Source organism: Streptomyces sp. NPDC008121, from assembly GCF_042957155.1.
Lineage (GTDB): Bacteria > Actinomycetota > Actinomycetes > Streptomycetales > Streptomycetaceae > Streptomyces.
The window spans coordinates 505,442-698,088 of the sequence record NZ_JBIBHT010000004.1 but is presented as its reverse complement, the minus strand read 5'-3'; the positions used below and the strand labels follow the sequence as shown (position 1 = coordinate 698,088).

Sequence of the window (192,647 nt, the reverse complement as noted above, 5' to 3'; positions counted from 1 at the left end):
GCTTTCCGGCTTCTTCGGTTTCCCGTTTCGGCCTTCCTGCGTTTCCGACTCTATCAGATCCTTTCGGGCCTGATTCCCAGTCAGCGGGAGTTGTCCTCGCGGCTGTTGGGCCGTTCCGACGAGTGAGAGTTTAGCGGATTCCCTGCCCCCGACGCTAATCGGGGACGTGCGTTCAAACCTTCGAACACGGATTCCTCATTTCGCGAAAACACACGGAAAGCACGACGGCGCGACAAAGCGCCGTCAGCTTCTATGGGTTCTTGCGGGATGGCTGTCCGGGGCCGACCGGGGTCGGTGCTCACGTCGGACAACTCGGAGAACACTACGTACCGGGGAACCTCGTGTCAACCCCCGGCCTGGGGCGTGCCTCTCCCCGGGGCCTGGCACGCGCGGCGGCCCGCTGAGAGGGGGTCAGCCGTTGCCGGAGGCGAGTTCGCGGCTGCGGTCGCGGGCGGCTTCGAGGGCCGCGATGAGGGCGGCGCGGACGCCGTGGTTCTCCAGCTCGCGGATGGCGCTGATGGTGGTGCCGGCCGGGGAGGTCACGGCCTCGCGGAGCTTGACCGGGTGTTCGCCGCTGTCGCGGAGCATCACGGCGGCTCCGATGGCGGCCTGGACGATCAGGTCGTGGGCCTGGGCGCGGGGCAGGCCGAGGAGGATGCCGGCGTCGGTCATCGCCTCGACGAGGAAGTAGAAGTAGGCCGGGCCCGAGCCGGAGAGGGCGGTGGCGGCGTCCTGCTGGGACTCCGGGACGCGCAGGGTCTTGCCGACGCCGCCGAAGATCTCCTCCGCGTGGGCGAGGTGATCGGGGGTGGCGTGGCTGCCGGCCGAGATGACGGACATGCCCTCGTCGACGAGGACGGGGGTGTTCGGCATGACGCGGACGACGGGGGTGCCGGCGGTGAGGCGTTCCTCGATGAACGAGGTGGGGATGCCGGCGGCGGCGCTGATGACCAGGCGGTCGGTGGCGACGTGCGGCGCGAGTTCGTCGAGGAGACGCCCCATGTCCTGCGGCTTCACCGCGAGGATGAGGGTGTCGGCGCGCTTGGCCGCCTCGGCGTTGGTGACCGGCTCGACGCCGTAACGGGAGCGCAGCTCCTCCGCGCGTTCGGAGCGCCGGGCGGTGACGAGGAGGTTGGCGGGACGCCAGCCGGCTCGGATCATGCCGCTGAGGAGCGCTTCACCGATCTTGCCGGTGCCGAGGACTGCGACGGTCTGGGTCATGGCTCTGTTCACCTCGCCGGAGGGGGTTACGTGCCGCCATCCTCGCATCGCGGGGGCCGCGCGGCTCCGGGTGTCCGAGGGGCGGTCACGCCGTGCGGCGGCGGAGGGTGGCGGCCCCGAGGGCGAGGACGAGGAGGGCGCAGCCGGCGACGACCAGGGCGTCCCGTACGAAGACGTCGGTGACGTCCGGGTGGCGGAGGACCTCGTTCATGCCGTCGACGGCGTACGACATGGGCAGGACGTTCGAGAGCGTCTCCAGGACGGGCTGCATCCGGTCGCGGGCGGTGAACAGGCCGCAGAGCAACAGCTGGGGGAAGATCACGGCCGGCATGAACTGGACGGCCTGGAACTCGGAGGCGGCGAAGGCGGAGACGAAGAGGCCCAGGGCGGTGCCGAGGAGGGCGTCGAGGAGGGCGACGAGCAGGAGGAGCCAGGGGGAGCCGACGACGTCGAGGCCGAGGAACCACAGGGCGAGGCCGGTGGCGAGGGCCGACTGGACGACGGCGAGGAGTCCGAACGCCAGGGCGTAGCCGGCGATGAGGTCGGCCTTCCCGAGGGGCATCGCGAGGAGGCGTTCCAGGGTGCCGGAGGTGCGTTCGCGCAGGGTGGCGATCGAGGTCACGAGGAACATCGTGATCAGCGGGAAGATGCCGAGCAGCGAGGCGCCGATGGAGTCGAAGGTGCCGGGGCTGCCGTCGAAGACGTACCGGAGCAGGAAGAGCATCAGGCACGGGACGACGAGCATCAGCGCGATGGAGCGCGGGTCGTGGCGCAGCTGGCGGAGGACGCGGGCGGCGGTGGCGAGGGTGCGGGCGGCATTCATGGCGGAGCTCCTGGGGGCGGGGGCCGACGGGGCGGGCGGTGGCCGGCGTGGGGGCCCGCGGGTGGGCGGCAGGCGCCGGGGATCAGCGCGGTGGGGTCTCGGGGTGGGCGGCGGCGCGGGCGGCGGCGGCGTCGACCAGGCGGAGGAAGGCGTCCTCGACGGTGGCGGTGTCGTTGCGTCGCCGCAGGGCTTCGGGGGTGTCCTCGGCGAGGAGCTCGCCCTCGCGCATGAGGAGCAGGCGGTGACAGCGCTCGGCCTCGTCCATGACGTGCGAGGAGACGAGGATCGTGGCGCCGCGTCGATCGGCGATGCGGTGGAAGAGGGTCCACAGGTCGCGGCGGAGGACCGGGTCGAGGCCGACGGTGGGCTCGTCGAGGACGAGGAGTTCCGGGGTCCCGAGGAGGGCGACGGCGAGGGATACCCGGCTGCGCTGGCCGCCGGAGAGCCGGCCGGCGAGGGCGTCTGCGTGCGAGGCGAGGTCGACGTCGTCGATGGCCCGCGCCACGGCCGTACGGCGTTCCTCGCGGTGGGCGCGGCCGGGGAGGAGGACGGAGGCGAAGTAGTCGAGGTTCTGGGCGACGGTGAGGTCGTCGTACACGGACGGTGCCTGGGTGACGTAGCCGATGCGGGCGCGCAGGGCGGCGTCGCCCGCCGGGCGGCCGAGGACGTCGAGGGTGCCGGTGACGTGGGCCTGGGTGCCGACGACCGCGCGCATGAGGGTGGACTTGCCGCAGCCGGAGGGGCCGAGGAGGCCGGTGATCCGGCCGGGTGGGACGACGAAGTCGATGCCGCGCAGGACGGTGCGCCTGCCTCGGACGACGGTGAGGCCGCGGGCGACGATCGCTCCGGTCACCGGGTGGTTCGAAGCGGTGCCCGGGGCGGAGTTCGTCTCTCGGTCCGCGGCCTGCTCCGGAGCCTGCTCGGAGTAATTCACCATGTGATGAATAATGGGCGTGGAGGGAGAGGGCGTCAAGCACTCGGGCAGGGGCTCGGGCGGGCTACTTCCGCTTCGGCTTCTTGCGGGCCGCCGGGTTGCCCGTGCGGGTGCCGCGCCGCTTCTCGTACCGCGCGCGGGCCGTCTCGTACTCGGTGCGCCGCAGCTTCTCGCCGGGGGCCTCGACGAGGCAACGAAAGGCGTACGCGAGGAGGGAGCCGATGAATCCGATCGCCTTCAGGCTGCGCAGGGAGTCCTCGCGGGCCGGGTCGGCCGGGCGCCGGGCGAAGCCCTCCCAGGTCTTGCGGAAGGCGATGGCGCTGCAGATCGAGAACATGACGATCACCAGGATGTTGACGAAGCCGCCGACGTCGGCGATCTCGAGGCCCTGGTAGCCGAAGCGCAGCACGAGGCAGCCGGCCGCGGCCGCGACGAGTGCCCCGACCGCGAGGCCGGCGCGGCGCAGGCCGTAGTGGCCGGTGTGGTCGACCCACGTCGTGCCGAAGAAACGGATCTCCTCGGGGCGCGGCCCGGCGGGAGTGCCGTCGGCCGCGCTCTCGGCGGTGCCGCGGGGGGTACGGGGGTTCTCGGGCCGGTCGGTGCGGTCGTCGTCGCTCACGGGACCGATTATCCCCGGGTGGGGCGGGGGCGCGTGAGGGCCTGGGCGTGGGGCGGTGCGCGTGGGGCGTTGCCTGTGGGGTGGGCGCCCGGGCCGGGGTGCGTCCGGCCCGGGGGCCGGGGGCCCGGGTGGGTCAGCCGCAGCGGCGGGCGACGTAACCGTCGGTGCCCGTCTTCACGTAGGCGTCGGAGATGAACTCGCCCGAGGCGATGTTGTCCCAGATGTTCGTGGTGCCGTAGGGGCCGGAGATCTGTTCGCCGGGCGTCTGGCAGTAGATCGCCACCCGCACGTCCGGGGCGAGGGTCCGCACGAGCCGGAACTGCGTGCCCGGGCCGGAGCGGACGTTGACCCGGTAGCCGGGGGCGACGGGGTAGCGGGTCACGGTCATGGCGGCGACGCCGTCGAGCTCCGCGGCGGCGGGGGCGACGGTGACGGAGACCGCGGGCGCGGTGCCGTCGAGCTCCGCGACCGTGGGGGTCACCGCGACCGAGACCGCGGGTGCGGCGGGTGCGGTGCCGGTGTCCCCGCCCCTGCCGGTGCCGTCCGTCGCGGAGCCGGTGGCCACCGGCTCCGCGACGGACGTCGGCGCGTGCGGTGCCTCCGCCGTGTCCTTCGCGTCCCGTCCCTGGTTCTTCTCGTCCACGCCCATGGCGTCGTCCTCCCCCGTTGGCGCAAAAGCGCTCCATGACATCCGCGTACCGCCGACGTTCGCGTACCGCGACGCGCAGGCTAGCAAGGCCCCTCGGCCGTCCGGGGGCCATCGACTAGGCTCCGTGGCGTCGCGCACGCGCGCGAACACAACGGGGAACCACACGGGGGTGGGCTATGCCGCCGTTGCGCAGCACCGGCGCGGACCGGGAAGCGGAAGAGCCTGAATACGCCGGTGAGTACCGCCTTCAGGCCTGTCTCGGCGCGGGCGGGATGGGTGTGGTGCACCTCGCCACCTCCGCCTCCGGCCTGCGGCTCGCGGTCAAGGTCGTCCACGGGCAGTACGCGGAGGACCCGGAGTTCAGGGCCCGCTTCCGGCAGGAGGTGGCCGCTGCCCGACGGGTGAGCGGCGCCTTCACCGCGCCCGTCGTGGACGCCGATCCCGATGCCGTGCGCCCCTGGATGGCGACCCTGTACGTCCCCGGCCCCACCCTCGCCGACCAGGTGAAGCGGAACGGTCCCCTGGCCCCCGCCGAGCTGCGCCGCCTGACGGCGGGGCTCGCGGAGGCGCTGCGCGACATCCACCGCGCGGGGGTCGTCCACCGTGACCTCAAGCCGAGCAACGTCCTGCTCACCGACACCGGCCCGAAGGTCATCGACTTCGGCATCTCGCGGCCGGTGGACAGCGATCTGCGGACGGAGACGGGGAAGCTGATCGGCTCGCCGCCGTTCATGGCACCGGAGCAGTTCCAGCGGCCCCGGGAGGTCGGGCCGGCGGCGGACGTCTTCGCCCTCGGGTCGGTCCTGGTGCACGCGGCGACCGGGCACGGCCCGTTCGACTCCGACAGTCCGTATGTGGTCGCGTACCAGGTCGTGCACGACGAACCCGATCTCTCGGGGGTGCCGGGCGAGCTGGCGCCGCTGGTCGCGCGCTGCCTGGCGAAGGAGCCGGCCGAGCGGCCGACCCCCGCCGAGATCATGGCGGCGCTGCTCCCTCCGTCGTACGAGGCGGAGGCGTTCATACCGGCGCAGCGGCGGCCGCTCGTCCTGCCGGAGCCGGTGGCCGGGGCGGGCGCCGGGGCTGGGTCCGGATACGGGTCCGGGTTCGGGGCCTCGTGGGACGCCGATACTCCCGTACGGGTCACCGTGCCGGCGCGGAGGCCTCGCCGGGCCGGGCGGTTCCGGTTGCCGGTGGTGGTGACGGCGCTCGCCGGCCTGGCTGCCGGCGGCCTCTTCGTGGCGTTCGGGACGGGAGCGGACGCCACCGGGCCCGAGCCGCGCCGGGCCGAGGTCGCCACCGCCTTCAGCGGCTGGCAGACCGCACTGCAGAAGGCGGGCGAGCCCACGGCCCCCGCGTGCGCGCACGTCGGCGGCGCGCTGTTCTGCTCGGCGCGCGGGGTCGGCCTGGCGCGGCTCGACCCGCGGACCGGCCGGGTCGCCTGGTCGCACCCGGCCGCCCTCGACGATCCGGTCGCCGGGCCCCTGGCCGCGGGCGGTGTCCTCGGGGTCGTCGCCGCCGACGGCACGCTCCGTACGTACGGCCGCGAGGACGGGGCCGCGCGGTGGGACACGAGCGGTGCCGCCCGCCAGGAGGGAGCCGTTCCGGCCGGTGACACCTTCCTCTTCCCCACGTCGGCCGGGGGCGTCCGGGCCGTCGACAGCGCGACCGGCGCGCAGCGCCGCACGTACGCCCTGCGCGGGTTCACGGCTCCCCGCTTCGGTTCGTACGACCCCGCGACCGGTCTCCTGCCGGTCTTCGAGACGGCGACGGCCGCCGGGAGCGGTACGCGGACCCGCGTCGGGGCGCTGCGGCCGCGTACCGGCGAACTCGTCTGGCAGACGCGGCTGGAGGGGGATCTGGTGCCGGTGGGGATGGGGTCGGGCGGGGCGCTGTTCCTGCGCTCCGCGAACAGCGACTCGCAGATCGACGCGGTCGTACGGTACGAGCCCGGGGCCGCCGGGGCGGCGGGGGCGGTGCGGCGGGTGGCGCTGCCGTTCCGGTTGGACGAGCCCACGATCGCGGTCCGGGGCGACATCGTCTATCTGCTGACTCCGCGGGGGCAGTTGACCGCCCTGGACACGGCCGCGGCGGGCGGGCGGGTCCTGTGGGAGCTGGAGACGGCCGCTGGAAACGTCTCCGCGCCCGTCGTGACCGCCGACGGCGGCCGGCTGTACCTCTCCGCGTCCGACGGCCGCCTCCTCGCCGTCGACACGGCGCGGGGCGCCCTCCTCGGCCAGACGAAGCCCCGCCTGCGCGACGGGCGGCTCGGTTACGCCACGACCGTCCCGGCGCCGGTGGTGACCGGGGACCGGGTCTACGCGACCGCCCCCGACGGGTCGGTCTTCGCGGTGGACGCGCGCGACCCGGGGACGTGGTGAGGGAGTAGGTCCCGCGGCGCGAGTGCCTGACGATGCGGGGGGGGCTCTACGCGGCGTGAGTGGCCGGCTCCCCGGGTGGGTCACCGTGCCCGGCGACCCGCCCGGCGAGCGGGTCGCTCCCCCGAGAGGCCCGGGCCCTGGCGGCGAGCGGGTCGCTCCCCCGAGGCGTCCGGCCCCGAGCGGCGAGGGGGTCGGCGAGAACCTTGGCGGCGTACGTGAGCGGACGGACGAGCCGAAGAAGCCCCCCTTCGCGCCGTACTCGGCGGCACGAAGAGGGGCCGGCGGCTCGGGTCAGCCCAGGCGGGTCACGTCGCGCACCGCGCCCTTGTCGGCGCTGGTTGCCATCGCCGCGTAGGCGCGGAGGGCCGCCGAGACCTTGCGCTGGCGGTTCTTCGGGGCGTAGACGCCGGCCAGGGCCTCGCGGCGGGCCGCCAGGGTCGCGTCGTCGACCAGGAGCTCGATCGCGCGGGTCGGGATGTCGATGCGGATGCGGTCGCCGTCCTCGACCAGGGCGATCGTGCCGCCGGAGGCCGCCTCCGGTGAGGCGTGGCCGATCGACAGGCCCGACGTACCGCCCGAGAAGCGACCGTCCGTGACCAGGGCGCAGGTCTTGCCCAGGCCGCGGCCCTTCAGGAAGGACGTCGGGTAGAGCATCTCCTGCATGCCCGGGCCGCCGCGCGGGCCTTCGTAGCGGATGACGACGACGTCGCCGTCCTTGATCTGCTTGTTGAGGATCTTCTCGACGGCCTCGTCCTGCGACTCGCAGACGACCGCCGGGCCCTCGAACGTCCAGATCGACTCGTCGACACCGGCCGTCTTGACCACGCAGCCGTCGACGGCCAGGTTGCCGCGCAGGACCGCGAGGCCGCCGTCCTTCGAGTAGGCGTGGGCCGCGTCGCGGATGCAGCCGCCGGCCGCGTCCGTGTCGAGGGAGGCCCAGCGCTCGGACTGCGAGAAGGCGGTCGCGGAGCGGACGCAGCCGGGCGCCGCGTGCCACAGCTCGACGGCTTCCTCGGACGGGGAGCCGCCGCGCACGTCCCAGGTCTCAAGCCACTCCTTGATGGAGCGGGAGTGGACGGTGTGGACGTCTTCGTTGAGGAGGCCGGCGCGGTACAGCTCGCCAAGGATGGCGGGGATGCCGCCGGCGCGGTGGACGTCCTCCATGTAGTACGTGCCGCCGGGCGCCACGTTCGGGGCGACCTTCGCCAGGCACGGGACCCGGCGCGAGACCGCGTCCATGTCGGACAGGCCGTAGTCCAGCTCGGCCTCCTGCGCGGCGGCGAGCAGGTGGAGGATCGTGTTGGTCGAGCCGCCCATGGCGATGTCGAGGGCCATGGCGTTCTCGAAGGCCGCGCGGGTCGCGATCGAGCGCGGCAGGACGGAGTCGTCGTCCTCGTCGTAGTAGCGCCGGGTGATGTCGACGACCGTGCGGGCGGCGTTCTCGTACAGCGCCTTGCGGGCCGTGTGGGTGGCGAGGACCGAGCCGTTGCCGGGGAGGGAGAGGCCGATGGCCTCGGTCAGGCAGTTCATCGAGTTGGCGGTGAACATGCCGGAACAGGACCCGCAGGTCGGGCAGGCGTTCTCCTCGATGCGGAGGATGTCCTCGTCCGAGATCTTGTCGTTCACGGCGTCGGAGATCGCGTCGACCAAGTCGAGCGTACGGACCGTGCCGTCGACCAGCGTCGCCTTGCCGGACTCCATCGGACCGCCGGAGACGAAGACCGTCGGGATGTTGAGGCGCAGCGCGGCGTTCAGCATGCCGGGGGTGATCTTGTCGCAGTTGGAGATGCAGATCAGCGCGTCGGCGCAGTGCGCCTCGACCATGTACTCCACGCTGTCCGCGATCAGGTCGCGGGAGGGCAGGGAGTACAGCATGCCGCCGTGGCCCATCGCGATGCCGTCGTCGACGGCGATCGTGTTGAACTCGCGCGGGATGGCCCCGGCGGCCGTGATGGCCTCGGAGACGATCCGGCCGACCGGCTGGAGGTGGGTGTGGCCGGGCACGAACTCGGTGAAGGAGTTGGCGACGGCGATGATCGGCTTCCGGCCGATGTCCGCGCCGGGTACACCGGAGGCGCGCATAAGGGCGCGTGCGCCCGCCATGTTGCGGCCGTGGGTGACAGTGCGGGACCTCAGCTCGGGCATCGTCGCTCGCTCCTCGTGACGGGTGTGCTTGCTTTCGAGCGTACGCCGCCGCTCCAAGATCTGGACAGGCTGTCCGTATGCCGGACCTGGTGTTCAGCTTTCGGGCATCCGTGCGGCGTGAGCCACGGGGGGTGATCCGCGGGTCACGCCTCCGTCAGGTACCGCTGGAGTGTGGGGGCCACCAGGGCCACGATCTCCTCCGGGTCGGCGGAGGCCAGCGGCTCGACCTGGATGACGTACCGCAGGATCGCGATGCCGATCATGTGCGAGGCGGCCAGCTCCGCGCGGAACTTGGGGTCCGGCACTTCCAGGTCGGCGGCCACGCGTTCCAGGAGCCGGCGCAGGACGAAGCCGCGGAGCACCTTCGCCGCCGCCTCGTGGGTGAGGGCGGAGCGGATGATCGCCAGCAGCGGGGCGCGGGTCGCGGGGTTCTCCCAGACACCGATGAAATAGCGGGCGAGGCGCTCCCCGATGCCGTCGAGCGGGCCTCCGAGGACCTGCGGGACGACGAGGGCGGGCTCGAAGGAGATCTCGACGGCGGCCGCGAACAGCTCGTCCTTCGTACCGAAGTAGTGGTGCACCAGCGCCGGGTCGACCCCAGCGGCCTTGGCGATGCCGCGCACGGAGGTCTTGTCGTAGCCGCGCTCGGCGAACTGCGCGCGGGCCGCCTCCATGATCCGCTGCCGGGCCCCCGGTCCGCGGTCCTCCGCGGTACGGGAGGGGCGGCCGCGCCGGCGCGGGGCCGGTGCGGTCATGAGCGGGGGACCCGGCCCGGCTGCGCGGTCGCCGAGGCGAGGTGGAGGCGGGTGAAGGCCAGGGCCTCGGCGAGGTCGGCCTCGCGTTCGGCGGCGGACATCGCCCGGCGGGTGTTGACCTCGACGACGACGTGCCCGTCGAAGCCGATGTGGGCGAGGCGTTCCAGGACCTCCGCGCAGGGCTGGGTGCCGCGGCCGGGGACCAGGTGCTCGTCCTTGGCGGAGCCCCTGCCGTCGGCGAGGTGGACGTGACCGAGCCGGTCGCCCATGCGGTCGACCATGGCGAGGGCGTCGGTGCGGGCGGTCGCGGTGTGCGAGAGGTCGACGGTGAAGTGGCGGTAGTCGTCCTTGGTGACGTCCCACTCGGGGGCGTACGCGAGCATCTCGCGGTCCTTGTAGCGCCAGGGGTACATGTTCTCGACGGCGAACCGGACGTCGGTCTCGTCGGCCATCCGCCAGATGCCGGTGACGAAGTCGCGGGCGTACTGCCGCTGCCAGCGGAACGGCGGGTGGACGACGACGGTGGAGGCGCCGAGCTTCTCTGCGGCCGCCTGGGCGCGCTGGAGCTTGACCCACGGGTCGGTGGACCAGACGCGCTGGGTGATGAGGAGGCAGGGGGCGTGGACGGCGAGGATCGGGACCTCGTGGTAGTCCGAGAGCCGGCGCAGCGCTTCGATGTCCTGGCTGACGGGGTCGGTCCAGACCATGACCTCGACACCGTCGTAGCCGAGGCGTGCGGCGATCTCGAAGGCCGTCGCCGTCGACTCCGGATAGACCGAGGCCGTCGACAGGGCGACCTTCGCATCCGGGACGCGCACCACTGGTTCTGCCACGAAGGACAGGGTACGGGGCGGGCCCGGGCCCCGGGGAGGTGGTTCCGGTCACGTACGGCACCGGGCGGTCGCTCTCCGGAGCGCCGGGCACGCGCGCGTGGCCGGGCTTCTCGGAGGTCCCAGGGGGTCTTCCGGGGGCCCGGGCGGGGCGGGTACGGCGGGGCGGGGCCACGCGCGCGTGGGGGAGGACACACGCCCGGCCGGGTGGAAGGGGCGGTGCGGGGGTGTGGTTCGCCGGGCGGCGCGGGGGTGGTTCCCGGGGCGGTGCGGGGGTGGTTCTCGGGGCGGTGCGGGAGCGGGCGGCGCGCGCCGAGGCGTGTGCGGGCCGGCCTCGCGCCGGGGGCGCGGGGGCGCTCGTACCCCTCCGGCCGCGGGTCCGCCTCGCGCCGGGGCGCGTGTCCGCTCCGTACCCCCTCCGGCCGCGGGTCCGCCCGTCATCCCTCCGGGAGGTGGTCCAGGCGGCGGAGGATCACGCCCTCGCGGAGGGCCCAGGGGCAGATCTCGAGGTCGTCGATGCCGAAGAGGTCCATCGCGGCCTCGGCGACCAGCGCGCCCGCCAGGAGCTGCGGGGCGCGGCCCTCCGAGACGCCGGGGAGGGCCCCGCGTTCCTGGACCGTCATCACGGCGAGCTTGGGGACCCACTCCTCCAGGGACCGGTGGCTGAGGTCCCGCTGGACGTAGAGCCCTTCGCCGGATCCGGGCGCCCCGGCGATCCTGGCCAGCTGCTTGAAGGTCTTGGAGGTGGCGACGACGTGGTCCGGCTTGCCGAAGCGGGTGAACTCGCCGACGGTACGGGCGATCCGGGCCCGGACGTGGCGGCGCAGGGCCTTGACGTCCGCCGTGTCGGCGGGGTCGCCGGGGAGCCAGCCGGCCGTCAGCCGCCCCGCGCCCAGCGGGAGCGAGACCGCCGCGTCCGGCTCCTCGTCTATGCCGTACGCGATCTCCAGGGAGCCGCCGCCGATGTCGAGGAGGAGCAGCTTCCCGGAGGACCAGCCGAACCAGCGGCGGGCGGCGAGGAAGGTGAGGCGCGCCTCCTCCTCGCCGGTGAGGACCTGGAGGTCGACGCCGGTCACCTCCTGGACCCGGGCCAGGACCGCGTCGGCGTTCGTCGCCTCGCGCACCGCGGAGGTCGCGAACGGCAGCACCTCCTCGCAGCCCTTGTCCTCCGCCGCCTGGAGCGCGTCCACGACCGTGGCGATGAGCCGGTCGACCCCGGCGGGCGCGATGGCGCCGTGCTCGTCGAGCAGCTCGGCGAGGCGCAGCTCCGCCTTGTGGGAGTGGGCGGGCAGGGGCCGTGCGCCGTGGTGGGCGTCCACCACCAGCAGGTGCACCGTGTTCGAACCGACGTCGAGGACTCCGAGTCTCATGGGCGGAACGCTACTGCGCCCGCGCGCATACGCTTGTGGTGTGCCCAAGACGAAAAAGGCGAAGCCGGACAAAGCCAGTGGCGGCGACAGCGCCACCACTCCGCTCAAGGCTCGCAAGGCCTCCAAGGAGCCCGCGATCTCCAAGAAGCAGGGCGTCGCGCCCGAACCCGACGAGAAGGGCCTGGACTTCGCGCGGGCCTGGGTGGAGTTTCCCGACCCGGCCGACGACGAGCAGGTCTTCCGCTGCGATCTGACCTGGCTCACCTCGCGGTGGAGCTGCATCTTCGGCAGCGGCTGCCAGGGCATCCAGGCCGGCCGCGCCGACGACGGCTGCTGCACGCTGGGCGCCCACTTCTCCGACGAGGACGACGAGAAGCGGGTCGCCTCGTACGTGGACCGGCTCACGCCCGAGCTGTGGCAGTTCCACGACGTCGGCACCGCGACCGGCTGGACGCAGCTCGACGAGGACGGTGACCGGCAGACCCGGCGCTGGGAGGGGTCCTGCATCTTCCAGAACCGTCCCGGTTTCGCGGGCGGCGCCGGCTGCTCGCTGCACATCCTGGCCCTCCGGGAGGGCAAGGAGCCGCTGGAGACCAAGCCGGACGTCTGCTGGCAGCTGCCGGTGCGGCGTACGTACGACTGGATCGACCGGCCCGACGACACCCGGGTCCTGCAGATCTCGATCGGGGAGTACGACCGTCGTGGCTGGGGCCCGGGCGGGCACGACCTGCACTGGTGGTGCACCTCGGCGACCTCGGCGCACGGGGCCGGGGAGCCGGTGTACGTGACGTACCGGCCCGAGCTGACGGAGCTCATGGGCAAGGAGGCGTACGACGTGCTGGTGGAGCTGTGCGAGGCGCGCCTCGCGTCCCAGCTGCCGCTGGTGGCCCCGCACCCGGCCGACCCCGTGAGCCCGCCGACGCCCGGCGGCCGACCGGTCCAGGACCGGCTGTCCTGAGAGCTCCGGGCTGTCCTGGGAGCGCCCGGCCGTCCTGAGCCCGGCGGGCCTTCCCGCCACGCCCGCCGCCGTCCGGCGGCCGCCGCGCTCTCCGGTCACGAGGGAGGCGGGGACCCCGTGTCGCCCGGGGTTCCCGGGTCGGTGGACGGGGTCGGTTCGCCGGTCGTCGGGGGCGGTTCCTCCGTCGTCGGCGGCGGGCTCGTCGGGTCCGTGGGATCGGTCGTCGGCGGCGGTTCCTCCGTCGTGGGCGGCGGGGTGGTCGGGTCCGTGGTGGGTGGCGGGGTCGTCGGGTCCGTCGTGGGCGGGGGTTCCTCGGTGGTCGGCGGCGGGGTGGTGGCGCCGCGGCCGTGGATGCGGACCACCGCGCCGGAGGGGTTCACGCCGACCCGGGCCGACCAGGCCCCCGAGGGCTCGCGCGCCTGGTCGACGTGGACGCGGACCGTCACGGACTGCCCCGGCCGGAGGGTTCCGGACGCCTGGGAGACGTACAGCCACGGTCCGTCCGTCCACAGGGACCAGTCCACGGACGAGCCGCCGGAGTTGGTGAGCGTGAGCGTCGTGGTGGCGCCGTTCCCGTGGGCGGAGACGGTGATCCGGCCGGCGGCCGGCTGCCCGGGGAGGGTCGGTCCGGTGGGACCGCCCGGGCTGATCACCTCGACCGAGACGTCGGGCGAGCGGCTGCCCTGGGTGAAGCGCGGGTCGGGGGTGGTGCGGGCGTTGCCGGTGTTCTCGTACCGGTCGTTCGGGGCGCCGTCCAGGCCGCCCGCGTCCTCGGACTCCCGCGCGGTGACCGGCGCTCCGGCCCTGCCCTCCCCCGTCGCGGGGTCGCCGCGGTACGAGGCCCACAGGGCGAGGACGGGGGCGGCGACGACGGCGGCGACGACCGTGGTGGTGACCGCCCGGGCGCGCATCCGGTCGCGTCGGGCCGCGTGGTCCTTGGGGTCCATCGGGAAACCGGTGGGCCCGAAGCGCGGGGCACCGGCACGCGCGCGCGGGATGCCCGCCGCCGCGGACGCCGCGGGCGGGGGCGCCGGGACCAGCGGGAGCCGCGCGGGGGTGTCCGCCGCCGCGCCGGGCCACGGGCCGCCCGCGCCGGCGCGTTCGGCGGCCCGGCGGCAGCGCGGGCAGTCGTCGACGTGGCGGACGAGTTCGGCGCGCAGGGCGGCGGAGAGCAGCACCTGGTGGTCGCCGGTGAGGCGGGCGACGGCGGGGCAGCCGCCGGTCTCGACGACCGCGAGGGCGGCCCTGGTCCGCTCCACCTCGCAGGCGGCGGAGGAGAGCAGTTCGCGCGCGGCGAGCGGGTCGAGGGAGAGCACGGCGGCGACGCCCCGGTGCCCGAGGCCGTGGCGGACGGCGAGCTCCAGGGCCTCGCGCTGCTCGGGGGTCGTACCGGCGGCCTCGGGCCAGGCGAGCAGGGACAGCTCGGCGCGGCGGCGGTGGGCGTCCGTACCGGAAGCGGCTCCGGGGGCCTCGTCGGCGCTCCCCTCCCCGCTCCCGTCCGCGTCCCGGGCCCGTTCCGCGTCCCCTTTCCCGGCGGCGGGGCGGCCGCTGTGCGCGCCGCCCTGGCGCTTGCGGCGCTGCTCGCCGAGGGTGCGCAGGCAGGCCCAGCGGGCGAGCGCGTACAGCCACGCCCGGCGTCCTTCCTCGTCGGAGGGGCAGCGGCCACGGTGGCGTTCGGCGAGGGCGAGGACGTCGCCGAGGACGGCGGTCGCCGCGTCGTGGTCGCAGAGCACGGACAGGCAGTACGTGAACAGGCCGTCGAGACAGGGCTCGTGGACGGGCTCGTCACGGGAGGCGAAGCGACGACCGTGCGTACGGGAACCGGCACGTGCGTCGGCTCCGGCTCCGGCCTTGGCGGCCTGGGCGCCGGACGGTGCGCCGGTCGGGGCGCTCCCGGCGGCGTGGGACGGCGCGCGGCGGTGCGCCCGGTGTGCGCCGGTGGTGTGGGTAGGGGGTTCCAGCCTGCTGCTCGTCACTGGGCGACCGTAGGCAAGGCGGAGCGGCCTCTTCGCACCCCTTGAACACTTTTAATCCTTACGGGTGAAGGTATCCCTCGAAAGGGGACAGGAATCGTTCATTCCGAGGGGTGAGCCGGTGACGGCGTCACTCCCGGGACGCGTTGTCAGTGCGGCCCGCTACGGTTCGGTCCATGGCTGCCCGTACGAAATCCGCCAAGGACAGGCCGTCCTACCGCTGCACCGAGTGCGGCTGGACGACCGCCAAGTGGCTCGGCCGTTGCCCCGAGTGCCAGGCCTGGGGGACGGTCGAGGAGTACGGCGCGCCCGCCGTCCGCACCACCGCCGCCGGCCGTGTCTCGACCGCCGCGCTGCCCATCGGCCAGGTCGACGGCCGGCAGGCCACCGCGCGCTCCACCGGTGTGGACGAGCTGGACCGGGTCCTGGGCGGGGGGCTCGTGCCCGGCGCGGTCGTGCTGCTCGCGGGCGAGCCCGGCGTCGGCAAGTCCACGCTGCTGCTCGACGTCGCCGCGAAGGCCGCGAGCGACGAGCACCGCACGCTGTACGTGACGGGCGAGGAGTCCGCCAGCCAGGTCCGGCTGCGCGCGGACCGGATCAACGCGCTGAGCGACCACCTGTACCTGGCGGCCGAGACCGATCTGTCGGCCGTCCTCGGACATCTCGACGCCGTCAAGCCCTCACTGCTGATCATGGACTCGGTGCAGACGGTGGCCTCCCCGGAGATCGACGGGGCGCCGGGCGGCATGGCGCAGGTCCGTGAGGTCGCCGGGGCGCTGATCCGGGCGTCGAAGGAGCGCGGGATGTCCACGCTCCTGGTCGGCCATGTGACCAAGGACGGCGCCATCGCCGGCCCCCGGCTCCTGGAGCACCTGGTCGACGTCGTGCTCTCCTTCGAGGGCGACCGGCACGCGCGCCTGCGGCTGGTCCGGGGCGTGAAGAACCGGTACGGAGCGACGGACGAGGTCGGCTGCTTCGAGCTGCACGACGAGGGGATCACCGGGCTGGCCGACCCGTCCGGCCTCTTCCTGACCCGCCGCGACACGGCCGTGCCGGGGACCTGTCTGACGGTGACCCTGGAGGGGCGCAGGCCGCTCGTCGCCGAGGTCCAGGCCCTGACGGTGGACTCGCAGATCCCGTCGCCGCGGCGGACGACCTCCGGCCTGGAGACGTCCCGGGTGTCGATGATGCTCGCCGTGCTGGAGCAGCGCGGCCGGATCACCGCGCTCGGCAAGCGTGACATCTATTCGGCGACGGTCGGCGGGGTGAAGCTCTCCGAGCCGGCCGCCGACCTGGCGATCGCCCTCGCCCTGGCCTCCGCCGCCAGCGACACCCCGCTGCCGAAGAACCTGGTCGCCATCGGGGAGGTCGGGCTGGCGGGCGAGGTCCGCCGGGTCACGGGCGTCCAGCGCCGCCTGGCCGAGGCGCACCGGCTCGGCTTCACCCATGCCCTGGTCCCGACGGACCCGGGCAAGGTCCCGGCCGGCATGAAGGTGACGGAGGTCGCGGACATGGGCGACGCGCTGCGGGTCCTGCCGCGAAGCCGCCGCCCGGCCGCGGCGAAGGGCGCGAACGCGGAAGAGGGCTAGGCATGAGCGGGGGAACAGGGCTGGGCGTCGGCGAAGAAGAGGACTGGGCAGGAGGGGGAAGAGGGCTAGGCGTCGGCGAAGAAGCCGGTCAGGACGCGCGGGGAAGAGGGGGAGGAGAGCCAGGACGAGGCCGTCCGGCGGTGTAGCGGAGCGGTCGGCGGGGCAGGCCCCGCACGGGGTCGCGCGGCGCGCGGCAGAGGGGCGTCGGGTCGTGTCGCTAGACTTTGCCCTGGTCTCGCCCATCCGTACGAGCCGGAGGAGTGCAGTGGCAGCCAAGGACGGGGCAGCAGGTCCCGGAAAGTCCGGCGCGGGCTCCGGCGTCGAAGCGCTGATGCGCGCCTCGCTCAGCGCCGTAGCCCCCGGCACCGCCCTGCGCGACGGTCTGGAGCGCATCCTCCGGGGCAACACCGGCGGCCTCCTCGTCCTCGGCATGGACAAGACGGTCGAATCGATGTGCACCGGCGGCTTCGTGCTGGACGTGGAGTTCACCGCGACCCGCCTGCGCGAGCTGTGCAAGCTCGACGGCGCGCTCATCCTCGACAAGGACATCACCAAGATCCTCCGCGCGGGCGTGCAGCTCGTCCCGGACGCCTCCATCCACACCGAGGAGACCGGCACCCGGCACCGCACCGCCGACCGCGTCTCCAAGCAGTGCGGCTTCCCGGTGGTCTCCGTCTCGCAGTCGATGCGCCTGATCGCGCTGTACGTCGACGGTGAGCGCCGGGTCCTGGAGGAGTCGGCCGCGATCCTCTCGCGCGCCAACCAGGCGCTCGCGACCCTGGAGCGGTACAAGCTCCGCCTCGACGAGGTCGCCGGCACGCTCTCCGCCCTGGAAATCGAGGACCTGGTGACCGTCCGCGACGTGACCGCCGTCGCCCAGCGGCTGGAGATGGTCCGCCGGATCGCCACCGAGATCGCCGAGTACGTCGTCGAGCTGGGCACCGACGGCCGGCTGCTCTCGCTCCAGCTCGACGAGCTGATCGCGGGCGTCGAGCCCGAGCGCGAGCTCGTCATCCGCGACTACGTCCCCGAGCCGACGGCCAAGCGGTCCCGTACGGTCTCCGAGGCGCTCACGGAGCTCGACGCGCTCACCCACGCCGAGCTGCTCGAGCTGCCGATCGTGGCGCGGGCGCTGGGGTACAGCGGCTCCCCCGAGACCCTGGACTCCGCCGTCTCGCCGCGCGGCTACCGGCTCCTCGCCAAGGTCCCCCGGCTCCCGGGCGCCATCATCGAGCGGCTGGTCGAGCACTTCGGCGGCCTGCAGAAGCTGCTGGCCGCGAGCGTCGACGACCTGCAGACCGTGGACGGTGTCGGCGAGGCGCGGGCGCGGAGCGTCCGCGAGGGCCTGTCCCGGCTCGCCGAGTCCTCGATCCTCGAACGGTACGTGTAGGGCCCGTCGGCCCCGCGCCCCTCAGCCGGCCGTCGGCAGCCCCGCGCGGTCAGAGGCCCTGGCGGACAGAGCCCTCGCGGACAGGCCCCTCACGGTCAGGCGTCTCGCGGTCGGGGCACTCGCGGTCAGGGCCTCGCGTCAGTCCTTCGCCAGCGTGAACGACGCCGGGAGGACCTTCACGCCCGGCATCGCCGCCTCCACCAGATACGTCCCAGGACCGACAGGTCCCGCGGGGGCCGTCGCGCAGCGCGGGGCGCTCTGGCCGCGGTCCCATTCCACGGTGTGGGTGATCGTGGCGCGGGCCGGGACCCGGAGCAGGACGCCGGTCGCGGGGCGCGGGCAGTCCTGGGAGGACCAGAGCTCGTCGTCCTTGGTGTCGCTGATCGTCAGAACCGCGTTGCGGGGACCGAAGTCGGCCTTGCAGTCGACGGCGGAGGTGTTCCTGGCGACCAGGTGGAAGCGCGGCTTCTCGCCCGGCTCGTAGGAGACCTTGGCGCTCTTGAGCGTCAACTGGAGTGCGCCCGGAGCGCAGTTCGGCAGCGGGGAGTTCGCCGGGATCTGCTGACCCGAACCCGTCCCGGCCCCGCCGTCGCCGCCCGCGCCGTCCGTGTCGCCGTTCTTGCCCACGCCGTCGCCCGTGCCGTCACCGCCGGCGGCCGCGCCCGCGTTCGCCCCGCCCTCGGTGTTCCCGCCGGAGTTCTCGCCGGAGGTGCCGGAGGAGCCGGATCCGCCCGACTCGTCTCGTCCGCCCGGCTGTTGGCTGATCGCGGGACCGGAACCGGAGGGCCCGGGGGTGATCGAGGGCGCGGGGGAAGCGCCGTTGGCGCCGTCGCTCGACCTCTTTCCGCCGCCGCCACCGAAGGTGACGGCCCAGAGGGCGAGCAGCGCGACCAGGGCGATCAGGCACAGCGCGACCGCCCTCCGTCGCCAGTAGATGGAGGAGGGAAGCGGCCCGACCGGATTGCGCAGTGATCCCACGCCACGAACCTTACGAGAGATCGACGCCAACTCCCGCCCCACCCGCCGCCTCAGCGAGAAGTTTTGCCGATGATCACACCCAGCGCGTCGGCGGCCCGTGTGCGCCCCCTCGTCCGCCCCCCTCTTCCTCGGGCGCGGCGTGCTCCCGCGGCCCCCCGAGGAACCGGAGTACCGGCGGCCGGTTAGCGTCCTCGATCATGAGCAACGTCTCCCCTTCCGCGCCCCCGTCCGGCCCGTCCCCCCTGTCGGACCCGACGGTCCTGTCGGCCCTGCCGGCCCCCTCGGACGTCTCGGGCGACCTCTACCTCGACATCCTGGACTTCGCCCACTCCACGCCGCACTGGTTCCAACAGCTCGCGGAGGCATGGACCGAGCTGGGACTGCTGCTGTTCGGCGTGCTGTTCGTGGCCGGCTGGTGGCGGGCGCGGGCCGGGGTGAGCGTCTGGACGGCGCTGGCCCTGCTCGCGCCCCTCGCGACCGCCTTCGGCTACGTGGTGAGCGAGTCGTTCAAGTCGCTGGTGGACGAGGAGCGTCCGTGCCGGACGGTGGTGGGGGCGCCGGCCTCGCTGGTCCCGTGCCCGCCGACCGGCGACTGGTCGTTCCCGAGCAACCACGCGGCGATCGCGGGAGCCGCCGCTGTGGCGCTCGCGCTGTCGTGGCGGGGGCTCGGGCTGCTGACCGTGCCGATGGCGCTGCTGATGGCGTTCTCCCGGGTCTTCGTCGGCGTCCACTACCCCCACGACGTGGCGGTCGGCCTGCTGCTCGGCGGCGCGGTCGCGTACGTCGTCGTCAAGGCGGCGACCCGGCCCGTCCGGTTCCTCGTGGAGAGCGCCCGGACGAGCCGTAACGGCGCGGTGGTGTGGTGCGTGGGGCGCGGACCGCGCCCACACGCCCCCACGCGCCCCGAGGGCGTGCGCCACGGCGCGCACTGAACGTGCCAGGATCGGAGGTGCCATGACTTCCATCGACGCGCCCCTCACCGACGGTTCCCCCACCGACGTTCCCGTCACCGACGCCCGCGTGACCGACGCCTCCGAGACCACCGCCGCCTCCGAGACCGATGCCCCCGGCCCGTCCACCGACGCCCGACCGGCCGCGGCCCGGGCCGCCACCCAAGCCTCCACCCAAGCCGCAGACCAGACCGCCGACCAGGCCGCCGACCAGACCGCCGTCCAAGCCGGGGGCGCAGGCCCGGCCGTCGAGCCCGCCGAGCTGCACGGGCCCGTCCTCGCCTGGTTCGACCGGCACGCCCGCGACCTGCCCTGGCGCCGCCCGGAGGCGGGGGCGTGGGGCGTGATGGTCAGCGAGTTCATGCTCCAGCAGACGCCCGTCGTACGGGTCCTGCCGGTATACGAGCAGTGGCTGGCGCGCTGGCCGCGCCCGGCCGACTTGGCCGCGGAGGCTCCCGGCGAGGCCGTACGCGCCTGGGGCCGGCTCGGTTATCCGCGGCGCGCGCTGCGGCTGCACGCGGCGGCCGTCGCCATAACGGAGCGGCACGGCGGGGACGTGCCGAGCGAGCACGGTCAGCTGCTGGCGCTCCCCGGGATCGGGGAGTACACGGCGGCGGCGGTGGCCTCGTTCGCGTACGGGCAGCGGCACGCGGTCCTCGACACCAACGTCCGCCGGGTGTTCGCCCGGGCGGCGGCCGGGGTCCAGTACCCGCCCAACGCCACGACGGCGGCGGAGCGCAAGCTGGCGCGCGAGCTGCTGCCCCGGGACGAGCCGACGGCGGCCCGCTGGGCGGCCGCCTCCATGGAGCTGGGCGCGCTGGTCTGCACGGCGAAGAACGAGGACTGCGGGCGCTGCCCGATCGCCACGCGGTGCGTCTGGCGCCTCGCGGGCAAGCCGGCGCACGACGGCCCGCCGCGCCGGGGCCAGACGTACGCCGGCACGGACCGCCAGGTCCGGGGCAGGCTGCTGGCCGTCCTGCGGGAGGCGGTGGGCTCCGTGCCGCAGTCCGCCCTGGACACGGTCTGGCACGAACCGGTCCAGCGTGCCCGCGCCCTCGACGGCCTGGTCGCGGACGGTCTGGTCGAACCCCTGGAGAACGGCTTCTACCGCCTCCCTCACTAGGTCATGTCGGGCGGGCCCGCGTGCCGGGCCCGTCTCCGGCGCCCGCCCCCTCCTGTTACACAACCGATGGGCAGCCGTGCGTCCGCCGACGGCTGCCCCGCACAGCCTCGTGACAAGTGCTCCGTAGCGTCGTCGACGTCACACAAACAGGCAGGTCACGGGGTTCGGAGGCGGTTCGGATGGCGCACGGTGAGGTGCTCGACTTCGAGGAGTACGTACGCACTCGGCAGGACGCGCTGCTGCGCAGCGCCCGACGGCTCGTGCCCGACCCGGTCGACGCCCAGGACCTGCTGCAGACCGCGCTCGTCCGGACGTACGGTCGGTGGGACGGGATCGCCGACAAGTCCCTCGCCGACGCCTACCTCCGCCGCGTGATGATCAACACCCGGACCGAGTGGTGGCGCGCCCGCAAGCTCGAAGAGGTCCCCACCGAGCAGCTGCCCGACGCCTCCGTCGACGACGCCACCGAGCAGCACGCCGACCGTGCCCTGCTCATGGACATCCTCAAGGTCCTCGCCCCCAAGCAGCGCAGCGTCGTCGTCCTGCGCCACTGGGAGCAGATGAGCACCGAGGAGACCGCGGCGGCGCTCGGCATGTCGACCGGTACGGTGAAGAGCACGCTCCACCGCGCCCTGGCCCGGCTTCGCCAGGAGCTGGAGAGCCGCGGTGTCGCCGACGCCCGCGCTCTGGAGCGGACGACCGAGCGGAGCACCGAGCGGGCGACGGCACGAGGCAACGAACGGGGGCGGGAGCGGTGCGCGGCCTGAGCGCCAGATCCGACACCCACCAGAACCGCGCGAACCGCGACTCCCGCACGAAGCGCGAGCACCACGAGCATCACGAGCGCCACGGACACTCCGAGCATGCTGAGCACCACGAGCACGCTCAGCCCCACGAGCACGGTCAGCACCACCCGCATCACGACCATCACGAGCCTCACGACCAGCACGAGCAAGGCCCCGCAGGGCACAGGGACCGCGCCGAGCGCGCGGTCCGGGCGGCGAGCACCACGGCACTGGCCGGGCTCGTCGCCGTCGGGCTGTCCCTGACCGCCTGCTCGACCGGTGGCACCGGCTCCCGTGACGAGGGCGCCGCACGGCCGGCCGAGGTGGCCTCGGCGCCGTCGACCGCCTCCCCCTCCGCCTCCCCCGGCCCGCAGTCGGCCAAGCGGGTCGACCCCGTCGCGCTCATCAAGTCCGACCCCAAGATCGGCGAACGGCTCAAGGACGACCTGAAGCCCTGCTCCGCGGACGCGTACCCCGTGGACACCTCGTACGGGAACCTCACCGGCGGAACCTCCCCCGACGTCGTCGTCAACGTGATGACCTGCGGGGACGCCGTCGGTATCGGCACGTACGTGTACCGCGAGGAGAACAACCGGTACAAGAACGTCTTCATGGCCGAGGACGCGGCCGTGTACGCCACGATCGACCGGGGCGACCTGGTCGTCACCAAGCAGGTGTACGCCGAGGGCGACCCGATGACGTACCCCTCGGGCGAGGACGTGATCACGTACCGCTGGTCGGGCAACAGGTTCACCCAGCACGACTGGGTGCACAACGACTACAGCCGCGCGGTCGGCGACGGCGGCATCGACGGCACCGCGCCCAGCCCGTCGAGCGGCGGCTGACCGGCCGGGCAACCTCGCGCGGCCGCCGGACGTCGTGAAGGAAGGACGCGGGCGGGAACCGTGCGCGGGAACGGAAAGGAAAGGGAGAGGCGCGCGATGGCCGAGACCCATGTGCTGTTCGTCGAGGACGACGATGTGATCCGCGAGGCGACGCAGCTCGCGCTGGAGCGGGACGGCTTCACGGTGACCGCCATGCCCGACGGCCTGTCGGGCCTCGACGCGTTCCGGGCCGACCGGCCCGACATCGCGCTGCTCGACGTGATGCTGCCGGGCATGGACGGCGTCAGCCTGTGCCGGCGGATCCGTGACGAGTCGACCGTGCCGGTGATCATGCTGTCGGCGCGGGCCGATTCGATCGACGTCGTCCTCGGCCTGGAGGCCGGCGCCGACGACTACGTCACCAAGCCCTTCGACGGCTCCGTCCTCGTCGCCCGCATCCGCGCCGTGCTCCGCCGCTTCGGCCACGCCGGCGGCCCCGCCGCCGGGGAGGCCGGCCGGGGCGAGGAGGGCGGGGGCGGGGTCCTCGTCTTCGGCGACCTGGAGGTCGACACCGACGGCATGGAGGTCCTCAGGGGCGGCGCCCCGGTGTCGCTGACCCCGACCGAGATGCGGCTGCTGCTGGAGTTCTCCACCGCGCCGGGCACGGTGCTCTCCCGTGACAAGCTCCTGGAGCGGGTGTGGGACTACGGCTGGGGCGGCGACACCCGGGTCGTGGACGTCCATGTCCAGCGGCTGCGCACCAAGATCGGCCAGGACCGGATCGAGACGGTCCGCGGCTTCGGCTACAAGCTCAAGGGATAGAGCGGAACGATGAGGTCCACGCGATGAGGCGGGTCGCCCTGCGTACGGGGGTCCGCTGGAAGATCTCCGTCGCCATCGCCGCCGTGGGGGCGCTCATCGCGGTCACCCTCAGCCTGGTCGTGCACAACTCCGCCCGCGTCTCGATGCTCGACAACGCGCGCGAGGTGCAGATGGAGCGGCTGCTCTTCGCCCAGCGCATGTACGAGAGCTCCAAGCCGAAGGAACCGCGCTTCGGCACCAAGATCAACGATCCGATGCTGCCGCCGCAGCTCGACCAGCTGATGCGGGACAGGCGGCGCGGCACCTTCGTGCAGGAGCACCGCCACGGCGGCCCGCCCGACGTGTGGGCGGCCGTGCCGCTCGCCAATGGGGACGTGCTGTCGCTGCACATCCCGTTCGCCGACCGCAGCGCGGCGATCATGAAGGATCTCGACCGGGCCCTGATCATCGGCTCGGTGTCGGTGGTCGTCGGCGGCTGCGCGCTCGGGGTGCTCATCGGCGGCCAGCTGTCGCGCCGGCTGCGCAAGGCCGCCGCGGCCGCCGGAAGGGTCGCGCAGGGCAACACGGACGTACGGGTGCGCCATGCCATCGGCGGCGTCGTACGCGACGAGACGGACGAGCTGGCCCGGGCGGTCGACGCCCTCACGGACGCGCTCCAGGAGCGGATCGAGGCCGAGCGCCGGGTCACGGCGGACATCGCGCACGAGCTGCGCACCCCGGTGACCGGGCTGCTGACGGCGGCCGAGCTGCTGCCGCCGGGGCGCCCGACCGAGCTGGTACGGGACCGGGCGCAGGCGATGCGGACGCTGGTCGAGGACGTGCTGGAGGTCGCCCGGCTCGACAGCGCGTCGGAGCGGGCCGAGCTCCAGGAGATCGCGCTCGGCGAGTTCGTCGAGCGGCGGGTGCGGGCGCTGGACCCGGCGGTGGTCGTGCACGTGGTCCACGAGTCGTGGGTCAGCACCGATCCGCGGCGCCTGGAGCGGATCCTGGGCAATCTCCTCGCCAACGCGGCCAAGCACGGCAAGCCGACGGTCGAGGTGACGGTCGAGGGCCGGGTGGTACGGGTCCGGGACCACGGCCCCGGCTTCCCCGAGGCGCTGCTGCGCGAGGGCCCGAGCCGGTTCCGTACGGGCGCGAGCGACCGCGCCGGGCAGGGGCACGGGCTCGGGCTGACGATCGCGGCCGGGCAGGCCCGGGTGCTGGGCGCGCGGCTGACGTTTCGCAACGCGGCGCCGGAGGGCACCCCGGAGGGGGCGGGCGGCGCGATCGCGGTGCTCTGGCTCCCGGACCACGCGCCGACGAACACCGGCAGCTTCCCGATGATCAGCTTCCCGGACTGAGGACCGGCACGGCGGACGGCGGACCGGCCAGGCCTGGGGACCGGCCCGGCGGACGGCGAACCGGCACGCCTGAGGACCGGACGACGCGCGGCGGCCCCGGCGAGAACGCCGGGGCCGCCGCGGTCCCGTACAGGTCGGACCGTCAGACCATCAGACCGTCATGTCGTCAGTCCGTCATCCCGTCAGCTCGTCAGCCCGTCTCCGCGACCTTCGGTCCGTCGCCCTCCGCCGCCGCCGGCCGCGGGCGCTCCGGGCCGGCCCCGCGCAGCGCCACCTCCTTGACGAAGAAGGCGAGGACGACGCCGATCACCGCGACCGCCGCTCCGACCAGGAAGGCGGAGTGGGTGCCGGCGGCCACCGCGTACTGGTACGACTCGCGCAGCGCGGCCGGCAGCTTCGCCAGGGAGGCCGCGTCGAGCTGGGCCGACTGCTGGGTCAGCTCCGAGCCGCCGCGCGACGCCATCTCGTCCTGGACCCGGCTCGTGAAGAGCGCGCCCATGATCGCGACGCCGAAGGAGGAGCCGAGGGTCCGGAACAGGGTGGTCGTGGAGGAGGCGACGCCCATGTCCTTCATCTCGACGCTGTTCTGCGCGACGAGCATCGTGATCTGCATCAGGAAGCCCATGCCGGCACCGAGCACCGCCATGTAGATCCCCGAGGTGAGGCGCGAGGTGCCGGTGTCCATCTGGGCGAGCAGGAACAGGCCGAGCACCATGAGCGCCGAACCGATGATCGGAAAGATCTTGTACTTGCCGCTGTTGGTGGTGATCCGGCCGGAGACCAGCGAGACGACCATCATCGACAGCAGCATCGGCAGGAGCAGCAGGCCGGAGTTGGTGGCGGAGGCGCCCTGCACGGACTGCTGGAACAGCGGCAGGAAGAGGACCGCGCCGAACATGACGAAGCCGGTCAGGAAGCCGATCACCGACATGAGGGTGAAGTTGCCGTTGCGGAAGATGTGCAACGGGACGACCGGGTCGCTCGCGCGGGTCTCGGCCCACAGGAACGCGGCGAGGGCGGCGACACCGGCGACCGACAGTCCGACGATGGTGGCGGAGCCCCAGGCGTACTCCGTGCCGCCCCAGGTGGTGACGAGGACGATCGCGGTGATGCCGACGGTCAGCAGTCCGGCGCCGAGGAAGTCGATCCGGGTGGACCGGTCGCGCTCCTTCTTCGGCAGGTGCAGGACGGCGGTGACCATCGCGAGGGCGACGGCGCCCAGCGGCAGGTTGATGTAGAAGGACCAGCGCCAGCCCCAGTGGTCGGTGATGGTGCCGCCGACGAGCGGTCCGCCGATCATGGCGAGGGCCATCACGCCGGCCATCATGCCCTGGTACTTGCCGCGCTCACGGGGCGGGATCAGGTCGCCGATGATCGCCATGACGCCGACCATCAGACCGCCGGCGCCGAGGCCCTGGATCGCCCGGAAGCCGATGAGCTGGCCCATGTCCTGGGCCATGCCGCTGAGCGCCGAGCCGAGCAGGAAGATCACGATCGACAGGAGGAAGGTGCCCTTCCGGCCGAACATGTCGCCGAGCTTGCCCCAGATGGGGGTGGAGGCGGCGGTGGCCAGGGTGTAGGCGGTGACCACCCAGGAGAGGTGTGCCAGACCGCCCAGCTCGCCGACGATCGTCGGCATGGCGGTGCCGATGATCATGTTGTCCAGCATCGCGAGCAGCATCGCGATCATGAGGGCGAGCAGGACCACGCGGACACTGCGCGGCTTCGGGGCTCCGTCGTCCACGGCGGGCGCCTCCGACTGGCCTCCGGGCGTCTTCCCGCTCCCCCCGGGCGACCCGTTGCCCGCGGCCGTGCCGTCGTCCGCCGGTGGTGCGGTCCCCTCCGCCGGTATGTCGGTCTCGGTCCTCGCCATGTTCCCTGCTCCCCGGTTGCGTACGGCCGTCTCGTACGGTCGTTCCCTGTGCTCGCCGGGGGAACTTACTTGCCGCCCGGCTAGTTACTACACTGGGGGACGGTAGACCCGTCACTAGCCGGGCGTCAAGTAAGTAAAAGTCGGTGGGAGCGAGCAGACCATGGCCCGAGGCAACACACGCCAGCGCATTCAGGACGTCGCTCTCGAACTCTTCGCCGAGCAGGGGTACGAGAAGACCTCACTGCGCGAGATCGCGGAGCGGCTCGACGTCACGAAGGCGGCGCTGTACTACCACTTCAAGACCAAGGAAGACATCCTGATCGGGCTCTTCGAGGACCTCACCCGCCCCATGGACGAGCTGATCACCTGGGCGCGGGCGCAGCCGCGCACCCTGGAGACCCGCAAGGAGGCCCTGCGCCGGTACCAGCGGGCGCTGCTGGACGCCGCCCCGCTGTACCGCTTCATGCAGGAGAACCAGGCCACCGTGCGCGAGCTGAGCATCGGCCTCACCTTCAAGGAGCGGATGCTCGAGGTGACGGAGCTGGTGCAGGAGCCGGACTTCGCGATGGCCGACCGGGTCCGCTGCGTCAGCGCGATCTTCACCCTGCACGCCGGCACGTTCTTCCTGCAGAACGTCGAGGGCGACCCCGAGGAGAAGCACGAAGCCGTCCTCGAGGTCGCCCTCGATCTGCTCACTCAGGCGCATCAGGCGCCGTAGGGAGTCGTACGAATCAGATGGTGACGCCGACCGTACGCAGGAACGCGGACGGGTTCAGGGCGGAACCGTAGTTCGGGGTCGTACGGATCTCGAAGTGCAGGTGCGGGCCGGAGGAGTTGCCGGTGTTGCCCGAGAGGGCGATCTTCTGGCCGGCGCCGACCTTCTGGCCGGGGTACACGTTGATCTTCGAGAGGTGCGCGTACTGCGAGTACTTGCCGTTGGCGTGCTTGACGACGATGGCGTTGCCGTACGCCGGGCCGTCACCGCCGCCGTTCGGGCCGGCCTTCACGACGGTGCCGGCGCCGGCGGCCTTGACCGCGGTGCCGACCGGCACGGCGAAGTCCTGGCCGGAGTGCTTGTGGGACCACATGGAGCCGCCCTGGTTGAAGCTGGCGGTCAGGGTGTAGCCGCCGACCGGCTTGACCCAGGCGGCCTTCTTCTTGGCGGCCTTCGGAGCGGCCTTCTTCGCGACGGCCGCCTTGGCGGCCTTCTTGACGGTGGCGGCCTTGGCGGCGGCCTGCGCCTGGGCGTCGGCCTGCGCGGCGACGGCGGCGGACGTACCGGTCGCGGCGACGGACGCGGTGGTGGCCTTGCCCTCGGCGGCGAAGGCGGACCCTGCTCCGGCCACCAGTGACGCCCCCAGGCCCGCGGTGGCGAGAGCAACAGCGGTGACACGGGCGGCGGGGTTCATAACGCGCTTCGACATACGGGGGAAAACCTCCGGGACAGAAAGGGACCCGACGCGAGCGGTGCGCCGGGCGGGCTTGCCACACCTTGGTAACCCGGACGCCCATCCCGGCTCAAACCCCCCATCTACGACATCTCGTCGTAGCGATCTCCTCGGAAGTTCGGGTCTTGACGACCTCGGACACCCCTCTCGAAAAACGGACAAACCTGCCCAAGAGAAGCGGTTTACGCGCACGTCGGACCTGTCCCCAGAGGCCCGGGAGGCCGTATCCCGTACGGTTCGGGACCCCATAGGCCGAAAGTCCCGATGCTCCGCCCCAGAACGTCCCGATTCCACCCTGAACGTCATCACTATTCCGGCTAGTACACCCGAAAACGCCTGTGCGCCTTGTCACGGCGGCCGCCGCCCCATTGCGACCTGGGTCACGCGATCAGGCCCTTGGCGGGCCGTCGCTGACTACGCTGACGGGAGGGGTCGGGAGCACGGCGACGACGGGGGACGGCAGTGGATCCAGCACTCATCGGCACACGGCTCGCCACGAGCGCGGCCGGGCTGCTGATCAAAGGACTCCTGGTCCAGGACGGCCCCGGCGCGGGCCTCACCGGCACCGCCCGCCGCATCCGCCTCTCCCGGCGCGTCTCCTTCCGGGGCGCGCAGCGCACGCTGACCGAGAAGGACGTCCGCAGGCTGGCGGCCACCCTCGTCGACCAGGCCCGGACCGGCCCGGGCGAGGCACCCTTCCCCGCCGACGAGGCCGAAGCGGTCACCGACACCCTGGCGACCACCCTCCTCGCCCTCGGCGACCTCGACATGGACGACGTCCAGGCCGTCCACCTCGGCGCCACGGCCCTCGCGGGCCGCCTGCGCGCGGCGGCCCCGCCCCCGGACGGCCTGTCGACGGACTCCGTCCACTTCCTCGACGGGCTCACGCGGTGGGCCTGCGTCCACATCCTGGAGTTCTTCACCGAACGCCCCACCTTCGTGGCCCGCACGCTGGTGGAGCAGACCCGGGGCCAGGAGGAGCTGAACGCCAAGGTCGACGAGGTCATCCGCCGCACCCCGCGGGCGGACGGCCGCGACACCGCGTTCGAGGAGCGCTACCGCGAGCACCTGGCGAAGAAGCACGGCCGGCTGACGATCTACGGCGTCGACCTGCACCACTCCCCCGACCAGTGGCCGCTCGACATGGCCTACCTGTCGCTCGAAGCGACGGCCCCGGCGACCGCCGGCCCCTGGTTCTCGGTGACCGAGGCGGCCGACGCCTGGAGGGAGGGGAACGGCACCGCCGCGCTCACCATCGCGGCCGAGGACCTGCTCCCCTACCTCTCCGGCACCGGACACCGCCCCGCGGAGACCCTGCACGCCGATCTCGCCCTCGCCCGCCACGACAAGGTCCTCCTGCGCGGGCTCGCCGGCTCCGGCAAGACCACCCTCGTCCAGTGGCTCACGGTCTCGGCGGCGGCCGGGCACCGGGCGGGAGGCATGGAGTACCTCCGGGACCGCGTCCCCTTCGTCCTCCCGCTGCGCACCCTCACCCGCCACGGCGAACGGCTCCCCGCCCCCGACCGCTTCCTCCCCGCCGCCGGCTGCCCCCTCACCCCGCCCGACGGCTGGGCCGACCGGGTCCTGGCCGCCGGACGCGGACTGATCCTCGTCGACGGCATCGACGAGGTGCCCGAAGCCGAGCGGGAGCGCGCCCGGGGCTGGCTGCGCGACCTCCTCGCCGCCTACGAAGGCAACCGCTGGCTGGTGACCTCCCGCCCCACCGCCGTACGCGACGACTGGCTGGCCTCGGACGGCTTCACCGAGCTGACCCTCTCCCCCATGTCCCGCACCGAGGTCACCACCTTCGTGCGGCGCTGGCACCAGGCCGCGGGGCCCGAGGCGCAGCCGTACGAGGACTCCCTCCTCGACGCGCTGCGCACCGCCGACCACGTCGCCCAGCTCGCCACCAACCCCCTGATGTGCGGTCTGATCTGCGCGCTGCACCGCGACCGCCGCGGCTTCCTGCCCCGGGGCCGCAGGGCGCTCTACGAAGCCGCGCTCTCCATGCTCCTGGCCCGGCGCGACCGGGAGCGGGACATGGGGGCGCCGTACGGGATCGAGCTGGGCGAGGCGCCGCAGATCCAGCTGATCCAGCGCCTCGCGTACTGGCTCACGCTCAACGGCCGGACCCAGATGGACCGCTCGCGCGCCGAGTCGCTCGTACGGGAACGGGTGCCGTACGTCCCCGAGGCGGCCGCCTTCGACGACCCGGACGCGGTCTTCACCCATCTCCTGCACCGCAGCGGGCTGCTGCGCGAGCCGACCCCGGACAGCGTCGACTTCGTCCACCGCACCTTCCAGGACCACCTCGCGGCCAAGGCGCTGGTGGACCGGTGGGACATCGGCGTCCTCGTGCGGCACGCGGCCGACGACCAGTGGGAGGACGTCGTCCGCATGGCCGTCGGCCACGCGCGCCCCCGTGAGTGCGAGGAGATCCTCACCGAGTTACTGAAGGCCGCGGACGCGGCGACGGACCGCAACGTCCAGCTCCGCATCCTGGTGGTGGCGGCGACCGCCCTGGAGGAGGCGACGGAGGTCTCCCCGCGGATCCGGGAGCGCATCCTGGCGCGCACGGCCGAGGTGATCCCGCCGCGCGACGGCGCGGAGGCCCGTGAGCTGGCCTCGGTGGGGCGGGCCGTGCTCGACCTGCTGCCCGGGCCGGAGGGCCTGGACGAGGAGTCGGCCCTGATGGCGGTGGTCACGGCGACCCACGTCGCCCATGACGCGGCCCTGCCGTACCTCCGGAGGTTCACCCGCCATCCGAAGGTCCGCGTCCGCAGCCAGCTGATGTGGGGGTGGGCGCGGTACGACACGGAGACGTACGGCGAGGAGATCATCGCGCGGCTCGATCCGGACGGCCTCGACTATACGATCCGCTCCGACGCCCAGGCCGCGGAGCTGATCCGGCTGGGGCTCCGCCCGGCCTCCGTCGATCTCCGCTCCGGTCTCTCCGACCACGGGCTGGCGGCGCTGGGACCGCTCCTCGGGGAGGTGGAGAACCTGGCGCTGGGGACCGACATGAACTGGGTGCTGGACTCCCTTCCCGGCGAGAGCCGCCTGCGCTCCCTCTATCTGGACACCCGCCCCGAGCAGGGGCTGGCCTGCCTCAGCGGCCTCCCCCCTCTGGTGCGGCTCACCCTGGGCCCCGTCATGGAGTCCACGGCGGAGGACTGGGGCCACATCCGCGCGCTGGGCTCCCTGCGGACCCTCGTCCTGGAGGGCGCCGCCCTGACGAGCTGCCCGGACGCGGCCCGCATCCCCCAGGTGCGCTCCCTCTCCCTGCTTCTCGACCGCGCCGGCCCCACGGGCCCGAGCGGCTGCCTCGCCGAGCAGATCGCGCGGGCCTTCCCCGGCCTGCGCAAGCTGCACCTCCTCGGGACCGCGCCGCACGGCCCGGCCCATGACCTGGCCCCCCTCGCCGGTCTGCGCGAACTGGAGTACGTCATCACCTCGGGTGTCGCCACCGTCGGCGCCGAGCGCCTTCCCTCCACCGTCCGGCTCCTGACCTGACCGGGGACGGGAAAAGGGGCGGCCCCGGACTCTTCCGAGTCCGGGGCCGCCCCTTTTCACGCTGTGGAGCGCTTACGCGTCCTTCGAGAGGTTCGGGCCGGCTCCGCCGGTCGCCTGCTCGATCGGGGGGACGTCGGGCAGTGCCGACTTCTCCTCGCCGCGGAAGGTGAACTTCTTCTCCTCACCCTCGCCCTCGGTGTCCACGACCACGATGTGACCGGGGCGCAGCTCGCCGAAGAGGATCTTCTCCGAGAGCGTGTCCTCGATCTCGCGCTGGATCGTCCGGCGCAGCGGCCGGGCGCCCAGAACGGGGTCGTAACCCTTCTTGGCGAGCAGCTCCTTCGCGGACTGGGAGAGCTCGAGGCCCATGTCCCGGTCCTTCAGGCGCTCGTCCACCCGGCCGATCATCAGGTCGACGATCTGGAGGATGTCGTCCTGGGTGAGCTGCGGGAAGACGATGACGTCGTCCACACGGTTCAGGAACTCCGGGCGGAAGTGCTGCTTCAGCTCGTCGCTGACCTTCGCCTTCATCCGCTCGTAGTTGGACTTCGTGTCGCCCTGGGCCGCGAAGCCGAGGTTGAAGCCCTTCGAGATGTCCCGGGTCCCGAGGTTGGTCGTCATGATGATGACCGTGTTCTTGAAGTCCACGACCCGGCCCTGGGAGTCGGTCAGTCGACCGTCCTCCAGGATCTGGAGAAGGGAATTGAAGATATCGGGGTGGGCCTTCTCGACCTCGTCGAAGAGGACGACGGAGAACGGCTTGCGGCGCACCTTCTCGGTGAGCTGGCCGCCCTCTTCGTAGCCCACGTATCCGGGGGGAGAACCGAAGAGGCGGGAGACCGTGTGCTTCTCGCTGAACTCCGACATGTCGAGGGAGATCATCGCGTCCTCGTCGCCGAAGAGGAATTCGGCGAGCGCCTTGGACAGCTCGGTCTTACCGACACCGGACGGGCCGGCGAAGATGAACGAGCCACCGGGGCGCTTCGGGTCCTTCAGACCGGCACGCGTACGGCGGATCGCCTTCGACAGTCCGCGGACGGCGTCGATCTGGCCGATGACGCGCTTGTGGAGCTCGTCCTCCATGCGGAGCAGACGCGAGGACTCCTCCTCGGTCAGCTTGAAGACCGGGATGCCGGTGGCGGTCGCGAGGACCTCGGCGATCAGCTCGCCGTCGACCTCGGCGACGACGTCCATGTCGCCGGCCTTCCACTCCTTCTCCCGCTTGGCCTTCGCCGCCAGCAGCTGCTTCTCCTTGTCGCGGAGAGACGCCGCCTTCTCGAAGTCCTGGGAGTCGATCGCGGACTCCTTGTCCCGGCGGACACCGGCGATCTTCTCGTCGAACTCGCGGAGGTCCGGCGGCGCGGTCATCCGGCGGATGCGCATCCGGGAGCCGGCCTCGTCGATCAGGTCGATCGCCTTGTCCGGCAGGAAGCGGTCCGAGATGTACCGGTCGGCCAGGGTCGCCGCCTGGACGAGGGCCTCGTCGGTGATGGAGACCCGGTGGTGGGCCTCGTACCGGTCGCGCAGACCCTTGAGGATCTCGATCGTGTGCGGCAGCGACGGCTCCGCGACCTGGATGGGCTGGAAGCGGCGCTCGAGGGCGGCGTCCTTCTCCAGGTACTTGCGGTACTCGTCGAGCGTGGTGGCACCGATGGTCTGCAGCTCACCGCGGGCCAGCATCGGCTTGAGGATGCTGGCGGCGTCGATCGCGCCCTCGGCGGCGCCCGCACCCACGAGGGTGTGGAGCTCGTCGATGAACAGGATGATGTCGCCGCGGGTGCGGATCTCCTTGAGGACCTTCTTCAGGCGCTCCTCGAAGTCACCGCGGTAGCGGGAACCGGCGACCAGCGCGCCGAGGTCGAGGGTGTAGAGGTGCTTGTCCTTGAGGGTCTCGGGCACCTCGCCCTTGACGATGGCCTGGGCCAGGCCCTCGACGACGGCGGTCTTGCCGACGCCGGGCTCGCCGATGAGGACCGGGTTGTTCTTCGTGCGGCGGGACAGCACCTGCATGACCCGCTCGATCTCCTTCTCGCGCCCGATGACGGGGTCGAGCTTGGATTCGCGAGCGGCCTGGGTGAGGTTCCGGCCGAACTGGTCGAGGACCAGGGACGTCGAGGGGGTGCCCTCGGCAGGACCGCCGGCCGTGGCGGCTTCCTTGCCCTGGTAGCCGGAGAGCAGCTGGATGACCTGCTGCCGCACCCGGTTGAGATCGGCGCCCAGCTTCACGAGGACCTGGGCGGCGACGCCCTCGCCCTCGCGGATCAGGCCGAGCAGGATGTGCTCGGTGCCGATGTAGTTGTGGCCGAGCTGGAGGGCCTCGCGGAGCGACAGCTCCAGGACCTTCTTGGCACGCGGGGTGAAGGGGATGTGCCCGGACGGGGCCTGCTGCCCCTGCCCGATGATCTCCTCAACCTGCTGGCGGACCGCCTCGAGCGAAATCCCGAGGCTCTCCAGGGCCTTAGCGGCGACACCCTCACCCTCGTGGATAAGGCCCAGGAGGATGTGCTCGGTGCCGATGTAGTTGTGGTTGAGCATCCGGGCTTCTTCCTGAGCCAGGACGACAACCCGCCGCGCGCGGTCGGTGAACCTCTCGAACATCGTTAATCGCTCCTCAGAGCGGTCAGTCAGTTAGGGGTCGATCCCCTCCCTGTCCTTCCGCAGCTTAGTCCCGCAAGCGGGGACCGCTCATTCCAACTGCCGACATCCGTCCGGATCACCCCCTCTCTGGCGGGGAGACCTGCTGCCGAACAGCCGACAAATGCTCCAACCCGATGGTGCGAGACGATGTTCCCGCAGGCCAAGCTGTTAGCCCCGGCTTCTGTACGCCGATGGCGAACGTGAGACGCCAAAGCCTGCGAGTCGCCCCTCCCCACTAGGAATGTCTTACCCGTAAGGACTGACACTCCATGCGGCGGACCCCGGTTGTCTCCGCTACGGGCGAACAACCTTGCGCTCTCGAATGCACCCGTACGCCCTCAACAAGGACACTCGGTGCAGTCGACCGGCGACGCTGTGTCAGCCCGGGGCGTAACCAACGCGTCCCGGAGGGAGTTCCCGGGGTATGGCCTTCACCGTCCCGCCGCCCCGTTCGCCGCTCGATGACAGCCCCGCGCGGTGGTACGAGCACGTTCTGGGCTGGTCGACCGTCGAGGGGCCGCCGGTACAGCTGGTGACAGGGGTGCGCTTCGACGTCCTGGAGATGCCCGCCGTGGCCGGCCGCGAGGTGCTGCGCAGGATGGGCGACGCCACGGGCCCGGTGGCCCTCATGGGGCGCCGGATGCGGCTCCTGGTCGCCGCGGGCGCCGCGGAGGAGCTGCCCGGCCTGCTCGACTGGCTGGACTGGGGCGGGATCACGCTGGATCTCGTGGCGCTGGGCGCGGGCGGCCGGATGACCGCGCCCGTCCCCCCAGGACGGAGCGGTTCCGGCGCGCCGGGCGCCGCGGTGTGGCTGCGGGCTCCGGAGCCCGGCCGCGAGGTGGAGTCCTCGCTGCCGGCCCTGCGGACCGCCGTGCGGGGCGATGCCGGCGCCCCCTGTCTCGTACGGCTCGTGGCGGCCGCCGCCGGGGCGTGCCACCGGGCGCGGCTGCTGTCCGCCCGGACGCGGGTCCCGGCGTCCAGGCAGCCGACGGGTCAGCGGTTCGCGTCCTCGTAGGCCGCCTTGATCTCCGCGGGCACCCGGCCGCGGTCGTTCACGTTGTAGCCGTTCTCCTTCGCCCAGGCGCGGATCTTCGCCGTGTCCGGGCTGCCGCCGGCGGCGACCCGGCCCTTGCCCCGCGTACCGGCGCTGCGGCCACCGGTGCGCCGGCCGCTCTTGGTGTACGGCTCGAGCAGGCCGCGGAGCTTGTCCGCGTTGGCGGTGGTGAGGTCGATCTCGTAGGTCTTGCCGTCCAGCGCGAACGTCACGGTCTCGTCCGCCTCGACACCGTCGAGGTCATCGACAAGAAGGACCTGAACCTTCTGTGCCACCGGATTTCCTTTCATCGAAAATGCAGTACGCGGAAAGGAAACCGCTTTTCCCGGAAAAACACAAACCCCTGGCAGAGGTTCAGAAGCCCGGGAACGCGGGAAACGTGCGCGATTCGGACATAGGGATCGGACTTAGGGTTCCCGGCGATCGATACGGTCACAGGTGCAGAAGCATCCGGCTGTTGCCCAAGGTGTTCGGCTTCACTCGTTCGAGACCCAGGAACTCGGCGACACCCTCGTCATAGGAACGCAGGAGCTCGCTGTAGACATCTCCGTCGACCGGAGTCTCGCCGATCTCGACGAAGCCGTGCTTCGCGAAGAAGTCGACTTCGAAGGTCAGGCAGAATACCCGGCGCACCCCGAGCCATCGGGCGGTGTGCAACAACTTGTCGAGCACCTGATGTCCGACGCCGCCGCCCTTGAACTCGGGATCGACCGCCAGAGTGCGCACTTCGGCGAGGTCTTCCCACATGACGTGGAGTGCGCCGCATCCGACGACGACCGCGTCCTCGTCGCGTTCGGCGACCCAGAACTCCTGGATGTCCTCGTAAAGCGTCACGGTCGCTTTGTCGAGCAGGATGCCGCGGCCGACGTAGGGGTCGACAAGGCGGCGGACCGCGGCGACGTCGCTGGTGCGGGCCCGGCGTACGGTGACGGCTTTCGAAGGGGGCGTGGTGGCGGGGGACGACGGCATGGGGGGACGTTATCGCCCCGGGCCCTCGGTCCCCTCGGCACCCTCGGCCGGTGCGGGCGGCGCGTCGACGGTGTTGTGGCCGACGATGCGGATGGCGGCGTTGAGCGCTTCGCGCTGTTCCGAGGACATCATCCCGAAGAAGGCGACGAGGGCGGCGGCCGGGTTGTCGCTCTGGGACCAGGCCTCGTTCATGAGGGCGGCGGAGTAGGCGGCGCGGGTGGAGACGGCGGTATATCGATAGGCGCGGCCGTCGACTTCCCTCCGTACCCAGCCCTTCTGATGGAGATTGTCCATGACGGTCATGACGGTGGTGTAGGCGATGGACCGTTCCTGCTGGAGATCCTCCAGGACTTCCCGGACGGTCACCGGGCGGTTCCATTGCCAGACGCGTGTCATGACGGCGTCTTCGAGTTCTCCCAATTGACGGGGCACATCGCCACCATAGTGGGAGAGGCCGGGAGCACCGGTTATTGACGTAGGAAACGCAACAAAAAGGACGTACGCCGCTATAGCGGGCGTACGTCCTCGGGGGCGCCACGGACACGGGGCCGCGGGGCGGCCCCGTCGGTCAGGAGGGGGAGCCGTCCGCCTGGCGGGCGGCCTCGGTGCGGGCGAGGGCGGCGTCCACGGCCGCGTCCTCCTTGGCCTTGTTCGGGCCGCCCTGGCTCTTGACGATGGTGACCACGAGAGCGATGAAGAACGCGGCCATCACGACCGGGGGCACGAGCGCGGATACGTAGTCCATGGCGTCCAGAGTAGCTATCCGGCGGCGCGTTCCTCGGGCGGGGGCGGGGGCACGGGGCGACGGCGCGGCGGGAACACCTCGGAGGGCTTGGGGACCGGGCGCTCGGTGGGGGTGGGCGGCGGTGTCGGCTTCGGCTCGTCGGCGGCGCGGCCGCCGGGCAGGGCGAACAGCCGGGCGCGGGGCCGGGGGGCGGTGGCCACGACCGTCTGGGTGACCCGGGCCAGCCGGGCGCGGACGGAGCGCTCCGCGAGGATCCGGCAGCGTTCCAGGAGCGCCGCGGCGCGGGGGTTGCCGCGCAGGGCCCGCAGGGCGGCGAGGTCGTCGGCGCCGGGGTCGTACCCGGCGGCGAGGGCGTCCTGGAGGAGTTCCAGATAGCCGGGGAGCGAGCCGGGCAGGGCCTCGCGGTAGCGGGCCAGGTCGGCCAGGAGGAAGGCGCGCAGTCGGCCGGCCTCGCGGACGGCGTCGTCCACGGCTTCGGCGAGGCGCAGACAGTCCTGGACGTCCTCGTCCTGGAGGGGGGCGGGGTTGAGGGCGGTGGCAAGGGCGCGGCGGAGCACACGCAGCTCGTCCGCGCTGAACGCCATGCCGCCGCGGGATCCGTATGGCGTGGGCATGAGGTGACAATACGCGCTAATCGGACAAACTTCGTTTACCGATCATCCTCGGGCGCGTTGCCCCCCGCCCCGCCACACCGGACCCGGCGCGCTACATCCGCGAGACGTTCCGCTCGTACACCAGGCGCAGGCCGATCAGGGTCAGCCAGGGCTCGTGCTCGTCGATCTCCGTCGACTCGCCCAGGACCATCGGGGCCAGACCGCCCGTCGCGATCACCGTCACGTCCGAGGGGTCGCCCTCCCGGCCCACGATCTCCCGCTTCATCCGGGCCACCACGCCGTCGACCTGGCCCGCGAAGCCGAAGACGATGCCCGACTGCATCGCCTCGACCGTGTTCTTGCCGATCACACTGCGCGGCCGGGCCAGCTCGATCTTGCGGAGCTGGGCCCCGCGCACGCCCAGCGCCTCGACCGAGATCTCGATGCCCGGCGCGATCGCCCCACCGGCGTACTCGCCGCGGGCGGTGATCGCGTCGTACGTCGTCGCCGTGCCGAAGTCGACCACGATCGCCGGACCGCCGTAGAGCTCGACCGCCGCGACCGCGTTGATGATGCGGTCCGCGCCGACCTCCTTGGGGTTGTCCGTGAGGATCGGCACGCCCGTCTTGACGCCCGGCTCGACCAGGACGGCCGGGACGTCGCCGTAATAGCGCCGTGTCACCTCGCGCAGCTCGTGCAGGACCGAGGGGACCGTCGCGCAGATCGCGATGCCCTCGATGCCGTCGCTCAGCTCCACGCCCAGCAGCGGGTGCATGCCCATCAGGCCCTGCAGCAGGACCGCCATCTCGTCGGCCGTGCGGCGCGGGTCCGTCGAGATGCGCCAGTGCTCGACGATCTCCTCGCCGTCGAAGAGACCGAGGACGGTGTGCGTGTTGCCGACGTCGATGGTGAGCAGCATCAGACAGCCGCCTCGGAGGCGTCGCGCAGGTCGAGGCCGATGTCCAGGATCGGGGAGGAGTGCGTGAGGCCGCCCACCGCGAGATAGTCCACGCCGGTCGCCGCGTAGGCCGCGGCGTTCTCCAGCGTCAGACGGCCGGAGGACTCCAGGGCGGCCCGGCCGTCGACCAGGGCGACGGCCTCCTCGGTCTCCAGCGGGGTGAAGTTGTCCAGCAGGATCAGGTCGGCGCCCGCGTCCAGGACCTCGCGGACCTGGTGCAGCGTGTCCACCTCGACCTCGATCGGCAGTTCGGGGAACAGCTCCCGCACGGCCTTGAACGCCTGCGCCACACCGCCGGCGGCCACCACGTGGTTGTCCTTCACCAGGGCCGCGTCCGACAGCGACATGCGGTGGTTGACGCCGCCGCCGCAGCGCACCGCGTACTTCTCCAGGGCGCGCAGGCCCGGGGTCGTCTTGCGGGTGTCGCGGACCTTGGCCCGGGTGCCCTCCAGGACGTCCGCCCACGCGCGCGTGGCGGTGGCGATGCCGGAGAGACGGCACAGGATGTTCAGCGCGCTCCGCTCGCCCGTGAGCAGGTCGCGGGTGCGGGTGGTGACCGACAGCAGCTTCTGGCCCGCCTCGACCCGCTCGCCGTCCTCCACGTGCCGCTCGACCTCGAAGGTCTCCGTACAGACGATGGACAGGACCGCCTCGGCGACCCGCAGGCCCGCCACTACGCCCGCCTCGCGGGCGGTGAAGTCGGCGGTGGCGACGGCGTCCTCGGGGACGGTCGCGACCGTCGTCACGTCCACGCCGCCGTCGAGGTCCTCCTCGATGGCCAGGTGGGCGATGTCCTCCACCTGCACGGGGTCGAGACCGGCGTCCGCGAGCAGCTGGGCGAGGGCGGGGTCGAGACCGCACTCGTACACCTCGTCGCCCTCGGCGCAGCCGCATCCCTCGCCGCAGCCGCCCGCGCTCTCGGCGGGGGCGCTGATCTGGATCAGGGGTACGTCCACGGGCTGCGGGCGTTCTTCTTCGGGGGTGCTCGGCGTGCTCACGGTTACGGCTCCCTGGGGGCGTCGGCGGCGGTAGGGGGGAAGTCTTGGCTGTCGGTGAGCCGGACGTCGAGGGTCCGCTCCGGGGCGAGGCGCACGACGAGGTGGCGGCGCCAGGCCTGGTCGTCGCGCTCGGGGTGGTCCTCGCGCCAGTGGCAGCCGCGGGTCTCCTTGCGGCGGTGGGCGGCGGCGACCAGGAAGCGGGCGACGGCGAGGAGGTTGGTGGCCTCCCAGGACTCCGTGCCGGGCTCGGCGGACTTCCGGTCGGCCGAGCCGTCGGCGACGGCGCCGATGTGCAGGGCGTCGAGCGCGCCGGCGGCCTCGCGCAGGCTGGCCTCGGAACGCAGGACCCCGGCGCCGGCGGTCATGATCCGCTGGATGGCCGTCCGCGCCGCGGGGTCGAGCAGCGGCACGACGACGGGGGCGCGGTCGGGTGCCGGTTGTGCCGCGGGGGCGGGTGCGGGGGTGGCGGTCGCGGCGGCGGCCCGCGCGGCGATGTCCTCGGCGATCCGCTCGGCGAAGACCAGGCCCTCCAGGAGCGAGTTCGAGGCGAGCCGGTTGGCGCCGTGCACGCCCGTGCACGCGACCTCGCCGCAGGCGTACAGACCGGGGACGGTCGTGCGGCCCCGCAGGTCCGTCCGGACGCCGCCGGAGGCGTAGTGCGCGGCGGGGGCGACGGGGATCGGCTCGGTCACCGGGTCGATGCCGTGGGCGCGGCAGGCGGCCAGGATCGTCGGGAAGCGGTTCTCCCACATCTCGGCGCCGAAGTGGCGGGCGTCGAGGTACATGTGCTCGGTGCCCCGCTCCCGCGTCCGGCGCATGATCGCCTTGGCGACGATGTCCCGGGGCGCCAGCTCGGCCAGCTCGTGCTGCCCGAGCATGAAGCGGACGCCGTCCGCGTCGACGAGGTGGGCGCCCTCGCCGCGCACCGCCTCGGAGACCAGCGGCTGCTGGCCCTCGGCGTCGGCGCCCAGGAAGAGCACGGTCGGGTGGAACTGCACGAACTCCAGGTCGGAGACCTCGGCGCCGGCCCGCAGGGCGAGCGCGACGCCGTCGCCGGTGGAGACAGCCGGGTTGGTGGTGGCGGAGAAGACCTGGCCCATGCCGCCGGTGGCCAGGACCACGGCCGGGGCGTGGACGGCGCCGACGCCGTCGTGCTGGCCCTCGCCCATGACGTGCAGCGTCACCCCGGCGGTGCGGCCCTCGGCGTCGTGGAGGAGGTCCAGGACGAGGGCGTGCTCGATGGTGGCGACCGCCCGGTCGCGGATGGCCTCGACGAGCGCGCGGGAGATCTCGGCGCCGGTGGCGTCCCCGCCGGCGTGCGCGATACGGCGCCGGTGGTGGCCGCCCTCGCGGGTCAGGGCGATCTCCCCGTCGGCGTCCTTGTCGAAGTCGGCGCCGGTGGCGATCAGCCGGCGGACGGCGTCGGGGCCCTCGGTGACGAGGGCGCGCACGGCCTGCTCGTCGCAGAGTCCCGCACCGGCGACGAGCGTGTCGGCCAGGTGCTGCTCGGGGGTGTCGCCGTCGCCGAGCGCGGCGGCGATCCCGCCCTGGGCCCAACGGGTGGAACCGTCGTCCAGGCGGGCCTTGGTGACGACGACCGTACGCAGTCCCGCGGCGGTGCAGCGCAGGGCGGCGGTCAGCCCGGCGACGCCGGAGCCGACCACGACGACATCGGCGTCGATGGCCCAGCCTGGGGCGGGCGCGTGCAGCCGTATACCGGTCACTTGGTGGCTCCGAAGGTCAGCGGGAGGTTGTCGATCAGCCGGGTGGCGCCGACGCGCGCGGCGACGGCGAGGATCGCCTCGCCGTCGTGGCCGTCGGCGACCTCGGTGAAGTCGGCCGGGTCGACGAGGGCCAGATAGTCCAGGGCGAGCGGCGGCTCGGCCTTCGCCGCGTCGTCGAGCACCGAACGGGCCGCGGCCCGCACGGCGTCGGCGCCGGCCCTGTCCGTCGCCTGCGCGACGGCGTGCGCGTCGGCGGCGGCGCGGGCCTCGCCGAGCCGCGACAGCGCCTCGGCCCGGCTCTCCGAGCCGGGGAGGGAGGCGGCACGCGCGCAGAGTGCCTGCTGGGCGGCGAGCCGGTCGGCCGCGGCGAACAGCGCCCGGGACAGGGCGAGGGCGGTGTGGCGCTCGGCGGTGGAGAGATAGCGGTTGCGGCTGGAGAGCGCGAGGCCGTCGGGCTCGCGGACGGTCGGCACGCCGACGATCTCCACGGGGAAGTTCAGATCGCGGACCATGCGGCGGATCAGCGCCAGCTGCTGGGCGTCCTTCTGGCCGAAGAACGCCACGTCGGGGCGGGTGAGGTGGAGGAGCTTGGCGACGACGGTGAGCATGCCGTCGAAGTGCCCGGGACGGGAGGCGCCTTCCAGGCGCTCCCCCATCGGTCCGGCGGTGATCCGGACCTGGGGCTCCCCGCCGGGGTACACCTCCTCGACGGAGGGCGCGAAGACGGCGTCGGCCCCCGCCGCGCGGGCGGTGTCGAGGTCCGCCTCCAGCGTGCGCGGATACCGGTCGAGGTCCTCGCCTGCGCCGAACTGGAGGGGGTTGACGAAGACGGTGACGACGACCAGCCCGTCGGGTCCGACGGTCTCCCGGGCGGTACGGACGAGGGTGGCGTGGCCGTCGTGGAGGGCGCCCATGGTCATCACGACGGCACGCCGCCCGCGACCCGGCAGGGCGTGCAGCTCGGCGGCGGTGCGCACGGGGGCGAACGAGCCGGCGGGGCGGGGGCCGGCCGGGGCGGCGGGCCCCGGGGCGCCGGAGGGCTCCGGCGGGAGCGGCGGGACGGGCGGCGTGGGGCTCATCGGGACTCTCCCTCGGCGAGCACGCCCAGCAGATCCTCGGCCAGCTCGGGCTTGAGCAGGCCGTGCGCGAGCGCCCGGTCGGCGGTCGTACGGGCCATCGCCAGATAGCCGGCGACGGCGGCGGGCGCGTGCTCGCGCAGCTCGGCGACATGGGCGGCGACCGTACCGGCGTCACCGCGCGCGACGGGGCCGGTCAGAGCCGCGTCGCCGGAGCGCAGGGCGTTGTCCAGGGCGGCGCCCAGGAGCGGGCCGAGCATCCGGTCGGGCGCGGCGACCCCGGCCGTACGGAGCAGCTCCATGGACTGGGCGACCAGCGTGACCAGGTGGTTCGCGCCGAGGGCGAGGGCCGCGTGGTAGAGCGGGCGGGACTCCTCGCGGATCCACTCCGGCTCGCCGCCCATCTCGATGACCAGGGCCTCGGCGGCCAGCCGCAGCTCCTCGGGGGCGGTGACGCCGAAGGAGCAGCCGGCCAGGCGCTGCACGTCGACGGAGGTCCCGGTGAAGGTCATGGCCGGGTGCAGGGCGAGCGGCAGGGCGCCGGCCCGCCGGGCGGGCGCCAAGACGTTCACGCCGTACCGCCCGGAGGTGTGCACCAGCATCTGTCCGGGACGGACGGCTCCGGTGTCGGCCAGGCCCTCGACGAGGCCGGGCAGGGCGTCGTCGGGGACGGTCAGCAGGACCAGGTCGGCGTGGGCGAGGACCTGGGCCGGCGACATGACCGGCACGTCGGGAAGGAGGGCGGCGGCGCGGCGGACGGACGCGTCGGAGACCGCGGAGACCGCGACGGGGCGGTGTCCCGCGAGCCGCAGGGCGGCGGCGAGGGCGGGCCCCACACGGCCGGCTCCCACCACTCCGACGGTGAGTCGGGCGGGGCGGTCTTCCGCTCGGGCTTCTGCTGGTTGGTTCACGCGGCAACGGCCTTCCGTTCCAGTCCGCGGGGGGTACCGGACGATTTCTCGTCATGCTACGCCAGCGTTTCGCCCCTCTCCGTGGCTGTCCACAGGGCATGGGCGGCGGTGTGATGATCGGAGCATGAGCGAGCAGGAGGCCCGGCGGCACCGGGCACGCGTGTGGGGCGCCGCCGCCCGGCGGCTGTCGTCCTCCCCGGTCGAGACGACGGTCGGGCGGCGGCTGCGCGAGCTGGCGGACTGGGCGGACGCCGACGGCTGCGCCGGGCTACCGCCCGACGTGTACGGCGACGGCCCGGTCGAGGAGGTCGAACAGCGCGTCGCGGAGGTGCTCGGCCTGCCCGCGGCGGTCTTCTTCCCGACCGGCACGATGGCCCAGCAGGTGGCCCTGCGCTGCTGGTCGGGGCGGACCGGCAACCCGGTGGTCGCCCTGCACCCGCTCGCCCATCCGGAGGTGCACGAGGGCGGCGCGCTGAGCGCCGTGAGCGGGCTGCGCACGGTGCGGCTGACGGACGAGCCCCGCCTGCCGACGGCCGAGGAGGTGCGGGACCACCCGGAGCCGTTCGGGACGCTGATGCTGGAGCTGCCGCTGCGGGACGCGGGGTTCGTGCTGCCGACCTGGGACGAGCTCGTGGACGTGGTGGAGGCGGCCCGCGAGCGGGACGCAGTGGTGCACGTCGACGGCGCGCGCCTGTGGGAGTGCGCCCCTCACTTCGGGCGCGAGCTGCCGGAGATCGCCGGCCTCGCCGACAGCGTGTACGTGTCCTTCTACAAGTCCCTGGGCGGGATCTCGGGGGCCGCGCTGGCCGGCCCGGAGGAGGTGATGGACGAGGCCCGGGTCTGGCGCCATCGCTACGGCGGGCTGCCCTTCCAGCAGTTCCCGGCGGCGGTGGCCGCGCTGCGCGGGCTCGCCCTGGAGCTGCCGAGGCTGCCGTCGTACGTGGCCCACGCGCGCGTGGTGGCGGACGGCCTGCGGGCCGGCCTCACGGAGGCGGGGGTCCCCTGGTTCCGGGTGCACCCCGGGACCCCGCACACCCACCAGTTCCAGGTGTGGCTCCCGTACGCCCCGGAGGCTCTGACGGCGGCGTCCCTGGCCCTGACGGAGGAGACGGGCACGGTGCTCTTCCGCCGCTGGTCCCCTCCGGGCCCGGGCGGCCCGCCGGGCGTGGCGGTGACCGAGGTGACGGTCGGCGAGCCGGGCCTCGCCTGGACGGAGCGGGACGTCCGGGAGGCGGTGGCCGCCTTCCTGGCCCACCTGCCTTAGGGGGTGTCCGGCTCGCACGGCGTCTGCGTCCTGCCGCCGCCGAAGGAGCCGTCGGACCGCAGCGGCACGGCCGGTCCTCAGCCCGCCCCGCCGCCCGCCCGGACCAGGCCCGTCTCGTACGCGAGGACGACGACCTGCACCCGGTCGCGCAGCTCCAGCTTGGTCAGGATGCGGCCGACGTGCGTCTTGACCGTCGCCTCGGAGAGCACGAGCCGCGCGGCGATCTCGCCGTTCGACAGGCCCTGCGCCACCAGCAGCATCACCTCGCGCTCCCGGTCGGTGAGCCGGTCGATCTGCTTGTGCTGCGGCTCCTTCCCCGACGACGGCAGCATCGGGGAGAAGCGGTCCAGGAGCCGGCGCGTGGTCGACGGGGCCACCACCGCGTCCCCGCTGTGCACCGAGCGGATCGCGCCCAGCAGTTCGGCCGGCGGCACGTCCTTCAGCATGAAGCCGCTCGCGCCCGCCTTCAGCCCGGAGAAGGCGTACTCGTCGAGGTCGAACGTGGTCAGGATCAGCACCCGGGGCGCGCCGGGCTGCGCGCAGATCCGGCGGGTCGCCTCGACCCCGTCCAGCTTCGGCATGCGCACGTCCATCAGCACCACGTCCACGGCCGTGGACCGCAGCACCTCCAGCGCCTCCACGCCGTCGCCCGCCTCGGCCACGACCTCCATGTCCGGCTGGGCGGCGAGCACCATGCGGAAGCCGGTGCGCAGCAGCACCTGGTCGTCGACGAGCATCACGCGGATGGACATGTGTTTCCTCAGGTCCTCTAGGGGGTGGCGGACGGGCTCATGGTCGGCGGGGTGGCGGGCGGGCCCGGGGCGCGGGCCGGTCAGTGCGCGGGTTTCAGCGGGAGCAGGGCGCTGATGCGGAAGCCGCCCCCGGGGCGCGGTCCCGCGTCCAGGGTGCCGCCCACCATGCCGACCCGCTCCCGCATGCCGATCAGGCCGTGGCCCCGCCCGTCGGCGCCGCCGTCCTCGTACATCTCCGTGGTCGCGCCCCGCCCGTCGTCCTCGACGAGCAGGCCGAGGCCGTCGTCGAAGTAGACCAGCCGGACGCTGGCCCCGGCGTCGGGACCGCCGTGCTTGCGGGTGTTGGTGAGGGCTTCCTGGACGATCCGGTACGCGGTCAGCTCGACGCCGCTCGGCAGCGGGCGGGGCGTGCCCTCGACCCGGAAGTCGACGGTCAGTCCGGCCCTGCGGACCTGGTCCACCAGGTCCTCGATCTGCTCGACGTCGGGCTGGGGCACGTACTCCCCCGCCTCCTGGTGCTCGCCGGTGCGCAGGATGCCGAGGAGGCGGCGCATCTCGGCGAGCGCCTGGCGGCCGGTGGAGGAGATGGTCTCCAGCGCCTGCTTGGCGGTGTCGGGGGAGGCGTCCAGGACGTAGGCGGCGCCGTCGGCCTGCACCACCATCACCGAGACGTTGTGGGCGACGACGTCGTGCAGCTCGCGGGCGATCCGGGCGCGTTCGGCGGCGACGGCGACCTTGGCCTGCGCCTCGCGCTCCTGTTCCAGGCGGGTGGCGCGCTCCTCCAGCTGCGCGAAGTAGGCGCGGCGGGTGCGCAGGGAGTCGCCGAGGACCCAGGCGAGGGCGAACGGCACGGTCATCATCACCGTGAAGAAGACGACGGCGATCGCGGAGTCCGGGGCGTCCGACGGCCACCTGAGCATGGAGAGCGTGGCCGCGCTCAGACCGCCGGCCAGGGCCAGGCGGGAGGCCCAGCGGGGGCCGTCGTGGGCGGCGACGGTGTAGATGATCAGCAGGGTCGCGAAGTCCGCGAAGAACGGCATCACGTCGAACACGAGCTGGGCCACCGACACCGTGAACGCGAGGAGCAGCATCTTCGTGGGCTCGCGGCGGCGCAGCGCGACGACGACGCCGAACAGCAGGGCGACGACGCCGTACGCGACGGGATGGTCGACCGCCGGATAGGTCGACCCGACCCACAGCAGGGAGAACCCGAGGAGGACGAACGCCCAGAAGGTGTCGACGCCCGTCGGGTGTCTGCGGATGAAGTCGTAGAGGCGCTGCACGTGACCCAGCGTAGGGAAGGCGGATAGGTGCAGGGGTCAACCGTGGGGTCGATCCTTGACGCGAGGCCCGTACTCCCCAAGGTGGAGACTGGAGCCCGTGACGGATGAGACGTGTCAATGGCAGGGGTGGCGGGGCTGGCGGGAGGCCACCGAGGGGGCGCTGTACGGGCCGGGCGGCTTCTATCTGCGCCCCGAGGGCCCGGCCGGGCACTTCCGTACCTCGGTGCACGCCTCCCGGCTTTTCGCCGGCGCGGTCGCCGCTCTGCTGACGCGGACGGCGCGTGCTCTCGGCACGGACGAGATCGCGCTGGTGGACGTGGGCGCGGGGCGCGGGGAGCTGTTGACGGGGGTGTTGGCGGCCGTCGCTCCGACGGGGCTCTCGGTCCGCGCGTACGGGGTGGAGCGCGCCGCCCGGCCGGAGGGGCTCGACCCGCGGATCGTGTGGACGGACCGGGTGCCGCAGGGGGTGCGCGGGCTGCTCTTCGCCAACGAATGGCTCGACAACGTCCCCGTCGACCTCGCCCAGGCGGACGAGTCGGGCGCGGCCCGGTACGTCGAGGTGCGGGCCGACGGTACGGAACGCCTCGGCGGGGCGGTGGAGGGCCCGGACGCGCTGTGGCTGGAGCGGTGGTGGCCGCTGCGCGAGCCGGGCGGGCGGGCCGAGATCGGGCGGACGCGGGACGAGGCGTGGGCGGGGGCGGTGGGCGCCCTGGAGGCCGGTCTCGCGGTCGCGGTGGACTACGCGCATCTACGGGAGGCCCGGCCGCCCTTCGGGACGCTGACCGGCTTCCGGGCGGGGCGCGAGGTGGAGCCCGTGCCGGACGGCTCGTGCGACCTGACCGCGCACGTGGCGATGGACGCGGTGGCCGCAGCGGGCGAACGGGCCCTCGCGGCGCGGGGCGGCGGCCCCGGCGGCGGGGAGGCGGGCGTAGGCGTCGCGGGCGGGGGCGCCGGGCAGGGGGCCGGCTCCGGGTCGGGGGAGGTCGTCGGCGCGGGCGGTCTCGCGCGGTCCGGGGAGGTCGTCGGCGCGGGCGGTCTCGCGCGGTCCGGGGAGGTCGTCGGCGCGGGCGGTCTCGCGCGGTCCGGGGAGCCGGTCACGCAGCGGGAGGCCCTGCACCGGCTCGGGGTGCGGGCCGACCGGCCGCCGCTGGCGCTGGCGTCCACCGACCCGGCCGGGTACGTCCGGGCGCTCGCCTCGGCGGGCGAGGCGGCGGAGCTGACCGCGCGTGGCGGGCTCGGCGACTTCCTGTGGCTGATCCACGAGGTGCGGCCTCCCGAGGCCGGGAGCGGGGCAGGGATACTGTCCCCATGACGGAGACGACGGTCGGAATCGGCGGGGCGGCGGAGAGCACCGACATGGTGCTGAACATCGGGCCGCAGCACCCCTCGACCCACGGTGTGCTCCGTCTCCGGCTGGTCCTGGACGGCGAGGTCATCCGGCACGCCGAGCCGGTCATCGGGTACATGCACCGCGGCGCCGAGAAGCTCTTCGAGGCGCGCGACTACCGCCAGATCATCATGCTCGCCAACCGCCACGACTGGCTCTCCGCCTTCTCCAACGAACTCGGCGTCGTCATGGCCGTGGAGCGGATGCTCGGCATGGAGGTCCCGCAGCGCGCCGTCTGGCTGCGGACCCTGCTCGCCGAGCTGAACCGGGTGCTCAACCACCTGATGTTCCTCGGCTCGTACCCCCTCGAACTGGGCGGGATCACGCCGGTGTTCTACGCCTTCCGGGAGCGCGAGGAGCTCCAGGCGGTGATGGAGGAGGTCTCCGGCGGCCGGATGCACTACATGTTCAACCGGGTCGGCGGCCTGAAGGAGGACCTTCCGGCCGGCTGGCAGGACCGGGCCCGGGCCGCCGTCGCCGACGTACGGTCGCGGATGGACGTGTACGACAAGCTGGTTCTCGGCAACGAGATCTTCCGGGGCCGTACGCGGAACGTCGGCGTCCTGACCCCCGAGGCCGCCCACGCGTACGGGGTGAGCGGGCCCATCGCCCGCGCTTCCGGCGTCGACTTCGACCTGCGCCGCGACGAGCCGTACCTGGCCTACGGCGAGCTGGCGGACACGCTGAAGGTCGTCACCCGCGAGGAGGGCGACTGCCTGGCCCGGTTCGAGTGCCTCCTGGACCAGACGCACAACTCCTTGGACCTCGCCGACGCCTGTCTCGACCGGCTCGCCGACCTCCCGCCGGGGCCCGTCAACCAGCGGCTGCCGAAGGTCCTCAAGGCCCCCGAGGGCCACACGTACGCGTGGACCGAGAACCCGCTCGGCATCAACGGCTACTACCTCGTGTCCAAGGGCGAGAAGACGCCGTACCGGCTCAAGCTCCGCTCGGCGTCGTTCAACAACATCCAGGCGCTGACCGAGCTGCTGCCCGGCACCCTCGTCGCCGACATGGTCGCGATCCTGGGCTCGCTGTTCTTCGTCGTCGGCGACATCGACAAGTAGCCGGGCGGGGCGCCGACGCGAGGGGAAGGCGGCGCGCCCGGGGCGGTCCCCGTCAGGGGTGGCGCATCACGACGAAGTCCCTCGGGTCCTTCTCCGGACGCCGTCGTTCCGCCACGCTCCAGCCCCAGCGTTCGTAACGGCCGCGCAGCTCGGGGACGTCGAGCGTCATCAGCAGGCGGGGCGCGGGGGCGGTGGCCAGGAGCGCGTCGTGCAGGGCCCGGCCGAGACCGCGGCCCTGGTGGGCGGGGGCGACGACGAGTTCGGCGAGTTCGAAGGCCTCCTCGGCGCCGGAGAGGGCGTCGTCCGGCCAGCCGGCCGCGAACCCGGCCAGGGCGCCGTCCGGTGCGAAGGCCGCGACGCAGCGGAATCCGGGCTGTCCGTCCGCCCGGGTGGTCAGCCGCCGTACGGTCCGCAGCGCCCCGCGCGGCGAGTCGTGCCACGGCGGTCCGCAGAAGGCCTGCGCGCACAGGGCGATCAGCTCGTCCCGCAGCGCGGCCGTCTCCTCGCCGGACAGCGCGACGACCGGACCCGGCTCCTGCGTCCGGCCGACCACGGCCCCGTCGGCCGCCGGCGCGTGGGACCCGGTCGGGGGCCCCGGCGCGGTCACGAGTTGACGGCGCCGCGCAGCTCCGCCACGTCGAGCTGCTCGGTCTCGTCGTGTGCGGTGAGGTCGATGACCTGGCCGATCGCCCGCCGCTCGGGGGCGTGCCGCGCCACGGTGGCCAGGACCTCCTCGCCCACCACGTCCGCGAGGTCCGTGTCCTGCACCGCCTCGATCGCGTCCTCCGCCTTCGTACCGAAGAAGTCGAAGCCGCCTTCGGGGCGCGGGACGGGGCGGCGGGCGGCGTACGGCACGATCGCGGCGGCGATCGGGACGGCGCGGACGGCCGGGGCTGCGGAGGCGGTCGGGGCGGCGGAGGCGGTCGACGGGTGAGCGTGCTGCTCGGTCCCGGCGGCCGCCGCGTGCTTCCCCTGCGGCTCCTCCGTCTCCCGGGCGCGCTCGGCGAGGTCGCGGCTGCGGGCGGCCGCGACGGTCCGGCGGGCCTGCTGGGCCGCCGCGTTGCGCGTGAGGTCGCGCAGCGCCGTCGCGGCCTGGCGGTAGGCCTCCGGCGTCGGCGTGGATCCGGCCGCCGTAAGGGCCTTCGCGGGCGAGCCGGCCTCCAGGGCGAGCTGCCTGCGGCCCTCCAGCGCGCTGGCCCGCTCGGTCTCGGCGGTGGCGTACCGGCGCAGCAGCTCGGCGTGCTCCCCGCGCAGTCCGGCGAGCTCGACCCGCTTGGCGCGGAGCTTCGCGTCGAGCTTGGCGCGCAGCTCGCGGGACTCCTCGATGTCGGATTCGAGCTCGGCTATCCGCTCCTCGGTCTTCCACTGGTCCGCGGCCCGCGCCCGGGTCAGCTCGGCGACCTGGCGGCCGGCGCTCCGGTCCCAACTGCGCATGAGGACGGCGCCGGTCACGGCGGTCGCGGCCGCCGCCGCGACGAGGACGCGCAGCACCACGGGATCCGCCAGCAACCAGGCGCCCGCGGCACAGACGACCGACGCTCCGGCGACCGCGGAGGGCGGCAGGAGCTTGTGCAGGGGAGGGGAATGGCGGTGGCGTCCACGTGGCATGGCCTGAAATTTACCGTGTGTAAGCGCTCTATGGGGGGTCGGCCCCGCAATCTCTTGGCCACTTCTCGCCATCGCCACCGCCCCTCCCCGGCGCCCCCGTGGCGCCGGGCCGACTCCCCTTACCCGAGGCTTACTTCTTGACCAGCCCCTTCGACTCCAGATAGGCCTTCGCCACGTCCTCCGGCTTCGCCCGCTCGGCGTCCACCTTGCGGTTCAGTTCGGCGAGATCGGCCGTCGTCAGGACCTTTGTGATCTTGTCGAGCGCCGCGGCTATCTCGGGCGATCCGGCGTCCTTGGCATTGACCACCGGCAGCACATTGTCGGCGTTCTGCAGCTTCTTGTCGTCGGTCAGGAAGACCAGGCCGAAGCTGTCGACCGTGGCGTCCGTGGTGGTGGTCAGGACCAGCTGGTCCACCCCGTCCTTCACCGCCTGCTTGGACTGCGGGGTGCCGACGCCCTTGGGGTCGACGCCGGTGACGTCGATCCCGTACGTCTTCTTCAGGCCGGGGGCGCAGAACGGCCGTACGGTGCATTCATCACCGGCCGCGATCTTCACCTTCAGCTTGGCGCGACCGAGATCGGAAAGACTGGTGAGCTTGTTCTTCTCGGCGAATTCCTTCGACACCGCGAAGGCGTTCTGGTCGACGGCCTCGCCGAACGCGAGCACCTTCAGTCCGCGCGGCTCGGCGAGCTTCTTCAGCGCCTCCACCGTCGCCGCCGCGTCACCGGAGGCGACCGGCTTCTCCTCGGGCGCCTTGGGCCCGTTCGCCTTCGCGTTGAGGAATTCGGCGATCGTCGCGGCGTATTCCGGGACGATGTCGATCTCGCCCTTCTCCAGCGAGGGTTCGTACAGCTCGCGGTTCTTCACGGTGGTGACGGACGCGGAGTATCCGGCGTCCGCCAGCACCTGGGCATAGAGCTCGGCGAGCACCTTGGACTCGGTGAACGCGGCGGCACCGACGACCAGGGAGCCCTTCGCCGATCCGGAGGAACCGCTTCCGCCGCCTGCCTTCTCCTTCTCCAGGCTGTCGCCGCCGCACGCGGCGAGCCCGGCGGTCAGCGCCGCCACGCCCAGCACCGCACCCGCGATACGCGAGGTCCTGCTCACGAGATCACCCATCCCAGTCGTTCTCCGTCGTCTCAAGCGCGCCGGCCCAGCAGCCGGTCCGCTCCCACCAGCACGGCCTCCACGAGGAGGGCGAGCGCGGCGACGAGCAGGGCGCCCGCCACCACCTGCGGGGTGTTGTACGTGTTGAACCCGGCGGTGATGATCCGGCCGAGGCCCCCCTGGCCGACCATCGCCGCGATGGTCGCGGTGGCCACCACCTGCACGGCGGCGGACCGCAGCCCCGTCATGACGAGCGGCCGGGCGAGGGGCACTTCCACCTTCGCGAAGAGCTGGCCGCCGGACATCCCCATCCCCCGCGCGGCCTCCACCACCGCCCGGTCCACCTCCCGCATACCCACATACGCGTTGGTCAGCAGCGGCGGTATCGCGAACAGCACCAGGGCGATCACGGTCGGGACGTAACCGGCGGTCCGCAGCGGCGACACCATGAACAGGGCGAGGACGGCGAAGACCGGGACCGCCCGTCCCACATTGGAGACGTTGACCGCGAGCGCGCCGCCCCGGCCGAGGTGACCCAGCCACAGGCCGAGCGGCAGCGCGATCGCGCACGCGATGAGCAGCGCGAGCCCGCTCACGTACACGTGCTCGGTGAGCCGGTGCCCTATCCCGCCGTCCCCCGCCCAGTTCGCGCCGGTGGCGAGCCAGGCCCAAGCGTCCGTCACGACCCCCACCTCACTCCCCTCCCGGCGCGGTCCGTATGCGCGTCCACGGCGTGAGCAGCCGCTGGATCCCCAGGAGCAGCAGATCCGCGACGACCGCGAGCAGGACGCAGAGGACCGAGGCCGCGAGCACCTGCGCCTTGAAGAAGGTCGGCAGCGCGTCCTCGATGAGATTGCCGAGCCCGCCCCGGCCGACGATCGACCCGACCGTCGTCAACGCGATCGTGGACACCGTCGCCATGCGTATCCCCGCCATCAAGGCGGGCAACGACAGCGGCAGTTCGACTTCCCACAGCATCCTGCCCGGGCCGTACCCCATGCCCCGCGCGGCCTCCCGGGCCTCGGCCGGCACCGCCGCCAGTCCCGCCAGGATGTTCCGCACCAGGATCGTCAGCGAATACAGCACCAGCCCGGTCACCACCAGCGCGGAGGACAGGCCGAGGAACGGCAGCAGCAGCGAGAACAGGGCCAGCGACGGAATGGTGTAGAGCAGGGTCGTCAGCCCCAGGACCGGCCCGGCGAACCGCGGCCGCGCCCGGACGAGCAGGGCGAGCGGGAAGGCGACGGCGACCCCGATCAGCACGGCCACAGCCGTCATGCCGACGTGCTGGAGCGTCGCTTCCGTCAACTCCTGGGACCGGGTGCGCAGATACTCGCCGCAGATCCAGTCGTTCGTCACCAGACAGTTCGACGTGCTCATATCCCTCCCCCTCACCCCTCCGCTTGCCCGAACGTACGTATGGATCGACCCTAGCCTCCGCCACCGAAAATCGCCGAGGACCGCCACGTTCCGGCAACACGCCCTTCACACGCGGCCGGCCGCGAGGGGTCAGAATGGGGAACCATGATCCGGTTCGAGCACGTGACCAAGCGCTACGCCGACGGCACCACCGCCGTCGAGGACCTCTCCTTCGAGGTCGCCGAGGGTGAACTGGTCACGCTCGTCGGCCCGTCCGGCTGCGGCAAGACCACGACGATGAAGATGGTGAACCGGCTCATCGAGCCGACGGAGGGGCGCATACTCCTCGACGGCACCGACATAGCCACCGTCGACCCCGTCGGGCTGCGCCGCCGCATCGGCTACGTCATCCAGCAGGTCGGCCTCTTCCCGCACCGGACGGTCCTCGACAACACCGCGACCGTCCCCCACCTCCTCGGCGCCCCCCGCGCCCGGGCCCGCGCCCGGGCCGCCGAACTCCTCGACCTCGTCGGCCTCGACCCGAAGACGTACGGCGACCGCTACCCCGAGCAGCTCTCCGGCGGCCAGCGCCAACGCGTCGGCGTGGCCCGCGCGCTGGCGGCCGACCCGCCCGTCCTCCTCATGGACGAACCCTTCGGCGCGGTCGACCCGGTGGTCCGCGAGCACCTGCAAAGCGAGTTCCTGCGCCTGCAGTCGCAGGTCCGCAAGACGGTGCTGCTGGTCACCCACGACCTGGAGGAGGCCGTCCGCCTCGGCGACCGGATCGCCGTCTACGGCCACGGCACGATCGAGCAGTTCGACACCCCGGCCACGGTGCTCGGCGCCCCCGCCACCCCGTACGTCGCCGACTTCGTCGGCGCGGACCGCGGCCTCAAGCGGCTCTCCGTCACCCCCGTCGAGGAGAGCCGGCTGGAACACCCGCCGGTCCTGGGCCGCCCGGGCGACGGCTTCGACGCTCCCTGGGCGGTCGTCGTCGACGCCGACGGACGCCTGGACGGCTGGGTCCCGTCCCCCGGCTCCCCCGCGCGCCCCGCCCCGCGCGCGGTCCCGCTCGGGGCCTCCCTCCGGGAGGCACTGGCCGCGCTCCTCCAGGACGACACCGGCTGGCTCCCCGTCACCGACCCGGCCCACGGCGACCGGTACGCGGGCGTCCTGACCCCGGCCGCGATCCACCGCGCGCTGCGCGGCGCCACTCCGGAAGCGGAGCCACCAGCGAAGCCGGAAGCGGACCGCACCCCGACTCCGACTCCATGACGCGCCCCCGGGCCGACCCGGAGACCGGCGCGGAAGCGGCCCCTGGGACGGACCCGGAGGCCGGTCCCGAAGCGCCCTCTGGGAAGGTCCCGGTTCCCGGCCCGGGGTCCCTCCCCGGGATCAGCTCGCGCTGAGCCGCCCGCTCATCCACGCCAGGCCCGGCGGGATCTCCCTGTTCCAGGTGTTGAAGTTGTGCCCGCCGCTGTCCAGCGTGATCGAGGAGACCCGCGCCGGGGCCTTCACCTTCTTGACGAAGTCGAGGGTCCCCTTCAGGTTCCCCTCGCCCTGCCGGGAGGTGGTCACCAGGAACGACGACTTCCCGCGCGGTGTGTGGTCCAGGCTCCACAGCAGATCGGCCCGCTTGCGCGCCTTGTCGTCGCCGTGGAAGAGGTCGCCGGTCGTCACGTCCTCGGCCGCCTTGTAGTACGCCGAGAAGCCCGCGCCCGCCGCGAACCGGTCCGGATGGTGCAGAGCGATCTTCAGCGCGCAGTAGCCCCCGGTCGAGTTCCCCATGAAGCCCCAGTTCCGCGCCTCGGTCCCCACCCGGTACGTCTCCGAGACCGCCTTCGGCAGATCCTCGGCGAAGAAGGTCTCCGTCTTCGGCCCGCCGGGGATGTCCACGCACTCGGTGTCCCGCGGCGGCGCCACCGTCGGCCGCAGCATCACCAGGATCATCGGCCGCATCTTCCCCGCCTTGACCTGCTGGAACGCCGTCTTCGGGTACTTCAGGCCCTTGATCAGGTTCTCCGCCGTACCGGGGTAGCCGGTGAGCACCACCGAGGCCGGGAAGGTGCTCTTCGCGTACGCCGGCTGGAAGTACTCCGGCGGCAGATAGACGTACGCCGGGGAGTCGATCCGCGACTTCTCGCCCGCGATCACGATCTTCTGGATCTGCCCGCCCACCGAGGGACGCCCGCCGCCGGGCACGTCCACCGCCTGCGTGCCCACCACCTTGATGTCCTTGGAACCGGCCGAGTGGTCCACGACGACCCCGAGGTCCTGCTCCTGCCCGAAGAGGTCCGCCCAGGATCCGTAGAACAGGAAGGACTTGTTCGCCGCCAGCCCGACCGAGGCGAAGAGCGCGAGCTGCGTCGCGAGCAGCAGCCCGATCCGCCCCAGCACGGCCCGCCAGCCCCCACGGGCCAGCCGGGGCCACAGCCAGACCGTGGCGGCGAACAGCACCACAGCCAGCGCGACGGCGAGCGCCAGAACATTGTTGCCGGTGAGACCCATGAGTCGATCGAGCTTTCTTCCGTGAGAATTTCCCGTGCGCGAATGAACCCGCTCCCCCGCGGAGCCGTCCTAGAGGGCGCAAAACCTCCGGCTCGGCCCGCTTCTGACCACCGCGCGGCCGCTGGACCAAAAAATCTTTCGCGGATCACGGGAAGCACGGGAAGCGATGTCTGTCACGGTAGATGGGGACAAATCACGATCGGTTCCGGATCGGGTACGCCGGATTATGCGCGGACCTCGACCGGAGAAGGTCCCCTCGCTCGTCGGCACGGCCTGCACGCTCATCGGCCTGATCGACATCGCCGCGGGCGTCTTCCCCCGATTCCGCACCAGCCGCATGCACGCCGTGGCCGAAGTCCTGCCCGGCACGCTCGGACCGCTCTCCGCCGCGCTCTCCCTCAGCGCCGGCGTCCTGCTCCTGCTGCTCGCCCACGGCCTCAAGCGCCACAAGCGCCGCGCCTGGCGAGCCGCCGTCGTCCTCCTGCCGCTCGGCGCCCTCGCCCAGTTCGTCTGGCGCCACTCCCTCGTCGGCGCCCTGCTCTCCCTCGGCCTGCTCGCCCTCCTGCTGCGCCACCGCGGCCAGTTCGCCGCCCTGCCCGACCCGCGCAGCCGCTGGAAGGCCCTCGCCAACTTCGTCCTCATGGGCGCCGGCTCGCTCGCCCTCGGCCTCGTCATCGTCAGCGCCCACCCCCGGCGCGTCGTCGGCAGCCCCAGCCTCACCGACCGCCTCGAACACGTCCTGTACGGACTCTTCGGCTTCGAAGGCCCCGTCGCCTACACCGGCGACGTCGACTGGACCGTCGGCTACTCCCTCGGCGCGCTCGGCATGCTCACCGCCCTCACCACCATCTACCTCGCCTTCCGCCCCGAGCACCCCGCCGCCCGGCTCACCGAGGACGACGAGACCAGGCTCCGCGCCCTGCTCGACAAGCACGGCGCCCGCGACTCCCTCGGCCACTTCGCCCTCCGCCGCGACAAGGGCGTCGTCTTCTCCCCCAGCGGAAAGGCCGCCGTCTGCTACCGCGTCGTCTCCGGCGTCATGCTCGCCAGCGGCGACCCCATCGGCGACGTCGAGGCCTGGCCCGGCGCCATCGAACGCTTCATGGACGAAGCCAAGGCCCACTCCTGGACCCCCGCCGTCATGGGCTGCTCCGAGACCGGCGGCCACGTCTGGACCCGCGAAACCGGCCTCGACGCCCTCGAACTCGGCGACGAGGCGGTGGTGGACGTCGCGGATTTCTCCCTCTCCGGACGCGCCATGCGCAATGTGCGGCAGATGGTGAAGCGCATCGAACGCAACGGCTACACCACCAAAGTCCGGCGCGTCCGTGACCTCTCCGACGGCGAACTCGAACGCGTCCGCCGCGCCGCCGCCGACTGGCGCGGCACCACCACCGAACGCGGCTTCTCCATGGCCCTCGGCCGCATCGGCGACCCCGGCGACGGCGACGCCGTCATAGCCACCGCCCACAAGAACGACGACGACGGCACCCCCTGCCCCTACGGCGACCTTAAGGCGATCATCCACTTCGTCCCCTGGGGCACGGACGGCATGTCCCTCGAACTCATGCGCCGCGACCGCTCCGCCGACCCCGGCATGAACGAGCTGCTCATCGTCGCCGCCCTCCAGGAATCCCCCCGCCTCGGCATCGCCCGGGTCTCCCTCAACTTCGCCATGTTCCGTGCGGCCCTCGCCCGCGGCGAGAAGATCGGCGCCGGCCCCGTCCTGCGCCTCTGGCGCGGACTCCTCGTCTTCCTCTCCCGCTGGTTCCAGATCGAATCGCTCTACAAGTTCAACGCCAAGTTCCAGCCCCGCTGGGAACCCCGCTTCGTCGTCTACCGCAAGAGCCGCGACCTCCCCCGCATCGGCTTCGCCGCCATGCAGGCCGAAGGCTTCGTCGACCTCGGCCTGCCCCGCCCCTTCGCCCGCCGCCGCACCCCCGCCACACCCCGCCCCTGCGCCCACATCATCGCCCCGCAGACCGACCACGAGGTCCGCGCCGCCTGATCGGCCCCCGGCGCGATCCGACGGGGTACCCCCCGACGAGACACCCCCTAGGCTGGTCGTATGAGTACGTTGAGCGGACGGGGCACGGCCCGGGGCCTGCCGGAGTGGGATCGCTGCGCGGTCATGGGGGTCGTCAACGTGACACCCGACTCCTTCTCCGACGGCGGCCGCTGGTTCGACACCACGGCCGCCGTCAAACACGGGCTCCACCTCGTCGCCGAAGGCGCCGACCTCGTCGACGTCGGCGGCGAGTCCACCCGGCCCGGCGCCAGCCGCGTCGACGAGGACGAGGAACTGCGCCGCGTCGTCCCCGTCGTCCGCGGCCTCGCCTCCGAGGGCGTCACCGTCTCCGTCGACACCATGCGCGCCTCCGTCGCCCACGCCGCCGTCGCCGCGGGCGCCGCCCTCGTCAACGACGTCAGCGGCGGACTCGCCGACCCCCGGATGGTCCCCACCGTCGCCGACGCCGACGTCCCCTTCGTCGTCATGCACTGGCGCGGCTTCAGCCAGGACATGAACCGCCTCGCCGTCTACGAGGACGTGGTCACCGAGGTCGTCACCGAACTGCGCCGGCGCATGGAAGCCGTCGTCGACGGCGGCATCGACCCCGAACGGATCGTCATCGACCCCGGCCTCGGCTTCGCCAAGCACGCCCCGCACGACCTCGCCCTCGTCGCCCATCTCGGCGAACTGCGCGCACTCGGCCGCCCGCTTCTGGTCGCCGCCTCCCGCAAACGCTTCCTCGGCCACGTCCTGGCCCACGAGGGCGCCGCCCCGCCCCCCGCCCGCGAACGCGACGCGGCCACCGCCGCCGTCTCCGCCCTCGCCGCCCACGCGGGCGCCTGGGCCGTCCGCGTCCACGAGGTCCGCGCCACCGCCGACGCCGTGCGGGTCGCCAGAGCCGTCGAGGGAGCCGCGTGACCCCCCGGACCGACACCGAAGCGGTCGAGGCCGCCAACACCGCCTTCTACGAGGCGATGGAGCGCGGCGACTTCGAGGAGGTCTCCTCCCTCTGGCTCGACGACGGAGCCACCCCGATCTCCTGCGTCCACCCCGGCTGGCCGGTCCTCTCCGGCCGCGGGGAGGTCCTCCGGTCGTACGCCCTGATCATGGCGAACACCGAGTACATCCAGTTCTTCCTGACCGACGTCCAGGTCTCCCTCGGCGGCGACGTGGCCGTCGTCACCTGCACCGAGAACATCCTCAGCGGCGGACCGGCCGAGGACGGCGCCGAGCTGGGCCCCCTCGTGGGCCAGCTGGTGGTCGCCACCAATGTGTTCCGCCGCACATCAGAGGGCTGGCGGATCTGGTCCCACCACGGCTCCCCGGTCCTCACCGAATCCGACGACGAGGAGGACGAGGAGCCAGGCGCCTGACGGAATCCTGCGCCTTTCGGGTGGCCCCGCGGATTGGAACCCCCTGCCCTGGGTAGGGGCCGCACCCAGCCCCTGCGGCCCGGCCTCCCTGCCCCCGTGGGCACGCGCTGTCGGTGCCCGCAGGTAGATTCGACGATGGACACCCGGCCGTCCGCACCCGGCTGCGTGGCCACAAGAACTACGACAGCAGGAGTGATTCGCGTGGATCGTGTCGCGCTGCGCGGCCTCAAGGCCCGAGGACACCACGGCGTCTTCCCCAAGGAACGCGAGGAGGGCCAGACCTTCATCGTGGACCTCGTCCTCGGCCTGGACACCCGCCCCGCGGCCGCCGACGACGACCTGACGAAGACCGTGCACTACGGCGTCGTCGCGGAGGAAGTCGTCGACGTGGTGCAGGGGGAACCGGTCGACCTCATCGAGACGCTCGCCGAGCGGATCGCCGAGCAGTGCCTCAAGCACACCGGCGTCCAGGAGGTCGAGGTGTGCGTCCACAAGCCGGACGCGCCCATCACGGTCCCCTTCGACGACGTGACCATCACCATCACCCGGAGCCGAGTATGAACGTCACGCACAGCGACCCCACCGTGCAGCCCGTACCGGCCTCCGTCGTCCAGGCGGTCGACGCCGCCGACGTGACGCTCTCCAACCCGAAATGGGCCGTCATCGCCCTCGGCGCCAACCTCGGCAACCGCCTGGAGACCCTCCAGGGCGCCGTCGACGCCCTCGAGGACACCCCCGGCCTCCGGGTCAAGGCCGTCTCCGGCGTCTACGAGACGGAGCCCTGGGGCGTCGAGCCCGGCACCCAGCCCGCGTACCTCAACGCCGTCGCCCTGGTGAAGACCACCCTTCCGCCCTCCTCCCTCCTGGAGCGGGCGCACGCCGTCGAGGAGGCCTTCCACCGCATCCGCGAGGAGCGCTGGGGCGCCCGCACCATCGACGTCGACATCGTGGCCTACGCCGACGTGGTCTCCGACGACCCCGTCCTCACCCTGCCGCACCCCCGCGCCCACGAGCGGGCCTTCGTCCTCGCCCCCTGGCACGACGTGGACCCCGAGGCGCAGCTGCCCGGCCACGGCACGGTCGCCGCGCTGCTCGCGACGGTCGGCCGTGAAGGAGTCGTGCCGCGCGCCGACCTGGAACTCCGTCTGCCCGAGTAGTCGTTAGTCTCGTCAGAGATCGATCCGACCACCCGGACGTAGAGACGAAGGACACCCGGTGAAACAACTGCGGCTCAAGGTGCTCGCCGGACTGTTCGTCGTGGCCGGCATCCTGTCCTGGGGCGGCGCGCGGCTCTGGGACGCGGTGGGCACCCTGCCGAGCGTGCCGCTGGCCGCCCCGATCGTCCTCGCCGCGATCGCCATCGTCCTGACCGCGACGGCGCTCTCGCTCCGCTCCCGCCTCAAGGCCCAGCGCGAACGGCGCCCCGGCGCGAAGGGCGTCGAGCCGCTGATGGCGGCCCGCGCGGTCGTCTTCGGCCAGGCCAGCGCCCTGGTCGCGGCGCTGGTCTCGGGCATGTACGGCGGTACGGGCGTCTTCCTGCTCGGCTCCCTGGACATCCCGGCCCGCCGCGACCAGGCGATCTACGCCGGCTTCGCGGTCCTCGCGGGCATCGGCGTGATCGCGGCCGCCCTCTTCCTGGAGCGCGTCTGCAAACTCCCGGAGGACGAGGACACCCCGGGCGCCTCCCCGGCGGCCTGACCGCTCCCTGAGGCCCCTGAGGGCGCGAGCGGGGCGGAAGCCGGCGCCAGGGGAAAGCTAGCGGGCCATGATGAGGCTCATCGCCTCGTTCCGGGTCGCGGGGTCGCGCAGCTGACCGCGGACGGCCGACGTGATGGTCTTGGCGCCCGGCTTGCGGATGCCGCGCATCGACATGCACATGTGCTCGCACTCGAAGACGACGATGACGCCTCGGGGCTCCAGCATCTCCATGAGCGAGTCCGCGACCTGGGTCGTCAGCCGCTCCTGGACCTGCGGGCGCCGGGCGAAGACGTCGACCAGACGGGCCAGCTTCGACAGACCGGTGATCTTGCCGGAGGTCGACGGGATGTAGCCGACGTGCGCCACGCCCCTGAACGGGACGAGGTGGTGTTCACAGGTCGAATACACCTCGATGTCCTTGACCAGCACCATTTCGTCGTGACCGATGTCGAACGTGGTGGTCAGGACGTCCTCGGGCTGCTGGCGCAAACCGGCGAATATCTCCTGGTACGCCCGCGCGACCCGCGCCGGCGTCTCCCGCAGCCCCTCGCGGTCCGGGTCCTCACCGACCGCGATGAGGAGCTCTCGTACGGCGTTCTGGGCGCGCTTCTCGTCGAACTCGCCGATCGTGCCCTCGCCGTCCAGCGTCACCGGGTCGGTCATCTGTGCCTCGTTCCGTAGGGCTGCGATGCGCGGAAATGAGCCGCGCCCCCACAGGCTAAAACCTGTGGGGGCGCGGCTTCCATTCCGGGTGGGCCGAGGTCAGGGCTCCGGGGTCTCCTCCGGGGCGACCTCGATGCCGGGCGTCGGCGTCTTCGCGGTGTCCACCGGGGTCACGCCGTTCGCGCCGTTCGTCAGGGCCAGCTCCTTGGGGGAGAGGACCGGCGGACGGGTCGAGGGCGTGCGCCGCGAGGAGCCGGTCCACGCGGGGCGGGACGGGCGCTTCACGATCGGCTCGAAGATCTCGGCGATCTGCTCCTTGTTCAGCGTCTCCTTCTCCAGGAGGGCCAGAACCAGGTTGTCGAGGACGTCGCGGTTCTCGACCAGGATCTCCCACGCCTCGTTGTGCGCGGTCTCGATGAGCTTCTTGACCTCTTCGTCGACCAGCGCGGCGACCTCTTCGGAGTAGTCGCGCTGGTGCGCCATCTCGCGGCCGAGGAACGGTTCGGTGTTGTCGCCGCCGAACTTGATCGCGCCGAGCCGCTCGGTCATGCCGTACTGCGTGACCATCGCGCGCGCGGTGGCCGTGGCCTTCTCGATGTCGTTCGCCGCGCCCGTGGTCGGGTCGTGGAAGACGAGCTCCTCCGCCGCGCGCCCGCCCAGCATGTACGCCAGCTGGTCGAGCATTTCGTTGCGGGTGGTGGAGTACTTGTCCTCGTCCGGGAGCACCATGGTGTAGCCCAGGGCCCGGCCGCGGGACAGGATGGTGATCTTGTGGACCGGGTCGGAGTTCGGTGAGGCCGCCGCGACCAGGGCGTGTCCGCCCTCGTGGTACGCGGTGATCTTCTTCTCCTTGTCCGACATGATCCGGGTCCGCTTCTGCGGGCCCGCGACCACACGGTCGATCGCCTCGTCCAGCGAGTGGTTGTCGATCAGCTTCTTGTCCGAGCGGGCGGTGAGGAGCGCTGCCTCGTTCAGGACGTTGGAGAGATCGGCACCGGTGAAGCCGGGGGTCCGGCGGGCCACCGCGCCCAGGTCGACGTCCGGGGCGACCGGCTTGCCCTTCTGGTGGACCTTGAGGATCTCCAGACGGCCCTGCATGTCCGGGCGGTCGACGGCGATCTGCCGGTCGAAACGGCCGGGGCGCAGCAGCGCCGGGTCGAGGATGTCGGGCCGGTTCGTGGCGGCGATCAGGATGACGCCGCCCTTCACGTCGAAGCCGTCCATCTCGACGAGGAGCTGGTTGAGGGTCTGCTCGCGCTCGTCGTGGCCGCCGCCGAGGCCGGCGCCGCGGTGTCGGCCGACGGCGTCGATCTCGTCGACGAAGACGATCGCCGGGGCGTTCGCCTTGGCCTGCTCGAAGAGGTCGCGGACCCGGGAGGCGCCGACGCCGACGAACATCTCGACGAAGTCGGAGCCGGAGATCGAGTAGAACGGCACGCCGGCTTCGCCGGCGACGGCGCGCGCGAGGAGCGTCTTGCCGGTTCCGGGCGGGCCGTAGAGCAGCACGCCCTTGGGGATCTTGGCGCCGACGGCCTGGAACTTCGCCGGCTCCTGGAGGAACTCCTTGATCTCGTGGAGTTCCTCGACGGCTTCGTCGGACCCCGCCACGTCGGCGAAGGTCGTCTTCGGGGTGTCCTTGGTGATCAGCTTGGCCTTGGACTTCCCGAAGTTCATGACTCGGGAGCCGCCGCCCTGCATCTGGTTCATCAGGAACAGGAAGACGACGACGATGAGAACGAAGGGGAGCAGCGAGAGCAGCACCGACAGGAAGGGGCTCTGGCGCTCCGGGGAGACGGTGTAGCCCTTGTCCAGGGCGCCGGAGGCGGCCTGGTCCTGGAGGGTGGTGGTCAGGTTGGAGCCCTGGTCACCGATGTAGCTGGCCTGGATCTTGGTGCTGCCGCCGTACTTGTCCTTGTCGGCGCCCTTCTTGAGCTCGACCTTGATGACCTGCTCGTCGCCGGTCGTCAGCTTGACCTGATCGGCCTGCTTGTCATTGATCGCCTGGACGACCTTGCTGGTGTCCACCGTCTTGTAGCCCTCGGACGAGCCGACGACCTGCATCAGCACGACCACGGCGAGGACGGCCAGCACGATCCACATGACCGGCCCACGGAAGTATCGCTTCACGTCCATCCATACGGAGCGAGAACGCTCCGTCCCTCCTGCCCGTAGGTAAATGCTGCTATGAGAAAAAGCTGTTCTTCGGACGGTACCCCAGCATTGTCACCCGCGGCCGCCTTCCCTTGCTTCAACGGCGGGAGGGCGGCGCGGGTTCCCCTGCGTCAGCCTCCGTACACGTGCGGCGCGAGGGTGCCGACGAACGGGAGGTTGCGGTACTTCTCGGCGTAGTCGAGGCCGTAGCCGACGACGAACTCGTTGGGGATGTCGAATCCGATCCACTTCACGTCGATCGCGACCTTGGCGGCGTCGGGCTTGCGCAGCAGGGTGCAGACCTCGAGGGAGGCCGGCTCGCGCGAGCCGAGGTTCGAGAGCAGCCAGGACAGCGTGAGTCCGGAGTCGATGATGTCCTCGACGATCAGGACGTGCTTGCCCTTGATGTCGGTGTCGAGGTCCTTGAGGATCCGGACGACGCCGGAGGACTGGGTGCCGGCGCCGTAGGAGGAGACGGCCATCCAGTCCATGGTGACGGGGGTGGACAGCGCGCGCGCCAGGTCCGCCATCACCATCACGGCGCCCTTGAGGACACCGACGAGGAGCAGGTCCTTGCCCGCGTACTCCGCGTCGATCTTCGCGGCCAGCTCGGCCAGCTTCGCGTCGATCTCTTCCTTGGTGATGAGCACCGACTGGAGGTCGGTGCCCATGTCCTTCTCGTTCACCCGGGTCACTTTCGTTGCAGCTTGCGTCAGCCTTGCCGAATGACCAGTCTGCCACCCTGGCGTCGCGCCTCGACGCGGCCGGGCAGATTGATGGCGCCCTGGCCGCGCCAGCCGGTGATCAGCCGGTCGACTTCCTCGATGTGGCGGGCGAAGAGGGAGCCGGCGGGCGCGCCCTCGGCGATGACGGCGCGGCGGAGGATGCGGCGGCGGACGGCGGGGGGCAGCCCGAAGAGCTTGGCGCACTCGAGCCGGCCGGTCTCGTCGCGTACGGAGGCTTCGGCGTCGGCGGCCCAGGAGTCCAGGGCGTCGGCGTCGTCCCGGGAGAGCTGGGCCGTCCGGGCGAGGGCTTCGATGACGCCCTTGCCGAGGGCCTTCTCCAGGGCGGGGAGCCCTTCGTGGCGCAGCCGGGAGCGGGTGTAGGCGGGGTCGGTGTTGTGCGGGTCGTCCCAGACGGCGAGTTCCTGGGCGACGCAGGCCTTGCGGACGGTCTGGCGGTCGAGTTGCAGGAAGGGCCGGCGGTAGCGCCGGGCGGCGCCGGAGACGGCGGCCATGCCGGACAGGGAGCGGATGCCGGAGCCCCGGGCGAGCCCGAGGAGGACGGTCTCCGCCTGGTCGTCGCGGGTGTGGCCGAGGAGGACGGCGTCGGCGCCGTGGCGTTCGGCGGCGTCGTCGAGGGCGGCGTAGCGGGCGTCGCGGGCGGCGGCCTCGGGGCCGACGCGGCGTTCGCCGCCGGCGTAGGAGGCGCCGTGCGCTCCGACCATGGAGGCGCTGCCGACGGTGACGGCGACGGCTTCGACGGGGTCGAGTCCGAGCGCGGCCATGCGCCCGGCGACCTCGGTGGCGCGGAGGTCGGAGCCGTCCTGCAGGCCGTGGTCGACGGTGATGCCGCCGGCGCGGACGGCGAGTTTGCGGGACTCGAAGGCGAGCGCGGAGGCGAGCGCCATGGAGTCGGCGCCGCCGGAGCAGGCGACGAGGACCAGGGGGTGCTCGTCGGTGCGTCCGGTGGTGCGGATGCGGTGTTCGGTGAGGACGTCGTGGAGTACGCGGCGGACCGCCAGGCGTATCGCCGCGACCGCAGGATGGGGACCCATGTCCGGTGCCCTTCGTGAAGGAGTGGGGTGCCTCGGTCGGAGTCTTAACGGTCGGAAGAGGGGGTTCGGTCACTCAGAGTGCGTCGATGGTGACAGAACCTGGCCGTTACCCGAGCATTGCACGCCCCACCCCTTGGCTAGGGTCCCTCGGATGGGTGATTGGTGTCGTGTTTGTCCGTCATGCGTCGCACCCGTCTCACGAGTCTGCCTTACGGTGCACCCTCGCCACCCAGTCGGCGGGTGCGGCGATCTCCGCCTTGGTCGGGAGGGTGTTGGGGGAGGTCCAGACGCGGTTGAAGCCGTCCATGCCGACCTCGTCGACGACGGCCCGTACGAAGCGTTCGCCGTCGCGGTACTGGCGGAGCTTGGCGTCGAGGCCGAGGAGCTTGCGCAGGGCGAGGTCGAGACGGGAGGCGCCGCGGGCGCGGCGTTGCTGGAACTTCTCGCGGATTTCGGCGACCGAGGGCACGACCTGCGGTCCGACGCCGTCCATGACGTAGTCGGCGTGGCCTTCGAGGAGGGACATGACGGCGGTGAGGCGGCCGAGGATCTCGCGCTGTTCGGGGGTCTGGACGAGTTCGACGAGGGAGGGGCCGGGTTCGCCCTCCTCGCCTTCGGGGCGGCCGCCGGCGAGGGCCTGGGCGGCTTCGCGCAGTCGTTCGACGACGGTGGAGGGGTCGACCTCGGTGGCGCCGAGAAATGACTGGATCTCGCCCTGCAGGTGGTCGCGGAGCCAGGGCACGGCGGTGAACTGGGTGCGGTGGGTCTCTTCGTGGAGGCAGACCCAAAGGCGGAAGTCGTGGGGGTCGACGCCGAGTTCGCGTTCGACGTGGACGATGTTGGGGGCGACGAGGAGGAGCCGTCCGCCGCCGTCCTCGCCCGCGGGGAGTTCGCGGGTGGCGGGGGCGAAGGTCTCGTACTGGCCGAGGATGCGGGAGGCGAGGAAGGAGAGGAGCATCCCGAGCTCGACGCCGGTGACCTTGCCGCCGACCGCGCCGAGGACGGCGCCGCCGGGGGTGGAGGAGCGCCGTTCCTTCATCTTGTCGAGGAGCGGGGCGAGCAGTTCGCGGAAGCCGGCGACATTGGCCCTGATCCATCCGGCGCGGTCCACCACGAGGACGGGGGTGTCCCGTGGTTCGTGGCCTTCGGGGATCATCCGGGTGAAGGCCCGTACGTGTTCCTCGGACGCCTTGGCGTGCCGGCGTAGCTCGGCGACGACGTCGCGGGCCTCCTCGCGGCTCACCTCGGGGCCCGGTTTCACCAGGCGGGTCGCGGTCGCCACCGCGAGATTCCAGTCGACCATCTCGGCACCACCGATGCTCGTCATGCGTCAACCGTACGTTCTCGGCGGCTGATCGGGGTGGGTTCGGTACGCGATCGGCGGGACGCCCTCGACACCTCCTACGGAGCGAGGGCGGCGGAGAGGCGGTCGAGGGCGGACTGGGCGTCGGTCGGGGAGGTGGTGCGGCCGGCCAGGAACGCGAAGGCGAGGAGGCGGCCGTCGGCGGTGACGACGGTCCCGGCGAGGGCGTTGACGCCGGTCAGGGTGCCGGTCTTGGCGCGGACGAGGCCGGCGCCCGGGGCGGCGGGTCCGGTGCCGAAGCGGCTTTCGAGGGTGCCGCTGAAGCCGCCGACGGGCAGTCCGGTGAGGACGGGGCGCAGGGTGGGGCGGGCGGGGTCGGCCGCGCGGGTGAGGAGGCCGGTGAGGAGGGCGGCGGAGACCCGGTCGGCGCGGGAGAGGCCGCTGCCGTCGGCGAAGTGCGTGCCGGCGACGGGCAGCTTGAGGGCGGCGAGTTCGGCGCGTACGGCCCGGCCGGCGCCGGCGAAGTCGGCGGGCTGTTCGCGGGCGAGGGCGGTCTGGCGGGCGAGCGCCTCGGCGAGGTCGTTGTCGCTGTGGGTCAGGGTCCGTTCGACGAGGTCGGCGAGGGGTGCGGAGCGGGTGACGGCGAGGACGGCGGCCCGGGGGGCGTCGGCGCGTGGCCCGGCGGCGGGCGGGGCGCCCGTCCGGGGGGTCGGCGCCGGAGGGGCCGTGGTGGGGGGAGCCGCCGGGGGGCCCGCGGTCTTGGGGGCGCGGCCGGGGGCGGGGGCGCCGCGGACGGTGATCCCGGCGCGGGTCAGGAGGTCGCCGAAGGCGCGGGCCGCGTCCTGAGCCGGGTCGTCGCCGCGCGGGGCCGGTCCGGTCGTGGAGGCGTCCAGGCGCCCGGCGTCGAGCATGAGGGGGCTGACGGGGGCGAGGTTCTCGTTGCGGCCGATCGGGTGCCGGGCGGGGCCCCGGTAGAGGCTCGTGTCGTACGCCAGCCGTACGGAGGTGATCTTCCGGGCCTTGAGCGCGCGGGCGGTGCCGTCGGCCAGGGCCTTCAGGCGGGCGCGGTCGAGGGTGGGGTCGCCGCCGCCGGTCAGGGTGACGGTCCGGGCGTCGGCGGAGGCGACGACGGTGGTGGGGATGCGGTGGTCGGGGCCGAGCGCGGAGAGCGCGGCGACGGTCGTGGCGATCTTGACGGTGGACGCCGGGGTCATCGGGGTGGTGGCGCCCTCGCCGTACAGCTGCCTGCCGGTGGCGGTTCGACGACCGACGCGGTCCGCAGCGGGCCGAGGCCGGGGTCGGCGAGGAGGGGGACCAGGGTCGCCGCCAGGTCACCCGGACGGGTGGCGACGGGGGCGCCGAGCGCGCGGAGGACGCCGGCCGCGCTGGGGGCGGGAGCCGGGCGCCGCGGGCCCGGGGCGGGGTGCGGCGGCGCGTGATGTGCGCCACCTGTGCCGGAGGTGGCGGCCGCCCGGGTCCGCTCGGCCTTACGCTGACCGTTGTCCCACGGGCCGGCGGCGGCCACCGCTCCGGCGGCCAGCGCCAGACCGAGTACCGCAGAGCACGCCGTGAGCTGCCACGTCCTCGGCTCCGGCATTGCTGACCAGCCCCTTTCGCGATCACACACAGGCGTGAGGGACACTTAATCACTGCGCGTTGCCGCAGGCATTCACATGTGTTGATTCAGGAGGAGCCACCCGTGGAGTTCGACGTCACCATCGAGATCCCGAAGGGGTCGCGGAACAAGTACGAGGTCGACCACGAAACCGGTCGCATCCGCCTGGACCGTCGCCTCTTCACCTCGACCAGCTACCCGGCCGACTACGGCTTCGTCGAGAACACCCTCGGCGAGGACGGTGACCCGCTGGACGCGCTGGTCATCCTGGACGAGCCGACCTTCCCCGGCTGTCTGATCAAGTGCCGTGCCATCGGCATGTTCCGCATGACGGACGAGGCCGGCGGCGACGACAAGCTGCTGTGCGTCCCCGCGTCGGACCCGCGCGTCGAGCACCTCCGCGACATCCACCACGTGTCGGAGTTCGACCGCCTGGAGATCCAGCACTTCTTCGAGGTCTACAAGGACCTGGAGCCGGGCAAGTCGGTCGAGGGCGCCGACTGGGTCGGCCGCGCCGAGGCCGAGGCCGAGATCGAGGCCTCCTACAAGCGCCTGGAGGCGCAGGGCGGCGCCCACTGAGTGGGTTCGCGATCACGTCGTGACGGGCGGTGCACCTTCGGGTGCGCCGCCCGTCGCGCGTCACGTCGTATGCCCATGCTCATACTGGGCACACGGGGCGAATGGGAATGAGGACGAGCAGAGTGGTGGCGCAGCCGGACGGGCCGGAGGACCGCAAGCCGCAGTCGGACGAGGCACGGAGCGCCTTCACGCCGCCGACGGGTTTCGACCAGCCTCCGGTGCCGGAGGAGGAGCATCCCACCTCCGAGTTCGCCCTTCCCGACGGCCTGGCGCCGGAGGCGCCCGCCGAGCACGAGGGCTCGGCGTTCGCCCCGCCCTCCACCTACTCCACGAAGCACTCGCCGCCCGCCTTCACCCCCGCGCACGGCATCCCGCTGGTGCGGCTGTCGAAGGACGCGCCCTGGCAGGACCGGATGCGGACGATGCTGCGGCTGCCGGTCGGCGAGCGGCCGATGCCGGAATCGGCGCGCAAGGAGGACGAGGCCGGGCCTTCGGTGGGCCGTGTGCTCGACCTGACCCTGCGTATCGGGGAGCTGCTGCTCGCGGGCGGCGAGGGCGCGGAGGACGTCGAGGCGGCGATGTTCGCGATCTGCCGCTCGTACGGCCTGGACCGGTGCGAGCCGACCGTCACGTTCACGCTGCTGTCGATCACGTACCAGCCGTCGCTGGTGGACGACCCGATCACGGCGAACCGTACGGTCCGCCGGCGGGGCACGGACTACACCCGGCTGGCGGCGGTCTACCAGCTGCTCGCGGACATCAACGCGGAGGCGCACGAGGTCACGCCGGAGGAGGCGTACCGGCGGCTTGCGGAGATACGGCGTAACCGGCACCCGTACCCCGGCTGGGTGCTGACGGCGGCGGCCGGTGTGCTGGCGGGCGCGGCGTCGCTGCTGCTGGGTGGCGGGTTGACGGTCTTCTTCGTGGCCGCGCTCGGCGCGGTGCTCGGCGACCGGCTGGCGTGGCTGTGCGCCGGGCGCGGGCTGCCGGAGTTCTACCAGTTCCTGGTGGCGGCGATGCCGCCGGCCGCGATGGGGGTGCTGCTGACCCTGTTGCACGCGGATCTGCTGCCGTCGGCGGTGATCACGGGTGGGCTGTTCGCGCTGATCCCGGGGCGGGCGCTGGTCGCGGCGGTCCAGGACGGTCTGACCGGCTTCTACATCACGGCCTCGGCCCGGCTCCTGGAGGTCGGGTACTTCTTCGTGGCGATCGTGGTGGGCGTGCTGTCGGTGCTGTACCTGGCCGTGCAGTTCGACGCGCAGCTGAATCCGGAGGGGGTGCTGGACCCGGTCGAGCGGCCGGTCGTGCAGATCCTGGCGTCGATGGTGCTGTGCGCGACCTTCGCGATCCTCTTGCAGCAGTCGCGGGACACGGTGCTGTTCGCGACGCTGAACGGCGGGGTGGCGTGGGTGATCTACGCCTCGATCGCGGTGACGGCGGACGGGTCGACGGTGATGGCGACGGCGGTGGCGGCGGGCCTGGTGGGTCTGTTCGGGCAGCTGATCGCGCGGTACCACCACACGTCGTCCCTGCCGTACGTGACGGCGGCGATCGGGCCGCTGCTGCCCGGTTCGGCGACCTACTTCGGGGTGCTCGCGATCGCCCAGAACAATCTGGACCAGGGTTTCGCCTCGCTGGCGAAGGCGGCGGCCCTGTCCCTGGCGATCGCGATCGGCGTGAACCTGGGTGGCGAGCTGGCCCGTCTCTTCATGCAGGCCCCGGGTGCGGCGGCGGCCCGCCGCGCGGCGAAGCGGACCCGAGGCTTCTAGGGCGTGCCCTAGGACGTGTGCCGTTCCGAGCCGTGGACCGGTGGCACGAAGCCCCGGGCCGGCGGACCGGTCCGGGGCTTCGTGGGGGTGCCGGAGCGTGCGGCGAGAGCCGCCCCTCAGCGCTTGGCGTGTCGGCCGCGCTCGGTGGGGGTGTCCGGGGTGTCGCCGGAGGCGGCCTCGGCGGCGCGGGCCTTCTTGGACTGGGAGCGGGCGCGGAGGTACTCGATCACGATCGGGACCACGGAGATCGCGACGATCAGGATCAGGATCGCCTCGATGTTCTCGTGCACGAACTCGACCTTGCCGAGGGAGGCGCCGAGCAGCGTCACGCCGGCGCCCCACAGGACGCCGCCGATGATGTTGAAGGTGATGAACGAGCGGTAGTTCATCCGGCTCACGCCGGCGATGATCGGCGTGAACGTCCGGACGATCGGCACGAAGCGGGCGAGGATCAGCGACTTCGGCCCGTGCTTCTCGAAGAACTCGTGCGCCTTCTCGACGTTCTCCTGCTTGAAGAGCTTGGAGTCGGGGCGCTTGAAGAGGGCCGGGCCGACCTTGCGGCCGAAGAGATAGCCGACCTGGTCGCCGATGATCGCGGCGGCGACGATCAGCGTGCAGACGAGCCACAGCGGCTGGTCGAGCTTGCCGGTGGTGACCAGCAGGCCGGTGGTGAAGAGCAGCGAGTCACCGGGCAGGAAGAACCCGATGAGCAGGCCGGACTCGGCGAAGACGATGACCAGGACACCGATCAGACCGAAGGTCTGGATCAGATAGTCCGGGTCCAGCCAGCTCGGTCCGAGGGCAAGCGTATTCACGGGTTCCGGGCTCCTGCGGTCGGTGGGGAGAGGGGGGACGGCTGCCCCAAAGTATCAACGCTTTCTTACGACCCCGGGTTCCAAGGGCCCTCTCCCGGCCTTCACCGGCCCTGCCCCGCCTCCCCGGGGCCCTTCCGGGCGCTTCCGGGATGCGGCTCCGGGCCGCCGGGCCGAGGCTGGTGGGGACGCACCGGTACGGACCAGGAGGTGGATGCGGATGGGCATCGAGGACTACGGCGGCGGCCAGGGGACCCAGTCGGACGTGCTGGTCGTCACGACCAACGACGTCCCCGGCTACGAGATCCGGCAGGTGATCGGCGAGGTCTTCGGGCTGACCGTGCGCTCCCGGCACCTGGGCAGCCAGATCGGCGCGGGCCTGAAGTCGATGATCGGCGGGGAGCTGAAGGGGCTGACGAAGACCCTGGTGGAGACCCGCAACCAGGCCATGGAGCGGCTGGTCGAACAGGCCAAGGCGCGGGGCGCGAACGCCGTGCTGATGTTCCGCTTCGACGTCTCGGAGGCGGCCGACGTGGGCACGGAGGTCTGCGCGTACGGCACGGCGGCGGTGATCGCCCCCCGCGTCTGACCCGGAAGCGGTCTCGGCGGCGGTGATCGCCCGCGCGTCCGACGGCGGGCATCGGTCGGGGGATGCGAGCGGGTGAGGTCCGGGCCGGGTCACGCGTACGTGCGAGGCCGCCACGCGTGAACGGCGTCCCAGGGTGCGGCTTTTGTCCACCTATGGTGGGGCGCGTGGTCACTGACACACCTTCCGCTCCGCCCGCGCCCCCCACCCCGGTCCACGTCCTGCTCCCCCAGGTCCTGCCCGCCCTCGTGGTCGGCGTGGGGGCCAGCCTGCTCTACGTCGGGGTCAGCGAGGCCGCCGAGCAGTTCCGGGGGGTGCTGTGGGGCACCCTGCCGGACGCGCTCGGCATCGGCGCGTACTCCTCGCTGTGGATGATCGTGACGCTCACCGCGACCGGCGTCGCGGTCGGGCTCGTGGTGTGGAAGGTGTACGGGCACGCCGGTCCGGATCCGGCCTCCATGGGGCTCGGCGGCTCGCCGCTCCCGCCCGGGGTGGTGCCCGGACTGCTGGTGGCGAGCATGCTCGCGCTGGCCGGCGGGGTCAGCCTCGGCCCGGAGAACCCGATCATCGCCTGCAACATCGCGCTGGCCTACTGGCTCGGGCGGAAGGTCGCCCCGGACTCGCCTGCGGCGGCCTGGGTGGCGCTCGCCTCCTCCGCCACCATCGGGGCCCTGTTCGGCACGCCGGTGGCCGCCGCCCTGGTCATCTCCGAGGCGTTGGTCCAGCGCCCGGGGCGGGGCTCGCTGTGGGACCGGCTGTTCGCTCCGCTGACGGCCGCCGGGGCCGGGGCGCTGACCACCACGCTGCTCGACCACCCGACCTTCGAGACGACCCTGCCGCCGGTGACCCACCCGGGGTGGGGCGACCTCCTCGCCGCGCTGGTGATCGCCACCCTCGCGGCGCTCTTCGGCCTCCTCGGCTGCTACGCCTTCCCCCATGTCCACCGCGCCTTCGGCCGGCTGCGCCACCCGATGGTGATGCTGCCGCTGGGGGGCCTCGTCCTCGGGCTGCTCGGCGCCCTCGGCGGGCAGCTCACCCTCTTCAAGGGCCTGGAGGAGGTCAAGCAGCTCACCTCGAACGTCGGCGGCTGGTCCTCCGGCGACCTGGCGAAGATGGCCGCGGTCAAGCTGGTCGCCCTGGTGGTCGCCGCCTCCTGCGGTTTCCGGGGCGGCCGGATCTTCCCCGCCGTCTTCATCGGGGTCGCGTTCGGGCTGATGGCCCAGGCCCTCGTCCCGGAGGTCGCGCCGGCCGTCGCCGTCTCGGCGGGCGTGCTCGGCATCCTGCTCGCGACCACCCGGCAGGGCTGGGTGAGCCTCTTCGTCGCCGCCGTCCTCGCCTCCTCGACCTCGATCATCACCCTGCTCTGTCTCGCCTCCCTGCCCGCCTGGCTGGTCGTCACCGGCCGCCCCCAGCTCGAACTGGAGCCGTCCGGCGCCTCCCTGCGCTGAGACGCCCCGCCCGGAAGGAGTCCCCATGCCGCTGCACAAGGGTCCCCACGACCCCGAGCCCGACCGGCGCCTCGCCCTCAACCCGTTCTTCGGCCCGGCCGACCCCGTCGGCGGGATGACGGAGGCACCGCCGCGCCACCGCCTGCCCGACAGGCCGCTGCCGCCCATGAGCGCCTATCAGCTCGTCCACGACGAGCTGATGCTCGACGGCAACTCACGGCTGAACCTCGCCACGTTCGTCACCACCTGGATGGAACCCCAGGCCCGCGTGCTGATGGCCGAGTGCCGCGACAAGAACATGATCGACAAGGACGAGTACCCGCGCACCGCCGAGCTGGAGCGGCGGTGCGTGGCGATGCTCGCCGACCTCTGGAACGCCCCCGACCCCTCGACCGCCGTCGGATGCTCCACCACCGGCTCCAGCGAGGCGTGCATGCTGGCCGGCATGGCCCTCAAGCGCCGCTGGGCCCAGCGGAACGCCGACCGCTATCCGGCAGGTGCCCGGCCGAACCTGGTGATGGGGGTCAACGTCCAGGTCTGCTGGGAGAAGTTCTGCAACTTCTGGGAGGTCGAGGCCCGGCTCGTGCCCATGGAGGGCGAACGCTTCCACCTGGACCCGCAGGCGGCGGCCGACCTCTGCGACGAGAACACCATCGGCGTGGTCGCCGTGCTCGGTTCGACCTTCGACGGCTCCTACGAGCCCGTCGCCGAGGTCTGCGCCGCCCTCGACGCCCTCCAGGAGCGCACCGGCCTCGACATCCCGGTCCACGTGGACGGCGCCTCCGGCGCGATGGTCGCGCCCTTCGTGGACGAGGACCTGGTCTGGGACTTCCGGCTGCCCCGCGTCTCCTCGATCAACACCTCGGGCCACAAGTACGGGCTGGTCTACCCCGGCGTGGGCTGGGCCCTGTGGCGTTCGCCCGCCGAACTCCCCGAGGAGCTGGTCTTCCGGGTCAACTACCTGGGCGGCGACATGCCCACCTTCGCCCTCAACTTCTCCCGGCCGGGCGCCCAGGTCGTCGCGCAGTACTACACGTTCCTGCGGCTGGGCCGGGAAGGCTACCGGGCGGTCCAGCAGACCGCCCGGGACGTCGCCCGCGGCATCGCCGAACGGATCGACGCCCTGGGCGACTTCCGCCTGATCACCCGCGGCGACGAACTGCCCGTCTTCGCCTTCACCACCGCCCCCGACGTCACGAACTTCGACGTCTTCGACGTCTCGCGGCGGCTGCGCGAACGGGGCTGGCTCGTCCCCGCCTACACCTTCCCGGCCAACCGGGAGGACCTCTCCGTGCTGCGCGTGGTCTGCCGGAACGGCTTCTCGGCCGATCTCGCGGACCTGCTGATCGAGGACCTGGACCAGCTCCTGCCCGAACTGCGCCGCCAGTCGGCCCCCGCGATCCACGACAAGGCGGCCGCCACCGCCTTCCACCACTGACCCGTCCTCCCCCGCCGGACCGCGAGGGGCGCCCCCACGCCGGGGCGCCCCCGCGACCCCGGCACGATCGGCAAGAGACCCCCTAGGCGCTCAGCCGCCGGAACCTCCGTACCGCCAGCGGGAAGAACACCGCGAGCAGCGCCAGCGGCCACACCACCGCCGCCATCACCTGGCCCGGCTCCCCGCCCGGGTTCCCGAAGAGGTCGCGTACCGCCGTCGCGGTGGCGGACATCGGGTTCCACTCGACGGCCGTGCCCAGCCAGCCGGGCATGGACCCGGGCACGGCGAAGGCGTTGGAGAGGAAGCCGATCGGCCAGACCAGGATCTGCACGGCCTGGACCAGCTCCGCGCGACCCGCGACCAGCGCGAGGAAGATCCCGATCCACAGCATCGCGAAGCGCAGCAGGAGCAGCAGTCCCACCGCCCCGAGGAAGGCACCGGCGCCTCCGGTCGCCCGCCAGCCGAGCGCGTGGCCGACGCCGATCATCAGCAGCAGTCCGGCCGCCGACTGGAGCATGTCGGCGGCCGACCGCCCGACCAGGACCGCCCCGTCGGCCATGGGCATGGAGCGGAACCGGTCGATCACGCCCTTGTTCAGGTCCTGGGTGACGGCGGTCATCGTGCCTTCGAGACCGAAGACCATCGTCAGCGTGAGCATGCCGGGCACGAGGAAGTCGACGTACTCCCCCTCGACGCCCCGGCCGCCGCCGACGAGGTAGCCGAACATCAGCAGCATCATGATCGGGAAGACGAGGCCGACCACCACCTGGACCGGCTGCCGGGCCCAGTGGGCCAGCTCGCGCCGGGTCATCGTCCAGCAGTCGCTCATCACGTACGCGGCGCTCATACGGCCATCTCCTTCTCGCCCCGGGCCTGCCCGGGCGCGTCCGTCAGGTGCAGGAAGACCTCGTCGAGCGTCGGCCGCCGCAGGGCGATGTCCTCCGCCTCGATCCCGGCCGCCTCCAGGGCCCGTACGGTCTCGGACAGCGCGCCCATCCGGTCGGCCACCGGGGCGCTGATCCGTCGCAGGTCCGTGTCGACCGCGACCTCGGCGGAAGGCAGCAGCCGGGCCGCCTCGGCGAGCCGGCCCGCGTCCCGCAGGACGACGTCGATCCGGTCACCGCCGACCTTCGCCTTCAGCTCGTCGGCGGTCCCGTCGGCGACGACCCGTCCGCGGTCCACGACCGAGATGCGGTCGGCGAGCTGGTCGGCCTCCTCCAGGTACTGCGTGGTCAGCAGGACCGTCGTGCCGCCGCCGACGAGGGACCGGACCGACGCCCACACCTCGCCCCGGCCGCGCGGGTCGAGACCGGTCGTGGGCTCGTCCAGGAAGAGCACGTCCGGTTCGGTGATCAGGGAGGCGGCGAGGTCGAGCCGCCGGCGCATGCCGCCGCTGTACCGCTTCACCGGCTTGCGGCCGGTGTCCGTCAGCCCGAACCGCTCCAGCAGCTCGTCCGCCCGCGCTCCGGCGCGCCGGGCGCCGAGGTGGTGGAGCCGGCCGAACATCTCCAGGTTCTGCCGGCCGCCCAGCTCCTCGTCCACGGCGGCGTGCTGCCCGAGGAGGCCGATCCGGCGGCGCACCTGGTCCGCCTGGGTGCGGACGTCGAAGCCGGCCACCCGCGCCCGCCCCTCGTCGTGCCGGAGCAGGGTCGCCAGCATCCGTACCGTCGTCGTCTTCCCCGCTCCGTTGGGCCCCAGCAGGCCGTGGACCGTGCCCGCGCCGACGGCCAGGTCCAGCCCGTCGAGGGCCCGCTTGTCTCCGTACCGTTTCCGTGCGCCTTCGACGACGATCGCGTCGGTCATCAGTCTCCTCCAGCCGGAACAGCCTAGTAGTCAAATTTGACCACTGCGCCGACGATAAGTGGGTCGATCCGATTAGTCAAACTTGATTAGCTTGGCTTGGCTTCGATCAGCCCTGCCTGGTCGTGATCAGTCGGTGCTTTCCCCGTCGCCCGTCGCGAACGGGTTCTCCTGCCCGTCCGCGAGTACGCCCACGAAGGGCTCACCGCCCTCACCCGCGAAGGAGTACGCCCCCGCCTCGATCCGCTCGATCAGACCGAGCGTCCACTCCTTGCCCGCGTCGGCCGAGTGGACCCAGAGGTGCATGATCTCCCCGATGTGCCCGAGCTGCTCGGGGCCGCCCTCCGGGGTGTAGTACTCGGTGACGGCGGCCCGCCACTCGTCGAGCGCCGCCACCCGCCTGCGCAGCAGCTCCACGACCTCCGCCCGGGGCAGGTCGACGATGAAGCCGATGCCGGCCGACAGCACGTCCATCTTCTGGTCGTAGGTGGTCAGCGCCTCGCGCAGCAGCGCGTAGTACTCCTCCGTCCCCCGGTCGGTGACCTCGTACTCGGTCCGCGGCGGGCCGCCGACGGTGCTCGGGGCGATCTCGTACGCGCGCAACAGGCCCTGCTTGGCCATCTGTTTGAGCGCGTGGTAGATCGAGCCGGGCTTCGCGTTCGACCACTCGTGCGCGCCCCAGAACTCCAGGTCGTTGCGGACCTGATAGCCGTGGGCGCGGCCGTGCTGACGGACCGCGCCGAGGACGAGGAGCCGGATCGCCGACATCCCCACCACCTCCCTAATCAATTTTGACTAGGGTACGGGTCGCCGTCCGCCGGCGCCCGGGAGCCGCCCCCCGTGCCGCGCCCGGCCTCAGGCCCCCTGCTCCTGGGCGATGAGCGAGAACGAGTCCCTGCCGTCGAGGGACTCCCGGATGATGTCGGCGTGCCCGGCGTGCCGTCCCATCTCCTGGACCAGGTGGAGCAGCATCCACCGCACGCTCACCTGCCCGTTCTCCGGGAACCACGGCGCCGTCGGCAGCGGGAAGGTGTCGTCCAGGTCCGGCACCTCGCGGACGAACTCCTCGGTCTCCTTGGCCACCTGCCCCCAGAAGGCCAGTACCTGCGGGATCGTCTCGTCGCCCACCAGCGCGAACCCCTCGTGCCAGGTCTCCTGGGTCCGCCGCTTCTCGTTGAGGCGCCGCTGCGCCAGCCGCAGCCAGTTCAGCTCGACCTCGGCGACGTGCTTGATCAGACCGGACAGGGAGAGCTCGCTGGCGCTGGGGCGGCTCGCCGCCTGCTCCTCGGTGAGCCCGAGCGACGCGCGCCGGACGGCGGCGCGCTGCGCCTCGATGAAGTTGAGGAACGCGCCGCGCTCGTCGCCGGGGGTCTCCGCAGGAACAAGAGCAACCATAATGTCCGCCTTTCGCACATGGAACCGCTGGTCCGGTCCGATCCGGTCCGGTGCCGGGAGGGGCGCTCGCCCCCTCCTCCCGACACCCACCAACTTACGGACCCTTGCGGACAGGTACGGTCCGCAATGCCAGGGGAATCGCGTGGCGGGCCGAACCGGGCGGGGCCCTGGGCGCTCAGAAGGGGAACCGGCTCCGGCCGTGCTGGACCGAGATCCACTTCTGGGTGGTGAAGGCGTCGATCATCGAGTCGCCGTTCAGCCGGCCGATGCCCGAGTGCTTCTCGCCGCCGAACGGCACGATCGGCTCGTCGTGCACGGTGCCGTCGTTGATGTGGATCATGCCGGTGTGGATGCGCTTGGCGATCCGCACCCCGCGCTCGACGTCACCGGTGTGGACGGCTCCGCTCAGGCCGTACGGCGTGTCGTTGGCGATGCGTACCGCCTCCTCCTCACCGTCGAAGGGGACGATCAGCGCCACCGGGCCGAAGATCTCCTGGCTCAGCACGGGCGCGTCGGCCGCGAGGCCGGTCAGGACCGAAGGCGAGACGACGTTGCCGTCCGCCGTTCCGTGCAGCAGGGCCGTCGCGCCGCCGGCGACCGTCTGGTCCACGAGCGCGGAGACCGCCTCGGCCTGCTGGGAGTTGATCAGCGGACCGATGTGGGTGGCGGGGTCGGCCGGGTCGCCGACGCGCAGGGTCCGCACCTTCGCGACGAACTTCTCGGTGAACTCCGCCTCCAGCGAGCGGTCCACGAGGATCCTGTTGGCGGCCATGCAGACCTGCCCCTGGTGCACGAAGCGGCTGAAGACGGCCGCGTCGACGGCGTAGTCGACGTCGGCGTCGTCGAGGACGATCAGGGCGCTGTTGCCGCCGAGTTCGAGGACCGCGTGCTTGAAGTTCTGGGCGCAGACGGTGGCGACGTGGCGGCCGACGCGGTCGGAGCCGGTGAAGGAGATGACCTTCGGTATCGGGTGGGTCAGCAGGGCGTCGCCTATCTCGGCGATGTCGGTGACGACGACGTTGAGCAGACCGGCCGGGAGGCCGGCGTCCTCCAGGACCTTGGCGACCAGCGTGCCGCCGCAGATCGGCGTGTTCTGGTGCGGCTTGAGGACGACCGCGTTGCCGAGCGCGAGCGCCGGCGCGACCGACTTCAGGGAGAGGAGGAAGGGGAAGTTGAAGGGGGAGATGACACCGACGACGCCGACCGGGAGGCGGTAGACGCGGTTCTCCTTGCCGTCCACCGGCGAGGGCAGGATCCGGCCCTCGGGGCGCAGCGCCAGCTGGATCGCCTCGCGCAGGAACTCCTTGGCGAGGTGGAGCTCGAAGGCCGCCTTCAGCCGCGTCCCGCCCAGCTCCGCGACGATCGTCTCGGAGATCTCCTCCTCGCGCTCCTCGACGAGCCGCAGCGCGCGCTCGAAGACGAGACGGCGGGTGTACGGGTTCGTCTCGGCCCACGCCACCTGGGCGCGCTCGGCGGCGCGGTAGGCGCGGTCGACCTCGGCCGCGGTGGCGACGGTGATCGAGGCGAGCTTCTCCCCGGTGTACGGGTTGAAGTCGATGATGTCCCACGAGCCGCTGCCCGGCTTCCACTCGCCGTCGATGTACTGGTGGGCCAGGTCGGTGAAGTAGGACATGGAACGAGACCCCTTAACCCGCGGTGGCGGCCATAGGTACGTACGCGAACTGATGTGACGTCATCGTACTTACGGATCAGCTGAGTTGCAGGAGGCCCCGAAGAAGATCGCGGGTTTCCGCCGGGTCGGGGCTGTCCTTCTGCAGACGCTCCATCACCCGGGCGTACTGGCCGACCTCCTCGCGCTTGTCGAGGTAGAGGGCGCTGGTGAGCTGCTCCAGGTAGACGATGTCGGAGAGGTCGGACTCGGGGAAGCTCAGCATCGTGAACGAACCGCTCTCGCCCGCGTGCCCGCCGAAGCTGAACGGCATGACCTGGAGCGTGACGCCCGGGTGCTCGGAGATCTCGATGAGATGCCGCAACTGCCCCCGCATCACGGCCCGGTCGCCGTACGGGCGGCGCAGGGCGGCCTCGTCGAGGACGGCGTGGAAGTGCGGGGCGCGCTCGGAGACGAGGATCTTCTGGCGCTCCAGGCGCAGCGCGACCCGGCGCTCGATCTCGGCGTGCGAGGCGCCGGGCATGCCGCGGCTGACGACGGCGTGCGCGTACGCCTCCGTCTGCAACAGGCCGTGCACGAACTGCACTTCGTAGATCCTGATCAGCGAGGCGGCGCCTTCGAGGCCGATGTAGGTCTGGAACCAGCCGGGCAGGACGTCGCCGAAGCTGTGCCACCACCCGGCCACGTTGGCCTCACGGGCAAGGCCGAGGAGCGAACCGCGCTCCGAGTCGTCGCTGACGCCGTAGAGGGTGAGCAGATCCTCGACGTCCCTGGCCTTGAAGCTCACCCTTCCCAACTCCATACGGCTGATCTTGGATTCGGACGCGCGGATCGAGTAGCCGGCCGCCTCGCGGGTGATGCCGCGCGATTCGCGCAGTCGCCTCAGCTGCGAGCCGAGGAGGATGCGTCGTACCACGCTTCCGCTCGCCCCGCTCGATTCGCCTGCGGTCACGGCTCCAGCCTTCCGTTCGGGGGTCTCGGGCCCCGGATTCTGCCACTAAACACTTCGGCCCGTACACACTCGATTACGGAAAGGGGCCACGTCCAGGGCGTGTTGAGGAACGGCCCGAAATGATTCGGCAGGAGATTTACGCAGAATCCGGCATGTGAGGGACAGGTCCGGCGCGTGCACGTGCATCTGCCCTTGCATCCCGTGGTCGCTTTCGGAACCATGGACCCCGCGCAGCCGCGTGTACCACCTCGTGTCGTCGCACCACCAGCACCACGCCGTCGCACCACAGCCGCGTTTCGCCGCGATCTCCGGGAGTGCCTCGCATGGGGACGAATGGATCGACCATGCTCGAGCCGTTACGGCAGGGGCTTCCGCCGATCGACCCCGCGGCCGTCTCCTCCTCGGCCTCCTGCACGCTGCCACCCCGCTACGAAGCGGTGCGCGGCGCACGGACCTTCACCCGGACCACGCTCTCCCAGTGGGACCTCGCGGAGCGTTTCGACGACGTCTCCCTCGTCGTCTCCGAGCTCGTCACCAACGCCCTGCGCCACGCCCTGCCGGCGGACGCGCCCCAGGGCGAGGGCGCGAACCCGCCGGTGCGGCTGCACCTGATGCGCTGGGCCTCGCGGCTGGTGTGCGCGGTGCGCGACCCCAGCGAGAAGAGCCCCGAGGCGCGCAGGGGCGATGACGACTGCACCGCGGAATCGGGCCGGGGGCTCTTCCTGGTCGACTCGTGCAGCGACGGCTGGGGATGGCACCCGCTGGCGGGGACGCTCCAGGGCAAGGTGGTGTGGGCGCTGTTCCGGCTGGGACCGGAGTAGGCCGTCAGGCCGTCAGGCCGCGAGGGCGGTCCAGGACGGAGCGAGGGCGTCAGGCCACGGGGGCGGTCGGGACAGAGCGAGGGCCCCGGCCGACACCGAGGCCCTCTTCCGAGTCGTGCGGGCGGTTCACACCAGGTGGTCGAACTCGCCGTCCTTGACCCCCAGCAGCAGCGCCTCGATCTCGGCGGGCGTGTAGACGAGCGCGGGCCCGTCGGGGTGACGGGAATTGCGCACCGCCACGTCGCCGCCGGGCAGCTTGGCGAACTCCACGCAGGAGCCCTGGGAGTTGCTGTGCCGGCTCTTCTGCCACACGACACCGCGCAGCTCCGTGGCCGCCATGCCGTTGTACGCATGATGCACTGGTAGCTCCCGAGTTGCTTGGTGCACGTGTCAACTTCCTCGGATCATAGCTGTGTTCATATGCCGCTGCATGAGCAGATGCACGTGCACGCGGGGTGCTGTGTCGACTACGCGACTCTGGGTGCCGAGGCTCTACCGGCGAGTACGCCCAGGGTGCCACGCCGGCGCTACTGGTGACAGCGGGCCTGGCACCGCGACCCCGGCGCGATCGGCACGACACGTCTCAGGAAGCGGGCGGGCCGGACAGGGGCGGCAGGCGGGTGAGGAGGCGCCCTTCGCGGTCGTAGAGGGACACCCCCGGATCGTCCGCCGACGACGGGGCGTGCGCGTACCAGACGCCCCATCCCGGACGGTCGGAGAGTTCGAGCAGCTTCGCCACGGTCCGGCGGCCGTCGGCTCCGCGCAGCTCGACGCGGCCCGCTTCGGCGGTGCCGTGGTAGATCCCCGAGTGGAAGACTCCGTTCGCGTCGCCCTCCGACTGGTGGCTCACCCCCGGCTGGGACAGGTCGATGTTTCCGTCGACCACGCTACGGAAGTTCTCGAAACCGTCCTCCCCCGCCCAGTGCTTGCCCTCGCGCGTCAACCACACCGTCCAGCCCCTCCCGGCGTCGACCCGCTCACCGGGCCGCACGACGTCCACGGGCGAGGAGGTGGGCGGGGGAACGGTGACCGGCCGGGTGGCGCTCGCGGGCGGGGCGGCGGGCGGCGTCGCGGCCGGCCGGTCGATCCGGCCGACGGCCACCGCCGTGACCGTCACGACGCCGAGCATCGAGAGCGCCGCCAGGACCGCCGTCCGGCGACGACGGCGCGACCGCCCCTCGCGCCGGACGGCCGCCAGCGGCACCGGGCTCGGGGTGATGTCGTGCGCGGCCCGCATGAACGCCTCCCGGAGCAGGCCGCCGACATCGGCGTCGTCTCCGGGTACGGGGTCCGGGGCGGGGCCGGGGGTGGGGCCGGATACGGGGTCGGGGGTGGGGCCGGATGCGGGGGTCATCGTCGTGCTCCGGAGGCGGCGGGGAACTGCGGGACGGGGACGGCGTCGAGGAGAGGATGGGCGCGCAGCGCCGCGAGCCCGCGCCGGGCATGGGTCTTGACCGTGCCGATCGAGCAGTGGAGCACGTTCGCTATCTCCTGCTCGCTCAGGTCCTCCCAGTAGCGGAGCACCATCACGGCACGCTGCCGGGCGGGGAGGTCGGCCAGGGCCGCCAGGACCGCGGTGCGCTGTTCGACCGCCTCGGCGTGGCCCGCGTGCGCGTGCCGGACCGAATCCGGTAACACCGGTGTCAGCAGGTGCGCCACCCGTCGACGGCGCAGGCGGCTGAGGTTGTTGTTGATCAGGGCGCGGCGGACGTAGAAGTCGATCTCGGCGCGCGGGACCCGCCGCCACCGGCAGTAGACCTTCGCCAGCGTCGTCTGCACCAGGTCCTCGGCCTCGTGGAAGTCGCCGGTCAGCAGCTGGGCCGTACGCACCAGGCGGGGCCAGGCGGCGACGGCGAACGCGGCGAAGCCGTCGTCCTCGACGTCCGGCTCGTACGACGCGGCGGACTCGTACGACACGAAGGAAGACCTCACGATCGGTCGGTATCGGTAAGGGGGGTCGTTTTCGGAGTCGGTATCGGAATCGGAATCGGTGGGGGTGCGGGGATGGGGGCAGGGCCCGCCCCGTGACGGGCCCTGCCTGCCGGTCTGTCGTCCCGTCAGCCCGGTCGGGCGGTCGGTCGGGTCGGTCCGGTCGGGTCCGGTCAGAAGTCCCCGGCGGGCAGGTCGGCCAGGAGCCGGCCCCCGCGGTCGTACAGCGCGACGGCCGGGCTGCCGTCGGCCGGTGCCGTGTGCGCGTACCAGACGCCCCACCCCGGGCGGCCCGGCAGCGAGAGCAGTGTCGCCACGGTCTTCCGACCGTCGGCGTCGGTGAGTTGCACGCGGCCCGCCCGGTGGGTGCCGTAGAAGATCCCCGAGTGGAAGACTCCGTTCGCGTCGCCCTCCGACTGGTGGCTCACCCCCGGCCGGGAAAGGTCGATGTTTCCGTCGACCACGCTACGGAAGTTCTCGAAACCGTCCTCCCCCGCCCAGTACTTGCCCTCACGCGTCAGCCACACCGTCCAGCCCTCCCCGGCGTCCACCCGCTCACCGGGCCGCACGACGTCGATCGGCGACGCGGACGGGACGGCGGCTCGGGGGGCGGTCACGGGAGCGGGTGCCGGCGCGGGGGCGCTCGGGGCGCTCGGGGTGGCGACGGCCGTGGGGGCGGACGTGAGGAACGCCGCCGCGACCACGGCCGCGGACAGCAGGTGCTTCTTCATCCGGTTGCTCCTGGGGTGGGTGGGGTGCGCTTCCACTCCTCTCAACCCCCTGCCGGCCGGGACCGGATGACATGGACGGCGGAAAAGGTCGGGAGCGGGCCCCAATGCCTTAGGGCTTCCCGGGTCGGTGCGGGGAGGGTGCCAGCGCGGTGGTGATCTCGTCCAGGGCCTCCAGGAGCAGCTCGGCCCCCTTGTGGAGGAGGAAGTGGTCCGGCGGGGCCGCCTGCCAGGCCGTGACCGTCTCGCGCAGCTCCTCCCATCCCGGTTCCCCGCGTTCCCGTACCTCCTTCGCGCCCCGTTCCGTCGCCCTGCGCAGCGCTTCGGCGAGCGTCGCGGCGGCGGGGACGGGCGGGGCGCCGCGCTCCGGAAGGTGGGCCTCCATCAGCATCGCGACCCGTCCGAACTGCGCCAGGGCGTGCCCGGCCTCGTCCGCCGCCGCGTGGGAGAGCCCGCGGTGGCGCACCGGTTCGTGCGCGGCCCGCGCCACCGCCTCCTGCCAGGCGATCCTGGCGGTCCGGGTCTCCAGGAGCGCCTCGCGGACGTCCGGTGAGGCGGCGCCCCCCGGGTCGGCGTAGCGGGCGACGACGGTGGCGGCGTACCGCCCGTCCGCGACCAGCCAGTCGGCGAGCCGGTGGCGCAGCCGCGGCGTCTCCCAGGCCGGGTAGACGGCGTACGCGAGCATCGCGAGGACACCGCCCAGCAAGGTGAGGACCACCCGCTCGGGGACGGTCTGCGTCCACTCCGAGCCGCCGACGCCGAGCAGGAAGACGACGTACGCCGAGACGCAGACCTGGCTGACGGCGTACCCCGTGCGCATCAGCAGGTACATCCCGAAGGCGCAGAGGACGGCGAGCGCGGCGGAGGCGTACATGCCGGGGTGGGCGGCCTGGAGGATGCCGGTGGCGAGGGCGACGCCGACGAGGGTGCCGCCGAAGCGGGCGACGGAACGGGCGTACGTCTGTGTGAACTCCGGGCGCATGACCATCACGGAGGCCATCGGGGCCCAGTAGCCGTGGCCCAGGGGGAGGGCGGAGCCGATGACGTAGCCGACGGCGGTGACCGCGGAGACGCGGACGGCGTGGCGCAGGATCGGCGACTCGTGGCGGAGTTCGCGGCGCATCCGGGCCAGGGCGACCGGCGTCAGGCGGAGGAGGGTGGGCCGTGAGCGGGCGTCGGCTGCCGTCTCCGTGCGCGGTTCGGCGGTCTCCACCACGTCGTCGAGGAGCGCGGCGAGCCGGACGGCGGCCCGGCGGGAGGGGCCGGTGAGGATCGCGCCGGTGTCGGGGGTGCGGAGCGCGGCGAGCGCGGCGGGTGGGAGGTCGACCGGCTCGCCGCGGCGGATCGCGTGGGCGGCGGCGTCGAGCACCGCACCGGCGGCGGCGAGCAGTTCACGGACCCGGTCGCGCTGGGGGCCCTCGGCCGGTACGCCGACGGCCGGGTCGGCGAGGGAGGCGAGCACGGGGCGGATGCGCTCGGCGATCCCGCGGGCGCCATGCAGCTCGGCGGGCCGACGGCGGGCCTGGCGGGTGCTGACGGCGGCGGCGTTGCGGGCCGTCATGAGCGGTACGGGGTCGAAGGAGGCGATCGGGTCCTGGCGCAGGCGGCGGGCGTAGTCCGCCTCGGCGGCGAGCGCGTCGGCGAGGGCGTCGCGCTGGGCGCCCCAGCGGCGGATGGGCAGGAGGACGACGAGCGCGGCCTGGACGAGGCCGCCCACGGCGATCATGGCGGCGTGCCCCGCCGCTCCGGCGACGGAGGTGGGAAGGGTGACGGTGACCAGCATGATCGCGACGTTGGAGGAGGCGATGATGCCGACGGTGGGGCCGGCGGCCCAGGCGAGCCCGGAGAGGAACGTCCACAGGACGAGGAGGGCGAGGAAGGGGGCGGGGTGGGTGCCGGCGTTGGTGACGTAGCCGAGGAAGGTGGAGACGGCGAGGCTGGCGCCGGAGGCGAGGGCGAGGGTGGGGCGGGGGCGCCAGGAGCGCTGGAAGGTGGCGATGGCGGCCTGGAAGGCGCCGAAGGCGGAGGAGACGGCGACGCCGGGCCCGAAGAGGGCGAGCGCGACGCCGACGACGAGCGCGAGCCCGAGTGCCCCGCGCGCGGCGACGAGCGGATCGAGCCGCCGCCGCTCGACGGCGAACCCGGAACGGGCGGTCTCCTTCAGGGCGCGGAGCCAGCTCATGCGGCCGAGCGTATCGGCGCCAGGGGAGGAAACCGGGCGTTTCGGGCGGAGCGTGAGTGGTGGGTGGTGGGGCGCCGTGGGTGGGCGAGGGGGGCGGGTCAGGGTGTACGGGTTCAGGCGTACGGGTCCCGGCGTCCCAGTCCGGACGTACGAGCCGGTCCGGAGTTCCCGGCGTACGGGCCCCGGCGTACGGGCCGCGGCGTCCGGATTACGGTCCGGGTCCGGACGTACGAGCCGGTCCGGAGTTCCCGACGCACGGCCCCGGCGTACGGGCCCCGGCGTACGGATCCCGGCGTACAGGTGCGGCGTCAGGGCGGGCCGGGGACCGCGCGGCGGGACGGGTCGAGGCCGGCCCGGTCGGCCGCCGTGGTGCCGTGCGCCCAGCCCGCCTCGTCCCACATCGCCCGCACCCGCGTCGCCCGCGTCTCCGGGAACAGCTCGTCCGTCCGCGACGCGACCGCCACCTCCCGCGACGCCAGCACCGGCAGCAGCGTCGGCGCCTCCGCCGCCACCCGGCGCGAGGTGCTCGCCAGCCGCGCCCCCAGCCGGTTCGCGTACGCCAGCAGGAACGACTGCCGGAAGGACTTCGTCCGCTTACGGCCGCCCGCCCGCTGCTCCGCCTCCGCCCGCGTCATCGCGGACGTGCCCTGCACCAGCAGGGACGTGTAGAGCAGCTCCACCGGCTCCAGATCCGCCTCGAAGCCGACCACCGTCGAGAAGCCGTACGTCTCGTTCCACACGGCCCGGCAGCGGTTCGCCGTCGCCACCGCGTCCAGCAGGATCGCCTTCGCCTGTTCGTACGGGGCGTCCACCCCGATCCGTATCGCCCCCGGCGTCTCCCCGGCCGCCGCCCCCGCCGCCCCCAGCGCCGCCTCGTCCAGGCTGTGCCGGGCCATCAGCTCCTGCGCCTTGGCCGTCAGCGCCTCCGCCTCCTCCGGGTACCCGGTCGCCTCCGCCTTGGCCAGCAGCGCCCGGATCCGGGTCAGCATGCGCGGCTCACCCGCCACCGGGGGCGGGATCAGCGCGTCGCCCGGCCTGGGGCCCACCGGGTCGAGCGACGGAAGCCGGACCAGCAGGCGGTACAGCTCCAGGACCGCCGTCGCGTACGAGAAGCGGTCCGCCCGCCAGGTCCGCGCGTCCAGGTCGGCGAGCTGCGCCGACCACCGCGCCGGCAACCGCTCGTAGCGGCCGGTCTCCGCCACGATCAGCCCGCTCAGCAGCCGGACGTGCGCCTCGTCGAGGTCCCGGCGGGCCAGCCGTACGAGATCCGCCGGCTGCCAGCCGCGCTCCCAGGCCCGGCGTACGAACTCCTCGCCGCGCCGGTCCCGTTCCGCGTCCGTCCCGGGGTCGGCCGCGAGCAGCGACGCCGCCGTGTCCAGCGCCCTGTCGTCGTCGCCGTACAGCGCCTTCAGCGCCTCCGTCACGGTCGCCGTCGCGTCCGCTTTCGCCTTCGCCGTACCCACGATCGCTTCGCGTCCCCTTCTCGCGTGCCCGCCCGATCACCGCGCGGTGGCCGGGCGGCCGGTCGACCGGCCGCTCGATCAGATGGGTCATGCCGTGGCCGGTCCCGGTCGGCGCGTACCCCGCCCGCGGTGGGACCGTCGGACGCACCGTCCGTGTCACCAGAATGATCCTCGCCGCACACGATCGCGAAATCCGGCCGCGACGTCAGGGGGAGCGCACTGCCGGGCATTCGTTGTCCACAGCCTGTGGATACCGAACGGCTGCGCGAACCGAGGGACGAGCGCCCTCGGCGCTGCCCCTCGCGTGGCGCCGCACGCGCAGAGCGGCGAAGGTGGTGAAACGGGACGGTGACCGGGGTCGGAGCCGGGTCACCGTCCCGTGCCGAGGCCGAGGACACGGCTCGCCTGTGGGCTTGCCGGGGCCGAGGACACGGCACGCCCGTGGGCTTCTGACGGTCGGCCGACCGCCCCGAGGGCGTGTCCCGGCTCCCTACGGCACCAGCACCAGCTTCCCCCTCACATGTCCCGATTCGCTCAGCTCCTGCGCCCGCGCCGCCTCCTTCAGGGGAAGGGTCTGGGCCAGGCGGACCGAGAGGCGGCCCTCCGTCGCAAGGCGGGCGTGGCGGGTCAGCCAGGTGCGGACCTGCTCGGGCGGGGCGGTGACGCCCGAGAAGACGATCCCGTGCTCCTCCGCGTCCTGCGCCGCGATCGTGACGATCCGTCCCGTCTCCCCGCCCATGAGCTCGACCGAGAGCGACAGCGTGTCGTGGCCCGCCGCGTCGAACACCGCGTCGACGCCGTGCGGGGCCGCCGCCCTGATCCGGTCCGCCAGGCCCTCCCCGTACGCCACCGGCAGTGCGCCCAGTTCGCGCAGATAGGCGTGGTTGGACTCCGAGGCGGTACCGACGACCGTCGCTCCGGCCGCGACCGCGAGCTGGACGGCGACCGAGCCGACCACGCCCGCCGCGCCGTGCAGAAGGAGCGTTTCGCCCGCCTGTACGCCGAGGAGGTCGAGGACACGCGCCGCCGTCTCGCCGGCCACCGGCAGGCTCGCGGCCTGCTCCCAGGTCAGCCCGGCCGGCTTGGGGAGGAAGAGCGAGGCGAGGGCGTACTGCGCGTAGGCGCCGGTCGTCGTCCAGCCGAACACCTCGTCGCCGACGGCGACCCCGTCCACGCCCTCCCCGAGCGCGTCCACGGTCCCGGCGAACTCCAGGCCGGGCACGGCCGGGAAGGCGGTCGGGTAGAAGGCCTCGACCCAGCCGTAACGCCGTTTGTAGTCCACGGGGTTGACGCCGATCGCCGCCACCTTCACCCGCACTTCCCCGGTGCCTGGCTCCGGTACCGCCACCCCCGTCGCGTGCCGCAACACTTCCGGCCCGCCGAACTCCTCGTACACGATCGCGTCCATCTCGTCCTCCTCCGTCTCGGCCCGCTCGGTGACGGATCAAGCGTGCGATCCCGAAGGGGGCCACTCCGCCCTCCCAACGGCCAGTCCCACCTGGCCGGAAGACCAGCCACCCGCGCGACCCCCGGCCCTAGGCTGAAGCCCATGGACGCGACCACGCTGACGACCGCGTACGAGATCATCCGGCAGCCGCTCGGCGAGATCCTGCCCCGGCTGTCGGTCGCCCTCGCGCCCCTCATCCCGCACCGGGGCGCGGCCGAACTCTCCACGCACTGCGCCCACTCGCCGTTCAAGTCCGTCGGCGGGACGGACCTGCCGGTCGCCGCCGAACTCACCCCGCTGCTCGACTCCGGCGTCCCCGGCGCCCCCTGGCAGGGCCGGGCGGCGGTCAGCGGAGCCGTACGCGAGGTCGTCGCCGTCACCAGCGACGCGACCGCGCGCCGGTCGGTCCTCGTGCTCGTACGGGAGGAGGGGTCCGCGCCCGTCGCCGAGGCCGCTCTGGCCGTCGCGCAGGCCCTGTGGGACCTGGTGACCAGCCACTTCGACCGGTTCGCGGTGGAGGCGCTGCCGGGGGCGCTCGCCCGTTCGCGGGCGGCGGCCGACACGCGCGCGCGGGTGATCGCCGAACTGTCGACGGCGCACGCCGCCGCCTTCTCGGGGGTCCTCGGCGTGCTGCGCAGCCGGGCCCTTGACGATGCGACCGCCCGGGCGACGGCCACCGATCTGGCGGTCTCCGCGCTGGTCGACATGCGGGCGGAGATCAAGCGGGACCGGCTGATCGCCGAGGAGCCGGCCCGTGAGGCGTTCGCCCGGCTCGCCGACGATCTGCGGCCGATGCTGCGACACAGCGCGGTACGGCTGGAACTGGGCCCTCCGGAGTCGGACCGTTCCCTCGCGGCGGACGTGGCGCACAGCGCGCGGGCGATCGTCCGCGCGCTGCTGCTGGTGATCCTGGAGCAGGACTCCGTGCGCCGGGTCCACGTCGGCTGGCGGCTGACCGAGCACGAGCTGCGGGCGGCGGTGCGGGACGACGGGTCCGGCGGGCTGGACGCGTGCGACCTGGGGGCGGGCAGCATCACCGACCGTCTGGAGGTGCTGGGCGGTCACCTGGACATGGAGGCGGTACCGGGCTGGGGCACGACGCTCACCGCCGTGATCCCGCTCAAGACCCCGGACGCGCCGACCGGGGCGGCGGACCCGCTCACCGCGCTCGGGGAGCGTGAGCTGGAGGTCCTCACCCGGCTCGCGCTCGGCCACCGCAACCGGCAGATCGCGCAGGAGCTCCACATCAGCGAGTCGACGGTGAAGTTCCATGTCGCCAACATCCTGACGAAGCTGGGCGTGGCCTCGCGGGGCGAGGCGGCCGCCCTCTTCCACAAGGCGGCCTGACCAACGGAGCCGGCACCGGAGGGGCCTCTCCCATTGGGTCCCGCTCCCACCTCGCCCATGGGTCCCGCGCCCACCTCGCCCATGAACCCGCGCCCGCCCGACGCGCTCGTGCCGCCCCGCCCCGCCGGTGGCCGCGCGCGTCGCGGGTCACTGTCAGTGGCGGGTGCCAGACTCGCACCCATGAGCGAGAGGTGGGCGCTGGCCGGCGAGGCGGAGGGTGGCGGGGCGCGGCTCGTCCCCCTCGGCCCCGACGGGCTGCCCGCGGGGCCGGTCCGGTGCGAGCCGGATCTGGTCGAGGCCGTGCGCTCCCGGCCCGAGGTCGCCCGCTGGGTGTGGCGGTCGACCGTCGAGGTGTATCCGCGCCTGCTCGCCGCGGGGGTGCGGGTCGAGCGGTGCTATGACATCGAGGACGCCGAGCAGCTCCTCCTCGGGCACGAGGGACGCCTCGGGGAGCCCCGTTCGGCCGCGGCCGCCCTCGCGCGGCTGCGGAACGCGCCCGTGCCGCCCGACCCGCCGCAGCGGGCCGCCGAGCCCGGCTCGCAGGACTCCCTCTTCGAACCGGCGCCGACGGCCGAGGTCCCCTTCGAGGGCCTGCTGGAGGTGTACGCCGAGCAGCAGCGGCGCCATGACCGGGCCGGGCATCCGGGCCGGATGCGGCTGCTGACGGCGGCCGAGTCGGCCGGCATGCTCGTGGCCGCCGAGATGCACCGGGCCGGGCTGCCGTGGCGGGCGGACGTGCACCGGGAGGTGCTGCACGGTCTGCTCGGCGAGCGGTACGCCGGCGGCGGGGAGCCCCGCCGCCTCGCCGAGCTGGCCGACGAGGTGTCGGCCGCCTTCGGCCGCCGTGTCCGGCCCGATCTGCCCGCCGATGTGGTGCGGGCCTTCGCGCAGGCCGGGATCCGGGTGAAGTCCACCCGGCGGTGGGAGCTGGCGGAGCTGGACCATCCGGCGGTGGAGCCGCTGATCGCCTACAAGAAGCTGTACCGGATCTGGACCGCGCACGGCTGGTCGTGGCTCCAGGACTGGGTGCGGGACGGCCGGTTCCGTCCGGAGTACGTCCCCGGGGGCACGGTCAGCGGGCGCTGGACCACCAACGGCGGCGGGGCGCTGCAGATCCCCAAGGTGATACGGCAGGCGGTCGTCGCGGACGCGGGTTGGCGGCTCGTCGTGGCCGACGCCGACCAGATGGAGCCCCGGGTGCTGGCGGCGATCTCCCGCGATCCGGGCCTGATGGAGGTCGCCGGGCACCCCGACGACCTGTACACCCGGCTGTCGGACCGGGCCTTCTCCGGCGACCGCAACCACGCCAAGCTGGCGCTGCTGGGGGCGATCTACGGCCAGACCAGCGGGGACGGCCTGAAGAACCTGGCCGCGCTGCGGCGCCGGTTCCCCCGGGCGGTGGCGTATGTCGACGAGGCGGCGAAGGCGGGTGAGGAGGGTCGGCTCGTGCGGACCTGGCTCGGCCGGACGAGCCCGCGCGCGGTCGGCGCGGGCGACGCGGAGGAGGCGGGCCTGCCGCAGGAGGGCGGCGACGCCCCGGGCGCGCAGGGCGAGTTCACGCCGGGTTACGCCTCGGGGAACGCACGGGCCCGTGGCCGGTTCACCCGTAACTTCGTGGTGCAGGGCAGCGCCGCCGATTGGGCGCTGCTGGTGCTCGCGTCGCTGCGCCGGGCGACGGCGGGGATGCGGGCGGAGCTGGTCTTCTTCCAGCACGACGAGGTGATCGTGCACTGCCCGGCCGAGGAGACGGAGGCGGTCACGGAGGCGATCCGCGCGGCGGGGGACGAGGCGGGCCGGATCGTGTTCGGGGAGACGCCGGTGCGCTTTCCGTTCACGACGGCGACGGTGGAGCGGTACTCGGACGCGAAGTAGGGCGGGAGGGGGCGGATGCGCGGGGCGGAAGCGGCCCGCGGACAGAGGAGGCGCGGCCGGTCCGCGGCCGGTGGGCCGGCCCCCTGGACGGGGACCGGCCCACCGGGTCGGCACAACGGGCCCCGCCTGGCGCGCGGGCGGGCGCTGCGCGGACGGGCACCGGCTCACGGACAGGCGCCGGCTGCGGACGCGTGCCGGCTCACGGACGGGCGTCGGTTCGCGGACGGGGGCCGGTTCGCGGACGGGGGCTAGCCGGCCGAGGGGTGCTCCCACTTCGGGCTGAGCGCGATCGTCTTCAGCTGGTCCATCGTCAGCGCCGGCTCGGCGCGGGTGGCGGCCTCGTGCTGCGCGCCCGTGTTGAACGCGGAGACCACGACCCGGAAGCCGCCCGGGGTGATGGTGTCGGCCGTCCACCAGACGACGCCGGCGCCGCCCTTCTCGCCGGGCTGCTGCGTCAGCTTCACCCGGCGGCCGTCAGGGAGGGTGGTGACGTCGCCGCTGCCGAAGAGTTCGTGGGCGACGTCGTTCATGCCGGGCTGGACGTTGATCTGGACGAGGCTCCTGCCCTTGCCGTCGTCGACGACGACATGGCCGAACCCGGTGTCGCCGCCCTTGTCGACCACCTTGAGGCCCTTGGGCAGCAGGCCGGCCAGGGTCGCCTGGATGGCCTCCTCGTCCAGTTCGACCGGCGCGGGCGGCGCGTCGGAACCGCCCGGGGGCTCCTCGATCTCCGGAAGCTGCTCGATCAGCGGCAGCCACGCGGAGGTCGTGACCAGTGCCTTCAGCTGTGCGGGGTCGAACGGCGGGGTGTCCCGGCTGACCGGGGAGTCCTTCTGCGTGGCCGCGTTCCACTCGGAGACGTCGATCAGGGCGCCGTCCCGGGTGACCAGGACCGCCCGCCAGTTCTTGGTCTCCACCCGCTTGTCCGGGTACTCGTACCCCTGGAAGACCATGAGCCGGGAGCCGCCGGGCAGCGCTTCGCTGACGCAGGCGTCGTACGGCACGTACGCCTTGTCCGGGCACTCCACCTGGTCGGCGCCGTCGTCGGCGCTCTTCCCGACGCGGTTGAGGCTCAGCGTGAAGCCCGCCTTGCCCCGGCCGTCGTCGTAGACGCCGGTGACGGACTGGCCCGTCCCGTCCAGGCCGTCGAAGGTCCAGGTGCCGGCCGGCGTGTTCGCCTTCACGACGGCGGCGATGTCCTTGACCGGGATGCGGGCCTCCCCCGGCTTACCGGCGGGGTGGGTGGCCTCGTCGGAGGCGTTCCGGCCGGTGGCCTTCGCGGTCGGTGTGGACGACCCGGCCACGGCCGTCCGCTCCGGTGTTCCGAGCAGATCGCCGCCGTAGAGGCCGCCGACCCCGACCAGGGCGAAGGCCATGACGCTGCCGGCCACCACGGCCGTGCGGCGGCGGGTCACCCGGCGGCGGCCGCGGGTGAGGCCCCCGGTGGCCAGCTCGTGGCGGTCGTCGGCGGCGAAACCGTCACCCGTTCGGCGCAGGGCCTCACCGAGCTGCTCCTCGAAGCCGTCCACCCGGTCCCCGGCCCCGCGGTGCTCCCCGGGGTCCCCGTGCCGCCCCGTGGCTCCGTGCCGGTCGGGGTCTCCGTACGGTCCGCGTTCTCCGTGTCCGTCGTCGTTCAGAGGCATGCCGAATCACCGTCTCCGGTTCGATGGGTGAAATGTCGAAAGGTCAGAAGTGGAAAGGTCGGAAGTCGAGAGGTCGGAAGTCGAGAGGGCGCGCGGTCACCGGGAGGCGAAGGCGGCGATGCTGCCGCCGAGGCGTTCGCGCAGCTTGCCCAGCGCCCGCACCGACCGGGTGCGGACGGCGGCCGAGCTCATCTGCAGGGCGGCGGCGGTCTCCTCGATGCTGCGGTCCTCCCAGTACCGCAGCACCACCACCGCCCGGTCCTTCGCGGTCAGCGAGGCCAGCGCGTCGAGCAGGGCGATCCGCAGGGCGGGATCGTCCGCGCCTTCGCGCGCCCGGTCGGGCAGCTCCCCGAACGGACGCTCGGTGGCGGAGCGCCGCCGCTGGTGGCCGAGGAACGTCCGGACGAGCACGGTCTGGGCGTACCCGGCCGGGTTGCCGACCCGCCCCATCCGCCCCCACCTCGCGTACAGCCGGCCCAGCGTCTCCTGCACCAGGTCCTCGGCGAGATGGGTGTCGCCGCTGGTCATGAGGCACGCGGACCGGAAGAGGTGCCCCGATCGGGCGGACGCGAATTCCAGGAACTCGTCCGCGCGTGACGTCTGCATGCCCTCCCCCTCCCCGTCCTCGTCGCTCCACCTCTTTGATGCGGCGGCCCCCGGGGAATGTTTCAGGTGTCGGGGAAAAAGGTTCGGGCGCTGGAATGTCTGAGCGGACCGAACGGGGGTATTCGGCGCATATGAACGCTTTCGTGATGCATTCGGCAGAGGCGACGATGGCCGCCGGGGTCTGGAACCGGGGCTTGGGCCAGCTTCTGGGCGGCCTCATCGTGGTCGCCGTGCTCATCGGCGCCTTCATCCTCGGCAAGCGGATCCGCGACCGCGAGCCCCGTCCCCCGAAGCCCGAGGAGCATCCGCACCGGCCGGCCGACTCCGGGCTGCCGGGCGAGACCTCGGAGTACCGCACGTCCACCGAGATGCCCCACACGGACGGGGAGCACCGGCTCATGCCGTACCAGCTGAAGAACTCGGGTGAGACGTCCGAGGAGCCGCCCACGGAGGAGAAGCGCAAGTGGGGCGGCATCTCGAGTGGCGGCTTCGGCAGCGGCGGCCCCGGCCACGGCGACTGACACCCGCCCGCCCTGCCACGGACTGAAGCAGCCGCCCTGGCCGTCGACCCGGCACGGCGCGCGCCCGCGCCTTCGCCTTCCGGTCGGTGACGCGCCGAGCGCCGGGCGACCCGAGGAGACTCGGGTCGCCCGGCGCTCGATCACGCGTCCGGTCGGCTGTCCGTCGTGTGCTCAGACCGCCGCTCGGGCGGTATGGGTCACCCAGCGGGCGAGCACCGTCTGGGCGTCCTCCGCCGCCAGGTCGTCGAGGAAGGCGAGCACCCGGGCGTCACCGCGTATGACCGAGACGATCCGGCAGGCGCGGGTGATGACGACCGTGCCGTTGGCGCGGTGTTCGTAGCCGAAGAGGCGGCTCCGGGCGGCGGGCGCGGGCATCACTGGACTCCGATCGCTTGCTTACGGCTGTCATGGGGCGTCGGGTCGGCCTCGACCGGCGGTGGTGCCGCGTCGCCGACGCCGAGCAGACGCAGCAGGGGGCCGGCCATGGCGGTCGTCGCCAGGGCCATGAGCACCATCATGGTGAACAGCTCCGGGCCGATCAGGCCGAGTTCCCGTCCGACTCCGAGGATCACGAGTTCGGTGAGGCCCCGGGTGTTCATGAGCGTCCCGAACGCCCCCGCGTCGCGCCAGCTCATCCCCGACAGTCGGGCCGGGATGGCCGCGCCGGCGTACTTCCCGATCACCGCCGCCGCCAGGACGAGCAGCAGGGCGAGGAGCCCGGAGGCGCCGAGGCCGCCGATGTCGACGGAGAGCCCGGTGATGACGAAGAAGACCGGGAGCAGCAGGGAGGAGGTCTTCTCCAGCGGGGTGGCGAGCTGCTGGTGCAGACGCGGCTCGCTGGACCGAGGCATGACAAGACCGAAGGCGAAGGCGCCGAAGATGGCGTGGATGCCGATCCAGGACGTGGCGTAGGAGGAGAGGAACACTCCGGCGACGATCAGGACGAGCCGTACGCCGGTCTCCTGGCGGCCGGGGGTGGCGGCGCGCAGGGTGCGGTGCAGCAGGGGGCGTACGACGAGGACCATCACGGCGGCGTAGAGGGCGGTCAGAGCGAGGACGGCGAAGAAGTCGCCGGTGCCGCCGGAGCCCGCCAGGGCCACCACGAGGACGAGGACGCACCAGGCGACCACGTCGCCGGCCGCCGCGCAGGCCATCGCCATGGCGCCGACGCGGGTGTGGCCCAGTGCGCGGTCCCGGATGATGCGGGCGAGGACGGGGAACGCGGTGATGGAGAACGCGGTCGCCATGTAGAGGACGAAGATGTCGGCGTCGACGCCGTCGGGGGCGGTCGAGCCGTACAGCAGCGCCGCCGCTCCGGCGCCGACGACGAACGGGACGGCCATGGCCATGACCGCGGTGGAGCCGACGGATCTGGTCCGGCCGCGCAGTCGGCCGAGATCCAGCTCCCAGCCGGCCAGGAACATGAAGAGGGCGAGGCCCACCTGGGCGAGCGCCGAGAGCGCGGGCCGCGCTTCGGGCGGGAAGATCAGCGCGGGCAGATCGCCTGGTAGGAGCCCGAGCAGGCTCGGGCCGAGCATCAGTCCGGCGGCGATCTCCGCGACCACCGGTGGCTGGTGCAGCCGTCGGCCGAGTGCGACCATCAGGGCGCCCACGACCAGGACGATGGCGACGTCCGCCAGGACGATCGCCTCCAGCGGCACACTTGTCGACGCTGCCATCGCGCCTCACCTCCTCTTGCCTCGACATCGGGTCGTACGGGTTCGTGCCGCCTCGGCCGAGCCGTCTCATCGGAGCCGTCTCCGCAGAACCGCCTCGTCGGAGCAGCCTCGTCGGAGCAGCGTCGGGTGACCGAGCGGTCGCGTGGGAGCCGTCTCGTGGGTGGCGGGGTCAGATCAGGACGCGGCCGGCGGCGGTGTCCCGGGTCTCGCGCGACTTGCGCAGGTCACGGGTGATGATCGCCTTCTGCAGCCAGCGGTCCGTGCCGTCGTACCGTGCGGTGAAGGCCTTACGGCCGTGCACGGCGAGGTAGTTGTCGACGACGAGCAGGGTGCCGGCCTCGACCACGACGTCACGGGTCGCGGCCTCCAGCTCCCGCACCAGCTCCTTGAGGGCTTCCTCGGCGGCGGCGTCACCGTCCACGCACCGCATGAAGAACGGGTCGATCCGCAGGTACGGCGAGTCCGGAGCACCGAAGAGGACGGCCACGGGCTCCGGCGTCTCGCGCATGGCGCGCATGCGCAACAGGCCGGGGTGGTCCGGCTGCTGGGCGGCCAGCTGCCGCAGGTGCTCGTCGTCGGGAAGGATGTAGAACCGCGGCTCGGAAAGGATCTTGCGGGTGTCCTCACCGAGGGTCACATCGCGCACGGAGGCCACGGTGGTCGGAACCCGGTCGTGGTTTCGAATTCCGAACAGGGCCAGATAATCGCAGCGATACGGATGGAAGCCGTCCTCGGTGTGCCATTCGAGGAGCACGTCGCTGCCGTGGCCACTCTGTTCGTTCTCCTCGCCGGCGATCGGCAGCACATTCTGGATCATTCTTCCGGATTGCAGAGTCGGCCAGCTGAACACTTCCCCGAGGCATGTGCCGATCAAGGAGAGGAAGATTTCCTCGCGCCGGGTACGGACCGATCGGGCGGCTTCCGCCCAGTTCCGCGGGGTGGGGCCGACGGCCGTGTCGTCGACCGTGAATCCTTTGATCTTGAATGCGGCGGCCGGATCCTCACGGCGGAAATCGGCCACGAACCTCCGCAGGCCGGCGGGGATCCTCGCCGCGAGTTCCCACGCCTGGTCGTGGAAGAGCGGATCGCCCGGGTCGCGGTCCCCCGCCCTCAGGTCGGCGATCAGCGCGTCCAGCTGGGCGACTTCGTCGGCGGACAAGTCGTAGTGGAGTACGCCCTGGTCAATGGTCACGGAATTCGCCCTCTCTGGCGTGGGTGATGGCGGGGCGGACGGGGCGGGGCCCCTGCTGCCCGGGGGAGGTCAGTCCCAGCCCCAGCTGTCGCCGTCGTCGTTCGGACCGGTCGCGGCGGTGGTGGGGCCGCTCTGCGTCGCGGAGGCCACCGGGTGGAGATCCGCAGCCTGCGCGGTGCTGGTTCCCAGGACCGTCGTCGTGACGGCCGCAGCGCAGGAGATCAGGTAGACGAATGCCTTGCGTCGCATTTTCTCGTCCGATTCCGTCGAAGTGGCGGGAGGAAATTCCCCTCCCCCGGACGGCCGATGAGCCCGCCATTTCTGTGGCTCTCATTCACCGGCTGCCGCTGATAAATTTGCCAGGGTCCGAACGGGCGTCACAAGAAGCTGCGGTGGCACCAAGGTGCAGTGGCTGCAAGTGGCCAGGGAGGGTCCCGCGGGGGTGGTGGCGGGACCACCGTCAGAACGCCTTGCGGTGTTTCCCGCCACGCTTGCGCTCGTACATCTCGCGTCCGGCGGCCTCCCGGCGCCGCCATTCCCTGCTCAGTTCGGCGCGCAGCCGGGCGTCGGTCCGCGAGGCGATCCAGGCGCTCTCGCGCAGCAGTTTGCGGTAGCTCTCGAACCGGCGGTGGGAGAGCGTGCCGGTCTCGACCGCGGCGAGGACGGCGCAGTCCGGCTCCGCGTGGTGTTCGCAGTCGTGGAAGCGGCAGTGGACGGCCAGCTCCTCGATCTCGGCGAAGACCTGCGAGAGCCCGTCGTTGGCCTCCCACAGGCCGACACCGCGCAGCCCTGGGGTGTCGATCAGCACCCCGCCCCGGGGCAGGAGCAGCAGTTCACGGGCGGTGGTGGTGTGCCGGCCCTTGCCGTCGCTGCCGCGGACCGGGCCCGAGGCCTGCTCCTCCTCCCCCAACAGGGCGTTGACGAGCGTGGACTTGCCCACGCCGGACTGCCCGAGGAGGGCGGAGGTGCGGCCCGTCAACTCGCCGGCGAGGGCGTCGAGTCCGGCGCCGCTGACCGAGCTGACGGGGAACACCGAGGCGCCCGGACCCGCCTCCTCGACGTCGGCGACGAGATGGGTGATGTCGGGGACCAGGTCGGTCTTGGTCAGGGCGACCACCGGCTGGGCGCCGCTGGACCAGGCCAGGGAGAGGAAGCGCTCCAGGCGGCCCAGGTCCAGCTCGACGGCGAGCGAGACCGCGATGACGGCGAGGTCGATGTTGGCGGCGAGGGTCTGGCCCTCGGAGCGCGCGGAGGACGTCGAGCGGGTGAAGCGGGTACGGCGGGGCAGCACGGCTCCGACGACGGGTGCGGCCGGCGGCGCCGGGTCGACGGCCACCCAGTCCCCCGTACACACGCCGGCGGCGGGGTCGGTCTCGGCTCGTAACGTACGGAGCGGGGCTCGGGGTCCGGAACCGGAACCGGAACCGGAAGCGGAAGCGGAGCCGGAGTCGGACTCGGAAGCGGACCCGAATGCGGCAGCGTCAGAGGCGGTGCCGACGGCCGGGGCCGGGCCGCTGTCCGTGGCCGCCACGACCACCTCGCAGCGGCCCCGGTCGACGCGCACCACACGGCCGGGCACCAGGCCCGCCTCCGCGTACGGGGCGAACGCGGCCGCCCAGTCGGTGTCCCACCCGTAGGCGGTGAGTGATGAATCGGCTGCGCTGGTCACGGAGTTCCCCTCGATCGGGCCAGGTCGGGGTCATTGTCGGCACCACGGACCCCGGCCCGGGAGCGGCACACCGTCGTGGCGGTGAGCAGCAGTCCGTCCCTGACCAGAAAGCGCCCCTCGAAGCCGCGCAGCCGGACGCCGTCGACCAGCGGCCCGTCCACGAGCAGCCGGGCCGTGAACGTCTCCGTACGCGGCTGGAAGGCGACCGTGGCCTCCAGGAAGTCCAGCCAGCGGCCGGTGAGCGGCGACCACGCTTTGTAGACGCTCTCCTTGGCGCTGAACAGCGCACGGTCCCAGTGGACATCGGGTCGCAGCGCCGCCAGGTCGGCCAGGTGGGCGCGTTCCTCGGCGTCCGTCACCATGTGGAGGACGCCAGTGCGGTCGAGGGCCTGGTGTGGTTCGGCGTCGAAGCCCAGCGCCACGACCTCCGTCACGTGCGCCACCGCGGCGGCGCGGTAGCCGGCGCAGTGCGTGATGCCGCCGACGATCCCGCCGGGCCAGACGGGGGCCCGGGAGGCGTCGTACGGGATGGCCACGCGCGGCTCGCCGAGGCGGCCCAGGGCCTGACGGGCGCACGCCCGCGCTGTGGTGAACTCCCGTCGCCGCGCGGGCACGGCGTGCGGCAGCAGGTGCTCCTCCCCGGGGAAGGGGACGGGCGGGCCCACGGGATCGCCGAACGCCTCCGCGGTCGCGACCGGCCGGGGCAGCAGCTCCTCGAGCATCCGCCCGCCTACCCGGCCTTCTCGAACGCGGCGGCCCCGGAGACCGCCCCCGCCTCCGGAACCTGCCCCGCCCCGTCCGCACGAGGGCAGCCGTGCGTCCGACGGACGGCGTCCGCCTCGGGGAGGTCGTCCGGCTCGGCGTCCCACCAGGCGATGGCCTGGTCGGGCGGATCGATCGGCATGACCGACTTGAACATGTCGTTCTCGACGTTGGCGAGACGGGCGTCGTACGGCCTGCCGACCGCCGTGAACGCCCTGTGGATGCGTTCGCGCCGCTTGTCGATCGCGGTCGCGTGGCGCTCGAAGGTGGAGGCCGGCTGGAGCAGGAAGTACGTGTGCGGGCTGCCGTGGTTGTAGCGCGGCGAGTGCTCGGGATAGCAGGGAGCGAAGGAGACGACGAAGAAGCGCTCGCCCTCGATCATCGCGTACCAGGTCTCGTCGGGGTGCGGGGATTCCTGGATGTAGACGCTCGGGTACATCGCGCAGAGCGCCTCGAAGAACCGCCGGGTGAGCCGGGTCAGCGACTCGAGGGTGGCGCCGAGCGCGGGGTCCTCGAAGGTGAGGACCATGCCGTCGCGCTCCTCGGTCCGCGCGGTGCGGAAGAAGTCGGCGAGGGCGGTGCGGTGGCCGCGCAGTTCGGTCTCCACGTCGGCGGAGGTCACGGTGAGCGGCGGGCCCATCTGCGACGGCTTGGCGAACGGGCACAGGGTGGTCTGGACGATCCGGTCGAAGCTCATGGTCACCTCACGGGTTCACTTTCTGGGCGTCGGAACCGACGACGGGGGCGGAGTGCGGGACGGCGGCCCGGCAGCCGAGGACGTAGAACCACCAGCCGGCGATCACCAGGGCGATGAGCGCGGCGAACATCGCGGTCGGCGAGGCGTGGACGAGGAGGAAGCCGCAGATGATCGGGCCGATGGCGACGCCGATGTGGACGAGGTTCTGGGCGCCGAAGTAGCTGCCGCGCAGATTGCTCGGGGCGATGGCGTCGATGAACATGTACTCGGCCGGCACGACGATCACTTCACCGATGGTGAAGACGACGATCGCGGCGACGATGATCCAGACCTCGGTCGACAGCGCCATGCCGATCAGGCCGAGGACGAACGCCCCGGTGCCCCAGGTCAGCCAGCGCAGCAGCGTCTTCTCCTTGAGCCTGCTGCCGATGACGTACTGGGTGGAGATGACGACGATCGCGTTGGCGGCCGAGATGTAGGCGACGAGCTGGTAGGCGGTGTCGCGGGACTCGACGAGGACCAGGTACTGCGACATGTACGTCAGCAGGGGGCCGTAGACGACGATGCTGAGGATGCCGCCCAGGGTGAAGAGCCCGAGCCGGCGGTCGGCCCGCATGACCCGCAGGACCTCGCGGAAGTTCATCGACTCCTCGTCGGAGGAGGCGGACGAGGTCGAGGACTCGGAAGCAGAGACGGAAGCGGAAGCGGAACCGGGATCCGCAGCGGAGGCGGAGGCGGGAGCGGAGACCGCGGCGGGCATCGCGCTTCCCGCCGTGAACAGCCTGCGGTAGATCACCAGGGGCAGCAGGGCCGCGAAGATCACGCCTGCGGCGAGCAGGAACGGGCCTCCGGTGCCGGCCTGCACGGTCCACACGCCGAGGAAGGGGCCGACCGCGGCGCCGATGTTCTGCAGGGAGTAGCGCAGCGAGAAGACCTTCGCCCGGTTCTCCGAGGGCAGCAGGTCGGCGAGGAGCGCGTTGGCGGTGACGCTCATCGAGGAGGAGGCGGTGTTGGCGACGAGCAGGATGCCGATGACCACGAGCGGGGAGCCGACCATCGGCAGGGCGGCGTAGAGCACGGTCAGCACGATGTCCAGGACGATCATGAAGTGGACCTTCACGAACCGGTCGGCGAGATAGCCGCCGTAGACGCTCACCATCGTGCCCACGAGCAGGCACACGCCGAGGACATAGCCGATGGTGGCGCCGTTCATGTCCAGCGAGTCGTGCAGATAGATCGGCAGGTAGGCCAGGATGCCGAAGAAGCTGACCGAGCGCGCCATCGCGCAGAGCAGCAGGATCCTGACGGCGACGGGCAGTTCACGGACCAGGGCCAGCAGGTTCTTCATGCCGAACCCTCCGCCGCGATCGCTTCGATGATGTCGATGAGGGATTCCTTGATGGTGTCGATCCGTCGCCGGTCGAACAGGTCGGGGTGGTGGCCGAAGAGGATCTCCAGCCGCTCTCCGGGGATGACGGTGATGCCGAGCGGATAGTGGGAGACGCCCTTGGCGCCCTGGGTCCGCTCGCGCACGCGCGGCCCGTCGGCACCGGCGGACGGGTCCGCCTGGTCAGGGTAGTTCTGGAAGACGTAGTACGAGTCGAACAGTTCGCCCGCGCCGACCAGCCGCTGGATCTCGGTCAGACCGAGATGGCGGTGCGGGAAGACGTCGAGCTGGGCGGACTGGACGCGGCCGAGCGTCGCGCTCAGCGGCTCGCCCGGCTCCGAACGGACGCGGAGCGGGACGGTGTTGATGAGGAGGCCGACCACCGACTCGATGCCGTCGATCTCGGCGGGCCGCTCCGAGACGGTGGTGCCGAAGACCACGTCCGTGCGGCCGGTGAGCCGGCCGAGCTGGAGCCCCCAGGCGGCCTGGAGCGCGGTGTTGAGGGTGAGGCCGAGGCGGGCACAGGCCCGCTCCAGGTCCCGGGTCAGCTCGGCGGGCAGAACGGCGCTGGTGGTGTGCGGCAGGACGTGGGTGGCGAGGCCCGGGCGGCCGACGCGCGTCGGTTGTTCGATCCCGGCGAGGTACTCCCCCCAGGCGTCGAGGGCGCCCTGCCGGTCCTGGCGGGCCAGCCAGGCGAGGTAGTCGCGGAAGGGGACGACCGGCGGCAGGTCGGCGGCGCGGCCCGCGTACAGGTCGAACAGGTCCTGCCAGACGACCGCCATGGACCAGCCGTCGAGGAGGATGTGGTGGTCCGCGACGAGAAGCTGGTGGCGGGTGCCGGAGAAGCGCAGCAGCGAGAAGCGGAGCATGGGGCCGGCCGCCAGGTCGAAGCGGAGCGCCGCGTCCTCGGCGACGATCCGGTCGGCCGCCGCGGTCCGCTCCTCGGGGTCGAGTCCGGTGAGGTCGTGGAAGCGCCACGGCACCTCGACGGAGTCGGGCACCACCTGCACGGGAGTCTCCAGGCCGCGTACGGCGAAGCTCGCCCGCAGGTTGGCGTGGCGGGCCAGGAGTCCCTGCGCGGCCTGTCGCAGCCGGTCGGCGTCGACGGGCCCTTCCAGGTCGAAGAGGGTCTGTCCCTGGTAGGGGTCGTCGTCCTTCTCCGGGTCGGCGGCGCCGGCGTGCAGCAGCAGGCCCTGCTGGAGCGGGGCGAGCGGCAGGACGTCCTGGAGGCCTGGGTAGGTCCGCTCGAGGGCGGTGAGGGTGGACTGCTTGAGGGACAGGAGCGTCACGTCGGAGGGGGTGAGGCCGCCGAGTTCGGGGTGGTCGGTGAGCCCGGCGAGGCCGGTGAGCAGCTGGGTCCACCGGTCGGCGAGCGCGGCGACGTCCTCCTCGGTGAAGAGCGCCGGGTCCCACCGCCAGACGGTCTCGGCCCCGCCGTCGTTCCGGGTCCGTACGTCGAGCAGGAGGGGGTACGGGGCCGGTGCGGCGTCCATGTCGAAGCGGAAGCAGACCTGCGAGGGCGCGAAGGCGTCCACCTGGTCCTGGTCCCGGGCCTGGGCCTGGGCCTGGGCTTGGTCCCGGGCCTGGTCCTGCCGCAGATCGGCGTAGCCGCGTCCGCCGGCCGGGAGCGACCGGACCTGTTCCTTGACCCGCTTCAGGGCGCGGGCGAGCCCGCGCGGATCCGCCAGGCTCCGGTCGAGGTTCGCCGGGCCGGGGGTGAGACGGACGGGAACCGGGTCCGGGACCTCGGGGGTCGCGAGGTCGATCCGGAGCGCGGACGTGGCCGCCGGGACGCGTCGGCCGCGCCACTCGATCAGCGCGGGGGCGAGCGCGGCGAGCGCGAGGGAGGCCGGGTCGGCGTGGAACATCCGCGGCAGGGTGGTCAGCAGCGCTTCCGCGAGGTCCGCGGGGAGCACGCGGCTCGTCTCGGCCCGCGCACCGCTCGGCGCGCCGTACGCCGGGTCGGGGGTCTCCAGCGTCTTGAGCCAGTACGGCAGAGCGTCTGCCACCTCCGCCGCCCCTGCTCCGGCCGTGCCCGCCGGGGCGGTCTGCTCGGCGGCGCGGGCGACGAGCGCCTCGACGGTCTGGTACTGGAAGACGTCCCGGGGCGTGATCACGAACCCCTCGGCGCGGGCCCGGCTGACCAGTTGGATGGAGCGGATGGAATCGCCGCCGAGGTCGAAGAACTGGTCGTCGACACCGACGCTCTCCAGGCCGAGGACGTCGGCGAAGAGCCGGGCGAGGGCGATCTCGCGTGCGGTGCGCGGCGGGCGGACGGCCCGCGAGGTGAAGTCCGGCGCCGGGAGGCGCCGGGTGTCGAGCTTGCCGTTCGGGGTGAGCGGCAGTGTGTCGAGGGGGACGACGGCGGCCGGCACCATGTGCTCGGGGAGCGTCCTGGCGGCGTGGCGCCGTACCTCCACGGCGAGCGTGCGGCCGTGGTCCTCGGCCCGCGGGTCGTTGCCGTGGTCGTACAGCGACCGGCCGTCGGCCGCCTTGTGGACGAAGAGGTCCGTCAGCAGCGGCCGGACGGCCTCCGGGGCGAGGAGGACGGCGTCGAAGCGGTCGCCTTCCGAGGCGTCGGTCCAGGTCAGCCGGGCGGTGTAGCCGAGCTCCGCGGCCAGCGCGTGCACGGCTTCCGGATCGATTCCGGGGCGTTCGCGGGTGTCGAGGCCGAGATCCCGCACGCGGGCGGCCTGTTCCGTACGGAGCAGGTGGGCGGCCTCGACCTCCGCGGCGACCCGGTGGTTGGGGATGCCGGTGACCCGGAGCACGTCCGGCCGCGTCCGCGCGATCCGCTCCCGTACCGCGTCGAGGCCCGCGTGGTCCGGCCGCTCGCTGCCGGGCCCGGTGCCGCCGGGGCTCGGGACCTTCCCGTCCTGCCAGACCATCTCTTCCGCGTCGCGTACGGAGACGAGGTCCGCGCCCCGCTTGTGCAGGACGACCTCGTAGCGGAAGTCGGTCAGTTCGTTGCGGTGGTGGCCGCGCTTGAGCTGGATGTCGACGCCCGCGACCTCCGTGATCTCCTCGGCGATCCGGCTGAAGAACGCCGGGTCGAGGAGGAGTTCGCTCTCCAGTCGTTCGGTGTGCGCGACCAGGTCCCGGGCCGCCGCGACCGGTTCGTCCGCGTGGGCGCCGCCGTGCAGCGCGGTCGCGGTGAGGAAGGGGTGGAGCAGCCGCAGGTGCCGGATGTCGCCGAGGAAGATCCGGCCGCCCGGCTCCAGGAGCTCCATGGCCTGGCGGAGGACGTCGAGCAGATAGGCGACGCTCGGGAAGTACTGGGCGACGGAGTTGATGACGACGGTGTCGAAGCGCCGGCCGGCCAGGTCGCCGATCTCGTGGGCGGCGAGGCTGCGGAGGAGGACCCGGTCGCGCAGCTCCTCCGACTCCTCCACCCGGGCGCCGAGCGTCTGGATGAGGGAGGGCGAGAAGTCGACGCCGGCGTACGTGTCGACGTGCGGGGCGACCTGCCACAGGATGAGGCCGGAGCCGACGCCGACCTCCAGCACGTGCCGGGGCCCCAGATCGAGGATCCGGGCGACGGTGGCGGCCTGCCACTCGCGCATGTCCGGCAGCGGGATCGGCTGGTTGTCGTAGCTGCTGTTCCAGCCGGTGAAGTCCTGCTCGACGCCCAGGTCCTCCTGCTCGCTGTAGCCCTGTTCGTGGATCTCCTGCCACTTGTCGACGTGCGCGATGTCGTCGGCGAGACCGGCGCGGCCGGCGGTGCCGGGGGCCTTGGGCACGACGTAACCGATGAGCTGCTGGTGGCCGGGGGTGTCCTCGCGGACGACGACGGCCGACTGGGCGACGCGCTCGTGGGTGTCGAGGACGGCCTCGATCTCGCCCAGTTCGATGCGCATGCCGCGGATCTTGACCTGGTCGTCGGCGCGGCCGACGAAGTCCACGACGCCTTCCCCCGAGGGGAGCGTGCGCCACTTCGCCAGGTCGCCGGTGCGGTACATCCGGGAGCCGGGCCGGCCGTAGGGGCAGGCGACGAACCGTTCGGCGGTCAGGCCGGGGCGGTTGAGATAGCCGCGGGCCAGGCCGTGGCCCGCGAGGTACAGCTCGCCGGTGACGCCCGGGGGGACCGGCCGCAGCCCGGCGTCCAGGACGTACACCCGGGTGTTGGGCAGCGGACGGCCGACGGGCACGGAGTCGGCCTCGAACTCCGGGCCCGCGCTGCCGCACTCCCAGTACAGCGCGTCGACGGTCGCCTCGGTCGGCCCGTACGCGTTGATCATCGTGCGGCCGCGCGACCAGGTCGCGGCGAGGCCCGGCGGGCAGGCCTCGCCGGCCACCATCAGGTGCTCCACGTCCGTGAGGGCGTCCTCGGCCATCGAGCCGAGGATCGTCGGCGAGAAGGTGATGTGGGTGGGGCGGTAGCGGGCGGTCAGGGCGCGCTGCCGGTCGGGCGAGAGCAGCTCCTCGGGAGAGGTCAGGATGACGGCCGATCCGGCGAGGAGGGTGCAGCACATCTCGCAGAAGGTCGGATCGAAGTTGATCGAGGAGAACTGCAGGAAGCGGGAGTCGGCGTCGAGCCGGAACCGTTCGATGTAGCCGCGGGCGAGGTTGGGGATGCCGCGGTGGGTGACGGCGACGCCCTTGGGCCGGCCCGTCGAGCCCGAGGTGTAGATGACGTACGCCAGGTCCTGCGGGCGCAGCGGGGCGTGGCGCTCGGCGTCGGTGGGGGCGTGGCCGGGCAGGGCGGCCAGCTCGGCGCGGTCGTCCGGGTCGGCGAGGTCGAGCCGGAGGACGTCCCGCGCCTCCGGGGGCAGTTTGGCGAGCAGGTCGCCGGTGGTGAGGAGGGCCTTGGGGCGGGTGTCCTCGACCATGAACGCGAGCCGGTCGGAAGGGTAGTCCGGGTCGAGCGGGAGGTAGACGCCGCCGGCCTTGAGGATGCCGAGCAGGCAGCCGAGCAGTTCGGGCGAGCGGCGCAGGGAGAGTCCGACGACGTCGTCGCGGCCGACTCCGCGGTCGATCAGCCAGTGGGCGACCTGGTTGGCCTGCCGGTCGAGGGCGGCGTAGCTCAGCTCGGTGTCCTCGTGGACGAGAGCCAGCGCGTCGGGGGTGCGGGCGACCTGGGCCTCGAAGAGGGCGGGGAAGGTCGCGTCGGGCAGGTCGAGCGCGGTGGCGTTCCAGGTGTCGAGGACGGTGGTGCGCTCGGCGTCGTCGAGGAGGTCGATGTTCTCCAGACGGCGGGCGGGGTCGGCGACGACGGTGTCGAGGACGCGCAGGAGCTGCCGGGCGAACCGTTCGACGGTCTCCCGGTCGAAGAGGTCGGTGGCGTACTCGATCTCGCCGCGCAGTCCGCCGGGGCGTCCGTCGGGGCCGAAGCGCTCGGTCAGCTCGATGGTCAGGTCGAACTTGGAGGTGTGGGTGGGCACGGTCTCGTGGACGGCGGTGAGGCCGTCGAGCCGCCATGCGGGCTCGATGTTGTTCTGCAGCACCAGCATCACCTGGAACAGCGGGTGGTGGCTGGTGGTGCGGGCGGGGTTGAGGACTTCGACGAGGTACTCGAAGGGCAGGTCCTGGTGCTCGTACGCGCCGAGGTTCGACGCGCCGACGCGGGCGAGGAGTTCGGTGAAGGCGGGGTTGCCCGAGGTGTCGGTGCGCAGGACGAGGGTGTTCACGAAGAAGCCGACGAGGTCGTCGAGCGCGCTGTCGGCGCGACCGGCGAGCGGGGAGCCGAGCGGGATGTCGGTGCCGGCGCCGAGCTTGGTCAGCAGGGTCGCGGCGGCGGCCTGGAGCACCATGAAGAGGCTGGCGCGTTCGCGTCGGGCGAGCGCCTGGAGCCGTTCGGTGAGCTCGGCGGGCACGTCGAAGGGGACGACATCGCCGCGGAAGGTGGCGAGCGCCGGGCGCGGCCGGTCGGTGGGGAGGTCGAGGAGTTCGGGGGCGCCCGCGAGCCGTTCCCGCCAGTAGGCGAGCTGCCGGGACATCGTCGAGTCGGGGTCGTCCGCGGAGCCGAGCAGCTCGCGCTGCCACAGGGTGTAGTCGACGTACTGCACGCCGAGCGGCGGACGGTCCGGGGCCACATGGGCGCGGTGCGCGGTGTAGGCGTCGCAGAGGTCCCGCACCAGCGGGGCGAGGGACCAGCCGTCGCTCGCGATGTGGTGGATGCACAGCAGCAGGACGTGGTCCTGGGGTCCGGTGCGGAACAGGTCGACCCGGACCGGGATCTCGGCGGCCAGGTCGAAGAGGTGTCCGGCGGCCCGGTCGACGGCGGCGCGCAGGCCGGACACGGGGACGTCGTGGACGGTGACGTCGACCCGTGCCTCCTCGGCGGGGACGACGATCTGCTCGGCGCCCTGCTCGCCTTCCGCGAAGTACGTCCGCAGGCTCTCGTGCCGTACGAGCAGGTGGTCGACGGCCGCGCGCAGCGCGTCGAGGTCCGGCTCGCCGGTGAGGCGGACGGCGATGGGCAGGTTGTAGGTGGTGCTCGGCCCCTCCAGGCGGTGCAGGAACCACAGCCGCTGCTGGGCGTACGAGACCGGGACGCGCGCTCCGCGCTCGCGGACGCGGGGCGCCGGGCGGGCGGGAGCGCCGCCGTCGAGGCGCAGGGCCAGCGCGGCGGGGGTGCGGTCCTCGAAGACGGTGCGCAGCGGGAGTTCGACGGCGAGGGCGGAACGGACCCGGGCGACGAGGCGGGTGGCGAGCAGCGAGTTGCCGCCGAGGTCGAAGAAGCTGTCGTCGGTGCCGACCCGGTCGACGCGCAGCACCTCCCGGAAGAGGTCGACGAGGGCCCGCTCACGGTCGGTGGCGGGTGCGCGGTACGGGGTGGAGTGCGCGAACTCCAGGGCGGGCAGGGCCTTGCGGTCCACCTTGCCGGCCGGGGTGAGCGGGAAGCGGTCCAGGACGGCGATGCCGGCGGGGACCATGTGCGCGGGCAGCCAGGCGCGGAGCGCTTCGCGCAGGGCGACCGGGTCGGGGGTGCGGCCGGGGGCGGGGACGACATAGCCGGCGAGGTGGCGGTTGCCGGAGGACCGGTTTCCGCGGTCGGCGGCGGGCGCGGCGGCCTCCGGGGCGGTGCCGGGGGCGTCGTCGCGGACGACGACGCGGGCCTGGGCGACCTCGGGCAGGCGGCGCAGGGCCTCCTCGATCTCGCCGAGCTCGATGCGGTAGCCGTGGATCTTGACCTGCTCGTCCACGCGGCCGAGGAAGTCCAGGGCTCCGTCGGCGCGGCGGCGTACGACGTCACCGGTGCGGTACATGCGGGTGCCGGGGCCGCCGAAGGGGCAGGCCACGAACCGTTCGGCGGTGAGCGCGGGCCGGCCGTGGTAGCCGCGGGCCAGACCGTCTCCGGAGAGGTACAGCTCGCCGGGCTCGCCGGGCGCCACGGGTGCCAGGCGCTCGTCGAGGACATGGACGCCGGTGTTCCACATCGGGGTGCCGATGGTGACCGGCTCGCCGGCGCGCACGGGGGCGACCAGGGACCAGATGGTCGTCTCGGTGGGGCCGTAGAGGTTCCACACCTCGGCGTGGCCGTCGGCGGACAGGAAGTCGGCCAGGTCGCGGGGGAGCGCCTCGCCGCCGCAGAGCAGCCGGGTCCCGGCAGGCACCTCGGCCGGTGTCCAACCGGCCTCCCGCAGCAGCTGCCACAGGGCGGGCGTGCCCTGCACCAGGGTCGGCCGGGCCTCGGCGAGGCGGCGGCGCAGGGCGGCCCCGTCGACGGTGGTCTCGCGCGGGACGAGGTGGAGCGTGGCGCCGTTGACCAGCGGGAGGTAGAGCTCGAGCCCGGCGATGTCGAAGGAGATCGGGGTGGTGGACAGCACCACGTCGCCGGAGTGCACGCCGTGCTGCGCGGACATGAAGGCGAGGAAGTTGCCCAGCGAGCGGTGGGTGACGACCACACCCTTGGGCCGGCCCGTCGAGCCGGAGGTGTAGATGGTGTACGCGCCCTGCTCCGGGCCCGTGAAGCGGCCCGTCGGGTTGCCGCGGGCGCCGGTGCTGCCGGGGCCCCCGGCCTTCGGGGCGGCCAGGTCGGCGGCCGGGACGAGGACGGCGGTGGAGGGGGCGACGGGGCCCAGGCCCGGTGCGACCTCGGGGGTCGTGACCAGCGCGCGCGGGCGGGCGTCGGCCGTCATGTAGGCGAGGCGTTCGCTCGGGTATCCGGGGTCCAGCGGGAGGTACATCGCACCGGCCTTGAGCGTGCCGAGCAGGGCGGCGACGAGGTCCGGCGAGGAGGGCAGGGCGACGGCGACGGTGTCCTCGGGGCCGATGCCCCGGTCGATCAGCCAGTGCGCGACGCGGTTCGCCCGCTCGTTCAGCTCCCCGTACGTGAGGGCGGGCCCGTCGCCGCGCACGGCGACCGCGGACGGCTCCAGGGCCGCCCGCTCCTCGAACCGGGCGACGAGCCCGGAGGTCCAGGCGGCGCCGGGCCCGACGGCGCTCTCCAGCCGCGCGGTCATGACCGGCCGTCCCTTCCGGTGGAGCCCGCCGGTGCGAGGGCGGTCCAGTGCTCCTCGACGTAACCGAGGCAGGCGGCCCGGACGTCGGGGCCGAAGGCGGTGTCCCATCCCTCGGGGACGGCCACGAAGTCGGGCCAGAGCGAGTGCTCGCCGGCCTCGTTGGTCAGGACGCGGTAGACGCCCGACTCGTCCTCGAAGGGGTTGCTGCTTGACTGGTCCATGTCGCCTTATCCCTCGCCCACGAAGTCGTCGATGCGTGCGGCGATGTGCGCCGCGTCCGTCACGCAGAGCCGCACCCCGTGCTCGTCGGAGTCCATGACCTCGGTCGTCAGCTCGCCCGTGATCACGGAACGCCAGTGCGGCAGCGTCTCGTTGTCCTTCGCCAGAAGCATCAGCGCGTCGACGTCCAGCGGCTCGGGGTGGTGGGTCTCCAGCGCGCGGGCGGTGGTGCGGAACGCCTTGTGGAGGCGCTCGGCGAACCGGGTGGCCTGGCCCGCGTCGGCGGCCTCGGCGCCGAAGAGCACGGTGGTGATCTCCCGGTAGACGCCCTCGCGGGTGGCGTCGGCCGGCGTGAGCGGCGGGTGCGCGGTGTGCGGGTCGACGACCCGCAGCACGTCGTCGCGGAACTCGACGAGCCGGGCGGCGTCGTCCTCCGGGTCCCCGGCGTCGCCCGACCCGTCGAGATAGCCGTCGACGATCACCAGCTTGCGCAGGCCGAGTCCGCGCTCCTCGGCGATCCGGGCGATCTCGTAGCTGATGACCCCGCCGGCGCAGGCCCCGACCAGATGGAAGTCGTCCTCGCCGAACTCGTCCTCGATGAGGTCCGCGTACAGCTCGGCGATCTCCCGCATGTCGTCGGGGACGTCCACCGCGCTGATGTGCGGGGACTGCAGGCCGTAGCAGCCGCGGTCCGCGCCCAGGAGCCGGACAAGCCGGGCGTAGCCGTCGACGAGGCCGAGCCCGGGGTGGATGAACAGCAGGGGCGTACGGGACCCCTGGTTGCTCATGCGGATGACGGACCGTTCGGTGTTGGCGGCCTGAAGCTGCGCTTTGTTCGCGCTCAGGGCGCTGATGGTCCGGTACCGCAGGAGGTCGCCCATGTTGAGGGACCAGCCGAGGCGCTGGTTGATCTGCTCGATGGTGACCAGGGCGAGCAGGGAGTCGCCCCCGGTGGTGAAGAAGTCGTCGTCGAGACCGACCGACGGCCGGTCGAGCGTGGTCTTCCAGATCTCGACGAGGGCCTGCTCCACCAGGCTCTGCCCCGGCGTGACCTCGCTCTCCTCGGGCGCTATCTGCCGAGCACTCACAGCGGAACTCTCTTTCTGATCGGATCGGAAGGTCGTCGGAAGGTCGGTCCGGCCGGGCGGGTGGGCCCACAAAAAACAGGCCGGGCACGGGCGTCGGGGCCGAGGGGGCTACATCCATCCGCCCGTGAAGTGGAGGACGTCGCCGGTGAGGAAGTCGGCGGAGCCGCTGCCGAGGAAGACGACCAGGTCGCCGATCTCCTCGGCCGTGCCGAGCCGGCCGGCGGGCAGCAGGTCGCGGAGCCGCTCCCGGCCCTCGTCGGTCTCCCACAGCTCGGGCGGGTAGTAGGTCTCGCTCTCCAGGAAGTTCGGCGCGACAGCGTGCACGGTGACGCCGTGCGGGGCGAGTTCGCGGGCCGCCGCCCGCGCGTACGCGGAGGCGCCGGCCCGCAGCGAGCTGTACGTCGAGAAACCGGCCTCGGGCCGCAGCGGGGCGGCGGAGGTCATCAGCACGATGTGTCCGCTCCCGCGGCGCTTCATGTGCGCGGCGGCCTTGGCGAGGACCGCCACCGGGGTGACGAGCAGCGCCTCCGCCGCCCGCCGCAACTCCGCCGGGTCGGCCTGCTCGACGGGGAGGTAGCGGGCCGGGTGGACGTCGTTGCTGACGACCAGGTCGAGCCGCCCGTACCGCTTGACGGCCTGGCCGACCGCGCCGGTCGCGGTCCTGGCCGAGGAGGCCACCGCGCCGTCGCGGCCGTCCTCGAACGAGGCCCGGGCGGCCTCGTCGAGGAAGGACTCGTCGTGGCAGAGGACGGTGTAGCCGGCCTTGCGCAGGGCCTCCACGGAGCCGGGGCCGGCGTAGCGCGTCGCGTGGGTGACCACGGCGACACGCCCCGCCGCACCGGCGGCGGAACCGTCGGCCGCTCCCTCCGCGGCGGGCCTGCCCGCCGACCCTCCCAGGACCGATGCCACGGCCTCGCTCCCGGCCTCGCCCGTCGACCCGCCCGGAGTCGCCTCCGTGCTCACGCGCCGCCGCCGATGAACTCCCGGATCATGGCGTAGATCTCCTGGTCCGGGATCAGGATGTCGTGGTGGCTGCCGGAGTCGCGCTCCGAGACCCGGGCCCCCGCCACCAGCCCGTGGAAGTGGTGCGCCGTCTCCGGGTGGGTCATCCGGTCGGTGCGGCTGGTCGCGATGAGGACCCGCTGCCCGATCCGGCGCGCGGCCTCGTTCGCGTCGTACGCCATGAGCGCGTTGTTCAGCCGGGCGTACCGGTGGAACAGCTCCACGTCCCCGTACGGATAGAGGATGTACGGCGCCAGCCGGGTCGGCACCCCGAAGAGCATGTTCGGGTCGAGGAACAGGTCGAGCACCTCCCGGGCCCGGCGGGTGCCGGAGGCCGCCCCGGAGAGCAGCCCCTGGAACTGCTTCTGGAACGGGGTGCGCATGACCCCCTCGCCGAAGTTCAGATCGGGGTGGAGGACGGTCAGGGTCTCCACCCGGTCCCCGAACTCGGCGGCCGCGGCGAGCGCCACGGGGGCGCCGCCACAGATCCCGATCAGCTGGGCCCGCCGCAGGCCGTACTCCCCGAGCAGCGCCCCGACGAGGGCCACCTCCTCGGCGAAGTCGCCGGCCGGGGTGTCCAGGGACTCCCAGTCGCCGAAGAGGTACGGATTCTCGTACGTCACGACCTGGCGTTCCTCGGACAGCTCGTCCAGCCAGGGGCGGAACAGGGCGGCCGGGACGCCGCACGGCAGGACGAGGACGACGGCCTCGCCGTCCGGGGAGGGCGCCCCCGCGGAGAACGAGTCGAAGGGCGGCAGCCCTTCGGCCCGGATCCGGCGGCGCCCGGGGAGGGAGGCGAGCCCGGCCAGGCCCGCCGTCCCGCCGGACGGTTCCCCCGAGCGGCCGGCGACCGGCTGCCGGCCCCCCGGCTCCAGGTCGAGGAAGTTGCTGAGCGCCACTTCCAGGCTGGAGGGCTTGTCCGGGGCCGGCCAGACGAACCGGGGCACCGTCAGCCCGTACGAGGCGCCGATGCCGGCCAGGACGTCGTTGCAGCGCTCGACGTCCTCCGGGCCGAAGGCGTCGGCGTCCCGGCCGTTCGCGGGGAACACCCGCAGCGTCTCGCGGGCCGATCCCAGGAGGGGCTGGCACAGTTCCAGCGCCTCGACCACGCTCAGGGTCGTCGTGGTCATCTCAGAACTTTTTCCCGCGCGTGGTCTCGGTGACCATGCGGTTGGACGGGTTGTTGTTGTCGCCGTTGACCAGGACGCTGCCGTAGCGCTCCAGGCTGATCCGGCCGCCGTACTCCTCGATGTGGTCGCTGCCCGGGTAGACCGAGACCGAGGAGGGGACGTAACGGCTGGCGAAGCCCATCCGCATCTCGTTGGTCAGGCCCTCGTGCGGGTGCGAGGCGTGCATCAGCGTCGACCAGAAGATGATGAACTGGCCCGGCTCCATGACCTGCGAGACGGCCGCGTCCTCGTCCGGCTTCCAGTCAGGGTCGACCTGGAGCTCGCGGTAGTCGTAGCCGAAGAAGCCCCGGCGGGTGCCCTCCTTGTCGACGCCGTTGATCGAGTTCGGGTCGTAGTGCATCCGCTTGGTCTCGTCGTAGTTCATCTGCTGGTGGGTGCCGGGGATGAACTGCAGGCAGCCGTTCTCGACCTTGGCGTCGGTGAAGGCGGACCAGACGGTGATCGTGCCGCCGAACTCGGCGTTGTCCGGCCAGAGGATCTGCGGGGTGCCCGAGGCGTTGGCGAAGGTGTCCGCCTGGTGCCAGTCGGTGCCCTCGTCGCCGGGGTGCTTGGGGAAGAACTCGGTGCGCCAGCAGATGACGTCCGGGCCGAGGATGGAGGCGACCCGGTCGACGATCTCGCGCTTGCCGACGTGGGCGGCGAGGAAGTCGTTGTCGAGGTGGCGGTCGTAGTTGGAGATGTTGGTGGCGCCGGACAACTCGTCGTCGGGGTAGACGGCGTGGCTGCGGTCGAGCATCTGCAGCCGGGTCTTGCGCCAGATCTCCCGCATCTCGTCGGGCTGGTAGAGCGTGAACGGGCCGATGAACCCCTGCCGGTGGAAGGTGGCGAGCTCCTCGTCGGAGAGGGCGAACGACTGCTGGGCCTTCTGGGCGTGCGTGGTCATGTGCTGCGCTCCTAGCGGGAGGTGAGGGCGAGCTGGTTGCGGACGGCGGTGGCGAGGGCGGCGATGTTCGCGCCTTCGGCGAGCGTGCCGACGTTCAGACCGGTCCTGAACCGGTCGTTGACGACGCTGAGCATGTGGATCAGGGAGAACGACGTGCCGCCGAGGTCGAAGAACTCGTCGGTGTCCTTGATGCCGTCGGTGCCGAGGACCTCCGCCCAGATCGCGCGCAGGGTCTCCTCGACGGATCCCTCCGCGCTCTCGCCGTCGGAGGCCGCGTCGGCGGCCAGGGCCCCGGCGCCCGCCTGGGAGGTCTCGGCGAGCTTGAGCTCCAGCCGCTTGCGCAGACCGTCCTCGTCGAGCTTGCCGTTCACCGTGACCGGCAGCTCGTCGAGGGGGAGGTAGGCGGAGGGCGCCATGTAGCGCGGGAGCGCGTCGGCGACGGCGTCCTTCAGCTCGGCGACGAGCCGCTCCGGGGCGGTGGCGGAGTCGGTCACGGGGTACGCGACCAGGCGCGGGTCGCCCTCGCCGAAGTCGGCGGCAAGGACGACGGCGTCCCGTACGTCGGGGTGGCGGGTGAGGACGGCCTCGATCTCGCCGGGCTCGACGCGGTAGCCCCGGACCTTCAGCTGGCGGTCGGCGCGCCCCGCGTAGGCGAAGGTGCCGGGGGCGGTCTGGACGCCCCGGTCGCCGGAGTCGTACCAGCGCCGGGTGGTGCCGTCGGAGTCGGTGCGCTCGACGAACCGCCGCGCGGTCAGCTCGGGGTGGTTCAGATAGCCGCGGGCGACTCCGGCGCCGGCGATGTGCAGGACGCCCTCCTCGCCGAGCGGCAGGGAGCGCCCCTGCTCGTCGAGGACGTCGATCCGCAGGTCGGCGAGCGGTTCGCCGATGAGGCTGCGCCCTTCGCCTGCCCCCGCGAGGTCGGCGGCGGAGATCCGCTTCCAGGTGACGTGCACGGTGGTCTCGGTGATGCCGTACATGTTGATCAGCGCGGGCGCGTCGAGGCCGTGGCGCTCGGTCCACGGGGTCAGGGCGCGGTAGTCCAGCTTCTCGCCGCCGAAGACGACGTACCGCAGGGAGAGCGGGTCGCCGGCCGGGGCGTCCGTGTCCGCGCGGATGAGGTTGCGGAAGGCCGACGGCGTCTGGTTGAGCACCGTCACCCGCTCGCGGCGCAGCAGCGTGTGGAAGGCCTGCGGGTCGCGGGCGGTGTCGTGGTCGACGACGACGAGGCGGCCGCCGTGCAGCAGCGCGCCCCAGATCTCCCAGACGGAGAAGTCGAAGGCGGCGGAGTGGAAGGCGGTCCACACGTCGGTCTCGTCGAAGCCGAAGACCGGCGCGGTGGCGGTGAAGAGCCGGACCGCGTTGCGGTGCTCGATCATGACGCCCTTGGGCTCGCCGGTGGAGCCCGAGGTGAAGATGACGTACGCGAGACTCGACGCGTCCGCTCCCTGGTGGTCCTCCGGGGCCCGGTCGCCCTCGGGGCCGGTGGCGGCGGGGGCGTCCACGAGGACGGTCCGCTGCCCCTCCACCAGACCGGCCGTGGCACCGCTCGCGACGACCACACCGGCGTCACAGGCGGCGAGGACGAAGTCGCGGCGCTCGGCGGGGTAGGCCGGGTCGACCGGGACGTAACCCGCCCCGGACTTGAGGATGCCGAGGAGTCCGACGACGAGGTCGGTGCCGCGCTCCACGCAGAGCCCGACCCTCCGGTCCCGCCCGGCGCCGGCCGCCCGCAGCTCACGGGCCAACCGCTCGGCCCGTACGTCGAGTTCGCGGTAGGTCAGTCGCGTACGACCGTCGGTGACGGCCACGGATTCCGGGAACCGCGCGGCGATCCGCTCGAAGTTCTCGTGCAGGGTGAGCGAATCATCGAGCGATTCGCTGGAAATCGCACCAGGATTCATAGACGTGGAGCCTTTCCCAGTCGTGGAGCAGGACGATTCGGATGTCACGGCATTCTCGGAACGCGGAGAACGGTGTCGGGATTCGCGGCTCGGGCCTTTTCGACCCGTGGTGACGCGGAGACTGTCGGCGGCGCCTTGGTGAATGTGTGGCAGCGGCGCCTACTCGAATGTGTCAGCCGCCCGGGGGCCCTTCAAGGGAATCTCCTGGCACCAAGGTGCAGTGGCTGCAAGTGGCCAGCGTCAGGGCACGCGGTCGTCGACGACGCACACGATCCCGTGGCAGAGGCCGAGGTCCTGCCCCTCCCGGGGCACCCTCAGCTCGACCCGCACCCGCTCGGACGGGGGCCGCAGCAGGAACTGGACGGCCGCCAGGACCCCCGTGCCCGCCTCGGGCGCGGAGGCGGCGGAGACGAAGACGACGGACCGCCGGTCGGGCTCCGCGGGCCGGGGCAGATAGACGTGTTCCACCTGACAGCTGGAGACCTGGCGGACCACTCTGGCGAGATCGTCGGGATCTATCCGCGCCGACCCGAATTCGCCGGGCGGGACCTCGAGATGGATGGCGTACATGGCGAAGAGAATCCCAGCCGTTCCGCGAGGTACATCCCTACGCTCCGGGCAGCTTGGTGCCATGGCAGCAAAGGGCCGCCCGGCATCGATGACAAAGCGACAGAGGCATGTGCCGGAAATACGGCCGGAAAGGTCCCGGGGACGGGCGGGGATTCATGTCACGGGACGCGGGTCGCGGGTCGCGGATTGCCGATCGCCGGTCGCCGCTTACGGATCCGGGCCGGGGATCGCGGATCGCGGATCGCGGATCGCGGATCGCCGGTTGAGTCGGGGACTTGGGGGACTTGGGGGGGAGGCGGTCAGAGCCAGCCGGCGCGTTCCGCCAGGACGCCAGCCTCGAAGCGGCTGCGCGCGCCGAGGCGGGTGGAGATGGCGGACATCATCCGGCGCGCGGTCCGCAGCGAGAGGCCCAGCTTCCGGGCGGCCACCTCGTCGGTGAGGCCCTTCTGCAGCAGCCGCAGCAGCTCGATCTCCTGCTCGGAGGGCGCGTCGGCGGCGGGCCGGGGCCGCCCGTGCAGCGGTATGGCCCGCTCCCAGACCAGCTCGAAGAGCGCGAGGAGGGCGGTCACGACTCCCGGGGCGCGCAGGATCACCGCCCCGGCGCGGGTGTCGTCCGGGCTGACGGGCAGCAGCGCGACCGACCGGTCGGCGATCAGCATGCGCAGCGGCAGGGAGGGCATGGTGCGGATCTCGCCGCCCAACTCGGAGAGCCAGCGGGCGTATTCGGTGGTGGCCCGGTCGTTGCGGACGCTGTCCAGATAGATGGTCCGGAGCTTCACCCCGGCGGACAGGCTCTGCTCGTCGAGCGGACGGCTGGCCTCCAGGGCTTCGGGGCTCTGCGCGCCGCCGGGCATGAAGGCGAGGATCTCGGTGTCGGCGTGCCGGGCGAGTTCGGAGAGCCGGGCCCGGACCTCGTTGACGCCTTCGAGCTGTTCGAGGCCGGCGTTTCCGTGGCGGGCGCGCTGGGAGGCGTAGATCGCGGTGAGTTCCGCGGTGGCCGCCCGGATCGACGCCAACTCCAGTTGCTGGGTACGGATTTCTGTTTCCCGGCGGTGAATGTATGCGGCAAGTCCTACTTCGGGACTAATCGGGGCGACATCCGTGGCGTCCTTTGTCGGATAGAGCATCGACAGTTCCGCCAGTTTGTCCAGGCTTACCCGGACGGCCACTTCCTCGACGGACAGCTCCTTGGCGATCTCCGCGACGCCCCAGCGTGGTTCGCTGATCACCAGGCGGTAGACGTCGACGCAGATCTCGTCCTGGCCGATCAGCGCCGCGAGCGACGAGACGTCCGCGTCCGCTCGGGTGCCACGGCCCGGGTCGGCGAATCCCCCCATGTGACCCATCCTCACTCAACGGATCGATAGTCGGTCAATCCTCTGATCGCCCCCGACCATTCGGCCCCGGATGGTCGTTTCCGGTAGGGAGATCGGGTGCCCTTTTGGGTGTTCGACGTTACAGGACGGGAGCAGAAAAGGGGACCACGCACAATGGGGCTGTGGACAACCGGCCCTGGGAAACACGGGTCGAAAGGCGAAGGCCGAACAGACCGGTCGGGATGGCCGCACCGCTCCGGAACTGCGCGGCTTCCCGGATCGCCGGGCCGCCGCTCCGGCCGGCCGCGGCGGCCCGCCGTGGCGGGCGGGGCGCCGCTTCGACTCCGACTCCGTCAGGTCGCGGGGCGTGAACGCCGTCCAGGTACCTGGACGCGCGTCAGACCGCAGGGCCTCCGCTCAGGACCCGCCCCGTCCGCTTCACCACATGGGCGGGCGGCTCGATGCCGGCGGGGAGGACGGGGTCGGCGACCGGCGCCCCGAGCGTGGTGACCACGGGCACGACCCCGGCCCAGAGGCCCAGTTCCGCGTCCGGGCTGCCGCCGTCGTCCGGGGGACCGCCGGCGATCTTCACGGAGGCCTCGTCGAGGTCGAGCGCGACGAGCGCGGTCGCGGCCAGTTCCTTGCGGCTGGGCTGCCGGGCGTACTCCCACTGCCCGGGCGTGCACTGCTCGGTCAGCGCCCGCAGTCCGCGCAGCTTCTCGTCCGGGTCGGTGACCGTGCGCGGCACGCCGTAGACCATCGCGCACCGGTAGTTCACGCCGTGCTCGAAGACGGAACGGGCGAGCACGAGCCCGTCCACATGCGTCACCGTGACGCAGACCGCCGCCCCGGGCGCCCGCACCAGGCTCCGGCTCACGACCGACCCGTGCAGATAGAGCCGCTCCCCGTCCCGGCCGTAGACGGTCGGCACGACCATCGGGGTGCCGTCGACGGTGACCCCGAGATGACAGAGGAACCCGGCGTCGAGCACGGCCTCCAGATCGTCGCGCCGATGGCTGCCCTTGTGCCGCATCCGCCGCAGCCTGGTCCGCTCGGTCACCTCGAGCGCACCCGACGCGGACACCTGCTCCTCAGCGGCCTCCATGGCCTCCCCCTCGCTCGCCGTCTTCCAAGATCCCGACCCGAGCTTTCTACGTCCTCCACCCGGCCCCCCGCCACCCCCGCCCGCCTGCCGGACGGATGGGCACGCACGGGGCACGCAGGGCCCGAACGGGACGCCACGAGGGTTGCCGCGCATCGCCGTCGGTGGATCAGGACATGAAAAAGCCCCAGGTCACGGCGAGTGAGTCCTGGGGCTGATCCGAGCCGCCTTCGGGATTCGAACCCGAGACCTACGCATTACGAGGGCTGGTGGAACAGCACCTGCCGACACGTGCCGGCAGGTGCTGTTTCCCCAGGTGGGGGCAGGCGGCACCCTCAGCCGCATCGTTGGATGCCGCCTGCTGCCGCGCAGTCCGCTCACGCAATGCTCACGCGGCACCGGATCCCCCCGGGCCCTGCTGCCGGCAGGTCGGCGGCGTCAGCGGATGAAGAACCGCGCAGCGATGACCTGGATCGCGATGGCGCCGCCGGCGTAGGCGGCACCCTTGAGAGCCTGGACGGTGAGCGCCCAGCGGAGGAAGCGCAGCCGACTCAGGATCTTGCGCCACGAGCACCAGGCGGTGAGACCGCCGGAACCACCCTGGCGCATCCGGATCGCCTCGACGCGGCGCGTCCAGACAGCCTTGATCTTCCTGGCACCCTTGGCCAGATAGGCCGTATAATTCACGGGAGGGAACTCCTTCTCGTCTTCGATTCGAAGTAGGGCGTTTCCTTCAGGGGAGGTTGGACGCGGTTGGGAAGCCTTCTGTCCGACCTCTCCTGCCTTTACTGGTGCGGCGGCGCGCGACAGCTGCCACCGAATTCCCGGCTACGAGAGCCCGGCGATTCGACAGTCACAGAGTAGCCCCTCCAGTGGTCGACAAATGCACCTGCGCCGCTTCATTCAATTTTAATCACACCCAAGAGCGGCAAGCGCGATCTTTACGGTATCCCGGCCCGCAGAGTCCGCCGACCGCAGAAGTACCTCTATTTCAGGATTCATCCCATTTCGACTCAGCTCTGACACCAGGGAGCCGCACTCGCCCTCGGGAAGGGTCACCCCGAGGTTCCACAGGAGGGCGGTCCGGGCCGCCGGGGGAAGTGCGGCAAGGGAATCCGGAATACCGCATTCCGGCTTGTCGGCAGCCGCGCTGTTGCGCCGGTCCCCGTCGGCTGGCTGGCTGCCTCCGCTGTTGCGCCGGTCCCGCTCCGCGCGCCCGCCGCCGCAGGAGCATGCGCTCGCGCAATCACCGCAAGGCGAGCACCGCGCCATCAGCAAGAGGCGCTCCACGCGCGCGAGGTCCTCGCCCAGACGGTCCATCCCGGCGATCTGCGCAGATCGCACCCCCTGCCTCACGGCCAAGAGGACCTCGGGGCGGGGCAGCCTCCTCCCGTGCAGCCAGTGCGAGAGCAGGGAAGGAGAGACGCCGAGAGCCTGCGCCTTCTCGGCCATGGTCGCCCCGGGGAGGAACCAGGGCAGCACCTCCTGGAAAGCGAGCGCGAAAGCCTTCACGCCCTCCGTGGCCTCGTCCACGCAGGAGCTTTTGATCGATCCGAGTGACGGCATGCAAAGGAGCCTCTCGCTCGCCGGAAATCACCAGAGTTTACGTGATCACCAGAACCCTACCCCTCCCTTTCCATGCCGCAGAGCCGTCGGGCATTATTACGCTGATGTATTTATGGCAGCGGCTGCAATGTGTTCAAAAATGCCCATTTAAGGGGCAAAACGGATCTTTACACTGCCGGAAAGCGTAAAGATCCGAAACCACTGGAACGGGCGACGCCACTTGTGCTAATAATGAGTAGGAATCGTGGCCCGTGATGCGTCTTAAGGGCCGCACCGGAGGTAGGGCATGAAATGGAGGCGCTATGACGCCGTCGTGGCGAGATGACAGCCTCGGAACGATGAAGCGGGTCGCCCTCTGGCTCGTGTCGGAGGTCGGTGAAGGGCAGCCCTTCACCAAGGAGACGCTGCGCGACGCGTTCCCCGGGGTGTCCCAGGTGGATCGGCGCATGCGGGATCTCCGCGACTTCGGGTGGCGTATCGACACGAACAGGGAGGATGCGGACCTCGACTCCCACGAGCAGCGTTTCGTGAAGCGCGGCGACCCGGTATGGGAACCCGGCCGAGCCACCCGGAAGACCGGTACGACGGCGATCGGCGCCGGGCGTCGCCGCGAGGTCCTCCAGCGGGACGGCAACATGTGCCGCTCCTGCGGGATCGTTCCCGGTGAGACCTACGCCGGCACGTACGAAGCGGCCCAGCTGGACATCGCACGGCGCGAGGTCCTGAAGCCCGGGGGGTCGAAGGCCACCGAGCTGGTCACCGAGTGCAAGCGGTGCCGCATCGGCGGCAGGGAACTTGTCGCGGACCTGGACCGAGTCCTCAAGGAGGCCGCCGGACTCAGCTCCATCGAGCGCGGGGTACTGTCCGGCTGGGTGGAAGCCGATGAGCGCCAGTTCAGCCGACTGGAGCAGCTCTGGAGCGACTATCGGTCCCTGCCGGAGGAGTCGCGCGCCCACCTGCGCAAAGAGCTCGGCGTCGACTGAGCATCCGGCAGGTGCGGAGGGCATTCGAAGCAGGACGAGCAGAGTCAGGAGCGAGGACAGCGGACATGGCCAAGGATTACGGGCTGCCGCCCAGGGCTGAGGAGAACCGGGCCACCGTTGAGGCCCGGCTGGCGGAAAGCGCGGCCGGCGGAGGCACCCGCGAGACGTTCACCGTCGAGTGGCGGGGCAAGCCGGAGCACCTCGAAGTGGTCGAGATGCAGGTCGGCGACCTCTACTACAACCCGGCCACCCATCGGATCCGAGCGCAGGCCGATCACGATCCCAAGAAGTCCGAGCTCCTCGAAACGAACCCGTGGAACACGGATGCTCAGCGGTACCTGGGGCGTCTGCTGCAGGTGGTTCCCGCCGATCCGGCGAAGACCGATCCCGCGTTCGACGAGCTCACCGCGAGTCTCAAGGAGTTCGGACAGACCGAGCCGGGGTTGATCACCCACGAGGGCGTCCTCGTCAACGGCAACACCCGGCGCGCCGCGCTCCTGGAACTGCACGGTCCGAACCACTCCATGCGCGTGGCTGTGCTGCCCTCTTCCTGCGACTGGCAGGACGTGGCCGCCGTCGAGCTCTCGCTGCAGCTGCGCAAGGAGCACCGGCGGGACTACTCCTACATCAACCGGCTTCTCGCCGTGGAAGAGCTGGTCGATCAGGGCACCCCGCTCGCGGCGATCGCGACCACCTTCCGCACTACGGCTGCGCGGGTCCGGCAGGATCAGTGGGTGCTGTCCGTCATCCGCCAGTTGATCAAGCGCAGTGCGACCTCCGGCGAGCGGCTGTCACTGGTCGCGTTCGAGGAGCACGCGGAGAAGTTCCGCGAACTGCATCGCGCCTACGAGAAGCAGTACAGGGTCAACCCCGAGCGGGCCGATCTGCTCGTGGAGAACCGCCTGGCCGCCATGCTCATGGGCTTCGCTAAGACGGACGTGCGCTTTATCGATGACAAGTTCCGTGACACGTACCTCTCGGAGAACCTGCCAGCCGGCCTGGCCCCCGACCCCGCTCCGTCGCAAGGGGGCGTAGCAATCCCGGGCCTGGGGCGTGCCGTACAAGGCCCCAGCCTGGCTGTCTCGGCCGCCAGAGCCCTGACAGACGTCGTCCTCCACGCTCGGGCGGTCACCCAAGCCGGTAGCTCCGCCCCGGCGGAGGTAGTCGCTGCGGCGCAGGACGAGGTCAGGCTCATGCACCAAGCGATGGACCGGGCCCTCACCAACGCCGGCCGCGACGCCCGCATCACCAAGCGCAAGCAGGCCGCTCCCGCTCGCCTCGCAGACGCGAACCGCAGCATCGAGCATTGCGTCACGGACCTCGTCCTCTCCCGATCGCAGCGAAGCCTCGATGAGGAAGCCTTCGACGATGCCATCGTCGAACTGCGGAAGAGGCTGGAGAAGCTGGCGATCGAAGCCCGACGGACGGTCGGCGAGCCCGGCGACGGCTTGTCCTGGCTCCTCGAAGCCACAGAGAAGGCACGCTGAGTGGGCAGCCAGCCCAGCCTGGTGATCGGCTTCGATACCACGCGCACCCAAGCGGCGCTCAGGACCGTGCCCGAGTGGCGCGGCGAGCTGGGGCAGATGATCGCCAGCTTCCCCAGCGGCCGGATGACCGACCGGCTGTCCGCCGCTGTCCCCCTGGACAGCTTCCTGGCCAGTATCGGCTCCCTAGCGGAATGGCCGCAGCCCGAGAGCGTGGTCTGGGAGGACGACTTCCGCCGCATTGTCAGCGAGATGCTCGACACCGCCGAGACGGCGGATCGCCTGCTCAACGGCGCGCCGGACGAGGAGAGCGCCTCCCCGGAAGAGGTGCCAGCCCTGCTGGGCGACTCCTGGACGGGAGCGCTCACCCCCTTCCAGCTCCGGGACATCGCCCGGCTGCTCTCGGTCGGCCACGGGGCCAACTTCAGCGTGCCAGGGGCCGGCAAGACCCGCGTCTCTCTGGCCGTGTTCGCGGCCTTGCGGGAGCAGGGAACGGTCAGCCGCATCCTGGTGGTCAGCCCGAAGTCGGCTTACGAGGCGTGGCAACTGGAGGCGCGGGAGTGCTTCTCTTCGCCTCTGGACGTACAGGTGCTCGGCAAGTCGGCACCTCCACCGGCAGACGTCCTCCTGGTGAACTACGAGCGGCTGGACCGGGCGCTCGCCGGCCTGTCGCAGTGGCTGAAAGCGGCCCCGACCATGCTCATCCTCGACGAGGCGCACCGTATGAAGCTCGGCGGCGCGGGGGTCTACGGCGCGGCCTGCATGGCGCTCGGGCCGCTCAGCCGTGTGCGCATGATCCTCAGCGGCACCCCGGCGCCGAACGGGGCGAAGGATCTGGAGAACCTGCTGTCCTTCGTCTGGCCTGGCCACGGGCGACGCGTGGTCACCCAGGCGGTAGACGGTGGCGACCTAGCCCACGCAAGCCAGGCACTGCGCCCCCTCTACACCCGGACGACGAAGGCAGAGCTGGGGCTTCCGCCTGTCGACTTGCGCGTCCGCCCGCTCAGGATGCCTCCATTGCACCGTGAGATCTACGACGCCTTGATCGGCAAGTTCTCTCCGCGCGCAGCTGCCGACCGAGGCGATTTCGAGGCATTCGGCAAGGCGGTCCTGCGTCTGCTCATGGCCGCAACAAGTCCAGCGCTCCTCGTCGGTGGCTCGACCCGCTACGAGCCGCTGAGCTTCCGTGTCCCGCCCTTGGATGTTCCGGAGGGGGACTCGCTTGCGGCCCTCCTCCGGAAGCTCCCGGACTACGAACTGCCGCCCAAGTACACGGAGACGTTGTCCATCGTCTCCGCCAATGCCGCGGTCGGCAGGAAGACCCTTGTGTGGACTGGCTTCGTCCGGAGCATCACGTCATTGAAAACGCTGCTCGCACCGTTCCAGCCCGCCGCGGTGCACGGGGGCACTCCAGACCGGGAGGAGGAACTGCGCCGCTTCCGCGAGGATCCGGATTGCAGCGTCCTCATCTCCAACCCGGCGACCCTGGGCGAGGGCATCAGCCTCCACCAGGTCTGCCATGACGCCGTGTACGTCGACCGCGATTTCCAGGCAGGCCGGTTCCTCCAGAGCCTGGACCGCATCCATCGACTTGGCCTCTCACCAGACACGGAGACGCGGGTCACCGTCCTCACTGCGGCGGAAAGTGTCGATGATGTCGTCTCCATGCGGCTCGCAGAGAAGCTGGAGTTCATGGGCAGCATCCTCGACGACCCCGAGGTGCAGCAGCTCGCTGACCCGGAGGACGAGGCCCCGATGGCCGCAGGGATGAACTCAGCCGACGTCCAGGCACTGCTGGACTATCTCAGGGGGCGCCCGGCACAGGGGGCGCCGCCACCCCTCCGGTAGCCGTCAAAGCGTGCCCTCGCTGAGGATCCGCTCGATGGCGTCCGCTTCCCGCTGCAGCACGATGCGTCCATCGCCGTCGCTGAAAGCGAGGAGGCGGCTGCCTGCCTCGAATCCTGCCTCCGCCAGGAGTCCGAGAGGGAGTACGACCTGCCCCTCATCACCTACCAAGAGTTCTGCTGGTTCGCGCATCACGCCCAGCAGTCTGCCAGCACGGCCCAAACAACTGACTGCCCGGCCTTGGAGGCGGTGGCCGAGGAGATTCTACGCGCGGACACCGGACGGCAGCCGGTTCGCTGGCGCGGTCCGCCGCAGCATCGACATGTTGCTGGACGGCCAGCACACCGGGCGCTTCCGCTGGGACCAGCTCTTCAAGACCGAGAAGGCCCACCTGGGGACCCTGATCGAAATCAATGTGCAGCGCGAGTTCGGCTTCGCGGACGGCGCCAGCATGGACTATTCGATCGCCGGGTCAGACGTCGACTGCAAGTACTCCCAGACCCTCGGCCAGTGGATGATCCCGCCCGAAGTCCACGGGCACCTGCTGCTCATTGTCTGGGCCAGCGACGAGCAGTCCAAGTGGTCAGTGGGACTCGTACGGGCGTTGCCCGAACGGCTCAACAACGGCGGCAACCGCGACGCTAAGAAGACACTGAACGCGGCCGGGCGGGGCGCAGTGCGATGGCTGTTCCGCGACGCGCCCCTCCAGGAGAACATGCTGCTGCGCCTCTCCCCGGAGGACATCACTGCTGTCTTCTCCTACAAGATCGGCCAGCGCCGCGTGGACGAGCTGTTCCTCCGGGCACAAGGGCGCCGGGTCAGCCGCAACGTCGTTGCTACGGTGGCTATGCCGGAGGACTACATGAAGCGCGTCCGCTACAACGGCGGATCGCGCTCCAGGCTCCAGCGCCGCGGAATAGTGCTCTTGGGTCACTACACGCGCCACGGACGCATCGCCGAAGTCTCGGGTCTGCCGGTTCCGGGACCCGATGCATCTGTCAGTGCCCGCCTGTCCCCTGCACGGGCCCACCACGTAGGGGTACTGACAGTAGAGCTGGACGGACAAGAGTGGGTCCTGGCCATGGCCGACGACCCCGAAGAGACAGTACCGAGACTGCCGGAAATATGAACGGACACAGCAAGCCCACCACAGTGCCGGAGTCGAGGCCCCGGGCGGGACCGTGGGTACCGCCTGAGGAATCGTGGGCCTATTCAGCCGCAAACAGACGCAGCATGCTGGGCAACCGGAGCCGCGACACGGCTCCGGAACTTCTGCTGCGATCACTCGTCCACGCAGCGGGACTGCGCTACCGGGTAGCGGCGAAGCCTTGCCGAAGATGCGGCGCACAGCCGACATGGTCTTCCGCCCCGTGAAGGTGGCTGTCTTCATCGACGGATGTTTTCGGCCAAGAAGTAGGTACCCGAGCGGCTCCGCTCACGCAACGCTCACGCAAGCAACGTCACGGCAACCCGGCCGTGTGACGCGCCATGCCCGAGCAACGGAAAACCCCAGGTCGCGGGCTATGTGACCTGGGGCTGATCCGAGCCGCCTTCGGGATTCGAACCCGAGACCTACGCATTACGAGTGCGTTGCTCTGGCCAACTGAGCTAAGGCGGCATGCCGTGCTTTCCCATGGTGGGCGCAGCGGCCTCGCCAAGTCTACACAGTTTCGAGGGGTGCTCCGACCACCCCTATGAGCAGCGCTTTCCGTCCTCGGGGGCGGTGCCTTCCAGGAGGTAGGTGTTGATCGCGCTGTCGATGCAGTCGCTGCCGCGACCGTAGGCGGTGTGGCCGTCGCCGTCGTAGGTCAGCAGCGTGCCCGAGGCGAGCTGGTCGGCCAGGGAGCGGGCCCACTTGTAGGGGGTGGCCGGGTCGCGGGTGGTGCCGACGACGACGATGGGAGGGGCGCCTGCGGCGGTGATGCGGTGGGGGCGGCCGGTGGCGGGGGTGGGCCAGTAGGTGCAGTTCAGGGCGGCCCAGGCGAGGCCCTCGCCGAACACCGGGGAGGCCTTCTCGAAGGCCGGCACCGCCCCCTCGACCGCGGCGGGGCCGGTGAAGGAGGCCGGGAGGTCGAGGCAGTTCACGGCGGCGTTGGCGAACATCAGGTTCGCGTACGAACCGTCCGGCTCGCGTTCGTAGTAGCTGTCGGCCAGGGCCAGGAGGCCCGAGCCCTCGCCGCCGATGGCCTTCGTGAGGGCCTCGCGCAGGATCGGCCAGGCGCCCTCGTCGTACATCGCGGCGATCACGCCGGTCGTGGCCAGCGACTCCCCGAGGCGGCGACTCTCCCCGGTCGGCAGCGGCTTGGCGTCGACCGTGCGGAAGAACGTCTTGAGCTTCTCGGTGGCGGCGGCGACCGACGTGGTGCCGAGCGGGCAGTCGGGCTTCGCGACGCAGTCCGCGGCGAAGGACCAGAAGGCGGTCTCGAAGCCCGCGGTCTGGTCGCGGTTGAGGTCGACGGCCGGCAGGGAGGGGTCCATCGCCCCGTCCAGGACCAGCCGCCCGGCGCGGTCCGGGAACAGCTCGGCGTAGGTGGCGCCGAGGAACGTGCCGTACGACGCCCCCACATAGGTCAGCTTCCGGTCGCCGACGGCGGCCCGCACGATGTCCATGTCCCGGGCCGTCTCGACCGTGGAGACGTGCGGTAGGACCTTCCCCGAGCGCTTCTCGCAGCCTTCCGCGAAACCCTTGAAGGAGGCTTCGAGCGCGGCCGTCTCCCGGTCGTCGTCCGGCGTCTGGTCGACCTGGGTGTACGCGTCCATCTGCGGACCGGTCAGGCAGTCGATCGGCTCGCTGCGGGCGACCCCGCGCGGGTCGACGGCGACGATGTCGTACCGGGCGCGGATGGGGGCCGGGTACCCGATGCCCGCGTACCCCTGGAGGTAGCCGACGGCGGAGCCGCCGGGTCCGCCCGGGTTGACCAGCAGCGAGCCGAGCCGCTTGCCGGGGCCGGTGGCCTTGACCCGGGAGACGGCGAGCTTGATCTCCGCGCCGTCCGGTTCGGCGTAGTCGAGGGGGGCGCGGAACGTGGCGCACTCGAACTTCGGGACTCCGCACGCGCGCCACACCGGCTTCTGGGCGTAGAACCGCTCCAGGCCGGCGACCGACGCCCTGCGGTCCGGCGCCGAGCCGGGCGCGGCCGCGTCGCTTCCGCCGGTGCAGCCGGAGAGGATCAGCGCGGCGGCCGTGAGGGCCGTGGCGGAGGTGAGGAGGAAACGCCTGGAGTCCATGCCCGGAGCGTATCCATATATATACGGAGCGTGTCCAATCGGGTCCGGCCCCTGTGGATAACCCGCCGTCCGGGATTCCGCGTCGCTTCCGCGTCTCCAAGCCGGTGCGCGGGGCTCGAAGGCCGGTGCGCGGGGCTCGGGCGCGGCTCAGTCGCGCAGCGACATCGTCATCGCCTCCACCGCGAGCAGCGGGGCCACATTGCGCTCCAGGGCGTCCCGGCAGGCCAGCACCGCCTCGATCCGGCGGAGGGTCCGCTCGGGCGTGGTGTCGCGGGCGATCCGCTCCACCGCGTCGCGTACGTCCTGGTTGGCCAGCGGCGTCCTGGCGCGCAGTTGGAGGGTCAGTACATCGCGGTAGAAGGCCGTGAGGTCGGTGAGGGCGAGATCGAGGCTGTCGCGCTGGGTTCGCGTCTTGCGCCGCTTCTGGCGCTCCTCCAGCTCCTTCATCGCGCCCGCCGTGCCGCGCGGCATCCGGGAGCCCTGTCCGCCGCCGAGGGCGGCCTTCAGCTCCTCGGTCTCCTTGGCGTCGACCTCCTCGGCGACCTCCTTGGCGTCCTCGCCGGCCGCGTCGATCAGCTCCTGGGCAGCCTTGAGGCAGCCGCCGACGTCCCCGACGCGCAGCGGCAGCTTGAGGACGACGGCGCGGCGGGCCCGGGCGCGCTCGTCGGTGGCCAGCCGGCGGGCGCGGTCGATGTGACCCTGGGTGGCCTGGGCGGCGGCCTGGGCCGCGGCCGGTTCGACGCCGTCGCGGCGGACGAGGACGTCGGCGACGGCCTCCACCGGCGGGGTGCGCAGGGTCAGATGGCGGCAGCGGGAGCGGATGGTCGGCAGGACGTCCTCCAGGGAGGGCGCGCAGAGCAGCCAGACCGTGCGCGGGGCGGGCTCCTCGACCGCCTTCAGGATGACGTTGCCCGCGCCCTCGGTGAGGCGGTCGGCGTCCTCCAGGACGATCACCTGCCAGCGGCCGCCCGCCGGCGAGAGCTGCGCGCGGCGGACCAGCTCACGGGTCTCCTTCACGCCGATGGAGAGCAGGTCCGTGCGGACGACCTCGACATCGGCGTGGGTCCCGACGAGGGCGGTGTGGCAGCCGTCGCAGAATCCGCACCCCGGGGCCCCGCCCAGGGCCCGGTCGGGGCTGACGCACTGCAATGCGGCGGCGAAGGCCCGCGCGGCCGTCGCCCGGCCGGACCCGGGCGGGCCGGTGAACAGCCACGCGTGGGTCATCTTGGACGCCTCGGGGTCCGGTCCGCCGGCGACATGGGTGGTCACGAGCGCGTCGGCGTCCCGCGCGGCGGCGGCGAGCTGCTCCTCGACCTTCGCCTGTCCGACCAGGTCGTCCCATACGGCCATGTGCCCTCCTCAGGTACGCCCTCCATTGTGGAGCACCTGACTGACACCGGGCCCCGCCTGCCGACGGGGCGGGCACGGCACGAAGCGACGGACGCGACACGACGGAGGGGAGGGACGGAGCAGCTCCGTCCCTCCCCTCCGGACACGACACCCCCTAGCGGCGGCGCCTGCCGTCGTCCTCCTCGTCGTGCGGGCCGAGCAGCTCGTCCGCCAGCGTCGGCAGGTCGTCGAGCGGTGTCTCCTCCGCCCAGTCCGAGCGGCGGCGCGGGCGCCCCTGCTCGTCGAGCTGCGGCAGCTCGCGCGTCCGGTCGTTCGCGCCCTGCGCGCCGGCCGAGGGCTCCGCGGGCCGCTCGTCGCGGAAGAACCCCGGCGGCACCCGGTCGGCCGGACCGGAGTCGCGTACGGGCGGCAGGACGGCGGTCTCGTCGGCGTCGCGTACGGGCGGGAGCACGGCGGTCTCGTCGGCTTCCCGCACCGGCCGCAGGACCGTCGTCTGCTCCTCGGGCCGGACGTCCTCCGGCTCCGGGCGCACGATCGGCGTGGGGACGGTGATCTCGTTCGGCGAGATCCTCGGCACGGTCTGCGTGACCTCGTCCGGCCGCAGGTCACCGGAGGGAGCGGCGTCGGCGGGGGCGGCATCGGCCGGGCGCGCCCCGGCACCGGAACGGGCGCCACCGACCCGCGGGTCCTCGGGCTTCACGATCGGCGTCGGCACCGTGACCTCGTTCGGCGACACCTCGGCGGCCTCCGCCGCCTCGGCCCGCCGGGCGGCCTCGCGAGCCGCCTCTTCCTTCCGGGCCGCCTCGGCCTCACGCGCCGCCTTCTCCCGGGCGGCGTCCTGCTCCGCGGCGGCGGCACGCGCGGCCTCGCGCGCGGCAGCCTCCTGGGCCGCCTTCTCGGCAGCGGCCTCTTGTGCCGCCTTCCGTGCGACGGCCTGGGCGGCGGCCTCCCGTGCGGCCTTCTCCGCCTCCTCAGCGGCGGCCTTGCGCGCCGCCTCCTCGGCGGCCTTCGCCGCGGCGGCCTCCGCGAGACGCCGGGCCTCCTCGGCCCTGACCAGCGCCTCCTCGGCCTTGCGCTGCTTCTCGCGGCGGCGCTCCTCGGCCTCCTCGCGCAGCCGGGCCTCTTCCTCGGCCTGCCTGCGGCGGCGCTCCTCCTCCTCGCGGCGGGCCTTCTCCTCGGCCTCGCGCCGCCTGCGCTCCTCCTCGGCGGCCAGCCTGGCCTCCTCGGCCCGCTGGCGTGCCTCGGCCGCCTGCCGTTCGGCCTCGCGCTGCCGCGCCTCTTCCTCCTCGCGGCGCTTGCGCTCCTCCTCCTCGGCACGGAGCCGGGCGAGCTGCTCCTGGCGCTCGCGCTCCAGACGCTCCTCCTCCGCCTTGCGCGCGGCCTCTTCCTCGGCCCTGCGCCTGGCCTCCTCCTCGGCCTTCCGGCGCGCCTCCTCCTGGGCCTTCACCTCGGCCTCGGACAGCGGCAGCATCCGGTCGAGGCGGTGGCGTACGACGGTGGTGACGGCCTCGGGCTCCTGGCCGGCGTCGACGACGAGGTACCGGCCCGGGTCGCCCGCGGCCAGCGCGAGGAAACCGGCCCGCACGCGCGCGTGGAACTCCGGCGGCTCCGACTCCAGCCGGTCCGGCGCCTCGGTGAACCGTTCCCTCGCGGTCTCCGGCGCGACATCGAGCAGCACCGTCAGGTGCGGTACGAGACCACCGGTCGCCCAGCGGTTGATGCGGGCGATCTCGGTCGGCGACAGATCGCGGCCGGCGCCCTGGTAGGCGACGGACGAGTCGATGTAGCGGTCGGAGATGACCACCGCGCCCCGCTCCAGGGCGGGCTTGACCAGCGAGTCGACGTGCTCGGCGCGGTCGGCCGCGTACAGCAGCGCCTCCGCGCGGTTCGAGAGGCCGGCCGAGGAGACGTCGAGCAGGATCGACCGCAGCCGCTTGCCGATGGGGGTCGCACCGGGCTCGCGGGTGACGACGACCTCGTGGCCCTTGGCCCGGATCCACTCCGCGAGCGCCTCGGCCTGGGTGGACTTGCCGGCTCCGTCGCCGCCCTCCAGGGCGATGAAGAAGCCGTTCGCGGCGGGGGCCTGCACGGGGTCGGCGCCGCGCAGCGCGTCCCGCAGGTCGCGGCGGAGCGGGACGCCGGCCCGGTCGTCGGTCTTGGCGAGGACCAGGGCCGCGACCGGCAGCAGCAGCGCGCCGACGAGCATCAGGGTGAAGGCGGCGCCGCCGTGCGCGAAGACGAAGTCGCCGGAGGCGAGCCGGTGCGGTCCGATCGCGGCGGCGAGCAGGGGTGCGGCGAGGGCGCCGACGGCCATGGCGACGCGGACGACCGCCTGGAGGTGCTCGGTGATCCGGGGGCGGCGGGCGTCCTCCGTCTCCTGGTCGACGAGGGTGTGGCCGGTGTGAGCGGCGACACCGCTCGCGTATCCGACGAGGACGGCGAGGAACAGCACCGTCGCCGTGTCCGGCACGAGGCCCATCGCGAGCAGCGCGATCCCGGTGACGGTGATCGCGAGGGCGAGGAGGCGACGGCGGGACAGCGCGGGGAGGACGGAGCCGCCCGTGCGGATGCCGACGGCGGTGGCGCCGCTGAGCGCGAGGATCAGCAGCGCGAAGGTGACGGGTCCTGCGCCGAGGTCGTGGGCGTGCAGGACGGCGACGGCCGCGGCGGCGGTGACGGCTCCGGCGACGGTGGCGCAGGCGAGGACGAGCAGCGGCAGGGCGCCCGTGCGTCCCTTCTCCGCGGCGGAGCGCCGCAGGCCTTCCAGGGGCGAACGGGGCCGCGGGGTCTGTCCGCCGGGCAGCTCCATGGCGTACAGGACGGAGACGGAGGCGGCGAACAGGCCGGCGGCGACGTACGCGCCGAGGGCGGCCTGGTGTGCCGAGAACCACTCGATGCCGGTGGCCAGCAGGTTCCCGATCAGGGTCGCGACGAGCAGTACGGCGGCGGCCGCCGGGACCGCGAGGAATCCGGTGCGCAGGGTGAGCCGGCGCAGCGCGTCGAGGTGGTCGGGCAGCGGCCGGACGGCGGCGCCCTCCGGCGGCGGGGCGGGCAGCAGCGCGGGGGCCGCGCCCTCCCGGGCGATGGTCCACAGGCGCTCGGCCGCGCCGGCGACGAAGACGGTCCCGAGGAGGAACCACAGCGCCTTGTCCGGTGTCCAGACGATCCACAGCGGGGCGACCACGAGCAGCGCGAGGCGCACCCCGTCGGCGCCGATCATGGTCCAGCGCCGGTCGAGCGGGCCGGCGGGCGCGGTCAGCGCGGTGAGCGGACCGAGGAGTACGGCGCCGAAGAGCACCGCCGCGAGCAGTCTCGCGCCGACCACCGCGGCGACGGCGAACGCGGCGCCCCGGTATCCGCCGCCGAGGGCCCCTTCGGAGACCGCGGCCTGATACCCCAACAGCACCAGCACGAGGAGGGCGAGGGCGTCGCCCGTGCCCCCGACCAACTGCGCGTTCCACAAGCGGCGCAGGGGCTGATGGCGAAGAAGGGCGCGTACGGCACGCTCGCGGGAGTCCGCGACAAGGGCGACGTCGGAGTCTGGCTGCTCTGCTCGCGTCATCCGTCCACCCTATCCGGACGCCTTCACTCCCTGTGTCCCCCGCCCGAACAAACGTCGGAGAGGAGCTGAAGGGAGCCGGACGCCCACGAAACCGGCACCATGCACGGTGCACCGCGTACCCGACGCCCGGCGCCCGAATCCCGACGACCGGCGGCCGGCGGCCGCTCGTACAGATCTCCGGGAACGCCGAAGGGGCGGAGGCATTTCGCCCCGCCCCTTCGTCATGCGTACCGCTATGTCCCGCCCGCGGCGCTACTCCGGCTTCGCCGCCGCCGTCTTCTTCGTGGCGGCCTTCTTCGCCGTGGCCGTCTTGACCGTCGTCGTCTTCTTCGCCGCGGTCGTCGTCTTCTTGGCCGCGGTCTTCTTCGCCGTGGTCGCCTTCTTCGCGGGAGCCGCCTTCTTGGCCGGCGCCTTCTTGGCGGTCTTCTTCGCCGGGCCCTTGGCCCGCTTCTCCGCGAGCAGCTCGAACCCGCGCTCCGGCGTGATCGTCTCCACGCTGTCCCCGGTCCGCAGGGTCGCGTTCGTCTCGCCGTCGGTGACGTACGGGCCGAAGCGCCCGTCCTTCACGACGACCGGCTTCTCGCTGACCGGGTCGACGCCCAGCTCCTTCAGCGGCGGCTTGGCCGCGGCCCGGCCACGCTGCTTGGGCTGCGCGTAGATCGCGAGCGCCTCCTCCAGCGTGATCGTGAAGAGCTGCTCCTCGTCCGTCAGCGACCGCGAGTCCGTGCCCTTCTTCAGGTACGGGCCGTAGCGGCCGTTCTGCGCCGTGATCTCGACGCCCTCCGCGTCCGTGCCCACCACGCGCGGCAGGGACATCAGCTTGAGCGCGTCCTCCAGGGTCACCGTGTCCAGCGCCATGGACTTGAAGAGCGAGGCGGTCCGCGGCTTCACCGCGTTCTTGCCGGTCTTCGGGGTGTCCTCGGGAAGGATCTCGGTGACGTACGGGCCGTACCGCCCGTCCTTGGCGACGATCTGGTTCCCGCTGACCGGGTCGACGCCGAGTTCGAAGTCACCGCTCGGCTTGGCGAACAGCTCCTCCGCGTAGGCGACGGTCAGCTCGTCAGGAGCCAGGTCCTCCGGAACGTCCGCGCGCTGATGGCCCTCGGAGTCCTTCTCACCGCGCTCGACGTACGGACCGTACCGGCCGACCCGCAGCATGACGCCGTCGCCGACCGGGAAGGAGGAGATCTCCCGGGCGTCGATCGCGCCGAGGTCGGTCACCAGCTCCTTCAGGCCGCCGAGGTGGTCACCGTCGCCGTTCCCGGCGTCGGCGGCGCCCCCGGACGCGGCCGCCTGGCCGCCCTCGCCGAAGTAGAAGCGCTTCAGCCACGGCACGGCCTGGGCCTCGCCCCGGGCGATCCGGTCGAGGTCGTCCTCCATCCGGGCCGTGAAGTCGTAGTCGACGAGCCGGCCGAAGTGCTTCTCCAGCAGGTTGACGACGGCGAAGCTGAGGAAGGACGGCACCAGGGCCGTGCCCTTCTTGAAGACGTACCCGCGGTCCAGGATCGTGCCGATGATCGACGCGTACGTCGACGGGCGGCCGATCTCGCGCTCTTCCAGCTCCTTGACCAGCGAGGCCTCGGTGTAGCGGGCCGGCGGCTTCGTCGCGTGGCCGTCGACCGTGATCTCCTCGGCCGACAGCGCGTCGCCCTCGGCGACCTGCGGCAGCCGGCGCTCGCGGTCGTCCAGCTCCGCGTTGGGGTCGTCGGCGCCCTCGACGTACGCCTTCATGAAGCCGTGGAAGGTGATCGTCTTGCCGGAGGCGCTGAACTCCACGTCCCGGCCGTCGGCGGCCCGGCCGCCGATCTTCACGGTGACGGAGTTGCCGGTCGCGTCCTTCATCTGGGAGGCGACGGTCCGCTTCCAGATCAGCTCGTAGAGCCGGAACTGGTCGCCGGTCAGACCGGTCTCCGCCGGAGTGCGGAAACGATCACCCGAGGGGCGGATCGCCTCGTGCGCCTCCTGCGCGTTCTTGACCTTGCCGGCGTAGACGCGGGGCTTCTCCGGCAGGTAGTCGGCGCCGTACAGCTGCGTGACCTGCGCCCGGGCCGCCGCGACGGCGGTGTCCGAGAGGATCGTGGAGTCCGTACGCATGTACGTGATGAAGCCGTTCTCGTACAGCTTCTGGGCGACCTGCATGGTCGCCTTCGCACCGAAGCCCAGCTTGCGGCTCGCCTCCTGCTGGAGGGTGGTCGTCCGGAACGGGGCGTACGGGGAGCGGCGGTACGGCTTGGACTCGACCGAGCGGACGCCGAACGCGGTGTCGGCGAGCGCGGCGGCGAGCGCCCGGGCGTTCTGCTCGTCGAGGTGGAGCACCTGCTCGGACTTCAGCCGGCCGTCGGCGCCGAAGTCACGGCCCTGGGCGACGCGGCGGCCGTCGACCGTCGCCAGGCGGGCGACCAGGGACGACGGGTCGGACGGGTCACCGGCGCGGCCGGTGGAGAAGGTGCCGGTGAGGTCCCAGTACTCGGCGGAGCGGAAGGCGATGCGCTCGCGCTCCCGCTCGACGACGAGACGGGTGGCGACGGACTGGACGCGGCCGGCGGAGAGGCCGCGCATGACCTTCTTCCACAGGACCGGCGAGACCTCGTAGCCGTAGAGCCGGTCGAGGATGCGGCGGGTCTCCTGCGCGTCGACCATGCGCTTGTTCAGCTCGCGCGGGTTGGCGACGGCGGCCTGGATCGCGTCCTTGGTGATCTCGTGGAAGACCATCCGGTGGACCGGGACCTTGGGCTTCAGGACCTCGAGGAGGTGCCACGCGATGGCTTCGCCCTCGCGGTCCTCATCGGTGGCGAGGAAGAGTTCGTCGACCCCGGCCAGCTGCTCCTTGAGCTTCCTGACCTGGGCCTTCTTGTCGGCGTTGACGACGTAGATCGGCTGGAAGTCGTGTTCCACGTCGACGCCGAGGCGGCGCACCTCGCCGGTGTATTGGTCCGGCACCTCGGCGGCGCCGCTGGGGAGGTCGCGGATGTGCCCGACGCTCGCCTCGACGACGTATCCGGGGCCGAGGTAGCCCTTGATCGTCTTCGCCTTGGCAGGCGACTCGACGATGACGAGTCGGCGGCCGCCCTGTGCGGTCTCGCTGGTCGGGGACAACTTCGCTCTTCTCTCCGGTCGACGCTCGGTGGCACGTACGCATGTACGGCACTGGCCCTGGCACACACGGCAGCTGCACGTCACGGTGACGCTGACGCTGTCGTCGCTGCGGAGTGTGACGGTACAACCCGCCCCCGTGTCAAACGGCGAAAGCCCGCAACGGCCACTCGAACGGTAACCCGACTCCTGGCATTCCTGCCGCCCGGACCTCCGGCCGGGCGGGGCGGGGCGCGCTCAGAGGCGGCCGAAGCACCAGACGCCGAGAAGAAGGAAGACGACTCCGAAGAGGGTGGTGAGGACGGCGGCCGTGCCCGGCGCGACCCCGTGCGCCACCGGCTCGCGGCTCAGCACCCGCGCCCCCGTCCACAGCATCAGCGCGGCCCCGAACAGCGCGAACGCCGTCCCGGCGAAGATCGCAGGCCCGCTCTCCATGGTCCGTACCCCGTTCGTCCGTCATGCCCCGGTCATCCCTGGGCAGAGGCTGGCACCTCCCGGCGTCGCGGGCGCGAATTCCGGGTGAACGACGCGGGCTCGGGTGTCGGGGTTCACGAAGATGGCCGGTACTGAACGAATGCGCGACGGAGGCGGGCTCTCTCCTCGCCGTGCCCGCACCCTCGCGGCGGCGGGGCGGATCGGCGCTCGTACGCGGCTGCCTCCGTGCCGCCGGTCGCGGAGGCGGAAGCCGCTCGGGCGGCGTCGCGGGGGGAGGGGGACGCGCCCCCGGCGACGCCGGGTTCCCGGTGGGGCAAGACGCTGAGGGGCGGCGGGAGCACCCGCCCGACCAGCGGATTTCCGCCGCGCGGAGGCGGCATCGCGCAGTCGGGCGGGGCCCGGCGGCTGCCCGCTCCCCCGCCCACGGCGAACCGGACGCCGGACAGGAAGCGGAACGTCCGGCGGCACGCATCCGGCGTCGCCGCCCACCCCCACTGCCGGTTGCGGGCCGCGGACCGCCCCTGCCGCGGGCGGCCGCGTCGTCCGGAATTCCCGGGTCAAGGCCCGTCAGGCGCCGCCGCCCTCGCCGACGGGCAGCAGGAAGCCCTCCTCCACCAGGAGCCGGATCGCCTGGGGCGTCCGGTCCCGGAGCAGCACCGGATCCTCGCCGGTCAACTGCCCGATCGCGTCCAGGATCCGGCCGGCGCTGAGCGATCCGTCGCAGACTCCCGCGAAGCCTGCCGCGACGTGGTCCACCCTGGTGGCGCGCCGCATGCCGCGGTTCTGCCTCAGCACCACGTGCTCGGGGTCCTCGGCGCCGGGCAGGCCGACCTGCTCCTGGACGACCTCGGGCGCGAGGACGAAGTGCTCGGCGAGCAGCGCCGCGTCGTCGTGGGTCCGCAGGTACTCCTGGCGTTCGAAGTGGGCGCGTACGGTCTCGCCGAGCGGCTGCTCGACCGGGTGCGGCCACTCCTCGACGACGATCGACGGCTCGACCGCGCCGGACGCGACGGCGGCGTTCCTGCGCAGGGTGATCCAGCCGAAGCCGACGGCCTTCGTCCCGCGGGCCTCGAACTCGTCCAGCCACGCCTCGTACCGCTCGGTGTACCGCCGCGGGTCCTCGCGGTGGTCGCCGCTGTCCCGCAGCCACAGCTCGGCGTACTGCGTGATGTCCTGGACCTCGCGCTGCACGATCCACGCGTCGCAGCCGCGCGGCACCCAGGAACGCAGCCGGTCCTGCCACTCCTCGCCTTCCACGTGCTGCCAGTTGGCGAGGAACTGGGCGTACCCCCCGTCGTTGAGCCGCTCGCCGGCCTCCCGCACGAGCGTCCGGCACAGGTCGTCGCCGCCCATCCCACCGTCGCGGTAGGTCAGCCGGGCGCCCGGGGAGATGACGAACGGCGGGTTGGAGACGATCAGGTCGTACGTGTCGCCGTCGACGGGCTCGAAGAGGGAGCCGGGGAGCAGTTCGGCCTCGCGGGCCCCGGAGAGGGCGAGCGTGAGCCGGGTGAAGTCGAGGGCGCGGGGGTTGAGGTCGGTCGCTGTCACCAGGGTGGCGTGCTGGGAGGCGTGCAGGGCCTGGATTCCGGAGCCGGTGCCGAGGTCGAGCGCGGAGGCCACGGGCGTGCGGACGGTGATGCCCGCGAGGGTCGTGGAGGCGCCGCCGACGCCGAGGACGACTCCTTCGTCCTTGCTGCCGATGCCGCCGGCGCCGCCGACCGCGCAGCCCAGGTCGGAGACGATGAACCAGTCCTGGCCCTCGGGCCCGCCGTACGGCCGTACGTCGACGGTCGCCCGGACCTGACCGGCCATCTCCGATGCCTCTCCGCTCGTCCCGTCGGTCTCCTCGATCCAGCCGTCGGCCAGGGCTTCCTTCAGCGGCAGCGCGGCGGCGGCGCGCTCGGCGGGGACGGTGCCCTGGAGCAGGAAGAGGCGGACGAGCGTCTCCAGCGGGGAGTCGCCGCGGGTGGCGCGCAGCGCGGGCACGGTCTCGCTGCGGGCGAGGGCGCTGTAGGCGGGGGCGCCGAGGAGCTCGAGCAGCCCGTCGGCGGTGAAGTCGGCGGCGAGCAGCGCCTCGCGCAGTCGGGCGGCGTGCGCGGGCACCGGAAGGCTGGTGGTCAGGCTGGTCGTACTCACCCGACCATTGTGACCGCCGCCACCGACAATCCCCGCCGAGACCCCGCACGCGCGCGTGGCGCTCCCCCGAACCCCCACCCGGCCGCCCGCACGCGCCACATGCGCGCCGAACGCACCGGGTGGCAGCGCCTGCTCTACTCCGCGCTCTTGCTCGCCGTCGAGGACGGCTTGGCGGTCGTGGCCGCCGTCGCGGCCGGCTTCGAGGGCTGCGAGCCCGGCTTCGCGGCCGGAGCCGAGGGCTTCGCCTTCTGGCAGCCGGGCTGCTTGGCCATCGCCGTGCCCAACTCGCCGCCCTGCAGCTTCGCCAGCGCGTCCTGGTCCATCTTCTCGATCTTCTTCAGACCGTCGGCGATGCCCTGCAGGCCGTCCGCGAACTTCTGCTGGTTGTTCGGGTCGAGCGCGTCGACCTGCTTCTTCAGTCCCTCGTACGCCACCGCGGTCGCGTTGAGTTCCTTGATCGCGTCCTGCTGGACCTTCTCGCCGTTGTCGACGGGCGGCACGCCGGCGCCTTCGACGGCCTTGGCGAGCGCCCGGTCGGCGTCGGCGATGTCCTGGAACGCCTTCGAGTCGGCGGCCTGGATGTCGGCGGGCTTGCCGTCCGCGGCCGTCGAGATGATCAGCTGCTGGGCGTCGGCCCGCTTCTGGATCTGGGGCTTCGCCTGGTCGCAGACCGTCTTGGCCCAGTCGTTTACCTTGTCGCCGTCGTCGCTGCACCCGGACAGCGCGAGCACCAGTACCGCGCCGCCGGACAGTGCGGCCGCAAGCTTCTTGTTCACCGGATCGGTCCCTTCCAAGGCTCTCGGCCCCGGAACATACACGCCAAGCGGGCGACATCCACCTTTCGTGGGACCGGTTCGTCCCTTATTGCAGCCTTTTGCACCAAGGGAGACACGCCTCACGTCTCCACAAGAATCGGCGGACGGCGCGTCAGAACACGCCGTCCGCCCTCTTCTTGAACAGGCGTTACGGAACGACCGGCGCGTTCGAAGGGGTGTCCGACCGGTCCCCGGCGTTGTCTCCGTCACCCATGACCACCGAACGCCGCTTGGAGACGTAGACGGCACCGATGATGACGACGATCGCGAGGCCGGCGATCAGGGTCCGCACCCCGGCGCTCGCGTCATCGCCGAAGCTGAACTGCACCACGGCGGGCGCGATCAGCAGGGCGACCAGGTTCATCACCTTCAGGAGCGGGTTGATCGCCGGACCGGCGGTGTCCTTGAACGGGTCGCCGACGGTGTCGCCGATCACGGTGGCGGCGTGGGCGTCGCTGCCCTTGCCGCCGTGGTGCCCGTCCTCGACGAGCTTCTTGGCGTTGTCCCAGGCCCCACCGGAGTTGGCGAGGAAGACGGCCATCAGCGCGCCCGTACCGATGGCTCCGGCGAGGTACGCGCCGAGCGCGCCGACACCGAGCGAGAAGCCGACCGCGATCGGTGCCAGGACGGCGAGCAGTCCGGGCGTGGCGAGTTCGCGCAGCGCGTCCTTGGTGCAGATGTCGACGACGCGTCCGTACTCCGGCTGTTCGGTGTAATTCATGATCCCGGGGTGCTCGCGGAACTGCCGCCGCACCTCGAAGACGACCGCTCCCGCGGACCGCGACACGGCGTTGATCGCGAGGCCGGAGAAGAGGAAGACGACCGCCGCGCCGAGGATCAGCCCGAAGAGGTTGTTGGGCTGGGAGATGTCCATCGAGAGGTTCATCTCCGTGCCCCTGGCCCCGACCTCGGCGACCGCCGTGGCGATCGCGTCGCGGTACGAGCCGAAGAGCGCCGCCGCCGCCAGCACGGCGGTGGCGATGGCGATGCCCTTCGTGATCGCCTTGGTGGTGTTGCCGACGGCGTCGAGGTCGGTGAGGACCTGCGCGCCCGCGCCCTGGACATCGCCGGACATCTCCGCGATGCCCTGGGCGTTGTCGGAGACCGGGCCGAAGGTGTCCATGGCGACGATCACGCCGACGGTGGTGAGCAGCCCGGTGCCGGCCAGGGCGACCGCGAAGAGGGCCAGCATGATGGAGGTGCCGCCGAGCAGGAACGCGCCGTAGACGCCGAGGCCGATGAGCAGGGCGGTGTAGACGGCGGACTCCAGGCCGATGGAGACGCCGGCGAGGACGACGGTGGCGGGGCCGGTGAGCGAGGACTTGCCGATGTCCCTGACGGGGCGTCGGGAGGTCTCGGTGAAGTAGCCGGTGAGCTGCTGGATGAGCGCGGCCATGACGATGCCGATGGCGACGGCGACCAGGGCGAGGATCCGCGGGTCGCCCGCGTGAGCCGCGATCCCGGGCTCGGTGACCCCCTTGAGGTCGGCGTAGGAGGACGGCAGGTAGGCGAAGACGGCGACGGCGACGAGCGCCAGGGAGATCACCGCGGAGATGAAGAACCCGCGGTTGATGGCGCTCATTCCGCTGCGGTCGGCGCGCCGCGGGGCGACCGCGAAGATACCGATCATCGCGGTGACCACGCCGATCGCCGGGACGATCAGCGGAAAGGCGAGGCCGAGGTCGCCGAAGGCCGCCTTTCCGAGGATGAGGGCGGCGACCAGCGTCACCGCGTACGACTCGAAGAGGTCGGCGGCCATGCCGGCGCAGTCGCCGACGTTGTCGCCCACGTTGTCGGCGATGGTGGCGGCGTTGCGGGGGTCGTCCTCGGGGATGCCCTGCTCGACCTTGCCGACGAGGTCGGCGCCGACGTCAGCGGCCTTGGTGAAGATGCCGCCGCCGACTCGCATGAACATGGCGATGAGGGCGGCGCCCAGGCCGAAGCCCTCGAGGACCTTGGGAGCGTCGGCGGCGTACACGAGGACGACGCAGGAGGCACCGAGCAGGCCGAGGCCGACGGTGAACATGCCGACCACTCCGCCGGTACGGAAAGCGATCTTCATCGCTTTGTGCGAGACGGTCGTCAGATCCTTTTCCGGTTCACCCGGGGCAGGGGTCGCCTCGCGCGCGGCGGCGGCGACGCGCACATTGGCCCGTACGGCGAGCCGCATACCGATGTATCCGGTGGTCGCGGAGAAAAGCGCACCCACCAGGAAGAAGAGGGAACGCCCGGATCGCTGCGACCAGTCGTCGGCCGGGAGCAGCATCAGCAGGAAGAACACGACGACCGCGAAGATCGCCAAAGTGCGCAACTGCCGTGCGAGATAGGCATTCGCGCCTTCCTGTACGGCGGCCGCGATCTTCTTCATCGCGTCGGTGCCCTCCCCGGCGGCGAGCACCTGACGGACCAGCAGCTGGGCGACGAGCAGAGCCGCGAGCGCGACGGCCGCGACGACGATCACGATCGTCCGGTTCCCGTCGGTGAGTACCGCCGCGGCGAGAGAAGTGGGGTGTCCGGCCAGTTCTGGGTTGAAGAGCCCCGCCATTCGTCCTCCTTGACGTTGCGAGCTCAAGATGTGGACGGATTGTAGGGAGCGGAACCTGATCAAAACAGGGCGCCGCAAATGGAATTCCCCATTGCCTCACTCTTCCCCACCGGAAGCAGTAATGGGGCAAAAGCATGAACACATGATCCATGATCTAGAGAAATGAAAAGAGGCCCTGCTCAGCAGGGCCTCTTTTTCGGTTCTCGCCGCTTCTCACGGCCTCTCGCCTGGTCTCGCCCCTTCAGGGGAGCACAGCCGCCGAGGCCGTCGGCCAGCTCATGCGGATCACTCCGCCCTGCTCCCCGGCGCTCACCTCGACGTCGTCGACGAGCCCGCGGATGACCGCGAGGCCCATCTCGTCCTCGCCGTCCGGGTCGTCGAACTCCTCGACCGGAGCCGCGGCCCGCGCGCCGGGGACACCGGCGGCGTCCGCCGCCGCCACCCCCGCGCCCGGCACCTCGTCGCCGACCTCGATGGAGAAGCTCTTCTCCTCCTCGGTCAGCACGACCCGGACCGGGGTGGTGACGCCATGGCCGCGGTGCAGCCCGACCGCACGGGAGCACGCCTCGCCGACGGCGAGTCTGACCTCGTCGAGGACCGCCTCGTCGACACCGGCCCGGCGCGCCACCGCGGCCGCCACCAGGCGGGCCGTGCGGACATGCTCGGGCTGGGCGCTGAAGCGGAGTTCAACGGTGGCCATACGGTCCCCCTAAGAACGGTGGGCGGGCAACTCGGAGGACCGGGCCTGGCGGGCCCGGCTCTCCTTCGACCTTCTTCCGACCTCAGTCGGTGGCGTTGACGGCCTCGTCGACCGTGGTGTGGATGGGGAACACCTTGGTCAGGCCGGTGATCCGGAAAATCTTGAGAATGCGCTCCTGGTTGCAGACCAGGCGCAGCGAGCCCTCATGCGCGCGCACGCGCTTCAGGCCACCCACCAGCACGCCGAGACCGGTCGAGTCGAGGAAGTCCACGCCCTCCATGTCGACGACCAGGTGGTAGCTGCCGTCGTTCACCAACTCGACCAACTGCTCGCGCAGCTTGGGCGCGGTATACACATCAATCTCGCCACCGACCTCGACGACCGTACGGTCGCCGCTCGGGCCGGACACATTGCGAGTCGACAGGGACAGGTCCACGGATCCTCCAGCACCTTGCTATCGGGCGTTCGCCCCTCGGGTCTCCCGGGCGGAGTCGGGGGACGGATCGCCAGCCGCGATGGCATTCAATCACTTACCAGCAGCCATGCACGACGCCTTGGGAGCATTGTCCGTCACGCCAGTGACACACTCGGTGCCGATGGCCAAGAATCACCGCCCCAGTGGACCCGCCGAAAGCACGGGCAGTCGCCCGTCCCCCGGCGTGGTCCTCGACCGGCTCACCCAGGGCGAGAGCCGGGCAGCGCGCATCACTCATACGGAGCACCTGCCCGCTCGGGCGGGTCGGCATGCCGTCTGGCCGCATCGCATCCGTACGGAAGTGATCAGCGCCATCCAGGCGGCCGGCATCGAGCATCCCTGGGCCCACCAGGCGGAGGCCGCCGAGCGGGCCCTGGACGGCGAATCCGTGGTGATCGCCACCGGAACGGCGTCCGGGAAGTCACTTGCCTATCTCACCCCGGTCCTCTCCACCCTCCTGGACGGCTCGGAGGCCGCCAACGGGCGCGGCACGACCGCCCTCTACCTCGCCCCCACGAAGGCCCTCGCCGCCGACCAGCGGCGCGCCGTACGCGAGCTGGCCGCCCCGCTGGGCAACCGGATCCGGCCCGCCGTCTACGACGGCGACACGCCGGTCGAGGAGCGCGAGTGGGTCCGTCAGTACGCGAACTATGTGCTGACCAACCCCGACATGCTCCACCGGGGCATACTCCCGGCCCATCCGCGCTGGTCCTCCTTCCTGCGCTCCCTGCGCTATGTCGTGATCGACGAGTGCCACACCTACCGGGGCGTCTTCGGCTCCCACGTCGCCCAGGTGCTGCGCCGCCTGCGCCGGGTCTGCGCCCGCTACGGCGCGGACCCCGTCTTCCTCCTGGCCTCCGCCACCTCGGCCGAGCCCGCCGTGGCGGCCGGCCGGCTCACCGGCCTGCCGGTCTCGGAGGTCTCCGACGACGCCTCCCCGCGCGGCGAGCTGGTCTTCGCCCTCTGGGAGCCGCCGCTGACGGAACTCCACGGCGAGCAGGGCGCCCCGGTCCGCCGCACGGCGACCGCCGAGACGGCCGACCTGCTGACCGACCTCGCCGTGCAGGGCGTCCGCTCCGTCGCCTTCGTACGCTCCCGGCGCGGCGCGGAGCTGATCTCGGTCATCGCCCAGGAACGCCTCGCCGAGGTCGACCGCTCCCTGGCCCGCCGGGTGGCCGCCTACCGGGGCGGCTACCTGCCCGAGGAGCGCCGGGCCCTGGAGCGGGCCCTGCACTCCGGCGAGCTCCTGGGCCTGGCCGCCACGACCGCCCTGGAACTCGGCGTGGACGTCTCCGGCCTCGACGCCGTCCTCATCGCCGGCTACCCCGGCACCCGCGCCTCGCTGTGGCAGCAGGCGGGCCGGGCCGGGCGCTCCGGGCAGGGCGCCCTGGCCATCCTGATCGCCCGCGACGACCCGCTGGACACCTTCCTGGTCCACCACCCCGAGGCGCTCTTCCGCCAGCCGGTCGAGTCGACCGTCCTGGACCCCGACAACCCCTACGTGCTCGCCCCCCATCTGTGCGCGGCCGCGGCGGAGCTTCCGCTGACCGACCCCGACCTGGCACTCTTCGGCCCGGCCGCCCCGGACCTGCTGCCCCAGCTGGAGGCCGCCGGGCTGCTGCGGCGGCGGGCCGGCGGCTGGTACTGGACCCGTCGGGAGCGGGCCGCCGACCTGACCGACATCCGGGGCGGGGGCGGCAGCCCGGTGCAGATCGTGGAGGCCGCCACCGGCCGCCTCCTCGGCACGGTCGACGAAGCCGCCTCCCACACGGCCGTCCACGACGGCGCCGTCCACCTCCACCAAGGCCGCACCTATCTGGTGAAGCACCTGGACCTGAAGGACTCGGTCGCCCTGGTCGAGGAGGCCTCCCCGCCGTACTCCACGACCGCCCGTGACACCACCGCCATCTCCGTCCTGGAGACCGACACCGAGATCCCGTGGGGCGCGGGCCGGCTCTGCTACGGCTCCGTCGAGGTCACCAACCAGGTCGTCTCCTTCCTGCGCCGCCGTCTCAGGACCGGTGAGGTGCTCGGCGAGACGAAGCTCGATCTGCCGCCCCGCACCCTGCGCACCCGGGCCGTGTGGTGGACGGTCACCGAGGACCAGCTCGACGCCGCCCGCATCCATCCGGAGATCCTCGGCGGCGCCCTGCACGCCGCCGAACACGCCTCCATCGGCATGCTTCCGCTCTTCGCCACTTGCGACCGCTGGGACATCGGCGGAGTGTCGATCCCGCTCCACCCCGACACGCTGCTGCCGACCGTCTTCGTCTACGACGGCCATCCGGGTGGCGCGGGCTTCGCCGAGCGGGCCTTCCACACGGCGCGGGAGTGGCTGACGGCCACCCGCGAGGCGATCGCCTCCTGCGAGTGCGAGGCCGGCTGCCCGTCCTGCATCCAGTCCCCCAAGTGCGGCAACGGCAACGACCCGCTCCACAAGCGCGGCGCCGTCCGGCTCCTCACGGAACTGCTGCGGGAAGCCCCGGCAGCGCCCCCGGAGGCCCCGCCCGCGCCCTGACAGCCGGGGCGTACGGCCCCAGGCGCACCGCCGCCGTCACGTCCGCGACATCGCCCCGCACGGAACAGCGCACGAGGGAGGCGCCCTGAGCGCCCGCCACCCGGCCCGCGGCGGCGCAGGCGGCCTCCTCGCCCCACAGCGCCCTGTCGGCCGCCGCGAGGGCCGCCAGGTCGGCGGCCCCACCCGCCCGGTGCCGGGCCGACACGGCCTGCCCCAGGGCCAGCACGGCCCCGAACACCACGCACAGGACGCAGGCCGCGAACGCGGTCCACACCGTCGCCATCCCCCGGTCGCCGGAGAGGGCGGATCGGGGTGGTGGGACCAGGCCGGGACGGGTGGCTCGTCGGCGTGGCGCGGGCGCCAGGCCGTTCACGACACACCCGTCCCGGGCGTGTCGCCGAGCGTGTCCTCGGCGAGCGCCGCGGCCCCGGCCCGCAGGGTGAGACCCATCCCGCCCGGCCCGGGGGCGGGCGCCCGCACGGTCACCCGCCACAGCTCCCCGGAACGCTCCACGGCCACCGTGGCGCCCTCAGGGGCGGCTGCCCGGGCGGCCGCCTCTGCCGCCGTCACCGGCTCCGAGCGGGCCACCGCCCGCGCTCCCGCCCGCGCCGCGTCCACGCACTGGATCTGTGCGGCGGCCGCGGCGAGCGCCCAGACCAGGGCCATGGTGAAGGCCACCAGCGCCGGCAAGGCCAGCGCCGCCTCCACCGTCACCGATCCCCGGTCCTGCGCGGAGTTCCGCGCCGGCACGCGTCCCCGGCGCCCCCTTGCGGACGTCCGGTCAGAACGGCGCATCGAGTGCCTTCCCGATGACCGACTCCAGTGCACCGGAGACCGATCCGCTCGTCACGATCTTGTACAGCACGGCGGCGAAGGCGGCGGCCGCGATCGTTCCCATCGCGTACTCGGACGTGGTCATCCCCGCGTCGGACCGGGCGGTCATACGCGCCCGCCACCAGGTGCGCAGGACCACCAAACCGCGTGCGCTCTTTCCGTTCCTCATGTCAACCCCCATGTTTTTTGCTTGCGTTGCGTGTGTTCGATGCGTTGCGTATGTTCGGCGTGTTCAGCTGGCTGGGTGGGTGCGTACGGTGTGCCAGCTGCCGTGTGCGGGCCGTCCGGCGGCGCGCCCTTCAGCTCCGCAGCAGGCCGGTCGCGAGGCCGACCACGACCGGGGCCACCCCCACCGCCAGGAAGGCGGGCAGGAAGCAGAGCCCCACGGGCGCGGTGATCAGCACCTGGGCCCGCTGCGCCCGGGCGGCTGCCCGCCGGGCGTGTTCGGCCCGCAGGCCGGCCGCGTGCCGTGCGATCGCGTCGGCGGCGGGCGCCCCGGAGGAACCGGCCCGTTCCAGAGCGCGGGCGAGCCCATCGGCGCCGGGTATCGCACCGAACCTCCGCCACACCTCGGCCGGTTCGCCGCCGAGGCGCAGCTCGGCCGCCGTACGGGCCAGCCGGTCGCCCACCGGCCCGCCCAGTGACCGGCCGACGGCCTCGGCCGCCTCTCCCGGGCCCGCTCCGGCGGAGGTGCAGGCTGCCAGCAGATCCGCGGCGAGCGGCAGTTGACGGGCCGCCTCCTCGTCCTCGCCCGTACTCGCGGCGCGCCGGGCCGACCATTTCCGCACGCCGAAGCCCGCCCCGGCCGCCACCAGGCAGCCGACGACACCGCCGAAGAGGGCGTAGCCGACGGCGGCCGCCACGAGCGGTACGAGCCAGGTGCGCACCCACGGCGAGCGGAGACCCGCGCCTCGCGGCCGGCCGCCGTCCGCCCCGGGCCCCAGCAGGGCGGCGAGCCGCTTCCGCGCCCGGCGCTCGCGGCGCCGCTCGGCCATCCCGCCGGCCGCCGCGGCGAGGGCACCGGCCATCAGGCCCGCCATCCCCAGCCTGTGGACGAACTCCTCCGAGAACCCGGCCCCCGTCAACAGACCCGAGACGCCCGTCACGTGCCTTCACCTCCTCGTACGATCCGTGCGGCCCAGCCGAGACCAGCCGCTTCCAGGGCCACGCCCACCGCGAGGCAGCCCAGACCCACCGGCGTGTGCAGCAGGACGTGCAGCGGCCGGGCGCCCATTGCCGTGCCGAGCGCGAGGCCGACGAGCGGCAGGACGGCGAGGACCGTCACCGTCGCCCAGGCGCCGGCCAGTTGGGCCTTCATCCGCTTACGCTGGTCCCTGCGTTCCCGTAAGGCGGCCTCCAGCCGGTCCAGCCCCGCCGCGAGACCCGCGCCGCCGTCGACGGCCACCTGCCAGCAGGCCGCCATCCCGGCGAGTCCGTCCGCCCCGTCCTGCCGGGCCGCGTGGCGCAGCGCCTCGGGCACGTCCCCGCCGAACCGGGCCGCCGCGAGCAGCGCTGCCTCCTCGCGGGGTCCCAGCGTCCCGGCGGCCCGCGCCTCGCCGAGGGCGAAGACGAGCGCCTGTGCGGGCTGCCGGCCGGCTCTCAGCTCACCGGCGACCGCCCCGCACAGTGCCACCGCTCCGTCGGCGCGCTCCTGGCGCCGTCTGCGCAGCCCGGACGCGCGCAGTCTCCGGCCCACCAGCGGCACCGCCACGGCCCCGGCCGCCAGGGGCAGCGGCGACTCCCCGAGGAGTGCGATCGCGGCCGCCACCGGCAGACAGAGCCACTCGCGCCGGTCCCGCACCAGCCGCCGGCAGCGGGCCCCGAGCGTGCCCCACAGCACCGGGTCGAAGCGCAGAGCTCCGGTCGCCTCATCGGCCTCCTCGCTCGCCGTGCTCAGGCCCGCGAGCAACGCGGCCGCCCTGCGCCGGGCCCGCTCCCGCTCGGCGAGGCTCCAGAGCACGCTCCCGGCGCAGAGGATGGCGGCTACCTGCGCCAGAACCCACGGCTCCCTCACCACCGTTCACCCCCGAGCAGCGACCGGAGCCGCCCCCAGCCCCGCTCCCGCTCGAACCCGTCCGCGTCCCAGCGCAGCGCGGGGACCGTCACCACCAGGCCCTCCCGGTTGCGTTCGAGAACGTGCACCTCGGCGATCCGCCGCCGGCCCGCCCGGTCCCGTACGAGATGGATCACCACCGAGAGCCCGGCGCCCAACTGGCTGTGCAGTGCCGCTCGGTCGAGCCCGGCCGCTGTCCCCAGGGCCTCAAGACGGGCCGGGACGTCCGCTGCCGTGTTGGCGTGGACGGTCCCGCAGCCGCCCTCGTGCCCGGTGTTCAGCGCGGCCAGCAGATCGACCGCCTCCCCGCCCCGGACCTCACCGACCACGAGCCGGTCGGGCCGCATCCGCAGCGCCTGCCGGACCAGATCCTGCAAGGTGACCAGTCCGGCGCCCTCCTGGTTCGCCGGCCGCGCCTCCAGGCGCACCACGTGCGGATGGTCGGGGCGCAGCTCTGCCGAGTCCTCGGCGAGCACGATGCGCTCCCCCGGGCCGACCAGGCCGAGGAGGGTGGAGAGCAGCGTCGTCTTCCCGAACCTGACGACAAGACGCCTCTACTGCTGCACACTTGGGTCATGACGAGCACCCAGACGGAGCCCAAGGTCGTCCGCTGTTACCTCTACGCCCGCACCGCCCGGGCCAACGCCCTCGCCATCGAGCGGCAGATCCTGGACTGCCGCGCCCTCGCGGACTCCCTGTCCAGCCAAGGCACACGACACGAGGTCGTCCGCGTCTTCGAGGACGACGGCGGCTCGGGCAACTCCGGTGACCGGCCGGGTTACACCGCGATGCTCGAGGGCCTGGAGCAGGGCGGCGCAACCGCAGTCCTGGTCTGGGGCGAAGAGCAGCTGTACCGCGACGCCGCCTTGCAGCAGGCGTACAGCGAGTTGACCGACCGCCTGGGCGTCACAACCCACAGCGTCCGATCCGGGCGGGTCGGCCGATGAGCACCGTGAAGACATCCGCCGGCCGCTGCACCCGCGCGGTCATCTATGTGCGCATCAGCCAGGACCGCACCGGCGCCCACCTCGGCGTCGACCGGCAGCGCGAGGACTGCGAAGCCCTCGCCGAGCGCAACGGCTGGGACGTCGTCGAGACCTACGTCGACAACGACCTATCCGCGTACAGCGGCAAGCCGCGACCCGACTACCGCCGCATGCTCGCAGACCTCGACGACGGCACCGCCACCGTCGTCATCGCCTGGCACACCGACCGCCTCCACCGCTCGCCGACCGAACTGGAGGAGTACATCGACCTCTCCGAGCGGCGCGGCATCAACACCCACACCTGCCAGGCCGGCCCCATCGACCTGTCCACGCCGTCCGGCCGGATGACCGCGCGCATCCTCGGCGCCGTCGCCCGGCACGAGTCCGAGCACAAGGCCGAGCGCGTCGCCCGGGCCCGCCAGCAAAAGGCGAAGGCCGGCGAATGGGGCGGCGGAATTCGCCCGTTCGGGTGGGGCCTTCCCACCGGCGAGACCCGCATCAAGGTCGACCGCGCCACCGGCGAGGAGAGCGAGGTGCCCGTCCTCGACATGGACAAGGCCGTACCCGAAGAGGCCGCGGCGATCGAAACCGGGCACGACATGCTCCTGACGGGCGGGTCGATCCGCGGCTGGGTGAAGTGGCTCGCCGACAAGGGGTACACCACGACCCGCGGCAATCCGATCGGGCACGTGGAGGCCCGGGACATGCTGCTCCGCCCGAGGAACGCCGGAATCGCCGTCTACAAGGGCGAGGAGGTCGGCAAGGGCAACTGGGACGCGATCGTGCCCGAAACGAAGCACAGGGCCGTTGCGGCGGTCCTGAAGGACCCGTCCCGGACGACGACACCCGGCGCCCAGCCGAAGTGGTTCGGCTCGCTGATCTACCGGTGCGGCATCGACCACTGCACCCAGACGATGAGGTGCACGATCGCCGGCGGCGCGAAGCGCCAGAGCTACCGGTGTCAGACCGGACACGGCGGCGCGCGGCGCGCGGACAAGCTCGACGAGTACGTTCAGGACCTGATCGTCGAACGACTGTCACTCCCGGACGCAGCGGACCTCCTGCTGCCCGGCCCGAACGACGTTGACGTGGCCGCGCTGCAGCTGGAGAGCGAGCAGATCCGGCGGCGCCTCACCGACCTGGCCGGCGCGTTCGGTGCGGGGCGCATCTCCATGCCGCAGTTCACCGAGGGTTCGGACGTTGCACGTGCCCAGCTTGAGGGCGTGAACAAGCAGCTGGCGGCCGCGGCGAAGGTCGACCCGCTCGTGCCGCTCGTCGGGGCGCCGGACGTGCGGAAAGCATGGAAGGCAATGGATCTGCAGCAGCAGCGCGGTGTCCTGCGCGAGCTGCTGGAAGTCACCGTGCGGCCGGCCCGCCCCGGCCGGATGCCGGACGGCGGGTACTTCGACTACGAGACCATCCACTTCCAATGGAAGCGAGTAGCCGGGCACTAGAGGAGTTTCTGGACCAGGTCTCGCACTTCCTGATCTGTCGCATCGCGACGTCGCGTTAGCGTAGGCGGACGTCGACGGTTGAATTTATCCACAAGGGGCTTGGGGTCCAGGTCGAGGGCGCGCGCGATTACGCGAAGCGCCGACCGCATCACATCGGGACGAGTCTTCGATCGACGCTCAAGCTCATTTTCCACTGCAGAAACCAGCATTGCCGGAAACTTGGTCTGCTTGGCTACTTCCTCGACGGTAAGCCCCTTGGCGATTCGGGCGTCCCGCACGGCGCGGGAGACACCTGCAAGGACGTCGTCACTCTCGCCCCTCTGGAGCTCCGCAGAGCGGACCACCTTGCCATCCTTGATCGTGAGCTGATCGAGGGCGGCCCCCCCGGCGAAATCGGGCTCGAAGTAGCGCACCACCCCACGCGTGAACGCCTCTCTTACGGATTCCTCGGCACCCCAAGCTGCGGCGAGCTGGATGATCTCATCATCCGTCATCCCGTCCGCGCGCCCTCCGATGATGATCTCGGCTGGCCCTAGACCCGGCACCGCTCCCTCGTGTTCTCGGTGGAAGGCCAGGGCCTTCTCGTATTCCGCAAGATAATCGCCAGCGAGATCTTTCAGTCCAACGGTTTCAACGACTCGCTCAACAATCATCTCGCGGATCACCTGGTCGGCCGCCGGGAACGCCCAAGCCGCCGATGTTACATCCCCGAGGATTACCCCAGCCTGAACCTGAATCCGCTTCAAGTATGCATGCGCATCTACCCATTTATTCACATAGAGGCGCACCAAGCTTTCCGGGAACTCTGAGGAGACGGGCAAGAGTAGTTCCTCCACCGATCGCTCGAATACCTTCCCGAAGGCCACCATCTCGTCAACCGAGATCTTCCGGGGCGGATCCCCGTTCTCAATCCGCCACACGGCCGACTGACTTAGAGGGCACCCGGCTTCCGTCACGCGGCGGGCCAGCTCGGCAGTGCTCCACCCGCGGCGCTCACGCTCGAGTCCGACATGGGCCGCCACGTTCGCCTCGCTCGCTAGGGCGGCGGGTGCTGATCGCTTCGGCATCTCAACGCCTCCCAACGCTATTCATCATGAATCAGAGGCTAGACCGGATTGACTTGAGCTGTCCAGCGGTGCTGTAGTGATCCCACTGGGATCGCCAGCCAATCCGGGAGGGATTGCTTATGGATCTCCCTGCCCTCGAGCAGGAACCGCCGCGGCTCTACACCACCGAAGACGTTGCGCAGCGCTACCGGACGGCTGCCGGCACCGTCCGGTACTGGCGACACGTCGGGTATGGCCCGAAGGGCATCAAGGTCGGCCGACGCGTTCTCTATACCGAAGCCTCGCTGCTCCAGTTCGAGCAGCGGCTCGCCGAGCAGGCCAGTAAGGAGTCGGCGTGATCGCCGACGCGGCACGTGCCGCAAACGACGACAGCGCCGCGGAGGCAACCGCGACGCCGTCTGTCGAGCACTTCAACGAATCCGCCAGCAAGCAGATCGAAGGAAGCTCTATGCCCATCATCGCAGAGGTCGCACCACTGGCCAAGCACAACCCCGGCCAGGTAGCTCGCGCCATTCCGGCCGCTGTCCGGCCAGTACCCACCGTCGACCACCTGCTCACCGCCCCTCTCGCCCAGCTGATCGCCGAGCAGGGCGTCTGCCAGGTGATCGACTCCTCGATCACCGACGAGTACTTCTGCGGCGCCGCCCTCGTCGACCGCGACGGAGCGCTCGTGCTGCACCTGCCCGTCGGACGCGACCCGCGCGAGCGGGACGAGGCGGTACGCAAGCTCATCGCCACCGTCCACGGCCTGTCCGAGGACATCTTCACCGGCCCGCTCACCACCACCGACATCACGAAGCACGCGGAGCGCTGGCTGTGACAGACGCCAAGACAGGTGCTGCGGCGGCCGGGGTTGCCCCCGGCCGCCCGGCCCGGCCCGCCGGCTACTGGGAGCGGATCGACCGCATCGTCGGCCAAGCCCCGCCCCTCTCCGATGCGCAGCGCGCCAAGCTCCGCACGATCTTCCATCAGGCCACCATCACCAAGGAGGCGGCGTGACCCCGCTGACGTCCACCGAACGCGCCCAGTTCTACGCCGCCGCCCACCATCTCGGCCATGGCGACGCCATCCGCCACGAGGCGTTCATGCTCGTCGTCGAGGTCATGGCACAGGACCCCTCCCCCTGGCACGAGTCGGATCCGTTCGCCGCCGAACGCTACCTCGCGGGCCGCGGCGCCACCCCGGCTGTCGCGGCCGAGAGGGCGGCCGCCTTCGAGCTCAGCATGCGTGCTCTCTACGGCCTCGCCACCGGCACCATCGCCACGTCGTTCGACGAGGTCGCCGCCTGGCTCGAGGCCGACGAGGACGGTGCAGCATGAGCCGCACCCCAGGGCGATGGCCCGTCGCCGCACCCGTAGGCCCGGACGCGGTTGATGACCAGGGTGCCGCGCACCTCTCGCTCGTCGCCGCCCAGGCCCGGTTCCACCTGACTCTCGGCTCGATCCGCGCCGACCTCGAGGAGCAGCCCTCGCCGATGGCCGTCCTCAACGCGGCCCGTCGGTGGAACTACGCCATCACCGCCATGGCCGACGAGGTCGCCTCGGCGCTGAAGAAGGCCGGCTAGTCGCACGGCCCGGCGCTCCGTGACGAAACGCGTGACGGAACGCCGGGCCGGGACACGGACACCAGCACCTGCTCGAAGAAGAGAGCCCCGTTCGTGAACGACACCATCGCCTTCAACCGGCTCGCCGACCTCCTCGGCAGCATGGGCGAGCGCACCCGCTACAGCGGCGGCGTGCTCCGCACCCGCGGCCTCTGCCACGGAGGCGACTCCCCCACCACCGTCGCCATCAAGCGCATCAACAACGGCGTCGCCGTCTACTGCCACAAGTGCCAGGGCAACACAGAGTTCCTCGCCGCCATCGGCTGGACCGAAGCCGACCTGTTCGACGAGCCGCTCGCCGAGCGGCCGCGAGACCGGCCGGAGAACGACACCTGGATCCCGTGCCAGGACCGCGGGCACCGGCGCGTCGCCCAGTACCTCTACCGGGACGAGAACCGTCTCGTCGTTCATGGCGTGACCCGGTGCGATCACAAGTGCTTCGCCCAATGGCGCCCCGACCCCGACGCCAAATCGGGACGCCGCTGGTCCCTCAACGACAAGCAGGGAAACCGGCTCGTCCGAACCATCCCGTATCGGCTACCGGAGCTGATCGCCGCCAAGGTTGCCGACCGGGTCATCTGGATCGCCGAGGGCGAAAAAGACGTGCACGCCCTCCTCGACCACGGCCTGGCCGCCACCTGCAATGCGGCCGGGGCCGGCCGCTGGACCCCGGAACACGCCGCCTTCCTTGAAGGCGCGGACGTCACCATCGTTGCCGACCGCGACGAGCCCGGGCAGAAGCACGCCGTGCAGGTCGTCGACACCCTTCGTGGCCTGGCCCGGTCCGTGTACGTCGTCCAGGCCCGCACCGGCAAGGACGCCGCCGATCACTTCGCGGCCGGACACGGCGACTCCGACTTCGACGAGGTATGGGCGCCCGTCCCCCACCCCGACGACCTGGCGGTGGGCCGGTGACGATCGCACCACAGTGGAAGCCGAACATCGAAACGCCCACCTGGGACAAGGGCGTGCACCCGGAAGACGCCAAGGGCTGGGACGAACCCATGCCCCTCGAACCTCCACCGGCGCCAACGCTCGACGCCACCAAACTCCGCGGCATCGGACAGATGGCCCAGGCCGTCGCGGACAGCCTCCAGGTGCCCGTCGACCTCCCGGCATGGCTCGGCATGGCCGTGGCATCGACGGCTATCGGCGGCCGTCGGTCGGTCAGCCCCAAGCCGGACTGGTCAGAGCCGGTGACCCTCTACACGATGCCCGTCGCGGCGCCGGGCGAGATGAAGTCCCCTGCCCTGTCTCTCATGGCCAAGCCGATCTTCGAGGAGCAGAAGCGCCGGCGCGAGGAGGACAAGACAGCCGTCGCCCGCGACCAGCAGGATCGACGCATCGCCGAAGCCTGTGTGTCCGACGCCGAGTCGAAGGTCATCAAGGCCAGCGACCCCGAGAAACGGAAGTCGATGCGTGCACTGCTCGACGCGGCACGCGACGACCTGGAGATGCTCGGCGAACCGAAGGTCTTCACCCAGCTCATCGCCGACGACACCACCCCCGAGGCGGCAACAGACGTGATCGCCGAGCAGGGCGAACGACTGGCCGTCCTCTCCACCGAGAGCTCGTTCCTCGGCAACGTCGGCGGCCGCTACAGCAAGAACGCCAACCCCGAAATCGTCCTCAAGGCATGGAGCCACGAACCGCACGCCGTGAACCGCAAGAGCGGCCGGCCCCTTCTCCTCGAACGCCCGAACCTCTCACTGGGACTGGCCGTGCAACCAGGGTTCCTCACGGGCATGGGCGAGACCGGCGACGTCTTCGAAGCCCGCGGCCTCATGGCCCGGTTCATCTTCTCCATGCCCGCCAGCCGTGTCGGTGACCGGGTGTACGACACGGACCCGATCCCGTCGGCGACGAGCCACGAGTGGGGTGCCCGGGTCAAGGCGATGATGGCCGCGATCTGGGACGACGAGGCATGCCGGGAGATGCAGCTGGACCGCCAGGCGAAGCTGTCGTTCCGTGCGTTCTGGGAAGCGCTGGAGCCGCGACACAAGGCTCATGGCGACCTCGCCGCCATCGAGGGCTGGGCCAAGAAGCTGCCCGGCCAGGTTCTGCGTATCGCCGCAGTCCTGACCCTGTTCGAGGACCCGGCCGCGGAGGTCGTGCCCGGTGACGTGATGGATGACGCCGTCTCACTCGTCCCGTACTTGATCGCACACGCACGCCTTGTCTCCGACCTGATGTCCTCGGAGCGGCAGTCGAAGCTTGGGCCCGCCCGTGCGGTCCTGGACTGGCTACGTCGTAAGGGAGTTGAGGGCCGGTTCTCCGCTGGGGACGTCGAGAAGGGTGTTCGAGGCCAGGCCTGGTGCACGGACATGGCCGACGTAGACGACGCCATCGACGTGCTGCTGCGCGGTGGCTGGCTGCGACAGATCGACCCGCCCGAGCGGAAGGAGGGGCAGCGAGGGCGGCCGCAGAAGCCACGGTTCGTGGCACATCCGGACGTTCAGGGCGTGGAGTCGCGGGTTATCTCCATTAATTCCATGCCTCGGGGTGCCGCCTGAGGGGCCTTGGGATTACTTCCAGGATCCCCCGTAAGCCCATTTTCAACTAACTCTAACTCTCTGTAATCAGAGTTATGGCTGCGGTCACCATCAGTCCCAGCAGCCCCCACCCTGAACGTCTCCATCGCATGGAACTAATGGAGGAAAGTCTCGTGATCCCTGCCAGCCACCCCTACGAAGCCCGCTACCGCCACGACAAGCCGGCCGGCGGCTCGTACTTCACCACCAAGCCTGTGATCGCCTGGGACGCCACCGGCACAGCGCAGGTCGCCGACGAGAAGACCGGCCAGCTGCGGGACGCCAACACGTGGAGCAACTTCGCCGGCGTCGTCAAGGGCAAGGCCCCCGTCGTCGCCGCCATCCCGGGCGGCACCTGGCGGGCCGAGTACTCCCAGGATGACGAAGGCTCTATGGCCTGGTCCGTCCTTGCCTGGCTCGTCCACAGCGACGGCGAGTGCACCCCCGTGCATTCCGACCGGGACGGGGCGGTCGACGACCCGACGACCGTGTCGAACTTCGTGCGCCTGTACCAGCCCGAAGAAGACACCGACAGCAACGGCACCGACGGCTCCTGACCGCTCATGCAACCGGCCCGGCCTGCGAATTTCGGGCCGGGCCCATCGCCCAGCACACGACAGAGGAGAGCTCCATGGCTGGAGAGACCATGATCACGATCGTCGGCAACCTGGTGGACGACGTGGAGCTCCGCTTCACTCCCGCCGGCGTCGCCGTCGCCAAGTTCCGCATCGCCTCCACCCCGCGCGTCTTCAGCAAGACCACCAACCAGTGGGAGGACGGCGAGTCCCTGTTCCTCACCTGCTCGGTCTGGCGCCAGGCCGCCGAGAACACCGCCGAGTCCCTCGCCAAAGGCGCCCGCGTCATCGCCCAGGGCCGCCTCAAGCAGCGGTCCTACGAGGACCGCGACCAGGTGAAGCGCACCGTCTACGAGCTCGACGTCGAGGAGGTCGGCCCCTCGCTCCTCCGCGCGACCGCCACGGTCACGAAGAACCCGGCGGGCGGCCAGCAGGGCCGCCAGCCGTCGACCGACAGCTGGGGTGGCGCCCAGTCCCAAAAGCAGCAGGCGCCGGCAGTCGAGGGGTGGAGCGGCCAGCCCCGTCCTACCCCTGCGGGGGCACAGTCGGCGCCCGGCCACTCCGACGAGCCCCCGTTCTGATCGCAGCGACACCGGCGACCGCGCACGTGCGCGGTCGCCGGCCTGGAGGACAGCATGATCTGCCAGTTGTGCGAACGCCACGAGACCGACGGCTACCTCTGTCCCGGCTGCTCGGCCTCGACCGCCCGGCGGCTCGACCGCATGCCCCTCATGTACACCGCCCTCGCCGCGTTCCTGGCCCCTCAGGCCAGACCCGCCCAGCACGGAAGCAGTGGAAAAGGCGGCCCCGCGCCGCTCCCCGTCTCCGAGCACGTCCTCGCCCTCCGCGGCCCTGGCGGCCTGGTCGGCGTCCTCGAGGACTGGCGCTCCGCCATGCAAGCCGACCGCGGTTGGAAGGAGCCGGCGGTCACCGGGCTCGTCGAAACGCGATTGCACCGGGCAGCCCGCGCTCTGTCCTTGAACCTGGGGTGGATCGCCGCCAGCTGGCCCATGGCCGGCACCTTCGCGGAGGAGATTCGCGACCTCGAGCGGGATGTGGCGTCGGTCGTGGGACCGCATGACCGGGCGGAACGGGGGACGCGACTCGGGAAGTGCCCGGCCGTCGACCCGTCGGGGGCGATCTGCGGCGCGGTTCTGCGGCACTACCCCGGTGAGCGGGCGGTGACGTGCCGGTGGTGCGGGTGCGCGTTCGAGCCGCACGAGTGGGGCGTCCTGCGCGAGTGGATCGACCAGGACGCCGCGAACCACGCGGAAGAGGTGGCGAGTTGAAGGCGGAATGGGCTTGCAGGGGGACACTGTGTCCCCCTAGACTGACCTGCGTGCCAACACCTAACTGGCGCGAGCGAGTCGCTGCGGAATCTCAGCGACAGCGGGAACTGCGAGAAGAGGTCGCGGCCAGCGCCCGGAGACGAGCGGAAGCGTTCGAAGAAGGCGTCCGAGAACTCGGATCCAAGAAGGCTGTCGCCCGGGAGACCGGAATCGACGTCCGCATCGTGCGACGAGTGATCAACGAGTACGGCACGGCGACTGCAACGCCAGCCGACCCCACAACCGAATAGGCAACAAGTAGGCCCCCCGGCACGGACGACTGCAACGTCCACCGGAGGGCTCCTACCCGGCACCCAGACGGCGCGCGAACGCCGATTTGGGAGCTGACCGAACACGTCCTGATCTGACCAGGAGGCTCGGCTATGCCGAATCTTATGCGGGCCCACACAACACCGTCCGCCCCACCCCGGCGCATCATCGCCGTCGGCATCACCCGCCGCCTCGACGGACGCACGATCACCGTGCGTGCCACCGAGGCCGGCGTCACCGGATCCATTACCGCCCGCGGCGGTGCGCGATGACCCAGCCCGCGCCCGTCCTCAGCGACGACACCCGCGAACTCCTCCTACAGCTCGCCGCCAAGCTCGACGCGCTCCGGCCGAACGCCGCCATGAGCGAGGGCATCCGTCTCGGTCAGGCTCTCGTGCTCGCCGAGAAGATGCACGGCCCGACCGAGGCTGCCTACGACGCCGAGCAGGACTTCCTCGTCGCGGCCCCGGCCGTTCGCGACGGCGAGACCCGCGGGGAGTACGCCGCTCAGCTGCGGCTCGTCGCGCAGGGAGTGACCCTGTGAACACCCCCGACCCGCTCGAGGGTGTGCCGGCCGAGCTCCGCGACTGGCACCAGGGCGCCCTCGATGGTGACCCGGCCGTGTGCGGCGCCCCGCAGCCGATGCAGCCCGGCTACCCGTGCATCTGGAACAAGGCCAGCCACGACCCCCACCGCGACGTGTACGGCCGCACATGGCCCAACCGCCCGGAAGAGCCGCTGTACGTCGCCCAGCCGCGCGAGCGGTCGGCCGGCGGCACGGTGACGGTTGCGACCCGTGACCACGGGGGCGTGACCCTGGTGGAGCCGTCGTGGTGCGCCGGCCACGCTGGGCAGGCGCCCGTCCGCCGCGCCGACATCGCCCACACCGGCCCCGAGCACAGTTTCGCTTTCGAGGGCGAGCAGCTCCTCGTCGCCATGCTGACCCAGCGCCCCCTCGCCGAGCACGGCACCACCACCACCGGCCTGTACGTCGAGCAGACCGGGTACGCCCGCACCCTCGACCCCACCCAACTCCGCATGCTCGCCGCCGCCCTCACCGTGCACGCCATGCACCTGCGGACGCTCGCCGGCGAGCTGGCCGCCCTCCACGCCGAGGAGGGTCGGACGCCGTGACCGAACAGAAGCTCACCGCCGGGCAGATCACCGTCCTCATCGCCGCCGTCCTGCCCATGCTCGCCGTCGGGGCCGGCGGCGGCTGGGCCACCTACACCAACGTGGCCGTCGAGTTCGGCCGCAGCGAGACCGCTATCGGCGTCGTCGCGGCCGGCGAGGGACTCGTCCTCGTCCTCGCCCTGGTCCTCGTCCTGCTCACGATGTTCGGCCAGACCGCGCCGACCGTCGTCCGGGCCGGCCTGTGGGGAGCGCCCCTCGGCGCCGCCGCGGTCGGCCTGGCCGTCGCCGACGGCGTCACCGAGTCGGTGGTCTACTGCGTGACCCCGATGGCCATGTGCGGCGCTGCCGAAGGCATCGGCCTCGTCGCCCGCCGCATCGTCATCTACCGCACGCGCCACGACGCCGAGACCGCCCGCCGAAACGCAGCCGCCGCCCGGGCCCTCGCCTTCCACCAGGCCCGCGCACGCAGCCACCCCAGCAGCCTCGCCCGCTGGCACTCCGAGCGCGCCACCTGGCGCCTCGCCCGCATCATCGGCGCGAACGACACCGAGCTGTCCACAGAACTCCTCAGCGTGCAGCGCGACCGCATCACCGAGGGAGCCGACACCGCACTCCGCACCATGATGGGCGCCCCGGCCCCAGCCCCGGCCACCCCGGCCCGCGCAGCAGCCCCTTCACGGCACTCCGCGCGCGAGGTCCTGCGCCGCCGCTTCGCCGAGATGGATCCCGAGGCCGCCATCCGCATCACCGGTGATGCGCACCCTGATGCGACCCCCGCCGAACTCGCCTCGCTGCTCGTCGAGCACGGCGTGACCGTGGACGCCGTCGACGTCGTCCTCGTCCTCGGCCGGCCCCCGGCGAGCGTCTCCGTCGAACGGGACGATGCGCCTGATGCGCGGCCTGATGCACCGCAGGTCACGCCCCTTCCGGCCCCCACGAAAGCGCGGGCGATCCTCGACGCGGCCGCCGCGCTCGGCCCCAAGCCGAAGGCCGCCGACATCGTCGAACGCGTCCAGCGCATCAACCGCATCACCGTCGATGCGCCCTACGTCCGGACCGTCCTGTCCCGGGCCAAGAAGGACGACCAGGAGCAGCCGCCCCAGCCGCGCCCGATGGAAGGCGGCTTCCTGTGATCACGTACCACGCCCTCGGCTACTACGGCCTCCTCGGGATCCCCGCGGCCCTCATCGCCGCCCGCATCCTGCCCGCCGGATCCCCGGCCCGCCGCATCGCCGCCCGCGCCGCCCTCGGCGCCCTGCTCCTCATCGCCGCGATCACCGCGCTCTCGTACTGAAGGACAGCCCCGTGAAGACCAGCCTCATCGCCGCCATCGACACCGCGTCCGCCCACACCATGGCCGCCCCCGCCGCCGTCGCCGGACAGAGCGGATCCGTCCCGATCTCCGTCCTGCTGATCCTCGCCCTGAGCGGAGCGGCCTGGTGGATGTTCAAGCACGGCGACAAGAACAAGAAGCTCCACTTGCCGCCCGCGTTCGTCTGCCTCGGCCTCGGCCTGTCCCTATCCGGCACCCAGCTCGGAACCATGATCGGCATGTTCTTCGGCAACCTCGCGCAGATGGTCGCCACCTTCGCCGGCAGCGTCTGACCCTCGTGGACCCCGAGGCCGACACCCTCGAACTGCCGCCCGTGCCCAACTGGGGGCGCGGGCGGCCCGGGTGGGCAGCGCAGCGCATCCACCCCCGCCGCATCAGCATCGGCCACCTCAAGCTCTACGGCCGGCTTCGCGGGTGGGCCCTCGCCGAGAACCACACGGCCCGAGGCAAGATCGTCGCCGCCCGTGCGTCCGGTCTCGCCTTCGGCGCTCTCATGGCCTGGCGCACGGGGAACGAACAGCCCCAGCTGCTGGCCGTCGCCGCCGGCGCCTACGCGGTAGCGGCATGGCGAGCCGGGCGGCCCGTCCCCCTCACCGAGGACGAGCTGCGGCGCCGGTTCCTCCTCGGCGTCCAGGCGCTCATCGGCGACCGGCCCGGCATCCACGTCCGCGAGCTCTACGCCGCCTTCCGGGCCCGACCGGCCGCCGCGCACCTCGACGACACCCGCCTCCGAGCGCTCCTCGTCCGGTGCGGCGTCCCGATCCAGCAGATCCGCCTCGGCGACCAGGGAGGCCGCATCGGCATCAAGGCCGCCGACATCGCCGCCCTCCTCTCCCCCACACCCGTAGACCCCCCTTCCGAGCCTGTAGACGCAGGTCAGAGCACTTCGGAAGCGGTTGTAGACCAGGCCCAGAAGGGCCGTAGACCCCACCCACAGAAGGAGTTCCCCATGACCGACCGCCACGACATCACCATCCGAGGACGCGTCACCCTCCCCGACGGCGGCACCGTCACCTGCCCCGAGTGCAGCGCCGACAAGGAGCTGACCGTCTACGGCCCCGACGGTGGCCCCGGGCACCTGATGTGCCCCGCCGGCCACCACTTCCCGCCGCCCGCGCCCATCGACCCCTACGGCCTCCTCGCGCGCGCCGTCGCCGACCCGCGCACCGAGTTCCTCGGCTGACCCACCTCATGACGCAGGGCGGCCGCAATCCGCCAAGACACCGGCCGCCCCGCTCCCCATCCCACACACGAGACAGGACCACCAGCATGGCACTGCAGACGAGCATGTCCCTCGACGAGCTCCGCCGCCGCAACGAGCAGTCGAAGGCCGCCGCCGACGCCGCGAAGAAGACCACCACCACCACCAACCCCGCGCAGGAGAAGTAGCCACGGGCTGCACGTGCGGCGCCCGCTGTCAGTGGCCCGTCGTACCGTGAACACGTCAGAGAAGTAGGACTGATTGCGGACTGGCTGCCCGCGCCGCTCGACCCGAAGCGCCCCACCGGAACAGCGCCCGGTGGGGCGCTCGTGCGAGATCATGGACCCATGAGCGAGTACGTCCAGCCGCCCGCCGGCACCCTCACCACGTCCATGGCCGCGCTCGCCGCCGGCGTCCAGCCCGCCACCATCCGCGACTGGGTTCGGCGCGGGGTCCTCACCCGCTGCGGCGGCACGCCCAAGCGGCCCGTCTACCGCATCGCCGACGTTCAGGCCGCCCGCGGAGCCGCCAAGCCGAACCGGCCCGGGCAACGCGCTGTCAACGCCGCTTGACGTGTAACGATCCGTGCGCCACGATTTGCGAGTACAGCCATGCCCACACGCAGGCTGACCCCAGACTTCAAGAAGGCCCCGACCCACACCGGTCGGGGCCTTCCGAATGTCACGAGACGATCACCCACATCCTCAGTCTGTGCACAATCCGGCAGGCTGACCCGATGCGCAGACTCACCACCACGGCCCTCGCCGTCATCTCGGCCGTCCTCCTCGCCGCTTGCGGCACCACGGCCACGCCCGATCCGGCCGCCAAGCCCAAGGCCACCCCGGCAGAATCCAAGCCTCCAGCCACCCTTAGCCCCGAAGCCAAGGCCAGCATCCGAGCCGCCGCCGGCCTCCCGCCCGACCCCGACGCCACCACCCGCCAGGCCTACCTCGACGCGCTCAACGCCATTGACCCCCGCATCATCAAGTCCGGCAAGGAAGACCAGGCCGTGAGCCGCGGCATCAACCAGTGCGGCAGCATCAAGACCACCAAGGACGAAGCCAAGCTCGCGGAGACCGCGCTGGAGCGTTTCACCGTCGGCACCCGGCTCCCCGACATCGCCACTCCCGACACCGGCCGGAAGATCGTCAAGGCGGTACACACGCACCTCTGCCCCGACTTCTAGTCAACCCCTGGCCCGGCCCGCGCAGCACGTAGGCCGGGCCGACGCATGCCCGGAGGTAGCCATGGCCAAGCGGGACGACCTGACCGCCTACGGCTACCGCAAGGCCCGCGCCCGCTTCCTCGCCGAGCAGGACGTCTGCCACATCTGCGGCCACGCCGGCGCCGACGTCATCGACCACATCACCCCCGTGAGCAAGGCACCCCACCTCGCCCGGGACCAGGACAACTGGGCCCCCGCCCACGGCGTCAACGGCTGCCCCACCTGCGGCCGGAAGTGCAACGGCGAGAAGGGCGACCGCGCCGCGCCACGCCTGATCACCTCACGCGACTGGTACGCCGGCCCCTGACCAAGGAGAGCGCCATGCTCCGGCACGACGCCAGACTCACCCTCCAGATCGCCATCACCGGCCGCAATGGCGACTGGATCACCCAGGAGCGCACCGGCCTGGCCATCCTCGTCTGCAACTGCGGCTACGACAGTGGGTGGACGGAGCTGGCCTCCATCAAGGATGAGTTCCACAAGCACATGCCCGAGCCCCTGTCCGAATGCGTCAGCTCGGAGTACTGATCCGGCCGAGGCGGGCCCGCTTCCTTTTGGAAGATCATCTTCTCAGCCCCGCGCCCAGCTTCTATTTTTCTCCCCCCGGCCCTGACCAGCCCATATGCGGTTGCTGAGCCCCGAGCCCGGGAGGTTCCCCATGGCTGCTCGCCCCCTGGAGATCGGCCCGGCCGGGGTCCACGTGGGCCAGGCCGTGACCCGGCTGCGCGAGGCCCGGGGCTGGGATCAGGAGACGCTCGGTGAGCGCCTGGCCACCCGGGGCCGGCCGATGTCCCAGTCGGTCCTGTCCCGCGTCGAGGCCGCCACGAGGCGGGTCGACGTGGACGACCTGGTGGCCATCGCCGCCGCCTTCGGGGTGCCCGTCGCTCTGCTCTTCCCCGCGGCCGCCGCGTCTCCGGCCGCCGGTGCAGCCGGTGTGCGCGGTGCGTCCACCGCTGGTGTCGTCCTCGACGAGATCGGCGCCGTGAGCGCGGCGCTCGCCGAGGACATCGAGCACCTCGGCGACCTCACCGGCATGGAGCCGACGCTGGCCGCGACCGCCGTGCGGCTGGCCGAACAGATCGACGGACGCGAGCCGGTCGAGTGCGACGAGTGCGGCACCCCGGTCCCGGTCCCTGCCGACCCGAGGATCCTGCCGCAGCTGACGCGTGAACTCCGGGCGACCGTCGCCGCGCTGCTGGAGGGACGGGCGACGGATGACGACGATGACGACGGCCTCGATGACCTCGGGGTCGTCTGACACCTGGGCGCCGCCGGCTGAGTTCGCCGCCGATCTGCTGGAGCGGTACGGCCTGACCTGCCCGCCGCGCTGGGGCACCCCGCGCAACCCCGCTTTTCCCAGCCTGGGGCCGAAGCTGTGGAAGGTGATGGCCGCGCTCGGCGCCCCGCCGATGCCGTGGCAGCGGTACGTGACCGACGTCGCCCTCGAAATCGACCCGGCCACCGGCGTGTTCGTCCACCGGGAGGTCGGTCTCAGCGTCTCCCGCCAGCAGGGAAAGACGGAGCTCACCCTCGGCGCACAGGTCCACCGCGCCCTCGCGTTCCCCCGGCAGAACATCATCTACGCCGCGCAGACCCGGGGCATGGCCCGGCAGCGCTGGGAAGATGAGTTCTGGGAGAAGATCAGCGGCTCGCCGCTGGCCAAGCGGGCCCGGATCCGCAAGAGCAACGGCAACGAGGCGATCCTGTGGGGCCCGACCCGCTCACGCATGGGCATCACGGCCAACACGGAGAAGGCCGGCCACGGCCCGCCGCTCGACCTCGGGTTCATCGACGAGGCGTTCGCCCACGAGGACGACCGCCTGGAGCAGGCGTTCAGCCCGGCCATGCTGACCCGGGCGATGGCCCAGCTGTGGTGGGCGAGCGCGGGGGGCACCGAGAAATCGGTGTGGCTGAACAAGAAGCGGGCCAAGGGCCGCGAGCTCATCGAGGCTCTGTGGGCGGCGCTCGCCGAGGACGCCGCAGCGCCCCGGCCGCGCGCGGCCTACTTCGAGTGGTTCGCTCCCGAGGACATGCCCCGGGACGACCCGGCAACCTGGTACGCCACGCTGCCCGCGCTCGGGTTCACGGTGACCGAGGAGACGATCCGGGCCGAGCTGGAGAAGCTCGACCCGGCCGAGTTCGACCGGGCCTATCTGAACCGCACCCGCCGGGCCTCTCCGCCTGACGATCCGAACGTCCCCAAGACGGCCTGGCCCGGGCTCACCGATCCGGCTTCCCGGCCGGCCGCCGGGGAGATGGCGCTGGCCGTGGACGTCTCGCAGGACCGCAAGCACGCGTCCATCGGGGCTGCGATCAGGCGCCCCGACGGACGCGTCCATCTGGAAGTCGTCGACCGGCGCGCCGGTACGGACTGGGTGGTGCCCGCGGTCGCGCGGCTCGCCGAGCTGTGGCGGCCGCTGGTCGTGGCGGTTGCCTCGTCCGGTGCTCCGGCCGGCTCGCTGATCGACGACTTCACCACGGCCGGGATCACCGTCCCGGAGGACAAGGACAAGCCGCACCGCGGCCACCTGGTGGTGATGCGGCACGGCGACATGACCGAGGCGTGCGGCCAGCTGGCCGACGCGCTGAACCAGAGCACGGTGGCGCACATCGACCAGGCCCCGCTCACGGCCGCCGTCAGCGGCGCCCGCACCCGCCGGGTCGGCGACGCCTGGGTCCTGGACCGCACCGCGTCCCTGGTGGACGTGGCGCCGCTGATCGCCGTGACCGAAGCCCGCTGGGCGCTGCTGGCCAAGGGGCCCGCCGTGCTCGACGACTACGACGCGCTCGACAGCGTGCTGTGAGGAGGTGGCGGTATGCCACGGTGGACGAGGGCGCTTACCGCGCCGTTCCGCCGGTTCGGCGAGGTGGCGAAGCGGGCGATCACGTCCCTTCCGTGGAGTGCGGGCGGCCCGTCGACGGTGACGGTGTCGACCGCGAACGCGGTGTCGCTGGTCCCGGTGTTCGGGGCCGTGCGGCTGATCGCCGACAACGTCTCTTCCCTGCCGCTGCAGCTGTTCCGCCGGGACGGCTCCTCGCGGGAGCCCATCAGCTTCGTCCCCGCGCTGTTCTGGGCACCGGACGCGTTCGGCGACCTGGTGACGTGGCTGCACAAGTGCGTCGTCTCGATGGCGCTGCGCGGCAACGCCTACGGACTGATCACGCAGCGGGATCCGCTCGGCTTCCCCACGATGATCGAGTGGCTGAACCCTGACGACGTCTGGGTCGACGAGTACAACCCGGTCAAGCCCGTGTACTACTGGCAGGGCCGCGAGGTCGACCGGTCCCTGATCGTGCACATCCCCTGGGTGGTGATGCCGGGCAGGGTCGTGGGCCTGTCCCCGGTCGCCGCGTTCGCGCACACCATCGGCGCCGGCCTGGCGGTCACCGAGTACGGCCGGTCCTGGTTCCGCAACGGCGGCACCCCGCCCGCCGTGCTGAAGAACGGCAGCAAGGCGATCAACCCGGACGAGGCCGAGGAGATCAGCGACCGGCTGTCCTCCCGCATCCGGGCGCGTAAGCCGCTGGTCATCGGCTCGGACTGGGACTTCACCGCCCTGTCCGTCAGCCCCGAGGAGTCGCAGTTCGTCGAGTCGATGCGGCTCAACGCCACCCAGATCGCAGTCATCTACGGCGTCCCGCCGGAAAAGGTCGGCGGCGAGTCCGGCGGGTCTCTCACCTACTCGACGGTGGAGCTGAACTCCCTCGACTTGGTGAACACCACGCTGCGGCCGTGGCTGGTGCGCCTGGAGTCGACGTTCAGCAGGCTCATGCCGGGCCGGGAGTACGTCCGGTTCAACATCGACGCGATGATGCGCACCTCCACCCTCGACCGCTACAACGCGCACGGCATGTCGCTGGCCCAGGGCTGGCGCAACCGGGACGAGGTCCGCGCGCTGGAGAACCTCTCCCCGCTCCCGCCCGGGCAGGGCGGCGACATCTACGGGGCACTGCCCGCCGCACCGGCTCCGCCGGCCGCGACCGCCGAGAACCAGGAGGACTGACATGGGCGACGCAGAGCGCCGCTTCACCCGCGGCCTGGTCGAGGTCCGCGCCGACGAGGACCAGGGCGGCGGCCGCCGCATCGGCGGGTACGCCGCGAAGTTCAACAAGCTCTCCCAGAACCTGGGCGGCTTCGTCGAGCGGATCGACCCCGGCTTCTTCGCCAAGAGCGAGGGCGACGGCTGGCCGGACGTGATGGCCCGCTACAACCACGACGACAACCGGCTCCTCGGCACCACCGAGGCCGGGACGCTGCGCCTGGCCGTCGACGGCACCGGCCTGGATTACGGCGTCGACGTGCCCGCCTCCCGGGAAGACGTGTACGAGCTGGTCCAGCGCGGCGACGTCCGCCGCTCCAGCTTCGCGTTCCGCACGTTCTCCGACGACTGGGGCCAGACCGAGGACGGCTTCCCGCTGCGCACGCTGCTGTCCGGCGCGCTGGTCGACGTCGCCCCGGTCAACGCCCCCGCCTACATGGACACCTCCACCGGTCTGCGGTCGCTGGCGGACAAGGCCGGCGCCGACCTGGAGGAGGTCCGGGCCGCCGCCGAGGCCGGGGACCTGAAGAAGTTCCTGACCGGCACGACGCGCGTTGTCATCGACCTGGCGCCGGACGTGCCGGACCTGAAGGACATGATCCGCAAGTTCGGGACCACCGAGACCACCGAGTTTCCGCACAGCGGGCAGGGCGAAACCCACCCGCTGATCGCGGTACGGCAGCGGCGCGCCGAGCTGATGAAGCGCCGCACCTTCTGAGGCAGGGCGACACCCACCTCGACATCCCATCCCCCTGACACCCCGGCCACACCGGCCCGCGGGTGTCGTCGTCATGCCCAAGGAGGGCGACGTGCCCCGCTTCATCCAGCAGATCCAGGAACGGCGCAACAGCGCCTGGGAGCAGGCCAAGGCCCTGCTCGACACCGCCGAGGCCGACAAGCGCGACCTGACCGCCGAGGAAGAGCAGACCTACCAGCGGCTCAACTCCGAGATCGACCAGATCGACGAGCGGGTGAAGACCCTCCTCGACGCCGAGCAGCGCACGGCCGACGCCGACAAGGCGTTCGCCACGCTGCTCGGCCAGCCCGTCACCGGCCCGGACAAGGACAAGAGCAACGACCAGCTGCGGGCGTTCCTGCGCGGCGAGGCCCGCTCCTACACCATCGTGCCCGAGGGGCCGGTGGACTACCGCGCCCTGGTCAAGGGCACGGCGTCGGCGGGCGGCAACCTGGTCCGCACCTCGTTCTACAACCGCCTCATGGAGTTCATGATCGAGTCCTCGGCGCTGCTGTCCGCCGGGCCCACGGTCCTGAACACCGACAGCGGCGAGCCGATCGAGATCCCGATCGTCACCTCCTTCACCACCGGCGCCCTGGTCGCCGAAGGAGCGCAGATCCCGACCTCCGAGCCCGCGTTCGGCAAGCGGACCCTCGGCGCCTACAAGTACGGCGCGCTGATGCAGGTGTCCACCGAGCTGCTGACCGACAGCGCCGTGGACCTGGAAGGCTTCCTCGCCCGCCAGGCCGGCCGCGCGCTCGGCAACAGCTTCGGCACGGCGGCCATCACCGGCACCGGGTCGAACCAGCCCGGCGGCCTGGTCACCTCCGCCACAGCGGGCGTCACCGGCGGCACCGGCGTGGCCGGCGCGCCGACCGCCGACAACCTGATCGACCTCTTCTACAGCGTCATCGCGCCGTACCGGAACAGCCGGTCGGCCGGATGGATCATGGACGACACCACCATCGCCGCCGTCCGCAAGCTCAAGGACGAGAACGGCCAGTACCTGTGGGCGCCGTCCCTGCAGGCCGGCACGCCGGACACCCTCCTGGGCAAGCCGGTGTACACCGACACCAACGTCGCCGCCATCGCGCTCAACGCGAAGTCGGTCATCTTCGGCGACATCTCCGCGTACTACATCCGCTTCGCGGGCGGCGTGCGCTTCGAGCGCTCGGACGACTTCGACTTCGACAACGACCTGGTGACCTTCCGGGCGCTGCTGCGCGCGGACGGTGTCCTGGCCGACCAGACCGGCGCCGTCAAGTACTTCGCCGGCGGCGCGAGCTGACCGCCGCGGGGGCCGCCGCGCGCGGCCCCCGCCCGTCCCCTCAGGAAGGGCACCCCATGAAGATCCGCATGAAGGTCACGCTGTCCGGCACCCGCAACGGCCAGAAGTGGCCGGCCGCGGGCGAGACCGCCGACCTGCCGACCGCCGAGGCCGCTCACCTGGTCGCCTCCGGCATCGCCGAGGAAGCCGACGAGGACGTGACCGAAGACGTGGACGAGGACCGGACCGCCGACCAGGACGACACCGAGACGGCCACGGCCCCGCCCGCCGACGAGGACACCCGGGCGCCGCTCACCACCGAGACGGCCACGCCTCTCGTCCCCGGCGAGAAGCGCGCCCCGCGCGCCCCGCGCAAGCCCCGCGCCGCGGGCGACTCCAAGGAGTAGACCGTGGCCAACGAGTACGCCCAGCTGGCCACGCTGAAGGCGATGCTGAACGTCGAGACCGACGACGCCAGCCGTGACGTGCTGCTGTCCAAGGCCCTGACCGCCGCCTCGCGCAGCATCGACCGTGCCTGTGGCCGCCGGTTCTGGCTCGACGAGGCGGCCTCCACCCGCATCTACAAGAGCGCGGGGCGGGTCGTGTGCGACGACGCCGGGGAGCGTCTCCTCGTCGACGACATCGGCGGCGCCAGCATCACGGTGGAGACCGGCTCGGGCGGCTCGTGGACCACGGTCGCGCTCACCGACTGGGAGACGTGGCCGGACAACGCTCTGGTCCGGGACCGCCCGGTCACCGCGATCGGGAAGCTGTCCGGCTACTGGCCCGGCGGCACCGGCCGTGTCCGCGTCACCGCCCAGTGGGGGTGGCCTGCCGTCCCGGAGGACATCGAGCAGGCCACCCTCCTGCAGGCCTCCCGCCTCTACAAGCGCAAGGACAGCCCGGAAGGTGTCACGGGGTCCGCCGAGTGGGGTGTGGTCCGCCTCTCCCGCCGGGACCCCGACGTCTGGGCGCTCATCGAGCACTTCATCCTGCCCGGCTTCGGATAAAGGGGGCGCTCCATGGACATCTTCGCCATCCGCCAGGCCCTCGCCGACGCCGCCCGCGCGGTCGTTCTGCCCGCAGGCGTGGCCAAGCTGACCAGCACGGCGCACGTGCCGGACGCGGTCAGCGCCCCGCACTTCTTCGTCGCCGAGTACGAGATCGAGTTCGACAAGGCGATGCGCCGTGCGCTCGACCAGATCCAGTTCACCGCCCGGATCCTCGTCGGCCGCGCCGACGAGCTGTCCGCACAGCGGCTCCTGGACTCGATGCTGTCCGGCTCCGGCCCGACCTCGCTGAAGACGGCCATCGAGGTCGCCCGCGGCGCCCCCGGCGAGTACGCGCTCGGCGGCCTGGCGCACGACCTGCACGTACTGCGGGTGCAGGGCAACCGCCTCTACGAGCACGCCGGCACCCAGTACATCGGCGCCGAGATCGTCATCAAGGTCATCGGAGAGGGGAGCCCCTGATGGGCAAGCAAATCCTGCTCGACTGCCGTCTGTTCGCGGTGGGCGCGGACCTGTCCGGCGCCTCCAACAAGATCGAAATTACGGCGGAGCACGAGGACAAGGACGCCACCAACTACCGCAGCGGCGGGTGGAAAGAGGTCCTCGGGGGCCTCGCGTCCTCGGAGATCAGCGGCGAGGGCCAGTGGGAAGCCGGGGACCCCGCCCGCGTCGATGACGCGTCCTGGGCCGCGTTCGGCGGGACCGGCCCGTACACCGTGTGCCCCACGGACTCCGTGGTCGGCGCGGTCGCCTATCTCACCCAGGGCATGCGCTCGGCATTCTCCTTCGGCGATGCGGTCGGCGAGGTCGCCCCGTGGTCCGGGACCGTCAAGGGGTCCTGGCCCGTGGCGCGCGGGCAGATCGCGCACCCTCCGGGCCTGGCCCGCACCGCGAGTGGCACCGGGACCGCGCTGGACCTGGGCGCCGTCGCGGCCGGGCAGCGGCTGTACGCCGCGCTGCACGTCCTCTCCGCGTCCGGCACCACGCCGTCCGTCACCGCGCGGGTCGAGTCCGACGTCGACGGGACGTTCGCGTCCCCCACCACGCGCGCCACGTTCACCGCGGCCACCGCCGCCGGCGGGCAGATCCTGCGCACCGACGGGACCGCCATCACCGACACGCACTACCGGGTCGCCTGGACGATCTCCGGCACCACGCCGTCCTTCATGTTCGCTGCCTCACTCGGAATCAGGTGATCCCCCATGGCCAAGATGGTCCTGCTCGCACAGTTCCTGTCCCTCAACGGCACCGACCTCAGCGAGTACATGCGCAAGTGCGAGGTAAGCGTCGAGGTCGAGGACAAAGACGTCACCACCTACGCCTCGCTCGGCTGGAAGCAGGTCCTCGGCGGCCTGAAGAGCGGCGAGCTCTCCATCGAGTTCCTCCAGGACGTCGCCGCCACCGAGATCGACAGCATCATGTGGCCCCTGCTCGGCACGGTCGTTCCCTTCGTGACCCGCCTCGACCAGTCCGCCGCCGGCGCCTCGAACCCGGCCTACTCCGGCAGCGTGCTCATCAAGGGCTGGAACCCCGTCGAGGGCTCCGTCGGCGACGAGGCGTCCGTATCGGTCAGCTACCCCACGTCCGGAGCCGTGACCCGAGCGGTGGCCTGATGCCCTCCTCCGGGCCGCCGTTCGAGCTGTCCTGTACCCATGAGGGCCTGGACGCCCTGGTGCGTGCGATCCGCGCCGAGGCGGACGGCAAGCAGCTGCGCAAGGACCTCGCGAAGAACATGCGCGACGCGCTGCGCCCGGGGGCGGCCCAGGCCAAGAGCGGCATCATGGCGATGGCCTCGTCCGGCGCGGGCACCGGCGCCGGCCTGCGGTCCGGCATCGCCAAGAAGATCCGCCCGGAGGTCAAGCTCGGCGGCCGCTGGTCCGGTGCCCGAGTGAAAGCGTTCAAGACCCCGGGGCTCCGGGGCTTCGCCAACGCCCCCAAGCGCACGAACCGCCGTGACGGCGGCTGGCGCACCCTCACCTACGGCCGTGAGCCGTGGCGCACTCAGTTCGGCAAGAAGGGCTGGTTCGACGAGTCGTTCGTCAACGACGCCGACCGCTACCGCCAGGCCGTCCACGAAGCGATGGAAGACATGGCCCGGCGCCTTGCTGCGCGGGGCGACGGATAGGAGCACGATGTTTCTGATCTACCAGCCCGAGGGCCAGGACGAGCCGACCCGCTACCGCTACAACCCCCGCCGCGGCCTGATGGCCGTCGAGCGCGAGGACATCGAGCGCCGCACCGGCATGACCTACTCGGAGTTCACCCAGCACGTCCTCAAGGGCTCCTCGGTGTGCCGCCGCGCGCTCCTGTACGTCTTCCTGCGCCGCGAGCACCCCAAGACCCGCTGGGAGGACGTGGATTTCCAGTGGGACGAGCTGAAGCTGGAGTACTCCCGCCAGGAGTGGCAGCAGATGCGCGACGGGGCCGTCGAGCGGCTGCACGGCGAGGAGCTGGCCGCCGCCCTGGAGATGTTCGACCAGAACATCGCCGAGGCGATCGATGACGCCGAGGAGTCGGGAAAAGCGAGTCTGCCGGTCGCCGACTGAGCCAGCTCGGCAACGCGGCCCACCTGCTGGGGGTCAGGCCCGACGACTGGGCCCGCTTCACCGTCGAGGAGACCGACGCGCTCCTGGACTGGCTCGACGCCTACAAGGCCGCGCAGGACGAGGCCGAGGCCAAACTGAAGAGGAGGTGACCGACGTGGCGGACACCTCTCTCGTGTTCAACCTGGTCGCCCGCGACCGGGCGTCGGCGGAAGTCGGCGCGATGGCCGAGCGGTTCAACACGGCGGCGACCACGATCGGCGCGGGGTTCGCGGCCGCGCTCGGCGCCGGCGTCATGGCCAACCTGGAGATGGAGGCGGCCGGCGACAAACTCGCCGCGCAACTCGGCGTCGGCCCGGCCGAGGCCGCCGAGCTGTCCAAGGTCGCCGCCGGGGTGTACGAGAACGCGTGGGGCGACTCCATCGCCACCGTGAACGAGGCGATCCGCGGGGTCTACAAGAACATCGGCGACGTCTCCGGCGCCGAGGGCGGCCTGGAAGGCGTCACGACGAAGGCGCTCGCCCTGGCCGAGACGTTCGACCAGGACCTCAACATGGCCACCGCCGCCGTCGGTCAGCTCATGCGCACCGGCCTGGCCGACTCCGCCGACGAGGCGTTCGACATCATCACCGTCGGCCTGCAGTCCGCCGCCGACAAGAGCGGCGACTACCTGGAGACCATCAACGAATACTCCACCCAGTGGCGCCGCGTTGGCGTGGACGGCCAGACCGCCACCGGTCTGCTGTCCCAGGCGCTCAAGGCAGGTGCCCGCGACGCCGACCAGGTCGCCGACGCCATCGGCATCTTCGGGGAGACAGCGCTCAAGGGCGGCACCGCCGTTGACACGGCGTACAAGTCGATCGGGCTGAGCAGCAAGACCGTCGGCAAGCTCATGCGCGAGGGCGGCACCAGCGCGGAGAAGGCGTTCCAGATGACGATGGACGCCCTGCGCGGCACGAAGAACGAGACCGTCCGGCTCAACGCGGCGGCGGCGCTCTTCGGCGACCCGGCCAACATCATGGGCGACTCCCTGTACGCCCTCGACCCGGCGACGGCAGCCGCGTCCGCCGGCATGGACAAGGCGTCGGGGGCCGCCGACCGCATGACGGCCGCGGTCGGGGACAACCCGCAAGCCCAGCTGGAGAGCTTCAAGCGGAAGGTGATGGGGGAGCTCGGCGAGGCCGCCGGGGTGATCGTCAAGTTCGGCAGCGAGAACGCGGCCGTCATGGGCCCGCTGATGTACACCTTCGCGGGCCTGGCCGCGACCGTACTGGTCGTCAAAGCCGCCATGATCACCTACAGTGCGATCGCCACGATCGTCGCCGGGGCCAACGCCCTGATCTCCGCGTCTGCGTGGACGGTGATCGGCAACTGGATCCGCATGAACGCGGTCGGCCTGGCCGCCTACGCCCGGATCGCCGGGGCTGCCGTCCTGTCCGCCGGGACCACCGCCGGGGCGTGGCTCGGCTCCGCGCTGGTGTCGATCGGAACTTGGATCGCCGCCGTCGTCCGGGCCGCCGTCGTCTCCTCCGCCCAGTTCCTGCTGATGGCCGGCCGCGCGGTCATCTGGGCCCTGACCATGGCCGCCCAGTGGCTGATCGCCATGGGCCCCATCGGCTGGGTCATCGCGATCGTCATCGCCCTGGTCGCCCTCGTCATCGCCAACTGGGACCGCATCCTCGCCTTCACCCAGCAGATTTGGCCCATGGTGTGGGGCGCGATCAAGTGGATCGGCCAGCAGATCTGGAACTTCTTCCTGAACTGGACGATCGTCGGCCTGGTCATCAAGCACTGGGACCGGATCAAGACAGGGTCGGTCCGCAAGGCGACCGAGCTGGTCAACTGGGTCCGCGGCCTGCCGGGAATGATCGGCCGTGCGCTCGGCAGCCTCGGCAACCTCCTGTGGGGCAAAGGCCAGGAACTGATCCGCGGCCTGGTCGCGGGCGTCCGCTCGATGGGTGGATTCCTGAAGTCCAGCCTCATGAGCTTCGCGTCCTCCATGGTGCCCGGCCCGATCGCCAAGGCACTTGGGATCCGCTCGCCCTCGCGGGTCATGGCGGAAGTCGTCGGCCGCTGGATCCCCGCCGGCATCGTCGAAGGCATCCACGACGGACAGCCGCAGCTCGCCCGGACCATGGCCGAGCTGGTCCAGGCCCCGCCCAGCGCGGCCGCCCTGGCCACCGGCCACCAGCTCGCCCCCGCGGGCGCCCCCCTCCTGCGCGGCGGCGGCGCCGGCGGCATGGTCATCGTCCGCCTGGACACCACCGGCGGCGACTCCGCCACCCGCACCTTCCTGCAGAAGCTCGTGCGCGTCGAGGGACGCGGGAGCGTACAGATCGCCTTCGGGCAGAACGAGAGGTAGGCGATCGTGGCGTTCCCGCAAGACCCGTTGGAGGTCCGTACCGAGGTCCTCGTCGGGGACACGTGGGCGGACGCCACTGGCGACGTCTACACCCGGTCCCCGATCACCATCGAGCGCGGCCGCGGACCGGAGAGCACCCGCACCAGCGCGGCCAAGGCCAGCTTGGAGCTGAACAACCGCTCCGGGCAGTACTCCCCGCGCAACCCCATGAGCCCGTACTACGGGCAGATCGGCCGCAACACCCCGGTCAGGATGTCCGTCCAGGGGACCGAGTCCTACCTCGCCCTGGACGGCTCCTCCACCGGCATCGCCGCCACCCCCGACCACGCCTCCCTGGACATCACCGGGGACATCGACGTCCGCGTCGAGGCCACCGTCGACTGGTACGCCCTCCCGACGCAGGTCCTCATCGGGAAGTGGCTCACGACCGGCAACCAGCGGTCCTGGATGCTCCACATGCAGGAAGGGAACCTGACGCTGCGCTGGTCGCCGACCGGGCCCGGGAGCTTCTTCGCGGGGGCCGCGCTGCCGCCGCTCCCCCGCCGCGCGGCCGTGCGGGCCACTCTGGACGTCAACAACGGCTCCGGCGGGTGGACTGTCCGGCTCTACTGGGCGACGTCGCTGGACGGGCCGTGGACGCAGTTCGGCGGCGACCTCACCGACACCGGCACCACCTCCATCTTCGCCTCGACGGCGCCGCTCGAACTCGCGCCGACCACGGCCACGATCACCCCGCCGTGGCTGCCCGCCGCCGGCCGGATCCACCGCGCCGAGGTCCGCTCGGGCATCGGCGGATCCGTCGTCGCCGCCCCGGACTTCCGCCCCGAGGCCGAGGGCACCACGTCCTTCGCGGACAGCGCGGGCCGCACCTGGACCCTGGCGGGCACCGCGGAGGTCAGCGATCGCCGGTATCGGTTTCACGGGGAGATCTCGTCCTGGCCGAGCCGCTGGGACCTCTCCGGCCAGGACGTGTGGGTGCCGGCCGAGGCCGCGGGCATGCTCCGGCGCCTCGGACAGGGAACCAAGGCCCTGCAGTCCACCCTCCGCCGCCGGATCCCCTCCGGCAGCCCCCTGGCGTACTGGCCGATGGAGGACGGCGCCACCGCCACCCGCGCGGCCGCCACCAGCCCCACCGTGGCCGCGGCCGCCGTCACCGGCCTGGACTGGGCGTCAGACGACAGCCTCGCCGGGTCCCTGCCGCTGCCCAAGCTCCGCTCGGCCGCCACCCTGAGGGCCTCGGTGCCGCCCAGCAGCGCGGCCGGCTGGCACGTCGAGATGGTCTACAACCTGCCGACCATGCCCGCGGCCCAGACGGAGATCCTGAGGGTCGCGGTCGCCGGGTCGGCGATGCGGGCCGCCGTCGTCTACGCCAGCGCCGCCGGGATCCGCATCGAGGCCCGAGACAGCTCGGGCGCCGTTCTCGCCTTCTTCCTCTACACCGCCCCGGACGCCCTCGCGGCTTTCACGGGCGTGTGGAACCGCTTGCAGATCTTCACCTCGGACGCCGGTGGCGGGCAGACCCGGCTCAGCGCCGCGTGGCTCGACGTCGTCACCGGCGTCTGGTCCTACTCCGCCACCGTGTTCACCGGTACGCAGGGCTCGGCGACCGAGGTCGCCGGGAGCTGGGGCGCCGCGACCGAGGGCATGGCGCTCGGCCACCTCGCGGCTTTCGACGTCGCCGGGTCCGGATCCGTGCCCACCGTCGCGGTCTACGACCAGGCCGACTCCGGCTTCGCGGGCGAGCAGGCCGGCATGCGGATGCTGCGCCTGGCCGCCGAGGAGGCCAGCACCGTGTCGCTGGCCCTGGTGAAGGGAGGCCCGGGCACGCAGGCGATGGGCCCGCAGCGCTCGGCGCCGCTCCTGGACCTCATCGAGGAGGCTGGCGACGTCGACGGCGGGATCCTCACCGAGGCCCGGGAATCCACCGGCCTGATCTACCGGGACCGGCACAGCCTCTACAACCAGACCCCCGCCCTGACCCTCGACTACGAGGCCGAGGGGGAGATCGGGCCGCCGCTGGAGCCCGTCGAGGACGACCAGAAGACCCGCAATGACATCACCGTCACCCGCGAGGGCGGGGCGTCGGGACGGGCAGTCCTGGAGGAGGGGCCACTGTCCGTCCAGGCCCCGCCGAACGGGGTCGGCCTGTACGACGAGTCCGTGACGCTGAACCTCGCCGAGGACGAGCAGGCCGCCCCGATCGCCGGGTGGCGCCTGCACCTCGGCACCTGGGACGAGGCCCGCTACCCCACCGTCCGCCTCATGCTCCACGCCGCACCGCACCTGATCCCCGCGTTCCTCGACCTCAACGAGGGCGACCTGGTGCGGATCGTCAACCCGCCGTCCTGGGTCGGCCCGGGCCCGATCGACCTGATCGTGCAGGGCTGGTCCGAGACCGTCGACCTGTACACCTGGGACGCCCACCTCGCCTGCACCCCAGCCGGCCCCTGGCGGGTCGGCGTCCTCGACAACGCCGAGCGCGGAAAACTCGACACCGCCGGATGCGAGCTGGGCGCCGGCGTCACCTCCACCGCGACATCGCTGACGCTCGTCACCACCCGCGGGCCCCGCTGGGTCGACACGGCCACCCACCCCAGCCAGTTCCCGTTCGACATCCGCGTCGGGGGCGAGGTGATGACCGTGACCGCGATCAGCGGCACCACCACCACCCAGACCGCGACCGTCACCCGCTCCACCAACGGGATCGTCAAGTCCCACTCGGCAGGCGCCCCGGTCACCGTGGCCAACCCTGCCGTCATCGCCCTGTGAGGAGGCACCCGTGTACCCGTCCATCCTCGCTGGGATGACCGCTACTGCCGAGCTGCTGGAGTCGATGCTGCCGCTGGAGGCCGTCAAGGTCAGCGACGAGCCGCGCAACTCGACCACCACGATGGCCAACGACGCCGCCCTGGTCGTGCCCGTCGAGGCCAACGCCATGTACACGGTCGGCGGCTACATCATCTACAGCCAGAACCTGGCCGCGTCCGCGTCCACCGGCATCAAGCTCGGCTGGGCGGGCCCGGCCGGCGCGACGATGCAGTGGACCTCCGGCGGCACCGACAGCCCCACCAGCCTCACCGGGCAGGACGTCACCAGCCAGGCCATCACCGCCACCCGCAACCTGCCCAGCAACCTCGGCACCTACATGAGCGCGATCCCCTTCGGGACCCTCTTCACCGCCGGCGCCGCCGGCACCCTCGCCGTGCAATGGGCCCAGATCGCCTCCAACGGCACGCCGACCATCGTCCGCGCCGGATCCCGTCTCTGCCTGCGCCGCACCGCCTGACACCGTCCGTGCACCGCCCGCCCCGCGCCGACCGGCCCGGGGCTTCGTCATCTCTGGAGGCCCCATGGCCTGGTACCCCGGGGCGACCCGGATGGAGCTGCAACCCGAGTCGGACAAGCAGAACGCGATCCGGCCGACGCAACTCATCATGCACAGCATTGCGGCACCGTGGGACGAGCGCCGCATGTACGAGTACTGGCGCGACAGCACCAACCTCGAAAGCCACTTCGGTCTCGACTACGACGGCAGCATCGGCCAGTTCATCGGGACCGAGACGCGCGCCGATGCGAACTACCGGGCGAACGAGCGCCCTGACGGAACGGGCGCTGTATCGATCGAGACGGCCTCGAACCTGAAGCACACGGACGCCTGGACGCCGGAGCAGATGGAACAGCTCATCCGACTCGGCGTGTGGCTGCACCAGCGCCACGGCATCCCGCTGCGGATCTGTCGCAGTGCGACAGATCCCGGCTTCGGCTACCACCGGCTCCATTCTGCGTGGGCCGTCTCAGGCACAGATTGTCCAGGCGACGCCCGCGTGCAGCAGTTCAGAGAGGTCGTGTTTCCGGGCATCGTCGCCCGCGCGACCGGCCAGACCACCCCGCCGCCCGAGGAGGACGACGTGCCCCTGACCGACGCCGAGATGCGGAAGATCGCGCAGTACAGCCGCGACGAGATGTGGGGGGCGCAGTGGAAGTCCCCCACCGACCCGGACGGGCCGACCCGCTCCGCCGCCACATTCGCCCGCTGGGCCGACGTCCGGCACCAGCGCGAGATGGAACTCCTCACCGCCATCCGCGCGGAGGCGGGCGCCTCGCTCACCTCCGAGCAGCTGGCCACACTCGCCGACAAGGTCGCCTCGCACCCCGTCCTCGCCGAGCAGATCGCCGAGCTTGTCGCCGACAAGCTCGCCGCCCGCCTCACCGACTGACCAGGAGGTCAACCCCGTGAGAATCTTCGGACGCGAACCCGTCTACCTGTTGGCCTTCGTCGCGGTCGGCCTGAAGCTCGGCGCCGCCTACGGCCTGGACGTCAGCGACGCCCAGCAGGGCGCCATCATGGCGTTCCTCTCCCTGGTCGTCGCCGTCGTCACCGCGCTGGTCCTGAAGACCGGCGCGGCTGCGGCCGCCATCGTGAACCTCGCGCAAGGCATCTTGGCCCTCTTCCTCGCGTTCGGCCTGCACATGTCGGCCGAGGACCAGGCCCTGTGGATGCTGGCCGTTGAGACCGCAGTCGCGCTCGTGCTCCGCCGCGAGGTCACCGCCCCGGTGCCCGAGCTGCCGGTCGAGCAGCGCAGCATCATCAAGCCCGCCGCCTGATCGGAGCCACCCGGATGACCGACGATCCGACCGCCATGGAGATGGTCCGCCGCCTGGACGATCGGATCGTCGACATCCGCGACGACATCCAGCAGTTCGGCCGGCGCCTGGACGAGAAAGTCGACCAGAAGGTCTACGACCTACGCCACGAAGTGCTCGCCACCCGGGTCACAACCCTGGAGACGCTGCGGGAGAAGGACGCCGACAAGCTCGTGGCCACCAGGAGGTGGCTGATCGGCGCCGTCGTCATCCCTCTCGTCGCCGTCCTCATGCCCGTGATCATTCTGCTGGCGAAGGGGGCCGGTTCATGACCCGCGCGCAGCTACGTGCCGAGGAGAGGCGCTGGCGCCGGGGCGACGCGCTCGCCCTGGCGGCCGCCGTCATCGTCGGCCTGATCATGGCGGGGATCCTGATCAGCGTTCGGTCCCTGCAGATGGAGCTCCGCGCGGCCAACTCGGCGAGAGATCAGCTCGCCGCGCAGGTAGAACGTCTCGGCGGGGATCCGGTCGCCGGGCCGCCCGGCTCCCGGGGCGAGCCTGGCCGCAGCGTCGAAGGCCCGCCGGGCCCGGCCGGTGACACGGGCCCGCCCGGGCCGGAAGGCCCCGTCGGGCCTACCGGCCCGGTAGGCCCAATCGGGAAGACGGGGCCGTCGGGAGATCCAGGGGCAGCGGGGACAGACGGCGCCGGCGTGGTGGGCCCGCAGGGGGAAGCAGGCCCGACCGGCCCGCCCGGCCCCGCCGGGCCGCAGGGCGAGCCCGGGCCCGCCGGCCGTGACGGCACCGACGGCCGGGACGGAGCCGACGGCGCTGATGGGCAGACCTGCCCGGCCGGCTACGCCCTCCAGCCCCCGCCGGACGACCCCGACGCCCTGGTCTGCCGCCGAGCCCCTGCGCCGGACCCCGGACCGCTGAAGAGCCGCACGGAGACCGCGGCGCTCGACCCGACCCGCCGCATCTACCCGTGAGGAGGACGGCATGGCGCTAGCCACCCGAGTGGTCACCGAGATGTACACCAACCCGGCCACCGGCCGGGCGGCCACGGGCCGCATCACCGTGACCCCGATCCCGGCCGTCTGGACCGACACCGCCGAGGGCGGGATCTACCCCGGCGGCGGCGAGTTCGCCCTGAACGCCGGGGTGTTCTCTCAGGCCCTGGTGGTCACCGACGCGGCCGGGGTCGAGCCGTCTACCGGCCGCTACTGGCGATACGAGGAACGCATCGACGGCCTCGGCACCCGCGTCCGGGTGTTCGCGCTCCCCCTCGGGGACGGAACGCCCGTGCAGGTGTCGAAGATCGTCGAGGCCGATCCCGAGTCGGCCGTGTACGTGCCCGTCCCAGGGCCACAAGGTGAGCCGGGCCCCAAGGGCGATCCGGGCGAGCAGGGTGCGCAAGGCCTGCCGGGCCCGCAGCCGCCGCTCGGAGGGCAGGGCGCGGGCGCCACCACCGCGCTGCGCTCCACCGACATCCTGCTCGCCCACAAGCTCGCCGACGAGCCGGTGACGTTGTCGACCGTCCTCCAGGACGACGACCACCTGGCCATCGCCGTAGCCGCGAACGCCACCTACGCGCTCGACAGCTACCTCGACGTCGAGGCCGACCCGGCCGCAGACATCACCCTCGGCTGGTCAGCCCCCGCGGGCGCCACCCTCTCGTGGACGGACAGCGGGATCAGCGCGGGGAACACGGGCAACATCGGGTCGTTGAAGCAGGGCCGCAACGACCTGCCCGCCACGTCCGGCGTCGGGATCGTCGTCGCCGGGTCCGTCGTCCGCCCGGCCGGCGTCCTCCGCACAGCGGGGACCGCCGGGACGCTACGGCTCCGCTGGGCCCAGACCGTCTCATCCGCCACCCCGACCATCCTCAAGAACGGGTCGTGGATCCGCCTGATCCGAAGCTCATGAAGGACTGAACGACGACGCCCCCTGTCTGGCCTTCGGGCCGGGCAGGGGGCGATCCTTCGTTCACCGCGGGTTCACCGAGCGACGAACCCGGCTGATGAGGTGTTGGGCTTCCGATCCGTACACCGCGGACTTCTCCAGCGTGCGCCAGGCACGCATGTATGTCCCCACGGAGTCGTCGTCATCGAGCCACAGCTCAGCGTGCCAGTCCTCAGCAATAACGAGCCGATCATCGAGGATCCAGAATCCGTTGGCGGCCGGGATCCTGAGGGGCGCCCCGAGCGGGACGATCCCCAGGTCGACAGTGTCCATGCCGATCAGCCCGACGAGCCGGTCGAGTTGGCTGATGAGCACGGGCGGCGGGCATACCTGTGCGTGGAGCGCTGCCTCCCATACGAGCGCGTGGAGTTTCCGCCCGCCCTGGTAGAGCCACTCCTGCCGCTTCATCCTGGCCCGGACGGCCTCATCGGTGTCGGGCACGGTGCCCTGCAGTTCGGCGTACCGCAGGAAGATGTGGCGCGCATAGTCAGCTGTCTGGAGCATGCCGGGGACGACGGCTTCCTCCCAGGCGCGGATGACCATAGATCGACCGACCTCGATGTTCCAGCCGTCCTGTACCGGCCGATGCCCGGCGGCTAGCTGGCGCCGCCAGGAGCGAATGTGGGATTCGAACCCTTGTAGGCGGGCCTGAAGTTCAGTGAAGGCGTCGGGGTGCCCAGTCGCATCCGCCCAGGCGCGCAGGTCCTGGGGGGTTGCAGTCTGCCGGCCGCCCTCCAGCTTGTAGATCTTTGAGTGCGGCCAGCCCAGAAGCTGGGCGAGCTGCGTACCGGTGAGCCGACCTGCGGGCGCCAGAAGGCGGAGCTCTCTCAAGCGCGCTCCGAGGGCCTCCCGGGCCTGCTGGTAGTCCGTGCTCACCGGTGCCGCGCTATCCCTTCGCGCCGAGCTGCGCCGCGAACTGACCGTAGGGAACGGACGCATGCACCGCCGCGTCGCGGACCTGGCAGAACCGCAGCACCTCGGAGGGCTCGGTGATGATCTCGATGTCGCGGAGCGCATCGCCCTCGTCGAAGTGGAGCATAGCCACCAGTCGGCTGTCGAAGATCCAGAAATCCTCGGAGGGAAGGTGCACGCGCTCGGCGTCCTCGCGCCACAGATTCCGCACGTCCTCGCCTGTCGCCGCGTTGCACCGGGCATAGCTGAGGAGGAACCGCTGCCCATCCGAGGGCGGGCTGTCGACCACCCGGACACGGCCGACGTACTTCCCGTCGTCCGTCTGCCGTCGGATGTTCACGCACCACTCGCTGTCGAGGTCGCACGGCGCCATGCCGCTCTTGAGGAACTCCGCGTAGCCGGGGTCCTCACGGTCCGAGGCGTACCCGCCGCGAGTCTCCAGGTGCCAGGCCGAGTGCTCGAACGTCTTGAAGAGCCTGCCGAACTCTTCCGCGCCGATGATCTGGGGCACCCTGACGATCTCCTTAGGGCCATGGTTCACCAGGAGTTCCCGCGGCACGACCACCGCCACGTCGTGGGGGCCGAAGTGCTGGAGGCGGGCGAGGTCGTCCGGATCGGTCAGCGGCGCGCCCTGGACGATGATCTCGCCCGAGTCCAGGTCCTCGTGAACCGCGGGGCATCCTCCGTTCTTGCTGTCGGTGCCGTTGAACCTCAGTCGTCGCGTCACGCTGTCCCCCTCCGGGTTGGGTTGCCGACACCAGCTTTCCCAGGCCGCTGGTCCGGTTCTACAGGGTGCACCCCTCTCCGTGAGACCACAGGGGAACAATCGGCCAAAGCCCGAGAACATTCGAGAACATCGGATCGCGGTCGCGCACAGGTTGTTCCTAACGTCCGAGTCATGGCGAACCGAACCCGCAGGGGGCGGCCCTGCACTTACTGCCCTGAGCCTGATGCCGACGTGTGCGTCCGCGTCCTGGCCGACAACTCTGGGCCCGGGCAGCACATCTACGCCCACCGCGCGTGCGCGGACACCCGGGGCATCAAGCCCATGTACTCGTTCGTAGACGAGCCGACCCGGCAGGGGGCTCGGTGACGCCCCGGCTGGCCGCCCGGGTGGTGCGGGGCGAGTGCCGGCTGAACGAGCACCGCCTGTGCCGGCCGGGTGACGTCGTCACCCGCTTCGGGGACGTCGCCCTGACGATCCGCTGCGACTGCTCGTGCCACCCCGTGGGCAGGGCCGGGAAGGGGGAGCCGCGGTGAGGCGCTGCGCGTGGTGTGACGGGACGATCCTGGGCGAGGCGATGCCGATCCCCGACTACTCGGCCAGCGGCGCCAGCCCGCCGGTGTACTGGCACGCGAACCGCGCCGAGTGCGGCGCCCGCCGCCGTCCGCTCCCGGCGGCCGAGGAGGCGCCCGCGCCGCAGCGGCGCTCCTCTTGATCTCCCGCACGTCCGTGGTCACGGCGAACCACGGCCGGGCGTGGAGCGGCCCCGAGAGCGTTCATGCGTCCGCTCTCGGGGCCTTTCGTTGCCCACCTTCGATTCCAAGGCGGCCTTGAAAATGCTTCCCGGACCCGCAAGACATGCAGGTCAGAGGACTGTCTGATCACTTTCGCGGCACCGCGAAAGTGATCAACAACTAGAGTTGTCCTGACGCCTTCTTGGGGTTCCCCGATCCCGTGCCGCCACTGATCAGATACGAGACCCTGGCCTCGATCAGTGCCCGCAGGACGCGCTCCCCGCCGGGCGGGACGGTGCCCGCCGTCGTCAGCTCGGCCACGGAGAAGGCGCGTGGCCGAACGACCCGGAGCGACAGGCACGTCGAGCCGACCGCGACCGGGGGCAGTACGGCGTGCATGCGGGTGCCGTCCGGCAGCCGGGCGTCCACCCAGGGCCGGGCGTCGTCCAGGCGTCGGCCGGCCACCGCCGCGAGGCGTTGTGCCAAGCGGCGTACCGCCGCAGGGTCGGCGAAGGAGACGCCCGTGAGTTCGAGCCCGGCCCCCCGGTCGACCCAGACCCGGTCCGGTGCCGACACCAGGACGTCGGTCACCTCCGGATCGGCGAGGAGCGGCTCCAGCGGTCCCGTACCGACCAGCTCGCACCGCAGCGCCTCGGCCGCTCCCAGGACTTCGGTGTCGCCGAGGAGCCGCCCCTGGGCCCGCAGCGCGGCCGCGACCCGCGCCGGGGTCGGCTCGGCTCCGCTCTCGGCGAGCCGCTGCCGGACGGCGTCCAGCAGACCGGCGCCGCTCGTGGACGTGCCCCGGCCGCTCACGACACGCCCTCCGCCGTCAGGACCCGCTCCCAGAAGTCGGTGCAGAAGCGGCCCAGTGGTCCGCGGGCCTCGCCGCCCGGCGGGGAGCCGGTGTCGAGGGCGGCCGCGAGGTCCGGGTCGTGCGGGAGCTCCCCGGCGAGCGGCAGTCGTAGGGCGTCCGCGATCCAGGCGGCGTCGAGTCCGGCCGCGTACGGCCCGCGGGTGACCACGCGCAGGTCCCGCAGCACCATGCCGGTCAGGGCGGCGACCCGGTGGGCCGCGGCGACCGCCCTCAGCTCCCCGGGCACGACCAGCAGACCGAGGTCGACCTGGGCCAGCGCCTCGGTCACCGCCTCGTCGAGCCTGCGGGGCAGGTCGACGACGACCACCCCGCCGCGTCGGCGGGCAGCGGCCAGGACGGAGCGCATCGCCTCGGGCGGCACGAGGACGGAATCGCCGCGATCCCAGCTCAGTACCCTCAGCCCGCGCACCGACGGCAGCGACTCCTCCAGGGCGCCGCCGGCCACCCGTCCCTTCGAGGCGGCAAAGTCGGGCCAGCGCCGGCCCTCCGTCCGCTCGCCGCCGAGCAGGACGTCGAGGCCGCCGCCGAGCGGGTCGCCGTCGACGAGCAGCGCGCGCCGCCCCGTCCTCGCGGCCGCCAGGGCGAGGGCGCAGGCGAGTGTCGACGCACCGGCGCCGCCACGCCCGCCGATGACGCCGATGGTCAGCGCCTGCCTGCCGGCCCCTTCGACTCCGTCGGCGATCCGGTCGACCAGCCAGCTCTCCCCGTCGGGCAGCCGCAGGACGCACTCGGCGCCCAGCTCGACGGCCCGCCGCCAGACACGGGGGTCGTCCTGGTCCCTGCCGACCAGGATCACGCCCGGGCGGCGCGCAGCGGTGCGGCAGCGGTCCGCCGCGTCGTCGCCGACGAGGACGAGCGGGGCGTCGGACCAGCCCGCGCGCCGCTCCGGCACCGTGTGGTGCACCTCGGGGTCGGCTCCCGCCGCGGCGCACAGCCGCAGCAGGTCGTCGAGCAGCGCGAGGTCCTCGGTCACGATCAGCGGCCCGGCCCGCCGGCCCTCGCCGGAGGTCCCGCCACCGTCGTCCGGAGTCCGCGACGCCCTTATGGCCCGTGAAGTCCTCGATGTCCGGTACGCGATGGATCCCGTCACGGCCCACTCCCCCTGTCGGTGTGATCCCGTCCGCGTCGGTGGCGCGAACGGGATCGATCAGTGATTCCGGGTGTCCGTGGACTTCCCGGCAGGAATCACCGTGGGGCAGTTCCGGAAATCATGGGGATCTCGCTCAAAAACTGTGGATAACTCCGCCCCTGTGAATAACTCCGTCACCCTCCTCGGGGCTTCCCGGAGAGCAGCGCCTCGATTACATTGAGTGACGGAGCCAGGGCATGGCTGCTGCACGGCCGAGGGCCGACGCGAGGAGGAAAGAATGATCACCCGAGGGACGAAAACGCGTCCGGACATGCGACGACCCCCGCCGGGGGGGAGAGCGGGGGTCGTCTCTCCGGACCGACTCGGGGGGGGGAGGAGCCGGACCGGGTTAGCACGGTCGCGAACGATCCGTGACTTCCATGGTGTACCCGAGAGCCTTCTCAGGCAAACCCACACGCCGGAGCGTACGCCGAATGGCGGGCACCTATGCTCGGGCTCGTGGAAAACCACTCGTTGCCGCGCACAGCCGCCTTCTTTGACCTGGACAAGACGGTCATTGCGAAGTCGTCGACGCTGACCTTCAGCAAGTCCTTCTACCAAGGCGGACTGATCAACCGCCGCGCCGTCCTGCGGACGGCCTACATCCAGTTCGTCTACCTCGTGGGCGGCGCCGACCACGACCAGATGGAGCGGATGCGCGAATATCTTTCGGCGCTCTGCAAAGGCTGGAACGTCTCGCAGGTCAAGGAACTTGTCGCCGAGACCCTGCACGACCTGATCGACCCGCTGATCTACGACGAGGCGGCCTCCCTCATCGAGGAGCATCACGCGGCGGGGCGGGACGTCGTGATCGTCTCGACCTCCGGTGCCGAGGTCGTGGAGCCGATCGGCGAGCTGCTCGGCGCCGACCGGGTGGTGGCCACCCGGATGGTCGTCGGTGACGACGGCTGCTTCACCGGCGAGGTGGAGTACTACGCCTACGGACCCACCAAGGCGGAGGCGATCCGTGAACTCGCGGAGTCGGAGGGGTACGACCTCTCGCGTTGTTTCGCCTACAGCGATTCGGCGACCGACGTTCCCATGCTCGAGGCCGTCGGCCACCCGTACGCGGTCAATCCGGACCGGACGCTGCGCCGGGAGTGCACCGCCCGGGACTGGCCGGTGCTGGCCTTCGAGAAGCCCGTGCGGCTCAAGCAGCGGCTGCCCGGGTTCCGCATGCCGCCCCGTCCGGCGCTCGTCGCCGCCGCGGCGGTGGGCGCGGCGGCGGCGACCGCCGGACTCGTCTGGTACGCCAGCCGGCGGCGGCAGGCCGCTCTTGCCGATCGCTTTGCCCGAATTTGAGCCGATAGTAAAGAAGTGCGGGCCAGCACTTTCCCTTCCACCCCGACAGGAGTAGAAAGGAATCAGGCCCGCGAGACCTAGGACATCCGAGAGGATCACCTGTTGAGCAAGAAGGCCCCACGGACCCAGCACTGAAGTCGAGCACCCACGCGACGTCGACCCGTCGATTACGGGCCAGCCGCACCAGGCGCAGGGCAAAGCACCCCGCCTGATGGGCACATATCGAGGACGCTTGGTAACCCGGCCGACGTGCCAGCGGCGGTACCCGACGGGTACCGCCGCAACCCTTTCCAGGGGAGCCCACCTCAGCGCCGACCCGGAGCGCGCAAGCCCCGGCCGGTCAGGCGGCGCCGCGCTGGAGCGCCTCGCAGACCGCCGTGGATTCCCGGACCCCCAGCTCGACCGCGCGCCCGCAGTGGGCGATCCACGCGGCCATGCCCTCCGGGGTGCCGGAGAGATACCCCTCGAAGGCCGCGACATAGGCCGCGCGCCCCTGCTCCGCGTGCCCCACCTCGGCCGGGCAGATCGACTTCGGATCCAGGCCGCTGCCGATCAGCACGATCCGCTCGGCCGCGCGCGCGATCAGCCCGTTGTACGTGGTGAAGGGGCGCAGCGCGAGGAGTTCGCCGTGCACCACGGCCGCCGTCACCAGGGCCGGAGCCGTACCGCCCGCGATGATCAGCTCCGAGAGTCCGTCGAGCCGCCCCGCGACCTCCGCGGGATCCGGCAGTGGCGCCTCGATCAGCGGTTCGTCGACGGTCTCACCGGCCTGTCGCGGCCTGCCGACGGAGTCGGCCACCCCACCCGGGCCGCCGCCACCCGGGCCACCCCCGTCCGCATCGAGACCGTCCGCACCAGACCCGCCCGCGTCGCCCGCGGCGACCAGGTGGAGCCGGGCCAGCACCCGCAGCGGGGACTGGCGCCAGATGGAGAGCAGCTGACCGGCCTCGGAGCCCAGGCGCAGGGCTGCGCCCACCGTGCGCGCCTCGGCGTCGCCGCTGAAGTCGGTGCGTCGCCGGACCTCTTCGAGGGCCCAGTCGGCACCCGACAGCGCCGCCGAGCCGCGCGCCCCGCGCAGCGCCGCTTCAGAGGTGATCTCGTGGCTGCGGCGCCGCATCACGCGGTGGCCGTAGACGCGGTCCACGGCCTTGCGTACGGAGTCCACCGAGTCGGTGACGCCCGGCAGGGAACCGAGGGCGGCCAGGGGGTCAGAGGCGTGCGTACTCATAGGTAGCGAGGCTACGCGCCCGGGGCGCCCACCCCACGTTCGAGTGGTCTTCTTCACGCCTCTTGACCACGTGCCGCGATCATGCCACTACGCTAGGTGAACATGAAGATCGCTTTCGTAGGGAAGGGCGGCAGCGGCAAGACGACGCTGTCCTCGCTCTTCATCCGCCATCTCGCCGCCAATGAAGCCCATGTCGTCGCGGTGGACGCCGACATCAACCAACATCTCGGGGCCGCGCTCGGGCTCGACGAGGCCGAGGCCGAGGCGCTGCCCGCCATGGGCGCGCACCTCCCCTTGATCAAGGAGTACCTGCGCGGCTCCAACCCGCGGATCGCCTCCGCCGACACGATGATCAAGACCACTCCGCCCGGCGAGGGCTCGCGGCTGCTGCGGGTCCACGAGGACAACCCCGTCTACGACGCCTGCGCCCGGACCGTCCGTCTCGACGACGGCGACATCCGGCTGATGGCGACCGGCCCGTTCACCGAGTCGGACCTCGGGGTGGCCTGCTACCACTCCAAGGTCGGGGCGGTGGAGCTGTGCCTGAACCATCTGGTCGACGGGCAGGACGAGTACGTCGTCGTCGACATGACGGCGGGCTCCGACTCGTTCGCCTCGGGGATGTTCACCCGCTTCGACATGACCTTCCTGGTGGCCGAGCCGACCCGCAAGGGCGTCTCGGTCTACCGCCAGTACAAGGAGTACGCGCGGGACTTCGGGGTCGCGCTCAAGGTCGTCGGCAACAAGGTGCAGGGCATGGACGACGTCGACTTCCTGCGCTCCGAGGTGGGCGACGACCTGCTGGTGACGGTCGGGCACTCTGACTGGGTCCGTGCGATGGAGAAGGGCCGCCCGGCCCGCTTCGAGCTGTTGGAGGCGGACAACCGGATGGCGCTCCAGGCCCTCCAGGATGCGGCGGACGACTCGTACGGCCACCGCGACTGGGAGCGCTACACCCGCCAGATGGTCCACTTCCACCTGAAGAACGCGGAGAGCTGGGGCAACGAGAAGACCGGGGCCGACCTGGCGGCGCAGGTCGACCCCGGTTTCGTGCTGAGCGAGGCCCTCCGCGCCGCTCAGCCCGTCTGATACCCCGCCGGGCGCCCGCGGAGTTCCGCCGGCCGCCCCGCGGTGCGTTCCGTCAACTGTCGCGCTTGGCGTCCGCCAGCCGGCGTCCCGTCAGCTGTCGTGCTTGGCGTTCTGCTTGACGTCCTGCTGTGCGTTCTGCTTCGCCGGGGGAACCGGCTGGGGGGCCAGGAAGGTCGCCCAGCCGCCCGGCGGGGCCTCGCCGACCTTCAGGGTCCGCATCTTCGCGAGCACCGCCGGGTCCTGGGCGTCGAGCCAGTCCGCCAGCTGACGGAAGGACACGCACTTCACGTCCTTCTTGACGCAGACGGTGGAGATCGTCTCCTCGATGGCACGCATGTACGTGCCGCCGTTCCACGACTCGAAGTGGTTGCCGATGATCAGCGGCGCCCGGTTGCCCTGGTACGAGCGGTCGAACGCCTGCACCAGGCCGTCCCGCATCTGGTTGCCCCAGAACTGGTGCTTGGCCGGGTCGCCCTGGGTCGTACCCGACTGGTTGACCAGGAAGTTGTAGTCCATGGCCAGGGTCTGGAAGGCGCGTCCCGGGACCGGGACCAGCTGCATCGACAGGTCCCACAGGCCGTTGTCCTTCTCCGGCCAGATCTGGTCGTTCACGCCGCTGGTGTCGTAGCGGAAGCCCAGCTGGCTCGCCGCCTGGACGAAATTCTTCCGGCCCTCCAGGCACGGCGTACGGGCGCCGACCAGCTCCTTGTCGTAGTCGAAGGGAAGCGGCTGCTCGGCCTTCAGGCCGGAGTTGGTCTTCCAGTTCTTCACGAACGACTTGGCCTGGCTGATCTCGCTCTTCCAGTCGTCCACGGACCAGTTGCCGACACCGCTCTCCGGGCCGCAGAAGTGGCCGTTGAAGTGCGTGCCGATCTCGTTGCCCTCCTGCCAGGCGCCCCGCAGCTCGCGGACGGTGGCACGGATGCCCTCGGTGTCGTTGAAGCCGATGTCCGAGCGCCCGGCGGAGTGCTGCGGCGGGTCGTAGAGCTTGCTCTTCTCCTCCGGCAGCAGGTACACGCCGCTCAGGAAGTACGTCATGGTCGCGTTGTACTTCTTACCGACCTTGCGGAAGTGCGAGAAGAGCTTCTGGCTGTCCTCACCGGCGCCGTCCCACGAGAACACCACGAACTGCGGGGGCTTCTGACCGGGCTTCATCCGCTGCCAGGTGGGCTGGTGGGGCTGGGCGCCGGTGAAGGCGGTGGAGCCGTCGCCGATCAGGCGCACCGCGCTCTCGGGAGCCGCGGCCTGACCCTTCCGTGCGCCCGGGGCGCCGCTCGGGCCGGTCTCGCCCGAACCCGAACATCCGGCGAGGCCGGTGATCAGGGCGGTGGCGAGGGCGCCGACGGCGAGCGTCCTCCTGTGGACAGTGGTCCTTCTCCCGGCGGTCCTGCTCCCGGCGGCGTTCATCCGCCCCACCTCTCCTCGGTTCCGTGCGAGCGTCGTCTGCGAGCGACGTCAACGTCGCACCACCCCCGCCGGAGAGATGAAACGACAAGCGGAGCAATGTCGGCTCACCACTCGAACCGGTGAAACATTGCCCTGTTTGCCCCGAAAATCATGCCGCACTCTTTACTCTCCATTACGATCCATTTACCGAGCGTTGGCACTCACTTCGAGCGCCGACGAACGACATCCCGCCACTGCACGCCGTGACCCACGGCCGCGACCCACACGTTCGTCCCGCACGAGCCGCGACCGCGCCGCCCCGGAGGAGACGGGAAGATGACCCTCCGCACACCCGACCGCACCACTGACCGCACCCCCGACCGCGCCTCCGAGCACGGTCCCGACCACCGCGACGCCGGCCGCGACACCGGCGGCACCGCGCCCCGGACCCGCTTCCGGCGACCGCACAGCCCGCCGGGCGGCGGCCGCCGCTTCCGCGTCGCGGGCGCTGACGTCTCCGCCTCGATCGCC

The 192,647-nt window shown here is 72.1% G+C and carries 180 protein-coding genes, 1 tRNA gene and 4 pseudogenes (1 of these 185 cut by a window edge); 86 read left to right on the top strand and 99 right to left on the bottom strand.

The annotated features are described in order from the left end of the window. Nucleotides 1-411: 411 nt before the first annotated feature. The 5 genes from proC to ACFZBD_RS17535 form a co-directional block, all read right to left on the bottom strand. On the bottom strand, nt 412-1,221 hold the full coding sequence (proC, locus tag ACFZBD_RS17555; RefSeq protein ID WP_391140434.1) for a pyrroline-5-carboxylate reductase: 810 nt from the start codon (nt 1,219-1,221) through the stop codon (nt 412-414). Nucleotides 1,222-1,306: 85 nt separating this feature from the next. Next, nucleotides 1,307-2,044: an ABC transporter permease gene (locus ACFZBD_RS17550; protein ID WP_391140433.1), complete on the bottom strand. Its 738-nt coding sequence runs from the start codon at nt 2,042-2,044 to the stop codon at nt 1,307-1,309. Nucleotides 2,045-2,126: 82 nt separating this feature from the next. Continuing rightward, nucleotides 2,127-2,981, bottom strand: a complete 855-nt coding sequence (locus ACFZBD_RS17545) for an ATP-binding cassette domain-containing protein (protein WP_391140432.1) — start codon at nt 2,979-2,981, stop codon at nt 2,127-2,129. Between the two features lie 61 nt (nt 2,982-3,042). After that, nucleotides 3,043-3,597, bottom strand: a complete 555-nt coding sequence (locus ACFZBD_RS17540) for a hypothetical protein (protein WP_391140431.1) — start codon at nt 3,595-3,597, stop codon at nt 3,043-3,045. Nucleotides 3,598-3,730: 133 nt separating this feature from the next. Further along, nucleotides 3,731-3,985 (bottom strand): SH3 domain-containing protein, encoded by a 255-nt coding sequence (locus ACFZBD_RS17535; protein ID WP_391140471.1) that lies wholly within the window; start codon nt 3,983-3,985, stop codon nt 3,731-3,733. 437 nt (nt 3,986-4,422) lie between these two features. Between ACFZBD_RS17535 and ACFZBD_RS17530 the strand changes: the two genes are divergently transcribed. Next, entirely contained in the window at nt 4,423-6,624 is a 2,202-nt protein-coding gene (locus tag ACFZBD_RS17530) for a PQQ-binding-like beta-propeller repeat protein (protein WP_391140430.1), read from the top strand. A gap of 291 nt (nt 6,625-6,915) precedes the next feature. Here the strand turns inward: ACFZBD_RS17530 and ilvD are convergent, their stop codons facing one another. The 4 genes from ilvD to ACFZBD_RS17510 all read right to left on the bottom strand — a co-directional run bounded on the left by ilvD (nt 6,916) and on the right by ACFZBD_RS17510 (nt 11,724). After that, on the bottom strand, nt 6,916-8,769 hold the full coding sequence (ilvD, locus tag ACFZBD_RS17525; RefSeq protein WP_391140429.1) for a dihydroxy-acid dehydratase: 1,854 nt from the start codon (nt 8,767-8,769) through the stop codon (nt 6,916-6,918). Nucleotides 8,770-8,912: 143 nt separating this feature from the next. Further along, nucleotides 8,913-9,524, bottom strand: coding sequence for a TetR family transcriptional regulator (locus tag ACFZBD_RS17520; RefSeq protein ID WP_391140428.1), 612 nt, complete (start codon nt 9,522-9,524; stop codon nt 8,913-8,915). Next, complete coding sequence (locus tag ACFZBD_RS17515) at nt 9,521-10,357, bottom strand: TIM barrel protein (protein WP_391140427.1); 837 nt, start codon at nt 10,355-10,357, stop codon at nt 9,521-9,523. Before ACFZBD_RS17515 ends, ACFZBD_RS17520 begins: the two co-directional genes overlap by 4 nt. Before the next feature lie 434 nt (nt 10,358-10,791). Further along, a complete protein-coding gene (locus ACFZBD_RS17510; protein WP_391140426.1) occupies nt 10,792-11,724 on the bottom strand; it encodes a Ppx/GppA family phosphatase in 933 nt (310 codons plus the stop codon). 40 nt (nt 11,725-11,764) lie between these two features. On the opposite strand from ACFZBD_RS17510, the gene ACFZBD_RS17505 reads away from it, so the two are divergent. Beyond that, nucleotides 11,765-12,682 carry a hypothetical protein gene (locus ACFZBD_RS17505; RefSeq protein WP_391140425.1) on the top strand — a complete coding sequence of 306 codons (918 nt, stop codon included), beginning with the start codon at nt 11,765-11,767 and terminating at the stop codon, nt 12,680-12,682. Between the two features lie 95 nt (nt 12,683-12,777). On the opposite strand, the gene ACFZBD_RS17500 is transcribed toward ACFZBD_RS17505, so the two are convergent. Continuing rightward, complete coding sequence (locus ACFZBD_RS17500) at nt 12,778-14,658, bottom strand: hypothetical protein (protein WP_391140424.1); 1,881 nt, start codon at nt 14,656-14,658, stop codon at nt 12,778-12,780. Between the two features lie 173 nt (nt 14,659-14,831). On the opposite strand from ACFZBD_RS17500, the gene radA reads away from it, so the two are divergent. Both radA and disA read left to right on the top strand, forming a co-directional pair. Further along, nucleotides 14,832-16,244 carry a DNA repair protein RadA gene (gene radA, locus ACFZBD_RS17495; RefSeq protein WP_391140423.1) on the top strand — a complete coding sequence of 471 codons (1,413 nt, stop codon included), beginning with the start codon at nt 14,832-14,834 and terminating at the stop codon, nt 16,242-16,244. Between the two features lie 265 nt (nt 16,245-16,509). Further along, entirely contained in the window at nt 16,510-17,634 is a 1,125-nt protein-coding gene (gene disA / locus ACFZBD_RS17490) for a DNA integrity scanning diadenylate cyclase DisA (protein ID WP_391140422.1), read from the top strand. A 138-nt stretch (nt 17,635-17,772) separates the two neighbouring features. Here the strand turns inward: disA and ACFZBD_RS17485 are convergent, their stop codons facing one another. Then, a complete protein-coding gene (locus ACFZBD_RS17485) occupies nt 17,773-18,612 on the bottom strand; it encodes a hypothetical protein (RefSeq protein ID WP_391140421.1) in 840 nt (279 codons plus the stop codon). A gap of 197 nt (nt 18,613-18,809) precedes the next feature. On the opposite strand from ACFZBD_RS17485, the gene ACFZBD_RS17480 reads away from it, so the two are divergent. From ACFZBD_RS17480 to cseC, 6 genes are all read left to right on the top strand, one after another. Then, nucleotides 18,810-19,544 carry a phosphatase PAP2 family protein gene (locus ACFZBD_RS17480; RefSeq protein WP_391140420.1) on the top strand — a complete coding sequence of 245 codons (735 nt, stop codon included), beginning with the start codon at nt 18,810-18,812 and terminating at the stop codon, nt 19,542-19,544. Between the two features lie 22 nt (nt 19,545-19,566). Next, nucleotides 19,567-20,685, top strand: coding sequence for an A/G-specific adenine glycosylase (locus tag ACFZBD_RS17475; RefSeq protein WP_391140419.1), 1,119 nt, complete (start codon nt 19,567-19,569; stop codon nt 20,683-20,685). Nucleotides 20,686-20,864: 179 nt separating this feature from the next. Continuing rightward, nucleotides 20,865-21,452: a SigE family RNA polymerase sigma factor gene (locus tag ACFZBD_RS17470; RefSeq protein WP_391140418.1), complete on the top strand. Its 588-nt coding sequence runs from the start codon at nt 20,865-20,867 to the stop codon at nt 21,450-21,452. A gap of 248 nt (nt 21,453-21,700) precedes the next feature. Beyond that, nucleotides 21,701-22,315 (top strand): hypothetical protein, encoded by a 615-nt coding sequence (locus tag ACFZBD_RS17465; RefSeq protein WP_391140470.1) that lies wholly within the window; start codon nt 21,701-21,703, stop codon nt 22,313-22,315. A gap of 96 nt (nt 22,316-22,411) precedes the next feature. Continuing rightward, nucleotides 22,412-23,116 carry a two-component system response regulator CseB gene (gene cseB, locus ACFZBD_RS17460; RefSeq protein ID WP_391140417.1) on the top strand — a complete coding sequence of 235 codons (705 nt, stop codon included), beginning with the start codon at nt 22,412-22,414 and terminating at the stop codon, nt 23,114-23,116. 23 nt (nt 23,117-23,139) lie between these two features. Continuing rightward, nucleotides 23,140-24,456, top strand: coding sequence for a two-component system sensor histidine kinase CseC (gene cseC / locus ACFZBD_RS17455; protein ID WP_391140416.1), 1,317 nt, complete (start codon nt 23,140-23,142; stop codon nt 24,454-24,456). A 190-nt stretch (nt 24,457-24,646) separates the two neighbouring features. Here cseC and ACFZBD_RS17450 read toward each other — a convergent pair whose 3' ends face one another. Beyond that, nucleotides 24,647-26,329 carry a DHA2 family efflux MFS transporter permease subunit gene (locus ACFZBD_RS17450; protein WP_391140415.1) on the bottom strand — a complete coding sequence of 561 codons (1,683 nt, stop codon included), beginning with the start codon at nt 26,327-26,329 and terminating at the stop codon, nt 24,647-24,649. A 160-nt stretch (nt 26,330-26,489) separates the two neighbouring features. Here ACFZBD_RS17450 and ACFZBD_RS17445 point away from each other — a divergent pair, with 160 nt between their 5' ends. Next, the gene (locus ACFZBD_RS17445; RefSeq protein ID WP_391140414.1) at nt 26,490-27,047 is read left to right on the top strand and encodes a TetR family transcriptional regulator; all 558 of its coding nucleotides are present in this window, start codon (nt 26,490-26,492) and stop codon (nt 27,045-27,047) included. 13 nt (nt 27,048-27,060) lie between these two features. Here the strand turns inward: ACFZBD_RS17445 and ACFZBD_RS17440 are convergent, their stop codons facing one another. Next, the gene (locus ACFZBD_RS17440) at nt 27,061-27,753 is read right to left on the bottom strand and encodes a peptidoglycan DD-metalloendopeptidase family protein (RefSeq protein ID WP_391140413.1); all 693 of its coding nucleotides are present in this window, start codon (nt 27,751-27,753) and stop codon (nt 27,061-27,063) included. 486 nt (nt 27,754-28,239) lie between these two features. Between ACFZBD_RS17440 and ACFZBD_RS17435 the strand changes: the two genes are divergently transcribed. Beyond that, complete coding sequence (locus ACFZBD_RS17435; RefSeq protein WP_391140412.1) at nt 28,240-31,290, top strand: NACHT domain-containing protein; 3,051 nt, start codon at nt 28,240-28,242, stop codon at nt 31,288-31,290. 72 nt (nt 31,291-31,362) lie between these two features. Here the strand turns inward: ACFZBD_RS17435 and ACFZBD_RS17430 are convergent, their stop codons facing one another. Beyond that, complete coding sequence (locus ACFZBD_RS17430) at nt 31,363-33,888, bottom strand: ATP-dependent Clp protease ATP-binding subunit (protein ID WP_365712632.1); 2,526 nt, start codon at nt 33,886-33,888, stop codon at nt 31,363-31,365. Between the two features lie 463 nt (nt 33,889-34,351). Here ACFZBD_RS17430 and ACFZBD_RS17425 point away from each other — a divergent pair, with 463 nt between their 5' ends. Further along, on the top strand, nt 34,352-34,942 hold the full coding sequence (locus tag ACFZBD_RS17425; RefSeq protein ID WP_391140411.1) for an SCO3374 family protein: 591 nt from the start codon (nt 34,352-34,354) through the stop codon (nt 34,940-34,942). Here the strand turns inward: ACFZBD_RS17425 and ACFZBD_RS17420 are convergent. The 10 genes from ACFZBD_RS17420 to ACFZBD_RS17375 all read right to left on the bottom strand — a co-directional run bounded on the left by ACFZBD_RS17420 (nt 34,921) and on the right by ACFZBD_RS17375 (nt 42,955). Then, nucleotides 34,921-35,256, bottom strand: coding sequence for an Lsr2 family protein (locus tag ACFZBD_RS17420; RefSeq protein WP_147979058.1), 336 nt, complete (start codon nt 35,254-35,256; stop codon nt 34,921-34,923). The two genes, ACFZBD_RS17425 and ACFZBD_RS17420, sit on opposite strands and share 22 nt — an antisense overlap. 157 nt (nt 35,257-35,413) lie before the next feature. Continuing rightward, nucleotides 35,414-35,950 carry an amino-acid N-acetyltransferase gene (locus ACFZBD_RS17415; RefSeq protein WP_391140410.1) on the bottom strand — a complete coding sequence of 179 codons (537 nt, stop codon included), beginning with the start codon at nt 35,948-35,950 and terminating at the stop codon, nt 35,414-35,416. 9 nt (nt 35,951-35,959) lie between these two features. Continuing rightward, nucleotides 35,960-36,382, bottom strand: coding sequence for a BlaI/MecI/CopY family transcriptional regulator (locus tag ACFZBD_RS17410; protein ID WP_391140409.1), 423 nt, complete (start codon nt 36,380-36,382; stop codon nt 35,960-35,962). Between the two features lie 136 nt (nt 36,383-36,518). Continuing rightward, nucleotides 36,519-36,695 (bottom strand): hypothetical protein, encoded by a 177-nt coding sequence (locus tag ACFZBD_RS17405; protein WP_391140408.1) that lies wholly within the window; start codon nt 36,693-36,695, stop codon nt 36,519-36,521. Between the two features lie 14 nt (nt 36,696-36,709). Then, entirely contained in the window at nt 36,710-37,279 is a 570-nt protein-coding gene (locus tag ACFZBD_RS17400) for a hypothetical protein (protein ID WP_391140469.1), read from the bottom strand. Between the two features lie 121 nt (nt 37,280-37,400). After that, complete coding sequence (locus ACFZBD_RS17395; protein ID WP_391140407.1) at nt 37,401-38,207, bottom strand: type III pantothenate kinase; 807 nt, start codon at nt 38,205-38,207, stop codon at nt 37,401-37,403. After that, complete coding sequence (gene nadC / locus ACFZBD_RS17390) at nt 38,207-39,244, bottom strand: carboxylating nicotinate-nucleotide diphosphorylase (RefSeq protein WP_391140406.1); 1,038 nt, start codon at nt 39,242-39,244, stop codon at nt 38,207-38,209. The genes ACFZBD_RS17395 and nadC overlap by 1 nt, the downstream gene beginning before the upstream one ends. A 2-nt stretch (nt 39,245-39,246) precedes the next feature. Next, entirely contained in the window at nt 39,247-40,968 is a 1,722-nt protein-coding gene (locus ACFZBD_RS17385; RefSeq protein ID WP_391140405.1) for an L-aspartate oxidase, read from the bottom strand. Further along, nucleotides 40,965-41,888, bottom strand: coding sequence for a pantoate--beta-alanine ligase (gene panC, locus ACFZBD_RS17380; protein ID WP_391140468.1), 924 nt, complete (start codon nt 41,886-41,888; stop codon nt 40,965-40,967). Before panC ends, ACFZBD_RS17385 begins: the two co-directional genes overlap by 4 nt. A gap of 155 nt (nt 41,889-42,043) precedes the next feature. Then, nucleotides 42,044-42,955, bottom strand: a complete 912-nt coding sequence (locus ACFZBD_RS17375; RefSeq protein ID WP_391140404.1) for a DUF2520 domain-containing protein — start codon at nt 42,953-42,955, stop codon at nt 42,044-42,046. Between the two features lie 124 nt (nt 42,956-43,079). On the opposite strand from ACFZBD_RS17375, the gene ACFZBD_RS17370 reads away from it, so the two are divergent. After that, on the top strand, nt 43,080-44,219 hold the full coding sequence (locus ACFZBD_RS17370) for an aminotransferase class I/II-fold pyridoxal phosphate-dependent enzyme (RefSeq protein ID WP_391140403.1): 1,140 nt from the start codon (nt 43,080-43,082) through the stop codon (nt 44,217-44,219). Nucleotides 44,220-44,296: 77 nt separating this feature from the next. Here the strand turns inward: ACFZBD_RS17370 and ACFZBD_RS17365 are convergent, their stop codons facing one another. Further along, nucleotides 44,297-44,971, bottom strand: a complete 675-nt coding sequence (locus ACFZBD_RS17365) for a response regulator (RefSeq protein ID WP_391140402.1) — start codon at nt 44,969-44,971, stop codon at nt 44,297-44,299. An 80-nt stretch (nt 44,972-45,051) separates the two neighbouring features. Next, nucleotides 45,052-46,254 (bottom strand): histidine kinase, encoded by a 1,203-nt coding sequence (locus tag ACFZBD_RS17360; protein ID WP_391140401.1) that lies wholly within the window; start codon nt 46,252-46,254, stop codon nt 45,052-45,054. Nucleotides 46,255-46,351: 97 nt separating this feature from the next. Here ACFZBD_RS17360 and ACFZBD_RS17355 point away from each other — a divergent pair, with 97 nt between their 5' ends. Beyond that, nucleotides 46,352-47,566 (top strand): SAM-dependent methyltransferase, encoded by a 1,215-nt coding sequence (locus tag ACFZBD_RS17355; RefSeq protein WP_391140400.1) that lies wholly within the window; start codon nt 46,352-46,354, stop codon nt 47,564-47,566. Continuing rightward, entirely contained in the window at nt 47,563-48,705 is a 1,143-nt protein-coding gene (locus tag ACFZBD_RS17350; protein WP_391140399.1) for an NADH-quinone oxidoreductase subunit D, read from the top strand. Before ACFZBD_RS17355 ends, ACFZBD_RS17350 begins: the two co-directional genes overlap by 4 nt. A gap of 52 nt (nt 48,706-48,757) precedes the next feature. Here ACFZBD_RS17350 and ACFZBD_RS17345 read toward each other — a convergent pair whose 3' ends face one another. The 5 genes from ACFZBD_RS17345 to ACFZBD_RS17325 all read right to left on the bottom strand — a co-directional run bounded on the left by ACFZBD_RS17345 (nt 48,758) and on the right by ACFZBD_RS17325 (nt 52,801). Next, nucleotides 48,758-49,312, bottom strand: coding sequence for a GNAT family N-acetyltransferase (locus ACFZBD_RS17345; protein WP_391140398.1), 555 nt, complete (start codon nt 49,310-49,312; stop codon nt 48,758-48,760). Beyond that, entirely contained in the window at nt 49,309-50,313 is a 1,005-nt protein-coding gene (locus tag ACFZBD_RS17340; RefSeq protein WP_391140397.1) for a hypothetical protein, read from the bottom strand. Before ACFZBD_RS17340 ends, ACFZBD_RS17345 begins: the two co-directional genes overlap by 4 nt. A gap of 130 nt (nt 50,314-50,443) precedes the next feature. Beyond that, nucleotides 50,444-51,433: a glycine betaine ABC transporter substrate-binding protein gene (locus tag ACFZBD_RS17335; protein WP_391140396.1), complete on the bottom strand. Its 990-nt coding sequence runs from the start codon at nt 51,431-51,433 to the stop codon at nt 50,444-50,446. Nucleotides 51,434-51,453: 20 nt separating this feature from the next. Further along, nucleotides 51,454-52,113 carry an ABC transporter permease subunit gene (locus ACFZBD_RS17330; protein WP_391140395.1) on the bottom strand — a complete coding sequence of 220 codons (660 nt, stop codon included), beginning with the start codon at nt 52,111-52,113 and terminating at the stop codon, nt 51,454-51,456. 1 nt (nt 52,114) lies between these two features. Further along, on the bottom strand, nt 52,115-52,801 hold the full coding sequence (locus ACFZBD_RS17325; protein ID WP_391140394.1) for an ABC transporter permease subunit: 687 nt from the start codon (nt 52,799-52,801) through the stop codon (nt 52,115-52,117). Nucleotides 52,802-52,945: 144 nt separating this feature from the next. On the opposite strand from ACFZBD_RS17325, the gene ACFZBD_RS17320 reads away from it, so the two are divergent. Next, nucleotides 52,946-54,055, top strand: a complete 1,110-nt coding sequence (locus tag ACFZBD_RS17320) for an ATP-binding cassette domain-containing protein (RefSeq protein ID WP_391140393.1) — start codon at nt 52,946-52,948, stop codon at nt 54,053-54,055. A 120-nt stretch (nt 54,056-54,175) separates the two neighbouring features. Here the strand turns inward: ACFZBD_RS17320 and ACFZBD_RS17315 are convergent, their stop codons facing one another. Further along, entirely contained in the window at nt 54,176-55,288 is a 1,113-nt protein-coding gene (locus ACFZBD_RS17315) for an alpha/beta hydrolase-fold protein (RefSeq protein ID WP_391140392.1), read from the bottom strand. Between the two features lie 166 nt (nt 55,289-55,454). Here ACFZBD_RS17315 and ACFZBD_RS17310 point away from each other — a divergent pair, with 166 nt between their 5' ends. The 6 genes from ACFZBD_RS17310 to ACFZBD_RS17285 all read left to right on the top strand — a co-directional run bounded on the left by ACFZBD_RS17310 (nt 55,455) and on the right by ACFZBD_RS17285 (nt 60,370). Beyond that, nucleotides 55,455-57,296 (top strand): phosphatidylglycerol lysyltransferase domain-containing protein, encoded by a 1,842-nt coding sequence (locus tag ACFZBD_RS17310; RefSeq protein WP_391140391.1) that lies wholly within the window; start codon nt 55,455-55,457, stop codon nt 57,294-57,296. Nucleotides 57,297-57,356: 60 nt separating this feature from the next. Beyond that, nucleotides 57,357-58,217, top strand: a complete 861-nt coding sequence (gene folP / locus ACFZBD_RS17305) for a dihydropteroate synthase (RefSeq protein WP_391140390.1) — start codon at nt 57,357-57,359, stop codon at nt 58,215-58,217. Continuing rightward, on the top strand, nt 58,214-58,672 hold the full coding sequence (locus ACFZBD_RS17300; RefSeq protein ID WP_391140389.1) for a nuclear transport factor 2 family protein: 459 nt from the start codon (nt 58,214-58,216) through the stop codon (nt 58,670-58,672). Before folP ends, ACFZBD_RS17300 begins: the two co-directional genes overlap by 4 nt. Nucleotides 58,673-58,873: 201 nt before the next feature. Further along, the gene (folB, locus tag ACFZBD_RS17295) at nt 58,874-59,233 is read left to right on the top strand and encodes a dihydroneopterin aldolase (protein WP_365712680.1); all 360 of its coding nucleotides are present in this window, start codon (nt 58,874-58,876) and stop codon (nt 59,231-59,233) included. Beyond that, entirely contained in the window at nt 59,230-59,829 is a 600-nt protein-coding gene (folK, locus tag ACFZBD_RS17290; protein WP_391140388.1) for a 2-amino-4-hydroxy-6-hydroxymethyldihydropteridine diphosphokinase, read from the top strand. Before folB ends, folK begins: the two co-directional genes overlap by 4 nt. A 58-nt stretch (nt 59,830-59,887) precedes the next feature. Beyond that, complete coding sequence (locus ACFZBD_RS17285) at nt 59,888-60,370, top strand: DUF3180 family protein (protein ID WP_391140387.1); 483 nt, start codon at nt 59,888-59,890, stop codon at nt 60,368-60,370. A 57-nt stretch (nt 60,371-60,427) separates the two neighbouring features. Here the strand turns inward: ACFZBD_RS17285 and folE are convergent, their stop codons facing one another. From folE to dacB, 6 genes and pseudogenes are all read right to left on the bottom strand, one after another. Further along, nucleotides 60,428-61,033: a GTP cyclohydrolase I FolE gene (folE, locus tag ACFZBD_RS17280; protein ID WP_391140386.1), complete on the bottom strand. Its 606-nt coding sequence runs from the start codon at nt 61,031-61,033 to the stop codon at nt 60,428-60,430. 99 nt (nt 61,034-61,132) lie between these two features. Beyond that, nucleotides 61,133-63,166, bottom strand: coding sequence for an ATP-dependent zinc metalloprotease FtsH (ftsH, locus tag ACFZBD_RS17275; protein WP_391140385.1), 2,034 nt, complete (start codon nt 63,164-63,166; stop codon nt 61,133-61,135). A gap of 149 nt (nt 63,167-63,315) precedes the next feature. Beyond that, nucleotides 63,316-63,855 carry a hypoxanthine phosphoribosyltransferase gene (gene hpt / locus ACFZBD_RS17270; protein WP_362015860.1) on the bottom strand — a complete coding sequence of 180 codons (540 nt, stop codon included), beginning with the start codon at nt 63,853-63,855 and terminating at the stop codon, nt 63,316-63,318. Between the two features lie 41 nt (nt 63,856-63,896). Further along, a complete protein-coding gene (gene tilS, locus ACFZBD_RS17265) occupies nt 63,897-64,961 on the bottom strand; it encodes a tRNA lysidine(34) synthetase TilS (protein ID WP_391140384.1) in 1,065 nt (354 codons plus the stop codon). A gap of 196 nt (nt 64,962-65,157) precedes the next feature. After that, the gene (locus ACFZBD_RS17260) at nt 65,158-66,288 is read right to left on the bottom strand and encodes a zinc-dependent metalloprotease (RefSeq protein ID WP_391140383.1); all 1,131 of its coding nucleotides are present in this window, start codon (nt 66,286-66,288) and stop codon (nt 65,158-65,160) included. 74 nt (nt 66,289-66,362) lie between these two features. Continuing rightward, nucleotides 66,363-67,861: pseudogene (dacB, locus tag ACFZBD_RS17255) on the bottom strand (D-alanyl-D-alanine carboxypeptidase/D-alanyl-D-alanine-endopeptidase). Nucleotides 67,862-67,963: 102 nt separating this feature from the next. Here dacB and ACFZBD_RS17250 point away from each other — a divergent pair. Together ACFZBD_RS17250 and ACFZBD_RS17245 are read left to right on the top strand one after the other, a co-directional pair. Continuing rightward, nucleotides 67,964-68,458 (top strand): inorganic diphosphatase, encoded by a 495-nt coding sequence (locus ACFZBD_RS17250; protein ID WP_003968257.1) that lies wholly within the window; start codon nt 67,964-67,966, stop codon nt 68,456-68,458. Nucleotides 68,459-68,580: 122 nt separating this feature from the next. Beyond that, nucleotides 68,581-70,227, top strand: coding sequence for a threonine/serine exporter family protein (locus ACFZBD_RS17245; protein WP_391140467.1), 1,647 nt, complete (start codon nt 68,581-68,583; stop codon nt 70,225-70,227). 116 nt (nt 70,228-70,343) lie between these two features. On the opposite strand, the gene ACFZBD_RS17240 is transcribed toward ACFZBD_RS17245, so the two are convergent. Beyond that, nucleotides 70,344-71,042, bottom strand: a complete 699-nt coding sequence (locus ACFZBD_RS17240; protein ID WP_391140382.1) for a VTT domain-containing protein — start codon at nt 71,040-71,042, stop codon at nt 70,344-70,346. Between the two features lie 217 nt (nt 71,043-71,259). Here ACFZBD_RS17240 and ACFZBD_RS17235 point away from each other — a divergent pair, with 217 nt between their 5' ends. The 3 genes from ACFZBD_RS17235 to ACFZBD_RS17225 all read left to right on the top strand — a co-directional run bounded on the left by ACFZBD_RS17235 (nt 71,260) and on the right by ACFZBD_RS17225 (nt 74,511). Beyond that, on the top strand, nt 71,260-71,628 hold the full coding sequence (locus ACFZBD_RS17235; RefSeq protein ID WP_391140381.1) for a heavy metal-binding domain-containing protein: 369 nt from the start codon (nt 71,260-71,262) through the stop codon (nt 71,626-71,628). Nucleotides 71,629-71,780: 152 nt separating this feature from the next. After that, nucleotides 71,781-73,073: an ion channel protein gene (locus ACFZBD_RS17230; RefSeq protein WP_391140380.1), complete on the top strand. Its 1,293-nt coding sequence runs from the start codon at nt 71,781-71,783 to the stop codon at nt 73,071-73,073. Nucleotides 73,074-73,098: 25 nt separating this feature from the next. After that, complete coding sequence (locus tag ACFZBD_RS17225) at nt 73,099-74,511, top strand: glutamate decarboxylase (RefSeq protein ID WP_391140379.1); 1,413 nt, start codon at nt 73,099-73,101, stop codon at nt 74,509-74,511. Between the two features lie 82 nt (nt 74,512-74,593). Here ACFZBD_RS17225 and ACFZBD_RS17220 read toward each other — a convergent pair whose 3' ends face one another. From ACFZBD_RS17220 to ACFZBD_RS17195, 6 genes are all read right to left on the bottom strand, one after another. Further along, the gene (locus ACFZBD_RS17220) at nt 74,594-75,358 is read right to left on the bottom strand and encodes an ABC transporter permease (RefSeq protein WP_391140378.1); all 765 of its coding nucleotides are present in this window, start codon (nt 75,356-75,358) and stop codon (nt 74,594-74,596) included. Beyond that, nucleotides 75,355-76,314 carry an ATP-binding cassette domain-containing protein gene (locus ACFZBD_RS17215; RefSeq protein WP_391140377.1) on the bottom strand — a complete coding sequence of 320 codons (960 nt, stop codon included), beginning with the start codon at nt 76,312-76,314 and terminating at the stop codon, nt 75,355-75,357. The genes ACFZBD_RS17220 and ACFZBD_RS17215 overlap by 4 nt, the downstream gene beginning before the upstream one ends. Before the next feature lie 126 nt (nt 76,315-76,440). Continuing rightward, the gene (locus ACFZBD_RS17210) at nt 76,441-77,079 is read right to left on the bottom strand and encodes a helix-turn-helix transcriptional regulator (protein ID WP_391140376.1); all 639 of its coding nucleotides are present in this window, start codon (nt 77,077-77,079) and stop codon (nt 76,441-76,443) included. Between the two features lie 87 nt (nt 77,080-77,166). After that, the gene (locus tag ACFZBD_RS17205; protein ID WP_391140375.1) at nt 77,167-77,706 is read right to left on the bottom strand and encodes a DinB family protein; all 540 of its coding nucleotides are present in this window, start codon (nt 77,704-77,706) and stop codon (nt 77,167-77,169) included. Nucleotides 77,707-77,881: 175 nt separating this feature from the next. Continuing rightward, complete coding sequence (locus ACFZBD_RS17200) at nt 77,882-79,339, bottom strand: aldehyde dehydrogenase family protein (protein WP_391140374.1); 1,458 nt, start codon at nt 79,337-79,339, stop codon at nt 77,882-77,884. A gap of 76 nt (nt 79,340-79,415) precedes the next feature. Continuing rightward, nucleotides 79,416-80,288 (bottom strand): Scr1 family TA system antitoxin-like transcriptional regulator, encoded by an 873-nt coding sequence (locus ACFZBD_RS17195; protein WP_391140373.1) that lies wholly within the window; start codon nt 80,286-80,288, stop codon nt 79,416-79,418. A gap of 323 nt (nt 80,289-80,611) precedes the next feature. On the opposite strand from ACFZBD_RS17195, the gene ACFZBD_RS17190 reads away from it, so the two are divergent. Continuing rightward, a complete protein-coding gene (locus tag ACFZBD_RS17190; protein ID WP_391140372.1) occupies nt 80,612-81,109 on the top strand; it encodes an ATP-binding protein in 498 nt (165 codons plus the stop codon). Nucleotides 81,110-81,235: 126 nt separating this feature from the next. On the opposite strand, the gene ACFZBD_RS17185 is transcribed toward ACFZBD_RS17190, so the two are convergent. The 7 genes from ACFZBD_RS17185 to ACFZBD_RS17155 form a co-directional block, all read right to left on the bottom strand. Further along, nucleotides 81,236-81,469 carry a DUF397 domain-containing protein gene (locus tag ACFZBD_RS17185; protein WP_391140371.1) on the bottom strand — a complete coding sequence of 78 codons (234 nt, stop codon included), beginning with the start codon at nt 81,467-81,469 and terminating at the stop codon, nt 81,236-81,238. Nucleotides 81,470-81,692: 223 nt separating this feature from the next. Next, a complete protein-coding gene (locus ACFZBD_RS17180; RefSeq protein ID WP_391140370.1) occupies nt 81,693-82,463 on the bottom strand; it encodes a hypothetical protein in 771 nt (256 codons plus the stop codon). Then, a complete protein-coding gene (locus tag ACFZBD_RS17175) occupies nt 82,460-83,041 on the bottom strand; it encodes a SigE family RNA polymerase sigma factor (RefSeq protein ID WP_391140369.1) in 582 nt (193 codons plus the stop codon). The genes ACFZBD_RS17180 and ACFZBD_RS17175 overlap by 4 nt, the downstream gene beginning before the upstream one ends. A 170-nt stretch (nt 83,042-83,211) precedes the next feature. Continuing rightward, nucleotides 83,212-83,769, bottom strand: a complete 558-nt coding sequence (locus ACFZBD_RS17170; RefSeq protein ID WP_391140368.1) for a hypothetical protein — start codon at nt 83,767-83,769, stop codon at nt 83,212-83,214. A gap of 109 nt (nt 83,770-83,878) precedes the next feature. Further along, nucleotides 83,879-85,948 carry an FUSC family protein gene (locus ACFZBD_RS17165; RefSeq protein WP_391140367.1) on the bottom strand — a complete coding sequence of 690 codons (2,070 nt, stop codon included), beginning with the start codon at nt 85,946-85,948 and terminating at the stop codon, nt 83,879-83,881. 308 nt (nt 85,949-86,256) lie between these two features. After that, nucleotides 86,257-87,411 (bottom strand): DUF2786 domain-containing protein, encoded by a 1,155-nt coding sequence (locus ACFZBD_RS17160; protein ID WP_391140366.1) that lies wholly within the window; start codon nt 87,409-87,411, stop codon nt 86,257-86,259. A gap of 490 nt (nt 87,412-87,901) precedes the next feature. Then, nucleotides 87,902-88,819, bottom strand: a complete 918-nt coding sequence (locus tag ACFZBD_RS17155; RefSeq protein WP_391140365.1) for a zinc-binding dehydrogenase — start codon at nt 88,817-88,819, stop codon at nt 87,902-87,904. A gap of 141 nt (nt 88,820-88,960) precedes the next feature. Here ACFZBD_RS17155 and ACFZBD_RS17150 point away from each other — a divergent pair, with 141 nt between their 5' ends. After that, nucleotides 88,961-90,205 (top strand): LuxR C-terminal-related transcriptional regulator, encoded by a 1,245-nt coding sequence (locus ACFZBD_RS17150; RefSeq protein WP_391140364.1) that lies wholly within the window; start codon nt 88,961-88,963, stop codon nt 90,203-90,205. Nucleotides 90,206-90,385: 180 nt separating this feature from the next. Further along, nucleotides 90,386-92,077: a bifunctional 3'-5' exonuclease/DNA polymerase gene (locus tag ACFZBD_RS17145; protein WP_391140363.1), complete on the top strand. Its 1,692-nt coding sequence runs from the start codon at nt 90,386-90,388 to the stop codon at nt 92,075-92,077. Nucleotides 92,078-92,325: 248 nt separating this feature from the next. Here the strand turns inward: ACFZBD_RS17145 and ACFZBD_RS17140 are convergent, their stop codons facing one another. Then, nucleotides 92,326-93,720 carry a hypothetical protein gene (locus ACFZBD_RS17140; protein WP_391140362.1) on the bottom strand — a complete coding sequence of 465 codons (1,395 nt, stop codon included), beginning with the start codon at nt 93,718-93,720 and terminating at the stop codon, nt 92,326-92,328. 96 nt (nt 93,721-93,816) lie between these two features. Beyond that, on the bottom strand, nt 93,817-94,326 hold the full coding sequence (locus ACFZBD_RS17135) for a SigE family RNA polymerase sigma factor (RefSeq protein WP_391140361.1): 510 nt from the start codon (nt 94,324-94,326) through the stop codon (nt 93,817-93,819). A 143-nt stretch (nt 94,327-94,469) separates the two neighbouring features. Between ACFZBD_RS17135 and ACFZBD_RS17130 the strand changes: the two genes are divergently transcribed. Beyond that, complete coding sequence (locus ACFZBD_RS17130; RefSeq protein WP_391140360.1) at nt 94,470-94,847, top strand: DUF6479 family protein; 378 nt, start codon at nt 94,470-94,472, stop codon at nt 94,845-94,847. A gap of 171 nt (nt 94,848-95,018) precedes the next feature. On the opposite strand, the gene ACFZBD_RS17125 is transcribed toward ACFZBD_RS17130, so the two are convergent. The 20 genes from ACFZBD_RS17125 to ACFZBD_RS17030 form a co-directional block, all read right to left on the bottom strand. Continuing rightward, on the bottom strand, nt 95,019-95,222 hold the full coding sequence (locus ACFZBD_RS17125; protein ID WP_391140359.1) for a hypothetical protein: 204 nt from the start codon (nt 95,220-95,222) through the stop codon (nt 95,019-95,021). Next, nucleotides 95,222-96,526 (bottom strand): cation:proton antiporter, encoded by a 1,305-nt coding sequence (locus ACFZBD_RS17120; RefSeq protein ID WP_391140358.1) that lies wholly within the window; start codon nt 96,524-96,526, stop codon nt 95,222-95,224. Before ACFZBD_RS17120 ends, ACFZBD_RS17125 begins: the two co-directional genes overlap by 1 nt. Nucleotides 96,527-96,695: 169 nt before the next feature. Next, entirely contained in the window at nt 96,696-97,718 is a 1,023-nt protein-coding gene (gene gntD / locus ACFZBD_RS17115) for a guanitoxin biosynthesis L-enduracididine beta-hydroxylase GntD (protein WP_391140357.1), read from the bottom strand. Between the two features lie 69 nt (nt 97,719-97,787). Then, nucleotides 97,788-97,967 carry a hypothetical protein gene (locus tag ACFZBD_RS17110; RefSeq protein WP_391140356.1) on the bottom strand — a complete coding sequence of 60 codons (180 nt, stop codon included), beginning with the start codon at nt 97,965-97,967 and terminating at the stop codon, nt 97,788-97,790. Nucleotides 97,968-98,178: 211 nt separating this feature from the next. After that, on the bottom strand, nt 98,179-99,387 hold the full coding sequence (rsgA, locus tag ACFZBD_RS17105; RefSeq protein ID WP_391140355.1) for a ribosome small subunit-dependent GTPase A: 1,209 nt from the start codon (nt 99,385-99,387) through the stop codon (nt 98,179-98,181). After that, complete coding sequence (locus ACFZBD_RS17100) at nt 99,384-100,109, bottom strand: 4'-phosphopantetheinyl transferase superfamily protein (protein ID WP_391140354.1); 726 nt, start codon at nt 100,107-100,109, stop codon at nt 99,384-99,386. Before ACFZBD_RS17100 ends, rsgA begins: the two co-directional genes overlap by 4 nt. Before the next feature lie 8 nt (nt 100,110-100,117). After that, complete coding sequence (locus ACFZBD_RS17095) at nt 100,118-100,846, bottom strand: YqcI/YcgG family protein (RefSeq protein ID WP_391140353.1); 729 nt, start codon at nt 100,844-100,846, stop codon at nt 100,118-100,120. A 7-nt stretch (nt 100,847-100,853) separates the two neighbouring features. After that, nucleotides 100,854-102,194, bottom strand: coding sequence for an MFS transporter (locus ACFZBD_RS17090; protein ID WP_391140352.1), 1,341 nt, complete (start codon nt 102,192-102,194; stop codon nt 100,854-100,856). Continuing rightward, the gene (locus tag ACFZBD_RS17085) at nt 102,191-110,638 is read right to left on the bottom strand and encodes an amino acid adenylation domain-containing protein (RefSeq protein ID WP_391140351.1); all 8,448 of its coding nucleotides are present in this window, start codon (nt 110,636-110,638) and stop codon (nt 102,191-102,193) included. The genes ACFZBD_RS17090 and ACFZBD_RS17085 overlap by 4 nt, the downstream gene beginning before the upstream one ends. Then, entirely contained in the window at nt 110,635-110,859 is a 225-nt protein-coding gene (locus ACFZBD_RS17080) for an MbtH family NRPS accessory protein (protein ID WP_391140350.1), read from the bottom strand. The genes ACFZBD_RS17085 and ACFZBD_RS17080 overlap by 4 nt, the downstream gene beginning before the upstream one ends. Before the next feature lie 6 nt (nt 110,860-110,865). Further along, nucleotides 110,866-111,945, bottom strand: coding sequence for a thioesterase domain-containing protein (locus ACFZBD_RS17075; protein WP_391140349.1), 1,080 nt, complete (start codon nt 111,943-111,945; stop codon nt 110,866-110,868). A 108-nt stretch (nt 111,946-112,053) separates the two neighbouring features. Next, on the bottom strand, nt 112,054-112,854 hold the full coding sequence (locus tag ACFZBD_RS17070) for an SDR family oxidoreductase (RefSeq protein WP_391140348.1): 801 nt from the start codon (nt 112,852-112,854) through the stop codon (nt 112,054-112,056). A gap of 50 nt (nt 112,855-112,904) precedes the next feature. Continuing rightward, a complete protein-coding gene (locus ACFZBD_RS17065) occupies nt 112,905-114,077 on the bottom strand; it encodes an alpha/beta fold hydrolase (RefSeq protein ID WP_391140347.1) in 1,173 nt (390 codons plus the stop codon). Between the two features lies 1 nt (nt 114,078). Next, on the bottom strand, nt 114,079-115,020 hold the full coding sequence (locus ACFZBD_RS17060; RefSeq protein WP_391140346.1) for a chlorinating enzyme: 942 nt from the start codon (nt 115,018-115,020) through the stop codon (nt 114,079-114,081). Between the two features lie 11 nt (nt 115,021-115,031). Next, nucleotides 115,032-116,921, bottom strand: a complete 1,890-nt coding sequence (locus ACFZBD_RS17055; protein ID WP_391140345.1) for an amino acid adenylation domain-containing protein — start codon at nt 116,919-116,921, stop codon at nt 115,032-115,034. A gap of 240 nt (nt 116,922-117,161) precedes the next feature. Then, the gene (locus tag ACFZBD_RS17050) at nt 117,162-117,491 is read right to left on the bottom strand and encodes a hypothetical protein (RefSeq protein ID WP_391140344.1); all 330 of its coding nucleotides are present in this window, start codon (nt 117,489-117,491) and stop codon (nt 117,162-117,164) included. Nucleotides 117,492-117,790: 299 nt separating this feature from the next. Next, a complete protein-coding gene (locus tag ACFZBD_RS17045; RefSeq protein ID WP_391140343.1) occupies nt 117,791-118,828 on the bottom strand; it encodes a helix-turn-helix transcriptional regulator in 1,038 nt (345 codons plus the stop codon). A 376-nt stretch (nt 118,829-119,204) separates the two neighbouring features. Continuing rightward, nucleotides 119,205-119,912: a pyridoxamine 5'-phosphate oxidase family protein gene (locus tag ACFZBD_RS17040; RefSeq protein WP_391140342.1), complete on the bottom strand. Its 708-nt coding sequence runs from the start codon at nt 119,910-119,912 to the stop codon at nt 119,205-119,207. Between the two features lie 435 nt (nt 119,913-120,347). Further along, nucleotides 120,348-120,596, bottom strand: coding sequence for a hypothetical protein (locus tag ACFZBD_RS17035; protein WP_391140339.1), 249 nt, complete (start codon nt 120,594-120,596; stop codon nt 120,348-120,350). 222 nt (nt 120,597-120,818) lie between these two features. Beyond that, on the bottom strand, nt 120,819-121,475 hold the full coding sequence (locus tag ACFZBD_RS17030) for a helix-turn-helix domain-containing protein (RefSeq protein WP_391140338.1): 657 nt from the start codon (nt 121,473-121,475) through the stop codon (nt 120,819-120,821). Between the two features lie 302 nt (nt 121,476-121,777). Here ACFZBD_RS17030 and ACFZBD_RS17025 point away from each other — a divergent pair, with 302 nt between their 5' ends. The 3 genes from ACFZBD_RS17025 (at nt 121,778) to ACFZBD_RS17015 (ending at nt 125,790) form a co-directional block, all read left to right on the top strand. Further along, a complete protein-coding gene (locus ACFZBD_RS17025; RefSeq protein WP_391140336.1) occupies nt 121,778-122,458 on the top strand; it encodes a hypothetical protein in 681 nt (226 codons plus the stop codon). Between the two features lie 65 nt (nt 122,459-122,523). Then, nucleotides 122,524-123,945: a transcriptional regulator gene (locus tag ACFZBD_RS17020; protein WP_391140334.1), complete on the top strand. Its 1,422-nt coding sequence runs from the start codon at nt 122,524-122,526 to the stop codon at nt 123,943-123,945. Further along, nucleotides 123,946-125,790, top strand: coding sequence for an SNF2-related protein (locus ACFZBD_RS17015; protein WP_391140332.1), 1,845 nt, complete (start codon nt 123,946-123,948; stop codon nt 125,788-125,790). A 3-nt stretch (nt 125,791-125,793) separates the two neighbouring features. Here ACFZBD_RS17015 and ACFZBD_RS17010 read toward each other — a convergent pair whose 3' ends face one another. After that, nucleotides 125,794-125,979, bottom strand: coding sequence for an AbrB/MazE/SpoVT family DNA-binding domain-containing protein (locus ACFZBD_RS17010; protein ID WP_391140466.1), 186 nt, complete (start codon nt 125,977-125,979; stop codon nt 125,794-125,796). Nucleotides 125,980-126,109: 130 nt separating this feature from the next. Here ACFZBD_RS17010 and ACFZBD_RS17005 point away from each other — a divergent pair, with 130 nt between their 5' ends. Continuing rightward, nucleotides 126,110-126,916, top strand: a complete 807-nt coding sequence (locus ACFZBD_RS17005; protein ID WP_391140330.1) for a NaeI family type II restriction endonuclease — start codon at nt 126,110-126,112, stop codon at nt 126,914-126,916. A 104-nt stretch (nt 126,917-127,020) separates the two neighbouring features. Continuing rightward, a pseudogene (locus ACFZBD_RS17000) lies at nt 127,021-127,190 on the top strand (very short patch repair endonuclease); the annotation flags it as partial. Between the two features lie 141 nt (nt 127,191-127,331). Here ACFZBD_RS17000 and ACFZBD_RS16995 read toward each other — a convergent pair. The 11 genes from ACFZBD_RS16995 to ACFZBD_RS16945 all read right to left on the bottom strand — a co-directional run bounded on the left by ACFZBD_RS16995 (nt 127,332) and on the right by ACFZBD_RS16945 (nt 144,087). Continuing rightward, a tRNA-Thr gene (locus ACFZBD_RS16995) sits at nt 127,332-127,405 on the bottom strand. A 74-nt stretch (nt 127,406-127,479) separates the two neighbouring features. Beyond that, on the bottom strand, nt 127,480-129,015 hold the full coding sequence (locus tag ACFZBD_RS16990; RefSeq protein WP_391140329.1) for an alpha/beta fold hydrolase: 1,536 nt from the start codon (nt 129,013-129,015) through the stop codon (nt 127,480-127,482). Between the two features lie 147 nt (nt 129,016-129,162). Then, the gene (locus ACFZBD_RS16985; RefSeq protein ID WP_391140328.1) at nt 129,163-130,365 is read right to left on the bottom strand and encodes a DNA polymerase III subunit delta'; all 1,203 of its coding nucleotides are present in this window, start codon (nt 130,363-130,365) and stop codon (nt 129,163-129,165) included. A gap of 154 nt (nt 130,366-130,519) precedes the next feature. Further along, a complete protein-coding gene (gene tmk, locus ACFZBD_RS16980) occupies nt 130,520-133,927 on the bottom strand; it encodes a dTMP kinase (protein ID WP_391140326.1) in 3,408 nt (1,135 codons plus the stop codon). A 252-nt stretch (nt 133,928-134,179) separates the two neighbouring features. Then, nucleotides 134,180-137,023: a type I DNA topoisomerase gene (gene topA, locus ACFZBD_RS16975; RefSeq protein ID WP_391140325.1), complete on the bottom strand. Its 2,844-nt coding sequence runs from the start codon at nt 137,021-137,023 to the stop codon at nt 134,180-134,182. A 234-nt stretch (nt 137,024-137,257) separates the two neighbouring features. Next, nucleotides 137,258-137,455 (bottom strand): hypothetical protein, encoded by a 198-nt coding sequence (locus ACFZBD_RS16970; RefSeq protein ID WP_391140323.1) that lies wholly within the window; start codon nt 137,453-137,455, stop codon nt 137,258-137,260. A gap of 567 nt (nt 137,456-138,022) precedes the next feature. Further along, on the bottom strand, nt 138,023-139,591 hold the full coding sequence (locus ACFZBD_RS16965) for a methyltransferase (RefSeq protein WP_391140321.1): 1,569 nt from the start codon (nt 139,589-139,591) through the stop codon (nt 138,023-138,025). A gap of 134 nt (nt 139,592-139,725) precedes the next feature. Further along, nucleotides 139,726-140,367 carry a small secreted protein gene (locus tag ACFZBD_RS16960; RefSeq protein ID WP_391140320.1) on the bottom strand — a complete coding sequence of 214 codons (642 nt, stop codon included), beginning with the start codon at nt 140,365-140,367 and terminating at the stop codon, nt 139,726-139,728. Nucleotides 140,368-140,554: 187 nt separating this feature from the next. Continuing rightward, nucleotides 140,555-142,951: a sodium-translocating pyrophosphatase gene (locus ACFZBD_RS16955; RefSeq protein ID WP_391140318.1), complete on the bottom strand. Its 2,397-nt coding sequence runs from the start codon at nt 142,949-142,951 to the stop codon at nt 140,555-140,557. A gap of 241 nt (nt 142,952-143,192) precedes the next feature. Next, nucleotides 143,193-143,651, bottom strand: a complete 459-nt coding sequence (locus ACFZBD_RS16950; protein WP_391140317.1) for an ATP-binding protein — start codon at nt 143,649-143,651, stop codon at nt 143,193-143,195. Between the two features lie 82 nt (nt 143,652-143,733). Beyond that, nucleotides 143,734-144,087 carry an STAS domain-containing protein gene (locus tag ACFZBD_RS16945; RefSeq protein WP_137988538.1) on the bottom strand — a complete coding sequence of 118 codons (354 nt, stop codon included), beginning with the start codon at nt 144,085-144,087 and terminating at the stop codon, nt 143,734-143,736. 79 nt (nt 144,088-144,166) lie between these two features. On the opposite strand from ACFZBD_RS16945, the gene ACFZBD_RS16940 reads away from it, so the two are divergent. Further along, nucleotides 144,167-146,644 carry a DEAD/DEAH box helicase gene (locus tag ACFZBD_RS16940; protein WP_391140315.1) on the top strand — a complete coding sequence of 826 codons (2,478 nt, stop codon included), beginning with the start codon at nt 144,167-144,169 and terminating at the stop codon, nt 146,642-146,644. Here ACFZBD_RS16940 and ACFZBD_RS16935 read toward each other — a convergent pair. The 6 genes and pseudogenes from ACFZBD_RS16935 to ACFZBD_RS16910 form a co-directional block, all read right to left on the bottom strand. After that, entirely contained in the window at nt 146,586-146,927 is a 342-nt protein-coding gene (locus ACFZBD_RS16935) for an Rv3654c family TadE-like protein (RefSeq protein WP_391140313.1), read from the bottom strand. The genes ACFZBD_RS16940 and ACFZBD_RS16935 overlap by 59 nt on opposite strands. An 86-nt stretch (nt 146,928-147,013) precedes the next feature. After that, nucleotides 147,014-147,439 carry a TadE family type IV pilus minor pilin gene (locus ACFZBD_RS16930; RefSeq protein ID WP_391140312.1) on the bottom strand — a complete coding sequence of 142 codons (426 nt, stop codon included), beginning with the start codon at nt 147,437-147,439 and terminating at the stop codon, nt 147,014-147,016. After that, nucleotides 147,426-147,587: a DUF4244 domain-containing protein gene (locus ACFZBD_RS16925; protein ID WP_391140310.1), complete on the bottom strand. Its 162-nt coding sequence runs from the start codon at nt 147,585-147,587 to the stop codon at nt 147,426-147,428. The genes ACFZBD_RS16930 and ACFZBD_RS16925 overlap by 14 nt, the downstream gene beginning before the upstream one ends. A gap of 190 nt (nt 147,588-147,777) precedes the next feature. After that, nucleotides 147,778-148,518 carry a type II secretion system F family protein gene (locus ACFZBD_RS16920; protein WP_391140465.1) on the bottom strand — a complete coding sequence of 247 codons (741 nt, stop codon included), beginning with the start codon at nt 148,516-148,518 and terminating at the stop codon, nt 147,778-147,780. A gap of 62 nt (nt 148,519-148,580) precedes the next feature. Continuing rightward, nucleotides 148,581-149,492, bottom strand: coding sequence for a type II secretion system F family protein (locus tag ACFZBD_RS16915; protein WP_391140308.1), 912 nt, complete (start codon nt 149,490-149,492; stop codon nt 148,581-148,583). Then, a pseudogene (locus ACFZBD_RS16910) lies at nt 149,489-150,064 on the bottom strand (ATPase, T2SS/T4P/T4SS family); the annotation flags it as partial. The gene ACFZBD_RS16915 and the pseudogene ACFZBD_RS16910, both read right to left, overlap by 4 nt. Before the next feature lie 42 nt (nt 150,065-150,106). Here ACFZBD_RS16910 and ACFZBD_RS16905 point away from each other — a divergent pair. Continuing rightward, nucleotides 150,107-150,478, top strand: a complete 372-nt coding sequence (locus ACFZBD_RS16905) for a recombinase family protein (protein ID WP_391140306.1) — start codon at nt 150,107-150,109, stop codon at nt 150,476-150,478. Next, complete coding sequence (locus ACFZBD_RS16900) at nt 150,475-151,971, top strand: recombinase family protein (protein WP_391140304.1); 1,497 nt, start codon at nt 150,475-150,477, stop codon at nt 151,969-151,971. Before ACFZBD_RS16905 ends, ACFZBD_RS16900 begins: the two co-directional genes overlap by 4 nt. On the opposite strand, the gene ACFZBD_RS16895 is transcribed toward ACFZBD_RS16900, so the two are convergent. Continuing rightward, the gene (locus ACFZBD_RS16895; protein ID WP_391140303.1) at nt 151,968-153,038 is read right to left on the bottom strand and encodes a helix-turn-helix domain-containing protein; all 1,071 of its coding nucleotides are present in this window, start codon (nt 153,036-153,038) and stop codon (nt 151,968-151,970) included. The two genes, ACFZBD_RS16900 and ACFZBD_RS16895, sit on opposite strands and share 4 nt — an antisense overlap. 119 nt (nt 153,039-153,157) lie before the next feature. On the opposite strand from ACFZBD_RS16895, the gene ACFZBD_RS16890 reads away from it, so the two are divergent. The 41 genes from ACFZBD_RS16890 to ACFZBD_RS16690 all read left to right on the top strand — a co-directional run bounded on the left by ACFZBD_RS16890 (nt 153,158) and on the right by ACFZBD_RS16690 (nt 182,702). Further along, the gene (locus ACFZBD_RS16890) at nt 153,158-153,376 is read left to right on the top strand and encodes a helix-turn-helix domain-containing protein (RefSeq protein ID WP_391140301.1); all 219 of its coding nucleotides are present in this window, start codon (nt 153,158-153,160) and stop codon (nt 153,374-153,376) included. A gap of 110 nt (nt 153,377-153,486) precedes the next feature. Further along, nucleotides 153,487-153,858, top strand: coding sequence for a hypothetical protein (locus ACFZBD_RS16885; RefSeq protein WP_391140299.1), 372 nt, complete (start codon nt 153,487-153,489; stop codon nt 153,856-153,858). Further along, the gene (locus ACFZBD_RS16880; RefSeq protein WP_391140298.1) at nt 153,855-154,037 is read left to right on the top strand and encodes a hypothetical protein; all 183 of its coding nucleotides are present in this window, start codon (nt 153,855-153,857) and stop codon (nt 154,035-154,037) included. The genes ACFZBD_RS16885 and ACFZBD_RS16880 overlap by 4 nt, the downstream gene beginning before the upstream one ends. Continuing rightward, nucleotides 154,034-154,357: a hypothetical protein gene (locus ACFZBD_RS16875; protein ID WP_391140297.1), complete on the top strand. Its 324-nt coding sequence runs from the start codon at nt 154,034-154,036 to the stop codon at nt 154,355-154,357. The genes ACFZBD_RS16880 and ACFZBD_RS16875 overlap by 4 nt, the downstream gene beginning before the upstream one ends. After that, entirely contained in the window at nt 154,354-154,602 is a 249-nt protein-coding gene (locus tag ACFZBD_RS16870) for a hypothetical protein (protein WP_391140295.1), read from the top strand. The genes ACFZBD_RS16875 and ACFZBD_RS16870 overlap by 4 nt, the downstream gene beginning before the upstream one ends. Nucleotides 154,603-154,695: 93 nt before the next feature. After that, on the top strand, nt 154,696-155,556 hold the full coding sequence (locus ACFZBD_RS16865; protein WP_391140293.1) for a toprim domain-containing protein: 861 nt from the start codon (nt 154,696-154,698) through the stop codon (nt 155,554-155,556). Next, complete coding sequence (locus ACFZBD_RS16860) at nt 155,511-157,154, top strand: DUF3987 domain-containing protein (RefSeq protein ID WP_391140292.1); 1,644 nt, start codon at nt 155,511-155,513, stop codon at nt 157,152-157,154. Before ACFZBD_RS16865 ends, ACFZBD_RS16860 begins: the two co-directional genes overlap by 46 nt. A 152-nt stretch (nt 157,155-157,306) precedes the next feature. Further along, nucleotides 157,307-157,729, top strand: coding sequence for a hypothetical protein (locus ACFZBD_RS16855; protein ID WP_391140290.1), 423 nt, complete (start codon nt 157,307-157,309; stop codon nt 157,727-157,729). 74 nt (nt 157,730-157,803) lie between these two features. Continuing rightward, nucleotides 157,804-158,328 carry a single-stranded DNA-binding protein gene (locus ACFZBD_RS16850; RefSeq protein WP_391140289.1) on the top strand — a complete coding sequence of 175 codons (525 nt, stop codon included), beginning with the start codon at nt 157,804-157,806 and terminating at the stop codon, nt 158,326-158,328. A gap of 54 nt (nt 158,329-158,382) precedes the next feature. Further along, complete coding sequence (locus tag ACFZBD_RS16845) at nt 158,383-159,036, top strand: hypothetical protein (protein ID WP_391140287.1); 654 nt, start codon at nt 158,383-158,385, stop codon at nt 159,034-159,036. Between the two features lie 422 nt (nt 159,037-159,458). Next, nucleotides 159,459-159,617: a hypothetical protein gene (locus ACFZBD_RS16840; protein ID WP_391140286.1), complete on the top strand. Its 159-nt coding sequence runs from the start codon at nt 159,459-159,461 to the stop codon at nt 159,615-159,617. After that, on the top strand, nt 159,614-159,889 hold the full coding sequence (locus ACFZBD_RS16835; RefSeq protein ID WP_391140285.1) for a hypothetical protein: 276 nt from the start codon (nt 159,614-159,616) through the stop codon (nt 159,887-159,889). Before ACFZBD_RS16840 ends, ACFZBD_RS16835 begins: the two co-directional genes overlap by 4 nt. Then, a complete protein-coding gene (locus tag ACFZBD_RS16830) occupies nt 159,886-160,479 on the top strand; it encodes a DUF6907 domain-containing protein (RefSeq protein WP_391140283.1) in 594 nt (197 codons plus the stop codon). The genes ACFZBD_RS16835 and ACFZBD_RS16830 overlap by 4 nt, the downstream gene beginning before the upstream one ends. Further along, entirely contained in the window at nt 160,476-161,612 is a 1,137-nt protein-coding gene (locus ACFZBD_RS16825; RefSeq protein ID WP_391140282.1) for a hypothetical protein, read from the top strand. The genes ACFZBD_RS16830 and ACFZBD_RS16825 overlap by 4 nt, the downstream gene beginning before the upstream one ends. Continuing rightward, nucleotides 161,609-161,773: a hypothetical protein gene (locus ACFZBD_RS16820; RefSeq protein ID WP_391140281.1), complete on the top strand. Its 165-nt coding sequence runs from the start codon at nt 161,609-161,611 to the stop codon at nt 161,771-161,773. The genes ACFZBD_RS16825 and ACFZBD_RS16820 overlap by 4 nt, the downstream gene beginning before the upstream one ends. An 11-nt stretch (nt 161,774-161,784) precedes the next feature. Next, a complete protein-coding gene (locus tag ACFZBD_RS16815) occupies nt 161,785-162,084 on the top strand; it encodes a hypothetical protein (RefSeq protein WP_391140280.1) in 300 nt (99 codons plus the stop codon). 5 nt (nt 162,085-162,089) lie between these two features. Further along, nucleotides 162,090-162,995, top strand: coding sequence for a hypothetical protein (locus ACFZBD_RS16810; protein WP_391140279.1), 906 nt, complete (start codon nt 162,090-162,092; stop codon nt 162,993-162,995). Between the two features lie 365 nt (nt 162,996-163,360). Continuing rightward, the gene (locus tag ACFZBD_RS16805; protein WP_391140278.1) at nt 163,361-163,585 is read left to right on the top strand and encodes a hypothetical protein; all 225 of its coding nucleotides are present in this window, start codon (nt 163,361-163,363) and stop codon (nt 163,583-163,585) included. 164 nt (nt 163,586-163,749) lie between these two features. Further along, nucleotides 163,750-164,199, top strand: coding sequence for a hypothetical protein (locus ACFZBD_RS16800; protein ID WP_391140277.1), 450 nt, complete (start codon nt 163,750-163,752; stop codon nt 164,197-164,199). A gap of 61 nt (nt 164,200-164,260) precedes the next feature. Next, nucleotides 164,261-164,545 (top strand): HNH endonuclease, encoded by a 285-nt coding sequence (locus tag ACFZBD_RS16795; protein WP_391140275.1) that lies wholly within the window; start codon nt 164,261-164,263, stop codon nt 164,543-164,545. A gap of 14 nt (nt 164,546-164,559) precedes the next feature. Next, on the top strand, nt 164,560-164,766 hold the full coding sequence (locus tag ACFZBD_RS16790) for a hypothetical protein (protein WP_391140274.1): 207 nt from the start codon (nt 164,560-164,562) through the stop codon (nt 164,764-164,766). Nucleotides 164,767-164,896: 130 nt separating this feature from the next. Next, on the top strand, nt 164,897-165,496 hold the full coding sequence (locus ACFZBD_RS16785; protein ID WP_391140272.1) for a helix-turn-helix domain-containing protein: 600 nt from the start codon (nt 164,897-164,899) through the stop codon (nt 165,494-165,496). After that, on the top strand, nt 165,453-167,042 hold the full coding sequence (locus ACFZBD_RS16780) for a terminase large subunit domain-containing protein (RefSeq protein ID WP_391140271.1): 1,590 nt from the start codon (nt 165,453-165,455) through the stop codon (nt 167,040-167,042). The genes ACFZBD_RS16785 and ACFZBD_RS16780 overlap by 44 nt, the downstream gene beginning before the upstream one ends. A gap of 12 nt (nt 167,043-167,054) precedes the next feature. Continuing rightward, nucleotides 167,055-168,242: a phage portal protein gene (locus ACFZBD_RS16775; RefSeq protein ID WP_391140270.1), complete on the top strand. Its 1,188-nt coding sequence runs from the start codon at nt 167,055-167,057 to the stop codon at nt 168,240-168,242. A gap of 1 nt (nt 168,243) precedes the next feature. After that, nucleotides 168,244-168,996, top strand: a complete 753-nt coding sequence (locus ACFZBD_RS16770) for an HK97 family phage prohead protease (RefSeq protein ID WP_391140268.1) — start codon at nt 168,244-168,246, stop codon at nt 168,994-168,996. 91 nt (nt 168,997-169,087) lie between these two features. Next, complete coding sequence (locus ACFZBD_RS16765) at nt 169,088-170,302, top strand: phage major capsid protein (protein ID WP_391140267.1); 1,215 nt, start codon at nt 169,088-169,090, stop codon at nt 170,300-170,302. Between the two features lie 56 nt (nt 170,303-170,358). Beyond that, nucleotides 170,359-170,688 (top strand): hypothetical protein, encoded by a 330-nt coding sequence (locus ACFZBD_RS16760; protein ID WP_391140265.1) that lies wholly within the window; start codon nt 170,359-170,361, stop codon nt 170,686-170,688. 3 nt (nt 170,689-170,691) lie between these two features. After that, nucleotides 170,692-171,291 carry a phage gp6-like head-tail connector protein gene (locus ACFZBD_RS16755; protein WP_391140264.1) on the top strand — a complete coding sequence of 200 codons (600 nt, stop codon included), beginning with the start codon at nt 170,692-170,694 and terminating at the stop codon, nt 171,289-171,291. Between the two features lie 12 nt (nt 171,292-171,303). Continuing rightward, entirely contained in the window at nt 171,304-171,753 is a 450-nt protein-coding gene (locus ACFZBD_RS16750; protein WP_391140262.1) for a hypothetical protein, read from the top strand. Continuing rightward, the gene (locus tag ACFZBD_RS16745; protein WP_391140261.1) at nt 171,753-172,487 is read left to right on the top strand and encodes a hypothetical protein; all 735 of its coding nucleotides are present in this window, start codon (nt 171,753-171,755) and stop codon (nt 172,485-172,487) included. The genes ACFZBD_RS16750 and ACFZBD_RS16745 overlap by 1 nt, the downstream gene beginning before the upstream one ends. A gap of 6 nt (nt 172,488-172,493) precedes the next feature. Further along, nucleotides 172,494-172,904: a hypothetical protein gene (locus tag ACFZBD_RS16740; protein WP_391140260.1), complete on the top strand. Its 411-nt coding sequence runs from the start codon at nt 172,494-172,496 to the stop codon at nt 172,902-172,904. Further along, nucleotides 172,904-173,416: a hypothetical protein gene (locus ACFZBD_RS16735; protein ID WP_391140258.1), complete on the top strand. Its 513-nt coding sequence runs from the start codon at nt 172,904-172,906 to the stop codon at nt 173,414-173,416. The genes ACFZBD_RS16740 and ACFZBD_RS16735 overlap by 1 nt, the downstream gene beginning before the upstream one ends. A 7-nt stretch (nt 173,417-173,423) precedes the next feature. After that, entirely contained in the window at nt 173,424-173,837 is a 414-nt protein-coding gene (locus ACFZBD_RS16730; protein WP_391140257.1) for a hypothetical protein, read from the top strand. 154 nt (nt 173,838-173,991) lie between these two features. Continuing rightward, nucleotides 173,992-176,196: a phage tail tape measure protein gene (locus tag ACFZBD_RS16725; RefSeq protein ID WP_391140255.1), complete on the top strand. Its 2,205-nt coding sequence runs from the start codon at nt 173,992-173,994 to the stop codon at nt 176,194-176,196. Between the two features lie 6 nt (nt 176,197-176,202). Then, nucleotides 176,203-178,965: a hypothetical protein gene (locus ACFZBD_RS16720; protein WP_391140254.1), complete on the top strand. Its 2,763-nt coding sequence runs from the start codon at nt 176,203-176,205 to the stop codon at nt 178,963-178,965. 34 nt (nt 178,966-178,999) lie between these two features. Beyond that, entirely contained in the window at nt 179,000-179,482 is a 483-nt protein-coding gene (locus ACFZBD_RS16715) for a hypothetical protein (RefSeq protein ID WP_391140252.1), read from the top strand. Nucleotides 179,483-179,546: 64 nt separating this feature from the next. Then, on the top strand, nt 179,547-180,413 hold the full coding sequence (locus ACFZBD_RS16710; protein WP_391140251.1) for an N-acetylmuramoyl-L-alanine amidase: 867 nt from the start codon (nt 179,547-179,549) through the stop codon (nt 180,411-180,413). A 16-nt stretch (nt 180,414-180,429) separates the two neighbouring features. After that, nucleotides 180,430-180,801 carry a hypothetical protein gene (locus tag ACFZBD_RS16705; protein ID WP_391140249.1) on the top strand — a complete coding sequence of 124 codons (372 nt, stop codon included), beginning with the start codon at nt 180,430-180,432 and terminating at the stop codon, nt 180,799-180,801. A gap of 14 nt (nt 180,802-180,815) precedes the next feature. Further along, entirely contained in the window at nt 180,816-181,112 is a 297-nt protein-coding gene (locus ACFZBD_RS16700; RefSeq protein WP_391140247.1) for a hypothetical protein, read from the top strand. A gap of 377 nt (nt 181,113-181,489) precedes the next feature. Next, nucleotides 181,490-181,765, top strand: coding sequence for a hypothetical protein (locus ACFZBD_RS16695; protein ID WP_391140246.1), 276 nt, complete (start codon nt 181,490-181,492; stop codon nt 181,763-181,765). 10 nt (nt 181,766-181,775) lie between these two features. Then, nucleotides 181,776-182,702, top strand: coding sequence for a collagen-like protein (locus ACFZBD_RS16690; RefSeq protein WP_391140245.1), 927 nt, complete (start codon nt 181,776-181,778; stop codon nt 182,700-182,702). A gap of 60 nt (nt 182,703-182,762) precedes the next feature. On the opposite strand, the gene ACFZBD_RS16685 is transcribed toward ACFZBD_RS16690, so the two are convergent. Both ACFZBD_RS16685 and ACFZBD_RS16680 read right to left on the bottom strand, forming a co-directional pair. Continuing rightward, entirely contained in the window at nt 182,763-183,614 is an 852-nt protein-coding gene (locus ACFZBD_RS16685; protein ID WP_391140243.1) for a Scr1 family TA system antitoxin-like transcriptional regulator, read from the bottom strand. A 10-nt stretch (nt 183,615-183,624) separates the two neighbouring features. Beyond that, complete coding sequence (locus ACFZBD_RS16680; RefSeq protein ID WP_391140242.1) at nt 183,625-184,377, bottom strand: DUF6879 family protein; 753 nt, start codon at nt 184,375-184,377, stop codon at nt 183,625-183,627. Between the two features lie 362 nt (nt 184,378-184,739). Here ACFZBD_RS16680 and ACFZBD_RS16675 point away from each other — a divergent pair, with 362 nt between their 5' ends. Beyond that, nucleotides 184,740-184,910 (top strand): hypothetical protein, encoded by a 171-nt coding sequence (locus ACFZBD_RS16675; protein ID WP_391140240.1) that lies wholly within the window; start codon nt 184,740-184,742, stop codon nt 184,908-184,910. Beyond that, complete coding sequence (locus tag ACFZBD_RS16670; RefSeq protein WP_391140239.1) at nt 184,907-185,089, top strand: hypothetical protein; 183 nt, start codon at nt 184,907-184,909, stop codon at nt 185,087-185,089. Before ACFZBD_RS16675 ends, ACFZBD_RS16670 begins: the two co-directional genes overlap by 4 nt. Nucleotides 185,090-185,318: 229 nt before the next feature. Here the strand turns inward: ACFZBD_RS16670 and ACFZBD_RS16665 are convergent. Then, nucleotides 185,319-185,954, bottom strand: a pseudogene (locus ACFZBD_RS16665) (ATPase, T2SS/T4P/T4SS family); the annotation flags it as partial. Beyond that, the gene (gene ssd, locus ACFZBD_RS16660) at nt 185,918-187,027 is read right to left on the bottom strand and encodes a septum site-determining protein Ssd (protein WP_391140464.1); all 1,110 of its coding nucleotides are present in this window, start codon (nt 187,025-187,027) and stop codon (nt 185,918-185,920) included. The gene ssd and the pseudogene ACFZBD_RS16665, both read right to left, overlap by 37 nt. Nucleotides 187,028-187,558: 531 nt before the next feature. On the opposite strand from ssd, the gene ACFZBD_RS16655 reads away from it, so the two are divergent. Continuing rightward, nucleotides 187,559-188,413, top strand: coding sequence for an HAD-IB family hydrolase (locus ACFZBD_RS16655; RefSeq protein WP_391140238.1), 855 nt, complete (start codon nt 187,559-187,561; stop codon nt 188,411-188,413). A 340-nt stretch (nt 188,414-188,753) separates the two neighbouring features. Here ACFZBD_RS16655 and ACFZBD_RS16650 read toward each other — a convergent pair whose 3' ends face one another. Further along, nucleotides 188,754-189,641 (bottom strand): oxidoreductase, encoded by an 888-nt coding sequence (locus ACFZBD_RS16650; protein WP_391140237.1) that lies wholly within the window; start codon nt 189,639-189,641, stop codon nt 188,754-188,756. Between the two features lie 102 nt (nt 189,642-189,743). On the opposite strand from ACFZBD_RS16650, the gene ACFZBD_RS16645 reads away from it, so the two are divergent. Further along, nucleotides 189,744-190,730 (top strand): ATP-binding protein, encoded by a 987-nt coding sequence (locus ACFZBD_RS16645; protein ID WP_391140235.1) that lies wholly within the window; start codon nt 189,744-189,746, stop codon nt 190,728-190,730. A gap of 90 nt (nt 190,731-190,820) precedes the next feature. Here the strand turns inward: ACFZBD_RS16645 and ACFZBD_RS16640 are convergent, their stop codons facing one another. Continuing rightward, nucleotides 190,821-192,137 carry a hypothetical protein gene (locus ACFZBD_RS16640; RefSeq protein ID WP_391140234.1) on the bottom strand — a complete coding sequence of 439 codons (1,317 nt, stop codon included), beginning with the start codon at nt 192,135-192,137 and terminating at the stop codon, nt 190,821-190,823. 315 nt (nt 192,138-192,452) lie between these two features. Here ACFZBD_RS16640 and ACFZBD_RS16635 point away from each other — a divergent pair, with 315 nt between their 5' ends. Then, a protein-coding gene (locus ACFZBD_RS16635; protein WP_391140233.1) for a SulP family inorganic anion transporter crosses the window boundary here: on the top strand, nt 192,453-192,647 show its beginning. Its footprint extends 2,211 nt past the window's final position; only the first 195 of its 2,406 coding nucleotides appear in the window; the start codon lies at nt 192,453-192,455; the stop codon falls past the right edge of the window.

What these genes read in the sequence shown, in the direction of transcription:
- proC (WP_391140434.1), bottom strand. Translation starts at nt 1,221, where the DNA reads ATGACCCAGACCGTCGCAGTCCTCGGCACCGGCAAGATCGGTGAAGCG.
- ACFZBD_RS17550 (WP_391140433.1), bottom strand. Translation starts at nt 2,044, where the DNA reads ATGAATGCCGCCCGCACCCTCGCCACCGCCGCCCGCGTCCTCCGCCAG.
- ACFZBD_RS17545 (WP_391140432.1), bottom strand. Translation starts at nt 2,981, where the DNA reads ATGGTGAATTACTCCGAGCAGGCTCCGGAGCAGGCCGCGGACCGAGAG.
- ACFZBD_RS17535 (WP_391140471.1), bottom strand. Translation starts at nt 3,985, where the DNA reads ATGACCGTGACCCGCTACCCCGTCGCCCCCGGCTACCGGGTCAACGTC.
- ACFZBD_RS17530 (WP_391140430.1), top strand. Translation starts at nt 4,423, where the DNA reads ATGCCGCCGTTGCGCAGCACCGGCGCGGACCGGGAAGCGGAAGAGCCT.
- ilvD (WP_391140429.1), bottom strand. Translation starts at nt 8,769, where the DNA reads ATGCCCGAGCTGAGGTCCCGCACTGTCACCCACGGCCGCAACATGGCG.
- ACFZBD_RS17520 (WP_391140428.1), bottom strand. Translation starts at nt 9,524, where the DNA reads ATGACCGCACCGGCCCCGCGCCGGCGCGGCCGCCCCTCCCGTACCGCG.
- ACFZBD_RS17510 (WP_391140426.1), bottom strand. Translation starts at nt 11,724, where the DNA reads ATGAGACTCGGAGTCCTCGACGTCGGTTCGAACACGGTGCACCTGCTG.
- radA (WP_391140423.1), top strand. Translation starts at nt 14,832, where the DNA reads ATGGCTGCCCGTACGAAATCCGCCAAGGACAGGCCGTCCTACCGCTGC.
- ACFZBD_RS17480 (WP_391140420.1), top strand. Translation starts at nt 18,810, where the DNA reads ATGAGCAACGTCTCCCCTTCCGCGCCCCCGTCCGGCCCGTCCCCCCTG.
- ACFZBD_RS17475 (WP_391140419.1), top strand. Translation starts at nt 19,567, where the DNA reads ATGACTTCCATCGACGCGCCCCTCACCGACGGTTCCCCCACCGACGTT.
- ACFZBD_RS17470 (WP_391140418.1), top strand. Translation starts at nt 20,865, where the DNA reads ATGGCGCACGGTGAGGTGCTCGACTTCGAGGAGTACGTACGCACTCGG.
- cseB (WP_391140417.1), top strand. Translation starts at nt 22,412, where the DNA reads ATGGCCGAGACCCATGTGCTGTTCGTCGAGGACGACGATGTGATCCGC.
- cseC (WP_391140416.1), top strand. Translation starts at nt 23,140, where the DNA reads ATGAGGCGGGTCGCCCTGCGTACGGGGGTCCGCTGGAAGATCTCCGTC.
- ACFZBD_RS17450 (WP_391140415.1), bottom strand. Translation starts at nt 26,329, where the DNA reads ATGGCGAGGACCGAGACCGACATACCGGCGGAGGGGACCGCACCACCG.
- ACFZBD_RS17445 (WP_391140414.1), top strand. Translation starts at nt 26,490, where the DNA reads ATGGCCCGAGGCAACACACGCCAGCGCATTCAGGACGTCGCTCTCGAA.
- ACFZBD_RS17440 (WP_391140413.1), bottom strand. Translation starts at nt 27,753, where the DNA reads ATGTCGAAGCGCGTTATGAACCCCGCCGCCCGTGTCACCGCTGTTGCT.
- ACFZBD_RS17430 (WP_365712632.1), bottom strand. Translation starts at nt 33,888, where the DNA reads ATGTTCGAGAGGTTCACCGACCGCGCGCGGCGGGTTGTCGTCCTGGCT.
- ACFZBD_RS17425 (WP_391140411.1), top strand. Translation starts at nt 34,352, where the DNA reads ATGGCCTTCACCGTCCCGCCGCCCCGTTCGCCGCTCGATGACAGCCCC.
- ACFZBD_RS17415 (WP_391140410.1), bottom strand. Translation starts at nt 35,950, where the DNA reads ATGCCGTCGTCCCCCGCCACCACGCCCCCTTCGAAAGCCGTCACCGTA.
- ACFZBD_RS17405 (WP_391140408.1), bottom strand. Translation starts at nt 36,695, where the DNA reads ATGGACTACGTATCCGCGCTCGTGCCCCCGGTCGTGATGGCCGCGTTC.
- ACFZBD_RS17400 (WP_391140469.1), bottom strand. Translation starts at nt 37,279, where the DNA reads ATGGCGTTCAGCGCGGACGAGCTGCGTGTGCTCCGCCGCGCCCTTGCC.
- ACFZBD_RS17395 (WP_391140407.1), bottom strand. Translation starts at nt 38,207, where the DNA reads ATGCTGCTCACCATCGACGTCGGCAACACGCACACCGTCCTCGGTCTC.
- panC (WP_391140468.1), bottom strand. Translation starts at nt 41,888, where the DNA reads ATGACCATGGGCGCCCTCCACGACGGCCACGCCACCCTCGTCCGTACC.
- ACFZBD_RS17370 (WP_391140403.1), top strand. Translation starts at nt 43,080, where the DNA reads ATGAGCGAGCAGGAGGCCCGGCGGCACCGGGCACGCGTGTGGGGCGCC.
- ACFZBD_RS17365 (WP_391140402.1), bottom strand. Translation starts at nt 44,971, where the DNA reads ATGTCCATCCGCGTGATGCTCGTCGACGACCAGGTGCTGCTGCGCACC.
- ACFZBD_RS17350 (WP_391140399.1), top strand. Translation starts at nt 47,563, where the DNA reads ATGACGGAGACGACGGTCGGAATCGGCGGGGCGGCGGAGAGCACCGAC.
- ACFZBD_RS17340 (WP_391140397.1), bottom strand. Translation starts at nt 50,313, where the DNA reads ATGCCACGTGGACGCCACCGCCATTCCCCTCCCCTGCACAAGCTCCTG.
- ACFZBD_RS17335 (WP_391140396.1), bottom strand. Translation starts at nt 51,433, where the DNA reads ATGGGTGATCTCGTGAGCAGGACCTCGCGTATCGCGGGTGCGGTGCTG.
- ACFZBD_RS17325 (WP_391140394.1), bottom strand. Translation starts at nt 52,801, where the DNA reads ATGAGCACGTCGAACTGTCTGGTGACGAACGACTGGATCTGCGGCGAG.
- ACFZBD_RS17320 (WP_391140393.1), top strand. Translation starts at nt 52,946, where the DNA reads ATGATCCGGTTCGAGCACGTGACCAAGCGCTACGCCGACGGCACCACC.
- ACFZBD_RS17315 (WP_391140392.1), bottom strand. Translation starts at nt 55,288, where the DNA reads ATGGGTCTCACCGGCAACAATGTTCTGGCGCTCGCCGTCGCGCTGGCT.
- ACFZBD_RS17310 (WP_391140391.1), top strand. Translation starts at nt 55,455, where the DNA reads ATGTCTGTCACGGTAGATGGGGACAAATCACGATCGGTTCCGGATCGG.
- folP (WP_391140390.1), top strand. Translation starts at nt 57,357, where the DNA reads ATGAGTACGTTGAGCGGACGGGGCACGGCCCGGGGCCTGCCGGAGTGG.
- folK (WP_391140388.1), top strand. Translation starts at nt 59,230, where the DNA reads ATGAACGTCACGCACAGCGACCCCACCGTGCAGCCCGTACCGGCCTCC.
- folE (WP_391140386.1), bottom strand. Translation starts at nt 61,033, where the DNA reads ATGACCGACCCGGTGACGCTGGACGGCGAGGGCACGATCGGCGAGTTC.
- ftsH (WP_391140385.1), bottom strand. Translation starts at nt 63,166, where the DNA reads ATGGACGTGAAGCGATACTTCCGTGGGCCGGTCATGTGGATCGTGCTG.
- hpt (WP_362015860.1), bottom strand. Translation starts at nt 63,855, where the DNA reads ATGGGCACCGACCTCCAGTCGGTGCTCATCACCAAGGAAGAGATCGAC.
- tilS (WP_391140384.1), bottom strand. Translation starts at nt 64,961, where the DNA reads ATGGGTCCCCATCCTGCGGTCGCGGCGATACGCCTGGCGGTCCGCCGC.
- ACFZBD_RS17260 (WP_391140383.1), bottom strand. Translation starts at nt 66,288, where the DNA reads ATGACGAGCATCGGTGGTGCCGAGATGGTCGACTGGAATCTCGCGGTG.
- ACFZBD_RS17235 (WP_391140381.1), top strand. Translation starts at nt 71,260, where the DNA reads ATGGGCATCGAGGACTACGGCGGCGGCCAGGGGACCCAGTCGGACGTG.
- ACFZBD_RS17230 (WP_391140380.1), top strand. Translation starts at nt 71,781, where the DNA reads ATGGTGGGGCGCGTGGTCACTGACACACCTTCCGCTCCGCCCGCGCCC.
- ACFZBD_RS17225 (WP_391140379.1), top strand. Translation starts at nt 73,099, where the DNA reads ATGCCGCTGCACAAGGGTCCCCACGACCCCGAGCCCGACCGGCGCCTC.
- ACFZBD_RS17220 (WP_391140378.1), bottom strand. Translation starts at nt 75,358, where the DNA reads ATGAGCGCCGCGTACGTGATGAGCGACTGCTGGACGATGACCCGGCGC.
- ACFZBD_RS17215 (WP_391140377.1), bottom strand. Translation starts at nt 76,314, where the DNA reads ATGACCGACGCGATCGTCGTCGAAGGCGCACGGAAACGGTACGGAGAC.
- ACFZBD_RS17210 (WP_391140376.1), bottom strand. Translation starts at nt 77,079, where the DNA reads ATGTCGGCGATCCGGCTCCTCGTCCTCGGCGCGGTCCGTCAGCACGGC.
- ACFZBD_RS17205 (WP_391140375.1), bottom strand. Translation starts at nt 77,706, where the DNA reads ATGGTTGCTCTTGTTCCTGCGGAGACCCCCGGCGACGAGCGCGGCGCG.
- ACFZBD_RS17200 (WP_391140374.1), bottom strand. Translation starts at nt 79,339, where the DNA reads ATGTCCTACTTCACCGACCTGGCCCACCAGTACATCGACGGCGAGTGG.
- ACFZBD_RS17190 (WP_391140372.1), top strand. Translation starts at nt 80,612, where the DNA reads ATGGGGACGAATGGATCGACCATGCTCGAGCCGTTACGGCAGGGGCTT.
- ACFZBD_RS17180 (WP_391140370.1), bottom strand. Translation starts at nt 82,463, where the DNA reads ATGACCCCCGCATCCGGCCCCACCCCCGACCCCGTATCCGGCCCCACC.
- ACFZBD_RS17170 (WP_391140368.1), bottom strand. Translation starts at nt 83,769, where the DNA reads ATGAAGAAGCACCTGCTGTCCGCGGCCGTGGTCGCGGCGGCGTTCCTC.
- ACFZBD_RS17165 (WP_391140367.1), bottom strand. Translation starts at nt 85,948, where the DNA reads ATGAGCTGGCTCCGCGCCCTGAAGGAGACCGCCCGTTCCGGGTTCGCC.
- ACFZBD_RS17155 (WP_391140365.1), bottom strand. Translation starts at nt 88,819, where the DNA reads ATGGACGCGATCGTGTACGAGGAGTTCGGCGGGCCGGAAGTGTTGCGG.
- ACFZBD_RS17150 (WP_391140364.1), top strand. Translation starts at nt 88,961, where the DNA reads ATGGACGCGACCACGCTGACGACCGCGTACGAGATCATCCGGCAGCCG.
- ACFZBD_RS17145 (WP_391140363.1), top strand. Translation starts at nt 90,386, where the DNA reads ATGAGCGAGAGGTGGGCGCTGGCCGGCGAGGCGGAGGGTGGCGGGGCG.
- ACFZBD_RS17140 (WP_391140362.1), bottom strand. Translation starts at nt 93,720, where the DNA reads ATGCCTCTGAACGACGACGGACACGGAGAACGCGGACCGTACGGAGAC.
- ACFZBD_RS17135 (WP_391140361.1), bottom strand. Translation starts at nt 94,326, where the DNA reads ATGCAGACGTCACGCGCGGACGAGTTCCTGGAATTCGCGTCCGCCCGA.
- ACFZBD_RS17125 (WP_391140359.1), bottom strand. Translation starts at nt 95,222, where the DNA reads ATGCCCGCGCCCGCCGCCCGGAGCCGCCTCTTCGGCTACGAACACCGC.
- ACFZBD_RS17120 (WP_391140358.1), bottom strand. Translation starts at nt 96,526, where the DNA reads ATGGCAGCGTCGACAAGTGTGCCGCTGGAGGCGATCGTCCTGGCGGAC.
- ACFZBD_RS17110 (WP_391140356.1), bottom strand. Translation starts at nt 97,967, where the DNA reads ATGCGACGCAAGGCATTCGTCTACCTGATCTCCTGCGCTGCGGCCGTC.
- ACFZBD_RS17100 (WP_391140354.1), bottom strand. Translation starts at nt 100,109, where the DNA reads ATGCTCGAGGAGCTGCTGCCCCGGCCGGTCGCGACCGCGGAGGCGTTC.
- ACFZBD_RS17095 (WP_391140353.1), bottom strand. Translation starts at nt 100,846, where the DNA reads ATGAGCTTCGACCGGATCGTCCAGACCACCCTGTGCCCGTTCGCCAAG.
- ACFZBD_RS17090 (WP_391140352.1), bottom strand. Translation starts at nt 102,194, where the DNA reads ATGAAGAACCTGCTGGCCCTGGTCCGTGAACTGCCCGTCGCCGTCAGG.
- ACFZBD_RS17085 (WP_391140351.1), bottom strand. Translation starts at nt 110,638, where the DNA reads ATGACCGCGCGGCTGGAGAGCGCCGTCGGGCCCGGCGCCGCCTGGACC.
- ACFZBD_RS17080 (WP_391140350.1), bottom strand. Translation starts at nt 110,859, where the DNA reads ATGGACCAGTCAAGCAGCAACCCCTTCGAGGACGAGTCGGGCGTCTAC.
- ACFZBD_RS17065 (WP_391140347.1), bottom strand. Translation starts at nt 114,077, where the DNA reads ATGACCACGACGACCCTGAGCGTGGTCGAGGCGCTGGAACTGTGCCAG.
- ACFZBD_RS17060 (WP_391140346.1), bottom strand. Translation starts at nt 115,020, where the DNA reads ATGACCACGCACGCCCAGAAGGCCCAGCAGTCGTTCGCCCTCTCCGAC.
- ACFZBD_RS17055 (WP_391140345.1), bottom strand. Translation starts at nt 116,921, where the DNA reads ATGAATCCTGGTGCGATTTCCAGCGAATCGCTCGATGATTCGCTCACC.
- ACFZBD_RS17050 (WP_391140344.1), bottom strand. Translation starts at nt 117,491, where the DNA reads ATGTACGCCATCCATCTCGAGGTCCCGCCCGGCGAATTCGGGTCGGCG.
- ACFZBD_RS17045 (WP_391140343.1), bottom strand. Translation starts at nt 118,828, where the DNA reads ATGGGGGGATTCGCCGACCCGGGCCGTGGCACCCGAGCGGACGCGGAC.
- ACFZBD_RS17040 (WP_391140342.1), bottom strand. Translation starts at nt 119,912, where the DNA reads ATGGAGGCCGCTGAGGAGCAGGTGTCCGCGTCGGGTGCGCTCGAGGTG.
- ACFZBD_RS17030 (WP_391140338.1), bottom strand. Translation starts at nt 121,475, where the DNA reads ATGCCGTCACTCGGATCGATCAAAAGCTCCTGCGTGGACGAGGCCACG.
- ACFZBD_RS17025 (WP_391140336.1), top strand. Translation starts at nt 121,778, where the DNA reads ATGACGCCGTCGTGGCGAGATGACAGCCTCGGAACGATGAAGCGGGTC.
- ACFZBD_RS17020 (WP_391140334.1), top strand. Translation starts at nt 122,524, where the DNA reads ATGGCCAAGGATTACGGGCTGCCGCCCAGGGCTGAGGAGAACCGGGCC.
- ACFZBD_RS17010 (WP_391140466.1), bottom strand. Translation starts at nt 125,979, where the DNA reads ATGCGCGAACCAGCAGAACTCTTGGTAGGTGATGAGGGGCAGGTCGTA.
- ACFZBD_RS17005 (WP_391140330.1), top strand. Translation starts at nt 126,110, where the DNA reads ATGTTGCTGGACGGCCAGCACACCGGGCGCTTCCGCTGGGACCAGCTC.
- ACFZBD_RS16990 (WP_391140329.1), bottom strand. Translation starts at nt 129,015, where the DNA reads ATGGACTCCAGGCGTTTCCTCCTCACCTCCGCCACGGCCCTCACGGCC.
- ACFZBD_RS16985 (WP_391140328.1), bottom strand. Translation starts at nt 130,365, where the DNA reads ATGGCCGTATGGGACGACCTGGTCGGACAGGCGAAGGTCGAGGAGCAG.
- tmk (WP_391140326.1), bottom strand. Translation starts at nt 133,927, where the DNA reads ATGACGCGAGCAGAGCAGCCAGACTCCGACGTCGCCCTTGTCGCGGAC.
- ACFZBD_RS16970 (WP_391140323.1), bottom strand. Translation starts at nt 137,455, where the DNA reads ATGGAGAGCGGGCCTGCGATCTTCGCCGGGACGGCGTTCGCGCTGTTC.
- ACFZBD_RS16955 (WP_391140318.1), bottom strand. Translation starts at nt 142,951, where the DNA reads ATGGCGGGGCTCTTCAACCCAGAACTGGCCGGACACCCCACTTCTCTC.
- ACFZBD_RS16950 (WP_391140317.1), bottom strand. Translation starts at nt 143,651, where the DNA reads ATGGCCACCGTTGAACTCCGCTTCAGCGCCCAGCCCGAGCATGTCCGC.
- ACFZBD_RS16940 (WP_391140315.1), top strand. Translation starts at nt 144,167, where the DNA reads ATGGCATTCAATCACTTACCAGCAGCCATGCACGACGCCTTGGGAGCA.
- ACFZBD_RS16935 (WP_391140313.1), bottom strand. Translation starts at nt 146,927, where the DNA reads ATGGCGACGGTGTGGACCGCGTTCGCGGCCTGCGTCCTGTGCGTGGTG.
- ACFZBD_RS16930 (WP_391140312.1), bottom strand. Translation starts at nt 147,439, where the DNA reads ATGCGCCGTTCTGACCGGACGTCCGCAAGGGGGCGCCGGGGACGCGTG.
- ACFZBD_RS16925 (WP_391140310.1), bottom strand. Translation starts at nt 147,587, where the DNA reads ATGACCGCCCGGTCCGACGCGGGGATGACCACGTCCGAGTACGCGATG.
- ACFZBD_RS16920 (WP_391140465.1), bottom strand. Translation starts at nt 148,518, where the DNA reads ATGGCGGGCCTGATGGCCGGTGCCCTCGCCGCGGCGGCCGGCGGGATG.
- ACFZBD_RS16905 (WP_391140306.1), top strand. Translation starts at nt 150,107, where the DNA reads ATGACGAGCACCCAGACGGAGCCCAAGGTCGTCCGCTGTTACCTCTAC.
- ACFZBD_RS16900 (WP_391140304.1), top strand. Translation starts at nt 150,475, where the DNA reads ATGAGCACCGTGAAGACATCCGCCGGCCGCTGCACCCGCGCGGTCATC.
- ACFZBD_RS16895 (WP_391140303.1), bottom strand. Translation starts at nt 153,038, where the DNA reads ATGCCGAAGCGATCAGCACCCGCCGCCCTAGCGAGCGAGGCGAACGTG.
- ACFZBD_RS16890 (WP_391140301.1), top strand. Translation starts at nt 153,158, where the DNA reads ATGGATCTCCCTGCCCTCGAGCAGGAACCGCCGCGGCTCTACACCACC.
- ACFZBD_RS16885 (WP_391140299.1), top strand. Translation starts at nt 153,487, where the DNA reads ATGCCCATCATCGCAGAGGTCGCACCACTGGCCAAGCACAACCCCGGC.
- ACFZBD_RS16870 (WP_391140295.1), top strand. Translation starts at nt 154,354, where the DNA reads ATGAGCCGCACCCCAGGGCGATGGCCCGTCGCCGCACCCGTAGGCCCG.
- ACFZBD_RS16860 (WP_391140292.1), top strand. Translation starts at nt 155,511, where the DNA reads ATGGGCGCCCGTCCCCCACCCCGACGACCTGGCGGTGGGCCGGTGACG.
- ACFZBD_RS16850 (WP_391140289.1), top strand. Translation starts at nt 157,804, where the DNA reads ATGGCTGGAGAGACCATGATCACGATCGTCGGCAACCTGGTGGACGAC.
- ACFZBD_RS16845 (WP_391140287.1), top strand. Translation starts at nt 158,383, where the DNA reads ATGATCTGCCAGTTGTGCGAACGCCACGAGACCGACGGCTACCTCTGT.
- ACFZBD_RS16840 (WP_391140286.1), top strand. Translation starts at nt 159,459, where the DNA reads ATGCCGAATCTTATGCGGGCCCACACAACACCGTCCGCCCCACCCCGG.
- ACFZBD_RS16835 (WP_391140285.1), top strand. Translation starts at nt 159,614, where the DNA reads ATGACCCAGCCCGCGCCCGTCCTCAGCGACGACACCCGCGAACTCCTC.
- ACFZBD_RS16805 (WP_391140278.1), top strand. Translation starts at nt 163,361, where the DNA reads ATGAGCGAGTACGTCCAGCCGCCCGCCGGCACCCTCACCACGTCCATG.
- ACFZBD_RS16800 (WP_391140277.1), top strand. Translation starts at nt 163,750, where the DNA reads ATGCGCAGACTCACCACCACGGCCCTCGCCGTCATCTCGGCCGTCCTC.
- ACFZBD_RS16795 (WP_391140275.1), top strand. Translation starts at nt 164,261, where the DNA reads ATGGCCAAGCGGGACGACCTGACCGCCTACGGCTACCGCAAGGCCCGC.
- ACFZBD_RS16790 (WP_391140274.1), top strand. Translation starts at nt 164,560, where the DNA reads ATGCTCCGGCACGACGCCAGACTCACCCTCCAGATCGCCATCACCGGC.
- ACFZBD_RS16785 (WP_391140272.1), top strand. Translation starts at nt 164,897, where the DNA reads ATGGCTGCTCGCCCCCTGGAGATCGGCCCGGCCGGGGTCCACGTGGGC.
- ACFZBD_RS16780 (WP_391140271.1), top strand. Translation starts at nt 165,453, where the DNA reads ATGACGACGATGACGACGGCCTCGATGACCTCGGGGTCGTCTGACACC.
- ACFZBD_RS16775 (WP_391140270.1), top strand. Translation starts at nt 167,055, where the DNA reads ATGCCACGGTGGACGAGGGCGCTTACCGCGCCGTTCCGCCGGTTCGGC.
- ACFZBD_RS16770 (WP_391140268.1), top strand. Translation starts at nt 168,244, where the DNA reads ATGGGCGACGCAGAGCGCCGCTTCACCCGCGGCCTGGTCGAGGTCCGC.
- ACFZBD_RS16760 (WP_391140265.1), top strand. Translation starts at nt 170,359, where the DNA reads ATGAAGATCCGCATGAAGGTCACGCTGTCCGGCACCCGCAACGGCCAG.
- ACFZBD_RS16750 (WP_391140262.1), top strand. Translation starts at nt 171,304, where the DNA reads ATGGACATCTTCGCCATCCGCCAGGCCCTCGCCGACGCCGCCCGCGCG.
- ACFZBD_RS16745 (WP_391140261.1), top strand. Translation starts at nt 171,753, where the DNA reads ATGGGCAAGCAAATCCTGCTCGACTGCCGTCTGTTCGCGGTGGGCGCG.
- ACFZBD_RS16740 (WP_391140260.1), top strand. Translation starts at nt 172,494, where the DNA reads ATGGCCAAGATGGTCCTGCTCGCACAGTTCCTGTCCCTCAACGGCACC.
- ACFZBD_RS16735 (WP_391140258.1), top strand. Translation starts at nt 172,904, where the DNA reads ATGCCCTCCTCCGGGCCGCCGTTCGAGCTGTCCTGTACCCATGAGGGC.
- ACFZBD_RS16730 (WP_391140257.1), top strand. Translation starts at nt 173,424, where the DNA reads ATGTTTCTGATCTACCAGCCCGAGGGCCAGGACGAGCCGACCCGCTAC.
- ACFZBD_RS16715 (WP_391140252.1), top strand. Translation starts at nt 179,000, where the DNA reads ATGACCGCTACTGCCGAGCTGCTGGAGTCGATGCTGCCGCTGGAGGCC.
- ACFZBD_RS16710 (WP_391140251.1), top strand. Translation starts at nt 179,547, where the DNA reads ATGGCCTGGTACCCCGGGGCGACCCGGATGGAGCTGCAACCCGAGTCG.
- ACFZBD_RS16700 (WP_391140247.1), top strand. Translation starts at nt 180,816, where the DNA reads ATGACCGACGATCCGACCGCCATGGAGATGGTCCGCCGCCTGGACGAT.
- ACFZBD_RS16690 (WP_391140245.1), top strand. Translation starts at nt 181,776, where the DNA reads ATGGCGCTAGCCACCCGAGTGGTCACCGAGATGTACACCAACCCGGCC.
- ACFZBD_RS16655 (WP_391140238.1), top strand. Translation starts at nt 187,559, where the DNA reads ATGCTCGGGCTCGTGGAAAACCACTCGTTGCCGCGCACAGCCGCCTTC.
- ACFZBD_RS16650 (WP_391140237.1), bottom strand. Translation starts at nt 189,641, where the DNA reads ATGAGTACGCACGCCTCTGACCCCCTGGCCGCCCTCGGTTCCCTGCCG.
- ACFZBD_RS16645 (WP_391140235.1), top strand. Translation starts at nt 189,744, where the DNA reads ATGAAGATCGCTTTCGTAGGGAAGGGCGGCAGCGGCAAGACGACGCTG.
- ACFZBD_RS16640 (WP_391140234.1), bottom strand. Translation starts at nt 192,137, where the DNA reads ATGAACGCCGCCGGGAGCAGGACCGCCGGGAGAAGGACCACTGTCCAC.